This is a genomic window from Methylobacillus sp. DLP286 (assembly GCF_056636515.1).
Genome location: NZ_CM153145.1, coordinates 1589869 through 1819070, shown reverse-complemented (window position 1 = coordinate 1819070; position 229202 = coordinate 1589869). Strand labels below are relative to the sequence as shown.

At 57.6% G+C, this 229202-nt stretch carries 222 protein-coding genes, 1 tRNA gene, 1 other RNA gene and 1 pseudogene (2 of these 225 only partly in view); 130 read left to right on the top strand and 95 right to left on the bottom strand.

What is annotated here, in order from left to right; all coding sequences use genetic code 11:
* The 4 genes in view from ACWXTG_RS08835 to ACWXTG_RS08820 are tightly spaced (each overlapping or abutting the next) and all read right to left on the bottom strand, a layout consistent with a single transcriptional unit that may run on beyond the window.
* A protein-coding gene (locus ACWXTG_RS08835; protein WP_309566119.1) for a carbohydrate ABC transporter permease crosses the window boundary here: on the bottom strand, window positions 1–125 show its 5' end (the start). The gene continues 694 nt to the left of window position 1, outside the view; only the first 125 of its 819 coding nucleotides appear in the window; it begins with the start codon at window positions 123–125; its stop codon lies off the left edge, out of view.
* On the bottom strand, window positions 125–1036 hold the full coding sequence (locus tag ACWXTG_RS08830) for a carbohydrate ABC transporter permease (protein ID WP_480219637.1): 912 nt from the start codon (window positions 1034–1036) through the stop codon (window positions 125–127). Before ACWXTG_RS08830 ends, ACWXTG_RS08835 begins: the two co-directional genes overlap by 1 nt.
* Window positions 1033–2298: an ABC transporter substrate-binding protein gene (locus ACWXTG_RS08825; RefSeq protein ID WP_480219636.1), complete on the bottom strand. Its 1266-nt coding sequence runs from the start codon at window positions 2296–2298 to the stop codon at window positions 1033–1035. Before ACWXTG_RS08825 ends, ACWXTG_RS08830 begins: the two co-directional genes overlap by 4 nt.
* Window positions 2295–3434 carry an ABC transporter ATP-binding protein gene (locus tag ACWXTG_RS08820; RefSeq protein ID WP_480219635.1) on the bottom strand — a complete coding sequence of 380 codons (1140 nt, stop codon included), beginning with the start codon at window positions 3432–3434 and terminating at the stop codon, window positions 2295–2297. The genes ACWXTG_RS08825 and ACWXTG_RS08820 overlap by 4 nt, the downstream gene beginning before the upstream one ends.
* Window positions 3435–3641: 207 nt before the next feature.
* Between ACWXTG_RS08820 and ACWXTG_RS08815 the strand changes: the two genes are divergently transcribed.
* The 18 genes from ACWXTG_RS08815 to xerD all read left to right on the top strand — a co-directional run bounded on the left by ACWXTG_RS08815 (window position 3642) and on the right by xerD (window position 17407).
* The gene (locus ACWXTG_RS08815; protein WP_480219634.1) at window positions 3642–4667 is read left to right on the top strand and encodes a LacI family DNA-binding transcriptional regulator; all 1026 of its coding nucleotides are present in this window, start codon (window positions 3642–3644) and stop codon (window positions 4665–4667) included.
* A 29-nt stretch (window positions 4668–4696) separates the two neighbouring features.
* Window positions 4697–5737 carry an L-glyceraldehyde 3-phosphate reductase gene (gene mgrA, locus ACWXTG_RS08810; RefSeq protein WP_480219633.1) on the top strand — a complete coding sequence of 347 codons (1041 nt, stop codon included), beginning with the start codon at window positions 4697–4699 and terminating at the stop codon, window positions 5735–5737.
* A gap of 418 nt (window positions 5738–6155) precedes the next feature.
* The gene (gene ruvB, locus ACWXTG_RS08805) at window positions 6156–7193 is read left to right on the top strand and encodes a Holliday junction branch migration DNA helicase RuvB (protein ID WP_480221223.1); all 1038 of its coding nucleotides are present in this window, start codon (window positions 6156–6158) and stop codon (window positions 7191–7193) included.
* Window positions 7190–7600: a tol-pal system-associated acyl-CoA thioesterase gene (gene ybgC / locus ACWXTG_RS08800; protein WP_407996051.1), complete on the top strand. Its 411-nt coding sequence runs from the start codon at window positions 7190–7192 to the stop codon at window positions 7598–7600. Before ruvB ends, ybgC begins: the two co-directional genes overlap by 4 nt.
* A 33-nt stretch (window positions 7601–7633) precedes the next feature.
* A complete protein-coding gene (gene tolQ, locus ACWXTG_RS08795) occupies window positions 7634–8308 on the top strand; it encodes a protein TolQ (protein WP_407996050.1) in 675 nt (224 codons plus the stop codon).
* Between the two features lie 10 nt (window positions 8309–8318).
* A complete protein-coding gene (locus tag ACWXTG_RS08790) occupies window positions 8319–8705 on the top strand; it encodes a biopolymer transporter ExbD (protein ID WP_480219632.1) in 387 nt (128 codons plus the stop codon).
* Window positions 8706–8708: 3 nt separating this feature from the next.
* Window positions 8709–9545: an energy transducer TonB gene (locus ACWXTG_RS08785; protein ID WP_480219631.1), complete on the top strand. Its 837-nt coding sequence runs from the start codon at window positions 8709–8711 to the stop codon at window positions 9543–9545.
* A gap of 120 nt (window positions 9546–9665) precedes the next feature.
* Entirely contained in the window at window positions 9666–10964 is a 1299-nt protein-coding gene (tolB, locus tag ACWXTG_RS08780) for a Tol-Pal system beta propeller repeat protein TolB (RefSeq protein ID WP_407996048.1), read from the top strand.
* A gap of 139 nt (window positions 10965–11103) precedes the next feature.
* On the top strand, window positions 11104–11649 hold the full coding sequence (gene pal / locus ACWXTG_RS08775; RefSeq protein ID WP_480219630.1) for a peptidoglycan-associated lipoprotein Pal: 546 nt from the start codon (window positions 11104–11106) through the stop codon (window positions 11647–11649).
* Window positions 11650–11652: 3 nt separating this feature from the next.
* On the top strand, window positions 11653–12471 hold the full coding sequence (locus ACWXTG_RS08770) for a YbgF trimerization domain-containing protein (protein WP_480219629.1): 819 nt from the start codon (window positions 11653–11655) through the stop codon (window positions 12469–12471).
* A gap of 6 nt (window positions 12472–12477) precedes the next feature.
* Window positions 12478–13116, top strand: a complete 639-nt coding sequence (queE, locus tag ACWXTG_RS08765) for a 7-carboxy-7-deazaguanine synthase QueE (RefSeq protein WP_480219628.1) — start codon at window positions 12478–12480, stop codon at window positions 13114–13116.
* 44 nt (window positions 13117–13160) lie between these two features.
* Window positions 13161–13850, top strand: coding sequence for a 7-cyano-7-deazaguanine synthase QueC (gene queC, locus ACWXTG_RS08760; protein WP_480219627.1), 690 nt, complete (start codon window positions 13161–13163; stop codon window positions 13848–13850).
* 71 nt (window positions 13851–13921) lie between these two features.
* Complete coding sequence (gene rpsP, locus ACWXTG_RS08755; protein ID WP_309566134.1) at window positions 13922–14170, top strand: 30S ribosomal protein S16; 249 nt, start codon at window positions 13922–13924, stop codon at window positions 14168–14170.
* A 53-nt stretch (window positions 14171–14223) separates the two neighbouring features.
* Window positions 14224–14718, top strand: a complete 495-nt coding sequence (gene rimM, locus ACWXTG_RS08750; protein WP_480221222.1) for a ribosome maturation factor RimM — start codon at window positions 14224–14226, stop codon at window positions 14716–14718.
* The gene (trmD, locus tag ACWXTG_RS08745) at window positions 14715–15509 is read left to right on the top strand and encodes a tRNA (guanosine(37)-N1)-methyltransferase TrmD (RefSeq protein WP_480219626.1); all 795 of its coding nucleotides are present in this window, start codon (window positions 14715–14717) and stop codon (window positions 15507–15509) included. The genes rimM and trmD overlap by 4 nt, the downstream gene beginning before the upstream one ends.
* Window positions 15510–15522: 13 nt before the next feature.
* Entirely contained in the window at window positions 15523–15912 is a 390-nt protein-coding gene (gene rplS, locus ACWXTG_RS08740; RefSeq protein WP_309566138.1) for a 50S ribosomal protein L19, read from the top strand.
* 126 nt (window positions 15913–16038) lie between these two features.
* Entirely contained in the window at window positions 16039–16527 is a 489-nt protein-coding gene (locus ACWXTG_RS08735; protein WP_480219625.1) for a methylated-DNA--[protein]-cysteine S-methyltransferase, read from the top strand.
* Window positions 16514–17407 (top strand): site-specific tyrosine recombinase XerD, encoded by an 894-nt coding sequence (xerD, locus tag ACWXTG_RS08730; RefSeq protein ID WP_480219624.1) that lies wholly within the window; start codon window positions 16514–16516, stop codon window positions 17405–17407. Before ACWXTG_RS08735 ends, xerD begins: the two co-directional genes overlap by 14 nt.
* 10 nt (window positions 17408–17417) lie before the next feature.
* Here the strand turns inward: xerD and ACWXTG_RS08725 are convergent, their stop codons facing one another.
* Window positions 17418–18134: a helix-turn-helix domain-containing protein gene (locus ACWXTG_RS08725; RefSeq protein ID WP_480219623.1), complete on the bottom strand. Its 717-nt coding sequence runs from the start codon at window positions 18132–18134 to the stop codon at window positions 17418–17420.
* 148 nt (window positions 18135–18282) lie between these two features.
* Between ACWXTG_RS08725 and ACWXTG_RS08720 the strand changes: the two genes are divergently transcribed.
* Window positions 18283–19362: a DUF3047 domain-containing protein gene (locus tag ACWXTG_RS08720; protein ID WP_480219622.1), complete on the top strand. Its 1080-nt coding sequence runs from the start codon at window positions 18283–18285 to the stop codon at window positions 19360–19362.
* A gap of 2 nt (window positions 19363–19364) precedes the next feature.
* Here the strand turns inward: ACWXTG_RS08720 and folB are convergent, their stop codons facing one another.
* Window positions 19365–19721, bottom strand: coding sequence for a dihydroneopterin aldolase (gene folB / locus ACWXTG_RS08715; protein ID WP_480219621.1), 357 nt, complete (start codon window positions 19719–19721; stop codon window positions 19365–19367).
* Between the two features lie 70 nt (window positions 19722–19791).
* On the opposite strand from folB, the gene plsY reads away from it, so the two are divergent.
* Window positions 19792–20382, top strand: a complete 591-nt coding sequence (gene plsY / locus ACWXTG_RS08710) for a glycerol-3-phosphate 1-O-acyltransferase PlsY (protein WP_407993154.1) — start codon at window positions 19792–19794, stop codon at window positions 20380–20382.
* An 18-nt stretch (window positions 20383–20400) separates the two neighbouring features.
* On the opposite strand, the gene tsaD is transcribed toward plsY, so the two are convergent.
* Complete coding sequence (tsaD, locus tag ACWXTG_RS08705; protein WP_480219620.1) at window positions 20401–21420, bottom strand: tRNA (adenosine(37)-N6)-threonylcarbamoyltransferase complex transferase subunit TsaD; 1020 nt, start codon at window positions 21418–21420, stop codon at window positions 20401–20403.
* 86 nt (window positions 21421–21506) lie between these two features.
* Here tsaD and rpsU point away from each other — a divergent pair, with 86 nt between their 5' ends.
* From rpsU to ACWXTG_RS08655, 10 genes are all read left to right on the top strand, one after another.
* Complete coding sequence (gene rpsU, locus ACWXTG_RS08700; RefSeq protein ID WP_011480545.1) at window positions 21507–21719, top strand: 30S ribosomal protein S21; 213 nt, start codon at window positions 21507–21509, stop codon at window positions 21717–21719.
* Between the two features lie 18 nt (window positions 21720–21737).
* Window positions 21738–22184: a GatB/YqeY domain-containing protein gene (locus tag ACWXTG_RS08695; protein WP_480219619.1), complete on the top strand. Its 447-nt coding sequence runs from the start codon at window positions 21738–21740 to the stop codon at window positions 22182–22184.
* Between the two features lie 89 nt (window positions 22185–22273).
* Window positions 22274–24004 carry a DNA primase gene (dnaG, locus tag ACWXTG_RS08690; protein ID WP_407993151.1) on the top strand — a complete coding sequence of 577 codons (1731 nt, stop codon included), beginning with the start codon at window positions 22274–22276 and terminating at the stop codon, window positions 24002–24004.
* A gap of 101 nt (window positions 24005–24105) precedes the next feature.
* On the top strand, window positions 24106–26028 hold the full coding sequence (gene rpoD, locus ACWXTG_RS08685; protein WP_480219618.1) for an RNA polymerase sigma factor RpoD: 1923 nt from the start codon (window positions 24106–24108) through the stop codon (window positions 26026–26028).
* 133 nt (window positions 26029–26161) lie between these two features.
* Window positions 26162–26238 (top strand) — tRNA-Ile (locus ACWXTG_RS08680).
* Between the two features lie 74 nt (window positions 26239–26312).
* Window positions 26313–27401: a tyrosine-type recombinase/integrase gene (locus tag ACWXTG_RS08675; protein WP_480219617.1), complete on the top strand. Its 1089-nt coding sequence runs from the start codon at window positions 26313–26315 to the stop codon at window positions 27399–27401.
* Window positions 27402–27686: 285 nt separating this feature from the next.
* Window positions 27687–27872, top strand: coding sequence for a hypothetical protein (locus tag ACWXTG_RS08670; RefSeq protein ID WP_480219616.1), 186 nt, complete (start codon window positions 27687–27689; stop codon window positions 27870–27872).
* Entirely contained in the window at window positions 27869–28207 is a 339-nt protein-coding gene (locus ACWXTG_RS08665) for a hypothetical protein (protein ID WP_480219615.1), read from the top strand. Before ACWXTG_RS08670 ends, ACWXTG_RS08665 begins: the two co-directional genes overlap by 4 nt.
* A 107-nt stretch (window positions 28208–28314) precedes the next feature.
* Complete coding sequence (locus ACWXTG_RS08660; protein WP_480219614.1) at window positions 28315–29319, top strand: type I restriction enzyme endonuclease domain-containing protein; 1005 nt, start codon at window positions 28315–28317, stop codon at window positions 29317–29319.
* Entirely contained in the window at window positions 29267–29878 is a 612-nt protein-coding gene (locus ACWXTG_RS08655) for a DUF3387 domain-containing protein (RefSeq protein ID WP_480219613.1), read from the top strand. Before ACWXTG_RS08660 ends, ACWXTG_RS08655 begins: the two co-directional genes overlap by 53 nt.
* Before the next feature lie 93 nt (window positions 29879–29971).
* On the opposite strand, the gene ACWXTG_RS08650 is transcribed toward ACWXTG_RS08655, so the two are convergent.
* The 4 genes from ACWXTG_RS08650 to ACWXTG_RS08635 all read right to left on the bottom strand — a co-directional run bounded on the left by ACWXTG_RS08650 (window position 29972) and on the right by ACWXTG_RS08635 (window position 32177).
* A complete protein-coding gene (locus ACWXTG_RS08650; RefSeq protein WP_480219612.1) occupies window positions 29972–30292 on the bottom strand; it encodes a helix-turn-helix domain-containing protein in 321 nt (106 codons plus the stop codon).
* Window positions 30273–30659 carry a type II toxin-antitoxin system RelE/ParE family toxin gene (locus ACWXTG_RS08645; protein ID WP_480219611.1) on the bottom strand — a complete coding sequence of 129 codons (387 nt, stop codon included), beginning with the start codon at window positions 30657–30659 and terminating at the stop codon, window positions 30273–30275. The genes ACWXTG_RS08650 and ACWXTG_RS08645 overlap by 20 nt, the downstream gene beginning before the upstream one ends.
* 176 nt (window positions 30660–30835) lie before the next feature.
* The gene (locus tag ACWXTG_RS08640; RefSeq protein WP_480219610.1) at window positions 30836–31009 is read right to left on the bottom strand and encodes a helix-turn-helix domain-containing protein; all 174 of its coding nucleotides are present in this window, start codon (window positions 31007–31009) and stop codon (window positions 30836–30838) included.
* A gap of 262 nt (window positions 31010–31271) precedes the next feature.
* Entirely contained in the window at window positions 31272–32177 is a 906-nt protein-coding gene (locus tag ACWXTG_RS08635) for a LysR substrate-binding domain-containing protein (RefSeq protein WP_480219609.1), read from the bottom strand.
* Between the two features lie 269 nt (window positions 32178–32446).
* Between ACWXTG_RS08635 and ACWXTG_RS08630 the strand changes: the two genes are divergently transcribed.
* The gene (locus tag ACWXTG_RS08630; protein WP_480219608.1) at window positions 32447–33376 is read left to right on the top strand and encodes an aromatic alcohol reductase; all 930 of its coding nucleotides are present in this window, start codon (window positions 32447–32449) and stop codon (window positions 33374–33376) included.
* 510 nt (window positions 33377–33886) lie between these two features.
* Here ACWXTG_RS08630 and ACWXTG_RS08625 read toward each other — a convergent pair.
* The 4 genes from ACWXTG_RS08625 to nhaR form a co-directional block, all read right to left on the bottom strand.
* Window positions 33887–34174, bottom strand: coding sequence for a type II toxin-antitoxin system RelE/ParE family toxin (locus ACWXTG_RS08625; protein ID WP_480219607.1), 288 nt, complete (start codon window positions 34172–34174; stop codon window positions 33887–33889).
* Window positions 34171–34458, bottom strand: coding sequence for a CopG family ribbon-helix-helix protein (locus ACWXTG_RS08620; protein ID WP_480219606.1), 288 nt, complete (start codon window positions 34456–34458; stop codon window positions 34171–34173). Before ACWXTG_RS08620 ends, ACWXTG_RS08625 begins: the two co-directional genes overlap by 4 nt.
* A gap of 409 nt (window positions 34459–34867) precedes the next feature.
* On the bottom strand, window positions 34868–35353 hold the full coding sequence (locus ACWXTG_RS08615) for a GlcG/HbpS family heme-binding protein (RefSeq protein WP_480219605.1): 486 nt from the start codon (window positions 35351–35353) through the stop codon (window positions 34868–34870).
* Window positions 35354–35552: 199 nt separating this feature from the next.
* Window positions 35553–36452, bottom strand: coding sequence for a transcriptional activator NhaR (gene nhaR / locus ACWXTG_RS08610; RefSeq protein ID WP_309566180.1), 900 nt, complete (start codon window positions 36450–36452; stop codon window positions 35553–35555).
* Between the two features lie 142 nt (window positions 36453–36594).
* Here nhaR and ACWXTG_RS08605 point away from each other — a divergent pair, with 142 nt between their 5' ends.
* Window positions 36595–36945 carry a hypothetical protein gene (locus tag ACWXTG_RS08605; RefSeq protein WP_480219604.1) on the top strand — a complete coding sequence of 117 codons (351 nt, stop codon included), beginning with the start codon at window positions 36595–36597 and terminating at the stop codon, window positions 36943–36945.
* 66 nt (window positions 36946–37011) lie between these two features.
* On the opposite strand, the gene trhO is transcribed toward ACWXTG_RS08605, so the two are convergent.
* Window positions 37012–37983 (bottom strand): oxygen-dependent tRNA uridine(34) hydroxylase TrhO, encoded by a 972-nt coding sequence (trhO, locus tag ACWXTG_RS08600; protein ID WP_480219603.1) that lies wholly within the window; start codon window positions 37981–37983, stop codon window positions 37012–37014.
* Window positions 37984–38206: 223 nt separating this feature from the next.
* On the opposite strand from trhO, the gene ACWXTG_RS08595 reads away from it, so the two are divergent.
* The 3 genes from ACWXTG_RS08595 to ACWXTG_RS08585 all read left to right on the top strand — a co-directional run bounded on the left by ACWXTG_RS08595 (window position 38207) and on the right by ACWXTG_RS08585 (window position 43506).
* A complete protein-coding gene (locus tag ACWXTG_RS08595; protein ID WP_480219602.1) occupies window positions 38207–40372 on the top strand; it encodes a TonB-dependent receptor in 2166 nt (721 codons plus the stop codon).
* 40 nt (window positions 40373–40412) lie between these two features.
* A complete protein-coding gene (locus ACWXTG_RS08590; protein WP_480219601.1) occupies window positions 40413–42722 on the top strand; it encodes a TonB-dependent receptor in 2310 nt (769 codons plus the stop codon).
* Window positions 42723–42822: 100 nt separating this feature from the next.
* Window positions 42823–43506, top strand: a complete 684-nt coding sequence (locus tag ACWXTG_RS08585; RefSeq protein WP_407997185.1) for a Fe2+-dependent dioxygenase — start codon at window positions 42823–42825, stop codon at window positions 43504–43506.
* Window positions 43507–43512: 6 nt separating this feature from the next.
* Here the strand turns inward: ACWXTG_RS08585 and ACWXTG_RS08580 are convergent, their stop codons facing one another.
* On the bottom strand, window positions 43513–44799 hold the full coding sequence (locus ACWXTG_RS08580) for a YhjD/YihY/BrkB family envelope integrity protein (protein WP_480219600.1): 1287 nt from the start codon (window positions 44797–44799) through the stop codon (window positions 43513–43515).
* 23 nt (window positions 44800–44822) lie between these two features.
* Window positions 44823–45776 carry a prolyl aminopeptidase gene (gene pip / locus ACWXTG_RS08575; protein ID WP_480219599.1) on the bottom strand — a complete coding sequence of 318 codons (954 nt, stop codon included), beginning with the start codon at window positions 45774–45776 and terminating at the stop codon, window positions 44823–44825.
* A gap of 271 nt (window positions 45777–46047) precedes the next feature.
* Here pip and ACWXTG_RS08570 point away from each other — a divergent pair, with 271 nt between their 5' ends.
* From ACWXTG_RS08570 to ACWXTG_RS08555, 4 genes are all read left to right on the top strand, one after another.
* Window positions 46048–47925 (top strand): methanol/ethanol family PQQ-dependent dehydrogenase, encoded by a 1878-nt coding sequence (locus tag ACWXTG_RS08570; protein ID WP_309566436.1) that lies wholly within the window; start codon window positions 46048–46050, stop codon window positions 47923–47925.
* 135 nt (window positions 47926–48060) lie between these two features.
* Window positions 48061–48978 (top strand): substrate-binding domain-containing protein, encoded by a 918-nt coding sequence (locus tag ACWXTG_RS08565; protein WP_309566190.1) that lies wholly within the window; start codon window positions 48061–48063, stop codon window positions 48976–48978.
* Window positions 48979–49067: 89 nt separating this feature from the next.
* The gene (locus tag ACWXTG_RS08560) at window positions 49068–49622 is read left to right on the top strand and encodes a c-type cytochrome (RefSeq protein ID WP_407997188.1); all 555 of its coding nucleotides are present in this window, start codon (window positions 49068–49070) and stop codon (window positions 49620–49622) included.
* A 248-nt stretch (window positions 49623–49870) separates the two neighbouring features.
* Window positions 49871–51205 (top strand): NAD(P)/FAD-dependent oxidoreductase, encoded by a 1335-nt coding sequence (locus ACWXTG_RS08555; protein WP_407997189.1) that lies wholly within the window; start codon window positions 49871–49873, stop codon window positions 51203–51205.
* A gap of 86 nt (window positions 51206–51291) precedes the next feature.
* On the opposite strand, the gene lplT is transcribed toward ACWXTG_RS08555, so the two are convergent.
* From lplT to ACWXTG_RS08525, 6 genes are all read right to left on the bottom strand, one after another.
* Window positions 51292–52473: a lysophospholipid transporter LplT gene (gene lplT / locus ACWXTG_RS08550; RefSeq protein WP_407997190.1), complete on the bottom strand. Its 1182-nt coding sequence runs from the start codon at window positions 52471–52473 to the stop codon at window positions 51292–51294.
* An 89-nt stretch (window positions 52474–52562) separates the two neighbouring features.
* The gene (locus ACWXTG_RS08545; RefSeq protein ID WP_309566194.1) at window positions 52563–53960 is read right to left on the bottom strand and encodes a PhoH family protein; all 1398 of its coding nucleotides are present in this window, start codon (window positions 53958–53960) and stop codon (window positions 52563–52565) included.
* 11 nt (window positions 53961–53971) lie between these two features.
* The gene (locus ACWXTG_RS08540) at window positions 53972–54427 is read right to left on the bottom strand and encodes a peroxiredoxin (protein ID WP_407997191.1); all 456 of its coding nucleotides are present in this window, start codon (window positions 54425–54427) and stop codon (window positions 53972–53974) included.
* Between the two features lie 86 nt (window positions 54428–54513).
* On the bottom strand, window positions 54514–55983 hold the full coding sequence (locus ACWXTG_RS08535) for a sensor histidine kinase (protein ID WP_407997192.1): 1470 nt from the start codon (window positions 55981–55983) through the stop codon (window positions 54514–54516).
* Window positions 55980–56714, bottom strand: coding sequence for an energy transducer TonB family protein (locus ACWXTG_RS08530; RefSeq protein WP_480219598.1), 735 nt, complete (start codon window positions 56712–56714; stop codon window positions 55980–55982). The genes ACWXTG_RS08535 and ACWXTG_RS08530 overlap by 4 nt, the downstream gene beginning before the upstream one ends.
* Before the next feature lie 164 nt (window positions 56715–56878).
* Window positions 56879–57820, bottom strand: a complete 942-nt coding sequence (locus tag ACWXTG_RS08525; RefSeq protein WP_407997194.1) for a quinoprotein relay system zinc metallohydrolase 2 — start codon at window positions 57818–57820, stop codon at window positions 56879–56881.
* 144 nt (window positions 57821–57964) lie between these two features.
* Here ACWXTG_RS08525 and ACWXTG_RS08520 point away from each other — a divergent pair, with 144 nt between their 5' ends.
* Window positions 57965–58918, top strand: coding sequence for a beta-propeller fold lactonase family protein (locus ACWXTG_RS08520; RefSeq protein ID WP_480219597.1), 954 nt, complete (start codon window positions 57965–57967; stop codon window positions 58916–58918).
* 75 nt (window positions 58919–58993) lie between these two features.
* Window positions 58994–59587: a cytochrome b gene (locus ACWXTG_RS08515; RefSeq protein ID WP_480219596.1), complete on the top strand. Its 594-nt coding sequence runs from the start codon at window positions 58994–58996 to the stop codon at window positions 59585–59587.
* Window positions 59588–59730: 143 nt separating this feature from the next.
* Here ACWXTG_RS08515 and ACWXTG_RS08510 read toward each other — a convergent pair whose 3' ends face one another.
* From ACWXTG_RS08510 to moaA, 8 genes are all read right to left on the bottom strand, one after another.
* On the bottom strand, window positions 59731–60126 hold the full coding sequence (locus ACWXTG_RS08510; protein WP_480219595.1) for a hypothetical protein: 396 nt from the start codon (window positions 60124–60126) through the stop codon (window positions 59731–59733).
* A 171-nt stretch (window positions 60127–60297) separates the two neighbouring features.
* Window positions 60298–62430 (bottom strand): TonB-dependent receptor family protein, encoded by a 2133-nt coding sequence (locus tag ACWXTG_RS08505; RefSeq protein ID WP_480219594.1) that lies wholly within the window; start codon window positions 62428–62430, stop codon window positions 60298–60300.
* 82 nt (window positions 62431–62512) lie between these two features.
* Complete coding sequence (locus ACWXTG_RS08500) at window positions 62513–63493, bottom strand: PfkB family carbohydrate kinase (protein WP_480219593.1); 981 nt, start codon at window positions 63491–63493, stop codon at window positions 62513–62515.
* Between the two features lie 6 nt (window positions 63494–63499).
* Window positions 63500–64267 (bottom strand): GntR family transcriptional regulator, encoded by a 768-nt coding sequence (locus ACWXTG_RS08495; RefSeq protein WP_407997200.1) that lies wholly within the window; start codon window positions 64265–64267, stop codon window positions 63500–63502.
* A gap of 304 nt (window positions 64268–64571) precedes the next feature.
* Complete coding sequence (gene moeA, locus ACWXTG_RS08490) at window positions 64572–65837, bottom strand: molybdopterin molybdotransferase MoeA (RefSeq protein WP_480219592.1); 1266 nt, start codon at window positions 65835–65837, stop codon at window positions 64572–64574.
* The gene (gene mobB / locus ACWXTG_RS08485; RefSeq protein ID WP_407993107.1) at window positions 65834–66382 is read right to left on the bottom strand and encodes a molybdopterin-guanine dinucleotide biosynthesis protein B; all 549 of its coding nucleotides are present in this window, start codon (window positions 66380–66382) and stop codon (window positions 65834–65836) included. Before mobB ends, moeA begins: the two co-directional genes overlap by 4 nt.
* The gene (gene mobA / locus ACWXTG_RS08480; protein WP_407993106.1) at window positions 66379–66957 is read right to left on the bottom strand and encodes a molybdenum cofactor guanylyltransferase MobA; all 579 of its coding nucleotides are present in this window, start codon (window positions 66955–66957) and stop codon (window positions 66379–66381) included. Before mobA ends, mobB begins: the two co-directional genes overlap by 4 nt.
* 127 nt (window positions 66958–67084) lie before the next feature.
* The gene (moaA, locus tag ACWXTG_RS08475; RefSeq protein WP_480219591.1) at window positions 67085–68092 is read right to left on the bottom strand and encodes a GTP 3',8-cyclase MoaA; all 1008 of its coding nucleotides are present in this window, start codon (window positions 68090–68092) and stop codon (window positions 67085–67087) included.
* 122 nt (window positions 68093–68214) lie between these two features.
* On the opposite strand from moaA, the gene ACWXTG_RS08470 reads away from it, so the two are divergent.
* Window positions 68215–68562, top strand: a complete 348-nt coding sequence (locus ACWXTG_RS08470; protein WP_309566209.1) for a winged helix-turn-helix domain-containing protein — start codon at window positions 68215–68217, stop codon at window positions 68560–68562.
* Here ACWXTG_RS08470 and ACWXTG_RS08465 read toward each other — a convergent pair.
* From ACWXTG_RS08465 to trxA, 4 genes are all read right to left on the bottom strand, one after another.
* Window positions 68559–70256: an ArnT family glycosyltransferase gene (locus ACWXTG_RS08465; RefSeq protein ID WP_480219590.1), complete on the bottom strand. Its 1698-nt coding sequence runs from the start codon at window positions 70254–70256 to the stop codon at window positions 68559–68561. The genes ACWXTG_RS08470 and ACWXTG_RS08465 overlap by 4 nt on opposite strands.
* 118 nt (window positions 70257–70374) lie before the next feature.
* Window positions 70375–70617, bottom strand: a complete 243-nt coding sequence (locus ACWXTG_RS08460; RefSeq protein ID WP_011480512.1) for a type B 50S ribosomal protein L31 — start codon at window positions 70615–70617, stop codon at window positions 70375–70377.
* A gap of 138 nt (window positions 70618–70755) precedes the next feature.
* Window positions 70756–72015, bottom strand: coding sequence for a transcription termination factor Rho (gene rho, locus ACWXTG_RS08455; RefSeq protein WP_230348981.1), 1260 nt, complete (start codon window positions 72013–72015; stop codon window positions 70756–70758).
* A 134-nt stretch (window positions 72016–72149) separates the two neighbouring features.
* A complete protein-coding gene (trxA, locus tag ACWXTG_RS08450) occupies window positions 72150–72476 on the bottom strand; it encodes a thioredoxin TrxA (protein ID WP_226757751.1) in 327 nt (108 codons plus the stop codon).
* A gap of 207 nt (window positions 72477–72683) precedes the next feature.
* Between trxA and ACWXTG_RS08445 the strand changes: the two genes are divergently transcribed.
* Window positions 72684–73943 carry a sensor domain-containing phosphodiesterase gene (locus tag ACWXTG_RS08445; protein ID WP_309566211.1) on the top strand — a complete coding sequence of 420 codons (1260 nt, stop codon included), beginning with the start codon at window positions 72684–72686 and terminating at the stop codon, window positions 73941–73943.
* A gap of 35 nt (window positions 73944–73978) precedes the next feature.
* Here the strand turns inward: ACWXTG_RS08445 and ACWXTG_RS08440 are convergent, their stop codons facing one another.
* The 6 genes from ACWXTG_RS08440 to ACWXTG_RS08415 all read right to left on the bottom strand — a co-directional run bounded on the left by ACWXTG_RS08440 (window position 73979) and on the right by ACWXTG_RS08415 (window position 79219).
* Window positions 73979–75514 (bottom strand): hypothetical protein, encoded by a 1536-nt coding sequence (locus ACWXTG_RS08440; protein ID WP_480219589.1) that lies wholly within the window; start codon window positions 75512–75514, stop codon window positions 73979–73981.
* 108 nt (window positions 75515–75622) lie between these two features.
* On the bottom strand, window positions 75623–75946 hold the full coding sequence (locus tag ACWXTG_RS08435) for a DUF3579 domain-containing protein (RefSeq protein WP_309566213.1): 324 nt from the start codon (window positions 75944–75946) through the stop codon (window positions 75623–75625).
* Window positions 75947–76030: 84 nt separating this feature from the next.
* The gene (locus ACWXTG_RS08430; protein ID WP_309566214.1) at window positions 76031–76615 is read right to left on the bottom strand and encodes a BON domain-containing protein; all 585 of its coding nucleotides are present in this window, start codon (window positions 76613–76615) and stop codon (window positions 76031–76033) included.
* Between the two features lie 2 nt (window positions 76616–76617).
* On the bottom strand, window positions 76618–77211 hold the full coding sequence (locus tag ACWXTG_RS08425; protein WP_480219588.1) for a phosphoheptose isomerase: 594 nt from the start codon (window positions 77209–77211) through the stop codon (window positions 76618–76620).
* Between the two features lie 29 nt (window positions 77212–77240).
* Complete coding sequence (locus ACWXTG_RS08420) at window positions 77241–77582, bottom strand: YraN family protein (protein WP_309566216.1); 342 nt, start codon at window positions 77580–77582, stop codon at window positions 77241–77243.
* A complete protein-coding gene (locus ACWXTG_RS08415) occupies window positions 77579–79219 on the bottom strand; it encodes a penicillin-binding protein activator (RefSeq protein ID WP_480219587.1) in 1641 nt (546 codons plus the stop codon). The genes ACWXTG_RS08420 and ACWXTG_RS08415 overlap by 4 nt, the downstream gene beginning before the upstream one ends.
* Here ACWXTG_RS08415 and rsmI point away from each other — a divergent pair.
* From rsmI to ACWXTG_RS08295, 24 genes are all read left to right on the top strand, one after another.
* The gene (gene rsmI / locus ACWXTG_RS08410) at window positions 79211–80056 is read left to right on the top strand and encodes a 16S rRNA (cytidine(1402)-2'-O)-methyltransferase (protein WP_480219586.1); all 846 of its coding nucleotides are present in this window, start codon (window positions 79211–79213) and stop codon (window positions 80054–80056) included. The two genes, ACWXTG_RS08415 and rsmI, sit on opposite strands and share 9 nt — an antisense overlap.
* Window positions 80057–80090: 34 nt before the next feature.
* Window positions 80091–81125 carry a dihydroorotase gene (pyrC, locus tag ACWXTG_RS08405; protein WP_480219585.1) on the top strand — a complete coding sequence of 345 codons (1035 nt, stop codon included), beginning with the start codon at window positions 80091–80093 and terminating at the stop codon, window positions 81123–81125.
* A 175-nt stretch (window positions 81126–81300) separates the two neighbouring features.
* An RNA gene (gene rnpB, locus ACWXTG_RS08400) (RNase P RNA component class A) lies at window positions 81301–81633 on the top strand.
* A gap of 374 nt (window positions 81634–82007) precedes the next feature.
* Window positions 82008–82454 (top strand): division/cell wall cluster transcriptional repressor MraZ, encoded by a 447-nt coding sequence (gene mraZ / locus ACWXTG_RS08395; protein ID WP_407993096.1) that lies wholly within the window; start codon window positions 82008–82010, stop codon window positions 82452–82454.
* Window positions 82451–83416, top strand: coding sequence for a 16S rRNA (cytosine(1402)-N(4))-methyltransferase RsmH (gene rsmH / locus ACWXTG_RS08390; RefSeq protein ID WP_480219584.1), 966 nt, complete (start codon window positions 82451–82453; stop codon window positions 83414–83416). Before mraZ ends, rsmH begins: the two co-directional genes overlap by 4 nt.
* A complete protein-coding gene (gene ftsL / locus ACWXTG_RS08385) occupies window positions 83416–83676 on the top strand; it encodes a cell division protein FtsL (RefSeq protein WP_407993094.1) in 261 nt (86 codons plus the stop codon). The genes rsmH and ftsL overlap by 1 nt, the downstream gene beginning before the upstream one ends.
* Window positions 83673–85424: a peptidoglycan D,D-transpeptidase FtsI family protein gene (locus ACWXTG_RS08380; RefSeq protein WP_480219583.1), complete on the top strand. Its 1752-nt coding sequence runs from the start codon at window positions 83673–83675 to the stop codon at window positions 85422–85424. Before ftsL ends, ACWXTG_RS08380 begins: the two co-directional genes overlap by 4 nt.
* Window positions 85421–86845 carry a UDP-N-acetylmuramoyl-L-alanyl-D-glutamate--2,6-diaminopimelate ligase gene (locus tag ACWXTG_RS08375; protein WP_480219582.1) on the top strand — a complete coding sequence of 475 codons (1425 nt, stop codon included), beginning with the start codon at window positions 85421–85423 and terminating at the stop codon, window positions 86843–86845. Before ACWXTG_RS08380 ends, ACWXTG_RS08375 begins: the two co-directional genes overlap by 4 nt.
* Window positions 86842–88194, top strand: a complete 1353-nt coding sequence (locus tag ACWXTG_RS08370) for a UDP-N-acetylmuramoyl-tripeptide--D-alanyl-D-alanine ligase (RefSeq protein ID WP_480219581.1) — start codon at window positions 86842–86844, stop codon at window positions 88192–88194. The genes ACWXTG_RS08375 and ACWXTG_RS08370 overlap by 4 nt, the downstream gene beginning before the upstream one ends.
* The gene (gene mraY / locus ACWXTG_RS08365) at window positions 88194–89279 is read left to right on the top strand and encodes a phospho-N-acetylmuramoyl-pentapeptide-transferase (RefSeq protein WP_480219580.1); all 1086 of its coding nucleotides are present in this window, start codon (window positions 88194–88196) and stop codon (window positions 89277–89279) included. The genes ACWXTG_RS08370 and mraY overlap by 1 nt, the downstream gene beginning before the upstream one ends.
* Window positions 89280–89299: 20 nt before the next feature.
* Window positions 89300–90661 (top strand): UDP-N-acetylmuramoyl-L-alanine--D-glutamate ligase, encoded by a 1362-nt coding sequence (gene murD, locus ACWXTG_RS08360; RefSeq protein ID WP_407997214.1) that lies wholly within the window; start codon window positions 89300–89302, stop codon window positions 90659–90661.
* An 11-nt stretch (window positions 90662–90672) separates the two neighbouring features.
* On the top strand, window positions 90673–91833 hold the full coding sequence (gene ftsW / locus ACWXTG_RS08355) for a putative lipid II flippase FtsW (protein WP_480221221.1): 1161 nt from the start codon (window positions 90673–90675) through the stop codon (window positions 91831–91833).
* A 75-nt stretch (window positions 91834–91908) separates the two neighbouring features.
* The gene (gene murG / locus ACWXTG_RS08350; protein ID WP_480219579.1) at window positions 91909–93015 is read left to right on the top strand and encodes an undecaprenyldiphospho-muramoylpentapeptide beta-N-acetylglucosaminyltransferase; all 1107 of its coding nucleotides are present in this window, start codon (window positions 91909–91911) and stop codon (window positions 93013–93015) included.
* Window positions 93012–94439, top strand: coding sequence for a UDP-N-acetylmuramate--L-alanine ligase (murC, locus tag ACWXTG_RS08345; protein ID WP_407997216.1), 1428 nt, complete (start codon window positions 93012–93014; stop codon window positions 94437–94439). The genes murG and murC overlap by 4 nt, the downstream gene beginning before the upstream one ends.
* Window positions 94436–95329, top strand: a complete 894-nt coding sequence (gene murB / locus ACWXTG_RS08340) for a UDP-N-acetylmuramate dehydrogenase (protein WP_480219578.1) — start codon at window positions 94436–94438, stop codon at window positions 95327–95329. Before murC ends, murB begins: the two co-directional genes overlap by 4 nt.
* Window positions 95322–96230, top strand: a complete 909-nt coding sequence (locus ACWXTG_RS08335; protein ID WP_407997218.1) for a D-alanine--D-alanine ligase — start codon at window positions 95322–95324, stop codon at window positions 96228–96230. The genes murB and ACWXTG_RS08335 overlap by 8 nt, the downstream gene beginning before the upstream one ends.
* Window positions 96220–96951, top strand: coding sequence for a cell division protein FtsQ/DivIB (locus ACWXTG_RS08330; RefSeq protein WP_309566232.1), 732 nt, complete (start codon window positions 96220–96222; stop codon window positions 96949–96951). Before ACWXTG_RS08335 ends, ACWXTG_RS08330 begins: the two co-directional genes overlap by 11 nt.
* A 25-nt stretch (window positions 96952–96976) precedes the next feature.
* Window positions 96977–98215 (top strand): cell division protein FtsA, encoded by a 1239-nt coding sequence (ftsA, locus tag ACWXTG_RS08325; protein ID WP_309566233.1) that lies wholly within the window; start codon window positions 96977–96979, stop codon window positions 98213–98215.
* A gap of 89 nt (window positions 98216–98304) precedes the next feature.
* The gene (gene ftsZ / locus ACWXTG_RS08320; protein ID WP_407993084.1) at window positions 98305–99468 is read left to right on the top strand and encodes a cell division protein FtsZ; all 1164 of its coding nucleotides are present in this window, start codon (window positions 98305–98307) and stop codon (window positions 99466–99468) included.
* A gap of 116 nt (window positions 99469–99584) precedes the next feature.
* Window positions 99585–100514, top strand: a complete 930-nt coding sequence (gene lpxC, locus ACWXTG_RS08315) for a UDP-3-O-acyl-N-acetylglucosamine deacetylase (protein WP_309566235.1) — start codon at window positions 99585–99587, stop codon at window positions 100512–100514.
* Between the two features lie 3 nt (window positions 100515–100517).
* A complete protein-coding gene (locus tag ACWXTG_RS08310; protein ID WP_407993082.1) occupies window positions 100518–100700 on the top strand; it encodes a hypothetical protein in 183 nt (60 codons plus the stop codon).
* A gap of 158 nt (window positions 100701–100858) precedes the next feature.
* Entirely contained in the window at window positions 100859–102793 is a 1935-nt protein-coding gene (locus tag ACWXTG_RS08305) for a transglycosylase SLT domain-containing protein (protein WP_480219577.1), read from the top strand.
* Window positions 102794–102831: 38 nt separating this feature from the next.
* Window positions 102832–103797 (top strand): complex I NDUFA9 subunit family protein, encoded by a 966-nt coding sequence (locus ACWXTG_RS08300; RefSeq protein WP_480219576.1) that lies wholly within the window; start codon window positions 102832–102834, stop codon window positions 103795–103797.
* 4 nt (window positions 103798–103801) lie between these two features.
* Window positions 103802–105034 carry a multifunctional CCA addition/repair protein gene (locus tag ACWXTG_RS08295; RefSeq protein WP_480221220.1) on the top strand — a complete coding sequence of 411 codons (1233 nt, stop codon included), beginning with the start codon at window positions 103802–103804 and terminating at the stop codon, window positions 105032–105034.
* 66 nt (window positions 105035–105100) lie between these two features.
* On the opposite strand, the gene slmA is transcribed toward ACWXTG_RS08295, so the two are convergent.
* From slmA to argB, 3 genes are read right to left on the bottom strand one after another with little or no spacing between them, the layout of a single operon-like run.
* Window positions 105101–105679 carry a nucleoid occlusion factor SlmA gene (gene slmA / locus ACWXTG_RS08290; protein WP_457137846.1) on the bottom strand — a complete coding sequence of 193 codons (579 nt, stop codon included), beginning with the start codon at window positions 105677–105679 and terminating at the stop codon, window positions 105101–105103.
* Window positions 105680–105720: 41 nt separating this feature from the next.
* Window positions 105721–106398 (bottom strand): pyrimidine 5'-nucleotidase, encoded by a 678-nt coding sequence (locus ACWXTG_RS08285; protein WP_480219575.1) that lies wholly within the window; start codon window positions 106396–106398, stop codon window positions 105721–105723.
* Between the two features lie 22 nt (window positions 106399–106420).
* A complete protein-coding gene (argB, locus tag ACWXTG_RS08280; protein WP_407993077.1) occupies window positions 106421–107305 on the bottom strand; it encodes an acetylglutamate kinase in 885 nt (294 codons plus the stop codon).
* 438 nt (window positions 107306–107743) lie between these two features.
* Here argB and ACWXTG_RS08275 point away from each other — a divergent pair, with 438 nt between their 5' ends.
* Entirely contained in the window at window positions 107744–109420 is a 1677-nt protein-coding gene (locus ACWXTG_RS08275; RefSeq protein WP_480219574.1) for a formate--tetrahydrofolate ligase, read from the top strand.
* A 99-nt stretch (window positions 109421–109519) separates the two neighbouring features.
* Here the strand turns inward: ACWXTG_RS08275 and ACWXTG_RS08270 are convergent, their stop codons facing one another.
* The 3 genes from ACWXTG_RS08270 to ACWXTG_RS08260 form a co-directional block, all read right to left on the bottom strand.
* Window positions 109520–110269, bottom strand: coding sequence for a PEP-CTERM sorting domain-containing protein (locus ACWXTG_RS08270; RefSeq protein ID WP_480219573.1), 750 nt, complete (start codon window positions 110267–110269; stop codon window positions 109520–109522).
* A gap of 165 nt (window positions 110270–110434) precedes the next feature.
* Window positions 110435–112000 carry an amino-acid N-acetyltransferase gene (argA, locus tag ACWXTG_RS08265; protein WP_480219572.1) on the bottom strand — a complete coding sequence of 522 codons (1566 nt, stop codon included), beginning with the start codon at window positions 111998–112000 and terminating at the stop codon, window positions 110435–110437.
* 74 nt (window positions 112001–112074) lie between these two features.
* Window positions 112075–112812, bottom strand: a complete 738-nt coding sequence (locus ACWXTG_RS08260) for a 16S rRNA (uracil(1498)-N(3))-methyltransferase (RefSeq protein WP_480219571.1) — start codon at window positions 112810–112812, stop codon at window positions 112075–112077.
* A gap of 52 nt (window positions 112813–112864) precedes the next feature.
* Here ACWXTG_RS08260 and ACWXTG_RS08255 point away from each other — a divergent pair, with 52 nt between their 5' ends.
* From ACWXTG_RS08255 to ACWXTG_RS08205, 11 genes are all read left to right on the top strand, one after another.
* Window positions 112865–113428: a thioredoxin family protein gene (locus ACWXTG_RS08255; RefSeq protein ID WP_480219570.1), complete on the top strand. Its 564-nt coding sequence runs from the start codon at window positions 112865–112867 to the stop codon at window positions 113426–113428.
* A gap of 245 nt (window positions 113429–113673) precedes the next feature.
* Entirely contained in the window at window positions 113674–115665 is a 1992-nt protein-coding gene (gene tkt / locus ACWXTG_RS08250) for a transketolase (protein WP_480219569.1), read from the top strand.
* 74 nt (window positions 115666–115739) lie between these two features.
* The gene (gene gap / locus ACWXTG_RS08245) at window positions 115740–116741 is read left to right on the top strand and encodes a type I glyceraldehyde-3-phosphate dehydrogenase (RefSeq protein WP_480219568.1); all 1002 of its coding nucleotides are present in this window, start codon (window positions 115740–115742) and stop codon (window positions 116739–116741) included.
* Window positions 116742–116756: 15 nt separating this feature from the next.
* Complete coding sequence (locus ACWXTG_RS08240) at window positions 116757–117944, top strand: phosphoglycerate kinase (RefSeq protein WP_407997229.1); 1188 nt, start codon at window positions 116757–116759, stop codon at window positions 117942–117944.
* 682 nt (window positions 117945–118626) lie between these two features.
* Window positions 118627–120102: a pyruvate kinase gene (gene pyk / locus ACWXTG_RS08235; RefSeq protein ID WP_407997230.1), complete on the top strand. Its 1476-nt coding sequence runs from the start codon at window positions 118627–118629 to the stop codon at window positions 120100–120102.
* Between the two features lie 11 nt (window positions 120103–120113).
* Window positions 120114–121163 (top strand): class II fructose-bisphosphate aldolase, encoded by a 1050-nt coding sequence (gene fba, locus ACWXTG_RS08230; protein ID WP_480219567.1) that lies wholly within the window; start codon window positions 120114–120116, stop codon window positions 121161–121163.
* Between the two features lie 312 nt (window positions 121164–121475).
* Window positions 121476–121892, top strand: a complete 417-nt coding sequence (locus ACWXTG_RS08225; protein ID WP_309566260.1) for a phosphate-starvation-inducible protein PsiE — start codon at window positions 121476–121478, stop codon at window positions 121890–121892.
* A 21-nt stretch (window positions 121893–121913) separates the two neighbouring features.
* On the top strand, window positions 121914–122807 hold the full coding sequence (locus ACWXTG_RS08220) for a phosphoribosylaminoimidazolesuccinocarboxamide synthase (RefSeq protein ID WP_407997232.1): 894 nt from the start codon (window positions 121914–121916) through the stop codon (window positions 122805–122807).
* Window positions 122808–122882: 75 nt separating this feature from the next.
* Window positions 122883–123113: a YkvA family protein gene (locus tag ACWXTG_RS08215; protein ID WP_407997325.1), complete on the top strand. Its 231-nt coding sequence runs from the start codon at window positions 122883–122885 to the stop codon at window positions 123111–123113.
* A gap of 76 nt (window positions 123114–123189) precedes the next feature.
* Window positions 123190–123717 (top strand): inorganic diphosphatase, encoded by a 528-nt coding sequence (gene ppa / locus ACWXTG_RS08210; protein ID WP_309566263.1) that lies wholly within the window; start codon window positions 123190–123192, stop codon window positions 123715–123717.
* Window positions 123718–123972: 255 nt separating this feature from the next.
* A complete protein-coding gene (locus ACWXTG_RS08205) occupies window positions 123973–124890 on the top strand; it encodes a diguanylate cyclase domain-containing protein (RefSeq protein WP_480219566.1) in 918 nt (305 codons plus the stop codon).
* Here the strand turns inward: ACWXTG_RS08205 and ACWXTG_RS08200 are convergent, their stop codons facing one another.
* The 4 genes from ACWXTG_RS08200 to ACWXTG_RS08185 are packed head-to-tail and all read right to left on the bottom strand — an operon-like array spanning window position 124891 to window position 127691.
* The gene (locus ACWXTG_RS08200) at window positions 124891–125697 is read right to left on the bottom strand and encodes an ABC transporter permease (RefSeq protein ID WP_480219565.1); all 807 of its coding nucleotides are present in this window, start codon (window positions 125695–125697) and stop codon (window positions 124891–124893) included.
* Complete coding sequence (locus ACWXTG_RS08195; protein ID WP_480219564.1) at window positions 125697–126437, bottom strand: ABC transporter ATP-binding protein; 741 nt, start codon at window positions 126435–126437, stop codon at window positions 125697–125699. The genes ACWXTG_RS08200 and ACWXTG_RS08195 overlap by 1 nt, the downstream gene beginning before the upstream one ends.
* Entirely contained in the window at window positions 126434–127225 is a 792-nt protein-coding gene (locus tag ACWXTG_RS08190) for a sulfite exporter TauE/SafE family protein (protein ID WP_309566267.1), read from the bottom strand. The genes ACWXTG_RS08195 and ACWXTG_RS08190 overlap by 4 nt, the downstream gene beginning before the upstream one ends.
* A 49-nt stretch (window positions 127226–127274) precedes the next feature.
* Window positions 127275–127691 (bottom strand): DciA family protein, encoded by a 417-nt coding sequence (locus ACWXTG_RS08185; protein WP_309566268.1) that lies wholly within the window; start codon window positions 127689–127691, stop codon window positions 127275–127277.
* Window positions 127692–127715: 24 nt separating this feature from the next.
* On the opposite strand from ACWXTG_RS08185, the gene ACWXTG_RS08180 reads away from it, so the two are divergent.
* From ACWXTG_RS08180 to ACWXTG_RS08150, 7 genes are all read left to right on the top strand, one after another.
* A complete protein-coding gene (locus ACWXTG_RS08180; protein ID WP_480219563.1) occupies window positions 127716–128582 on the top strand; it encodes a M23 family metallopeptidase in 867 nt (288 codons plus the stop codon).
* 75 nt (window positions 128583–128657) lie between these two features.
* A complete protein-coding gene (secA, locus tag ACWXTG_RS08175; RefSeq protein ID WP_480219562.1) occupies window positions 128658–131384 on the top strand; it encodes a preprotein translocase subunit SecA in 2727 nt (908 codons plus the stop codon).
* An 18-nt stretch (window positions 131385–131402) separates the two neighbouring features.
* The gene (locus ACWXTG_RS08170) at window positions 131403–131588 is read left to right on the top strand and encodes a DUF1289 domain-containing protein (RefSeq protein WP_309566271.1); all 186 of its coding nucleotides are present in this window, start codon (window positions 131403–131405) and stop codon (window positions 131586–131588) included.
* 225 nt (window positions 131589–131813) lie between these two features.
* Entirely contained in the window at window positions 131814–133046 is a 1233-nt protein-coding gene (gene argJ / locus ACWXTG_RS08165; protein WP_480219561.1) for a bifunctional glutamate N-acetyltransferase/amino-acid acetyltransferase ArgJ, read from the top strand.
* An 8-nt stretch (window positions 133047–133054) separates the two neighbouring features.
* Window positions 133055–133930: an ATP-binding protein gene (locus ACWXTG_RS08160; RefSeq protein WP_480219560.1), complete on the top strand. Its 876-nt coding sequence runs from the start codon at window positions 133055–133057 to the stop codon at window positions 133928–133930.
* Window positions 133927–134859, top strand: a complete 933-nt coding sequence (locus tag ACWXTG_RS08155) for a Nudix family hydrolase (protein ID WP_480219559.1) — start codon at window positions 133927–133929, stop codon at window positions 134857–134859. The genes ACWXTG_RS08160 and ACWXTG_RS08155 overlap by 4 nt, the downstream gene beginning before the upstream one ends.
* Entirely contained in the window at window positions 134808–135296 is a 489-nt protein-coding gene (locus ACWXTG_RS08150; protein WP_480219558.1) for a hypothetical protein, read from the top strand. The genes ACWXTG_RS08155 and ACWXTG_RS08150 overlap by 52 nt, the downstream gene beginning before the upstream one ends.
* 15 nt (window positions 135297–135311) lie before the next feature.
* Here ACWXTG_RS08150 and ACWXTG_RS08145 read toward each other — a convergent pair whose 3' ends face one another.
* The 4 genes from ACWXTG_RS08145 to ACWXTG_RS08130 are packed head-to-tail and all read right to left on the bottom strand — an operon-like array spanning window position 135312 to window position 137776.
* On the bottom strand, window positions 135312–135497 hold the full coding sequence (locus ACWXTG_RS08145; RefSeq protein ID WP_480219557.1) for a DNA gyrase inhibitor YacG: 186 nt from the start codon (window positions 135495–135497) through the stop codon (window positions 135312–135314).
* A complete protein-coding gene (gene zapD, locus ACWXTG_RS08140; RefSeq protein ID WP_309566279.1) occupies window positions 135485–136243 on the bottom strand; it encodes a cell division protein ZapD in 759 nt (252 codons plus the stop codon). Before zapD ends, ACWXTG_RS08145 begins: the two co-directional genes overlap by 13 nt.
* A 54-nt stretch (window positions 136244–136297) precedes the next feature.
* Window positions 136298–136906 carry a dephospho-CoA kinase gene (coaE, locus tag ACWXTG_RS08135; RefSeq protein WP_480219556.1) on the bottom strand — a complete coding sequence of 203 codons (609 nt, stop codon included), beginning with the start codon at window positions 136904–136906 and terminating at the stop codon, window positions 136298–136300.
* 3 nt (window positions 136907–136909) lie between these two features.
* The gene (locus ACWXTG_RS08130; protein WP_480219555.1) at window positions 136910–137776 is read right to left on the bottom strand and encodes a prepilin peptidase; all 867 of its coding nucleotides are present in this window, start codon (window positions 137774–137776) and stop codon (window positions 136910–136912) included.
* Window positions 137777–137929: 153 nt separating this feature from the next.
* Here ACWXTG_RS08130 and ACWXTG_RS08125 point away from each other — a divergent pair, with 153 nt between their 5' ends.
* From ACWXTG_RS08125 to ACWXTG_RS08110, 4 genes are all read left to right on the top strand, one after another.
* Window positions 137930–138250, top strand: coding sequence for a hypothetical protein (locus ACWXTG_RS08125; RefSeq protein WP_407993053.1), 321 nt, complete (start codon window positions 137930–137932; stop codon window positions 138248–138250).
* 128 nt (window positions 138251–138378) lie between these two features.
* The gene (locus ACWXTG_RS08120) at window positions 138379–140037 is read left to right on the top strand and encodes an ATP-binding cassette domain-containing protein (protein WP_407997246.1); all 1659 of its coding nucleotides are present in this window, start codon (window positions 138379–138381) and stop codon (window positions 140035–140037) included.
* Window positions 140027–141328 carry an HlyD family secretion protein gene (locus tag ACWXTG_RS08115; protein ID WP_407997247.1) on the top strand — a complete coding sequence of 434 codons (1302 nt, stop codon included), beginning with the start codon at window positions 140027–140029 and terminating at the stop codon, window positions 141326–141328. Before ACWXTG_RS08120 ends, ACWXTG_RS08115 begins: the two co-directional genes overlap by 11 nt.
* Before the next feature lie 128 nt (window positions 141329–141456).
* A complete protein-coding gene (locus ACWXTG_RS08110; RefSeq protein ID WP_480219554.1) occupies window positions 141457–143103 on the top strand; it encodes a TolC family protein in 1647 nt (548 codons plus the stop codon).
* Between the two features lie 9 nt (window positions 143104–143112).
* Here the strand turns inward: ACWXTG_RS08110 and ispB are convergent, their stop codons facing one another.
* Entirely contained in the window at window positions 143113–144081 is a 969-nt protein-coding gene (gene ispB / locus ACWXTG_RS08105; RefSeq protein WP_309566286.1) for an octaprenyl diphosphate synthase, read from the bottom strand.
* A gap of 193 nt (window positions 144082–144274) precedes the next feature.
* Between ispB and rplU the strand changes: the two genes are divergently transcribed.
* From rplU to ACWXTG_RS08075, 6 genes are all read left to right on the top strand, one after another.
* Complete coding sequence (gene rplU, locus ACWXTG_RS08100) at window positions 144275–144589, top strand: 50S ribosomal protein L21 (protein ID WP_011480440.1); 315 nt, start codon at window positions 144275–144277, stop codon at window positions 144587–144589.
* 13 nt (window positions 144590–144602) lie between these two features.
* Complete coding sequence (gene rpmA, locus ACWXTG_RS08095) at window positions 144603–144860, top strand: 50S ribosomal protein L27 (RefSeq protein ID WP_011480439.1); 258 nt, start codon at window positions 144603–144605, stop codon at window positions 144858–144860.
* 113 nt (window positions 144861–144973) lie between these two features.
* A complete protein-coding gene (gene cgtA, locus ACWXTG_RS08090) occupies window positions 144974–146035 on the top strand; it encodes an Obg family GTPase CgtA (protein WP_480219553.1) in 1062 nt (353 codons plus the stop codon).
* A 19-nt stretch (window positions 146036–146054) separates the two neighbouring features.
* Window positions 146055–147173 carry a glutamate 5-kinase gene (gene proB / locus ACWXTG_RS08085; protein ID WP_480219552.1) on the top strand — a complete coding sequence of 373 codons (1119 nt, stop codon included), beginning with the start codon at window positions 146055–146057 and terminating at the stop codon, window positions 147171–147173.
* 9 nt (window positions 147174–147182) lie between these two features.
* On the top strand, window positions 147183–147677 hold the full coding sequence (gene purE / locus ACWXTG_RS08080; RefSeq protein WP_480219551.1) for a 5-(carboxyamino)imidazole ribonucleotide mutase: 495 nt from the start codon (window positions 147183–147185) through the stop codon (window positions 147675–147677).
* A 45-nt stretch (window positions 147678–147722) separates the two neighbouring features.
* The gene (locus ACWXTG_RS08075) at window positions 147723–148865 is read left to right on the top strand and encodes a 5-(carboxyamino)imidazole ribonucleotide synthase (protein ID WP_480219550.1); all 1143 of its coding nucleotides are present in this window, start codon (window positions 147723–147725) and stop codon (window positions 148863–148865) included.
* 288 nt (window positions 148866–149153) lie between these two features.
* Here ACWXTG_RS08075 and rpsT read toward each other — a convergent pair whose 3' ends face one another.
* Complete coding sequence (gene rpsT / locus ACWXTG_RS08070; protein ID WP_230348911.1) at window positions 149154–149417, bottom strand: 30S ribosomal protein S20; 264 nt, start codon at window positions 149415–149417, stop codon at window positions 149154–149156.
* A gap of 163 nt (window positions 149418–149580) precedes the next feature.
* Here rpsT and murJ point away from each other — a divergent pair, with 163 nt between their 5' ends.
* The 4 genes from murJ to lspA are packed head-to-tail and all read left to right on the top strand — an operon-like array spanning window position 149581 to window position 155351.
* Entirely contained in the window at window positions 149581–151122 is a 1542-nt protein-coding gene (gene murJ, locus ACWXTG_RS08065; RefSeq protein ID WP_480219549.1) for a murein biosynthesis integral membrane protein MurJ, read from the top strand.
* Between the two features lie 13 nt (window positions 151123–151135).
* Window positions 151136–152056 (top strand): bifunctional riboflavin kinase/FAD synthetase, encoded by a 921-nt coding sequence (locus ACWXTG_RS08060; RefSeq protein ID WP_480219548.1) that lies wholly within the window; start codon window positions 151136–151138, stop codon window positions 152054–152056.
* A gap of 42 nt (window positions 152057–152098) precedes the next feature.
* On the top strand, window positions 152099–154903 hold the full coding sequence (ileS, locus tag ACWXTG_RS08055; protein WP_480219547.1) for an isoleucine--tRNA ligase: 2805 nt from the start codon (window positions 152099–152101) through the stop codon (window positions 154901–154903).
* Window positions 154896–155351, top strand: a complete 456-nt coding sequence (gene lspA / locus ACWXTG_RS08050; protein ID WP_480219546.1) for a signal peptidase II — start codon at window positions 154896–154898, stop codon at window positions 155349–155351. The genes ileS and lspA overlap by 8 nt, the downstream gene beginning before the upstream one ends.
* A gap of 181 nt (window positions 155352–155532) precedes the next feature.
* Here the strand turns inward: lspA and ACWXTG_RS08045 are convergent, their stop codons facing one another.
* The 8 genes from ACWXTG_RS08045 to ACWXTG_RS08010 all read right to left on the bottom strand — a co-directional run bounded on the left by ACWXTG_RS08045 (window position 155533) and on the right by ACWXTG_RS08010 (window position 166693).
* Window positions 155533–156591: an NAD(P)-dependent alcohol dehydrogenase gene (locus ACWXTG_RS08045; protein ID WP_309566297.1), complete on the bottom strand. Its 1059-nt coding sequence runs from the start codon at window positions 156589–156591 to the stop codon at window positions 155533–155535.
* A gap of 185 nt (window positions 156592–156776) precedes the next feature.
* A complete protein-coding gene (locus ACWXTG_RS08040; RefSeq protein WP_480219545.1) occupies window positions 156777–157151 on the bottom strand; it encodes a DoxX family protein in 375 nt (124 codons plus the stop codon).
* A gap of 127 nt (window positions 157152–157278) precedes the next feature.
* Window positions 157279–158748, bottom strand: a complete 1470-nt coding sequence (locus ACWXTG_RS08035; RefSeq protein ID WP_480219544.1) for a catalase — start codon at window positions 158746–158748, stop codon at window positions 157279–157281.
* Between the two features lie 264 nt (window positions 158749–159012).
* A complete protein-coding gene (ppsR, locus tag ACWXTG_RS08030; protein ID WP_309566300.1) occupies window positions 159013–159825 on the bottom strand; it encodes a posphoenolpyruvate synthetase regulatory kinase/phosphorylase PpsR in 813 nt (270 codons plus the stop codon).
* 27 nt (window positions 159826–159852) lie between these two features.
* Complete coding sequence (ppsA, locus tag ACWXTG_RS08025; RefSeq protein ID WP_309566301.1) at window positions 159853–162222, bottom strand: phosphoenolpyruvate synthase; 2370 nt, start codon at window positions 162220–162222, stop codon at window positions 159853–159855.
* A gap of 286 nt (window positions 162223–162508) precedes the next feature.
* On the bottom strand, window positions 162509–163060 hold the full coding sequence (locus ACWXTG_RS08020) for a response regulator transcription factor (RefSeq protein ID WP_480219543.1): 552 nt from the start codon (window positions 163058–163060) through the stop codon (window positions 162509–162511).
* Entirely contained in the window at window positions 163057–164361 is a 1305-nt protein-coding gene (locus ACWXTG_RS08015; protein ID WP_480219542.1) for an ATP-binding protein, read from the bottom strand. The genes ACWXTG_RS08020 and ACWXTG_RS08015 overlap by 4 nt, the downstream gene beginning before the upstream one ends.
* Before the next feature lie 280 nt (window positions 164362–164641).
* The gene (locus ACWXTG_RS08010) at window positions 164642–166693 is read right to left on the bottom strand and encodes a TonB-dependent receptor (protein WP_480219541.1); all 2052 of its coding nucleotides are present in this window, start codon (window positions 166691–166693) and stop codon (window positions 164642–164644) included.
* 339 nt (window positions 166694–167032) lie between these two features.
* Between ACWXTG_RS08010 and ACWXTG_RS08005 the strand changes: the two genes are divergently transcribed.
* The 3 genes from ACWXTG_RS08005 (at window position 167033) to ACWXTG_RS07995 (ending at window position 170953) form a co-directional block, all read left to right on the top strand.
* Entirely contained in the window at window positions 167033–167605 is a 573-nt protein-coding gene (locus ACWXTG_RS08005; RefSeq protein ID WP_407997262.1) for a hypothetical protein, read from the top strand.
* 95 nt (window positions 167606–167700) lie between these two features.
* On the top strand, window positions 167701–170283 hold the full coding sequence (clpB, locus tag ACWXTG_RS08000; protein ID WP_480219540.1) for an ATP-dependent chaperone ClpB: 2583 nt from the start codon (window positions 167701–167703) through the stop codon (window positions 170281–170283).
* Window positions 170284–170458: 175 nt separating this feature from the next.
* Window positions 170459–170953, top strand: coding sequence for a hypothetical protein (locus tag ACWXTG_RS07995; protein ID WP_309566309.1), 495 nt, complete (start codon window positions 170459–170461; stop codon window positions 170951–170953).
* Between the two features lie 61 nt (window positions 170954–171014).
* Here ACWXTG_RS07995 and ACWXTG_RS07990 read toward each other — a convergent pair whose 3' ends face one another.
* Complete coding sequence (locus ACWXTG_RS07990; RefSeq protein WP_480219539.1) at window positions 171015–172598, bottom strand: AI-2E family transporter; 1584 nt, start codon at window positions 172596–172598, stop codon at window positions 171015–171017.
* Window positions 172599–172766: 168 nt separating this feature from the next.
* Window positions 172767–173573, bottom strand: coding sequence for a PEP-CTERM sorting domain-containing protein (locus tag ACWXTG_RS07985; RefSeq protein WP_480219538.1), 807 nt, complete (start codon window positions 173571–173573; stop codon window positions 172767–172769).
* A gap of 198 nt (window positions 173574–173771) precedes the next feature.
* Between ACWXTG_RS07985 and ACWXTG_RS07980 the strand changes: the two genes are divergently transcribed.
* Window positions 173772–174191, top strand: coding sequence for a secondary thiamine-phosphate synthase enzyme YjbQ (locus ACWXTG_RS07980; protein WP_309566312.1), 420 nt, complete (start codon window positions 173772–173774; stop codon window positions 174189–174191).
* A gap of 94 nt (window positions 174192–174285) precedes the next feature.
* Here the strand turns inward: ACWXTG_RS07980 and ACWXTG_RS07975 are convergent, their stop codons facing one another.
* Together ACWXTG_RS07975 and gpmI are read right to left on the bottom strand one after the other, a co-directional pair.
* On the bottom strand, window positions 174286–175566 hold the full coding sequence (locus ACWXTG_RS07975; RefSeq protein ID WP_480219537.1) for a murein hydrolase activator EnvC family protein: 1281 nt from the start codon (window positions 175564–175566) through the stop codon (window positions 174286–174288).
* Window positions 175567–175569: 3 nt separating this feature from the next.
* Window positions 175570–177123: a 2,3-bisphosphoglycerate-independent phosphoglycerate mutase gene (gene gpmI, locus ACWXTG_RS07970; protein WP_480219536.1), complete on the bottom strand. Its 1554-nt coding sequence runs from the start codon at window positions 177121–177123 to the stop codon at window positions 175570–175572.
* Window positions 177124–177352: 229 nt separating this feature from the next.
* Here gpmI and ACWXTG_RS07965 point away from each other — a divergent pair, with 229 nt between their 5' ends.
* The 5 genes from ACWXTG_RS07965 (at window position 177353) to ACWXTG_RS07945 (ending at window position 180084) form a co-directional block, all read left to right on the top strand.
* Window positions 177353–177760, top strand: a complete 408-nt coding sequence (locus tag ACWXTG_RS07965) for a rhodanese-like domain-containing protein (protein ID WP_480219535.1) — start codon at window positions 177353–177355, stop codon at window positions 177758–177760.
* A gap of 3 nt (window positions 177761–177763) precedes the next feature.
* Window positions 177764–178021: a glutaredoxin 3 gene (gene grxC / locus ACWXTG_RS07960; protein WP_407993020.1), complete on the top strand. Its 258-nt coding sequence runs from the start codon at window positions 177764–177766 to the stop codon at window positions 178019–178021.
* A 135-nt stretch (window positions 178022–178156) separates the two neighbouring features.
* On the top strand, window positions 178157–178630 hold the full coding sequence (gene secB, locus ACWXTG_RS07955) for a protein-export chaperone SecB (protein ID WP_309566318.1): 474 nt from the start codon (window positions 178157–178159) through the stop codon (window positions 178628–178630).
* A 37-nt stretch (window positions 178631–178667) separates the two neighbouring features.
* Entirely contained in the window at window positions 178668–179060 is a 393-nt protein-coding gene (locus tag ACWXTG_RS07950) for an SH3 domain-containing protein (protein ID WP_480219534.1), read from the top strand.
* 34 nt (window positions 179061–179094) lie between these two features.
* Complete coding sequence (locus ACWXTG_RS07945; protein WP_309566320.1) at window positions 179095–180084, top strand: NAD(P)H-dependent glycerol-3-phosphate dehydrogenase; 990 nt, start codon at window positions 179095–179097, stop codon at window positions 180082–180084.
* Between the two features lie 136 nt (window positions 180085–180220).
* Here ACWXTG_RS07945 and trmL read toward each other — a convergent pair whose 3' ends face one another.
* Both trmL and ACWXTG_RS07935 read right to left on the bottom strand, forming a co-directional pair.
* Entirely contained in the window at window positions 180221–180685 is a 465-nt protein-coding gene (trmL, locus tag ACWXTG_RS07940) for a tRNA (uridine(34)/cytosine(34)/5-carboxymethylaminomethyluridine(34)-2'-O)-methyltransferase TrmL (protein ID WP_480219533.1), read from the bottom strand.
* A gap of 3 nt (window positions 180686–180688) precedes the next feature.
* A complete protein-coding gene (locus ACWXTG_RS07935; RefSeq protein ID WP_480219532.1) occupies window positions 180689–181360 on the bottom strand; it encodes a ComF family protein in 672 nt (223 codons plus the stop codon).
* Window positions 181361–181724: 364 nt separating this feature from the next.
* On the opposite strand from ACWXTG_RS07935, the gene ACWXTG_RS07930 reads away from it, so the two are divergent.
* Complete coding sequence (locus ACWXTG_RS07930) at window positions 181725–182018, top strand: hypothetical protein (RefSeq protein WP_480219531.1); 294 nt, start codon at window positions 181725–181727, stop codon at window positions 182016–182018.
* Between the two features lie 149 nt (window positions 182019–182167).
* On the opposite strand, the pseudogene ACWXTG_RS07925 reads toward ACWXTG_RS07930, so the two are convergent.
* The 3 genes and pseudogenes from ACWXTG_RS07925 to ACWXTG_RS07915 form a co-directional block, all read right to left on the bottom strand.
* Window positions 182168–182905 (bottom strand): annotated as a pseudogene (locus ACWXTG_RS07925) (phenylacetaldoxime dehydratase family protein).
* Window positions 182906–183223: 318 nt separating this feature from the next.
* Window positions 183224–184729, bottom strand: coding sequence for a sodium:solute symporter family protein (locus tag ACWXTG_RS07920; RefSeq protein WP_407997274.1), 1506 nt, complete (start codon window positions 184727–184729; stop codon window positions 183224–183226).
* Window positions 184726–184923 carry a hypothetical protein gene (locus ACWXTG_RS07915; protein WP_309566325.1) on the bottom strand — a complete coding sequence of 66 codons (198 nt, stop codon included), beginning with the start codon at window positions 184921–184923 and terminating at the stop codon, window positions 184726–184728. Before ACWXTG_RS07915 ends, ACWXTG_RS07920 begins: the two co-directional genes overlap by 4 nt.
* Window positions 184924–185034: 111 nt before the next feature.
* Here ACWXTG_RS07915 and ACWXTG_RS07910 point away from each other — a divergent pair, with 111 nt between their 5' ends.
* The gene (locus ACWXTG_RS07910) at window positions 185035–186069 is read left to right on the top strand and encodes a helix-turn-helix transcriptional regulator (RefSeq protein WP_309566326.1); all 1035 of its coding nucleotides are present in this window, start codon (window positions 185035–185037) and stop codon (window positions 186067–186069) included.
* 29 nt (window positions 186070–186098) lie between these two features.
* Here the strand turns inward: ACWXTG_RS07910 and ACWXTG_RS07905 are convergent, their stop codons facing one another.
* Window positions 186099–186905 (bottom strand): aldo/keto reductase, encoded by an 807-nt coding sequence (locus tag ACWXTG_RS07905; protein ID WP_480221219.1) that lies wholly within the window; start codon window positions 186903–186905, stop codon window positions 186099–186101.
* Between the two features lie 236 nt (window positions 186906–187141).
* Window positions 187142–187537 carry a hypothetical protein gene (locus tag ACWXTG_RS07900; RefSeq protein WP_309566328.1) on the bottom strand — a complete coding sequence of 132 codons (396 nt, stop codon included), beginning with the start codon at window positions 187535–187537 and terminating at the stop codon, window positions 187142–187144.
* Window positions 187538–187870: 333 nt separating this feature from the next.
* On the opposite strand from ACWXTG_RS07900, the gene ACWXTG_RS07895 reads away from it, so the two are divergent.
* The 6 genes from ACWXTG_RS07895 to bioD are packed head-to-tail and all read left to right on the top strand — an operon-like array spanning window position 187871 to window position 192828.
* Window positions 187871–188260 carry a hypothetical protein gene (locus ACWXTG_RS07895; protein ID WP_309566329.1) on the top strand — a complete coding sequence of 130 codons (390 nt, stop codon included), beginning with the start codon at window positions 187871–187873 and terminating at the stop codon, window positions 188258–188260.
* A gap of 10 nt (window positions 188261–188270) precedes the next feature.
* The gene (gene bioB / locus ACWXTG_RS07890; RefSeq protein WP_309566330.1) at window positions 188271–189278 is read left to right on the top strand and encodes a biotin synthase BioB; all 1008 of its coding nucleotides are present in this window, start codon (window positions 188271–188273) and stop codon (window positions 189276–189278) included.
* A gap of 7 nt (window positions 189279–189285) precedes the next feature.
* Window positions 189286–190485, top strand: a complete 1200-nt coding sequence (gene bioF, locus ACWXTG_RS07885; RefSeq protein ID WP_480219530.1) for an 8-amino-7-oxononanoate synthase — start codon at window positions 189286–189288, stop codon at window positions 190483–190485.
* Window positions 190482–191279 carry a pimeloyl-ACP methyl ester esterase BioH gene (gene bioH / locus ACWXTG_RS07880; protein WP_309566332.1) on the top strand — a complete coding sequence of 266 codons (798 nt, stop codon included), beginning with the start codon at window positions 190482–190484 and terminating at the stop codon, window positions 191277–191279. The genes bioF and bioH overlap by 4 nt, the downstream gene beginning before the upstream one ends.
* Entirely contained in the window at window positions 191279–192145 is an 867-nt protein-coding gene (gene bioC, locus ACWXTG_RS07875) for a malonyl-ACP O-methyltransferase BioC (RefSeq protein WP_309566446.1), read from the top strand. The genes bioH and bioC overlap by 1 nt, the downstream gene beginning before the upstream one ends.
* On the top strand, window positions 192142–192828 hold the full coding sequence (gene bioD / locus ACWXTG_RS07870; protein WP_480219529.1) for a dethiobiotin synthase: 687 nt from the start codon (window positions 192142–192144) through the stop codon (window positions 192826–192828). The genes bioC and bioD overlap by 4 nt, the downstream gene beginning before the upstream one ends.
* 69 nt (window positions 192829–192897) lie before the next feature.
* Here bioD and nadD read toward each other — a convergent pair whose 3' ends face one another.
* The 5 genes from nadD to leuS are packed head-to-tail and all read right to left on the bottom strand — an operon-like array spanning window position 192898 to window position 198879.
* Window positions 192898–193602, bottom strand: a complete 705-nt coding sequence (nadD, locus tag ACWXTG_RS07865; protein WP_480219528.1) for a nicotinate-nucleotide adenylyltransferase — start codon at window positions 193600–193602, stop codon at window positions 192898–192900.
* A complete protein-coding gene (locus tag ACWXTG_RS07860) occupies window positions 193602–194861 on the bottom strand; it encodes a glutamate-5-semialdehyde dehydrogenase (RefSeq protein WP_480219527.1) in 1260 nt (419 codons plus the stop codon). Before ACWXTG_RS07860 ends, nadD begins: the two co-directional genes overlap by 1 nt.
* Window positions 194862–194869: 8 nt before the next feature.
* Window positions 194870–195886 carry a DNA polymerase III subunit delta gene (holA, locus tag ACWXTG_RS07855; protein ID WP_480219526.1) on the bottom strand — a complete coding sequence of 339 codons (1017 nt, stop codon included), beginning with the start codon at window positions 195884–195886 and terminating at the stop codon, window positions 194870–194872.
* Entirely contained in the window at window positions 195883–196422 is a 540-nt protein-coding gene (locus tag ACWXTG_RS07850; RefSeq protein WP_480219525.1) for an LPS-assembly lipoprotein LptE, read from the bottom strand. Before ACWXTG_RS07850 ends, holA begins: the two co-directional genes overlap by 4 nt.
* Before the next feature lie 3 nt (window positions 196423–196425).
* Window positions 196426–198879, bottom strand: a complete 2454-nt coding sequence (gene leuS / locus ACWXTG_RS07845) for a leucine--tRNA ligase (RefSeq protein WP_480219524.1) — start codon at window positions 198877–198879, stop codon at window positions 196426–196428.
* Window positions 198880–199230: 351 nt separating this feature from the next.
* Here leuS and ACWXTG_RS07840 point away from each other — a divergent pair, with 351 nt between their 5' ends.
* Window positions 199231–200943: a methyl-accepting chemotaxis protein gene (locus ACWXTG_RS07840; protein ID WP_480219523.1), complete on the top strand. Its 1713-nt coding sequence runs from the start codon at window positions 199231–199233 to the stop codon at window positions 200941–200943.
* 88 nt (window positions 200944–201031) lie between these two features.
* On the opposite strand, the gene adk is transcribed toward ACWXTG_RS07840, so the two are convergent.
* From adk to ACWXTG_RS07815, 5 genes are read right to left on the bottom strand one after another with little or no spacing between them, the layout of a single operon-like run.
* Window positions 201032–201688 carry an adenylate kinase gene (gene adk / locus ACWXTG_RS07835; RefSeq protein WP_480219522.1) on the bottom strand — a complete coding sequence of 219 codons (657 nt, stop codon included), beginning with the start codon at window positions 201686–201688 and terminating at the stop codon, window positions 201032–201034.
* 41 nt (window positions 201689–201729) lie between these two features.
* On the bottom strand, window positions 201730–202497 hold the full coding sequence (rsmA, locus tag ACWXTG_RS07830) for a 16S rRNA (adenine(1518)-N(6)/adenine(1519)-N(6))-dimethyltransferase RsmA (RefSeq protein WP_407992994.1): 768 nt from the start codon (window positions 202495–202497) through the stop codon (window positions 201730–201732).
* A complete protein-coding gene (pdxA, locus tag ACWXTG_RS07825) occupies window positions 202494–203495 on the bottom strand; it encodes a 4-hydroxythreonine-4-phosphate dehydrogenase PdxA (RefSeq protein ID WP_407993544.1) in 1002 nt (333 codons plus the stop codon). The genes rsmA and pdxA overlap by 4 nt, the downstream gene beginning before the upstream one ends.
* 6 nt (window positions 203496–203501) lie before the next feature.
* The gene (locus tag ACWXTG_RS07820; protein ID WP_407992993.1) at window positions 203502–204815 is read right to left on the bottom strand and encodes a peptidylprolyl isomerase; all 1314 of its coding nucleotides are present in this window, start codon (window positions 204813–204815) and stop codon (window positions 203502–203504) included.
* 7 nt (window positions 204816–204822) lie between these two features.
* Window positions 204823–207234: an LPS-assembly protein LptD gene (locus ACWXTG_RS07815; protein WP_480219521.1), complete on the bottom strand. Its 2412-nt coding sequence runs from the start codon at window positions 207232–207234 to the stop codon at window positions 204823–204825.
* Window positions 207235–207453: 219 nt separating this feature from the next.
* Between ACWXTG_RS07815 and ACWXTG_RS07810 the strand changes: the two genes are divergently transcribed.
* Genes ACWXTG_RS07810 through ACWXTG_RS07785 form a run of 6 tightly spaced genes read left to right on the top strand, consistent with a single transcriptional unit; the run spans window position 207454 to window position 213660 of the window.
* A complete protein-coding gene (locus ACWXTG_RS07810; protein ID WP_480219520.1) occupies window positions 207454–208449 on the top strand; it encodes an aminoglycoside phosphotransferase family protein in 996 nt (331 codons plus the stop codon).
* 25 nt (window positions 208450–208474) lie between these two features.
* A complete protein-coding gene (gene murU, locus ACWXTG_RS07805) occupies window positions 208475–209140 on the top strand; it encodes an N-acetylmuramate alpha-1-phosphate uridylyltransferase MurU (protein ID WP_407993543.1) in 666 nt (221 codons plus the stop codon).
* Between the two features lie 46 nt (window positions 209141–209186).
* Window positions 209187–210506: a Xaa-Pro aminopeptidase gene (pepP, locus tag ACWXTG_RS07800; protein WP_480219519.1), complete on the top strand. Its 1320-nt coding sequence runs from the start codon at window positions 209187–209189 to the stop codon at window positions 210504–210506.
* 2 nt (window positions 210507–210508) lie between these two features.
* Entirely contained in the window at window positions 210509–211681 is a 1173-nt protein-coding gene (locus ACWXTG_RS07795; RefSeq protein ID WP_480219518.1) for an FAD-dependent monooxygenase, read from the top strand.
* A 36-nt stretch (window positions 211682–211717) separates the two neighbouring features.
* Window positions 211718–212902 (top strand): FAD-dependent monooxygenase, encoded by a 1185-nt coding sequence (locus ACWXTG_RS07790; protein ID WP_480219517.1) that lies wholly within the window; start codon window positions 211718–211720, stop codon window positions 212900–212902.
* Between the two features lie 29 nt (window positions 212903–212931).
* Window positions 212932–213660, top strand: coding sequence for a DsbC family protein (locus tag ACWXTG_RS07785; RefSeq protein WP_457137943.1), 729 nt, complete (start codon window positions 212932–212934; stop codon window positions 213658–213660).
* 132 nt (window positions 213661–213792) lie between these two features.
* On the opposite strand, the gene ACWXTG_RS07780 is transcribed toward ACWXTG_RS07785, so the two are convergent.
* Both ACWXTG_RS07780 and pilB read right to left on the bottom strand, forming a co-directional pair.
* A complete protein-coding gene (locus tag ACWXTG_RS07780; protein WP_407992987.1) occupies window positions 213793–215001 on the bottom strand; it encodes a type II secretion system F family protein in 1209 nt (402 codons plus the stop codon).
* Window positions 215002–215017: 16 nt separating this feature from the next.
* Window positions 215018–216730 (bottom strand): type IV-A pilus assembly ATPase PilB, encoded by a 1713-nt coding sequence (gene pilB, locus ACWXTG_RS07775; RefSeq protein WP_480219516.1) that lies wholly within the window; start codon window positions 216728–216730, stop codon window positions 215018–215020.
* 300 nt (window positions 216731–217030) lie between these two features.
* On the opposite strand from pilB, the gene ACWXTG_RS07770 reads away from it, so the two are divergent.
* Window positions 217031–217234 carry a cold-shock protein gene (locus ACWXTG_RS07770; protein ID WP_011480361.1) on the top strand — a complete coding sequence of 68 codons (204 nt, stop codon included), beginning with the start codon at window positions 217031–217033 and terminating at the stop codon, window positions 217232–217234.
* 97 nt (window positions 217235–217331) lie between these two features.
* On the opposite strand, the gene icd is transcribed toward ACWXTG_RS07770, so the two are convergent.
* Window positions 217332–218570 (bottom strand): NADP-dependent isocitrate dehydrogenase, encoded by a 1239-nt coding sequence (gene icd, locus ACWXTG_RS07765; RefSeq protein ID WP_480219515.1) that lies wholly within the window; start codon window positions 218568–218570, stop codon window positions 217332–217334.
* A gap of 58 nt (window positions 218571–218628) precedes the next feature.
* Between icd and ACWXTG_RS07760 the strand changes: the two genes are divergently transcribed.
* The 4 genes from ACWXTG_RS07760 to ACWXTG_RS07745 all read left to right on the top strand — a co-directional run bounded on the left by ACWXTG_RS07760 (window position 218629) and on the right by ACWXTG_RS07745 (window position 222301).
* A complete protein-coding gene (locus ACWXTG_RS07760; protein WP_480219514.1) occupies window positions 218629–219159 on the top strand; it encodes an rRNA large subunit pseudouridine synthase E in 531 nt (176 codons plus the stop codon).
* Window positions 219160–219231: 72 nt separating this feature from the next.
* Window positions 219232–220317, top strand: coding sequence for a chorismate synthase (gene aroC / locus ACWXTG_RS07755; RefSeq protein ID WP_480219513.1), 1086 nt, complete (start codon window positions 219232–219234; stop codon window positions 220315–220317).
* 76 nt (window positions 220318–220393) lie between these two features.
* A complete protein-coding gene (locus tag ACWXTG_RS07750) occupies window positions 220394–221518 on the top strand; it encodes an MFS transporter (RefSeq protein ID WP_480221218.1) in 1125 nt (374 codons plus the stop codon).
* 141 nt (window positions 221519–221659) lie between these two features.
* Window positions 221660–222301, top strand: a complete 642-nt coding sequence (locus tag ACWXTG_RS07745) for a retropepsin-like aspartic protease family protein (RefSeq protein WP_407992983.1) — start codon at window positions 221660–221662, stop codon at window positions 222299–222301.
* A gap of 71 nt (window positions 222302–222372) precedes the next feature.
* Here ACWXTG_RS07745 and folE2 read toward each other — a convergent pair whose 3' ends face one another.
* The 5 genes from folE2 to ACWXTG_RS07720 all read right to left on the bottom strand — a co-directional run bounded on the left by folE2 (window position 222373) and on the right by ACWXTG_RS07720 (window position 227001).
* Window positions 222373–223173: a GTP cyclohydrolase FolE2 gene (gene folE2, locus ACWXTG_RS07740; RefSeq protein WP_309566354.1), complete on the bottom strand. Its 801-nt coding sequence runs from the start codon at window positions 223171–223173 to the stop codon at window positions 222373–222375.
* Between the two features lie 46 nt (window positions 223174–223219).
* Window positions 223220–225064: a 1-deoxy-D-xylulose-5-phosphate synthase gene (gene dxs / locus ACWXTG_RS07735; RefSeq protein ID WP_407992982.1), complete on the bottom strand. Its 1845-nt coding sequence runs from the start codon at window positions 225062–225064 to the stop codon at window positions 223220–223222.
* An 11-nt stretch (window positions 225065–225075) separates the two neighbouring features.
* On the bottom strand, window positions 225076–225966 hold the full coding sequence (locus ACWXTG_RS07730) for a polyprenyl synthetase family protein (RefSeq protein ID WP_407997292.1): 891 nt from the start codon (window positions 225964–225966) through the stop codon (window positions 225076–225078).
* Window positions 225963–226220 carry an exodeoxyribonuclease VII small subunit gene (gene xseB / locus ACWXTG_RS07725; RefSeq protein ID WP_309566357.1) on the bottom strand — a complete coding sequence of 86 codons (258 nt, stop codon included), beginning with the start codon at window positions 226218–226220 and terminating at the stop codon, window positions 225963–225965. Before xseB ends, ACWXTG_RS07730 begins: the two co-directional genes overlap by 4 nt.
* A 112-nt stretch (window positions 226221–226332) precedes the next feature.
* Entirely contained in the window at window positions 226333–227001 is a 669-nt protein-coding gene (locus ACWXTG_RS07720) for an alpha/beta hydrolase (RefSeq protein WP_407992980.1), read from the bottom strand.
* A gap of 145 nt (window positions 227002–227146) precedes the next feature.
* Here ACWXTG_RS07720 and ACWXTG_RS07715 point away from each other — a divergent pair, with 145 nt between their 5' ends.
* A protein-coding gene (locus tag ACWXTG_RS07715) for a CHASE2 domain-containing protein (protein ID WP_480219512.1) crosses the window boundary here: on the top strand, window positions 227147–229202 show its 5' portion. 170 nt of this gene lie beyond the right edge of the window; 2056 of the gene's 2226 nt are visible here — the first part of the coding sequence; its start codon is at window positions 227147–227149; its stop codon lies off the right edge, out of view.

The window sequence follows — 229202 nt, the reverse complement described above, 5'->3', positions numbered from 1 at the left end:
GTGATCGGGGTTTGCGCCAGCTCGGCATCGCGCTTGAACGAGGTCAGCAATATCCACAGGGCGGGGAAGAAACCGTTTGCCAGCAGCACGGCGGCAGCGATCCAGCGCAAGGGGAGCTTCAGCATTACAGCGCCCCCTTGTAGAGCTTGCGCAGATAGACCGAGCTGACGGCCATGGACAATAGGAACAGCAGCACCGCGAGGGCGGATCCGTAGCCGACATCCATGTATTCGATGGCCGTGGTGTTGATCAGGATGGACAAGGTCTCCGTATAGCGGGCCGGGCCTCCCTGCGTCATCGCATAGGGAATGTCGAAGGACTGCAGCGCGCTGATAGTGCGGAAGATCAGTGCGACCATCATGGCCGGCATCAGCAGCGGCAGGGTGACGTGACGGAACGACTGCCAACGGCTGGCGCCTTCCATCGCCGCGGCTTCGTACAGGCTGCGCGGGATGGTCTGCAGGCCTGCGAGCAGGATCAGCGCGACGAAGGAAGAGGTTTTCCAGATGGTGGCGACGCAGATCGCAAGAAAGCCCCATTGCGGTATCAGCAGGAAGGAGACCGGGGCAATGCCTGCACGTCGCAACAGGTCGTTGACTACGCCGTATTCCGTATTGAAGAACCACGCGAAAATCATGCCGGAAAATGCAAGCGGCAAGGCCCAAGGCAGCAGCAATGCCAGGCGCACGGGCCAGCGCCATTTCCATTCGCGGTTGGCGAGCAATGCCAGCCCGAGCCCGACGAGCAGCGCGCCGGGGACAGTGACCACGCACAAGGCAATCGTAAAGCGCACGGCGCGCCAGACATCCGGGTCGCGCAAAGCGTCGACATAGTTGGCAACGCCCACGAAAACCGGGCCGCTCTCGCTGAACAGGCTGATGGAATAGAGGCTGTCGTGGATGACTTTCGCTACCGGGTAGACCACGATCAGGGCGAGCAGTAGCGCCGCAGGCAGCAACAGCCAGAATGCTAGCGATGACTCACTGACGTCTCTAGGTTGGTCTCGCCGCTGGTTGAAAAATGCGTGCAGGCTCAACGCAATATCCTTTCCAGGCGGCGGCTGATGTCTTCCAGACCTTCCTCGGCCGTCAATGATCCGGCCAATACGGCCGAGGTCGAGATGCGCAGTACGTCCGACACCTGCGCATAGCGCGCGGTCAGCGGACGGGACTTGGCTCCCAGCAAGGCAGGTTTGGCATCCTTGAGCCATGGGATCACGGCCTGGACCTCCGCATCGTCGTAAAGCGAAAGGTATGGCGGCAGCAATGCGCCTTGCAAGGTAATAAAGCGCACGCTTTCAGGCGAGGCCAGGAAGCGCAGGAAATCCGCCGTTTGCGCCTTGTGGCGCGAATAGTTGGAGAGCGCCCACTGCCATCCCCCCAGGCAAGTAGCATGCTTGCCGCCTTGCACCGCCGGCATGCGGATGACGCCGACCTTGCCCTTGACGTGCGAGTCCGCGTCGTTCTGGAACACACCCCAGGCAAAGCCCCAGTTGACGGCGAAGATCGCATTGCCGGCCTTGAACGTGTTCACGGTGTCGCCGGTCTTGACCTCGGCCACATGACGGCGGATCACGTTCTTGTCGATCAGGCCTTGCCATAATCGCAGGCTGCGCAATGCTGCGGGTTTGTCCAATGCCAGCTTGCTGTTGCTGTCGAGAATGTCCTTGCCCTGGCTCCAGTAAGGCAGCAGGAAGCTGCATACCGTGCCTTCGATCGGTGCTCCCTGGATGGAAAGCCCTTGCAGCGCAGGATTGTTCTCCTGCTTCAGGATGGCCTGCGCGGCTTTTTCCAATTCCTGCCAAGTTTGCGGCGGCGCAATGCCGTGTTGCGCCAGCAGGTCCTTGCGGTAGTACATGAACATGGCATCTGTCACTGCGGGCAGGGTGTAGAGCCTGCCCTTGATCAGGTTGGTCTGGCGGTAGATGGGCAAGCCGTCAGCGAGCAGCGTTTGCTTTTCCTCGCCGAAATACGGGTCTAGCGGCGCGATCCAGCCAGCGGTGGCGAATTGGTAGGGATTGACGATATCCAGCATCAAGGCGTCAAAGCTGGGGTCGTGCGCATTGAGCAGGACGGAAAGGTATTTGCGCTGCAGCTCCGAGGTGGCCGCGCCGCTGCCGATTTCGATGCGGATGCCAGGATGGCTGGCTTCATAGCGGTCGGCAAGCGTACGGAACAGGTCGGGGCGTTGCGCCGCGCCGCCGATGAAGACGCGCAGCACCGTTTCCGCCTTCGCAGAGGCGGCAACGGCTACCAGCAGGATGAAGGCAATGAGCCGAAGTGCGCGCGGGAAGCTCATGCCGCTGGTTCCGCGTTGCCGGCTTGGCGAGTGGCAATGCGCGTGCCTTGCTCGCCGTCGAACCAGTGCAGGTTGGCATGCGCTACGTGGATTTGCAGTTGCTGTCCGGGGGGTACCGTCTGGTGGCCGGGCAGGCGTGCCTGCACCGAGTATTGCCCGAGGTTCGCAGTCAATTGTTCCAGCCGCAGCGTGGCAATGGTCTCCGCGCCCAGGGGCTCGATCAATTCGACTATGGCGTTGAGGCGCAGCGATGCCTGGCCGTTGAGGGAAGCGGCGTCAATATGGAAGTGCTCAGGGCGGATGCCCAGGGTGATCTGCTGTTCCGGCTCGATCTCCAGATGGTTGACGGGCACCGACTGCCCGGCAATAAAGGCGGATCGATAATCGGCAGACCATTGCAGCGGCAGGTCGAGCAGGTTCATTGGCGGGGAGCCCATGAAACCGGCCACGAAGGTGGTGGCGGGCGACTGGTAGATTTCTGCCGGCGTACCTAATTGCTCGATACGGCCGTGATTGATCACCGCGATGCGGTCGGCCAGCGTCATGGCTTCCACCTGGTCATGTGTGACGTAGATCATGGTCTTGCCGATGCGCTGGTGCAGGCGCTTGATCTCCATGCGCATTTCCGTGCGCAGTTTGGCGTCCAAGTTGGACAGCGGCTCGTCGAACAGGAACAGCTGGGCGTCGCGCACGAGCGCGCGACCGATCGCCACGCGTTGGCGCTGCCCGCCCGAAAGCGCGGCGGGCTTTCGCTGCAACAAGGGAGTCAGCTGCAAAAGATCCGCTGCGGCGTGTACTTTCTGCTGGATTTCCTGCTTGGGCGTGCCGCGGATGATGAGGCCAAACGCCAGGTTGTCGTAAACCGTCTTGTGCGGATAGAGCGCATAGTCCTGGAACACCAGCGCCATGTTGCGTTCGCGCGGCGGCAGGCGGTTGATGCTGCGGCCATCCAGGATCACTTGCCCTTCGTCGGCTTCTTCCAGGCCTGCCAGGATGCGCAGCAATGTCGACTTGCCGCAACCGGAAGGGCCGACCAGCACAATGAATTCCCCTGAGGCGATGTCCAGGTCGATCTCCTGGAGGATGCGCGTATGGGCGAACTGCTTGCCCAGGCGTTGCAGGCTAAGCTTTGCCATGGGTACTTGCCTGCATGAAAGCCGACTTCGATATATTCAGGCGAGACTTTTCCTGAATAAAATACAAATGTTTTGAAAATTTTGAAAACACTGATAATCTCAATGATGTTACCGGTAACATTCGAATGTTCGGGCAAGTGTTTGTATGTTGTCAAAGAATTAAAATGAAAATCAATATTTATAAAAGTTATATGTGGGTGGTTGCCGATGTCGGGTAAGCGCAAGGGACTGGGCAGGGCCACCGTGCATGACGTGGCGAAGCTGGCTGGCGTTTCATCGATTACCGTGTCGCGGTATTTCAAGCAGCCGGAACTCGTGTCCGAAGTGTTGCGGGGCCGCATCGCCAAGGCGGTGGCGGCGTTGGACTACCTGCCCAACCATGCTGCGGGCGGCCTGGCCTCGACCCGGGGCCGCATTGTGGCCATGGTGATTCCCAATATCTCGGGCCCCATCTTTGCCAACACCATCCAGAGCTTCAGCGATGAGCTGAACCGACATGGATACCAGCTGTTGCTGGCGTCGAGCTATTTCTCCATGGAAAAGGAGGAAAGCGCGGTGCGCGCCTTCCTCGGCTGGTCGCCGGCGGCGCTGGTGCTGACCAGCCAGTATCATTCCGAGGGAACCGAGAGGCTGATCGCCAAGGCCGCCATGCCGGTGGTGGAAACCTGGGACTACGTGCCGGAACGCAAGCCGGTGCAGGTGGGGTTTTCGCATGTGGAGGTTGGCCGGCAATCGGTGGAGTACCTGCATGACAAGGGATACAAGCGCATTGCCTATGTGCAGAACAGCCTGATAGGCGACTTGAGCGCGCTTGACCGCCGTGATGGCTATATTGCGCGCATGAACGAATACGGCCTGGAGCCCTGGGTGTTCGTCCCCACCCAGGCCGATCCGTTCGAGGCGGGCCGGCAGGCGGTCAATTCCCTGCTATTGCGCCAGCAGCCTGCCGAAGCCATTGTGTTTGCCAACGACAACCTGGCTGCGGGCGGCATGTTGGCTGGCCTGCGGGCCGGCAAGCGCTTTCCCGAGGATTGCGCCATTTTCGGCTTCGGCAATTACGCTTTTTCCGAAATGCTGCTGCCCAGTCTGACCACCATACGCCCTCCCGCGAGGGAGATCGGCGAGGTTGCCGCCTTGCGCGTATTGCAGGCATTGGGAGAAACGCCGGCGGATGGCCCGGTGCAGCACCTCAACCTGCTGGACTGTGAATTGATTGCGCGCGAGAGCGCTTAACAATGCGTTGTGAATTGAAGGAGCAGTGAATGACTTACCAGGCCGATGAACATCGTTATGAGCAGATGCAGTACCGCCGTTGCGGCAACAGCGGGCTCAAGCTGCCGTTGCTGTCGCTGGGCTTGTGGCACAACTTCGGCGATAACACCAATATCGCCGTGCAGCGCGACATGCTGCGCACCTCGTTCGACCTCGGCATTACCCATTTCGACCTCGCCAATAACTACGGCCCGCCGTACGGCAGTGCGGAAGCCAATTTCGGCCAGTTGCTCCGGCAGGATTTCCGCCCTTACCGCGACGAGCTGATCATTTCCACCAAGGCGGGATGGGATATGTGGCCGGGTCCCTACGGGCAGGGCGGCGGTTCGCGCAAATACCTGCTTGCGAGCCTGGACCAGAGCCTGCAGCGCATGGGGCTGGACTATGTGGATATCTTCTATTCGCACCGCTTCGATGCGGAAACGCCGCTGGATGAGACCATGGGCGCCCTCGCCAGCGCCGTGCAGCAGGGCAAGGCCCTCTATGTCGGCATTTCCTCCTACTCTCCCGCCAAGACGCTGGAAGCTTCCAGGCTGTTGCGGGAATGGAAGATCCCCTGCCTGATCCACCAGCCTTCCTACAACCTGCTCAACCGCTGGATAGAACGCGGCCTGCTCGACACCTTGCAGCAGGAGGGCATGGGTTGCATCACCTTTACCGCGCTGGCCCAGGGGCTGCTCTCGGACAAATACCTCAACGGCATTCCGCAGGAGGCGCGCATCAACCGCCCGGGCGGCAATTCCATCCCTCCTAGCCACTTGAGCGAGGAAAACCTCAAGCGCATTCATGGCCTCAACCGGATTGCATTGCAGCGCGGGCAAACGCTCGCGCAAATGGCGCTGGCCTGGGTGCTGCGCGACGAGCGCGTGACCTCCACCTTGATCGGGGCGAGCAACAGCCAGCAGATCCGCGAGAATGTCGCCGCCTTGCAGAACCTTGCCTTCGCGCCGGAAGAGCTGGCTGCGATAGACATCCTCGCCCAGGAGGGAGGCATCGACCTCTGGGCAGGTTCGTCCAGCGACTGGAAATAGCTGGTCTAGAGCCTGTTCACGATATTTTCATCGGGTACGCAAGGTTCCAACACGCGTCCGGTCAAGGCGCAGTTCGCAGGTGATGCTGATTGCCTAGCCAATGACTGCAACGCAGAACGGGCGCGTGTTGGAGCCTTGCCCATAGGGTTGTCGCGGCAGCGCAGCGGCCGGGACGTTGCAATTCCTCGGGTAATACCCCGGTGAAATCCACACGCTGAATGGTTTGCACCTTGCATCACTTGCCCTGCCGGGACAACGTACTTGATGAAAATATCGTGAACAGGCTCTTGGTAAGTCGCGGAAGGTTTTTACGTTTTTTGACTTGCAAGGTAGAGAACAATCGCAGGCTTTTCTGTATCATGCGCATATGCCGCTGCGCGCAGAAGCTGCGCAGCGTAGCCAAGCAGAATCCGACCTGATGATAGAAACCGACCGTTTAATCGCCCCATCCACCCAAGGCACGCAGGAAGAAGCGCTGGAGCGTGCCCTGCGTCCCAAGGTATTGGATGAATACGTAGGCCAGGAAAAGGCGCGCGGCCAGCTGGAAATCTTCATCAACGCCGCGCGCGGCCGTGCCGAGGCGCTGGACCACGTGTTGCTGTTCGGCCCGCCCGGCCTGGGCAAGACCACGCTGGCGCACATCATCGCCAAGGAGATGGGCGTCAACCTGCGCCAGACCTCGGGCCCGGTGCTGGAGCGCGCGGGCGACCTTGCGGCGCTGCTCACCAATCTCGAACCCAACGATGTCTTGTTCATCGACGAAATCCACCGGCTTTCCCCGGTCGTGGAGGAAATACTCTATCCGGCCATGGAGGATTACCGGCTCGACATCATGATCGGCGAAGGGCCTGCCGCGCGTTCGGTGCGCCTCGACCTGCCGCCTTTCACCCTGGTGGGGGCGACCACCAGGGCCGGCATGCTGACCAACCCTTTGCGCGACCGTTTCGGTATCGTTTCGCGCCTGGAGTTCTACACTGCAGACGAGCTGGCCCGCATCGTCCATCGTTCCGCCGGATTGCTGGAGGTTTCCATGCAGCAGGAAGGCGCACTGGAAATCGCTCGCCGCTCGCGCGGCACGCCGCGTATCGCCAACCGCCTGTTGCGCCGGGTGCGCGACTATGCCCAGGTGAAGTCCGACGGCGTCGTGAGTGCCGATATTGCCGATGCCGCTTTGAAAATGCTCGACGTGGACAAGCTCGGCTTCGATGTCATGGACCGTAAGCTTTTGCTCGCCGTGCTGGAGAAATTCGACGGCGGCCCGGTCGGACTGGATAATCTTGCCGCGGCAATCGGCGAGGAACGCGACACCATCGAGGACGTGCTCGAGCCGTACCTGATCCAGCAAGGCTACCTCATGCGCACCCCGCGCGGCCGCATCGCCACGCAGCAGGCTTACCAGCATTTCGGGCTCGCCACGCCCGGCAAGATCGGCACGGGAGAACTCTGGCAGCAATGAGTGCAAGTACGGAGTTCCGCTGGCCAGTAAGGGTTTACTACGAAGATACCGATAGCGGCGGCGTGGTCTATCACGCCAATTACCTCAAGTTCATGGAGCGTGCGCGCACCGAGTTCCTGCGCAGCCTGGGTTTCGGCCAGGCGGAACTAAGGGATGATCTCGGGGTCTTGTTCGTGGTGCGCAGCCTTGCGCTACAATACCGCCGTCCCGCACGCTTTGATGACGCGTTGGAAGTGGTGACGCGGCTCGAGGAGCTTGGGCGCAGCCTCATGAAATTCGAGCAGAAGATATACCGCGGCGAGCAATTGCTGACAGAGGCCACCGTGGATATCGTCTGCATCGATGCGGAACAGTTCAGGCCGGCCATCATCCCGCCTGCCGTGCGAAACCTGGTCAACCCTATATGATCAACCTTATGTGATCAACCCAATGGAGCTTGAATGAATCCTACTGAAGACATGTCGTTTATATCGCTGATCAGCGGCGCCAGCGTGCCGGTGCAGATCGTGATGGCATTGCTGCTGCTCACATCGCTGATCTCCTGGTGGTATATCTTCATCAAATTTTTCTCCATCCGCAGCGCAGACAACGAAGCCGAGGAGTTTGAGCGCGTATTCTGGAAGGGCGGCGACCTCAACCAGCTTTATGAAAGCGTGACGTCGGGGCGCCGCAACACGCAAGGCCTTGCCAGCATTTTCGAGGCCGGCTTCAAGGAGTATGCGCGCCTCAAGCGCCAACCCACCCTGGACGTCGGTGACGTGACCGAAGGCGCGCGCCGCGCCATGCGCGCCGCCTACAATCGCGAGATGGACGAGCTGGATTCCCACCTGCCTTTCCTGGCCTCGGTCGGCTCGGTGAGCCCTTACATCGGCTTGTTCGGTACCGTGTGGGGCATCATGAACGCATTCCGCGGCCTGGCCAACATGGCCCAGGCCACCCTTTCCCACGTCGCGCCCGGGATTGCCGAAGCGTTGGTCGCTACCGCGATCGGCCTGTTTGCCGCGATTCCCGCCGTGATTGCCTACAACCGCTTTACCGCCTCGGTCGACAGGCTGGCCGTGCGTTACGAAAGCTTTATCGAAGAATTCACCAATATCCTGCAACGCAAAGCATAAGGAGGCCGTGATGAGCCGTCGCAAATCCCGCCGCCTGATGAACCAGATCAACGTCGTGCCCTACATCGACGTTACGCTGGTGCTGCTGGTGATCTTCATGGTCACGGCGCCTATGACCAACCCCGGCATCGTCGAACTGCCACAGGTCGGGCAGACGCTCAAGCAGGCGGCCGCGCCTATCGTCATCACCGTCAAGGCGGATGGCCGCGCCGAAATCGAAAGCAAGGTCATGGAACGCGACCAGTTGCTGTTCGAGGTCAAGTCCCAGGTCGAGAAGGCGCCGGACCGCGCCATCGTGATCGCCGCCGACAAGAACGTGCAATACGACAAGGTGGTGACGCTGATGGACAGCCTCAAGCAGTACAAGGTCGGTCTTTTGCTTAAACCAGCCAATTGATGCATGAGAAAACGTCGAGCCAATCCTTATAAAGCGCGTGCCGCAGCACTTTCGCTGTTTGTGCATTTGCTGTTGCTGGCGCTACTGCTGGTGTCGTTCGAGTGGAAGACGCAGCAGCCGGTGATGGTGGCCCAGGTCGAGCTATGGGAAAACCTGCCCGCCGACAAGCCGGTGGCGAAACCGCCGCAGCCGCAACCTGTCCCCGAGCCGCCAAAACCCGAGCCTAAGCCGGAACCGCAGCCCGAACCCAAGCCTGAGCCAAAACCGGAACCCGCGCCTGAGCCGGAACCGCAGGCAGACATTCAGGTGAAGAAGGAGCCGGAAAAGCCCAAGCCGCCGAAACCGGAAAAAAAGCCCGAGCCGAAGAAGCCCGAAAAGAAACCTGAACCCAAGAAGCCCGAGCCGAAAAAACCGGAGCCCAAGAAAGAGGACAAGGTCAAGCTGGATGAATTGAAGAAGCTGCAGCAGGAACTGTTGGAAGAAAGCTCGCAGCCCGCGCCGGCGCAAAAACAAGGGCCGACACAATCGGGCGCCAATGTGGCCAACCAGGGCGAAATCGACAAGTACCTGAGCCAAATCCGCGACAAGATCAGGCGCAACGTGAATCGCCAGCTATGCGGTACAGGCAAGCCGGAGCTTGAGGTCGGTATCAGCCTGATGCCCACTGGCGAGGTGATAGGCATGCCGCGCATATTGAAGAGCAGCGGCCTGCCTGCGTGCGATGAAGCGATCGAAAGGGCGATCTTGCAGGCGCAGCCTTTGCCGGTGCCGGCGCAACCCGACCTGTTTTCGCGCTTCCGCGACCTCAGGCTCAAGTTCCGCCCCAACGAAGATTACTAGCAGCTGATTATCGGTTTGATCGGTAGGCAACAAGCCCCATAGCAAGTCTGTGGGCGAATTTGGTAGAATGTCCGCTGATCGATCGGGGAACTTTGCATTATTTTACTGCCCTAAACCCACATGAATAAATTACGCTTATTTCTCAGCCTCTTAGTTTCCTTCCTGCCATTCGGTGTGACGTCCGGTGCGCATGCCGCGCTGACCGTCGAAATTGTCGGTGGCGCCGCCCAGCAAATCCCGATTGCGGTCGTGCCCTTCGCCCAGCAGGGAACGATCCCCGGCCAGCAAGACACGATAGCCAACGTGATCAGCGCCGATTTGCGCCGCAGCGGCCTGTTCCGCGTGCTGGAAACCCGCGGCGTTGCCAACCAGCCTAGTGAACTCAGCCAGGTCAATTACCAGGACTGGGCCTCGATCCAGGCGCAGGCTTTGACCATAGGCAATATCGAGACGTTGCCCGGCAACCGCCTTAAAGTGTCTTTCCGCTTGCTGGACGTATACAAGCAGAACCAGCTGGTGGGCATGGAATACAACATCACCCCGGCCCAGTTGCGCCTGACCGCGCATAAGATCGCCGACGTGATCTACCAGAAGCTGACGGGCGAGCAGGGCGTCTTCGCTACCCGCATCGCCTATGTCAGCAAGTCTGGCGGCCGCTATGCATTGCAAGTGGCGGATTCCGACGGGTATAACCCGCAGACCGTCGTCTCTTCCGCAGAGCCGATCATTTCGCCGGTCTGGTCTCCTGACGGCACCAAGCTGGCGTATGTATCGTTCGAAAAGAAGAAGCCCATCGTCTATGTGCAATCCTTGGTATCCGGCCAGCGCACCGTATTGGCGAATTTCAAGGGCAACAACAGTGCGCCTTCATGGTCGCCCGACGGCAAGCGGCTGGCGATCGTGCTGACGCATGCGGCCAATTCCCAGATATACTCCATCAATGCCGATGGCACCGGTTTGCAGCAGTTGACGCGAACCACCGCGATCGATACCGAGCCGACATGGTCGCCGGATGGCCGCTATATCTATTTCACCTCCGATCGCGGCGGCAGCCCGCAAATCTACCGCATGGCCTCCAGCGGCGGCGATGCCAGCCGCATGACGTTCGAGGGCGGTTACGTGGTGAGTCCGCGCCTGTCGGCAGATGGCAAGTCTCTTGCTTACATCCGCCGTGACGGAGGCCAGTTCAAGGTCGCCCTGCAGGATTTGCAGAGCGGACAAGTGCAAGTATTGAGCGACGGGCCCAAGGATGAATCGCCCAGCTTTGCGCCGAATGGCCGCATGTTGCTGCACGCCACCCGTATCGGCGGTCGCGGCGCGTTGGCGGTCGTATCTGCCGATGGCCGGGTCAAGCAGCGCCTGAGCGAGAGCGGCGGCGATGTGCGCGAGCCCGCCTGGGGCCCGATCATCAGCCAGTAGGGAATTGAAATAACAAGCAAGTTATTGTAAAAACGGCCGTTATGCTTACTTGGCGCCGGGTGTTTTTGTAACAACAGGCAAGTTTGTAGTGTGGTAACAGTTGATGGTGTGTCTTACATAATTTAAAGGAGAGAACAAAGTGAACAAGAATATCGTGATCAGTGTATTGCTTGCAGCCATGTTGGCAGCTTGCTCGAGCAAGGCAGTGAAAGAAACTCCACAGGCGGCCGTCGAGGATAAGAGTCCAGTCGCCACTCAAAGCAGCAGTAGCAGCACTAGTGATTCTGCGACGAGTGGCGTATCTGACTCCTCTTTGGCAAGCAACCCGCTGAAGGACCCTAACAACATCCTGTCCAAGCGCAACGTGTACTTCGATTTCGACAGCGATGCGATCAAGGCAGAGTTCCGTCCATTGATCGAGGCGCATGCGCAATACCTGAGCTCGCACGGTGATGCCAAGGTGTTCCTGCAAGGCAACACCGATGATCGCGGCACGCGCGAATACAACTTGTCCCTGGGTCAGCGCCGTGCCGTTGCCGTCAAGAAGGTGTTGAACCTGCTTGGCGTGCAAGACGCACAGATCGAGACAGTAAGCTTCGGCAAGGAAAAGGCGAATGCCGGTTGCGCGGATGAAACTTGCTGGCAGCAAGACCGCCGTGTAGAGCTTCTGTACCAAGGCGAGTAATTCATGATGCAGCGTTTACTGGTTCTGGTTGTAGTCGGTTTTCTCTCGCTGCCTCACTTGGTGCAGGCTGCGCTTTTCGGCGATGATGAGGCAAGAAAAAAGATCGCTGACCTGCAGCAGCAGGTTCAAGCCCAGAACCAGGAAACGCAAGCCGCGTTAGCGGAGTTGAAAAAGAGCCAGCAGGCCCTGGAAACCAAAAGCCAGGGCATGTTGGACCTGATGGGCCAGATAGACAGGCTCAATCAGGAAATCAGCCGCCTCAAGGGCGAGCTCGAAGTCGTCAACCACAATGTTGAAAATACACAGCAGCGTCAGCGCGATTTGTACGCTGACACTGACGGCCGCTTGCGCAAGCTGGAAGAAGGCGGCGTCCCTGCCACCGCTCAGAACGGCGGTGACGAGGGCAACGCACAAGCCGCTGCCAATGGCGATAGCCCCGAAGCGCGCGACCTGGAGGCAGCCAAGGCTTTCGCAGCCTCGGGCAAGTTCAAGGAAGCCTTCGACGCTTATGGCAAGTTCCTGCAAAGCTACCCAGGCTCCCCTTTGACTCCCGACGCATTGCTCGGCTTGGGCAGCGCGCAGTTCTCGCTGAAGAACTACAAGGCCTCCATCAATACCCAGCAAAAGCTGATTTCCCAGCATGCGAACAGCGACAAGGTGCCGGATGCGATGTTCAGCATTGCCAATAGCCAAATCCAGCTCTCGGACGTGGAAGGCGCCAAGAAGACACTGCGTGGATTGCTGGAGAAATTCCCCAACCACGAGCTGGCCCCGAGCGCCAAGCGCCGCCTCAACGTGCTGGACTCGATCAAGTCCAGATAGTTTTCCGTGTTGCGCATCCATGAGATATTCCACTCCCTGCAAGGGGAGTCGTCGCGCGTAGGCCTGCCTACCGTTTTCGTGCGCCTGACGGGCTGCCCGATGCGCTGCGTCTATTGCGATACCGAGTATGCGTTCAAGGGCGGCAGCAATATGACGCTGGACGAGATCGTGGCACAGGTCGGCAGTTATGGCGCCAAGTATGTCTGCGTCACAGGCGGCGAGCCGCTCGCGCAAAAGAAGGAGTGTCTCAAGCTGCTCGAGCGCTTGTGCGACGACGGCTACGAGGTTTCGCTAGAGACTGGCGGCGCCATTGCCACCGATGGCGTGGATGAACGCGTCGCCGTGATTCTGGATATCAAGACGCCCGGTTCGGGTGAGCTGGCCAAGAACAAATGGGAAAACCTGCAGCGGCTCAAGCCGAATGACGAGATCAAGTTCGTGCTCTGCAGCCGCGAGGATTATGACTGGGCCAAGCAGTTGCTCGCAGAGCACGCCCTCAATGAAAAATGCCAGGTGATCTTCTCGCCTGTGTTCAGCCAGGTCATGCCTACCGATCTGGCAGACTGGGTGCTTGCCGACAAGTTGCCTGTGCGCATGCAGGTGCAGCTGCACAAGATCCTCTGGGGCGAGACGCCCGGCAAATAGGCATTCATGGCCGCATCCATCTGCTGTCATCAAGGAATCAATATATGAGCAAGAGAGCCGTAGTGCTGTTGTCGGGCGGTCTGGATTCCGCCACGGTGCTCGCTATTGCACGCAGCCAGGGCTATGAGGCCTATTGCCTGAGCCTGGACTACCAGCAGCGGCATCGCGCGGAGCTGGATGCCGCCGACCGCGTCACCGAGGCGCTGGGCGCTGCCTTGCACCGCACCGTGAAGCTGGATTTGTCGGTATTCGGCGGTTCTGCGCTCACCGATGCCTCGATTGCCGTGCCTGAAGCGCCGAGCGAAGGCATTCCCGTGACCTATGTGCCCGCACGCAATACCATCATGCTGTCCTTGGCGCTGGCATGGGCTGAAGTGCTGGACGCGCGCGATATCTTTATCGGCGTGAACGCCCTGGATTATTCCGGTTATCCCGACTGTCGCGGCGAATATGTCCACGCCTTCCAGGCCATGGCCAACCTCGCGACCAAGAGCGCAGTCGAGGGGCGGACGATCACCATCCACGCCCCCTTGATCGATATGACCAAGGCCGAGATCGTCACTCAGGGCGCCGCGCTCGGCGTCGACTACAGCTTGACCGTTTCCTGCTATCAGGCGGATGCCGAAGGCAGGGCCTGCGGCGTATGCGATTCCTGCCGGTTGCGGCGCCAGGGCTTTGTCGCAGCGGGCCTGGCCGATCCCACCCGGTATGCGCCGACAGCAAATACTGCATGATTGACTTGCCAAGACTATAAAAAATAACGTAAAATCCGCGCCTTTCAGTCTAATCCAAAGAGAACAAGATTATGGTGATTATTCGTCTCGCCCGCGGTGGCGCGAAGAAAGCTCCTTTTTACAGCGTCGTTGTCGCTGATTCCCGTAACCGTCGTGATGGCCGTTTCATCGAGCGCGTTGGTTTCTACAACCCGCTCGCGAAGGAAGGTCAAGAAGGCCTGCGCCTGAACAGCGAGCGTATCGCTCACTGGCGTAGCAACGGTGCTCAGTTGTCTGACAGCGTCGCTCGCTTGGTTAAGCAAGCTCAAAAGTCTGCTTAATTGAAGGGCCGCTGTGAAAGCGGTTGCTGCAAGTTGTGAGTGAATTAGTCATTATGGGGCGCATCGTCGCCCCTTATGGCGTTTATGGTTGGGTGAAAGTCCAGCCGGATACCGAGTACATCGACAGCCTGTTTGATTATGACCGCTGGATGCTGGGGCGCGGCGATCCGAAGCACCCCGAGCAGTGGCGGCCGCATGAGGTCGAAAAGGCAAAAGTGCATAACGACCTGCTGCTGGTCAAGCTGGAAGGCGTAGACGACCGCGACCAGGCGTTCGCCTGCAAGGGCATGCATGTCGCGGTGCGACGGGACGAATTGCCTGAGCCCGAAGAGGACGAGTATTACTGGTCCGACCTGATCGGCCTGCAAGTACGCAACCAGCAAGGCATAGACTTCGGCCAGGTGGCGGATGTATTTGCCACGGGAGCCAACGATGTGCTGGTGGTGAAAGGCGACCGTGAGCGTTTGTTGCCCTTTATCGGCCAGGTCGTGCTTGAAGTGGATATCGACGCCAAGACTATCTTGGTGGATTGGGATGCGGAATTTTGAGCGAGGTCGGCCATACGCAGGAAAGGCGCGCCACGCAGTTTGACGTGGTCACCCTGTTTCCGGAAATGTTCGATGCCTTGACTAGGTTCGGCATCAGCTCCCGGGCCCAGGAACGCGGTATTTATGAACTGGCATTGTGGAACCCTAGGGATTTCACAACGGACAATTACCGCACCATAGACGATAGGCCATACGGCGGCGGTCCAGGCATGGTGATGCTGGCCGAGCCGTTGGAGAAGGCGATTGCGGCGGCGAAAATCCGCCAGCAGTCGCGCGGTGTGGAGAATCCCAAAGTGATTCACCTCTCGCCGCAGGGCGTACCGCTCAAGCATGAGCACGTGATGCAGTTGAAGGATGCGCCGGGCTTGATATTGCTGGCGAGCCGCTATGAAGGTGTGGATGAGCGTTTGCTGTCCACGCTGGTGGATGAAGAATATTCGATCGGCGACTATGTGTTGTCTGGCGGTGAAATTCCCGCCATGGCGATATTGGACGCGATCATCAGGCAGTTGCCCGGTAGCCTGGGCGACGCCGGTTCGGCAGAGGAAGATTCCTTTGCCGATGGTTTGCTGGATTGTCCGCATTACACCCGTCCAGAGGAGTATGCGGGGCAGAAGGTGCCGGAAGTGCTGTTGTCCGGCAACCATGCCAAGATCAAGCGCTGGCGGTTGAAGCAATCGCTGGCGCGAACCCGGGCAAGACGTCCGGATTTATTGGCCGCAAGGCCGTTGACGAAAGAGGAATCTCGGCTGCTCATTGAAATAGAGCAGGAACAAGATTCCCATAACTAAAAGGAAGCAAGAAATGGCTGATATCATCAAGCAACTGGAACAGGAAGAAATTGCCCGCCTTGGCAAGACCATTCCCTCTTTCGCGCCAGGCGACACCGTTGTCGTTGGTGTTAACGTGGTTGAAGGTACACGTAAGCGTGTACAGGCATACGAAGGCGTCGTGATCGCAATCCGCAACCGCGGCCTGAATTCTTCCTTCATCGTGCGCAAGATCTCCTCCGGCGAAGGCGTGGAACGTACTTTCCAAACCTACTCCCCGCTGATCGCCAGCATCGAAGTCAAGCGCCGTGGCGACGTACGCCGCAGCAAGCTGTACTACTTGCGCGAGCGCTCCGGCAAGTCCGCACGTATCAAGGAAAAGCTGCAATTGCGCGCTCCCAAGGAAACAACCAGCGCAGAATAAGCGTTTGCTTGTTGGCAGTGCAACAAAGCCCCGGCCTCCGGGGCTTTTTCATTTCTACTGATCCTGTTTTTGCTGATCTTGCTGCATCGCGTTTTTTATCGCGCTATTTTCCTCTATCATCGCCATATGGGACCGAAACAAACGCCTTCCTTCGATGCCGTCGTCACTGCGCCTTTCGGCGCGATAGGGATCAATGTCTCGAACGACTACGTGACGGGCATGCGCCTGCTCTCCGAGCAGTTGCCGACGTTTTGCAGCGCCAATCCTTTTGTCCAGCATGTCGCGCGGCAAGTCGGGCAATACCTGCAAGATGCTGCCGCGCCGCTCGATTTCCCTTATGTGCTCCAGGGCACCTTGTTCCAGAAGCGGGTATGGCAGGCCATGTCCGCGATCCCGCTTGGCGAGGTATGGACGTATGGCGAGCTGGCGGAGCGGGTGAGGTCCGGTTCGCGGGCAGTTGCCAATGTCTGCGGCGCCAATCACCTGACCTTGGTGATCCCCTGCCACCGCATCGTCGCCAAGGGTGGCCTAGGCGGGTTCATGCAGGGCGATGCCAAGGGGCTGGAAATCAAGCGCTGGCTGTTGCAGCACGAGCGGGCCGATGGATACCGTTGACGCGCTGCTAGACAACTTTATCGACCATTTGTGGCTGGAAGACGGCCTGGCAAAGAACACCTTGTCCAGCTACCGCCAGGACCTGGCCGCATTTGCCGCCTGGCTGCAACAGGCCCGGCACAGGACCATGCTGGAAGCCGGCCCCGAGGATATCCAGGGATTCATCGCGTTCCGCTTTCCGCAAAGCAAGCCGCGCAGCATCAGCCGCCTGGTTGCCAGCCTGCGCCGCTTCTACCGCTTTGCCTTGCGCGAGTCCCATATCGATGTTGATCCCAGCATCCACATCGAGTCGCCGAAACTGCCGCGCTCCTTGCCCAAGAGCTTGAGCGAAGACGACGTGGAGCGGTTGATCGATGCGCCTGACCACAATACCAACCTCGGGTTGCGCGACCGAGCCATGCTGGAAACGCTCTACGCAACAGGGCTGCGGGTTTCCGAGCTCGTCGGCATGCACGTCACCGATCTGAGCCTGACGGATGGCGTGGTGCGCATCACCGGCAAGGGCAGCAAGACGCGGCTGGTGCCGCTGGGCGAACAATCTGTGGAATGGCTGGCGCGTTACCTGCAGGAAGGCCGTCCGTCCATCCTGCAGCAACGCCTGAGCGACCACCTGTTCGTAACCCAGCGTGGTGAAGGCATGACGCGCCAGGCCTTCTGGTACATCATCAAGCGTTACGCCTCAATCGCTGGCATCCAGGTTGCTCTGTCGCCGCACGTACTGCGCCATGCCTTCGCCACCCATCTCCTCAACCACGGTGCTGACCTGCGCGTGGTGCAGATGCTGCTGGGGCACGCCGACATCTCCACCACGCAGATCTATACCCACGTCGCGCGAGAGCGCTTGAAGCAATTGCACCAGGCGCATCACCCGCGCGGATGATACTTGTTGGTCAGGTGATCATCTCGAAGCGCTCGATTGCGCGGAACACAAAGCTAGGCTGCACGCCGAAGCTTTGATGGAAACAGTTGCTGAAATGCGCCGAGTCGGTGAACCCGTTATTGAGCGCCACATGGGTCATATTGTCCGCGTGGTAAAACTGCCCGGCCGCTGTCAGCAACCTTTTCCAGCGCCTGAAGCGCCTGTAAGGATTGCCGGTTTCCGCCCTGAATAAATGCAGGAACCTGGACGGAGAGAGATCGACCGCGGCGGCAAGGTATTCATTGGGAAAATTCCGGTCGGGCTCATTGCGCATGATCTCGATCGCGGCCTGTATGCGCGGGTCGATCGCGTGTCTGCTGGATGCTTCACCTAATAAGCGGTTCAGCCGGGCGTCCACTTCGCCCTTGGTTGGATCGTCCTCGTAGATGCTGCGGAAGCAATCGACCAGCCCTGCGTCGTGGAAAGTGGTGGCGGAATGCGTGCGATAGGGAAAGCGTTGCCGCAGCAACTGAAATTCCGGGCTGTCCATCTCCACGAACATTTTGCCGTGTATGCCGTTGCCGAAATCAATCTCATGGTTGACGCCGGGAGGAATGATGGCACAACTGCATGCTAAGGGGTCTTCGCGATTGATCCTGATCTGGAAGGGCTTGTAGATGCCGACATGGATCGCGGCAGCGCCATACAGGTGCTGGCCGAGCGGAGGGGACGGGCCGAAATACAGCACTTTTCCTGGCCAGAGAAATATTCTCAGGTGGGTCGGGTAGGCAGTCAATATAGCTGATTTTTACAAGAACCGATAGGTTGGAATCCCTAGAATATCAAGTTCATAAGCAATAGTTCAATGATCGTTAATACCAGGACGAGGTGGGGCAATGAATTCAGAAGAATTTAAACGCGGTTTCGAGTCGATTTTGCAACAATCTCCAGCAGGTGTGGTGCAGGATTTCCATTTTCTTGATTTGTCGTCCCGGGATGTGCCTTGGGTCGACAGCGGAATCGACGTGCAGCCAGGCGAGCGTTTCAGTAGTTTTGCCATTGGCAGGACAACGCTGAGCGGAACCCCGATCTGGATCGGCCCGCATTACCAACTATGGTTCCGGATAGGTGAGGATGGCAAAGTCTTTCGCGGTACGCGCGACACGCATTCCTGGCAGGCTATGCATGCAGGCCGGCTCTATCTTGCCAGCTATTTCCCCGGCGAATGGGCGGATGCAAATGGCAAGCTGGCCACGCCGAAGGATGCCTATGGCATGGTGGAGGGAGGCTTCAGCCTGTTGCTGCTGCGCTGGCAAACGGAACCCCTGCAAGGCTTGGAACGTCTGCTGCGACTTGGGGACGTCAATGGATTGTTGCAGCAGGAAGCAGATAGATTGGCCAATGGGGTGGGCGTCCCTGAAGGATGGCAATACCTCTGGTTCATCGGGCCGGCGGAGATATACCGCAAGCATGCACATGAGCATGGCGAAACGATGTGCTGCAATACGCATAATGACGTCGGCCTGCTGCAACAGGATGTGGATGTGCCGCTAGTGCCCGATGCTGAGTTGAAATGGTCCTGGAAAGTTGACCTTTTGCCGTCCAGCGTCGCCGAAGATACATTGCCTACACACGATTACATGAGCATCGCTGTCGAGTTTGATAACGGGCAGGACATCACTTACTACTGGAGCGCCGGCCTGCCGGTCGGTACTGGCTATCGCTGCCCAATACCAAGCTGGACGGCGCGCGAGACCCATGTCGTGGTCCGCTCGGGAGAGCAGGACCTGGGCAAGTGGCTGAATGAACAGCGCAACCTGTACGAGGATTATGCCAGGTACATAGGCGGCGCAATGCCGGGGCGGATTGTGCGCGTATGGCTGATTGCCTTGAGCTTATTCCAGCACCGGGAGGGGAAGTGCGAATACAGGGATATTAAACTGCGGGCCGAAGGCAGCGTTGTTCCGGTCAAGTAATGTTATTGGGCACGGCCCCGCTCTATCACTACTCCCAACGCCTTCAGTCCCGGCAAAATGCCCGGTTTGGCGACGCGTAGCTTGACCCAGGGTGCGCCGAATTCCTGCATGATGAGCTGGCAGATATGTTCAGCCAGGGCCTCGACCAGCTTGAACGAGCGTTCTGCCAGCGTTTCGCGGATGCGCGAGACGACCACGCCGTAATCGATGGTGTCTCCGATGTCGTCGGTCTGGCAGGAGCTGCTGTGGGGCATGGCGATTTCAATGTCGAGGATGATGGTTTGCGCCGTGAGGCGCTCCCAGTCGGGCACGCCGAGATGGGTTTGCACCTTGACTTCGCTGAGAAAAATAATGTCCATATGGGCGGGGGTCCTGCGTTAGGGCTTGAGGGCTGATAGAATACGGCAATTCAATTTTAATCCAAACCTCATGAATAACGCAGTTTTCGTCATCGCCGCCTATCTTCTCGGTTCAATTTCTTTTGGCATACTGGTCAGCAAGGCCTTCGGTCTGCCTGATCCGCGTACCGTCGGTTCCGGCAATCCCGGCGCGACCAACGTGTTGCGCAGCGGCAAGAAGCTGGCTGCATTACTGACATTGCTGGGAGATGCGGCCAAGGGCTGGCTGCCGGTTTGGCTGGCGCAATATTATGCGCTGCCGGTGGAAGTGGTGTGCTGGATTGCGGTGGCGGTATTCCTGGGCCACTTGTACCCGGTGTTCTACCGTTTCAAGGGCGGCAAGGGCGTGGCGACCGCATTGGGGGTGCTGCTGGCATTCTCCCCGCTGTTGGCAGGGCTGGCTTTGCTGAGCTGGATCGCGGTGTTCGCGCTGACGCGTTTTTCATCATTGGCCGCATTGACTGCCGCAGCCTTGGCGCCTGGTTTCGCCTGGCTGCTGCTGCCTCATGTCGGCTACATCATTGTCGTGTTTGTGCTGTCGTTATTGCTGATCTGGCGCCACCGCAGCAATATCCGCAAATTGCTGGACGGCAGCGAAGCCGGGTTCGGCAAGAAGCCCTGACCGCGCTTTGAGCGTTTTCTACGGCCTGGTCAGTTCCGCCAGGTCCCAGCGCGGCCTCACGGTGAAGCTGTGGTTGCCTTGCTTGGCGTGCCGCATGCGCATGGCGCCGGCAAATGCGATCATGGCGCCATTGTCGGTGCAGAACTCCAGCCTCGGATAATGTACTTGATGTTGCCTGCGTTTCGCTGTCATATTGAGGCGTTCGCGCAGCCGAGCATTCGCGCCAACCCCGCCCGAGACGATCAATTGATTCAACCCGGTTTTGCGCAAGGCTGCCATACATTTCTTGGTGAGTACTTCCGTGACGGCTTCCTGAAACTCGTGGGCAATATTGGCGCGAGCTGTCTCGTCCAATGCGTCGCCGTATTGGTTGACCAGCGTGAGTACGGCGGTCTTGAGGCCGCTGAAGCTGAAATTGAGGTCTCCGCTGTTCAGCATCGGGCGCGGCAATTGGCAGGCGCCGGGCTGTCCCTGGCTTGCCAGCCTTGAAACCGCGGGGCCGCCGGGGTAGCTGAGGCCGAGCAGCTTGGCGGTTTTGTCGAACGCTTCTCCTGCGGCATCGTCCAAGGTGTCGCCCAGCAGCTCATAGTCGCCGATCGCGGAAACGCGCATGAGCTGGGTATGCCCGCCCGATACCAGCAAGGCGACGAACGGGAATGCCGGTGGGTCGGGCTCGAGCAAGGGGGCGAGCAAATGGCCTTCGAGATGGTGGACGCCGATGGTCGGAAGGTCGAGGCTGAACGCGAGGGATTCGGCAATGCTGGTGCCGACCAGCAGTGCGCCCGAGAGGCCTGGGCCCTGGGTGTAGGCGATGCCGTCCAGGTCGTCCAGTGATTTTCCTGCTTGCTCCAATACATGCTGGGTCAAGGGCAATGTCCGGCGGATATGGTCGCGAGAGGCTAATTCCGGCACCACGCCGCCGTATGCGGCATGCATGTCGATCTGGGAATGCAATGCATGGGCGAGCAGGCCTTGTTCCGTGTCGTACAGGGCCAGGCCGGTTTCATCGCAGGAAGATTCAATGCCGAGAATTAACATAAGTTTGCGGATAATGTTGATAAAACAATAATGAGGCGCTAGAATAGCAAACTTTTTCACCCTTTCTCAAAGGTAAAGTGATTTAAATGTCTAGCGTACGTGTAAAAGAGAACGAGCCGTTTGACGTGGCTCTGCGCCGTTTCAAGCGCATGATTGAAAAGACTGGCCTTCTGACCGACTTGCGCGCTCGCGAGTACTACGAAAAGCCAACATGGGAGCGCAAGCGTAAGGCTGCCGCTGCCGTGAAGCGTCACTACCGCCGTATCCGCAGCCAGACCCTGCCTACCAAGCTGTACTAAGCTCAGGGTAGTATTGCTGTGACAATCAAGGTGCAACTCGCCGAAGATATGAAAGCCGCGATGCGTGCAAAGGATAGCGCACGTCTCGGGGCTATTCGCCTTTTGCAGGCGGCGATCAAGCAGCGCGAGGTGGATGAGCGCATCGAGCTGGACGACAGCCAGGTGATCGAGGCGATCGAGAAGATGCTCAAGCAGCGCCGCGATTCGATCACCCAGTACGAAGCCGCCAACCGGCATGACCTGGCGGACGTGGAAAAGTTTGAAGTGACTGTGCTGAAAACCTATCTGCCTGCCGCATTGTCCGAAGATGAAGTGAATGCCATCCTCGACAGCGTGATTGCGGAAACCGGCGCGGCCAGTATCAAGGATATGAGCAAGGTGATGGCTGCCATCAAGCCCAAGGTGGTCGGTCGTGCCGACATGGGCAAGATTTCAGGATTGATTAAGTCCAAGCTTGCTGCATGAACCTGACTGCTCGGTAATGTTGGAAAAGGAGCTTCGGGCTCCTTTTTTGTTTTTGGTTTCAGTGTGGGGTTCGGCTATTATTTTCACTCATGATTCCTGATTCCTTCATTCAAGACTTGCTCAATCGCGTCGACATTGTCGATGTGATCGACCGTAGCGTTCCCTTGAAGAAGGCCGGGGCCAATTACTCCGCCTGTTGCCCATTCCATAACGAAAAATCCCCGTCTTTTACCGTCAGCCCGACCAAACAGTTCTATCACTGTTTTGGTTGTGGCGCGCATGGCTCCGCCATCGGCTTTGTCATGGAGTACCAAGGGATCAGCTTTGTCGAGGCGGTGCACGAGCTGGCCAAATCGGTCGGCATGATCGTGCCGCAGGAGTCGCGGCCTGAGGATGCGGTGAGGGCGAAGGTGATCCCGGGCTTGCAGGAGGTGATGCAGCAAGCAGCGGATTACTACAAGGCGGAGCTGAAGAAGTCGCCGCGCGCCATCGAGTATCTCAAGGGGCGCGGCTTGAGCGGGCAGGTGGCCGCCCGCTTCCAGATCGGTTATGCGCCAGCCGGGTGGCAGAATCTGGAGGCCGTGTTTGCGGACTACCGGCATGAGGTGCTGCAAACTGCCGGGCTGGTGATTGAAAACGAGCAGGGCCGCCGCTATGATCGGTTCCGCGACCGCATCATGTTCCCGATCCATGACCAGAAAGGCCAGGTCATCGGTTTTGGCGGCCGGGTGCTGGAAAGTGCGGATGCCGGGGCAAAATACTTGAATTCGCCGGAAACGCCCTTATTTCAAAAAGGTCAGGAGCTTTATGGCCTTTTCCTTGCACGCAGGGCTATCCGTGAAGCGGGCAGGGCATTGGTGGTGGAAGGCTACATGGATGTTGTGGCGCTGGCGCAATATGGCATTGATTACGCAGTGGCTGCGCTGGGTACGGCCACGACGCCTACGCATATCATCAAGCTCATGCGCCAGACGGATGACATCGTGTTTTGCTTTGATGGGGATAACGCGGGCCGGAGCGCGGCCTGGCGTGCGGCAATGAATGCATTGCCCGCGCTCAAGGACGGATTGCGGCTCAGTTTTCTATTCTTGCCTGCCGAGCATGACCCGGATAGCTATGTGCGGGAATTTGGCAAAGAGGCGTTTGAGGCGCTGATGACGCAGGCCTTGCCGTTGTCGCAGTACCTGGTTCAGGAGCTGAGCGCAAATAACCGCTTGCAGTCGCAGGAGGATAAAGTGCAGTTCCTCAACGAGGCGGAGCCTATCCTGAAGCAGATCCAGGCGCCGAGGCTGGCATTGCTGTTGCGCAAACGCATAGCGGAGTTGGCGGATATTTCCGGCGATGAAATGCGCCGCATGATCAAGCTGCCGGAAACTAATCGCCCGCAGGCACGGTCTGCTCCCAAACAGGCCCGGGTGACGATGTCTTTGCAGCGCAGGTTCGCATTGATGGCCATCATGCAGCCGCATTTGGTGCAGGAACAGGATTTGGCCTGGCTGATAGGTACTGCCGGTGAAGACGACATGGTGCGCCAGGTCATCAAGCTGGCACTGGCAAATCCCGCTGCTAAACCGGCGGCGATGCTGCATGGGCTTGAGCCGTTGATTGACGCACGCTTGCTGCCTGATTTGCAGCGCGAGCTGCATTTGCTCGACGAGAGCGTGGACCTGGCGTTGGAATTTGACGGCGTGCGCAGGCAATTGAAGGAAATATGCCTGCAGCGCCAGACAAGCTCTGCAGTGGATAGGCTCAAGGAAAAAAGCCTGAGCCAGCTTACAGAAGAGGAACGCGAGCTGTTGAAATCCATCGGCACTCGCTGAATTGGCAGCGGCAGGCTGTATAAAACTGCTAAAAATTGTAGGTGCTTTTAAGGTATAATCTAGGGTTTTTCGTACTCAACCGCAGTTCGATGGGGTCAAGCATGGCTAAAGAGCAACAGAACGACAATCTAAACGACAAGGCTGATATCACGCTGAATGACGCGGATATACGTCGCACGCGGTTGAAGTCTCTTATCGTCTTGGGTAAGGAGCGTGGGTACCTGACTTACGCTGAAATTAACGACCACCTGCCTGACGACGTCCAGGATTCCGAGCAGATCGACGGCATCATCGGCATGATCAACGACATGGGCATCCAGGTGTACGAAGAGGCGCCCGATGCCGAAGCGCTGCTGATGTCTGATGCCCCTGCCCCGGTTGCTGACGAAGACGCGGTTGAGGAGGCGGAGCAAGCTCTTTCCACCGTGGATTCCGAGTTCGGCCGCACCACCGACCCGGTGCGTATGTACATGCGCGAAATGGGCACGGTCGACCTGTTGACACGTGAAGGCGAAATCGAGATTGCCAAGCGCATTGAAGACGGCCTCAAGCACATGGTGCAGGCTATTGCCGCCTGTCCCAGCACCATTACCGAACTATTGGCCATGGTGGACCAGGTCGAGAAGGGCGAACTCGGGGTCGACGATCTCGTTGACGGCTTGATCGACGCCGACGATGGCCTTGGTGCGGAGATCGCGGCGGAGGAAGCTGCTGACACTGAGGAAGTGGCTGAAGAGGATAGTGACGAGGATGAAGAAGATGATGACGGTGCCAAGGCTGCTGCCATTTCGGCCGAAGCCCTTGCCAAATTGCGCGAGGAAGTGCTGGCGCGTTTTGCCGTTATCCGTGGCGCCCACGAGAAAATGACCGTCATCCTGGCGGGTAAAGGCTCCCAGGACAAGGAATACCTCAAACTGCAGGGCACCATCATTGAAGAGCTGATGGCGTTCCGTTTCTCCGCCAAGCAAGTGGAAGCGCTCTGTGACCGTGTACGCGGCATAGTGGATGAAATTCGCGGGCACGAACGCAAAATCATGGACTTCTGTGTTGAAAAGGCCGGTATGCCAAGGCCGCATTTCATCAAGAGCTTTCCCGGCAATGAGGGTAACCTCGAATGGTTGAGCGCAGAGCTTGCAGTCAACAAGCCTTATGTAGAACGTTTAGAACGCTTCAGGCACTCGATCGATGACCAGCAGCAGCAATTGCTGGATATCCAGGACCGCGTCGGCATCCCGATCAAGGAACTCAAGGAAATCAACAAGCAGATGTCCACGGGCGAGGCTCGTGCGCGCCGCGCCAAGCGTGAAATGATCGAGGCTAACCTGCGTCTCGTGATCTCCATCGCCAAGAAATACACCAATCGCGGCCTGCAATTCCTCGACCTTATCCAGGAAGGCAACATCGGCCTGATGAAGGCGGTGGACAAATTCGAATACCGTCGCGGCTATAAGTTCTCGACTTACGCCACATGGTGGATCCGCCAGGCGATCACACGTTCGATCGCGGACCAGGCGCGCACCATCCGTATCCCTGTGCACATGATCGAAACCATCAACAAGATGAACCGTATCAGCCGCCAAATCCTGCAAGAAACCGGATTGGAGCCAGATCCAGCGACACTTGCGGAAAAGATGGAGATGCCGGAAGACAAAATCCGTAAAATCCTCAAGATTTCCAAGGAGCCTATCTCCATGGAAACCCCGATCGGCGACGACGACGATTCCCATTTGGGTGACTTCATCGAGGATGTAGCGACGCTTGCTCCCGTGGACGCTGCTGTATACGCAAGCTTGCGCGATGCTACCAAGGAAGTGCTAGAATCGCTGACTGCAAGGGAAGCCAAGGTGCTGCGCATGCGCTTTGGTATCGAAATGAATACCGACCACACGCTGGAAGAAGTCGGTAAGCAATTCGATGTCACGCGTGAGCGTATCCGTCAAATCGAGGCCAAGGCGCTACGCAAACTGCGCCACCCAACCCGCTCCGAACGTCTGCGCAGTTTCCTCGAAACTGGCAACGACTAAGCGGCTACAGTTTCAGGGCCTCTAGCTCATGCATGGTTAGAGCAGCGGACTCATAATCCACTGCTCAAGCTGGAATGAGACGCCCACGGGAAGCAACAGAAACACCTTGCAGAAATGCAAGATTTTAGAAAAAGGGCCTATAGCTCAGTTGGTTAGAGCACCCGACTCATAATCGGATGGTCGCTGGTTCAAGTCCAGCTGGGCCCACCATTTTCCCCTTTGTTAGCGTTTCGGTACAGTTTCGGTACAGTGGCAATATGTGAAGCACTGTTCAGGATCAACCGATGGCTACAATAGTTAAAACACCCTCAGGCACCTGGAAGGCCGTTATCCGCAAGTCTGGATGGCCGACCACCATAAAAACCTTTCGCACCAAACGCGACGCCGAAGACTGGGCACGCCGCACAGAAGACGAAATGGTGCGCGGCGTTTATATCCAACGGGCAAGCTCCGAACGCCTGACCGTTGAAGCAGCGCTGAAGCGCTACCTTGCGGAAATCTCACCAACCAAGCGTCCTACCTCTGCCGCAAGTGAGGCCCGCCACGCCAAACCACTGATCCAGCACCTGGGAAAATACTCTCTCGCCGCGCTCAGCTCGGAGATCATCGCCCAGTACCGTGATGACCGCCTCGCGGGGCTGGATCGCAAAGACGCCAGAGGCCAACCAGACCCCAGACCAAGATCCCCAAACACCGTTCGGCTCGACCTTGCCCTGCTGGGCCACATGTTCAACATCGCCATCAAGGAATGGGGCATAGGACTGACCCACAATCCTGTCCAAAGCATTCGGCGACCTGCCCCCGGCCCAGGTCGTGACCGGCGACTTACCCCGGAAGAGCAGAAACGTCTTCTGGCAGCCGTTGATGCTCACTCCAACCCCATGCTGGGCTGGATAGTACGTATCGCCCTGGAAACCGGTATGCGCTCTTCAGAGATCACAACCCTACGCAGAAGCCAGATAGACCTTGATCGACGCGTGGTGAGACTGCGAGAGACCAAGAACACCACTTCGCGCACAGTCCCACTGACGAACGAAGCAACGCGACTATTCCGCCAAGCTCTGGCTAATCCGATTCGCCCAATCGACACCGATCTCGTTTTCTTTGGCGAGCCCGGAAAAGATGGCAAACGCCGTCCATACCAGTTCAACCCCATGTGGAATCGAATCAAAAAGGAAGTGGGGATTCACGACTTCCGCTTTCATGATCTTCGCCATGAAGCCGTCAGCCGCTTGGTGGAAGCCGGGCTGTCCGATCAGGAGGTGTCATCCATAAGCGGCCATAAATCCATGCAAATGCTCAAGCGTTACACCCATCTTCGAGCGGAAGACTTGGTGGAAAAGCTGGATAAGCTGGAAAAATCACGTCCGTAATGATGATTTATTTCTATCAATAATCAAAGAACGATAGCCGACACAACCTATTGTTATTAAAGCTTATTTTCTGCAGAAATATTTGATGGAAACCAAGGCGCTATATATTGGTACTCGCCGAGCATAGTTCTTGGTATGTGCGAAGAGTATATTTTGGTATTTTAAATCAAAGACTTAAATTTGACCCCCGCCCTCTTCCGTTCAAAAATACGTTCACTTACTTAAAACAAGGCGGACGTATCAATGACTACGGAAAAATACTTACTCCAGCAATATGGCCCTCTGATGAGCCTAACCGACGTGGCCTGCCTGCTGGACCGCTCACCGGAGGGGGTTCGCGTCGCGCTGTACTCCGACACCGATATTTCGCGCAGATTAAAACCAACCATGCTGCGGATAGGCCGCCGCGTTTACTTCCGCACCCTCCAGGTCAAAGAGGCTTTGGCGTTGGATGGCGGAGCTATCGCATGAGCCAGACCATCAAGATTAAACGCCGTGCCTACTCAATGGTGTACGACGATATCCTGCTGGATGAACGGTTAGGCTGGCGAACGCGAGTTGTCCTGTCCTGGATGCTCGGCAGAAGTCCTGATTTTGAGATTCGGATTTGGTACATCCGCAAGCTCTTTAGCTTGAGCAATCAACAGTGGAACTCAGCACGGAAGGAGATGAAGGCAGCCGGTTATTTCCATCAGGAACGCACCCACACAGAAGCAGGAAAAATCGCATGGGCACATTTCGTTACCGATACTCCTGAGCCACCATCGCCCGGCGACCATACACCCGAAAACCATACAATGGTTTAACCATCAATGGTTACGCCACTGCATGGCAAACGGGTGCATATACCAGTAAGAGTAAGACCAGTAGGAGTAATACCAGCGCCGAACGCACCAAACAGAAATGGAGCACGGTGGAGGCTCTGGTAGGCAGCGATAAGCGCTTGGCATTGATCGCGAGCGATCTAGTGCACCATTTTGAGGACAGGGTAGCGGCGCTGGATGGTAAAGCGATGGTGGTATGCATGAGCCGGCGCATTTGCGTGGCGCTTTACGACGAGATCATCAAGCTACGACCGGACTGGCACAGCAGCGATGACACCGCCGGCAGCGTCAAGATAGTAATGACTGGCGCTGCCAGCGACCCTGTTGAGTGGCAGCAGCACATTGGCAACAAGGCGCGACGTGACTTATTGGCCAAGCGAGCTCGCGACCCTAAAGACCCGCTCAAGCTGGTTATCGTGCGCGATATGTGGCTGACTGGCTTTGATGCGCCCAGCATGCATACCATGTACATAGACAAGCCGATGCGCGGCCACGGCCTGATGCAGGCTATTGCTCGCGTTAACCGCGTATTCCGTGACAAGCCGGCGGGCTTGATAGTGGATTACATTGGCATTGCCCAAAACCTGAAAGCAGCACTGGCGCAGTACTCCAAGCCAGACCAAGACAAGACCGGCATCGACGAAGCCGAAGCCGTGGCGGTGATGCTGGAGAAGTACGAAATCGTGCGCGATATGTTCCACGGCTTCGACTACCGCAGTGCTCTGGATGGCACACCCGGCGAGCGACTGACGATGATGGCCGGGGCCATCGAATGGATACTCGACAAGCAGCAACAATGGGCGGCTGCCGAGCAAACGCCAGAGTCCAAGAAGCAGGCCCAGCGCCGCTTTGCCGACGGAGTATTGGCTTTGTCCAAAGCCTTTGCCCTGGCTTCGAGTTCTGATGAAGCACGCACGATCCGCGAAGAGGTGGGATTCTTTCAGGCCATCCGGGCCGCTTTGTCGAAGACCGCAAGCGGTAGCAGTGGAACGCGTCAGGACCGCGAGTTGGCTATTCAGCAAATAGTTAAGTCGAGCTGTAGTGTCGACGGAAATTGTCGACATCCTGGCTGCGGCTGGCATCCAAACCCCTGACATCTCCATTCTCTCTGACGAGTTCCTGCTCGAAGTACAGCAGATGGAGAAGAAGAACCTCGGCCTGGAAGCATTACGCAAGCTGCTGAACGATGACATCCGCTCACGCACCCGTACTAACGTCGTGGAAAGTCGTGCCTTTACTGAAAGACTAGAGGATGCGGTTGCACGGTATCACGCCAACGCCATCACCACAGCCGAGGTACTGCAAGAGCTAATACAACTGGCCAAGGATCTGCGAGCAGCCCGAGAACGCGGTGAAGCCAACGGAATGACCCTTGAGGAAATCGCTTTCTACGATGCGCTTTCCGAAAACGAGTCCGCCATGGAAGTTATGGGTGATGAGCAGTTGCGTGTGATAGCCCATGAACTACTCATGAGCCTGCGGGATAATGTCACCGTGGACTGGGCGCATCGTCAGTCAGCTCGTGCCCGATTACGGGTTCTGGTGAAGCGCATTCTGCGCAAGTATGGCTATCCGCCGGACTTGCAGGATGCAGCAGTGCAGACGGTGCTCCAGCAGGCCGAGGCTTTGACTGAGCTGTGGCAGTTAGCTTGATGTTTCGCACAGGGCCGAGCTGGCCGTCAACTGACAAGAATTCCTTGTCAGTTGGGCTTGCCGGTGTAGAGAACTAGCAGTCAAGCTCAGCCGTTAAATCACGGCCTCAAGACCTTTGCGCTCTATCAGGTTCAACAGTTTGAGTGACGGCCCGCTCGGCTTCTTGTCACCGACTTCCCACTTTTGAACCGTTGACACACTGGTATTCAGCACGGCGGCAAAAACCGCCTGACTGACGTTCGACCGTTCACGCAGCGCCTTGATTTGCTGCGGTTGTATTTCGTGCACATCGAGATTGCACAGCGCCTCGAACTCGCCCATGCGATGCTTGCTGATCAGACCGGCGCTATGAAGTCCACGCGCCGTCTCGTGCATCTCGTCCAGAATTCGGCTGTTACGTTTTGTCGTCGCCATCACATATCTCCACAATTTCACCGGCAGCCAGCGCAATCGCCAGTTGCCGATCATCAAAACCAAGCAGTTCCTCTGCCACCTCCTGGAGTACCCTCAGCTCGTCCTTGTCGATGTTGGATCGCTCGCTCTTGCTGAAGCCATAGAGGAAGAACCAGCGCCCCGCCATTTTCGTAGCGACGATGGTTCTCGCTCCGCCACGCTTGCCCTGGCCAGGCAATGCGACTCGCTTCTTCACGACATCGCCACCCAAGTCAGCATCAATAAGCCCTTGACTCATCTCTTCGACTGCGGCACATAGGGCTACGTCGGTTAGTCCCGCTTTCTTCATCGAGCGGGTGAAGGTGCGTGTTTTAAAGACTCGTCTCATCGCTGAACTATACCACTAAGTGCAATATTTTTCTAGTAGATTCAGATTCCTGCCGACACTGAGAGCCCAGACAAACTCGCTCAAAAGTGAACTGCTGCTGACATCCACGTACCCCGCCTCCCAAGCCAGTCGTCAAGGAATCTTGGGCGACTCAACCAGCCACCAGCGAAGCGCGCCTAACTGTACCGGAATTTGCCATGCCCAGCGGTACACACATCAGTTTTGGCCATTTCCTTGTAGCGATTGATGATGGTGTGACCCGTCACCCGTGAAATGCCGAGCTCACGACACAGCGACGCGATCGACTCACCGTCCAGATAGCGCGAGACAAAACGCAACTTCTCGTCCATTTTGCGACTCTCCTTCCATGGCATAGCAAGGTCCTCCTTTCTATGCCAAAACTGTAAAGGATGTGTCCGGTATAAAGTGTTAACGATGTCTCGGGATGCACAAATATCAGTGAATTAGGGCCGCCTCAGCTAGCGGCCCTTTTTGTTGGTTTTCGCCGTGTACGTATTTTCCGCTTATGGACATGACAATGGACACTATGAAACTTTCGTAGTTGAGACGTATCAGGCAGGCGGAGCCGCAGGTCCTCAATGGCCAGCAGCATCACCACTGGCTCGATGCCCGCGCCACCACTTCGCTGCTCCAGTCGACGAACGCTCGTACTACCGGGGAAAGGTGCCGGCTGTGTGGGTAAAGAACGGAAATTGGCTCCGGTTCGGCATGCGCCCCCTCAAGCACGCGGATTAGCCTGCCTGCAGCCAAGTGCTCACGCACCATGTAGCTGGCCACGCGGATCAGGCCCAAGCCTGCGATACCGGCTTCCACGTAGGCGTCGGTGTCGTCGACACGTACGTTTTCCTGCATGGCAATGGCAGTGGTCTGCGCGCCGTCCTGGAAATTCCAACGTGCCAGACGGCCAGCGTGGCCGCCGAGGTAGCCCACCGCGACGTGCTGTTGCAAGGTCAGCAGGCTGTCAGGCGTTCCGTGCTGCGTAAGGTAATCCGGGGCACCGCAGACGATCCAGTGAAAGCGGCCGATGCGCCGGGCCACCAGCCGTGAGTTGCGTAGGGTGCCGGTTCGGATGACACAGTCCAGTCCCTGTCGCACGACATCCGCCGTGCTGTCAGACAGATGCAGTTCCAGTTCGACTCGTGGGTGGCGACGTGTGAACGCCGGCAAGGCTGCGATGAGGCAGTGCCTCGCCAGCGACGAGGTGGTGCCGATCTTGATTGTGCCGTGCAGCGCTTCGGCTTGCTGAGCGGCTTGATCCTCGGCCTCCTGCAGTTCACGCAGGATCGCCTTGCAACTGTCGTAGAAGCGCAGACCCGCATCGGTGGCGCTGACAGCGCGCGTCGTGCGATTGAGTAGCCGCGTCCCCAAATGCGATTCCAGCTCCTTGATGTTACGTGTGACGGTTGACGGAAGTACGTTCAGCGTATCGGCGGCCTGCCTGAAACTGCCGGCCTCAATCACGCGCACGAAAATTTCCATGGCTCGCAGTCTATCCATGGTGAACATCTCCTTGTGAGGGTGAACGAGCTAATGCGCCAGGGTTTGGGACCTCATCGCATCAGGACTGAAACGACTAATTATTGCATTTATTCAAATAGTGAAAGTTGCTTTGTCCGCTTTTTCATCTGCTGCCATGGACCTAAACTTCCATGCATGAAAAGAGTCAGCAAAAGTTTTGCATGATTCTCTTCATAAGGCCGCTCATTGGCCATTCTGGATGGTCGGTGTGAAATCATCATTTTGTTTGAATTTAGGAAATTATATCTATGTCAGGAAACGAATCCAATCGCCGTGACCTACTGGTCCTTGGCGCCGGTCAACTGGGCATGGCGGTGCTGCGTGCGCTCGCTCCGTGCGCGGCCGAGCGCTGCCAATCGGTCACGGTTGTTGTCTCACCACAGACTGTCTCCAGCTCCCGCCCCGGCGATATCGAAACTCTCGGTATCCTGCAGGCGTTGGGGGTGGAGGTCATCGGCTTCGATCTGTCGGGCGATGCCGACGCCCTAAAAGCCTTGTTTGAGCGCTATCGCACGGTCGTCAACTGCACCGGCTTCGTGGCTGGCCCCGGCACGCAGTTGAAGATCACCCGCGCCGCGCTAGACGCCAAGGTCGAGCGCTATTTCCCGTGGCAGTTCGGTGTCGACTACGATGTGGTCGGACAGGGCAGCGGCCAACCGGTGTTCGACGAACAATATGAAGTACGCCAACTGCTGCGCGCGCAGCAGCAAACCGAGTGGGTGATCATCTCCACCGGCATGTTCACCAGCTTCCTTTTCGAACCGGAGTTCGATGTGGTGAATTTGGCAGCTAGGACTGTCCATGGCCTGGGCTCTTGGAACACCAGGGTCACGGTCACGACGCCGGAAGACATTGGCAGGCTCACCACCGAGATACTGCTGGCCGAGCCGCGCATCGCCAACGAGGTGGTGTATGTGGCCGGTGATACGATTTCCTACGGCGAATTGGCTGAAGTCGTCGAGCGCGTCACCGGACAAACGTTCGAGAAGACGCTGTGGTCGCTGGACAAGTTGCGCGCCGATCTGGCGCAGACGCCTGATGATGTCATGACGCGTTACCGTGCCGCCTTCGCACTGGGTGATGGGATGTGGTGGGACAAGGCCAACACCTTCAATGCAAAACACCGCATTGAAACGGTCGATGTCGCGCGTTATCTGCGGCACCTGTTGGAAGTCTGACCCGGTTGCTTGCATGAGGCTGTGCGCGTCCCCCACCAGAAAACAAGCTCAGCGTGGTGCTTTCTAACGTCAGGCGTGGATCCGAAAAATCGACTAGCCGGCTGATGCGCATTGCGTTCATCAGCCGGCATGAGCCGCCTCATCTCTTTACAGCAAAACCACACACCCGAAATCGAGCTGATGCTGATCGCTAACTAAACGGATGATTCCTCGGGCGCCTGCCCGAAGCTGCGCATTCATTGTTCTGAAAAGTGACGTCGTATTGGGTTACGATGAACCGACAAGCACCGCTGTGTAGGCAATCGAGCCCGACGAAGCACGGTGTGCGCGATAAGGTGCGGTGGCCCCATTTGCTTCGACTGTCGAGACTGGCGTGCGCTACCATCTGTCGGACGCGCGGGGTCATCCAGGCGTCGGCCTGCTGCCGCAGTGGCGAGTGGACCTCCACTTCGCCACTGCGCACCTGGATGGCGAGGGTGCGGGCGATGATACTGTGTACTTTTGCGAGTCTCACCCATCCAGCGGCGGCCACTGCCGCGCCGTATGCACGACATTCAATATTCGCACCTGCGTTTCCACAATGTCATACACAACCATGTAGCTGCTGTGGACGACCAGCTCAAAGGTGTCCGGCACCCTCCCGCCCCGGCCCATTCTTGGGAAATCCAGGAGCACTGCTGTTCTTTCTGCTATCAGATCATCAAGTGCCAGGGCTGCAAGAGGGTTGTCTTCCTCAATGTAGTCATAAATGTCTTCACGATCCCTGACGGCTTCTGGCGTCCATAGCAGCTCCATCATTCAGGGGCAGCCATGCGAGCGCGGGTCGCTGTGCGGCGAGCGGCAAAGCGGGCTTCAACATCAGACGCAGGAATCAGGCTGCCCGCCTCCGCAGATGCCCGCGACTGCTCGACCTTCTTCGCCAGCCAGGCATCGTATTGCTGGACTTCTTCCTGCTGGGCCACGTAACTACGCATGAAGTCGCGAAGAAGCTGGGCTCCGGTACGGTCATTGGCTTTGGCGGCATTGGCAAACTCAGCCTTCAGGCCGTCATCGACTCGAAAAGTAAAAGTGGCATCACTCATGGCACCATCCTCATGTGTTACACGCAATGTGCAGTGTAGCACTACACCCTGAATGTCTCTATGAGATTGATGCCCATAGCAGAGGGTGACCTGCACCCGAGTTTGCCTTCGCCAGCGGTACAGTAGCGGTACACACATCAGTTTTGGCCATCTGCGCATAAGTACGCTAAACTACTGACGCATAAGTACTTTCTACTTATTTCAATTACGCTCGTATACGCTTGATTTTCCTAGACATAGCGTGTCAGCGGCAAACTCATAATCCGTTGGTGCCCGGTAAGATGGCTGATTGGCGAGTGCAGCAGCTCACTTCCTAAGTTTGATAATTTGATTGATATCTATCTTTATTAGTTAGCACACTGAATACAAAAGGAAGTGTATTCAGTGTGCTTTTATTTTGTTGGAGGTTTTATTTGGCCCCAATGGCTGCCAAGCCTGCGGCGGCCGCTTGCTCATCTTGTTGAGAGGTGGCGCCGCTTACTCCGATGGCGCCTACGATTTTCCCATCAAGGATAATTGGCAAGCCGCCTTGTAGCGGCAAAATATTTGGCAGGTTGAGCAGGGCGACCCGGCCACCGGCTACTACATCGTCCAGCGCTTTGGTTGGGCGTTTGAAATTGTTAGCGGTGCGAGCTTTGCCGATGGCGGTTTCCACGCTGGAGATCTGGGTGCCGTCGATTTTCTCTAGATAGGACAAGCTGCCGCTGCTATCCACTACTGCGACTACTACCGCCAAGTTATTTTTCTTTGCATCTGCAATCGCCGCTGTAGCGGCTTTTTTGGCCAGATCACTCGTGATGGGAGCGCCGTAACCGATGATATCAGCCGCCAAGCCGAGGCTAGAATAGGAAGCAAAGATGGCAGCAACGATAGTCGAACGGAAAATATGAGTCATTATTGAGGTCCTTTTTATGAAAGCACCTAGACCTGCAATTGATATGCCAAGTGGAGAGAGTGTTTTAATTGGCTGTTTTTAAAGTTTTTTTATATGGAAGCGTTTGAGTGGATGTTCAGTAAGAATCACTTATTAATGGGAAACCAACAGAGTGTTAGTTTTTAAACATTATCTTGGGGTGCTATTTTCTGCGTAGATTTTAAGTCTTATTAAACAAAAATAATTTATCCGCTGATTCGTTTACTGCTACCACGGCAGGGTGAGTTGCCCGCTTGGGGACGGAGATTGCATAGAAATGCTGGGTAAATTCATCGGTGTCGGCAATTTTGATGACGTCATACTCCTGTTCAATTTCATGCGCGATGACGGATGAGACGGTAAAGAAACCCGCTCCAGCAGTGCCGAAGGCTTTCATCAGTGCACTATCATCAAACTCCCCGACAATGTTGGGGGTAATATGTTGCTCGTTCAGCCAACGCATGATCTGCCCTTGTAATAGGCTATCCTCTCCCATGACCAGCATGGGCGCGCGATGCAGGCGTTCCGGGAACTGGCCTGGATATTTCATGGCAAGTTCTGCGGTGGCAAAGAAGGAGGTGCCGCTTTCTCCGAGTTTGCGGCTGATGCCGGTGATGTTGACTTCGCTGGGCATGGGCCGGTCTGCCAGTACAATGTCTAATTTATGAATCGCCAGTTGCGCGAGCAGTGTTTCGAAGTTGTCTTCCCGACACACAATGCGAATCGGGTCTTCTAATTCCATGGCCGCCGAAAGTAGGTGATAGGCAATGGATTTGGGGACGAATTCTGCAATACCTACGTTGAAAACCCTAGGACGTTTTTTGGGTTGATGATGCAGGGTTTCTTCCAGCATGCTGCCTATTTCGAAAATGCGCTCGGCGTAAGGCAGTGCAAGACGTCCTGCATCCGTGAGTTCCAGGCCGCGCCCGGCCCGCTTGAACAATGTGACGTTCAGGTCGGCTTCAAGTAGCGAAATTTGCCCACTGAGGGTTTGTGGAGTCACACCTAATTGCTCACTGGCCTTGACCAGGCTGCCAGCTTTGGCGACAGCCCAGAAATAACTGAGTTGCTTATAGTTCATGATGTCTCCTTGGTGGCAAACCTCAACACTTCGAATTTCCCGAACAATTAATCAGAGAATAGTATGTTTTTCTTGTGATCTTCGTCTAGTAGGATGTGCACCATGGCAAGACAAAATATCAATCAACTCATTGGAGATCATCATGAAAAAGACAGTTGCTATCGCTAGTTTGGCACTTGTTGCTTCCTGGGCTTCTTTTGCCCAGGCAGAGGAGCATAACGCGGCCCTGTTCGATCAGCAGGTGCTGGCTGCGGCGACGATTAATCCCAGCCGCCTGGCTACCGATGCGCGTGTGGCGGAGTCCGAAGCGGTGATTACACATAAGGATGTGGTGCAGTCCCGCAACAATCGTCCTCATTTCAGGCATCACTTCAATCTGAACCGTATCGATACGAGCGGGGTAAGTGCAGATCGCAATGCCGGGAAGAAGTTTGTGTATGTGACGCATCCTAAGCATCACTTCAAGGTTAAGCGGTATGTGGGGGTGAACTAAGCCTCACACCACGCAACATCGCACCCTTCCCAGGCATTTGCAGATGCCTGGGAGCCACCCCTAGAGCTAGGCTTCTGGGGGTGTTTTTTTAATTTTTGATTGTTTGTGAATCGCCGAATATTTACGCGCATTGTCTCCAATGTGTTCTTCACCGCGCTGGCGAGCAATCTCAATCTGCTTTTGCCTTTCTTCAATGCTGGCGCGTTTCTCAGCTGACAGTTTGTCATAGCAACGAGGGCAGGAAATGCCTTTCACATATTTCGGCGATGCCATATCTGCGGCAGAGATGGGATGGCGACATGCAAAGCATTGGTCATAATCTCCCACCTCTAAGCCGTGTCTCACTGCCACCCGCTGGTCAAATACAAAGCATTCCCCTTCCCATAGGCTTTCTTCCTTTGGAACAGTTTCCAAGTACTTCAGAATGCCGCCTTGCAAGTGGTAGACCTCTTCAAATCCCTGTTCCAACATATATGAACTGGCTTTCTCGCAGCGAATGCCCCCAGTGCAGAACATGGCGACTTTCTTGTTTTTTGCCGGATCAAGGTTGTTGCGGACATAATCGGGAAACTGGCGGAAAGTCGTGGTGGCCGGGTCGATAGCGCCTTTGAACGTGCCAATTTCGTATTCATAATCATTGCGCGTGTCGACCACAATGATATCCGGGTCGGAAATCAGAGCATTCCAGTCTTCCGGTTTGACGTAAGTTCCTACTTTCTTGTTGGGGTCGATGCCCGGCACTCCCAAGGTCACTATTTCCTTTTTCAACCGCACTTTCATGCGATAGAACGGCATTTCGTCAGTGAAGGACTCTTTATGGTCGATATCCGCGAATCGCGGATCCTGGCGCAGGTAAGCGAGCAAGGCATCAATGGCTTCACGGCTGCCAGCCACTGTGCCGTTAATGCCTTCTTCCGCCAACAGCAAGGTACCCTTGATGCCGTGGGCGTTACACAAGGCCAGCAGGCCCGGTTGAATCTCCTGATAGTCAGGCAAGCTAACAAACTTATATAAAGCAGCAACGACAATATGATGCACGACAAATTTCTCACGAAAATATAACAAATCAATGGGTTAAAAGGCATTCTGCAGTTGAGCATAAATGCACTAACACGCGCTATTTTAATTAAATTTCCATAGATTTCATATGGTTATTATGTTGCGAATATACAACGATATACAAATTTTACTTGAATTGAGAATGTTTATTATTTATATTCCATCTCTGTGAATTTATGTAAAACGTTGTAAAGGGAAAATTGTGCAAAATACAAAACACGATCCGGCCTTGAAGCCAATTTTTGCTGCCATTGCGTTGGCCTTCACTGGCTCTGCAGTTGCAGCTGAAGAAGCTGGCGTTCTGCCAGAGCTTCAAGTGCAATCAAAAAAAGAAAATCCTTATAAGGTGGAGAAGTCTGCAAATCAGAAATTTACAGCGCCGCTGAAGGATACTCCGAAGTCAGTCACTATCATTACGGAAGATGTGATCAAAGACACTGGTTCCAATACATTCCAAGAAGCGTTGCGTACAGCACCTGGTATTACCTTTGGTACTGGCGAGGGTGGCGGTCCGATTGGTGATCGCCCATTTATTCGCGGTTTTGATGCACAGAGTGCCATTTTCGTGGATGGTCTGCGTGATATTGGTTCGCAGCAACGTGAAGTTTTCGCGATTGAACAATTGGAAGTGCTCAAGGGACCAAGTGGTGCATTTGATGGCCGCGGCTCTGCTGGCGGCAGTATCAATGTCGTTACCAAGCGTGCGAAGGCTGGCAATTTTACTTCTGGTTCTGTCGGTTTCGGTACCGATCAATATCGCCGTGCTACTTTTGATGGCAACTATATGATCGGTGATGATGCGGCTATCCGTCTGGTCGGTGTGTTCCATGATGCAAATACTCCAGGCCGCGATGATGTAGACGTCAAGCGCTGGGGTTTTATGCCGTCTTTGACTTTAGGTTTAAATGGCCCTACTTCTGCCACTGTCAGCTGGTATCACTTTGAAACGGATGATATGCCGGATCGTGGTTTGCCATATCGGGACAACTCCGGCAACACTAAGAGTCGCCCTGTTGGTGTAAGTAAGGATAACTTTTATGGTTTGAAGAACCGTGACTATCATGAAACCAATGCGGATATTGGTACATTTGAGCTTAAGCATGCCTTTAGCGATGATGTGACATTGCGCAACACATTGCGTTATGGGGAAACAAAAAATGAGTATGTGGTAACCCGCTCTTTGCCAAGTGCTGCTAACCAAGCCAATAATATTGCGCCAAGGGAAGGTCAAGGACGCAAAACAAAAACGACATCTTTAGTAAATTTGACTGATTTGTCGATTGCATTCCATACAGGGTCTATTAAGCATACTGTCAATACCGGTTTTGAAATCAGCCGAGAAGAAACAGATATTTACTCAGCCACATTTTCTGGAGGCACCGGGGCTAACCAGAACGGAGGCCCCAACGGTAACTTCTTGAATCCTGATGCTAATGATATTTGGCCTGGTTCTGTTGCCTTCAGTGCAGATCCGACAAATACCTGGACTAGCCGTAGCAAGTCAGCATATGTGTTTGACAGCATTGAGCTGAATGAAAAATGGTTGGTGAATGCTGGTGTTCGTTATGATCGTTTCGAGGTGAAAAATAGTACAGCCAAAGCGGATCATAACTTCTGGAATTATCAGTTAGGCGTTGTCTATAAGGTGCAGCCTAATGGCAGTATCTATGCTTCCTATGGAACCTCAACCACGCCCATTGGCTTGTCAAACGGCGATGGGAACCATGAAAATGGCTATACCAATGTGGCTAGTGACTTGAACCCTGAGCGTACCAAGAATTTTGAGGTGGGTACAAAATGGGATGTACTGGAAGGCCTGTCACTGACCGCAGCAGCTTTCTACACTCAAAAGTCTAATGCACGAGTGCTGATGGCAGACGGTGGTTATGCTAATGCTGGTGAGTTTGATGTTAAAGGTGTTGAATTCGGTGCCGCTGGCAAGATCACTGACAAGTGGGATGTATTTGCTGGATATACGCACTTGAATAGCGAGCAATCCAAGACCGGCAATGCTTTAGGTAATCATCGGGATCTGGGGTCAACCCTAAATAAGGGCAAGGACATGCCTGGTGTTGCAAAGAATAGTGCCAGTGTTTGGACAACCTATAAAGTGTTGCCTCAGTTGACTGTTGGCGGTGGCGCATTCTATGTGGACAAGGTCTATGCCGATCCGGGTAACATGCTCTATGTGCCTTCTTATGTCCGTTGGGATGCCATGGCAAATTATAAGATTGATGATCGCATTAGTTTGCAGCTTAATCTCCAAAACCTGACTGATAAGCGTTACTTCAATCAGACTTACACACGTCACTTTGCCACCGTGGCTCCTGGTCGCTTGGCATTCGTGTCGCTAAACTTCAAATTCTAGATTTTTCTAGCAAAATCAATACCCCATAGAGTTTGACTCTATGGGGTATTTTCATTTCTCGGGCAATGTAAAGAAAATTCAGCGTTACAGTTCCCCTTCAGAATGTGTGCTGAAATGTGAATGTTTATTATTTATATTCCGTTTCCCAAATGTTTGTCAGGGAAATGAAAGGGAAACTGTGCAAAAAAATCTTAATCAGAACATTGAGTTGGCAATGAAGCCAGTCGCTACCGCAGTGGCGTTGTTGTTTGCCACGCCAATGGTTGCAATGGCTGCGGACGAAGAGGTAACGACCTTGCCTGAAACGACTGTTCAGGTACATAAGGAAAATAAATACAAGGTAGAACGGTCTGAGAATCAGAAATTTACATCTTCGCTGCAAGACACCCCCAAAACAATCAGTGTGATTACTGAGGATGTGATCAAGGATAGTGGTTCTCTCACATTGCAGGATGCCTTGCGTACAACGCCTGGCATTACATTCGGGGTTGGTGAGGGTGGTTCGGGTGGCGCTATGTCCGATCGACCATTTATACGTGGGTATGATGCGCAATCCTCCATATTTGTCGATGGTTTCCGGGATTTGGCAACGCAAAACCGCGAAGTATTTGCAATCGAGCGTGTGGAAGTGATCAAAGGGCCTGGAGGTGCATTTGACGGACAAGGGTCTGCCGGGGGTAGCATCAATATCATCACCAAGAAAGCCAAGGCGGACAGCTTTACATCGGGCACTATCGGTATCGGTACGGATAGCTATCGTCGGGTGACGTTCGATGGCAACTACATGCTGGGCGACGATGCGGCTATACGGCTGGTGGGGATGACACATGACGCCGATACTCCGGGGCGTGACGGTGTGGATGTGAAGCGTTGGGGTTTCATGCCATCTTTGACGCTGGGTTTGAACGGGCCTACCACTGCCACGGTAAGTTGGTACCATATGGAGACGGATGATATTCCTGATCGCGGTTTTCCATTCATGAACGGCGAGCCTATTCATGTCAGCAAAGACCATTTCTTTGGCTATACCAATCGGGATTATCAAGAGACGACCACAGATATCGGTACTCTCGAACTGAAGCATACTTTCGATAATGACGTAACCTTACGGAATATCAGCCGGTATGGGAAATCGGATAATGAGTATGTCATGAGTTCGCCAAGGGTGACGACTTTCCCGTTGCTGTCTCGTACTAACCATGCGCGAAAAGTGGAAACGACTACTATCGCCAATACGACAGATGTGTCATTTGGCTTCAATACCGCTGAGGTTAAGCACACAATGAATGTGGGAGTGACCATCAGCCGGGATGTGACATATCAATATCGCAATGTTGAAGTGGCTGGGGCAAATCCGAATGTGGATGCCACGAATCCAGACAATACTGCGCCTGCTGGCGTGGCAACGGTGACTTTCCCGGACCATGAGGCAAATAATAGAAGCACCAGTTTCAATCGATCCATTTTTGCCTTTGATACGATCGAGTTCAATGACCAATGGTTGTTGAATGCAGGCGTACGCTATGACAAATTCGAAGCCAGAAGGCATGTCAATATTGTGGCTGGCGCCGAAAGCGTAGGAGAGTCCGATAATGGATCTTTCAATTATCAGTTGGGTTTGGTGTACAAGGTGCGGCCTAACGGCAATATCTACGCTACCTATGCCACCTCGACAGTGCCTATGGGGATCAGCAATGGCGTTGTCGGCCCTGATAATGGGTCGGATATCGCAGTGAATACGCAGGATCTCGACCCTGGGCGGATTAAGAGCCTTGAAGTCGGTACCAAGTGGGATGTATTGGATGGGTTGGCGCTGAATGCAGCTGTTTTCCACATCAGGCGTACAGATAGCCGGGTTACCAATGTCGATACAGGGCTTCTGGACAATATTGGTGAAACCAGGGTGCAAGGCTTGGAGCTCGGGGCCGCAGGCCGGTTGACAGACAAGTGGAATGTGTTTGCTGGCTATACCTATTTGGACAGCGAGCAGGTGAAAACAGCTACTAATGCATCAGGGCTGTTAGGTAAAGGTAAGCCATTGCCAACCGTTGCGCGAAACAGCGCCAGCTTATGGACCACTTATGAGTTGCTGCCGCAGTTGACTGTAGGCGGCGGCGCGTTCTATACGGACGAGATGTATGTGAATACGGCCAATACACTCAAGGTTCCGTCTTATGTGCGCTTGGATGCGATGGCCACCTATAAATTCGATGAGCGTATCAACTTGCAGTTGAATATTCAGAACTTGACAGACAAGCGCTACTTCAGCAATTCAGGCTCGTCTCATGGCGGTCTGGCTACAGTGGCTGCTGGAAGATTTGCATTCTTGTCTCTGAACTTCAAGTTCTAAATATGATATAAGTTCAGTTCGATATATCTCTTACTCTGGCCCTATGGAGAGTCGAACTCTCTATAGGGTTTTTTGCTTGTTGGTTGGATGGAAAGATGAAATGTTGATTGAAATTCCAGAGGTATTGACCAAGGATCAGGTGGCACAGTGCCGGCAATTGATGGATGCGGCGGAATGGGTGGATGGTAATGTCACTTCAGGCAGCCAATCCGCTTTGGCCAAGAATAATATGCAGCTGCCGGAAGGTTCGCCTGTGGCGCGCCAAGTCGGGGATTTGATCCAGGATGCATTGGGCATGAGCCCTTTGTTCATCTCGGCAGCTTTGCCTCTGAAAGTGTTTCCGCCTCTGTTCAACCGATATGAGGGCGGGCAAGCGTTTGGCACGCATGTGGATAATGCGATCCGCCAATTGCGCGGCACCAATTTCCGCATCCGCAGCGACCTTTCCGCCACTTTATTTTTCTCTGAGCCTGAGGATTATGACGGTGGGGTGCTGACGATTGAAGATACGTTCGGCACTCAGGAGGTGAAGCTGCCAGCAGGACATATGGTGCTTTACCCTTCCAGCAGTTTGCATCACGTGACGCCTGTCACGCGCGGAGCCCGGGTTTCATCGTTTTTCTGGATGCAGAGCATGATCCGCGACGATGCGCAGCGTACTTTGCTGTTCCAGCTGGACAGCAGCATCCAGGCGATTGGGGCCGAGCGCGGCGGCAAGGACCCCGAGGTGATCCGCCTGACCGGCGTCTATCACAATCTATTGCGGATGTGGGCGGATAGCTAGGGCGGCTTAAGCCGAGCCGTTTATATGGCTGTGCTGCAGTCGCGTCGCTATCTGGCGCAGGAAATTCATGGCGATTTGCGGCTCGCCTTGCAGCAGCGTTTCGATATTCTCTGCGTTGACGACGACGACCCCGGCCTCCTTGGAAACCACGATCGCATCTGCAACCCTAGGCGTTTGGGTCAAGAACGCCATTTCGCCAAAATAATCGCCGCTGTTGAGTTCGCGCAGCAATTTCTCTCCCAGCATGAGCTTGATCTGGCCTGAGACAAGGTAATAAAGGTCATGGCAGTTATCATTGACTCTAAAAATATAGTCGCCGCGCTGGAATGTCTTGCCATAACGCTCCATCAATTCGTCCAAGTAAGCTGTCTTGTCCTCCGGCATCTGATCAAACAGCCCCCGCAGCAATAGCACATCTTTTTTGCGCAATGTGGAGATCAGCGTGGTGCCGAGCATGAATACCACGAAAGTGTAGTAAAGCCAGGCAATCGAGATGAAGAGGTTCTTCATGCCGCCGAATACCGCGCCGTAAGCGGGGTTCACAGACAGGAACAGGCTGAAGGCCGGCCGCATGGCAAGCCACAGCAGTGCGGTCACCACAGCTCCGATCATGATATGGGACAGCCGCAGGCGCACCGGGAAATAGACGCGGTAGAAGATCGCGGTCAATAATGTGGTGAGCGCGATGGAGGTGGCTGAGTTGATGTATTTGGAATGGGCGGTATGCGGCTCCAGGATGTTGATCACTTTTTCTATCCCCAGCCCCAGGATGGTAAACAGGAAGAACATCAACAATATACCCAGCACGCCCAGGATATCCTTGATCTGGCGCCGCAGGAACGAAGGCTTTTCCTGGATGCTGGCGATGGTGTAGAAGGCCGAGCGCAAGGCGCCTGCCAATGGCACGGCCAGCCAGAACATGGCGATGAAGCCGAAAACGCCCCAGGCGGCCTTATGCTGTGAGGCGTTATAGACTTCCACCATGATGCGGTTGCTGAGGTTGGGCACCAGGTTGCTGACGATGATCGCCAACTTGACGGTGGCATAGTTGGATGACACCACGAGATGGCTCAACAGGAAAAACATGAGCACGATCAGCGGGATCAAGGCAAACATGGCGTAAAACGACAGCGACGCGGAAATGCCAAACCCGTTGTGAGCTTGAAAGCTGATCAGCGTTTCACGCAACACGAAGAACGGCGTGCTGTAACGCTGGCGTGCGTAAGCGCGGCGCGACTTATGCAATGCCGGATGGCTGCCCAGGTGTTTGACCTTGGAAATGTTGAGTGCCAAAAAAACCGCTCCTGTTGCCCTGCTTAGTGTAGAGCTTGCTTGAATTTCTCTGTGGCGGCAATCAGGGCGCTCCTGGTGCCGGCTTCCATGCCTGAGTGGCCCGCGTCGGGAATCATGTGAAGTTCCGCATGCGGCATGGCGTTGTGGAGCTCGTGCGCGGTCAATGGCGGGCATACCATGTCGTAGCGGCCTTGCACGATGACGGTCGGGATCTGTTGCAACCTGGCGGCTGCCTCTGCCAATAAATTACGTTCTCCCACAAAGCACTGGTTCTTGATGTAGTGGATTTGCACCCGGGCGCGCGCCAGCTCGATTTTGCCGTTGATGCCTTGCTCACTAGTGGTGGCGCTTGGCAATAAGGTCATGATGCTGGCTTCGAAAGCGTTCCAATGAATGGCGGCTGGCTCACTGATGGATGGCTCATCTGAAAACACGCGCTTCGCGAATGCGCTCAAGGGATCATGCTGCTCAGCTGCTGGCAAGTAGGATAGCAATTGCTGCCAGGCTTCCGGGAAAAAGTGCTGTACGTCGTGCAGGAACCAATCCAACTCGCTTGGGCGACTGAGGAAAATGCCGCGGAGAATGAGCCCGGCGACATGCTGTGGATATGCCAAGGCGTAGTTCAGCGCCAGGGTGCTGCCCCATGAGCCGCCGAATACCAGCCAGCGGTCAATGGCCAGATGCTGGCGCAGCGCGTCCAGGTCGGCCACTAGGTGGTCGATCGTATTCTCCTCAACTTCTCCTTGCGGGGTGCTGCGCCCGCAGCCGCGTTGGTCCAACAGGATGATGCGGTAATGGGCCGGGTCGAAATAACGGCGCTGGCCTGGGTTGCACCCGCTGCCGGGGCCGCCGTGCAGGAACACCACGGGCTGGCCGGCTGGGTTCCCCGATTGCTCGTAATAAATGGAATGCAGGCCTGAGACGGCCAGCATGCCTTGCTGATAAGGTTGAATGTCCGGGAAAAGCGCGTGAGTCATGAATGGAGGTCTCGTCTGTGAAGGAGATTATTTTTCTATATATGGGAAATTGTCTCACCAAGTTTAGGAATTATTTAATTGTAAGTAAAATGTAAATGAAGTATTGCAAAACATTTTTTCCTGCACTAAGATGCAGTCTACTCGCTTTAAAGTGAGTAAAAGGCAAAGTCTCAAAGATGCTGCAACAACCCGTAATTATAAATGGGAGGTGGTATATGTGGGGCTGGGTCTTGTTAAACCCTTAGTAGTATCACTATGGAGATTTATAAAAATGGAGATGAGCAAAATCAAGCTGGCGCTTGGTGTGGCATTTGGCATGGCTATGGCTTTGCCTATGGTTGCATCTGCAGCTGCTGACCAAGAAGCCGCAATGAAGGATCCTAACAACTGGGCACATCCACGCGGTCAACATAATAATCAGGGTTACAGCACCCTGAACCAAATCAACAAGAGCAACGTCAAGAACGTTAAGGCAGCTTGGCAATTCGCAACCGGTGTAAACCGTGGTCACGAAGGCTCTCCTGTTGTTGTAGGCAACATGATGTATGTGCATACAGCATTCCCTAACAACGTTTACGCACTTGATCTGAACGACAATCAAAAGATTGTCTGGGCTTACTTCCCTAAGCAAGATCCTTCCGTGCAAGCTGTTCTCTGCTGCGATAACGTAAGCCGCGGTCTGGGTTACGGCGACGGCAAGATCTTCCTGCAACAGAACGACGGCGTGTTGGTTGCTCTGGATGCGAAGACTGGTGCAAAGGTTTGGGACGTTAAGGTAAACGATCCTAAGGTTGGCGCTACCAACACCAACGCTCCTCACGTCATCAAGGACAAGGTCCTGACTGGTTGTTCCGGTGCTGAGTTCGGTGTTCGCTGCTTCCTGGCTGCTTACAGCCTGAAGGATGGCGCGCTGGTATGGAAGGCATACAGCACAGGTCCTGACAGCGAAGTGCTGATCGGCAAGGATTTCAACAAGGACAATCCTCACTACAGCTCGTTGTCCGTATATGAAGACGTAAACGGCGGTAACAAGGAAGGCGGCTCTTTCAAGGCTCTGCCTAAGGAAAAGCTGAAGTTCCCTGAAAAGGACCTGGGTGTTAAGACCTGGCTGAAACCGCAAGCTGTTAAGGATGGTTGGCAGCACGGTGGTGGTTCCACATGGGGCTGGTGGCCATATGACCACAGAACCAACCTGGTTTACTACGGTACTGGTAACCCATCCGTTTGGAACCCAGACGTACGTCCTGGTGACAACAAGTGGTCCATGACTATTTTCGCTCGCGATGTAGATACTGGTATCGCTAAGTGGGGTTATCAAATGACTCCTCACGATGAGTGGGATTATGACGGCATCAATGAAGTGATCCTGTTCGACAAGGGCGGCAAGACTTACGCTTGGCACCATGACCGCAACGGTTTCGCTTATACCTTTGATGCACATACCGGCAGCATCATTGCAGCTGAAAAAGTACACCCATTCGTTAACTGGGCTACTGGTGTTGATCTGAAGAGCGGTGTTCCTCAGAAGGATGGTAAGTACTCCACTCACCAAGACTACAACGCTAAGGGTATCTGCCCTGCTGCGCTGGGTACCAAGGACCAACAGCCTGCTGCTTACTCCCCACGTACCGGTCTGGTCTACTCTCCACTGAACCACGTTTGTATGACATACGAGCCAGTTGAGTCCAAGTACATCGCCGGTCAACCATGGGTTGGTGCTACTTTGACCATGTTTGCTGGTCCTGACGGCGTAATGGGCGGCTTTGCTGCTTATGACCCAATGACCAACAAGAGCAAGTGGTACAACAAGGAGAAGTTCTCTGCTTGGGGTGGCGCACTGACAACTGCTTCCGACCTGGTGTTCTACGGCACCCTGGACCGTTGGTTCAAGGCTGTTGACGCACAATCCGGTAAGGAACTCTGGAAGTTCCAAGTTGGTTCCGGTGTGATCGGTAACGCTTTCACATACACCCACAAGGGTAAGCAATACGTTGGCGTACTGTCCGGTATCGGCGGTTGGGCTGGCGTTGCGATGAACCTTGGCCTTGACAACGACACCGATGCGCTGGGCGCTGCTGGTGGCTACAAAGAACTGACCAAGTACAATGCTGCTCCTGGCGGCGGTGCACTGAACGTGTTCAGCCTGTAATCGTCTGATTAATGCAGAAGATTCAAAGCTGACATTAGGTTAGTTGCTCCCAAGCACCCTGTCTTAGGACGGGGTGCTTTTTATCTTTGATAGGCAATTAGTTAGCAGGCTTATCAACGCAGAAGGAAGTAAGTAATGTTAAAAACGCTGAAGAAGGTTTCATTAGTACTCGTGTTGTCCGGCGTGAGCCAGGTTGCGATGGCAGGCGGTGCTGGCAATGCATTGGAAGTTGACACCGAAGTGGGGCGCGGTGGCCTCCCGGTACGTGAAGACAATCCAAATGAATTGAAGGTCTGCGCGGACTATGACAACTTACCCTACTCAAACGGCAAGCAGGAAGGTTTTGAGAACAAGATTGCCGAATTGATTGCCAAGGATCTTGGCAAGACCCTGACCTACCAATTCTGGTATGACCGTATGGGGTTCATCCGTAATACATTGAATGCACGTCGGTGTGATGTGATTATCGGCACGGTCGCCGGTAATGACATGATGGCGACATCCAAGCCTTATTACCGTTCAGGCTACGTATTCGTTTACCGCAAGGATAGCGGGTATGACATCAAGGACTGGGATTCCCCGGACCTGCATAAAGGCATTATCGGCGTGGTAGGGCAGACGCCGCCCTCCCGGCCGCTCAACGACAAGGGCTTGCTCGGCAACTCCCGTCCATACCGTATCCAGCGCGACCTCAATTTGCCGCCCAGTTTTGTGATTGACGACCTGGTCAAGGGTGAAATTGATGTTGCTATCCTTTGGGGCCCCATCGCCGGCTATTACGCCAAAAAGGCCCCTATTCCCTTGGTTGTGGTTCCTGCCCCGGAATATGAACAAGAGAATATCCATGGCAAGGAATATTGGAATATTTCGCTAGGCGTGCGTAAGCGCGACAAGGAGCGCCTGGCGATGCTGCAGGAAGTGCTGGACCGCCGTCATGACGACATCATCAAGATCCTTGATGAGTACGGCATTCCTCACGTGCCAGTGGTCGAGGGCGACGACATCGAGAAAAAATCTAAAAACAAGGGTGATGTAATTCCCAAATTTGAATAGTATTTTTCATGAACTGGGTCAACTATTCATAGTCTGACACGTTAATTGAAGTGCAGACTCGTTAGTTCTTAATAAGTAGTCGAAGTTTAATGTTCAAAAAGCAAGGAGAAAGTATGTTGAATCATGGAGTGATCAAAGCAACCTTGGCAGCCTCTGTGCTGGCGCTGGCAGGATTGGCGATGCCAATGCAGGCGAGTGCTGCCTGCAACCTGGTGTCCACCAAGGACAATAGCCCTCTGAATATCAAGGTGGCTGATGATGATACCCCAGAAGCCAAGCAGTTCCTGGAAACTTGTGTCAATCCTTACACTAAGATTTATGCAGCCGATCCAGAGAAGGCCAAGCAAGGTAAGAAGAAGTTCGGTCTTTATTCCTGCACGACTTGCCATGGTCCAAATGGCGACGGCCAGGTGGCAGTTTCGATTACCGACGACCGTTGGCAATACTCCAAGCATATTACCGACAAGGGTTTGTTTGAAACCATTGCAGGTGGTACCAATGGCGGTATGGCAACTTGGCACAAGCAAGTGTCTGGCAACCCAGACCTGGTTTCAACTGACGAAATCTTGAAGATCGTCGCTTTCCTGCGTAGCCAATACAAGGGCGGCGGCGACAAGCCATGGTTGAACGAAAAGCCACAATAATGAAATAGTATGGGTGGCGCGGGTGCGATCCAGCACTCGCTGATCCTTCTCTATAAAGAAAAGACGGTCATTGTTTATTCAATGACCGTTTTTTTATGCGCGAAGCCCGGCCTTTAGAGGTAAAATCAAAGCATTCCTTTTTGTGCAAGCCAGCTACCATGGTCATTGAGGGGTGGTTGTGATATAGCAACGCTATGCTTGCCGTGAGATGTACGGATTTATATTGATTAGTCCTGGAAAGTGAAGTTATGCAATTGGAAACGCAAACAAATTCAGATTTGCACCGTGTCGTGATCGTCGGTGGTGGGGCGGGTGGACTGGAGCTAGCTACGCGCCTGGGCAGAAGTCTGGGACGCAAGAAAAAAGCGCATATCACCCTGATCGATTGCACCCGCACCCATGTCTGGAAGCCATTGCTGCATGAAATCGCCGCAGGCAGCATGAATCCGGACAAGCATGAGCTTGAGTACATTGCCCAGGCGCACTGGCATCACTTTCACTTCCGACTTGGGCGCATGGACGGCTTGGATCGAACCAAGAAAGAGGTATATGTCGCCCCTTATTTTGATGAAGGTGTGGAAGTCATCCCCCGGCGTACTTTCAAGTACGATACCTTAATCATTGCGGTTGGCAGTACCACCAATGACTTCGGTATTTCCGGCGCACGCGAGCATTCTATCGCGCTGGATACGCAAAACCAGGCTGAACGTTTCCATAAGCAATTAACCAATGCTTTGATTCGTGCACAAACCCAGGCTGAACCAGTACAGGCTGGGCAACTGGAAGTGGTTATTGTCGGGGCTGGCGCCACAGGGGTCGAGCTTGCTGCGGAACTGCACAATACCACCCGTGAAGTGGCTGCATTTGGCCTGGATAGGATTGACCCCGATCGCGATATCAAGATTTCCATTATTGAGGCGAGCGACCGCGTATTGCCGGCGCTGCCGCCCAAGCTGTCAATGGCGGTGGACGTTGAGCTGCGCAAGCTGCGTGTGCACGTTTACGTAGGGGAGCGGGTTACCGAAGTGACGGATAAAGGGGTATATACCCATAGCGGCCGTTTCATTCCTTCAGCGCTGGTAGTGTGGGCGGCAGGCATTAAGGCGCCCGACTTCCTCCGTGAACTGGATGGCCTCGAAGTGAACCGCATCAATCAACTGGTGGTCAAGCGCACGCTGCAAACCACGCTGGATGAAAATGTCTTTGCTTTCGGTGACTGCGCGGCTTGCCCATGGCCCGGACATGACGAGAACGTGCCCCCGCGCGCCCAGTCTGCTCACCAGCAGGCCTCCATGCTGGTGAAGACAGTGAAAGCCCGTGTGGCAGGCAAAGACAACCTGCCTGAGTACACCTACCGGGATTACGGTTCATTGGTCAATCTTGGGCGCTACTCTACAGTAGGCAGCCTGATGGGTGCGATTGCGGGTGGCAGCATGTATATCGAAGGTTTGTTTGCACGCCTGATGTATCAGTCTTTATATCAAATGCACTTAATGGCGCTGCATGGGTTCTTCGCCGTGGTGCTCCAGATACTGGCGCGCCTGATTACGCGCAGGACAGAGGCCCGGGTTAAGCTGCATTAATGCCTCTCTAGCGGTATCTAATCAATAAAAAGCCCGGATACTTGTCCGGGCTTTTTATTGATTGAGGCGACATGGTTGCGGGAGGGCTATTCCGATTTGTGCTGCACCGCGTTCTGCGCTTGAAATAGCTTGTATATTCCACCCATGCTCAGGCTGACAAATAGGCCAAAGACCACAATAATGAAATTGATGTGGATGTCTGCCTTGATCATCAAGGTATAAAGGCTGATCAAGGCGGCAATGCCGAGGTTTTCATTGAAGTTCTGCACCGCAATGGAATGGCCTGCACCGATTAATAAATGGCCGCGATGCTGCAGCAATGCATTCAATGGCACGACGAGGTAGCCGCTCAAGGCGCCGATCATGAGCAGCAGGATGCAGGCAACGATCCAGTTGCTTACAAATGCCATCCCAATGACCAGCAGCCCTACCGCAATACCCACGGGGAGCACGCGGACTGAATGTTCAAGCTTGATCATGCGTGCAGCAGCGATGGAGCCAAATGCAATGCCGATAGCGACGACCACCATGAGATAGGTGGATTGCTCCTGGGTGAAATTCAAGGCAAAGCCGGCCCAGGCCAGGACGACGAAACGCAACGTGGCTGCGACCCCCCAGAACAAGGTGGTGACCGCCAGGGAGACCTGGCCTTGCGCATCCTTCCATAACGTCTTGGTCGCTTGCCAGAAATCCTTGATGAGAAAGGTAGGCGTTTTCTTGGGAGGCTTGTGGTCCACCGGCACCTTGGGGATGTAGATATTGAAGATGGCTGCCGAGAGATAAAGCACCGTGATCACGATCATGGCAACCTGGATATTGATACTGGGCAGGATGGCGCCGAGCACGGTTCCCAACACAATGGCCATGACGGTGGAACCCTCCATCCAGCCATTGGCTTTCACCAGCATGGATGGCGGCAGGTATTCCGTCAGAATGCCGTACTTGGCGGGCGAGTAGGCGGCTGCCCCTATGCCGACTATGCCATAGGCATACAAGGGTGGCATGCCAAGCACCATGGCCATGCTGCCGATAAACTTGATGGCATTGGAGACAAACATCACCCGGCCCTTGGGAAAAGCGTCGGCAAACGCGCCGACGAAAGGGGCGAGGATGATGTAGGAGATGACAAAGAACCATTGCAACAGTGGGTCGTGCCAGCTAGGGGCCTCCATGTCTCTCAGGAGCGCAATTGCGGTGAACAGCAATGCATTGTCAGCTAGCGCGGATAAGAACTGCGCCAGCAGTATGATATAAAAACCCCAGTTCATCGCTGCTTTATTACACCCTGATAAGAAGGTGCATTTATCCTGTCATTGTGACTGGCTATGCCAGATTGAGTCATAGTAGTGGCCGATTATTACAATATATCTGCTGCAAAATCTGCCAACCTGGATCGCTCGCCGCGAACCAGGGTAACGTGCCCGTTATGCTCCCAGCCTTTGAAGCGATCGACCACATAGGTCAGGCCGGAGCTGCCTTCAGTGAGATAAGGCGTGTCAATTTGCGCAATATTACCTAAACAAACGACTTTAGTCCCGGGTCCTGCACGCGTAATGAGGGTTTTCATCTGTTTTGGAGTCAGATTCTGGGCTTCATCGATGATCAGGAACTTATGTAGGAAAGTGCGCCCTCGCATGAAGTTCAATGATTTTACCTTGATGCGGGTGCGGATCAGGTCCTGGGTGGCCGCGCGGCCCCATTCCCCCGCATCCTCGTCAGATTTGTTGAGCACATCCAGGTTGTCTTCCAATGCTCCCATCCACGGGGCCATTTTTTCCTCTTCCGTGCCGGGCAGGAAACCGATGTCCTCGCCGACGGGAACGGTGACGCGGGTCATGATGATTTCGCTGTAAATTTTTTTGTCCAGTGTCTGGGTCAGCGCAGAGGCCAGCGTCAGCAGGGTTTTGCCAGTACCGGCCTGGCCCAGCAGCGTGACGAAGTCCACTTCCGGGTCCATCAGCAGGTTGAGTGCGAAGTTCTGCTCGCGGTTGCGGGCCGTGATGCCCCAGATGTTGTGTTTGGACTGGGTATAGTCCTTGACCACTTCCAATACGGCAGTATTGCCTTCAATCGAACGTACGATCGCGTGAAAGGGCTTCTCGAATTCGTAATAGATGAATTCATTGATGAGAAAGCTCTTGCAGAGCGGCCCGGTGATGCGATAGAACATCCTGCCGGCATCCTGCCAGGATTCCATGGCCTTGCTGTGCTTGTCCCAGAAGTCTGCCGGAAGCTCCTTCATGCCGGTGTAGAGCAGGTCGGTGTCTTCCAGCACCTTGTCATTGAAATAATCTTCAGCAGCCACGCCAATCGCGCGTGCCTTGATGCGGATATTGATATCCTTGCTGACGAGCACCACTTCCCGGCTCGGCTGCGATGTCTGCAGGCTGAGCACTACGCTCAGTATCTGGTTGTCCGCCTTGCTGCCGGCCAGCATGGGCAGTTCCGTTGTCACTGCCTCGGTTTGCAGGAACAGCTTGCCGCTGACGTGCTTATTGCCATTAATGGAGAGCGGACAGCCTTTTTCCAGGTCCGCCAGGTTGGTTCCCACAATCTCTTCCAGGTTACGGCTTGCCTGGCGCGCATTGCGTGCAACCTCTGTCATCCCCTTCTTGTTGTTATCCAGCTCTTCCAGCGTGACCATGGGAAGGTAAATATCATGTTCCTCGAAGCGGAACAGGCTTGACGGGTCGTGCATGAGTACATTGGTGTCAAGTACAAACAGTTTGGTGCTTGCTGTGCGCTTTCTGATCATCTGGCGGCCTTTTAAAGGGATTGAATGAATTCGAGCACTTGCTGTGCGTGGCCGTCTACTTTCACTTTCCGCCATTCATGGATCAGGATGCCCTGTTCATCGATGACGAAAGTGCTGCGTTCTATGCCACGTACTTCTTTACCATAAAGTTTCTTCATCTTGATTACGTCGAACAACGTACAGGCTTTTTCTTCCGCATCTGATAGTAGTTCAAATGGAAAGTTGAACTTAGCCTTGAAGTTCTCGTGAGACTTGAGGCCATCCCGCGAAATGCCGACGATTTCCGTATTGCTGGCCTGGAATGCCTCGTAGAGGTCGCGTAGATCCTTGCCTTGGTTGGTACAGCCGGGGGTATTGTCCTTGGGGTAGAAGTAAACGATCAGTTTTTTGCCGATATAGTCGGAAAGCTTGAAAAATTTTCCGCTGGTGGAAGGTAATTCAAAGTCGGGAATTGCTTGATTCAACATAGTGGACAGTAAGCTCTAGACGCTCTCATTGTTGATAAAAACTGAGGATATGGCAAGCAAGTTATGGGGTGATATTCATATTAGTTTCATTCAGATTGATAGTCGCGCGGCAAGATGATTTCAGTCGTTGTGCCGCCCTTGACCCTGTGGTTGAAGTGGATGTGCCCGGATAATGCTTCCATGACCTTGAATGCAAAAGGGATCCCGAGTCCGGTGCCAAAGCGCTTGGTTGTAGGGCCTGGGCTGGCCGCATGTGGATCCGGGGTAAACGGCATGCCCGGCCCCTGGTCGCTGATCGTAATATGCAGGCTATCCTCGGCGATATCGCAGTCAATGGTGATTTCGCTGGATTGAGGGGACGCTTCCACGGCATTCAGGAGAAGGTTGTAGAGTGCCTGCTCCAGCAGGTTCTCATCGGTGAGCATGCGGTCGTTCATGTCCTGCCAATCCGGCAGTCGTACCGATATCTGCTTCTCCTGGATTTTCTGCTGTAATGGGGCGAGTGCGCCTTGCAGTATCTGGCGCAGCGTCGTGGCGCTGGCATGCGGCTTCAGTGGGTGCAGGTAGGCTAACAACGCGCGGGTCCAGCGGTCCAGGCGGTCAACGGTACTGATGATGGCAGTGAGCGAGTCGCGGGTTTCCTGGTCGAGGTGGGGGTTGTCCGCCACTTGCGCCGTGGCACGGATGCTGGCCAATGGATTGCGGATGTTGTGAGCGAGCATGGGCACCAGCAGGCCAAGGGCGGCTTGTTTTTCCGAGCGTACCAAGGCTTCCTGGCTGTGGGTCAATTCATGTGCCATGCTGTTGATGGCGGATGACAATGCAGCCAGTTCGGCAACCCCCTCTTCAGGCGCCTTGTGATCGAGGTTGCCTGCGCTGATCTCGCTGGTGGCGTGCAACACGTTGCGGATGGGGCGCACAATCGCCCGTTTGAGGAAGATATGGGAGAACAGCAGCAGCAGCAACGCCAGCCCGATCGGGATGATCAACAGGGTGAATGCCGTGTGCTTGACATCCTCCAGCCGGGCAGAGAGCTCGCTATGCTTCAAAAGCAGCAAGCGTTCTGCCCGGGCGGAAATAATTTCGTAATGGTGGAAGATGCTGGATTCCAAATGGGTGTTTAGCACCTTCTCCAGCTCGGCATTGTTGTAGTCTTCCACCAGGGCGAAGATATGCTGGGTTTCTTGGATCAAATCTTGATAACTGGCATTCAATTCCATGATGGCCGATTTTTCCTGGCTATCGGCGGTGAGCTTCAGTAATTTGCGGAAATGCGTGTCAATCGAAAGGGTGTAGACGTTATATTCCTCTTGCGCTTGCGGATCCTTCAAGAAGTGCAGGTCAAACAACTCCTTCATCTGCCTGTATAAGTCGCCGCGTGTTTGCTGGATTTCCTGCACCATGAGATGGATGCGTTGCGACTCCTGCGAGGACTGGTCCCAGATGCGCATGCCGATTACGCCGGCCGTTCCCGCGAGGATGACCAGCAGGAAAAACGTCAACTCATGGATCAGCAAGACATCCCGGAGCGATTTTGCCTGCGGCTGGTTGCTCATGACGCTTCCAGTGTGAAGGGAACGGGAACCAGAATGACCAGGTGCTTGCTGTTGCGCAATATTTCGGGCGGTTGCGGCAATGGGGACGCTTTCTTCACCATGGTGATGGCTTGTTCATCCAATACGTTATGGCCGCTGGATTTCTTCACCTGCGTCGAAAGTACGTGGCCGGTCTCGTCGCAATGCACCTCCAGCAGTACTTCGCCTTCCCATCCCCGCATTTGGGCAATCCGCGGGTATTGCTTGTACTTGGCAATGGCGCGTGAAAGCAGGCTGCCGTACAAGCTGCGTGCGGCATCTATATCCTGCTGGCTTGGCCCGGCCGGGTGCGGCGGCGGGGCGGGTTCTGGCGCAGGAGGCGCTACGGGAGCGACCGGGGCCGGCGTCGGGGTTTCCCTGGGCGGAGCTGTCATGACATCGGGAACGGCGGCTGGCAGGGGAGTTTCCACGGCTTCATGCTGGGAAGGCTTATCCGCCATGCGGGGCGGTTCCGGTGGCTTGGGCGCAGGTTTTGGCGGCGGGGGCACAGGTTTTGGCGTTGGCTTGGGAACAATGGGTACAGGTTCGGGCTCCGGCTGTTTGACTGGCTCCGCTGGCGCAATGGTTTCAGGCTCCGGCAACGCAGCGGATTGGGCAGGGTTGGGTTGCGGTGTCAGCTCAACCTGCAGGGGCGGCGGCACGGGCGTTTCTGGAGAGGTAAAATCCAGGACAGGCAGTTGCATTAACAGCATGACATGAAGCGCCAACGACGCCAGAACGGCCCAGCCGATGCTGTGCTGGCCGGCTGGTGTGGGGATTGAATGGGCGATCGCAACCAAGGTGTAAGGTGAATTACTGTACGTTGTCAAAGAAAGGCATCGCTGATTATAGACTGACCATGGCTGTCTTTTTGGAATTATTCCCATTCAAGCACGGGATAAATCAGATTGATGTTGCGCCGGTTGACCGCATTGAATAATTGCCAGCGAGCAGCTTCGCTGCTCGCTGCGCTATCCATCGTCTGTTCCATGCTGCGGCCTTGCTTGATGGCTTTGCGTACGTCATGCAGCAAGAGCTTGAGGTAGCGGGACTGGTTGTCCAAGGCGCCCTGAAAATCCTGCGTGACTGGGCCGTGCCCGGGGACTGCATGATGGATGCCTTGGAGTTGCTGTAGCTTTGCAATCGCTGACAGCCACCCCTTGATATCGCCGTCAATGGAAGGGGTGCGCTCGATGAAAAGCAGGTCGCCTGTCCATAAGGTGCCGGTTTGTTCATCCAGTACCGTAAGGTCGGTATTGGTATGGGCATTGGGGTATGCCGTCAACAGCAGCCTTCTCTCGCCAATATCCAGTTCCTGGGTGGATTCCACCAATTGGGTCGGTTGGACGATTTCGCTGCCCGAGAACTGTGCTCCAAGAAGCTTATGGCCTTGGCGCAAATAGGCATCGCTGCGCAAGGCCATGGCATTGGCGAGTTTGGCATGGCCGATAAAGACTGGATATTCCTGCTTGAAGGCTGCATTGCCAAAAATATGATCGGGATGGATATGGGTGTTGATCACATACAAAATGGGCAAGTTAGTGACCTTGCGAATTGAGGCGAGCAGGGCTTCCCCTACTCGCTTGCTGCCGCCAGTGTCAATGACGGCTACCCCTTTTGTGCCGATGACGAAGCCGATATTGCTGATATCCCCTTGGTATCCTTCATCCAGGTCAAGGTGGGCGCCTTGGTGCATATAGACCCCCAAGGCTACTTGCTGCATGGGCAGTGCCACCGGCGCGCTGTCGGCAGGGAGCATCCAGAGGGCGCTGGCGATGCACAACAGGAGCGTAAAATAATGGATGAGTCGGCGAGCCATAATGAGGAAACTGCAAAATTGCATGTTAAATGGGTATATACAATTCTGTAAACACCCTAATTGAACTTGAGAAGTATCGCGGCGTCTGAAACAATGCGTGTAAACGACAAAAACAATATTTTAAATACTATTGGAGAATGTATTATGCAATGCAAATTTGAGATAAAGCTCATGACGGCTGCGGCTGCGCTGGCGTTCTCGAGCTCCTTGCTCGCGGCGCCTTTTGCCTATTCCACCAATGAGAAATCGGGGACGATTTCAGTGATCGATACCCAGACCGACAAGGTCGTGGATACCTTCGATGCGGGCAAGAAGCCCCGCGGTGCCGCCATCACCAAGGACGGCAAATACATTTTCGTGAGCGACCAGAAGCAAAACGCCCTGCTGGTCATTGATCTTAAGACCAAGAAAGTGACTGACAAGATCAAGCTCGAAGAGTCGCCGGAAGGCGTGGGCATCTCACACGACGGCAAATGGATTTCGGCAGCCAACGAAGAAGACAACAGCGTGGCCGTGATCGATACCAGCACCCATAAGGTAAGCTACATCGTGCAGATGCAGGGCAAAAACCCTGAACATGCCGAATTCAGCCCCGATGGCAAATGGATGTACGTCAGCGCTGAAGAAGCCAAGTATGTCGATATCGTCGATGTTGCGAAGCGCGCTTCCATCAAGTTAGTAGAAGTCGGCGAACGTCCGCGCGGTATCGGCTTCCTGCCGGACAGCTCGCGCGCTTATGTCGCCAATGAGGCGGCAGGCAACGTATCTGTTTTCGATACCAGCAAGCACGAAGTCATTGCGACGATTCCAGTAGGTCAACGCTCCAATGGCGTCCAAGTGCTCCCTAACGGCAAGAAAGTGTATATCTCGAATGGCGGGGACGGCAGCCTGTCCGTGATCGATACCGCCACCAATAAAGTGACAGCTACCATTCCGGTCGGCAAGCGTCCATGGAACATGGCCTTGACCCCGGACGGCAGGAAGCTGTATGTCGCCAATGGTAAATCCAACTCGGTGACGGTCGTCGACACCGTCGCTGACAAGGCGCTGAAGGAAATCCCGGTTGGGGATACTCCATGGGGCGTATTCGTCCATTAGCCATTGTTGATTGACCCTGGCCCCTGCATCTGCCACTGCTTGGCAAATGCAGGGGCTGTTTAGGCTGGAATGACCATGAATAACCCCAACAGGTATACCAAGGTGGCAATCACGCTACATTGGCTGATTGCGATCGCCATACTCTTCCTGTTTGCGCTTGGTTGGTATATGAACGAGCTTCCCCGCGGCGGAGACAAAGTCACAAGCATTGATCTCTTCGACTTGGGAGCTTATACCTGGCAACTTGCCGAGGCGGCCACCCCCCGCACCTTTTATTTCAATTTGCACAAATCAATCGGTTTCACCGTGCTTCTGCTGGTCGGCCTCAGGCTGTATTGGCGGCTGATGCACCGGCCGCCAGCCTTGCCCGACTCGATGAAGCGTTGGGAGAAAGCAGTGGCCCACGGCACCCATCATCTGCTGTATCTCATGATGGTATTGATGCCTGCGAGCGGGCTGTTGACTACGCTATATAGCAAATACGGCCTGCATTGGTTTTCCGTCCCGGTATTGCCAGGCTTGGACAACGCCGGACTGCGGGATTTCTTTGTGGCGGCGCACGAGATCTCTGCCGCAATACTGATTACTTTGATCGGCCTGCATATTGCAGCTGCGCTCAAGCATCAATTTATCGACAAGGACAATATCCTGAAGCGGATGTCATTTTAACTAAAGCTTATTGATCATCTTGTTGTTACATCTTGCGTAACAGCGTGCCTAATATGAAAACACCCTCAGGATAATAGTCCTGAGGGTGTTTTTTCATGGTGGCCAGCATTATCTGGACCGCCTGTTTGCAGATACCTGGGTACTTACTTTATCCCGCCCACATACCGCTTAACCTTGAAATGATGCTTAGGATGCGTCACATACACAAACTTCTTCCCGGCATTGCGATCTGCACTCACCCCACTCGTATCGATACGGTTCACATTAAAGTGATGCCTAAAGTGAGGACGATTGTTACGCGACTGCACCACCTCCTTATGCGTAATCACCGCTTCGGATTCCGCCACACGTGCATCGGTAGCCAGGCGGCTGGGATTAATTGTTGCCGCGGCCAACACCTGCTGATCGAACAGCGCTGCATTATGTTCCTCTGCCTGGGCAAAAGAAGCCCAGGAAGCCGCAAGCGCCACACTCGCTATCACCACAGTCTTATTCATCATCATCGTCTCCAAATAGTGAATTAATATTTTGTCTTGCAATGGTGCTCATCCTACTAGACGAAGATCGCAAGAAAAACATACTATTCTCTGATCAATACTTCGGATTTTTCGAAGGGTTAAGTTCGGTAGTAAAGGTGATTGCATGTGAAAAGCAAAAGGGATGCTGCAATCACAGCATCCCTTTCTATTTGAAGATGAGGTCAGTAAAGCTTAGAAGATATAAGTCGCGTTAAGCCCTAACAACCAGTTGCGGCCAGCGGCAGGCTCATAGAAGCGGCTATTGCTGTCATTGACGCGGATGGAGCCGATGTATTCCTTGTCGAAAATGTTTTCTACGCGTACGTACTCGCTGAAGCGCCAGTTCTGCAGTTTCTGTTGCAGTCCTGCGCGAATATTGAAGATGGTGTAGGAGCCTGCAGTGTCAGTGTTGGTGTCGTTGACATAAACCTTGCTGTTATGGCGAGCTTCGAATGCCGTATTAAAGCCGCTAGCCTGGTGTTTCCAGGCAATTTCACCATAAAGTTGGGTGCGGTATGTGCCTGGTAAGTAATTTCCTGACTCAATCGTGTTGTTGAGCGCGTTGGTATAAGTGGAATCAAATTTAGCATTTAATAGCGTATAAGAGCCAAATAATGAAATATTATTAGCAAATCTCGATTCCACAGATAACTCTGCGCCATGGCGCTTTGTTTTTCCGGCATTAGTATAGGTGGCACGGCCAAAAAGCGAGTCTTGTGCAACAATCTCATCATCGGTAAGTGTTTTAAAAACGGTTAAGTTCGCTGTTGTGTTATTGCCAATAATCGCTTTGGTGCCAATTTCAAAGTTACGACTCTCACTTGGCTTGAGATTCAGATTAGGACCACTTGTGGCGGCTGTGGTGGCATATGCCGCCTCGACAAAAGTTGGTGTTTCAAAACCTTTGCCATAGTTGGCATATATATTCCATATTGGAGTGACTTTCCAAACCGCTCCAATGACAGGGGTGGTTTTTTCATAAGTCACCTTTCCGCCATTGTCTCCTCCAACGGATAAAAGGTTATCATTGATTTCCAATGTGACTTTGGTGCGCCTTGCGCCTAAGTGTAAATCCAGGTTGTCCAAGACCGACCATTGCGCCTGAATGTATTTGTCAGAGTTAGTCGCTATGTTTTCCTCGTCGCGATTCATTCTGCCAGCATCTGTACGCTTTATCCCATTGTATGCGTTGATGTCTGAGCGAGCATCGTTCATTTTTCCATACGACAGGCCAAGGCTGATTTGATATGGGCGATCAAGCAAGTTTCCCTTGTTGCTCCAACGGAGATCTGTTCCCCAAAATTCGCGGTCAATAATGCTGGCACGACCAGCCCAACGTCCCTGAATATCTGCACTTTGGCTTGTGGAAAGATATTGTTCATTTTTTCGGCTGCCGACATAGGAGATTAGGTTAAGGGAGTTGTTTTCATTTATCTTATGCTCAAGATTAAAACCGACCTGAGTCTGGCTGCGAGAAACTCGCGTATTGGCTCCCAAGGCGTTAGGGGCTGCTTGTTTTCTATCTGCACGAAATTCGTCTCTGGTTAGGCCAATGGGATCATCTGCCTCTTGATCGAACCAATTGATCAAGGTGGTGAGCCTGGTATCCTCATTCAAGTTGAAGCGGAATTTGGCGGTGCCTTGTTCTTTTTTGTTACGGCTGTGGTCGCGGTAGCCGTCAGAGGAGTAATTGCTGTAGTTGATCAGATACTCCAAGCCGTCTGCAGTGCCTGCAGCACGCACGTTCTCGCGGCGGGTATCATAGCTGCCGAATAATACGCCAGCAGATAACTCGTGGCCTGCCGGTGCATTTTCCGTCAGCAGTTGTACGACGCCGCCGGATGAGTTCCCATACAGGGCGGAGAACGGGCCGCGCATGACTTCAATGCCTTGCATGGCGCCCAGGTCAACGCTGCCAGGTTGTCCACTGCCATCTGGGTACGTCAAGGGAATGCCGTCTACATACACACGCACTCCGCGCACGCCAAACGCAGAGCGGGCGCCAAAGCCACGACTGGATATTTGCGGGTCTTGCGCCATTTGGGTACGGTTCTGCGCAGTGATGCCCGGAACGCGGATCAGGCTTTCGGACAAGGTCATTTGCGGCAGGCCGTTCTGGATGTTTTCCTTGCCGACCACGTCAATGGCCACTGGCAGGTCGAAGCTACGCTGTGCTGCGCGGGTGGCCGTCACGACAACCGGGGAGATGACTTGAAGGTCATCCTTGTTTTCTTCCGTGGCGTCTTCTGCCAGCGCGGTGCTACTGCAGCATACGCTTAGTACGGCGAGTGGAATGAGTTTGAGGTGAAACCTGGAATGATGCATGCTGACTCCCCGACGATGCTTTTAAACTGTTTTATGAGCAGGCGAGCATAGGTGAAAGCGAGCGGTTTGACCATCAAGATAATCATGAATTTGCACCGGAACCTTGCCCGGTCAGGAAGTTCTGCAAAGTGCTTGCGGTGGGCAGGTGAAGTAAAAGGCCGCGTTGGCGGACCGTCAGGCTGGCACTGGCGCAGCCATATTGCAAGGCGGTATTGATGGTTTGGCCTTGTAGCAGGCTGGCAAGCAATGCGCTGGCAAAAGCATCGCCTGCGCCGATGCTATCAACAGCATCGGCGTGAAATCCTGCTTGCCCATAGGTAGTGCTGTCTTCCAGGATGGCGGCTACACCTTGGCCGCCCAATGTGATGATGAGCGATTTGCCAGGAAAATGCCGGTTAAAGCGCATGGCGTCCAGCCATGCGAGTGCGGCTTCACAGGAAGTGAAGTTTTCTGGTGCGCCATTCAGCCATGCCTGCGCCTCGGCCTGGTTCATGATGAGCACATCGGTAAGCGCGAGCAGCTTGGCGCTGATGTCACGGTAGGGAGATGGATTGAGAACCGTCATGCGGCCTGCGGCATGTGCGATCTTGAAGGCTGCCAAGATAGCGGCGTCAGGCAGTTCAAAGGACGAGTAGGCGAGGTCGGCCTGCTGGATGGATGCTGTTTGCTGCTGGATATGCGTTTCGCCAAGCAGGGCATTGGCGCCGGGATGAACGATGATTTGATTCTGCCCTTGCGCATCGATCAGCGCGACGCCTTGACCATTGTATTCGGCAGTCACAGCGCAAGCGAGATGGTTGAGCTGCCATTGCGACAATATGTCCTGGTATTGCTGTTGTGATGACGGATGGCGGCCGCAGGGCATAATGCCGTTAACGGATATTCCTAGTTTGTGCAGGCCGATCAGGACATTCAGCCCCTTGCCGCCGGTTTCGCAGTAAAAGTCATCTGCTTGCCATGATTCGCCAGGGGCCGGGAAGCGGCGCACGAAATAGATATGCGCGATCATGAGGCTGGCAAGCACGTAAGCATTCGAGGCTCTAGGTTTGAAGCTTGCCAGCATGAGGTTTCACCCTTTCATCTTGACCCGGTAGGCATACGCGTCGCCGCGGAATGTGCCTTCCACATATTCCAGCAGGATGCCATCCTGTGAATAGCTGCGGCGCTTGATCAGCAGGCAAGGCTGGGGGAAGCTGAAGCCGAATGCCTGGTTTTCGATGTCATTGGAAAGTACGGCTTCTACTGTCTGTTCACACCAGGCCAGGTGGTACTGGCATTGCTGGTTGATCGCCTGGTAGATGGAGCCCTGCAAGTCGGCGGATGCGAGTTCCGGCAGGTGGTGCAGGTTATACCAGGCGATTTCGTGGGAGAGCGGTTTGTCGTCCCCGTAGCGGATGCGCTCCAGCTTGAGGAGGGGCGTGTTGGAGTTGAGGCCGAACATGGAAGCCATGCCCCGGTCATTGACGATGGATCGTTCCAGGATGCGCGTGGAAGGCGTCATGCCCAGCTCGTGCATTTCATCAGTGAAGCCGCGCAGCTTGAACATGTGGGTGTCGAGCCGTCCAGGAGTGAGCACGGTAGTGCCGCCCTTGCGGTTGCTGGTGATGAGCTTGCGGTTGCGCAATTCCATGTAGCTGCGCTTGATGGTGATTTTGCTGACGCCGAGCGCTTCCGAGAAGGCGGTCTCGGTGGGCAGTTGCGTGCCTGGCTTGAGTTCCTGCTGCAATATCAGGGATTCGAGCTGCTGATATAGCTGTGCGTAGAGCGGGTCGGCTGCATTCTTGTCCAATGTAATCAAGTTGGTGATGGAGGCTACATTAGCTTTAGTGTTTTTCAATGGGGGCACGCATCAGTCCTACAAAAAATCCAATGGCATATTAACTTCCACTTTGGCGGGAGCTCAACAGGAATATGCAAGTACAATGCCAATATAAATATACCTATAAAAATATAATAACATTGGCTTCCTTTATTCTTCATCCCGAGAGCAGGCGAAAGGGCATGGTGCAATACAAGCTGATATTCCAGGGGAGAGAGAAGTGAGATTGGAGAAGGTGGGGCGAAAGTCGAATTCGAATACCTTGAAAGGCTGAGCTAAGCCGCCATATGCTCACGCGTTATCCTGTCATGGGATGGCGCGCTTACAAAATCCCTTCCATCACTTGAACCTGGACTTCCGCACCGGCGGGCAAGTCGCCTACATAGTCATCCAACACGATAAAGCAATTGGCTTCGGACATGGAGCGCAGGATGCCCGACCCCTGGTTGCCGGTAGGACGCACTTGCCATACTCCTGACGGATCGGCAAACAGGATGCCTCGCTTGAACTCTGTGCGGCCTGCCAGTTTGCGTATAGGCTCGGTACAAGTGGCTTTCAGCAATGGCAGCGGTGGCACCGGGTTTTGTCCCATCAGGCATAGCAAGGCATCGCGGACAAACTGGTAAAAGGTGACCATGACAGAGACGGGGTTGCCTGGCAGCCCGAAGTAGTGCGCTTCTCCCACCTTGCCGTAGGCCAGCGGTCGGCCGGGTTTCATGGCAATTTTCCAGAATACGACCTGGCCAAGCTTCTCCAATAGCTGTTTTATGAAGTCGGCCTCGCCAACGGAAACGCCCCCGCTGGTCAGGATGACGTCTGCCTGCGAAGACGCCTGGACCAGCGTTTGTTCCAAGACTGCCGGATCATCAGGGACGACTCCCATGTCAGTGATTTCCACGCCCAGGTTTTCCAGCATGCCGTGCAGGGTATAGCGGTTGCTGTCGTATATTTGCCCCTCGCCCAATGGCTTGCCAATGCTCACCAGTTCGTCTCCTGTCGAGAAGAAGGCGACTTTGAGCTTGCGGTAGACCAAGACTTCGCCAATGCCGAGAGATGCGATCAGGCCGATATCCGCAGGGCGCAGCCTGCGTCCTTTTTCCAGTACGGCATGGCCGGCCTTGAGATCTTCGCCGGCATAGCGTACGTTCGCCTGTGGGGCGGGCGGCTCGAGCATGGTCATGATCTCACCGGAAACCTGGGTGCGTTCCTGCATGATGACGGTGTCCGTACCTTCCGGGACGAGCGCCCCCGTCATGATGCGGATGCATTCGCCGGCCTTCACTGTTCCCGGAAATGGCTTGCCTGCATACGCGGTGCCGACGATCTTCAAGGAGGCGGTATTGAGGTCGCGGCTGTGAAGGGCGAACCCGTCCATGGCCGAGTTGTCGTGACCGGGGACATTCAGCGGCGAGACGATACTGGCGGCGAGTACGCGTCCGCGAGCGGCTTTCAACGGCAATGTTTCTGTTGCGCTGACCGGGTTGAGAAAATTGCGGATGAATTTCCGTGCCTGCTCGACCGGCATGGAGTTGGGGTCGTAATCATCCTGGCAGCTGATGAGCTGGTTCAATGAGGGCTGCATGCTCATGGTGTCAAATCCTTCATCCAGTGCGCGATGAAGTCGGCAATCGCTTCCGGGTTATTTAAATCCAATGTCGGCACTGCCGCTGCACTGAGCGGAGCGTCCGCCGCCACAGCGATGATGCTGTCGTCCCCTGGTGCCAGCAGCGGGTAGCCCAGGCTGGGGCGGTGGATCTCGATCTTGTCTATTTCTGCCTGTTTGAAGCCTTCGACCAGCACGAGGTCGATGACGCTGTCATCAAGCTGGGGAAGCAGCTCTGAGAGCTCTATAGTGGTGCTTTGCCGCTCGGGAATGCGCTGGCGTTCCGTCATCAACGCCCAGCGGATATCCGAGCCTACCAATGTCTGGACGGCGCCTGCTTCACGCAAGCGGTAGCTATCCTTGCCTGGCTTGTCGACATCGAATTTGTGGTGCGCATGCTTGACGACTGACAAGCGCAAGCCGCGCGCTGTCAGCACCGGAATTAGGCGGGTGAGCAATGTCGTTTTGCCCGACCCGCTGCCGTAGGCGCAAAAGCCCAATACTGGGCGGGTGAATGCGGCGGTGCTCACGCTGCCTGTTCCAGCCCGCGCAGCTCTTCAGGAGTATTGATGTTGGTGAAGGCGAGGGCCTGGTCCGTGAAAGAGACTTCGATACTGTCGAGCTCGGCGATCCAGTCTGCCATTTTGCGCTCGCCGCGTTCAAGAAACTGCCCCAAGCTGGGGAGCAGTGCGCGGCGGCACAGGCTGAAGACGGGGTGGGCTTGTTTGCCGGTTTTTGCAACGGCGATATCCGCATCACGCTCTATCAAGGCATTCATCAAGCGCTTTGCCAGGCTGGGCGGCAACAAGGGGGAATCGCACGGCACTGTGAGGATGTAAGGGTGTTGCGCGTGCTGCATGCCCGCATGCAAGCCGGCCAATGGGCCGGCAAAGCCGCTGATTTCATCCTCGATGACGCGGTAGCCCAATTGGTTGTAACGCTCGATCTCTCTATTGGCATTGACCAGTACTTCGTCCACTTGCGGGGCAAGACGCCGTAATACATGCGCGACCATGGGCTGGCCGTTGAATTCCACCAAGCCCTTGTCTGCGCCTCCCATGCGCTTGCCTTTGCCGCCTGCAAGTACGATACCTGTAATACTCATATGCTTTGGCCCGATATTGGAGTGCCGTGAAGCGATGCCAATAAATCCGGTTGATTTGAAATGTAAAATTCTACTTTATTTTCCGTCGCTGCTACAGCGGGACAATGCCGTAAGGGCGCCAGCATGGTCAACCGCCCGTCTGTGACATGAAGCGGATGACGGAGGGTGCCTGGCGACGCAGGTCAAAGTCATGTCCCTTTGGTTTGACCTGCATGGAGGCAAGAATGGCTTCTCTCAAGGGCTGGTCGTCATTGGGATATTCACGTAGCAAGGGCATGAGGTCCACTTTGTTTTCCTGTCCCAGGCAGAGGTAAAGCTCGCCCTTGCAGGTAATGCGCACGCGATTGCATGCTTCGCAGAAATTGTGGCTGTGCGGCGAGATGAAGCCGACGCGGGTGTCGGTATGGGCAACCCGCCAATACCGCGCTGGACCGCCTGTGGTTTCCGTACTGCTGACCAGCGGGAAGTGGGTCCGCAGCAGCTTGAGGGTGGCTTGATTGCTGATATAGGTGTCGCCACGGCTGTGGTCGACCTCGCCCAATGGCATTTCCTCGATGAAGGCGACATCCAGACCTTGTTGGATTGCGAACTCCAACAGCGGGACGGCTTCCGTATCGTTGAAGCCGCGCATGAGGACGATATTGAGCTTGATATTGGCGAAGCCTGCATCCTTGGCTGCCTGGATGCCGCGCAGCACCTTGTTGAGGTCCCCGACCCGCGTGATTTTGCGGAAGCGCTCGGGATCAAGGCTATCCATGCTGATGTTGATGCGGTTCAGCCCGGCTTGCTTCAGGTCGTGGGCGTAATGCTCCAACTGCGAGCCGTTGGTGGTCATGGTCAGTTCGCGCAACCCGGGAAGGCGGCCGATTTCCTCGAAAAGGGAAAGCGCATTTTTACGCACTAGCGGTTCGCCGCCGGTAATGCGCACTTTGCTCACACCCAGGGAAACGAAGGTTTTGACCAGGCGAGCGCATTCCTCTAAGGTCAGTACCTCTTCACGTGGCAGGAAGTTCATGTCTTCGCCCATGCAATAGACGCAACGGAAGTCGCAGCGGTCTGTGATCGACAGGCGTATATAGTCCACATGACGGCCGAACTGGTCGATCAACTGGGGAGTGTGGGCGATGGCAGACATTGAGCAGCTATTCAGGCCTGGCATGGATGCGATAAGATGCGTGGATTGTAAGTCCTTCAGTCAATACAAACAATAATATTTGAAGACTGTGATATGACTCCGGTGAGAGGTGAAAATTCCATATGAGTGCAATCAGTATCAAGATTCGCCTGCCATATCAACACTTGGTCGCCATTGGGCCCGGCAAGGCCGATTTGCTGGAGGCAATAGACAAAAGCGGCTCGATATCAGCAGGCGCCCGGGCTATGGGGATGTCTTATAAACGCGCCTGGGATCTGGTCGATGCCATGAATAAAAGCTTTCGCGAGCCGCTGGTGGCAACGGCGACGGGCGGAAGCCATGGCGGTGGCGCGAAGGTGACGCCGTTTGGCCAGGATGTGCTGGCACGCTATCGCGCGATGGAGGCCAAGGCCAGCCACAGCATCGCCCAGGACGCACAGGCGCTGGCTTCCTTGTTGCTGCCGCGTTAAGGTTGCTTGGTACTTTCATCCTCTTCCACTGATACGCTGGCGTGACGCGTAAACAGCCGGAAGCTCTCGCGCCTGTCCAATGCGCGGTTGCCGGACCATGCCAATTGCCAGCCCTCGCCTGGCGTCAGGTTGGGGTGGCGGCTGTCCTCCTGTACCAGATAAAGGTCACAGGCCGGATTGTGCCTTTGCGGCGCGCTTTGTGGCTGTATGGCCAGGCCGGTATAGTAGTCAAGCAGCGCAGTCTGCGCGGCTCCTATGCCGTAACTGTTGATGCAGGCGTACTGCGCGGGCATGGCTGCATTGAGTTCCTTGAAGACATTCTTATAGCTGCGCGCGTTGTCTATCCATGGCAGCCATAGCGTCATCAGGAGCCCCCATGCCATTGTCATGCCGACTGCCCAGTTGGTCAGTGCGCCGCGGTTCGAGCGTTTGCTGTTCGAAATCACGAATAACCAGATGACCGTAACAGTCAAGGCTGCAGCCAATGCCAGGATATTCAGGTGCGCTTCCTGGGTGGCGGCAAGAAATTGCATGCGTTCGGCGATCTTGGCCGGTGTGCCTGTCAACATGGCAAACCAGCCCAGCCAGACCAGCGAGCCTAGCAGGCCGAACAGCAGCAAGCCAAACCAGTCCAATGCGCCGGCCGCTCCGCGCTTCAATGTCTCGACACTGCCGCCAGCCAATGCAGCCAGCGGTAGCAACAGCGGCAGGATATGGATTTCGCGGCGTTCGAACCCGATGCCGATGATCAAGAAACTGGCTGCAAAAAACACCAGCAGCAACTGCATTTTGGGTTTAGTGAGCAATACAGCCCGGTAACGCCACGCGCCCCATGCCGCAATTGGCAGTGCCGGCCAGGAATACCAGAGCAGGGTACGCAGGATATAAGGATAATTGACAGTGCTGGAACCGTTGATGCTGTTCTGCCACCAGATACTGAATTGAGCAGGCTCGGCATCGAATAGCAGCCATGGCCAGATGAAGAGCCATGGACTGGCCGCCAGCAGGCTTAATGCAGACACAATGGCAAAGCTCTTGCTGCGCCATTGGTTGAACAGGATGGGCAAGAACAACATGGTCGACAGGACAATGAGGGCGCTGGCCGGGCCCGTGGCAAGAAAGCTGATCCCTATGCCTGATCCCAGTAACGCTGACGCCCTTAGCGGGCGGCGCTTGGCAAGCGCCAGGGCATACAGCGCCATGGACAATCCGGCCAGCGAGGCGACTTGCGGCATCAACAGGTGGGAGGATGCAATCAGGCCGATGGAGGCAATGAAGATGAAGGTGATCTGGCGACCGATACCGACGCCCCACAGCTCTCGTCCCAGCATGCCAATCATGAGCAAGGTGATGGTCATCCAGATGCTGTTGATCAACCTGGCGGCGTCATGCAAGGGCAGGATGGATGAAAGCAGTTTGCCGCTACCCGCAGCGCTCCAGTAATACAGCGGCGGGTATTCTATGGTTTGCTGCCCTGCGGCAACCGGGGCGAGCAGCCCCTTGCCTTGCGTCATGTTTTTGACGATGCTGATGGCTTGCGCTTCGTCTGGCTTCCAGGGTTCATGTCCAACCAATCCCAGGAATATCCATGCAATGCAAAGCAAGATCAGCAGATGTGTCTTGGCACGCTCCCCCACATGCGCGCGAGGGGTTGCCAGGTGTGCTTGCCAATCGTGCTCAAGCTCGAATGCCATGAATATCCTTTAGTCTTTGTTCGGGAATACCTATACATTTTAATCGCCAGGCAATTGTATGGAAAACAAAAAAGGCAGCCCAGGCTGCCTTTTTGCCACAACATACAATCCCGTTGGATTACATGCCGTATTTCTGGCGGAACTTCTCAACACGGCCAGCAGTATCGAGAATCTTCTGCTTGCCAGTATAGAATGGGTGGGATTGGGAAGAAACTTCAATCTTGACCAGTGGATATTCCTTGCCGTCCGTCCACTTGATGGTTTCTTTCGCAGCGATAGTGGAGCGTGTCAAGAAGCTGAAATCAGCACCGATGTCCTGAAATACAACTTCGCGATATTCTGGGTGAATGCCAGGTTTCATAATGTTTTACCTCTATATTGCCGGTTTGTGCGGCGGGCCAGTGTAGGTTCCTGCCTAGCAGGAAAGTCGGCCATTATATTAAGCTTGTCAAGAAATTGCAAATTTCTCCAAGCCGTCTTTCCTTAGCTGCCGTTGGCGTTAGCCCCTGCGCATGGAGTCGAAGAAGTCGGCGTTGTTCTTGGTGGCCTTGAGTTTGTCCAGCAGGAATTCTATCGCTTCCAGGTCATCCATTGGATAGAGCAGTTTGCGCAATACCCATATCTTTTGCAGCACATCCTTCTCGATCAGCAGTTCTTCGCGGCGGGTGCCGGATTTGTTGACGTTGATGGCGGGGTAGATGCGTTTCTCGGCCATGCGGCGGTCGAGGTGAAGTTCGGAATTGCCGGTGCCCTTGAATTCTTCATAGATCACATCGTCCATGCGGGAGCCGGTATCCACCAGGGCCGTGCCGATGATGGTCAGGGAGCCGCCTTCTTCAATGTTGCGTGCGGCGCCGAAGAAGCGTTTGGGGCGTTGCAATGCATTGGCGTCCACACCCCCGGTCAGTACCTTGCCGGAAGCAGGGACTACCGTGTTGTAGGCGCGCGCCAGGCGGGTAATGGAGTCGAGCAGGATCACGACATCCTTCTTGTGCTCGACCAGGCGCTTGGCTTTTTCCAGCACCATTTCGGCGACCTGCACGTGGCGGGTCGCAGGTTCGTCGAAGGTGGAGGCAACGACCTCGCCCTTTACCGAGCGGGTCATTTCCGTGACTTCTTCCGGGCGTTCGTCGATCATGAGCACGATCAGGACGACGTCTGGATGGTTGGCGGTGATGGCGTGGGCAATATGCTGCATCATCACTGTTTTGCCTGATTTGGGGGGCGCCACGAGAAGCGCGCGCTGGCCCTTGCCTATCGGGGCGATCATGTCGATGACGCGCCCTGTGATGTTTTCTTCGCCACGGATGTCGCGTTCCAACACCAGCGGCTTGGTGGGGAACAGGGGCGTCAGGTTCTCGAACAGGATCTTGTGCTTGCTGTTCTCCGGCGCTTCGCCATTGACGCTGTCCACCTTGACCAGCGCAAAGTAGCGTTCGCCATCTTTCGGGGTGCGAATCTCGCCCTGGATTGTATCGCCGGTATGCAGGTTGAAACGGCGGATCTGCGAAGGGGAGACATAAATGTCGTCAGGCCCGGCAAGATAAGAGGTATCGGGCGAGCGCAGGAAACCGAAACCGTCTTGCAGGACTTCCAGGGTGCCATCGCCAAAGATGCTGTCGCCTTTCTTGGCCTTGTTCTTCAATATCGCAAAGATCAAGTCCTGTTTGCGCATGCGGCTTGCGCCTTCAATCTCGTTGGCGATCGCCATTTCGACTAGTTCGGTGACAGGGAGGTGCTTCAGGTCTGATAAATGCATATGGGAAGGCTCGTTGAAGATCGGATGTGCTGCAAAAACGGGGATTGTTTGAAGGATGACCGCCAGGTTCCTGTGGCGTATGACGCTCTTTAAGCGTGTTGTTTTAGACGGAACCTGGCGCCAGGGTAGCGCTATTAAATATTGCTGTCAATAAATGCCGTCAGTTGGGATTTGGAAAGGGCGCCTACTTTGGTCGCTTCCACATTGCCGTTCTTGAACAGCATGAGGGTCGGAATGCCGCGGATGCCGTACTTGGGTGGCGTATTCTGGTTTTCATCGATGTTGAGCTTGGCGATTTTCAGGCGGTCGGCGTACTCTTTGGAAATTTCGTCCAGAATCGGAGCGATCATTTTGCAGGGGCCACACCATTCCGCCCAGTAGTCTACCAGAACAGGAACCTGGGACTGCAAGACTTCCTGGTCGAAAGTATCGTCGCTGATATGGGTAATATGTTCGCTCATTTGAACCTCTAGTGATGGTTTGGTTATGCTGGGTGATGTGTCCGCACCAGCTTGATAGTGGCATAGCGTGCCAAGCAATTCCGCTATCCTAGCGAAAAAAATCCTGCAAGTGAAGTATTGAATGCAGGCATGGATATTGCTGCGCTGCATGGATTTTTGTTATCTGCGCTGTGAACCGCTTCAATGATATATGACAGGGCTTCATCAATGACCGAAAACACGACTGGGAAGTTCCAGTTCCTGGACGAGCCTGGAGAGCATGGCAAAGTGTTTGCCGCTTACGAGCATGTAAAGCTGTATAGCGCGTTCCAGCCGATTTATAGCTTGTCGCATTGCCGGGTTGTCGGCTACGAAGGATTGCTGCGCGCGATTGATGGGCGCCGGCAGGTGTCGCCCTACCAGATATTTTCGCTGGCCCGGGACGAGGCCAGTATCGTGCATTTGGACCGTTTGTCGCGAGCCCTGCATTTGCGTAATTTCTGCAGCATGGGGCGTGAAAGTGTCGAATGGCTGTTCCTGAACGTGGACCCCCGGGTGATTGTGCAGGGCAAGCAGTATGGCGCTTTTTTCAGGCAGTTGCTCAAGGAAAACGATATGCCGCCGGAGCGGGTTGTCGTGGAAATCATGGAAGGCGCGATCGACGATGAGCTGCAATTGTCCGAATCCGTCGGCTTCTACAAAGACCTGGGCTGCTTGGTGGCAATCGACGATTTTGGCGCAGGGCAATCCAATTTCGAGCGGATATGGCGGCTATCGCCCGACATCGTCAAGCTGGACCGCTCCATGATCGTGCAGGCCATGCAAAAGCCGATGGCGCGGCGCTTGTTGCCTGGGATCGTGTCCTTGATCCACGAGGCGGGCAGCCTGGTGCTGATTGAGGGGATAGAAACCCTGGAAGAGGCCATGGTGGCGATGGAGACGGATGTCGACCTGGTCCAGGGGCATTATTTCGGCATGCCGGCCCATGCGCTCAATGAAGCGCATAGTGAAAACAAGATATTTTCATTGTTTGAACGTTACCAGGCTTCATCCGCGCTGGATTCGAGCCAGAAATGCCTAGCCTACTACCGCGGCGCCTTCATGCTGGCCGTGTCTCAGCTGCAGGCTGGAGTTGCGCCGGAGCAGGCTTTCCATCAATTGTTGCTGCTGGACGGGGCTGACCGTTGTTATATGCTGGACCAGCAAGGGGTGCAGCTTGGCGCCAGCTGCCTGGCGGATAGTGCAAAAATGGTCACGGATAGGCGCTACCGGCCTTTGGCCGACGGGAGCGGCGCCGTCTGGCTGCGCCGTCCTTATTTGCGCCGGGCATTGCAGAACCCCGGTTCGTTGCAGATGACCCGGCCTTATCTCTCGATTGCAACGGGCAAGCTCTGCGTCACGCTGTCCATGGCAATGGCGTTGCATGGGCAAGTCAGCGTATTGTGCTTCGATTTCAACTGGGTGGACGAGGTATTCGGCGCAAAGTAGTGCGCCAGGCCTATTGTGGTGCACTGATCTGGTGCTTATAAAGTGCTGAACTGGAAGTGATCGAATTGATTGGTCCTTTCAATCAGCCGGGTGATCATGATGCGTTTGCTGTTGCCGTCCTCAAGCGTCAAGTCGATGATTTTCGCCGGGCTGTAGCTGCCGGGAGCGCCGATCAGGGAAGGCGATTGCTTGAGGGTGGGGATTTCGGGCAGCAATAGCAGCGGCACGGCATGCTCATCGGCGGATTGCATGCTGACGGGTTTCGCTTCTGGCGCCAGCAGCTGGATGCCAATGTCCAGGTGGCGATTTTCCGTATGGCTGGCCCAGCGCAGCATGCCGATCGCCCAATGGGTCGTATGGCTTATTCGGACGCCTACCAGGTCGCCGATGTGCAGATGGGCTTCTGTCGCCGGCAGTTTGCGCAGGGCCATGCCGCCAGCACTGATATTGAGCGCTTGCCAGCGCGAATTGCGCGGCAGTTTGCCGGGCGCATTGTCCGCCTCGGTCAATATCTTGCCGTACAGCGTGGTGTGCAATGCTGGCAAGCCTATGATCAGTTCGATGCCGTCATTCTTCGGTGTGCGGTTGTAAATGCGCTTCGGGGAAGCGCCCCAGTGACGGAGCAGATAGGTCAGCAGGTCCTGATAGCGGGGCTGGTTCGCATTTTCCGGCAGGCCGGCTTCCGGCGGAAAAGAGCCCTGCTGGCACTGCTTGATATGCTGGTGGACCTGGCGTGCCAGATCCATGGTAAGCAGAAAGAAGTCGTGCTCTTCGTCTACTTTCCGTAAGCGCTTGCCCAGTGGCACGGGCGGCTTGTCACGGTTGCCCGAGATCAGGAAAATGGCTGCCGGGTTTTCCATCGGCTCAGGGCGCTGCAATTGGGCAAGGCCGGCGAAGCGCGTGATGTAATCGGAAGTGAGCTTGATGTCTTTCTGCGAAAGGTGCTGCGGATCGGCCAGGCTGATCAGTAGCGCCTGTTTGTAGACATGGCTGATGGGCAGCGCTTGGTTGCGTACCAAGTCGTCGATTGCCGTTGCTTCCAGCCCGCGCTTCACGCTCAGGGCGTAAAGCTGGTGCAGCTCGCTCCAGAGCGAAGGAGGCTGCGCCCGGTAGGTTTCATAATAAATCTCGATCTGCATGCGCAAGGCATCTAGCGTGCGATGCAGGCACAGGTTCAGGAGCTTTGCGCCGCCAATCTTGAATAGCCTGGCTTCAAGGTCCAGCAGGGCGAGTTTGTAGCCATAGGCCAATTCGGTCCACAGGGTGTTGGCCAGCGTGGCATATTGCTTGTCCTGCTCGGGCAGGGGAAGCGGGGCGTTGCAGTAATGGGCCGCGAGCGACTCCGTGACTGAAGCAATGGCTGGCCGGTAGGTTTCCAGCGCCTTGATGCGGGTGTCCGGCGCGACTTTCTGCCGGTTGAAGATTTCCAGCTCTTCCTGCAACGCCTGGGATGTCTCTAGGATGTTGGTGACGGGGAGTGCGTTCAGAAACTTGGTGATTTTTGCCGGTTTGGTTTCTGCAACAATCAGTGGATGGTCCACCAATGCCGGCACGTTCAAATTCAACAACATTCCCTAAATCCCCCTTTAAAGTGAGGATGGTAAATAGTCTTGGTTGTTTTGTCACTGCCTTGATATAGCCTAGTAGGGCTTTAACGGAGCGCGGCGCTGATGTGGCGGTTAAATCGCTGCTGCTTGGGACGCGTCGATACTGTTGCCTTCGGCATCCAGTATGTTGAGCTGGTTTTCGTCGGCAAAATGCATGAGCTGGTTGAAGCCTTCTGGGTTGGTATCCTTGAGTTTCAGGTCGACCGCCAGGCAACGCACGCCTTCTATCACGCGCGGCTTGAGATAGGGCGAGTAACGGAGCTTGCGGTCAGCGCCAAAGCTGGCGTAAGTACTACACATCCTGTCTACCCAGTCGCTTGGGCGGAACGGCTTGCCTGCGCGGGTCAGACCCTGAATGATGATTTCCTTGATGCCTGATTTTTCTGTCGTGCTCATGCCTTAACCATTAACCCAATCTGAGAGTACATTCTAGCACCCAATCGGCCGATGAAGCTCGATTGGGTGCACGCTTGCACGCTGTTAATCTATGTACTCGAATACCTTGACTACCTTGCCTACGCCGCTGGTGCTGCGGGCGATGTCGACGGCGTCCTCAGCCTCCTGCCTAGTCACGAGGCCCAACAGGAATACGGTGGTGGCTTCCGTCACCACCTTGACATAGTTTGCGGGGAAGCGGTTTTCCTTCACCAGGCGTGCCTTTACCTTGGAGGTGATGTAGGTGTCGTTGTTGCGTTCGCTGAAGGTGCTCTTGGTGTCGATCACGATTTCATTGGTGACATTGCGGACGTTGTCTACATTGCGCACCGCTTTCTCGGCTGCTTCCTTGCTGGCGGCATCGACCGCTTCGCCGGTGAGCAGCACGTTACGGTTGTAGCTGGTGACATTGATGTGGTTCTTTTCGCCAAGCTCCTGCTTGATGGCATTGGAGGCTTTGAGCTCAATGTTCTGGTCTTCAATGTAAATGCCCGAGGTCCTGCGGTCAGCCGCCATGGCGCCGCCGGCGGCGGCTCCGCCGATGACGGCAGGTACGCAGGCTGCGAGCTGGGTGGAGAGTGCCACGGCCAGAATCAATGGAGCCAGAGGGGAAAGGGTACGTGCGCGCATAATTAATTCACTCCTAACAAAAGACAATCAATTGCATCGCAGATGCAATGCAGGCTCAACATATAAACTTCCTGGATTCTGGCGGGGTGCTCGTGCGGCACCCCGATATGGATATCTTCTTCGGTCAGAAGTTCCACAAGCTCGCCGCCATCCCCGCCGCTGAAGGCGATCACGTGCATGCCTGCATCCTTGGCTGCGGAGATCGCACGCAGGATATTCTTGGAATTGCCGCTGGTGCTGAGCGCCAGCAGCACGTCGCCCTGGTGGCCGAGGGCCGTGATCTGGCGCGAGAACACCTGCTCAAAGTGATTGTCGTTGGCAATCGAGGTGAGGGTCGAAATATCAGCAGGCAGGGCAACGGCAGCCAGCCCCGGGCGTTCCTGGTCGTAGCGGTTCAGCATGCGCGACGCGAAATATTGTGCGTTGGATGCCGAGCCGCCATTGCCGCAAGTCAGGATCTTTTTCTCATTGAGCAGGGCCTGCACGATGAGGTCGGCAGAGTCGGCGATCGGTGCGGCCAATAATTCCGCGAGTTCCAGCTTGAGGCGTCCGCTCTCTTCAAAATGTGCAGCGATGCGTTGGTGCAGGTCAGTCATGTTGTAATATCAGTATTGTTTGAAGGGCGTTAGGCGCCAAACGCATCCTGAATCCATTCGATTTTGTTCGTATCCAGTTTGTTCAACAGGACGGCATCGAAGCGGCAAGGGGCGCTGCCATGTTGTTGCAGGAAGTATTCGGCCGTGCGGATGAGCTTTTGCTGCTTGGCAGCATTGATGCTGGCTGCTGCGCCGCCAAATGCGGAATGGCTGCGCATGCGGACTTCAATGAATACAACGGTGTCGCCTTGTTTCATCACCAGGTCTATTTCGCCAAAACGGCAGCGATAGTTGCGGCTGACCAGCGCCAACCCCTGTGTTGCCAGGTAGCGCTCAGCAATTGCCTCTGCATCATCCCCGAGCTGTTTCAAGGCGTGGTTTCCGGCACGACACCTTGTGCGCTGAAACGTCCGCTGGCAAGCTCGCGGCTGATATTGCCCTCGGAGGAAATGCTGATTTTTCCGGTCAGGCCCTGCAGGGTGTGCGCTTGTTGCGGATGTTTGCTCACATGGTCGAGGATGCGGTAGGCATCCACCCCCAAGGCGAACCAGCGCTGCATTTCGCCGGGCGGCAAGTCGGAAGCGGCAGGACGCAGGTTTGCAAATGCAGCGGATTCGGGCTCGAGCAGCCAGGGCATATCGACGAAACGCACTGCATTGAGTGGCTCGTTTTCCGGATCCTGCGGAATGCCGGCATAGATATGCGAGGTCGCGAATGTCGGGGTCGCGGTGTCGAGGTGAGGACGGATGACTCTCGCCTCTTCATAATTCGCCGCCAGGAAAATCAGGTCGGATGGGTTGGATGTGATTTTGGCCTGCAGTTCAGTCAGGTTGCTGTCCTCGGCAAACGTCAGTTGTTGAGTGATGCGGCCGCCCGCGTCGTTCCAGGCATTGCCGAACGCTTGCGCCATGCGTTCAGCCAGGTGGTTGCTGCCGGCTGCTATAGTTGCGGTTTGCATGCCCAGGCGTTGCGCCAGCCTGACAAGCTGGGCAATCTCCCCTTCAAGGGACAGGCCGAAGATATATAGGTTGGGCGTCTTGCCTGGAGTGGAGTCGGGCTGGTTGAGCGCCAGGGTCGGGATGCCGAGCTCCTGCTGGCCCAGGCGTGTGACTTCATCGCGTGTCAACGGTCCCAGGGCTATCTGCACGCCCTCATCGACTGCGCGCCGGTATGTTTCGGCAATATTGGCCGGATTGCCGTCGGTGGCGTACAGCGTGAGCTCTCGGTGGTCTTGCGCTTGGGATTGGGCGGCGGCAAATCCCTGCTCTATCGCATCGGCAGCGGGGTAATAGGCCTCCACCGCAAACGGAAGGATGACGCCGATCTTGCCGCCAGGAACGACAGGCGCCGCAATTGGGCTGGGGGCTGGGGCCTCGGGGCGCTGGGAGAGTAGCGCCTGGCTGAATCCCTTGCTTGCAGGGTGGCCTGGATAGAAGTCCGGCCAGTTTTTAAGCGCGCTCTCGTCTTGTTCCTGGGCGGCCAGCGCGAGGTCGATCCAGCCCTGGATGTCCGTGTCCGGGCTTTCGCCGCGGATATTGACCAGGTCGTCCCGGCTCAGGTTGCTCAGGCCATTCCAGATTTTCTTGTGGTTCTCGGCACGGCCTTGCTCATCGTCAAGAAAGCGTTCCGCTGCGACGCGCTGCTCCAGCGCTCGCAAGGGGTCGGGCTCTTGCTCATAGGCGAGCGCGAGGCTTGCGTGTAAACTTGCGGCTGCCTCGTTGTCGAGCGAAGTGTTGGCCTTTAAAGGCAACAGCAGCCGGAAAACGGAGTCGAAATCCTGTTGTGCGGCAGCAATATTGCCTGCCAGGAGCTTGGCATGGACCGATTGGCTGGGAATCCGGTTGAGCGCCAGGGCGGCGCAGTCGATATTCTGGGCCTGCAGGCACGCCATGCCTTCCTGAAAACGCGTTTCCGGCGGCAAGGCATTCGGGCTGGCGGCCGCTGCCATTGTCTGGGCCGGCAGCAATATCCATGTGAAATACAGAGGGGCGAGCAGTCGTTGAATCATAGTGGGACATTATATGTGGTAGCCACGCCAATTGGAAACCTGCAAGACGTCAGCTTACGGGCGTTGGACGTGCTCAAGGCGGCTGATGTGGTGGCGGCGGAAGATACGCGGCACACAGCAGGCCTGCTGTCGCATTTCGCCATTCAGAAAAAACTGGTGGCCGTGCATGAGCACAACGAGCGCAAGGCGGGCGAGCAATTGATCCAGCGCTTGCAGGCGGGCGAATCTGTCGCGCTGGTGAGCGATGCGGGCACGCCCGGCATCAGCGACCCGGGCGCCGTGGTTGTTGGAATGGCGCATGCGGCTGGAATCAAGGTGGCGCCTATACCAGGGGCCTCCGCAGTGGTGGCTGCGCTTTCTGCGGCGGGGATCGCGACGCCCGGGTTCCAGTTTCATGGATTCCTCCCGGCCGGCGGCAGCCAACGCCGTTCGGCCCTGCAGTCACTTGCGGATGTGGCGGTGACCCTGGTGTTCTACGAGGCTCCGCATCGAGTGCTCGATAGTGTCGCAGACATGGCTGCCGTGCTCGGGCCGGAACGTACGCTCACCATTGCACGCGAGCTGACCAAGACCTTTGAAACCATACACCGTTTGCCATTGGCGGAAGCCCGGGCTTGGTTGGAGGAGGATGCCAACCGCCAGCGCGGCGAATTCGTGCTATTGGTGGAGCCTGCACCGGCGAAGGAGGTTGCTCCCGTCGATGCCGAGGCGCAACGCGTATTGGCGTTGCTGCTGGATGAACTGCCCCTGAAGCAGGCGGTCAAGCTGGCGACCGAGATTACCGGAGCCAAGAAGAATGCGCTGTATGAGCTGGCGCTCAGTCTCAAGCAATCCTAAACCATATTGTTAGATATTAAATATAGAGAGTTTCATGACGACTACCATCACCATCACACGTCCTGATGATTGGCACCTGCATTTGCGCGACGGCGCAGCCTTATCTGCGGTATTGCCTGATGCCGCAAGGCGGTTCGGGCGAGCGATTGTCATGCCCAATCTGCGTCCGCCGGTGACGACCACGGCATTGGCGCATGCATATCGGGAGCGCATCGTGCAGGTATTGCCTGCCGGGTCGGGCTTTCAACCGTTGATGACTTTGTACCTCACGGATAACACCAGTGCCGATGAAATTGTCCAGGCCAAGGACAGCGGCATCGTGCACGGCGTGAAGCTCTATCCTGCCGGGGCTACTACCAATTCCGACTCGGGAGTAACCAACCTCGGGCATTGCGTCAAAGCGCTAGAGGCCATGGAGAAGCACGGGGTTCCCTTGCTGGTGCATGCCGAAGTGACCGATGCCAATGTGGATGTATTCGATCGCGAGCGGGTGTTCATCGAGCGCAACATGATCCCGTTGCTGGAGCGTTTCCAGGGATTGCGGGTCGTGTTTGAGCACATCACGACCAAGGATGCGGCCGAGTTCGTCGCCGGGGCGTCGGAGAACATTGCTGCCACCGTCACGGCGCACCACCTGCTCATGAACCGCAACGCCATGTTCAACGGAGGCATCCGTCCGCATCATTATTGCCTGCCTGTGCTCAAGCGCGAGGAACATCGCCTAGCCTTGGTCGCGGCGGCGACTTCCGGCAATCCCAAGTTCTTCCTGGGCACCGATAGCGCGCCGCATGCGAAATCCGCAAAGGAGGCGGCTTGTGGCTGCGCCGGCATGTATACCGCGCATGCCGGGATCGAGCTGTATGCCGAAGTGTTTGATGAAGCTGGGGCGCTCGACAGGCTGGAAGCATTTGCGAGCTTCCATGGGCCCGATTTTTACCGCCTGCCCCGCAATACGGACAAGATCACCCTGGAAAAAAGCGCTTGGGAGGTGCCAGAAAGTTTGCCATTTGCTGGAGATGAGCTGGTGCCTTTGCGTGCCGGCGGCACTATTGCCTGGCGGTTGAGGTAACCGTCTGCGGTCCGTTTGAAGCGGCTAATAACACCCTCCTGACATTATTGTTCTGCCTTGCCGTAGTGCTTGTGCTTGCTCGCCTGGTCAGGACCGCTTCGCTGGGTTTTGTCAGCGCTCTTATTGTCTGGTCTGGCGGGGACTGGCCCTGTGGGGGATGTGGTAAACTAGCGCCGAAGCTGGCCAGGCAGCCGCCGCTCGTGCAAGCGAGGGGAGGAAAGTCCGGGCTCCATAGAGCAGGATGACGGCTAACGGCCGTACGCAGCAACCTTTATGTTGCAAAACTTAAAGGCCAAGGCGAGGAATAGGGCCACAGAGACGAGTAAGCCGCAAGGCGGACGTGAAACGCGGTAACCTCCATCCGGAGCAAGACCAAATAGGGTAGCAATGGCGTGGCTCGCGCTGCTACCGGGTAGGTTGCTTGAGCCTAGCGGCAACGCTAGGCCTAGATGAATGGCTGCCACCCGCACTGCGGGGACAGAACCCGGCTTACCGGCCAGCTTCAATCTTGTTCCAAGATAGTCGAATATAGATTCTTTCCCTGCCAATACTTCCCCATACCAAGATTCAGCCACCTCGCAACTGTTTCTCATAAAGCACTTTCACTAAATTGCCTATCTCCTTATTTTTTAAGGATAAAAATTTTCTCATAAAAATCATCTAAGTCATTGTCCCGTAAAGGAAAAATCCTAAAAAAGCCCTTGCATTGCCATTTTTTTTTATCTATAGTGGGTGTTAGTGGAGAAAAGTGGAGTTTTGTGGGTAATTGTTGATCAAAGTTGATTGCTCATCTCCGGATGGTTGGCAATTACCCATCTCCCGATCTGACAAATTTAATGCCGATGCCAGCGCGCTAAACGCTGGTATCGGCCAAGGGACCTCATGTTTCGCGGTGCGACGTCATTAAATATGGATGCCAAAGGCAGGCTGGCTGTGCCAGCCAAGCACCGTGACGCCCTGCACGCTCAAAGCGAGGGCAGCCTTGTCCTGACTGCCCATCCACATCGTTGTCTGCTCCTGTATCCCCAGCCTGCCTGGGAGCCAATCCAATCCAAGGTGATGGCGCTTTCCAGTTTCGATCGCCAGTCCAGTGCCTTGCAGCGCTTGCTGGTGGGTTTTGCCGAAGACGTCGAGCTGGACAGCGCCGGCCGCTTGCTGGTTTCCCCGGTATTGAGGGAGTTTGCCGGGTTGGAGAAGCAGGTGATGCTGGTGGGGCAGGGCAGCCACTTCGAGCTTTGGGGCATGGAGGCCTGGCGGGCCCAGTTGCAGCAGGTAATGTCGTCCGAGAATATGGAGTTGCCTGCCGAGTTGGAGGGTTTTTCGCTGTGAGTGCTGGCGTTCGCCATGTACCCGCTCCCCAGGTTTCTCAGCATGTAACGGTTTTGTTGGACGAAGCGGTGGAGGCGCTGGCGATCAAGCCTGACGGCATTTATGTCGACGGCACGTTCGGCCGGGGCGGGCATAGCCGCAAGATACTGGAAAGACTCGGACCGCAAGGGCGCCTGGTGGCGCTGGACCGCGACCTAGCTGCCGTTGAGGCCGCACGGGGTATCCAGGATGCGCGTTTTACAATCGTCCACAGTCATTTTGCCGCCATGGCGGAAGTCCTGGCGGATCTGAATATTCAAAAAGTAGATGGTGTGTTGCTGGATCTGGGAATTTCATCTCCACAGATCGACGAGGGCGAGCGCGGCTTCAGCTTCAGGTTTGACGGCCCGCTCGATATGCGCATGGACCAAAGCCGTGGACAGACAGCCGCAGAGTTCGTCGCGGCTGCAACGGAACAAGAACTGACGGGAGTAATTAAGGAATATGGTGAAGAACGGTTTGCTAAACAGATTGCAAGGGCGATTGTTGCGCAGCGCACAGGAGGGGTGGTCATCTCCACTACCGGACAACTTGCCAAGATCGTGGCAGGGGCGGTCCCAAAAGTCGAGCCTGGCCAAGATCCGGCGACGCGCACCTTTCAGGCTTTACGGATTTTCATCAATCAGGAGCTTGAGGAATTGTCGCTGACCCTTCCTCAGTGTCTGCCGCTATTGGCAGCGCAAGGGCGCTTGGCGGTGATCAGCTTCCACTCGCTGGAAGACCGCATTGTGAAACGCTTTATCCGTGCCGAGCAGGACAGGGATGACTTGCCTGCGAATTTCCCCGTGCGTGCGAAAGATCTGCCGCAGCCTCGCCTGGTGGCGGTCGGACGTGCGGTGCGCCCGGGCGATGCCGAGGTCAGGCGCAATCCGCGTTCACGCAGCGCCGTATTGCGCGTTGCGGAAAGGACCTCGGTGCAATAATGGCCAAGCTTAACCTGATCCTCTTCCTAGTGGTGATAGTGGCTGCGCTGGGCGTCATTACGTCACAGCACAAGGCGCGCAAGCTCTATATCGAGCTGCAGCAGCAAGAGGATGCGGCCAAGCAATACGAGATAGAGTGGGGCCAGCTGCAATTGGAGCAAAGCACGTGGGCCATGCATTCCCGCATCGAGCAGATCGCCGAGCGGCGCCTGAACATGCAGGTGCCTGATCCAAGCCGCATACAGGTGGTCGCGCCATGATGGGGGCGATGCGCATGCGCGTGGGGTCGAAGCCGCGGGTCGTGGTCAGGCTGCCGGTCTGGCGCCGTCGCCTCCTGCTGGTGCTGGTGCTGTGCGGTTTTGCCGTGCTGCTGGGGCGCAGCGTCTATTTGCAGAGCGTGCATAAATCCTTTCTGCAGCAAAAGGGCGATGCGCGCTATAGCCGCCTGTTGAGCCTGCCCGCGCACCGCGGCAAGATCACTGACCGTTACGGCGAGCCGCTGGCGATCAGCACGCCTGTGGAGTCCATCTGGGCCAGCCCGCCAGACGTGAAGGTCTCGCCTGAGCAATTGGCGAAACTGGCAGGCATCCTCAAACTCAAGCCGGAAGCGATCAAATCCAAGTTCGATAACACGCAGCGTGAATTCGTTTATCTCAAGCGCCGCTTGCCGCCTGAGCTTGCCGCGCAGGTGATGAGCATCGGCATTCCTGGCGTTTTCATGCAGAGAGAATACCGCCGTTATTATCCTGCTGGGGAAGTGACTGCTCACATTGTCGGATTCACCGGTATTGACGATAACGGCCAGGAGGGCTTCGAGCTGCATTCCCAGAAATGGTTGTCCGGCAAGCCGGGCAGCCGCCGCGTGATCAAGGACAGGCAAGGGCGTATCGTCGAAGACCTCGAGGCAGTCAAGGTTCCGCAGGATGGCCGCGACCTGGCGCTTTCCATAGACCGCAAGCTTCAATACCTGGCTTATCGCGAACTGGCGGCGGCGGTGGAAGAGCACAAGGCCAAGGCAGGTTCTGCGGTCGTGCTGGATGCCAAGACCGGCGAGGTGCTGGCGATGGCAAACGTCCCCAGCTACAACCCGAACAACCCGGTCAACCTGACCGGGGGGCGTTCACGCAACCGGGCGATCGTCGACACTTTCGAGCCCGGATCGACGCTGAAGCCGTTTACTGCCGCGGCAGCCCTCGATAGCGGACAGTACAAGCCTAGCACGCTCATCGATACATCGTCCGGCGCCATGCGCATCGGAAAGGCCACGATCCGTGATGCGCACCCGCAAGGCGTTCTGACGGTTGCGCAGGTCATTCAGAAGTCTTCCAATATCGGTTCGGCTAAGATGGCGCTGAGCCTGGAGCCGCATTACATGTGGAGCATCTATAACCAGGTCGGGTTCGGCTCCGTGACGCGTATCGGCTTTCCCGGCGAAGCTTCCGGAAGACTGCGCAATTACAAGACCTGGCGCCCGATCGAGCAGGCCACCATGTCTTATGGCCATGGCCTCAGCCTGACCTTGCTGCAGCTGGCGCGTGCCTACACCGTATTCACCAATGATGGCGCCTTGCTGCCGGTCTCTCTGCTCAAGCTCAAGGAGCCTCCTGTTGGCCATCAGGTTTATACCCCCGAAACTGCGCATCACCTGCGCGACATGATGGAGACTGTTATCCAGCCTGGCGGTACCGCTCCTCGGGCACAGGTGCTGGGCTACCGCGTCGCAGGTAAAACCGGGACGGCGCACAAGCCCGGCGTGGGCGGCTACCAGGCAAACCACTATGTATCCTCGTTTGTCGGTTTTGCGCCTGCATCCAACCCGCGCTTGATCATTGCGGTGATGATCGACGACCCGAGTGGCGGCAAATATTACGGCGGTACGGTGGCCGCCCCGGTATTCAGCAAGGTGATGTCGGGCGCGTTGCGCATGCTGGCGATCCCGCAGGATGCGCCGAACAACAATGTCGTGATCCCTGTCGACGACCTGCCCGAGATCAAGGAGGTGGTATGAGCCTGCCCAGCCTTGATCGCTCTCATTTCACCGGCATGACTTCGGACAGCCGCCGTGCTTCCGCGGGCAGCCTGTTCCTTGCCTATCCGGGCGAACAGGCCGATGGGCGCCGTTTCATCGAGCAGGCCATCGCCAACGGAGCGGCCGGTGTGATATGGGAGCAGGAGGGATTTGACTGGAATCCTTCATGGGCCGTTGCCAACCAGCCTGTAACAGGTTTGCGTCGCAAGGCAAGCGCCATCGCCGGAGAATTCTACGGCCACCCGTCCCGCCAACTCTGGATGATAGGCGTGACCGGCACCAATGGAAAAACCTCCTGCAGTCATTGGCTGGCGCAGGCGTTCAACGCCCTTCGACGCAAGGCGGTGGTGATCGGCACCTTGGGCAACGGCTTTCCGGATGCCTTGTCCGCTGCCGCGAACACTACGCCTGACCCTATCTTGCTGCAATCCATGCTTGCCGATTACCTGCAAGCGGGCGCTGAAGTGGCGGCGATGGAGGTTTCCTCGCACGGACTGGACCAAGGGCGGGTGAATGGTATTGATTTCAAGGTCGCCGTGCTGACCAACCTGACACGCGACCACCTGGATTATCACGGCGATATGGCGAGCTACGCCGGCGCCAAGCGCAAGTTGTTCCGTTTTGACGGCGTGCAGACCGCCATCCTCAACCAGGACGATGCCTTTGGCCGGGAGCTGCTGAGCGAGCTCAAAGCCAAGGGCAAGCATGTGCTGAGCTATGGCTTGAGCGGCGGGGACGTGCGCGGCCATGATTTGCATTTCGATGCCGAGGGCCTGCACATGCAAGTGCAGAGTCCTCAAGGCGAGGCTGCAGTGCATGCCAAGCTGGTGGGGCGCTTCAATGCCAGCAACCTGCTCGCCGTATTGGCGACATTGCTTGCCTCGGAAGTCGCACTCGAAGACGCAGCGCGCGTCTTGGCTGAAATCCGGCCGGCACCCGGACGCATGCAGCAACTGGGCGGCGGCGGCCAGCCATTGGTCGTGGTGGATTATGCGCATAGTCCCGATGCGCTGGAAAAGGCATTGCTTGCCTTGCGCGAGCAGGCAAAGGCCAGCCTCATTTGCGTATTCGGTTGCGGCGGCGACCGGGATAAAGGTAAGCGCCCGCTGATGGCGGAAGTCGCTTCAAGACTGGCAGACAAGGTGATCGTGACTTCGGACAATCCGCGCGGTGAGGACCCCGAGGCGATCATTGCCGAGGTGGTGGCTGGCTTGCATGGTCCGGCCCAGGTGGAGCCCGATCGGGAAAAAGCCATTATCCAGGCAATCAGGTCGGCGCAGGCGGGCGACGTCGTGCTGATCGCGGGCAAGGGGCATGAGGATTACCAGGAAATATCAGGCGTACGGCATCCATTCAATGATGCTGCTGTGGCGGCCAACATCTTAGGGGTCGCCACATGATGTATTTATCTGAAATCGCCAAGGCAACGGGTGGCACTCTGATCGGCGCCGACGTGCTGGTCCAGTCCGTAGGCACGGACAGCCGCAAGCTGGAGCCGGCGCAGTTGTTTGTGGCGCTCAAGGGTGAGCGATTCGACGGCCATGATTACGCCCAGGACGTATTGAACCAAGGCGCTGCTGCCTTGTTGCTATCTCGTGCTGTCGGGGCAGGGCCCGCCGTATTGGTCGAGGATACCCGTCTTGCATTGGGTCAATTGGCCGCCTACTGGCGCCGGAAATTCAATATTCCCGTGGCGGCGATTACCGGCAGCAACGGCAAGACCAGCGTCAAGGAAATGCTGGCAGCAATCCTGCGGGTCGCGGCAGGCGCGGATGATGCTGTGCTTGCGACTCAGGGCAACCTGAACAACGACATCGGCCTGCCGCTTACGCTGCTGCGCTTGCGTGAGCGCCACCGCTATGCCGCGGTGGAAATGGGCATGAATCATTTCGGCGAGATCAGCTATCTCACCCGGATTGGCCGTCCTGACGTGGCATTGATCAACAATGCGACTGCCGCGCACCTGGGCGGCCTGGGTTCCGTCGAGGGGGTGGCGAAAGCCAAGGGCGAGATTTTCGAAGGCCTGGCAGATGACGGCGTGGCGGTGATCAATGCCGACGATACGTTTGCCGGCCTATGGCAGTCCCTGGCAGGACGGCACCGCATCGTGCGTTTCGGCCTCAATGCCGGAGACGTCACAGCGGATTATGCGCTGCATTCTGAAGGCAGCGACCTGCAATTGAGCACGCCTGCCGGCGAACGCGCATTGCGCTTGCCTGTGCCTGGTTTGCACAACATCAGGAACGCGTTGGCCGCCACAGCCGCCGCCTTGTCCATGGGCGTGCCGCTGGATGCGGTTGCCGGGGGCCTTGCCGGTTTTGCCGGCGTCAAGGGCAGGCTGCAGCGCAAGCCCGGCAGGCGCGGCGCATTGCTGATCGATGATACCTACAACGCCAATCCTGCTTCAATGAGAGCCGCGATCGACGTGCTTGCCAGCCAGTCTGGAAAACGGTTGCTGGTCGTGGGCGACATGGGCGAGCTGGGCGAGAACGAAGCGGCCTTGCATGCCGAATTGGGCGCTTATGCCAAAGCGGCAGGCGTGGATGCCCTGCATGCGCTGGGCGTCTTGTCTGCCAAGGCCGTGGAGGCATACGGCAGTGGCGCGAGCCATCACGAGACGGTGGAAAGCCTGGCGGCATTCCTGCTGCCCGAGTTGGATGCTGATACCACGGTGCTGGTCAAGGGGTCGCGCTTCATGCGTATGGAGCGTGTCGTCGACTTGCTGCAAGAACAAAAGGAGAAACCATAATGCTGCTCGAACTCGCCCGTTGGCTGGCCCAGGATATTCGCGGCTTTAATGTGTTCAATTACATCACGCTGCGCGCCGTCCTCGCGACATTGACGGCATTGACGATTTCCTTCCTGGTGGGGCCTAAGCTGATCCGCAAGCTCACTGAATACAAGGTCGGCCAATCCGTGCGCGATGACGGCCCGCAAACCCACCTGGTGAAGGCGGGCACTCCGACCATGGGCGGCGCGTTGATCCTCATCGCGATTGCAGTCTCGACCTTGCTCTGGGCCGATCTTTCCAACCGTTTCGTCTGGGTGGTGCTGATCACGACCCTGGGTTTCGGCGTGATCGGCTGGGTCGATGACTGGCGCAAGGTAGTCTACCGCAATCCCAAGGGATTGTCGGCCAAGGCGAAATATTTCTGGCAGTCATTGATAGGCGCGGGCGTTGCCGCCTATTTGTTCTATACCGCGACGGTGCCGGCGGAGACCGAGCTGATCGTGCCGTTCTTCAAGCATCTGGTGCTGCCGCTGGGCGTGGTGAGCTTCATCGTGCTGACCTATTTCGTGATTGTCGGCACCAGCAACGCGGTCAACCTGACCGACGGGCTGGACGGCCTCGCGATCATGCCTACCGTGATGGTGGCGAGCGCCCTGGCGGTGTTTGCCTATGTGGCGGGCCATCTTTATTTCTCCAAGTACCTCGGCGTCCCCTATGTGCCTGGAGCTGGGGAGCTCACCGTGTTCTGTGCGGCGATAGGCGGCGCGGGCCTGGGCTTCCTCTGGTTCAACGCCTATCCCGCAGAAGTGTTCATGGGCGACGTCGGCGCGCTGGCGCTGGGAGCTGCGCTGGGCACCGTGGCCGTGATCGTCCGCCAGGAAATCGTGCTGTTCATCATGGGCGGCGTGTTCGTGATGGAAACCATTTCGGTGATGCTGCAGGTGGGGTCGTTCAAGCTCACGGGCAAGCGGATATTCCGAATGGCGCCCCTGCATCACCACTACGAGCTCAAGGGCTGGAAAGAGACGCAAGTCGTGGTCAGGTTCTGGATCATCACCATGATGCTGGTGCTGGTTGGCCTCTCCACGTTGAAGCTGAGATAAGGAAACAGGTTAAAGGATATATGCTGCAACTCAAGGACAAACAGGTGTTGGTGCTGGGGCTGGGAGATACCGGCCTTTCGGCATTGCGCTGGCTCGCTCGCCAGGGCGCACGCCTGTCCGTTGCCGACAGCCGTGAGCTGCCGCCGGGCCTTGATGCAGTCAAGCAGGAGTTTCCCGGTATTGCGGTACATCTGGGGCCTTTCGCCGAGGATGCATTCCAGGGTGCGGAACTGATCGTGGCCAGTCCAGGCGTGCCATTGGCCGAGCCGCAAATCCAGGCTGCCATCAAACGCGGCGTGCAGGTGGTGGGCGATGTCGAGCTGTTTGCCCAGGCAAAGCCGGCGCATGCCAAGGTCATTGCGATTACAGGCGCGAACGGCAAGAGCACTGTTACTACGCTGGTGGGCGAGGTTTGCAAGGCCGCGGGCCTGAGGACAGTCGTGGCCGGCAATATCGGCCTGCCAGTGCTGGATGTGATCGACGACGCGGCGGATGTCTATGTGCTCGAGCTCTCCAGCTTCCAGCTCGAAACTACCTATAGCCTGAAGGCGGATGCCGCCACGGTGCTCAATATCAGCGAAGACCACATGGACCGTTATGCCGACATGCAGGCGTATGCCGATGCCAAAGCGCGCATTTTCGCCCATGCCGGACTGCAGGTGCTCAATGCCGACGACATATGGAGCCGGGAAATGTCAGTTGACGGTATTGCCCAGCTAACGTTCGGCCTAGGTGTGCCGCGTAATGAACAGGAGTTCGGCCTGCTGCATGACGCCGGCGAAGCCTGGCTTGCCCGCGGACAGCGCAAGCTGATGCCGGTAGCCGACCTGAGGATTACAGGTCTGCACAATGCAGCCAATGCCCTCGCGGCGCTGGCTTTATGCAGCGTGCTCGATATCGACGAGGCTGTTGCCTTGCAGGCATTGCGCGATTTCAAGGGCTTGCCGCACCGTGTGCAATGGGTGGCCGATGTCGATGGCGTATCCTTTTATGATGACTCCAAGGGCACCAATGTCGGCGCTACCGTCGCGGCGCTCAACGGCTTGAACCGCAAGCTGGTGTTGATTGCTGGCGGCGATGGCAAGGGACAGGATTTTTCTCCCTTGCAAACGCCCGTGGCCGGGCATGCGCGCGGTGTAGTGCTGATCGGGCGTGATGCCGCGATGATTGCTGATGCATTGCAGGACACAGGCGTGCCGCTGGAGCATGCCGATACTCTCGAAGATGCCGTGGTGAAGGCATTCGGCCTGGCGGACATCGGCGATGTCGTGCTGCTCTCGCCCGCTTGCGCGAGCTTGGACATGTTCCGCAATTACGTGCACCGCGCAGAGGTGTTTGTGCAGGCGGTCAATGGCCTGCAGAAAAGAGAGGTGCGGGCATGAACATGATGTACATGCTGAGCGGTCGTGACCGCCTGACCTCTTCATCATCCACTTATGACCAGGGCCTGGTCTGGGTGACGCTGATCCTGCTCGGCATCGGCCTGGTCATGGTGTATTCCGCCTCGATTGCGTTGGCGGAGGCCGACAAGATGACCGGGCACCAGCCGACCTATTTCCTGGTGCGCCACTCCATTTTCTTGGTGATCAGCCTGACGGCGGCCTTGCTCGCATTCCAGGTGCCGACCCGGTTCTGGCAGAAGATGGCGCCGTATCTGTTCCTGCTGGGCCTGTTCCTGCTGGTGCTGGTACTGATTCCCGGCGTCGGCCGCAACGTCAACGGCAGCCAGCGTTGGCTGTCGCTGTTCGTCATCAATCTGCAGCCTTCGGAATTCATGAAGCTGTTTGCCGCGATCTATGTCGCGGACTACACCATCCGCAAGGCTGAAGTGATGGACAGCATCAAGCGCGGCTTCCTGCCCATGGTGGCGGTGATGGTGGTGGTCGGCTGGCTGCTACTGCGCGAGCCCGACTTCGGCGCGTTCAGCGTGATCGTGTCGATTTCCATGGCGATTCTCTGGCTCGGCGGCATCAACGCCCGTATTTTCGTCGGCCTGATGGCTTTGCTGCCGGTGGCGGTCGTGGGGCTGATCTGGAGTTCGCCTTACCGCCTGCAGCGCGTGATCGGATTCATGGACCCCTGGGCCGACCCGTTCGGCAAGGGCTACCAGCTTTCCCACGCCCTGATCGCATTCGGACGCGGCGAATGGCTGGGCGTCGGCCTGGGCGCCAGCGTGGAAAAACTGCTCTACCTGCCCGAAGCGCATACAGACTTTCTCATGGCGGTGATTGCCGAGGAGTTGGGTTTCATCGGCGTCATGGTGGTGGTCGGGCTGTTCGCCTGGCTGGTGATCCGCGCCTTCCGCATCGGCAAGGAAGCCGTCGCCAACGAGCGTTATTTCTCCGCCTTGCTTGCGCAGGGCATAGGCGTCTGGATCGGCGTGCAGAGCATCATCAATATCGGCGTGAACATGGGCGTGCTGCCGACCAAGGGCCTGACCCTGCCATTGCTGTCTTTCGGCGGCAGCGGCATTCTGGCGAACTGCATTGCCTTGGCGATCCTACTTAGGGTCGATTGGGAAAACAGGCGTCTTCAAAAGGGATTGCCGGCATGATGGATAACACGATATTCAAAGGGATTTGCCAACATTGCCAGGCGCCTGTTTTCCCATGGGTCAAAGGTGGTTTGCATGAGTAAGACCTTGCTCATCATGGCGGCAGGCACCGGCGGGCACGTCATGCCAGGCTTGGCGATCGCCAAGGCCATGCAGGCGCGCGGCTGGAACGTGCATTGGCTGGGCACGACCCACGGGATGGAAAACCGCCTGGTGCCACCCAGCGGGTTGCCGATGACGCAGCTCAAGTTCTCCGGCCTGCGCGGCAAGGGATGGAAACATACGTTGCAGGGGATGTTCCGCCTGCTGGGCTCCACCTGGGCGGCATGGCGCCTGATGCGTGAATTGAAGCCGCAGGCGGTGCTCGGTATGGGCGGCTACGTCACCGTGCCGGGCGGCTGGGCGGCCAGGGCTGCGAGCGTGCCGCTGGCAGTGGTGAATGCGGATGCCGCCTTGCTGATGTCGAACCGGGCGCTGGTCAAGCATGCCAAGCGCGTGTTGTTCGGTTTCGATGGCGGCGCCGCGACGTTGGGCGGCATGGCGTTCAAGGCGCGCGTGACCGGCAACCCGGTGCGTGCCGAGATTGTTGATATCGCTTCGCCGGAGCAGCGCTTTGCCGGCCGTCAAGGCCCGCTGCACGTGCTGGTGGTGGGCGGCAGCCTGGGGGCGCAAGTGCTGAATGCGACTTTGCCCAAGGCGTTGGCTTTGCTGCCTGCGGGACAGCGTCCGGTAGTGACCCACCAGTCCGGCGCGCAACATATCGACGCCTTGCGCGAGGCTTATGCCGCCGCTGGCGTGGAAGCCAGGGTGGCGCCCTTTATCGACGACATGGCGGGCGCCTATGCCGAGGCCGATGTGCTGGTATGCCGGGCCGGGGCGATCACGGTGAGCGAGCTGGCGGTGGCCGGCGTCGCCAGCATCCTGGTGCCGCTGGTGGTGTCGACCACCTCGCACCAGCGCGACAACGCCCGCTGGATGGCCGAGCACGGCGCAGCCATCCATTTGCCCCAGCAGGAACTGACGCCGCAGAGGCTGGCCGCGCTGCTGCAGGAACTGACGCGCACCCGCCTGCTGGCAATGGCGCATGCCGCGCGCGAGCTGGGCAGGCCTAAGGCGACAGAGACGATTGCAAACGAATTGGAAAGTATTGCCCTGCCGTCGCAGGGAGGGAAGCGCCCATGAAACATAAAGTGAAACACGTGCATTTTGTCGGTATAGGCGGTTCCGGCATGAGCGGCATTGCCGAAGTCCTGCTCAACCTGGGCTTCAGCGTCAGCGGCTCGGATCTCGCCGACAATGCGACAACGCGAAGGCTGGCCGGGTTCGGCGCCAGGCTGCACCAGGGCCATGCCGCGGAAAACCTTGGAGAGGCCGACGTGGTGGTGATTTCCAGCGCGGTCAAGGATGACAACCCCGAAGTGGCGGCGGCGCGCGAGCGCAGCATCCCCATCGTGCCGCGCGCATTGATGCTGGCCGAACTCATGCGCTTCCGCCAGGGGATCGCGATTGCGGGCACGCACGGCAAGACCACGACCACCAGCCTCATTGCCAGCATCCTGGCGGAAGCCGGGATGGACCCCACCTTCGTGATCGGCGGGCGGCTTGAAGCCTCAGGCAGCAATGCGCGCCTGGGTACGGGAGAGTTCATCGTCGCGGAGGCCGATGAGTCGGATGCCTCCTTCCTGCACCTTACTCCCATCATTTCCGTGGTCACCAATATCGATGCAGACCACATGGATACCTATGGCCATGATTTCGAGCGGCTCAAAGGGGCATTCGTCGAATTCCTGCAGCGCCTGCCGTTCTACGGCATGGCCGTGGTATGCATCGACGACCCGAATATCCGCGCCATCCTGCCGCAGATTTCCAAGCAGGTCATGCCGTACGGCTTCTCGGAAGAGGCCCGTATCCGCGCCAGCAACGTGCGTGCGGAAAATGGGCGCATGCACTTTACCGTGAGCCGCATCAACGGCGTGACGACGACATTCGATGTCACGCTCAACCTGCCTGGTAGGCATTATGTGCTGAATGCGCTGGCCGCGATTGCAGTGGCGAGCGAGTTGAACGTGCCCGACAGCGCCATCATCAAGGCGCTGGCCGAGTTCAAGGGTGTGGGACGCCGTTTCGAGCGGTATGGCGAAATGCCGGCGAAAAACGGCGGGTACTTTACATTGATCGATGATTACGGGCACCACCCGGTCGAGATGAATGCCGTGATTGCAGCGGCGCGCGATGCCTTTCCCGGGCGCAGGCTGGTGCTGGCTTTCCAGCCGCACCGCTATACCCGCACCCGTGATTGCTTCGAGGATTTCGTCAAAGTGCTCTCAGGCGCCGACGTGGTGGTGCTGACCGAAGTGTATTCCGCAGGAGAAGCGCCAATCGTGGCAGCTGACGGCCGCTCGCTGGTACGCGCGATCCGTGTCGCTGGCAAGGTGGAACCGCTATTCGTGGAAACGCCGCAGGAATTGCCGCAGGCGATCGTGGATATGGCGCGGGATGGCGATGTGGTGATCGTGATGGGCGCAGGCTCCATCGGCCAGGTCGCCGCCAAAACCAGGGAGCTGGCGGCCGCTGCAGAGAGCGTACCCATGGAGGCCGTGCAGTGACGGCCACGGTCGCGACAGGCAACTTGCTGTATGACGAGTCCCTGGCCCGTTATACCAGCTGGCGTGCGGGCGGGGCGGCCGAGCGGCTGTATGTGCCCGCCAGCCTGGACGACCTGCAGCAATTCCTTGCCGGATTGCCTGCCGACGAACCGCTGTATTTTATCGGCCTGGGTTCCAACTTGCTGGTGCGTGACGGTGGCGTCAGGGGCACTGTGGTCCTTATGCATGGTGCGTTGACTACATTGCAGACGGATAAAGAGTTTGTCTACGCCGAGGCGGGCGTAACCTGCGCCAAGCTTGCCAAGTTTGCCGCGCGCCAGCATCGGCATGGTGCGGAGTTCATGGCGGGCATTCCCGGGACCGTGGGCGGTGCGCTGGCGATGAATGCCGGCTGCCATGGCGGCGAGACCTGGGAGATTGTCGACCGTGTATTGACCATAGACCGCGAAGGCAAGCTGTACGAGCGCAACCACCAGGCATTCGCCACCGCCTATCGCCATGTAGAGATGCCGGTGGCGGACGAGTGGTTCGTCGCGGCCTGGTTCAGACTGGCCGATGGCGATGCGGTGGAGGCAGAGGCCAGGATCAAGCAACTATTGGCCAGGCGTTTGGCGACACAGCCGTTGAACCTGCCGAATGCCGGGTCGGTGTTCCGCAACCCGCCGGGCGACCATGCGGCGCGCCTGATCGAGGCCAGCGGCCTCAAAGGCTACAGCATCGGCGGGGCGCAAGTGTCGGAGAAGCACGCCAACTTTATCGTCAACCAGGGCGGGGCGACGGCAAAGGATATAGAGCGGCTGATCCTGCATGTGCAGGCGGTGGTGAAGCAACAGCAGGGCGTGGACCTGCAACCAGAAGTGAGAGTGATTGGAGAGGATGGGCATGAGTAGGGATTTCGGCAGGGTGGCCGTGCTGCTGGGCGGCAAGTCGGGCGAGCGCGAGGTATCGCTGAAGAGCGGCGCCGCGGTGCTGGCCGCCTTGCGCCGCGGCGGCGTCGATGCCCATGCCTTCGACCCGGCAGAGCGCGAGTTGAGCGAGCTGGCCGGATTCGACCGTGTGTTCATCGCACTGCATGGCCGCTATGGCGAGGACGGCACCATCCAGGGCGCGCTGGAGCTCATGGGCATTCCCTATACCGGCAGCGGCGTGATGGCGTCCAGCGTGGGCATGGACAAATGGCGCACCAAGCTGCTCTGGCGCGCGGCTGGCGTGGCGACGCCCGAGTTCGAGCTGATCGATGCCGACAGCGACTTCGCCGCGATCGAGCAGCGCCTTGGCCTGCCCTTGTTCGTGAAGCCTGCCAACGAGGGCTCCAGCATCGGCATCAGCAAGGTAAAGAAGGCAGGCGGCCTCAAGGCTGCCTATGAGTTGGCGGCCAAGTCCGACCCGTTGGTGATCGCGGAGCAATTCGTCGGCGGCGGCGAGTACACGGTGGGCATTCTCGGCGACGAAGCCTTGCCCGTGATCCGCATCGTGCCTGCCAACGAGTTCTACGACTACGAGGCCAAGTACCTGCGCGACGATACGCAATACCTCTGCCCGTGCGGGCTGGATGCCGCGCTGGAGGAAAAAATCAAGGCCGAGGCTTTGCAGGCGTTCCGCGTCGTCGGCGGGCAGGGCTGGGGAAGGGTGGACTTCCTCATGGACGAAGCCGGGCGGCATTACTTCCTTGAAGTGAATACCTCGCCCGGCATGACCGACCACAGCCTGGTGCCCATGGGGGCCAAGGCGGTCGGGCTCAGTTTCGACGAGCTGGTGCTGAAGATATTGGAGCTTGCGCATGTGGGATAAGCCGCGCGCCCTTAACTGGATCGCGAACCTGCTCAATGCGCTGGCGGCCGTGATGTTTTTGTATGGGCTGGTGTATGTGGTGGTGCACCTGCCGATTTTCCCGCTCAAGGAAGTGCGGGTGGAAGGCACGCTGGAACACGTGACGCGCGAGCAGATCAAGCTGATCGCGGACCGGCATTTGCAGGGCAATTTCTTCACGGTCGACGTGGTGAAGGCGCGCGACGCTTTCCAGAAGCTGCCGTGGGCGCGCAAGGTCAGCGTGCGCAAGCGCTGGCCCGACCGTTTGGAGGTGGTGATCGAGGAACAGAGGGAGCTGGCACGCTGGGGCAATATCGCGCTGGTGAATACGTACGGCGAGCTGTTCCATGCGGCGTCGGACAGCGACCTGCCGGTGTTCTACGGTCCGGGGGACGGCGTGGCGGAGGTGGCGAAGCAATACGGCGTATATAGCCAGATCCTGGGTACGGGTACCGGCATGCATATCGCGCAACTGGCTTTGACCCCGCGCCGCGCCTGGCAGATCAAGACCAGCAACGGCATGGTGATCGAGCTGGGGCGGGAAGAGATGGAAACGCGCTTGCAGAAATTCGCCAGCGTATACGGACAGACATTGGGCGGGTTGAAAGTGGCGATCAACTACGCCGATTTGCGCTATCCCAACGGGTTTGCCGTACGCAAGCCCGAGGGGTCGACGCCAAAACGCAAGACAGGAGCAGCGTGAGTAACATGGAAAATTGGAGAAATAAATGAGCAGGGTCCGGGAAGATAAGAATCTGATTGTCGGCCTGGATATAGGCACCTCGAAGATCGTGGCGATCGTGGCCGAGTTGCAGCTGGACGGCAGCCTCAAGGTCATCGGCCTGGGTCAGAACACCTCGCGCGGGCTGAAGAAGGGCGTGGTGGTGAATATCGACTCCACGGTGCAGGCCATCCAGCGCGCGCTGGAAGAGGCCGAGCTCATGGCGGATTGCAAGATCAGCACCGTGTTCACCGGCATTGCGGGCTCGCATATTAAGAGCCTCAATTCGCACGGCATGGTGAAGATCAAGGATGCCGAGGTGACGCAGATGGACGTGGACCGCGTGATCGAGACCGCGCGCGCGATTGCCTTGCCGTCCGACCAGCAGATCCTGCACATCCTCACGCAAGAATTCATCATCGACGGCCAGGAGGACGTGCGCGAGCCCCTGGGCATGAGCGGCATGAAGCTCGAGGTCAAGGTGCATATCGTCACCGGAGCCGTCTCCGCTGCGCAGAACATCGTCAAGTGCATCAAGCGTTGCGGCCTGGAGGTGAGCGACCTCATCCTGCAGCCGCTGGCTTCCAGCCTGGCGGTGTTGACCGAGGACGAGAAGGAGCTCGGCGTCTGCCTGGTGGATATCGGCGGCGGCACAACTGACATCGCCGTGTTCAAGCAGGGCGCAATCCGCCATACCGCCGTGGTGCCGATTGCAGGCGATCAGATCACCAACGACGTGGCGGTGGCGTTCCGCACGCCGACCCAGTCGGCGGAAGAGATCAAGATCAAGCACGGCTGCGCCTTGCGCCAGTTGGCCGACTCGCGCGAAGTGGTGGAAGTGCCCGGCGTCGACGGCCGCGACCCGCGCCAGTTGTCGGTGCAGACGCTGGCCGAGGTGATCGAGCCGCGCGTGGTCGAGCTGTATGAATTCGTGCTCGGCGAGCTGCGCCGCAGCGGCATGGAGGAAATGATCGCCTCCGGCATCGTGATTACAGGTGGTTCCTCCCTCATGAAGGGGATGGTGGAACTGGGTGAGGAGATTTTCCACATGCCGGTGCGCCTTGGCATGCCGCGCAATGTGGGAGGTTTGTCCGAGGTGGTAGGCAATCCGCGGTATGCCACCGGGGTGGGACTGGTGTTGATGGGCCAGCAACAGGTGGAACGTCAGCTCCAGGGACAGATGGAGTCCAATTCTTTCAGCCAGGTGTTGAGCCGGATGAAGAGTTGGTTCCAGGGTAATTTCTAGTAGTTGAGTGGATAGGTTTGTAAGCGATTGTTGGTAAGCAATAGTGCTTTTTTCGAGTTTAGGCAGACGTAACTTTGGAGGAATTTAACATGTTTGAGATTATGGACAGGGACTCACAAGAGGCCGTGATCAAAGTGATAGGCGTGGGCGGTTGCGGCGGTAATGCCGTGGCGCACATGATTGCCAAGGAAGTCGGCGGCGTGGAATTCATTTGCGCCAATACCGACATGCAGGCGCTGAAGAAGAGCCAGGCCAAGACTGTGCTGCAGATCGGCACCGACATCACCAAGGGCCTGGGTGCGGGCGCACGTCCCGAGATTGGCCGCGAGGCAGCCTTGGAAGACCGCGACCGTATTGCCGAGATCATCGACGGCGCTGATATGCTGTTCATCACAGCAGGCATGGGCGGCGGCACTGGCACCGGCGCCGCGCCCATCATCGCGGAAGTCGCTAAGGAAATGGGTATCCTGACCGTGGCCGTGGTCACCAAGCCTTTCGCATTCGAAGGCAAGCGTACCAAGGTCGCGCAGGAAGGCCTGGAAGAACTTTCCAAGCATGTCGACTCTCTTATCATTATCCCTAACGAGAAGCTCATGCAGGTGCTGGGCGAGGACGTGCCGTTCCTGGAAGCGTTCCAGGCGGCCAACGATGTGTTGCATAACGCGGTTTCCGGTATTGCCGAAATCATCAATTGCCCTGGCATGGTGAACGTCGACTTTGCCGACGTGCGTACCGTGATGTCCGAGATGGGTATGGCGATGATGGGCTCTGCAACGGCTACCGGCAGCGAGCGTGCACGTATCGCGGCTGAACAGGCTGTGGCAAGCCCCTTGCTGGAAGACGTGAACCTGGCCAATGCGCGCGGCGTGCTGGTCAACATCACTGCAAGCACCTCCTTCAAGATGAAGGAATACTACGATGTGATGAACACCATCAAGGAGTTCACTGCGGATGATGCGACCGTGATCGTTGGCAATGTCTTCGACGAGTCCATCGGCGACGGCCTACGCGTCACCATGGTGGCAACCGGCTTGAATGGCGCAGTAGCACGCCGCCAGCAAAAGCCCGAGCTGCGCGTGATGACCCAGGTGCGCGACGGTACGACCAACCAGCCTGTCTACATGGGCGGCATGGATGATGAAGGCCCGGCTGTATTCAGCTCCAATGGCCGTCGCGCCCAGGTCGAAGCCATGAAGATGTCAGGCGTGGAGGAATATGATATTCCTGCATTCCTGCGCAAGCAGGCTGATTGAGGCATTGCCTGGTCCTGCAAGGGCCGGTGGGGATGCCTGCCCGCTCCGGCGGGGGCGGCGTCACGTGCTATAATATGGCAATTATATGAATGAGGGCTCTCGCGAGAGGGACAGCAGTGCTTAAACAAAGAACGCTGAAAAAAGAAATAAGCGCCACCGGTGTTGGCTTGCATTCCGGCGACAAGGTTACCCTGACCTTGCGGCCGGCAGCGCCCGATACCGGTATCGTATTCCGCAGGGTCGATCTGCCCGAAACTGCGGAATTCAAGGTGCAGCCTCATCTCGTTACCGATACCAAGTTGTGTTCCGCGCTGGAGTGCAACGGTGCGCGGGTTGCCACGATCGAGCACCTGATGTCCGCCCTGGCCGGGTTGGGCATAGACAACATCCATATCGAGCTCAATGCGGGCGAAGTGCCTATCATGGACGGCAGCGCCGGACCTTTTGTCTTCCTTCTGCAACAAGCCGGCATTGTCGAACAGGACGCGATGAAGAAATTCATCCGTATCAAAAAAACCGTCGAGTACCACGAAGGCGACAAATGGGTGCGTTTCGATCCTTATTTCGGCTTCAAGCTCGACTTCACCATTGATTTCGACCATCCTGCCGTGGAGCATACCGGGCAGAAGATCAGCATAGACTTTGCCGACAACTCCTATATCAAGGAAATCAGCCGTGCGCGCACCTTCGGCTTCATGCATGAAGTGGAAGCCTTGCGCTCCATGGGATTGGCTCGGGGCGGCAGCCTGGACAATGCCATCGTGCTGGATGATTATCGCGTATTGAACAGCGACGGATTGCGTTATGACGACGAATTCGTCAAGCACAAAATGCTGGACGCCATCGGCGACCTGTACGTATTGGGGCACCCCTTGATCGGCGCGTTCAGCGCCTACAAGGCGGGCCATTACATGAACAACCAACTGTTGCGGACATTGCTGGCCGACGGCGATGCCTGGGAATACGCTACTTTCGACAAGTTCGAGGAAGCGCCCGGCGCCTTCCAGAATCCCATCGGCCTGCCGCCCGCATTGCAATACGTCTAACCCATGCTGGTATTGCGCATCCTGCTGGTGCTGGGCTTGATCTCGGTTGCAGTGTCGCTGGGTGTCTACTTCATCTCCGGCGACAAGCGCTATCTCAAGTTCACTTGGCAGTTGACCAAGTTCACCTTGGTCATGCTCATGGTGGTGGCTCTGGTGATCTCCATGGGCCGCATCATTCTTTACTAGATTCCTCAATTGCAGCGGCCATCTCAGGGGGTGGCTATGCTATGCTTGGTCAAGCGTCATGGTTTGGGTATAACACAATGCAGTTAAGTCAGATGGGCGGCGCGCAGGCAGGCAGTCTGCGGCGTGCAGGCAAAGCCAAATGGTTGGGCAATTGCAGGATGGCTTTGGCTTCAATCCTGCTGGCTGGCGCGTTGGTGCTGGGCAATCAGCCTGTGCATGCCGCCGGCCCCGACGACCTCTTCCTGAGCGCACGCGCCGCCTATAACGCGCGCAACCTCAATGCGCTCACCACCGCTTCGCAAAGCCTGCATGCGCAGCATTATATTCTCGCTCCCTATACCGATTATTGGCGCTTGTTGCTCGACCTGAACCAGGCAAGCAGCCAGTCTGTGCAAAACTTTCTCGAGCAATACAAGGACGCCCCGTTTGCCGATCGCCTGCGCGGCGAGTGGTTGAAGGTGCTGGCAAAGCGCCAGGACTGGGACGCGTTTTTTGAAGAGTATCCCAAGTTCCAGCGCGAGGATGCGGCAGTCAGCTGCTATGCGGCCGACGGCGGTATCCAGCAAGGCCTGGAGTCTGCCGTCAAGGATGGCAAGGCGCTCTGGATGACGGGCAGCGAGCTGCCTGCCAATTGCGGCGCCGTGTTCGACCGCTTGCAGAAAGGCGGGGTGTTGCGCGAGGAGGATATCTGGGCGCGAACCCGTTTGCTGCTGCAAGGCTCGAAGATCACCGTCGCCAAAACCGTGTTGCAACGTCTGCCCGACATCGATAAGAACAACCTCAAGCTTTTGGACCGGGTTTACCAAAACCCGCAGCAAGTGCTGGAAAAGCGCCAGATCAGCTTCAAGAGCCGATTGGGCAGGGAGCTCAACCTCTATGCGCTGGAGCGGCTGAGCCGCAGCCAGCCCGCATTGGCACTGGATTTGTGGGAAAAGCTGCATGGCAATTTCGATGCGGCCGACCGCGACTATTTCTGGGGCCGTTTTGCCCTGTATGCCGCACGCAAGCATGACCCGGCCGCGTTGACCTATTTCCAGCGCGCCGGCAGCACCGTATTGGACAAGGACCAGCAGGAATGGAAAGCCAGGGCTGCCATGCGCGCCGGCGACTGGAAGGCATTGCAGGCGGCTATTGCCGCCATGCCGGAATCGCAGCAAGAGGAACAGGTGTGGCAGTACTGGAAGGCCCGTGCGCTCAAGGAGCAGAAGCAGATCGTCGCGGCCAACCTGATACTGGTCAAGCTTGCCAAGGAAAACACCTATTACGGCCTGTTGGCGGAAGAGGAAATGGGGGATGCCCTGGGCGCTACGCCCGATCCTTACAAGGCGAGTGCGGACGAAGTGCGGGCGGTATTGGACCAAGCAGGCGTACAGCGCGCCCTGGCGCTACGCAGGCTGGAGATGCGTTGGGAGTCGCGCGAGGAGTGGCGGTTTGCCAGCCGCGATTTCGATGACAAGCAGCTGATCGCCGCTGCCGAAGTGGCGTTCCGCGAAGGCTGGTACGATATTGCCATCAGCACGGCCGACCGCACCAAGCTGCTGCATGATTTCGCCCTGCGCTATCCTACGCCCTATCGCGACCTCATGCAGGGATATGCCGCCGATAACGCCTTGGACGAGGCCTGGGTATACGGCCTGATCCGCCAGGAAAGCCGCTTTGTCAGCTGGGCCAAGTCCGTGGTCGGCGCATCCGGCTTGATGCAGGTAATGCCCGAAACCGCGAAGTGGATCGCCAAGCGCATGGGCATGGGGGACTACAAGCCTGCCATGATCAACCAGCTCGACACCAACCTGAAGTTTGGCACGCATTACCTGCGCTATACCATGGACAAGATGGACCAGCAGCCGTTGATGGCGACCGCAGCTTATAATGCAGGACCGGGAAGGCCCAAGCGCTGGGCGTCGGACAAGCCGCTGGAAGGGGCCGTATATGCGGAAACCATTCCTTTCAGCGAAACGCGGGATTACGTCAAGAAAGTGCTGGGCAACTCCATCTATTACTCGCAGCAGCTGGGCACCAAGCCCCAGACGCTGAAACAGAGGCTGGGGACTGTGCCGGGGATAGGTGAGCCCGTCAACCCGGAACAAGATTAGCAAGCACTCAACATAGGCAAGCAAAGGGACATGAAGTAATGCAACGTATCAGGCAAGTATGTGTGATTGGTGGCTCTGGTTTCGTGGGCAGTGCGGTCGTGCACAAGCTCAGCGTCGCCGGGTATGACGTCAAGGTATTGACCCGCAGACGCGAAAGCAGCAAGCATCTCATCCTGTTGCCCAATGTGCAGGTCGTCGAGTGCGATATATTCAATGACACGGCGCTCTCCGGGCACTTGCACGCCCAGGATGCCGTGATCAACCTGGTCGGCATCCTGCATGAATCCTCGCAAGCCGGTTTCGACAAGCTGCATGCCGAGTTGCCGGCGCGCATCGTCGGCATCTGTTGCAAACAGGGCGTGAAACGCCTATTGCACATGAGCGCGCTCCAGGCCGACGCCAATGCCAAGAGCGCCTATCTGCGTTCGAAGGCGGCTGGCGAGGCCGCTGTGCTGGCGCGAGCCCGCGAGGTCGATGTGACGGTATTCCGTCCTTCCGTCATCTTCGGCCGCGGCGACCAGTTCCTCAACCTGTTCGCTAACGTGGTCAAGATATTGCCCGTGGTGGCCGTCGCCAAGCCCAACGCACGCTTCCAACCGATCTGGGTGGAAGACGTCGCCCATGTCTTCGTCGCCGCCCTGGATAATGTAAGCACCTATGGCCGCAGCATCGACCTAGGCGGCCCCCAAGTCTACACCTTGCAGCAGTTGATCGAGTTCGTGGCGTTCCTGCTCGGCAAGAAACGCCGGATTGTACCGCTCAACGACAAGCTCTCCTATTACCAGGCCTATGTCATGGAAAAGCTGCCGGTGAAGCTCATGACGCGCGACAACCTGTTCAGCATGGAAGTGGATAGCGTGTGCGCAACGCCGGTGAGGGAACTGTTTGGCGTCCCGACCACGGCACTGGAGGCGGTGGCGCCGGAATACCTCGTCGGCGATACCCCGCGCAGCGCCTATGACCGCTTCCGCAGCCTGGCCGGGCGTACGTTCAGCAAACGGTAAACTCATGCGCACCTATACGGTTGGCGGCGCTGTTCGGGATAGGCTTCTGGGCCTGCCGGTCAAGGACCGCGACCACGTCGTGGTAGGCAGCACGCCAGAAGCCATGGTGCAACTGGGCTACAGGCCGGTAGGCAAGGATTTCCCGGTGTTTCTGCATCCTGAGACGCATGAGGAATATGCTCTGGCACGCACCGAGCGCAAGACCGGCAAGGGCTACAAGGGGTTCCAGGTGTATGCCGACCCGGAAGTCACGCTGGAGCAGGACCTGGCGCGACGCGACCTCACCATCAACGCGATTGCCGAAGACGAGCATGGGCAATTGATCGATCCCTACCATGGCGTGCCCGACCTCGATGCCAAGTTATTGCGCCATGTCAGCCCGGCCTTCAGCGAAGACCCGGTGCGTATCCTGCGCGCCGCGCGCTTTGCGGCGAGATTCACCGAATTCACCGTGGCGGAAGAAACCATGATGCTGATGCGCAATATGGTGGAGGGCGGCGAAGTCGATGCCCTGGTGCCGGAGCGCGTATGGCAGGAACTGGCCAAGGGACTCATGGAACAGCAGCCCAGCCGCATGTTCGAAGTGCTGCGGGCTTGCGGCGCCCTGAAACGGCTGCTTCCCGAGGTGGACAGGCTATTCGGCGTGCCGCAGACGGCCAAATACCATCCCGAAGTCGATACCGGCGTCCATGTCATGCTGGTGATCGACTACGCCGCCCGTGCGGGCTTCAGCCTGCCGGTACGTTTTGCGGCATTGACGCACGATCTCGGCAAGGGCACGACGCCTGCCGATATCCTACCCCGGCACATCGGCCACGAAGAGCGTAGCGTGGGATTATTGCAGTCTTTGGTAAAACGCCTGCGCGTACCGAACGACTGCAAGGAACTGGCGCTGGTGGTGGCGAAATTCCACGGCAAGGTGCACCAGGTCGGCGAGATGAAAGCTGCTACTGTATTGCGTTTTTTGCAGGAAACGGATGCTCTGCGCCAGCCTGGTCGTTTCAGGGATTTTTTGCGTGCCTGCGAGGCCGATGCCCGGGGGCGCACGGGTTTCGAAGATCAGCCTCTGCCGCAGTTTCAGCTATTGCTGGATATCCTGGATATGGTCATTGCCGTGGATGTGGGCGAGGTGGCCAAGCAGCAGGTCAATCCTGCTGCCATCAAGGATGCGGTGTTTAATGCCCGCGTCGCGGCCATGGAGGCGGCATTCAATTTTCCATTGGCTTGGGCATCATGATTAGAATGGATGCAAAGAAAAAGCCTCGCAACTGCGAGGCTTTTTCTTTGGTGTAAATGACTGTAATTACTCTTCCAGCCCGTATAGCAATGTCAGTTGCTGCTGCACGAACTCCATCGGCTTGCGCTTGAAGCCGCTCTTGGCGAACTGGTGCCAGCGGCCGATCACGAAGCACAGCAGCAGGTTGGCCTGGGATTCTGGGTCGAACTTGCGGCCGGTCTGGGTTTCGGCAATGCGCAGGCTTTGCTTCAGGGTGGACTCGATGCGGTCAAACAGTTGGTTGATGCGGATCTGTAGGGCAGGGTCCTCGTTGACCAGCGCATCGCCGATCAGTACGCGGGTCATGCCGTGGTTCTTTTCCGCGAACAGCAGCAGGATGGTGACGATGCGCCGCGCCTGGCGCAGGCCTTCCTCTTCTTCCGAGGTGATCTTGTTGATGAGGCCGAACAGCGTTTGCTCGATGAACTCGATCAGGCCGTCGAACATCCGAGCCTTGCTGGGAAAGTGGCGGTAGAGCGCTGCTTCGCTGACTTCAAGCTTCGCGGCCAGGGAAGCCGTGGTGATTTTTTCGCGCTTGGGCGACTCCAGCATCTTCGCCAGGGTTTCCAGGATTTGCTGCTTGCGCTCTCCGGGTTTCAAAGCCATTTCTTTACCTCTTGATCCAGGCAGAAAGCCAAGCCGGGACGTTACATTCCCGGCTGCCGGCAATATTCTGCATTGTTGTACGTTTTATAAAGCCAGGTATGTGGTAACTCCAGCACGCTGGAAATGCGTGCATCCACATAACTGGGGCGTCTTGGCCGGCGCGAGACATGGATGGTCTTCATGCCCAGTCGCTTGGCCGTCATCAATGCCGGCAGGCTGTCCTCAAGTAGAATGCAATCGCCGGCGCTGACCTTGAGCGTTTGCAGCAGGCGCTGAAACCCACGCATGGCAGGCTTGGGGTGGAAGCCAGAGGATTCCACGCTGAACACCTGGTCGAACAAGTCGTCAATAGCGAGTAATTTTAACACTCTTTTGGCATAACTCATCGGCGCGTTAGTGAATACTACCTTACGGCCAGAGAGTTGCTGCAAGGTATGCCGCAGTTTTTTCACCGAGCGCACCATTCGTGGCAGGTCGTCGAGCTGGTGGGTGGTTTGCAAGAAGTGGTGCGGATGTACACGGTGATGGCGCATCAGGCCTTTTAGGGTGGCGCCGTAGATGCGCCAGTAATGCTGGCGCAACAGGCAGGCTGCTTCTTCCTCCAGCCTGAGCTCGCTCATGATGTAGCGCGTCATCTCGATGTGCAGATGCGGAAAGATTTCCGCATCTGCATCATGCAAGGTATTGTCGAGATCGAAGATCCAGACCTTGTGCGACATGAGTTCGGGCTGGAGTATGCGCTTACTTGGCGGTGATGAGGGTGCCCACGCCGGCGTCGGTCAGGACTTCCAGCAGCAAGGCATGCTCGACGCGGCCATCGATGATATGCACGGACTTGACCCCGCTGCGCGCAGCGTCCAGCGCCGAGCTGATCTTGGGCAGCATGCCGCCCGACAGCGTGCCATCGGCGACCAGGTCGTCGATCTGCTTCGGCGTCAGGCCGGTGAGCAGGTTGCCCGTCTTGTCGAGTACGCCCGGGGTGTTGGTGAGCAGAATCAATTTCTCGGCACCGAGGATTTCCGCCAGCTTGCCTGCCACCACGTCGGCGTTGATATTGTAGGTCTGTCCATCTTCGCCTACGCCGATAGGCGCGATGACGGGAATGAAGTCGCCGCTGTCCAGGAACTGGATCAGGCTGGGGTCGATGCCGCTGATCTCGCCCACCTGGCCGATGTCGATCATGTTGGCCGGATTTTGAAGGTCCTGCACCAGCAGCTTGCGGGCATGAATGAAATTGCCGTCCTGGCCGGTCAGGCCGACCGCCTTGCCGCCGTTGCGGTTGATCAGGTTGACGATTTCCTTGTTGACCTGGCCGCCCAGCACCATTTCGACAATGTCCATGGTCTCTTCGTCGGTGACCCGCATGCCCTGGATGAATTCGCCTTTCTTCCCCAGCTTGTCCAGTAATTCATTGATCTGCGGCCCGCCGCCGTGCACCACCACCGGGTTCATGCCGACCAACTTGAGCAGCACGACATCGCTGGCGAAGCACTCCTTGAGGTGGGGGTCGGTCATGGCGTTGCCGCCGTACTTGATGACGATGGTCTTGTCGAAGAAGCGCTTGATATAGGGCAAGGCTTCGGCGAGGGTTTGGGCTTTTTGGGCAGCGGTGGTTTGGTTGAGCATCGACTCTCTCTGAAAATGCGAGTGAATGAATATGCGGCTATTTTAACTGGTTTAACATGAAAATCACGCGACAGCTCGTTAAAACTCCTGAGAGCCTGTTCACGATCTTTTCATAGAGCGCGTTGGCCCGGCAGGGTAGGTGATGCAAGACGCAGCCGTGCTCATTGCCCTGCGAGGATTTGCAACGCGGCAGCGGCTGCGCTGCCGGGACAACCCGGAGGGCATGGCCCCAACACGCCCCCACTCTGTGTTGCAGTCCTTGGAGGCAATGAGCATTACCTGCGTGCGGACTGCGCCTTGACCGGACGCATGTTGGCGCCATGCGCGCCCGATGAAAAGATCGTGAATAGGCTCTTACAAACCATGGACGGCAGAGGTACACTGAGCTTGAGAGCAATACCCTCCTGGCATTCGTCAACAATCAGAACAGGGAAATGCATGCCAAGCGATATTGAAATTGCCCAGCAGGCAAAACTCCGGAAGATCAGCGAGATTGCCGCCGGGCTCGGCCTGAGCGAAGACTCCATCACGCTTTACGGACAATACAAGGCCAAGATAGACCTCAATGCCAATCCGCAACTGCAAGCGCGGCCGGATGGCAAGCTGATCCTGGTGACGGCCATCAGCCCGAGTCCGGCGGGAGAGGGCAAGACCACGACCACGGTCGGCCTCGGCGACGCCTTGCAGCGTCTGGGCAAGCGCGCCGTCATCTGCCTGCGTGAACCTTCCATGGGGCCGGTATTCGGCATGAAGGGCGGCGCTGCCGGCGGCGGCTATGCACAGGTCGTGCCGATGGAGGATATCAACCTGCACTTCACCGGCGATTTTGCCGCGATCGCGTTAGCGCACAACCTGCTTGCCGCCATGATCGACAACCACATCCATCACGGCAACGCCTTGCAGATCGACCCGCGCCAGGTCACGTGGAAGCGGGTGGTCGACATGAACGACCGGGCCTTGCGCCAGGTCGTGGTCGGGCTGGGCGGCAAGGTCAACGGCCAGCCGCGCGAGGACGGTTTCGATATCGTCGTGGCTTCGGAAGTGATGGCCGTATTTTGCCTGGCGGACTCCCTCAAGGACCTGCGTACACGCCTGGGCAATATCGTGGTCGGATATACGTTTGCAGGCAAGCCGGTAACGGCGCAGGACCTCAAGGCGCATGGAGCGATGGCCGCGCTGCTCAAGGATGCGATCAAGCCCAACCTGGTCCAGACCTTGGAGCATACGCCCGCGCTGGTGCACGGAGGGCCGTTTGCCAATATCGCCCATGGCTGCAATTCGGTCATCGCCACGAGGACGGCGCTCAAGCTTGGTGAAATCGTCGTGACCGAGGCCGGGTTCGGCGCCGACCTGGGCGCCGAGAAGTTCGTCGATATCAAATGCCGCAAGGCCGGCCTGAAGCCTGATGCCTGCGTCATCGTGGCAACCGTTAGGGCGCTCAAGTACCACGGCGGCGTGGATGTTCCCGAGCTGGCAAAGGAGGATCTTGGCGCGCTGGAGCGCGGCATTGCCAACCTGGAAAAACATGTGGAAAACGTCACGCAGCATTACGGCCTGCCTTCCGTGGTGGCGGTGAACCGTTTCGACCACGATACCGCCGCGGAATTGGAGCTGTTGGCCGAGCGCATGGCCAGGCTGGGCGTCAAGGTGGTGCTGGCTGAGCATTGGGCAAAAGGCGGTGCCGGGGCGGCGGCGCTCGCGAACGCAGTGGTTGAGCTGATGGATGGCAGCGATATGCCAGGCATGCATTACGTCTACCAGGACGAGGACAGGCTCTGGGACAAGCTAGGAAAGGTGGCGCGCAATATCTATGGCGCTGTCGAGGTGCATGCGCCACGCCGTGTGCGCGCCATGATCGACAAGTTGCAGGATGAGGGTTACGGGCATTATCCGATCTGTATTGCCAAGACCCAGTATTCGTTTTCCACCGACGCTTCCCAGCGCGGCCTGCCGCGAGAGCATATCTTGACGGTGCGGGCCGTACGGCTGTGTGCCGGGGCGGAGTTTGTCGTGATGATTTGCGATGACATTATGACCATGCCCGGCCTGCCTGCCGTGCCCAGCGCCACGCGTATTGATATTGACGAAGACGGGCGGGTGATCGGCTTGGATTGACGCAATGTGGAATGCGGGCCGGAAAAGAAAAACGGCAACCTCCCTTAACTACAAAGAGGTTGCCGCACCGGGGTAGATGGTGAGGTAGCCAGCCGTGAATCAGGCCTTCTTGCGGCGGGCTGCGAAGCCGACCAATGCCAAGCCACCGAGCATCAAGGCATAAGCAGAAGGCTCGGGTACCGCGGCAGCGATCTGGTCTACCTGGAATGCCACAACGCTGCTGTGCAGGTGGACCAGAAATGAAATTTCATAAGAGGTGATTGGATCGCTGATGCCGCTGAAGTCCCAGGTGAAGTAGCCTACTGCGCCTTCAGCGACTGGGTTTTCAGGATCCCAAAAAGGGGAGTTCTCATCGACTGGTGCATCGGACAGGGTGAAACTGCTTGCTGCCAGCAATTGATTGCCGCCATTGTAGCTCAGGTATACATCGGAAATTGCTGCGGCAAGGCCGCTTTGGCCGCCGAGAGATTGATTGCCGCCTGGGAATACTTCGCTCTGGAATACAATGGGGCCGATGTCGGAAATCAGCGTGTTATCGGTGATGCTGAACAGGGAATAGTCTGTGCCAGTCCATTGGTACAAACCAAGGGATGCGGGATATGCATTACCGTATGTACGTGTTAATACAGCATCGCCGGCTGGCGCGTTGCTTACAACACCATCAACAAGCGCTTGTTGTCCAGCTGTACCGCTGCCCAGGCGGGAAGCGATAAGTTGGTTGAAGCCATCAGTCGCCAGTGAGTCTTCAACATCGGGAAAGTATTGGCTGGTAGAAGTTGCTGCCTGAGCGACGGATGCGGCTGCCAGCAAGCTTAAAGCAAGGATACTTTGAGTGTAAGCAATTTTCATTTATTTCCCCTTGAATCTGTTTATGGGTCTGAGCACTATGAGCGTGACCGGCACTAAATTATCAATTAATGGGAATCAGTATTATTTACATAATTTAAAATTGATAGTAATTATTCTCATTTGAAAGGTCAATACTTTATTTTCCATTCCGGGAAAATGATTGGCTCAAATATGCTTGATGAACACCTTGGAGCGGCGCTGCAGGTTGTACAGCTTCTGCTTTTCGCCCGGTAATTGCTCTACGCCGATTTCGATAAAGCCCCGTTCGAGGAACCAATGCTCGGTGCGCGTGGTGAGGACAAAGATGGATTGCAGGCGGAGCTCGCGGGCCTGTTCTTCGCAATAGCTGAGCAGGCGGTCGCCGCGTCCGCCGCGGCGGAACGAGGAGTGGATGGCCATGCAGGCGAGCTCAGCGGTTTTGGTGCCGGGAAACGGATAGAGCGCTGCGCAGCCGATGATCTTGCCGTCGTGCTCCATGACGTGGAAGTGGCTGATCTCCATTTCCAGGCGTTCCCGCCCGCGCCTGACCAAGATTCCTTCGTTCTCCAGCGGCTCGATCAATTGCAGTATGCCGCCCACGTCGCCAATATCCGCGGGGCGCATGGCTTCCAGCGGGTCTTCCGTGACCATGGTGCCTATGCCGTCATGCGTGAAGAGTTCCTGCAGGATCGCCCCGTCCACATGGCGGCTGATCAGGTGTGTGCGCGCCACGCCCTGTCCGCATGCGCGAACCGCGGCCGGGAGGTAATAGAATTCATCTTCGGTGATCTGCTGGGCGACATTGTCGCCGATATGGCGCAGCAGGTTCCTAGCCTTGTCAGTAGTCATTTCCCGCAGCAATTCACCGCGGATGTTGTGCACCCCGCTGGAATCCATGAGGAAAATCAGCTTGTCGGCATCCAGCGCAATGGCGGCGCTGGTGGCGACGTCCTCAAGCGTCAGGTTGAACACCTCTCCCGTGGGCGAATAGCCCAGGGGGGAAAGCAGTACCAGCTCTCCGTCGTCCAGGCGCTTCTGGATGCCGATCGCATCGACCTTACGGACCTCGCCGGTATGCTGCAGGTCTATGCCTTCGCGTACCCCCAACGGTTTGGCGGTGACGAAGTTGCCGCTCGCGACCCGGATGTCCGCGCCGGCCATCGGGGAATTGATCAGACCCATGGATAACAGCGATTCGATTTCAACGCGTACGGCGCCATTGGCTTCCTTCACTGCCTCCATGGCTTCGTCATCGGTGACGCGCAGGCCGTTGACCAACTTGGTCTGCAGCTTGGCGCGCCGAAGGCGGCTCTCGATTTGCGGACGCGCGCCGTGCACCAGTACCAGCCGCACTTCCAGGCTGGCAAGCAGGTTGAGGTCGTGCGAGAGGGCGACGAACTGGCCGTCGTCCACCACTTCGCCGCCGAAAGCGATGACGAAGGTGCGTCCGCCGAAAGCGTGGATATAAGGGGCGGCGGCACGGAACCAGCGCACGAATTCTTGGGGCTGGTGCAGCGTCAGGCGGGACGTATTGGTGCTGTTACCGCTTTCCGCGTCGCTTTGCGCATAAAGGTGGGCGGCGGTGCAATCCAGCGCGGTGCAAAGCTTGCGCAGCATGGTTTCGGAGACGCCCTGCGCTCCGCGCTCGATGCGCGAAAGGTTGCCGCTATTGGCGTTGACCTTGCGCGCAAGCTCCTGCAGCGTCATGTTGAGTGCCTTGCGGCGTTTGCGGATTGCGCTGCCTAAAGCCATGGGTATGGGTCCTGATTTTGCGTTTAAGGCATATTTTTATAGCAAAAGGCCTTTTAAAGCAATTTTGATCTGCATCATCGGGTGAAATCTCCCCACAGTGCCTGCATGCTGGCAATCGCGGCCAATGCGGCGGTTTCCGTGCGCAGAATGCGCGGCCCCATGCGCACAAGGGCGAAGCCATGTTGGGCGGCCAGCTCGATTTCATGGTCGGTCAGGCCGCCTTCTGGGCCGATTAGCAGGCAAATATTGTTTCCGGGCGGGCTGGTTTGTGCGAGCGCGGCCGGGGCATCTGGGGTCAGGGTGATGTATGCGTCTGCCTCCGGCTTTTGCGCCAGCCATTCGGGCAGGCCGATGGGGGAGGCCACACTGGGTATGTAGGCACGCCCTGATTGCTCGCAGGCGGAGACCGCCACATTCTGCCAATGCTCGCGGCGCTTCTCGGCGCGATCGCCTACGAGCTTGACGATGCTGCGCTGGCTGGCGATCGGCTGGATAAAGGATACGCCCATTTCCACCGCTTTCTGGATCGTGAAATCCATGCGGTCTCCGGAAGAGATCGCCTGGGCCAGCGTGATCTTCAACGAGGATTCCGTCTGGCAGGGCTGCGCTTCCAATATATCGACTCGTACCTCCTGTTTGCGGATGGAGGTTATCTTGCCCAGGTAGTTCTGCCCATCGCCATTGAACAGGACCGCATGGTCTCCCGCTTGCATGCGCAGAGCCTTGCTGGCATGGATAGCCGCATTGTCTGGCAATGCCGTCTCGCTGCCGGGGATAAGCGCTCCAGGGTGGTAAAAGCGAGGAATTGTCATGACGTGGTGGTAGTATTGAAGGTGAATAATTCTAATTGAAGGAGTAGGCATTATGGCAAGTCTGAACCCGCCAGTGTGTGATTTTGGCTGGAAAGCGCCTGATTTCAACCTGCCTGGCGTGGATGGCAGGCATTGGTCGTTGGCCGAGGCCAAGGGGGTCAACGGCACGCTGGTGATGTTCATCTGCAATCATTGCCCGTATGTGCAGGCCATCAGGGAACGACTGGTGGCGGATGCGCGCGCGTTGCGCGAGCTGGGCATCAATACCGTCGCGATTTCCTCCAATGACGCAGAGGCTTATCCCGAGGACTCTTTCGAGAAAATGGCGGAGGTCGCCCGCGAGTTTCATTTCCCCTTTCCCTACCTCTTCGATGAAAGCCAGGAAGTCGCCAAGGCGTATGGCGCGGTATGCACGCCGGACTTCTTCGGCTTCAATGCGCATCTTGAGCTGCAATACCGCGGGCGCTTCGACAACCAGGGGCGTGTGATGACGCCAGTGGAGAACCCGACCCGTGATCTTTTCGACGCCATGCGGCATGTCGCCGAGACAGGGCGCGGCCCGGTCGAGCAAGTGCCGTCGATCGGATGCTCCATCAAGTGGAGGGAGTCTGTCTAATTGGCCTGCTAGGGAAATGGAGCGTTACTTCAGATATTAGCATTGGCATCAACATTCATCGTTGGTATTGCTGAAACCGCTCATCTAAGGAATAATTATGGGCTAAATACCTCTTCGGAACTGTGGCTTGCAACAGTTTCCGCATTCCGTCGATTCAAAGGGGTTTTCAAGAATTTGAGTGAGGCTTCCTCCAGCCTTTCCTGTGCTGGTGAAGCCTTTTTCTCTTCAACCGTAGGGAGATATGTATGGCAGCAACTCGTCAAGAATTGGCAAATGCCATCCGCGTGTTATCCATGGACGCAGTTCAGAAGGCAAATTCTGGACACCCTGGTGCACCGATGGGCATGGCAGACATCGCAGAGGTTCTCTGGAACCACCATCTGCGCCACAACCCAAGCAACCCTAACTGGGCTGACCGTGACCGTTTCATCTTGTCCAACGGCCATGGCTCCATGTTGATCTACTCCCTGTTGCACCTGACAGGCTACGATCTGGGTATCGAAGACATCAAGACTTTCCGTCAACTGCATTCCCGTTGCGCCGGCCATCCAGAATACGGCTACGCACCTGGCATTGAAACCACTACAGGCCCTCTGGGTCAAGGCATCACCAACGCGGTTGGTTTCGCGATGGCTGAAAAGTTGCTGGCAGACCAGTTCAACAAGCCAGGCCATGAGATCGTCGACCACTACACCTACGTATTCCTCGGCGACGGCTGTCTAATGGAAGGCATTTCCCACGAAGCCGCCGCATTGGCTGGTACATGGGGTCTGGGCAAGCTGATCGCCATCTGGGATGACAATGGTATCTCCATCGACGGTCACATCGAAGGCTGGTACACAGACGACACCGCCAAGCGTTTCGAGGCTTACGGCTGGCACGTCATCCCCAACGTTGATGGCCACGATCCCGCAGCGGTTGATGCCGCAATCCAGGAAGCCAAGAAGGTCAAGGACAAGCCAACCTTCATCGCTGCCAAGACCATCATCGGCAAGGGTTCCCCGAACAAGTGCGGCTCCCACGACTGCCACGGTTCCGCACTGGGCCTGGAAGAAGTCGCTGCAACCCGTGAAGCGCTGGGCTGGACACACGAGCCATTCGTGATCCCTGAAGAAGTTTATGCAGGCTGGGATGGCAAGGAAAAGGGCTCCAAGCTTGAGAACGACTGGAATGCCAAGTTCGAAGCTTACGCCAAGATCTACCCAGCGGAAGCTGCCGAGTTCAAGCGCCGTTTTGCAGGCGAACTGCCAGCAAACTGGAAGGAAGTGACTGACGCTTTCATCAAGGCAACCAACGAGAAGGCTGAAGCTGTTGCAACCCGCAAGGCTTCCCAGAACGCGATTGCTGCCCTGGCTCCGGTATTGCCAGAGTTCATCGGCGGTTCCGCCGACTTGACTGGCTCCAACCTGACCAGCTACTCCGGCTTCAAGCACGTGAGCGGCAAGGAGCCTGGCAACTACATCTCCTACGGTGTACGTGAATTCGGTATGTACGCGATCATGAACGGTATGGCGCTGCACGGTGGCGTATTGCCATTCGGCGGTACTTTCCACATGTTCTCCGACTACGCGAAGAACGCGCTGCGTATGGCTGCATTGATGAAGCAACGCACTATCGCCGTGTTGACTCACGACTCCATCGGCCAGGGCGAAGATGGTCCTACTCACCAGCCAATCGAGAACACTGCCGGCCTGCGTTACATTCCTCGTATGGATGTATGGCGTCCTGCTGATTCCGTTGAAACTGCAATTTCCTGGGTTGCTGCCATCGAGCGCAAGGACGGTCCATCCAGCCTGGTGCTGAGCCGTCAGAACGTGCCCGGCATCAAGCACGACGAGAAGCACTTCGAACTGATCCGCAAGGGCGGTTATGTATTCTCCGACGTTGAAGGCAAGGCTGACGTCATCCTGATCGCTACCGGTTCCGAACTGGATCTGGCAATCAAGGCTGCTGCAGAGCTGAACGCTGCCGGCACCAAGGTGCGCGTGGTTTCCATGCCATCCACCAACGTGTTCGACCGCCAAGACCAAGCCTACAAGGACAGCGTATTGACACCAGGCGTGAAGCGCGTGGCCGTTGAAGCTGGCGTGACCGACTTCTGGCGCAAGTACGTCGGCCTCGAAGGCGCTGTGGTCGGTATCGACACCTTCGGCGAATCCGCTCCAGGCGGCGTGCTGTTCAAGCACTTCGGCTTCACTGTTGAAAACGTAGTGAACACCGTCAAGTCCGTGCTGTAATGGCGTGAACTGACTGAAAAAAGGGGGCCAGTGTTACTGGCTCCCTTTTTGTTTTTCATAGAGAGGAAAACCCTATGACAATCAAGGTTGGCATCAACGGCTTTGGCCGTATCGGCCGCATGGCGTTCCGCGCGGCCATCAAGGATTTTACTGATATCGAGGTGGTGGCGATCAACGACTTGCTCGAGCCCGACTACCTGGCCTACATGCTCAAGCACGATTCCGTGCACGGCCGCTTCGATGGCGAGGTTTCCGTCAGCGGCAACAACCTGGTCGTGAACGGCAAGACCATTCGCCTGACTGCAGAGCGTGACCCTGCAAACCTCAAGTGGGACGAGGTCGGCGTGGACGTCGTGGTCGAGTGTACCGGCTTCTTCCTCACAGAAGAAACCTGCCAGAAGCATATTGACGCAGGCGCCAAGAAAGTGGTGCAGTCCGCGCCGTCCAAGGATGATACCCCTATGTTCGTCTATGGCGTCAACCATGACGCCTACAAGGGCCAGGCCATCGTTTCCGCGGCTTCTTGCACCACCAACGGCCTTGCGCCGGTCGCCAAGGTATTGCAGGACAATTTTGGCATCAAGCGCGGCCTGATGACCACCGTGCATGCGGCCACTGCTACGCAGAAGACCGTGGACGGCCCATCCAACAAGGATTGGCGCGGCGGCCGCGGCATCCTGGAAAACATCATTCCTTCCTCCACCGGCGCAGCCAAGGCCGTGGGCAAGGTGATCCCGGAACTGAACAAGAAGCTGACTGGAATGGCATTCCGCATCCCGACCAGCGACGTATCTGTCGTAGATCTGACCGTGGAGCTGAACAAGGAAACCACCTACGAGCAGATCGTCGCTGCGATGAAGGCAGCTTCCGAAAGTGGTCCGCTCAAGGGCGTACTCGGCTTTACCGACGAGAAGGTCGTATCCACCGATTTCCGCGGCAACGCCTATCCGTCGATTTTCGACGCGGATGCCGGTATCCAGCTCGACCCGACCTTCGTCAAGATCGTGGCCTGGTACGACAACGAATACGGCTACACCTGCAACATGATGCGCCTGGTGCGTCATATTGCCAGCTAAGCCGGGGAGCAAGCGATGACCGTAATCAACATGACGGACCTTGACCTCGCGGGCAAGCGCGTCTTCATCCGCGCCGACCTCAACGTGCCGGTCAGCGATGGCAAAGTCACTTCCGACGCGCGTATCACGGCTTCCATTCCCACCATACGCCACGCCCTGGATGCCAAGGCGCGCGTCATGGTGACTTCCCACCTGGGCCGCCCGGAAGAAGGCGTATATTCCGAGGAAAATTCCCTGCAGCCCGTGGCTGACGTGCTGGCCGAAAAGCTGGGCCAGCCGGTGCGGCTGATCAAGGACTGGGTGGATGGCGGCTTTGAAGTGGCCGAGGGCGAAGTGGTCTTGCTGGAAAACTGCCGCTTCAACAAGGGCGAGAAAAAGAACGTCGAAGAAACCGCACGCAAATATGCCGCGCTCTGCGACGTGTTCGTGATGGACGCTTTCGGCACGGCCCACCGTGCAGAAGCCTCCACCTACGGTGTGGCGCAATATGCGCCTGTCGCCGCAGCAGGCCTGTTGCTGGTAGGCGAGCTGGATGCGCTGGGCCAGGCCCTGTGCGAACCCGCCCGCCCCATGGTCGCAATTGTCGGCGGCTCCAAGGTCTCGACCAAGCTCACCGTGCTGGAAAGCCTGGCTGAGAAGGTGGACCAGCTCGTGGTCGGCGGCGGTATCGCCAATACCTTCCTCAAGGCGGCCGGCAAACCGATCGGCCGTTCGCTGAACGAGGACGACCTGGTGCCTACCGCGCAATGCCTCATGGAAAAAATGGCAAAACGCGGCGCGGCCGTGCCGATCGCGGTGGACGTGGTCTGCGGCAAGCAGTTCGATGCCAATGAGCCTGCCGTGCTCAAATCGGCGGATGACGTGGCTGACGACGACATGATCTTCGACATCGGCCCAGAGTCCGCCAAGCAACTCGCCGAGATCATCCTCAATGCAGGCACCGTGGTCTGGAACGGCCCGGTTGGCGTATTCGAGTTCGACCAGTTCGGCGAAGGCACCAAGACCATCGCTGACGCCATCGCCAAGACCAAGGCCTTCACCCTGGCCGGCGGCGGCGACACCATCGCCGCAATCCAGAAATACGATATCTACGATAGGGTGTCTTATATCTCGACGGCGGGTGGAGCGTTCCTGGAATTCCTTGAAGGCAAGAAATTGCCGGCGGTGGAGATTTTGGAACAGCGTGCTAAAGGTGATTGCTAAGATCAGCCTAAAAATAAAGGAGCCCGCGGGCTCCTTTATTTTTTGCTATATCCACTTTTTTTAAGGGCGAGCGTAGCGAAGCCAAGTGCGGGTTTGACGTTGAACTCCCCGTCTGGCTGCGCCGAGTAGCGCAAATCTGTCTGGATCAAGAGCTTGCGTCTGTTTGAGCGTAGCGAGTTCAGCAAGAGCCCAGACAGATTGAGCAACGCAGGGAACCGGGAGCTTTGCTCCCGGCGCAGACTCCGGGGTCGCCTTTGCTTTGGTTACTTTTATTTGGCGAAGCAAATGAAAGTAACTCGCTGACAAGCGAAAGGCAACGGGTCAATGACTTGCGATAGGGGTCAAGACCACTTTCTAATCCAACAACTATCTAACTAAACCCATCCAATTCAACGAGCTCTGGTCTTTATCATTACTGAAGCATGATGCAAGGATGGGTTTCGCCCCGCCGGGCGAACCTATTTCTTTTGTTTCGCCAAAAGAAAGATACGAAAGAAAACGCAGTTTCGGCGGAGCCAAAAGGCGACCCGATTGTCTGCGTCCCTACACTTTGTTTGCTGGGTGTGCATCGTAAAACATGATAAATCCTCTTGTCATCTTAATGGCACAAAATATGCACCATTCCCCCTAAGCGCTGTCAGCATTAAGATGAATTCCTGAGCAATCGCAAGGAAAGGATGTCATGGCATTACGTAAAACCAAGATTGTGGCGACGCTGGGGCCGGCTTCCAGCGATGAGGCGGTGATTGAGCGGCTAGTGGATGCCGGGATGGATGTGGTGCGGCTCAATTTCTCGCATGGGTCCGCGCAAGACCATATTGCCCGCGCCGAGTTGGTGCGCGATATCTGCCGTCGCAGCGGACGGCCGGTAGGGGTGTTGTGCGACCTGCAGGGGCCGAAGATCCGCATCGGCAAGTTCGAGAACGACCGCATCCTGCTCAAGGTGGGCGACAAGTTCATCCTCGATGCGGCATGCAAGCTGGGCAACCAGGAGCGGGTGGGGCTGGATTACAAGACCTTGCCATCCGAGGTGGAGCCTGGCGCGGTGTTGCTGCTGGATGATGGGCGCATCGTGCTCAACGTCGAAGCGGTGAACGGCGGCGAGGTGCATTGCACGGTGGCGGCCGGCGGGGTGCTGTCGAACAACAAGGGCATCAACCGCCAGGGCGGCGGCTTGTCTGCGCCTGCGCTGACCTTGAAAGACCAGGAGGATATCCGTACGGCAGTGGCGCTGGAGGCGGATTATATCGCCGTCTCGTTCCCGCGCAGCGGTGCGGATATCGACCTGGCGCGTCAATTGGTGGAGGAGGCAGGCGGCCATGCGGCGATTGTCGCCAAGATCGAGCGCGCGGAGGCGATCGATGCGCTGGAGGAGATTATCGACGCCGCCGATGTGATCATGGTGGCGCGCGGCGATCTCGGCGTCGAGGTGGGCGATGCGGCGGTGCCCGGTTTGCAGAAACGCATGATCCGCACGGCGCGCATGCGCAACAAGCTGGTGATCACGGCGACGCAGATGCTGGAATCCATGATCAGCAGCCCGATCCCGACCAGGGCCGAGGTTTCCGATGTGGCCAACGCGGTGCTGGACGGCACCGATGCGGTGATGCTCTCGGGCGAGACGGCGGTGGGGCATTATCCGGTCGAGTCCATCCAGGCCATGCACCGGGTCTGCCTGGAGGCGGAGAAGGAGTACGACAGCCACCATTTGCAGGCGCCGATCAATGACGAGTTCGAGTTCATCGATGAGGCGATCGCCATGGCATCCGTGTACGCGGCGGAGCATTTGAACGTGAAGGCGATCGCCGCCCTGACCCGGTCGGGCTCTTCTGTCACCTGGCTGTCACGCTCGAATACTAATGTGCCGATTTACGCCTTGACGACGGAACGCAACACGCGGCGCAAGCTGACGCTGTACCGCGGGGTCTATCCCTACCATATCGAGCTGCCCAGCCAGGAACTGAGCAAGATACTCTATGACGCGGAAGAGACGTTGCTGCGGCTGGGCGCGGTGCAGCGCGACGACCTCATGATGCTGACGTTCGGCGAGCCGATCGGCAATGCGGGCGGGACCAATACCCTGCAGATCGTCAAGGTGGGCGAGCACAGGCGCGAGCGACATTTAACCGCCAGCAACACTAGCCGTGAACAACCCTAGGATGGATAACGATGGCACTGATCAGTCTACGCCAATTGCTGGATCACGCGGCCGAGCATGATTATGGCGTGCCAGCCTTCAACATCAACAACCTGGAGCAGGTGCAGGCCATCATGCGCGCGGCGGATGCGTGCAATAGCCCGGTGATCCTGCAGGCGTCCGCAGGCGCGCGCAAGTATGCGGGCGAGGCCTTCCTGCTCAAACTAGTCGAGGCGGCCATCGCCAGTTATCCGCACATCCCCGTCGTGCTGCACCAGGACCACGGCGCCAGCCCGGCGGTATGCCTGCATTCCATCAAGACCGGCTTCAGCAGCGTGATGATGGACGGTTCCCTGCTGGAGGACGCCAAGACCCCGGCCAGCTATGCCTACAATGTAGAGGTGACGCGGCAGGTGGTGATGGCCGCGCATGCGGCGGGCGTGTCGGTGGAGGGCGAGCTGGGCGTGCTCGGCTCGCTGGAGACAGGCCTGGCGGGCGAGGAGGACGGCGTCGGGGCGGAAGGCCTACTAGACCACAGCCAGTTGCTCACCAGCCCGGACGAGGCGGTGGATTTCGTTGCGCAGACAGGCGTGGATGCATTGGCGATCGCGATCGGCACTTCGCACGGCGCCTACAAGTTCAAGCGCCCGCCCACCGGGGAAACGCTTTCCATCAGCCGCCTGCGCGAAATCCATGCGCGGTTGCCGAATACGCATCTGGTGATGCATGGCTCTTCCTCCGTGCCGCAGGAGTGGCTGCGGGTGATCAACGAATACGGCGGCGAGATTCCCGAGACCTACGGCGTGCCGGTGGAGGAAATCGTCAAGGGGATCCGAAGCGGGGTGCGCAAGGTGAATATCGATACCGACCTGCGGCTGGCTTTTACCGGCGCGTTGCGCCGCTTCCTCGGGCAGCCGGAACACAAGGCGGAATTCGACCCGCGCAGGATCCTGGCAGCCGCGACCGGCGGCATGCAGGCCTTGTGCCGGGAGCGTTTCGAGGCATTCGGCTCTGCCGGGCATGCCGCGCAAATCCAGCCTCTCCCACTCGATAAAATGGCGCAGCGATACGCTGCTTCCTAAGAGCCTGTTCACCATCTTTTCATGGGGGTCGCATGGCATCAAAACGCGCCCGATCAAGGCGCAGTCCGGGCGCGTTTTGATGCCATGCCCTCCGAGTTGACCTGGCAGCGCAGCCGCTGCTGCGTTGCAAATCTTCGCCGGGCAATAAGCCCGGTTACAATGCGCATGCTTGTGGTTTTGCCTTGCTTTGACTACCCTGCCGGGACAACGTGCCCTATGAAAAGATGGTGAACAGGCTCTAATACATCGCTTCACGGCGGCGGATATTTACAGCGTATAATGCCGGGATCATTTGCCCGGACCAGCGCCGCTATGCAACCGAATAAATACAGTAAATTAGGCCAGCGAGGCATCGGCCTCGTCGAGCAGGCATTGCTGGTGTTCATTGCCCTGGCGACGATAGTGGCGACCGGGCAGGCCGCGCTGCATATCTGGGATATGAGGGCCGTGACCGTAGCGGATTTGCTGCTGCTGTTCCTCTATCTCGAAATCCTCACCATGCTCAACCATTACTTGAGCTCGGGCACGCTGCCGGTGCGGTACCCCTTGTATATCGGCATCATTGCGCTGGCGCGCTACCTGGTGCTGGACATCAAGGAGCTGGAAGCCTGGCGCATCTTCGCCGTGGCGGCTTCCATCCTGCTGATCGCCGTCGCCATCCTGGTGGTGCGCTACGGGCATGTGAAGTTTCCTTATTCCGATGGCCCCGAGCAGGACCATCACAAATAGTTTTTGATAAAGGTACGCGTTTTGACTACTCCCCTCATGCAATCCAGCATCAAGAGCCTGAAACTTATCAATCAGGGCAAGGTGCGGGATATTTATGACCTCGACGATAAACACATGCTGCTGGTGGCGAGCGACCGCCTCTCCGCATTCGACGTCATCCTGCCGACGCCGATCAAGGACAAGGGCGCGATCCTGACCCAGATCGCCAATTTCTGGTTCGAGAAGCTCAAGCATGTCGTGCCCAACCACTTGACCGGCATCGACCCCAATACCGTGGTGAGCGATCCTGCGGAGCAGGCGCAATTGGGGCCGCGCGCGCTGGTGGTGAAGAAGCTCAAGCCGTTGCCGATCGAGGCGATCGTGCGCGGCTACCTCGCGGGCTCCGGCTGGAAGGAATACAAGGGCAGCCAGAGCGTGTGCGGCATCCCGTTGCCGGCTGGCCTGCAGGAAGCGGCCCAGTTGCCCGAGCCCTTGTTCACGCCATCGAGCAAGGCGGAAGTGGGCGACCACGACGAGAACATCACCTTGGAAAAATGCGCCCAATTATTGGGTAAAGAGCTGGCCGACAAGGTGGCGCGCATCAGCGTGCAGCTTTACAAGGAAGCGGCGGCCTATGCCCTGAGCCGCGGCATCATCATCGCCGATACCAAGTTCGAGTTCGGGTTGGACGAGGCGGGCGAGCTGTACCTGATCGATGAAGTGCTGACGCCGGATTCATCCCGCTTCTGGCCGCAGGATCAATACCAGGTCGGCAGCAACCCGCCGAGCTTCGACAAGCAATACGTGCGCGACTGGCTGGAATCCACCGGCTGGAACAAAACGGCGCCCGGCCCGGCATTGCCGGACGATGTGGCGACCAGGACGGCGGACAAATACCGCGAGGCGTTCGAGCGCCTGACCGGTAAGCCTTTCTAGCCAGGACATGCCCTGAAAGAAAAGCTGAAAAAGCTGGCGCGGCAGCTCAAGACCGAGCTGGAAGTCTATCAGTTGGTGCTGCGCCATCCGCAAACGCCCTGGCTGGCCAGGGTGCTGCTGGGGCTGGCGGTGGGCTATCTGCTGCTGCCATTCGACCTGATCCCGGATTTCATCCCCATCCTCGGGCAGCTGGATGACCTGGTCATCGTGCCGGGCCTGTTCTACCTGGGCATCAAGTGCGTGCCTGCAGCGGTGGTTGCCGAATGCAGGCAGCAGGTCGCCGAGCGCGCCATAGCCCAAAGATGATTTTTGTCCCTGATTTACGCTAAAATCCCGCGTTATCCCCATATTATTCAAACCAAAACATATTAAGGATCAATCCATGTCCCTCTGTAATGTGCCGGCAGGCAAAGACATCCCTAACGACTTCAACGTCATTATCGAAATCTCCATGCGTGGCGAGCCCATCAAGTTCGAAGTGGACAAGGACTCTGGCGCCGTATTCGTGGATCGCTTCATGGGCACTTCCATGCATTATCCGTGCAACTACGGCTACATTCCGCAGACGCTGTCTGAAGACGGCGACCCCGTCGACGTGCTGGTGATTACCCCGATTCCATTGCAGCCGGGCGTGGTGATCCGCTGCCGCGCGATCGGCGTACTGACCATGGAAGATGACGGCGGCGTGGACGCCAAAGTGCTGGCCGTGCCGGTGGACAAGATCTGCCCGCAATACAAGGACATCAAGTCCTATCAGGATATCCCCGAGTTCCAGCTTGCGCCTATCGCCCACTTCTTCGAGCATTACAAGGACCTGGAAAAAGGCAAGTGGGTCAAGGTCGGCGAGTGGAAGGATGTTGAAGACGCCAAGGCGGAAATCGTCGCTGGCGTCGAGAGGTTCGGTAAGTAATCCAGTCCCGCAATAGAGCCGGTCAGGATCAGAAAGAGGAGCAATGCTCCTCTTTTTTATGCCATAGCATGCACAAAAGGATGTTTGAGGCCGTTGCTAATTCCGGCAAATAAATAGGTAATTGTCTTACTTCGGCGTGGCATTCATGTCATTATGATGACAGGCGCTTGAAGCTGATCATTAGCGCAAGTGTGTGCTATTAAGCGGCCTTGTGCCGGGGATATTATGGGACGGATGACAATTGCGGCTGAATAAATGATTAGTCAATTGAAGCTTGAAAGCTACCAGCTCGAGGCTTTGCTGGAGTCGCTGCCTATCCCTATTTCCTGTGCTAGCCTGCAAGGCGGCAAGATTCTGTTCATGAACGGCAAGTTCCGCGAGACCTACGGTTACCGCAGCAGCGATTTTGCCTCGGTGGAAGATTGGATCGTGCGCGTTTATCCCTTGGCAAGCCAGCAGGTAAGCGCTCGCGAAAGGTGGTCGGCATATTTTGAGGGCGGCGGCAAACAGGTCTACGAGGTTCCCGCGGTGGAGGTGAATGTCCAATGTGCCGACGGTAGTATCAAGACGGCGCTTCACGGCGGTGTGATCCTGCCCGAGGCCGGGCTGGCATTGGCGACATTTGTTGATATCACCGAGCGCAAGCGGGACGAAGCTACGCTCAAGGCGCTGGCGGAAAAGGATGCGTTGACCGGCTTGCTCAACCGCAGGGCGTTCGACTTCTATCTTGAGCACCTGACGCAGAAAGCCGCCGACGAAAACCAGATGCTGCTGCTGATCCTGCTCGACCTCGACCGCTTCAAGGCGATTAACGACACCTACGGCCACCAGACCGGCGACCTGGTCTTGAGGCATGTGGCCTCGGTGCTGTCGGCCTGCGTCCGTTCCAGCGACTACCTCGCGCGGTTCGGCGGGGACGAGTTCGGCATCCTAGCGCCCAACATCACCACCAAGAAAACCGCGGAACGCTTGTGCAGCAAAATCATTGACATGCTGCACGAACCTTTCGACATTGGCGCCGACAATCCGTACCGGATCAATACCAGCATCGGTTTCGCCATTTATCCGCTGGCCGCGACTTCCCGCGAGCAGCTGTTCAAGAAGGCCGACGAGGCGCTCTACATATCCAAGAGTAACGGCCGGGGAATGTGGACGGCCGCCAAAGAAGACTGATCATTCGCCCACCTGCAACAGCAGTCCCTTGCGTCTTGCGATTTGGAAGTAGCCGAGGAATACGGCGATGCCGACGGCCAGGTAGAGGATATTCAACCCTATTGCCCAGGCCATGTGGCTTGCATCGAAGCTGTGCTCTAACAGCAACGCGCGCATCCCTTCGAACACATGGCTTGCTGGCAACGCCAGGGCGACAGGCTGCAGCCAGCCGGGCAGGGTGGCGACCGGGTAATAGATGGCACAGAGCGGCTGGATCGCAAACACGCTGACCCAGGCGATGCTTTCCGCACCCATGCCGTAGCGCAACACGATGCCGGATACGATCAGGCCGATCGCCCAGCCCATGACGATGAGATTAAGGAAGAAGGCAATCAGCGGCAGGCCCATGTCGTAGATGTTGTAGCCGAACAGCGGGATGGCGATGAGGGTGGCGCCGCCGATGCCGATCAGGGTGCGGATCAGGCTCATGAGCAGCAGAGATGCCACCATTTCATAAGGCCGCAAGGGGCTGACGAATAAATGGCCCAGGTTGCGCGACCACATTTCCTCCATGAACACCAATGCAATGCCGAGCTGACCGCGGAACAGCACGTCCCAAAGCAACACCCCGGAAAGCAGGATGCCGCTGGCCTGGGCGATGAGGCTGCTGTTGCCTTGCAAGTACAAGGTGATGAAACCCCACAGTATCATCTGCACCGTAGGCCAGTAGACCATCTCCAGCACGCGCGGCCAGGAGGAGCGCATCAGGTAGAGGTGGCGTAATGCTACCGCGCCGATTCGGCGCGGAGAAAAGTGGATGTCCTGCATCAGGCAGGCTCCTTGTGGCGCGCGATGTCGATGAAGACTTCCTCCAGGTTGTTGCGACCGTACTTGGCAAGCAGGCCGGACGGAGTGCCGGTGTCCACCACCTGGCCTTTGCGCATCATGATCACGTCAGTCGCCATGCGCTCGACCTCGGCCATGTTGTGCGATGCCAGCAGGATGCTGGCGCCGGTGTCGCGTTGATATTGTTCCAGGTAGCTGCGGATGGAGTCCGCGGTATCAGGGTCCAACGATGCGGTAGGCTCGTCCATCAGCAGCAGCTCGGGTTCGTTTAGCAGCGATTTGGCAAGGGAAACACGGGTTTTCTGTCCGGCCGAAAGCTGCCCGTAGCGCTTGTCCAATAGTGCATCAAGGTGCAGCGCCCCGGCCAGTTCCTCGATGCGCGGCTTCAGGCGGGGCAGCCGGTACAAGTGCCCGTAGACCGTGAGGTTCTCGCGTATCGTCAGGCGTTGCGGCAGGTCGACGTAGGGCGAGGAGAAGTTCATGCGGTGCAGAAGGCGGTAGCGATGCTGCAGCATGTCCTCGCCGAGGATGCGGATCTGTCCCTGGCTAGGGGTCAATAACCCCAGCAGCATGGCAATCGTCGTGGTTTTCCCCGCGCCGTTGCCGCCCAGCAAGGCCGTGGTGACGCCGCGCTTGGCCTGGAAGCGCAGGTTGTCGACGGCGCAGAACTGGTCGAAATACTTGTACAGGCCGTCGACTTCGATGACGAATGCCTGGCTCATACCAGACTCCAGAGCATCTTGATGCCTACCACGTAGAGCAGCAGCGCAAATAGCTTTTTCAATACCGGGACCGGCAGCCTATGGGCCAGGTAAGCGCCAAACGGCGCGGTGAGCATGCTGGCGAGCGCAATGCCGGCGAATGCCGGCAGGTAGACATAGCCCAGGCTGTATGCGGGCAGATTGCCTTCCGCCAGGCCTGTGACGACGAAGCCTAGCGTACCGGCGACGGCGATCGGCAGGCCGATCGCAGAGGAGGTGCCGATCGCGTAGCGCGCATTGAAGTTGCAATAGATCAGGAACGGCACCGATAGCGATCCGCCGCCGATGCCGACCAGGCTGGAAAGCACGCCGATGACGCCTCCCATACCCAAGGTGCCGGCCTTGCTTGGCAATTGCCTATGGGCCGCCGGCGTGAAGTTGAGCACCATCTGGGTGGCGATCAGCAATACGAACACGGCGAAAATCACCTTGAGTATCACGGTATCCAGCTGGCCGGCCAGTACGGCGCCGAGCAATGTGCCGATAACGATGCCGGGCGCGATCAGCTTGACGGCGGACCAATGCACGTTCTGTTTTTTATGGTGGGCGCGCGCCGAGGAAATCGAGGTGACGATGATCGTCGCCAGCGAGGTGCCGAGCGCGATATGCATGATGTGTTGCGGCGGGAACGCCAGCGAGGTGAAGATGACGACGAGGATGGGCACGATCACGGTGCCGCCGCCTACGCCAAGCAGCCCAGACAAAACCCCTGCCCCTGCCCCGGCAATAAAATAAAGTAAAAATTCCATATTGATCCGACAAAATCCTGGTGAATGTCAGGGACAGGCGAAGATGCTGCTAGCGGCGGCTGGACAGCCGGGCAATGGCATCGCCCAGCGGCGAACCCTGCAGTTCCCTTGCCAGCTTTTCAAGGCTGGCAGCTGCGGCCGGGCTGAGCGTGCGCACTTTCTTGGCAGGCTTGCCCGCGGCAGATTGCACTTGCACTTCCACCCGAATTGAAGTAACTTCAAGCCCTTGTTTTTTCAGCCCAAGCATCAGGCTGGGCAGCATCAGTTTGATTTTTGCGGCGACTGCGCCATTGGTGGCATAGACCGTCAGGCGCTTGTGGCTGAGACCCCCTGCCTGCGTATAAGGTTTCAGCGCGGCGGGTACTACGGCGTTCCATTTCTGCTGCGAAAGCGTCAGTTGCTCTGCTTGTTGCGAAAGAGCCGCCAATTCGGCATTTTCAGTAAACAATGCACTTACACGCAGCATGCCGGGCTCTCCCAAGGGGAAGTAATGAACATCATTTTAGTATCGAATAGTACGGCAAGGACGCGCAGCATCCCGCTGCCACTGGCCTTGCTCGTTATTGGCCTGCTGAGCGCGCTGCCAGCCTTGCTGCTTTGGGTGCTTATTGTGCCACAGGGCACTCACCAGCACAAAGGCGCCCCGGCTTCCATACACTTCGCGAGCGCAGGCGAGCAGGCGCATATCGATGCGTTGGCGCAGCAGCTTGGCGAGATAGAAGCCAAGGTGTTGCGTCTGGATGCATTGGGCGCGCGGCTCTCCAGCCTGGTGGGCGTCAAGGCCAGCGATGCCGATGCCTTGCCGCCGGGACGGGGCGGCCCCATGGTGGATGCGCGTACCATGTCCGAGGATGAGTTGAAGCAGCGTATCCAGGCATTGACGCAATCGATAGACCTCAACAGCGACAAGCTGAGCGTGCTTGAAGCCTCCCTGTTGCAGCAGCGCCTGAAGGCGAGTACATTGCCGAGCACCATGCCGACCGATGTGGCGTATAACTCCTCCAGCTATGGCTGGCGCGTCGACCCGTTTTCCGGCAAGGTCGCTTTCCATGAGGGCCTGGATTTCGTCGCGGACAGCGGGACGCCTGTGTATGCTTCTGCCGCAGGAATTGTAAGGGCTGCGGAGCAGACTCCCGACTATGGTAGAATTGTCAAGATTAACCATGGGTCGGGGCTGGAAACCCGATATGCCCATGCATCCCAGTTGCTGGTGAAGGCTGGGGAGCGCGTCGAGCGAGGCCAGTTGATCGCCCGCGTCGGCAGTACCGGGCGTTCCACCGGGGCCCACCTGCATTTCGAGGTGCGCTTGAACGGGGCCGCGCTGGATCCGCGCAAGTATTTGCAAAGCGCGAATTAGATTTGATTTTATTAACTAAACTTATTTAAAGCTAACCTAGAGGTTTCCGTCCATACGGAAAAGTGGTGCCACTTCATGTTATCCGCGTTGTTCAAGAAAATCTTCGGTAGCCGCAACGAGCGGCTGGTCAAGCAATATGCACAGAACGTCAAGGCCATCAATGCGCTGGAACCCAGCATGCAGGCGTTGACGGACGAGCAGCTCAAAGCCAAGACGGAGGAGTTCAAGCAACGCTACCAGCAGGGCGAATCGCTGGAAAAACTGCTGCCCGAGGCTTTTGCCGTGGTGCGCGAAGGCGGCCGCCGCGTGCTCAACATGCGCCACTTCGACGTGCAGTTGATCGGCGGCATGGTGCTCAATGCGGGCAAGATTGCCGAAATGCGCACCGGCGAGGGCAAGACTCTGGTGGCGACCTTGCCTGCCTACCTCAATGCGCTGACCGGCAAGGGCGTGCACGTGGTGACGGTGAACGATTACCTGGCGCGGCGCGATGCCGAATGGATGTCCCGCCTGTATAACTTCCTCGGCCTGAGCGTGGGCATCAATCTCTCGCAAATGCCGCACGACGAAAAGCAGAAAGCCTATGCTGCCGACATCACTTACGGCACCAACAACGAATTCGGTTTCGACTACCTGCGCGACAACATGGTGTTCACGGCGGAAGAGCGCGTGCAGCGCAGCCTCAACTATGCGCTGGTGGACGAGGTCGACTCCATCCTGATCGACGAAGCGCGTACGCCGCTGATTATTTCCGGCCAGGCCGACGACAGCGTGGACCTGTACCTGCAGATGAACAGCATCGCCGCCAAGCTGGTGCGCCAGGAAAAGGAAGACGGCGAGGGCGACTTCTGGGTGGACGAGAAATCACATCAAGTATTGCTCTCGGAGCAAGGGCACGAGCATGCGGAGGCCTTGCTGGCCGAGGCGGGTTTGCTGGCCGAAGGCAGCAGCCTCTACGATGCTGCCAACATCAGCCTGGTGCACCACATGTACGCCGCCCTGCGCGCGCAATCGCTTTATCACCGCGACCAGCACTATGTCGTGCGCGATGGCGAAATCGTCATCGTGGACGAGTTCACCGGCCGCATGATGGCGGGCCGCCGCTGGTCCGACGGCCTGCACCAGGCGGTGGAAGCCAAGGAAGGCGTGACCATCCAGAAGGAAAACCAGACCCTGGCTTCCATCACCTTCCAGAATTACTTCCGCATGTACGGCAAGCTTTCCGGCATGACCGGCACCGCCGATACCGAGGCCTACGAGTTCAACCAGATCTACGGCCTGGAAACCGTGGTGATCCCTACGCACCGTCCATTGCAGCGCAAGGACCACATGGACAAGGTGTATCGCACCGCCAAGGAAAAATACCAGGCGGTGATCGACGATATCAAGGAATGCCAGAAGCGCGGCCAGCCGGTACTGGTGGGCACCACCTCGATCGAGAATTCGGAGCTGATTTCCAGGGTATTGTCCGAAGCCAAGCTCGAGCACCAGGTGCTCAATGCCAAGCAGCACGAGCGCGAAGCGCACATCATCGCCCAGGCCGGCCGTGCCGGCATGATCACCATTGCCACCAATATGGCGGGCCGCGGTACCGATATCGTGCTGGGAGGCAATCCGGAAGACGAAATCGCCGCGGTGGAAGCGGACGAGAGCTTGTCCGAATCAGACAAGGCGGCGCAGGTCGCCAAGATCAAGGCCGACTGGCAGGTGAAGCATGACGCCGTCTTGGCGGCAGGCGGCCTGCATATCATCGGCACCGAGCGCCATGAGTCCCGCCGCGTGGACAACCAGCTGCGCGGCCGTGCCGGCCGCCAGGGCGACCCTGGTTCCAGCCGATTCTACCTGTCGCTGGAAGACCAGCTGCTGCGTATTTTCGCCTCCGACCGTGTCGCCGCCATCATGGAGCGCCTGAAGATGCCGGAAGGCGAGGCGATCGAGCATCCATGGGTCACGCGTGCGATCGAGAACGCCCAGCGCAAGGTCGAGGGCCGCAACTTCGATATCCGCAAGCAACTGCTGGAATATGACGACGTGTCCAACGACCAGCGCAAGGTGATCTACCAGCAGCGCAACGAATTGCTCGAAGCCGCGGACGTCGGCGAGACCATTGCCGCGATGCGCGTGGACGTGATCCACGACTTGATTGCGACCTATATCCCGCCTGAAAGTCTGGAAGAGCAGTGGGACATCCCCGGCCTGGAAAAAGCCCTGCAGGCAGACCTGGGCCTTGATATCCCGTTGCAGAAGATGCTGGAAGAAAACCCCAACCTGCATGAGGAAACCCTGCGCGAGCATATCGTCGAGACAGCCAATGCCGCCTACCAGGCGAAGGAAGATCAGGCCTCGGCTTCGGTATTGCGCCAGTTCGAGCGTGCCGTGATGCTGCAAAGCCTGGATAACCACTGGCGTGAGCACCTGGCGGCGCTGGATCATTTGCGCCAGGGCATCCACCTGCGCTCCTATGCCCAGAAGAACCCGAAGCAGGAATACAAGCGCGAGGCTTTTGCCTTGTTCTCCAGCCTGCTGGATACCGTCAAGCGCGAAGTGACCCAGGTGACCATGCTGGTCAAAGTGCAGAGCGAGGCTGATGTGGAAGCCGTCGAGAAGCCTGCCGAGCTCGAGAACGTGCAATATCAGCATGCGGACTATGACGAGGCGCTCGGCAATGCGGATGAGTCCGACGAGGCCGGCGGACAGCCAGTGACGACATTCGAGCGCGTCGGCGCCAAGGTGGGCCGTAACGATCCTTGTCCTTGCGGTTCCGGCAAGAAGTACAAGCAGTGCCACGGCAAACTGAACTGATACCTCAGGGTTGAACGGATGCAGGTGCAAGCCCCGCAACTGGCCTCTCCCTGTATAAGGGTATGCGCGCTGGATAGCCGACGGGAGTATTGTACAGGCTGCTTGCGGACGATTGCCGAAATACGCGCCTGGCGCACCATGGATGAGGCCGAGCGTCTGCAGGTAATGCGAGCGCTTGAAGCAAGGCGTCTCAGCCAGGCTTGAGACTAGGAGTGGCTAACAAAACTCAGCGAAGCGATCCTGGCTAGGCGCTCTGCGCAGACCGTACAAGTGGTACGACAAGCAGAAGCAACAACGTTATGAGAGTTTTATTAACTGCTCTAAGCCGGGAAATCCCGGCTTTTTTATTGCCTGCATTCATGGTGCTGCCGGGCAAGCGGCACCTGATTACGGTAAAATCAGCCTTTTGCGTTCCTGAGAAAAGCCATCATGCCAGTCAATCTCGTCGCGCCCGAAGCGCATTCCCTGTTGCCGGTCCCAGGCGTAGAGCTTGGTATTGCCAAAGCCCATATCCGCAAACCGGACCGCAAGGACATGCTGGTCATCAGGCTCGCCGACGGTACGCGCGTGGCCGGCGTATTCACCAAGAACCGTTTCTGTGCGGCGCCGGTGACTGTCTGCAAGGATCATTTGTCGAAGACTGGCGGGAATATCCGTGCGCTGGTGGTCAATACCGGCAACGCCAACGCGGGAACCGGCGAATCCGGCCTGGAAAACGCCCGCGCTACATGTGTCGAGCTGGCGAAGCTGTTGCAGCTCAAGCCTGAGCAGGTGTTGCCTTTCTCCACCGGCGTCATCCTGGAGCCGTTGCCCATGGACCGCCTGCTGGCCGGCCTGCCTCAATGCGTAGCTGGCCTGGGTGAGCAACGTTGGTTCGATGCGGCCGAGGCCATCATGACGACCGACATTGTATCCAAGGGCGCTTCGCGCCAAATCGCCCTGGGCGGCAAGGCCGTGACGATTACGGGGGTTTCCAAGGGTTCCGGCATGATCCACCCGAATATGGCGACCATGCTCGGCTATGTGGCGACGGATGCCGCGATCAGCCAGGCCGCGCTGGAAGCCTTGATCGATCATGCGGTGAATCGCTCGTTCAACTGCATCACGGTCGATGGCGATACCTCGACCAACGATTCCTTCATCGTCATGGCGACCGGCAAGGCAGGCAATGCCGAGATCACTGATGTTGCCAGTGTGGAATTTCAGCAATTGCAGGATGCCGTGACCGAGGTGGCAGTCGAACTGGCCCAGGCGATCGTGCGCGACGGCGAGGGCGCCACCAAGTTCATGACCATCAAGGTCGAATCCGGCAGGGACGTGGAGGAGTGCCGCCAGGTCGCCTACGCGATTGCGCACTCGCCATTGATCAAGACCGCCTTCTTTGCTTCCGACCCCAATCTCGGGCGGATTCTCGCGGCGATCGGCTATGCAGGCGTGGACGACCTAGACGTGAATGCCATAAAGCTCTACCTGGGCGATGTGCTGGTGGCCGAGCATGGCGGACGCGCGGCAAGTTATGTAGAGGAACAAGGCGCTGCCGTGATGAAGGAAGCTGAAATCACCGTGCGCGTCGTGCTCAACCGCGGGCAGGCCAATGCCACGGTCTGGACCTGCGACTTTTCCTATGACTATGTCCGCATCAATGCGGACTACCGCAGCTAGGACGACTCATGGCCGATCTCGAGCAATTGATCACTCGTGCCGAAGCGGTGCTGGCGAGGCTGGAAAGCTTTTTACCGCCGCCGGCACCCGAACCCGACTGGAACGCCATTGCCTGGCGCTGGCAGACATTGAACGGGCGCGGCCACTTGGTGGCCGTGGAGTATCCACACCATATCAGCCTGGACGACATCCGCAACGTCGATGAGCAAAAGGCCGAGATTGTGCGCAACACGGAGCAGTTCGTGCATGGCCATCCAGCCAACAACGTGCTGTTGACCGGCGCGCGCGGCACCGGCAAGTCCTCACTCGTGAAAGCGGTGCTGGGCGCGTTTGCGGACCAGGGCTTGCGCCTGGTGGAGGTGGACAAGCAGGACTTGGTGGCATTGCCGGAAATCGTCGCCTTGCTGCGCGAGCGCAAGGAGCGCTTCATCGTTTTCTGCGACGACCTGTCCTTCGAGTCCAGTGACCCGGGCTACAAGGCGCTCAAGGTGGTGCTGGACGGTTCGATCGCGGCGACATCGGACAATGTCGTGGTGTATGCCACTTCCAACCGCCGCCACCTGATGCCTGAGTACATGTCGGAAAACCTGGAAGTGACGCGGCACGGCGACGAGATCAGGCCGGGGGACACCACCGAGGAAAAGGTATCGTTGTCCGAGCGCTTCGGCCTCTGGCTGTCGTTCTATCCATTCAGCCAAGATGAATACCTGGCGGTAGTCGCGCAATGGCTCAAGCATTACGGTATTGAACAGGTGGACGAGGAAACCCGCAGCGCCGCCTTGCTGTTTTCGCATACCCGAGGCGCACGCAGCGGCCGGGTAGCGTATCAGTTCGCCCGCGACTATGTCGGCCGCCAGGCCTTGGCAGGAACCAGACATCCATGAGCGTAGTGCGTGCCGCCGTAGCCATATTGCAACGCCCTGACGGCCAGGTGCTGCTAGCCGAGCGTCCTGCCGGCAAGCCTTGGGAAGGATGGTGGGAGTTTCCCGGGGGCAAGATAGAGTCCGGCGAGACTCCGTGCCACGCCTTGGTGCGGGAATTGCGCGAGGAACTTGGGGTCGATGTGGAAAGTGCCTACCCCTGGCTGTTGCGCCGCTTCGAGTATCCTGACCGCAAGGTGGAACTGCATTTTTTCATCGTGCGCGAATGGCAGCACGAGCCGCACGGCTGCGAAGGTCAGCGATTGAGCTGGCAACATCCTGCCGCATTGAACGTAGGCCCGATGCTGCCTGCCAATGAGCCTATCCTGGCAGCCCTGGGCCTGCCTTCCATCTATGCGATCAGCAATGCGGGCGAGTTGGGCGAGCAGCGCTTCCTGGAACGCTTGCAGTACGCCCTGGACCAAGGGCTGCGCTTGCTGCAGCTGAGGGAAAAGCATTTGCCTGCGGAGAGTCTGCAGCGTTTGGCGGAGCAAGTGCTCAAGCTGGCGCAGCCCTACCAGGCCAAGGTGTTGCTCAACGGCGAGATCGAGGCTGCACGGGCATTGGGCATGGCCGGGGTGCATTTGTCTTCCGAGCGCCTGATGGCGCTTTCGGAGCGTCCGGACGGCATGCTGTGCGCTGCCTCTTGTCATAATGCCCAGCAACTTGCGCACGCCCAATCCTTGGCGCTGGATTTTGCGGTGTTGTCTCCCGTGTTGCCTACATTGAGCCACCCCCAGGCCCAGGTGCTGGGCTGGGAGGGCTTTTCCGCTTTGGCGCAAGGCAGCAGCCTGCCAATCTATGCATTGGGCGGTTTGCAACAGGCGCATATGGAGCAGGCATGGCAGCATGGCGCGCATGGTATCGCCATGATGCGCGGAGCGTGGGGCTGATCATGTCGCGCAAGTTATTGGCGCGACTGGCGGCTGTGCTAGTGCCCGCGCTGGTGCTGGCGGCTTATTTATGGCTGAAGCCTGGCGGAGCCACGGTCGAACCGTTAGCGATCGCCTGCGAGGATATTGTGCGCGGATGCCGCCATGACGACCTGACAATCCAGGCGATGACAACACCCAAGGTCATGCAGGCGTTCGAGATGCGAGTAACGCTGCCCGAGGCGGAGTCGGTGCAAGCCAGCTTTGATATGCAGGATATGCAGATGGGAATCAACCGCTACCGCCTCCAGCAGCAGCCTGATGGCAGCTGGCGCGCCATGGTCACCCTGCCGGTATGCGTGAGCGGAAGTAGCGACTGGGTAATGACGCTCGATATCAAGCGTCCGTCCCAGCCATTAAAGACTCAATATACACTCGAATTCAGCACCCAGCCTTAACCCACTATTCGTGCGTTAGTATTCGTCGTCGTCAGGCTTGGGGTTGGTGTCCGGGATACGATAGCTCTCGCTGGCCCATTGCCCTAGGTCGATCAGGCGGCAGCGTTCCGAGCAAAACGGACGATATGGGTTTGCACTGGAGTATTCCGACAATTCCCCGCATTGCGGGCAGGGAACCAGTTCCTTGCCTACAGGTTGCACAGTGTCAATGAGAAGTCGATGTTGGAGTCGCAGGGACGTGGCCGTTGGGCGTTGTCCAGGCTGTTGAAGCGGATATTGATCGCATACTTGTTGGCGCTCACTTCGGGAAAGCAGGGCGTATCGTCGCTGATCTCCACACGCAGCATCTGGGCTGGCTTGGCGCCTCCCAGCATTTGCTGGTAAGCCCCGTTGACGGCGGTCATGCTGGAAGTCGCTCCGCTGCCGCGCAGGATGTGCAGGATGATGCGGATGGCGTCGTACAGCGGCATCAAGGGGCTCATCCAGACGCTGAGGTCATGCTTGCGCCGCTCGCTGCTCAGTCCCAGCCAGTAGTGGTAGGAAGGCAGGTCGAACTCACAGACGCCGCCAGGGATGACGGAGCGCTGTTTGATGCTCATCAGCCATTCGTTGTCGCGCAGGGTTTGCCCAAGCTTGCCGGGCGTATTGCGTAGCGGCCGCGCTGCATTTTCGATATCGGTCACCAGGTCGTTCAGCACCTTTTCCTCGATCGAGGGGTTGCCGCGCAGGTTGTTCATGACCATTTTCTGCCGGTCTAGCTCTTGCAGCAGGTCCATCTTGAGTTCGGCCCGCTCGATGATGTCCAGGATCTGGAAAATGGAAAGCAGGACGCTGTGGTGGACAAACTCGTGCTCACCCTCAATGTTATGCAAAACCTTGGTGAACAGGTCTTCCAGACGCAACAGGGTACGGATGCGTTCGTTAAAAGGATAGTCGTAACTAGGCACGGGCTTCTCGAGGCTGATCCGTTTGTTTATAAAAGCTATCGTGAATTATCAGATTTATTCGCTAACTATGCAAGTCTTAATGAATTTTTCATGCATCAGGCGGATTTTCTCTTCCAGTTCCTCAATAGTGCCGTTGTTGTCGATGATGTCGTTGGCGAGCGCGCGGCGAAAACTGCGCGATGCCTGGGCGGCAATGATGGAACGCACCATTTTCTCGGTGAAGCCGTTGCGGTTGACCACGCGGCTGATCTGCTTGTCCTCGTCGCAGTCGATCAACAGGGTACGGTTGACGATGCCTTCGTAGCGGTTTGACTCAAAAAACAGCGGGATGGCGAGTATCTGGTACGGGGCCTGGTTGTAGTTTTCCAGTTCGCGCAGGGCCTCGCTGTGGATGGCGGGATGCAGGATGGACTCGAGCAGCCTGCGGTCGGCATCGTTGGCAAAGATGCGATCGCGTATTTTGCCTCTGTCCATGGCGCCATCCGCGGTGACATATTCTGCGCCGAATGCTTCCGCTATTTTCGCCACCAAGGGCTGGCCGGCGCTGGTCAGGCGGCGTGAAATGACATCGACGTCGACGACAGGCACGCCCAGCCCGCTAAATATTCTTGCCGCTTCGCTTTTGCCGGCGCCAATGCCGCCGGTGAGTCCAACTACGTACATCTATCAGCCTCCTAGATATAGTTGAGAGAGTTGTTTGCCGAAAAACAGGGCTGCAATCCCGCCCAGGGCCAGGTATGGGCCAAATGGAATCGGGGTTTCCCGCCCATGCTTGGTCAACACGATCAAGCCGATGCCGATGATGGAACCAGCGACTGATGATAATAAAATGACAGCCGGGAGCAACTGCCAGCCAAACCAGGCTCCCAGCGCTGCGAGGAGCTTGAAGTCGCCATAGCCCATCCCCTCCTTGCCCGTGGCCAGCTTGAACAGCCAGTATACAGACCAGAGGACGAGATATCCCGCAGAGGCCCCGGCCACGGCAGACGTGATATCCGTAAAGCCGTGGTTGATATTGAACAGCAAGCCCGCCCAAAGCAACGGCAGTGTGATGTCGTCCGGCAGCAGGTGCGTGTCGAGGTCGATAAAGGTCAAGGCGATCAGGGCGAAGATAATGAGCCAGCTTGCCACGGCCAGGCTCGAATAGCCGAAATGCCAGCTCGCGAGGCCGGTCAGCGTTGCCGCAAGGATTTCCACCAATGGGTAGCGCGGGCTGATGGGCGCCTTGCATTGCCTGCATTTGCCGCCCAGGAACAAGTAGCTGACGACCGGGATGTTCTCGATAGCCGTAATGGCATGCTGGCAATGCGGACAGCGGGAGCGGGGAGTGACAAGGTTGTACCGGATTTGTTCCGGCTGGGGCTTGCCTTCCGCTTCCAGGCGCTCGGCCTGCCAGGCCAGTTCCATCATGCGCGGCAGGCGGTGGATCACGACATTGAGGAAGCTGCCCACCATGAGTCCCAGCAGGACGGAGCAGGTGATGAAGAGCGCGGGGTTGTCCCTCAAGACATCCAGCAAAACAAAATCAGGCATAAATTGGGTTGTCGGTAAACTTTCCGCATCATCGCACCGTTATATCAGTATGGCAACCGCAGTCGTAGCGTTCTGGATGGACTTGAAATCAGGAAAATTATCGCCACGTAATAGTTGTCAATATTTCTCATCACTAACCTGAAAGGAATGCACATGATGAATACTGCAGCTCAAACCGCATGGGAGACCCCTGTCGTTTGCCGCGTCGAAGTGGATTTATCGGGTTGGTTGGAACAGTTGACAGGTAACGGCGACTGGGAAGTCTATGACGAGTCCGAGGATGAAAACTACATGAGCTTTGCCATGCGTCACGGACGGCAACAGGCGGAAGTTACCCTCTACCACAATGGCTACGCCACGGTCGACGTGGATGGCGAGTCCCTGTTTGACGGTTCGCTGACCACCAGGACCAGCCATTGCGCCCACCTCAGCTACTATCATGCTGAGAATGGAGAACTTATAACGTTGAATTGATCGCTGGAGTTAAGCGGTATGATACAGAGCCCTGTTCGCAGGGCTCTTTTGATATTACGAGGAGCGTTTTTCCGGAACTAAGTCTAGATGGCAATGTCGTTTTGCTGGGTTAGAGTGAACAATGAAGAATGAACAACGATACCTTACATAAAATACCGCCCCGGCAAAGATTGATCGACCTGCTGAGCCTGGAACGCAAAGACATCCTGCTGATCATCATCCTGATGGGCGGGGTGGGCTTCATCAACCTGGCGATTCCGATTTCGGTACAGGCCCTCATCAATACGGTCACCATGGGCAGCCTGATGAAGCCGTTGCTCATCATTTCCTTCATGCTGTTCATCTTCCTGCTGCTTGCAGGTTTGTTCTACGTGCTGGAGATTTTTATCGTCGAGCTCATCCAGCGCCGTATTTTCTGCCGGATTGCCACCGACGCCGCCAACAAGACGCAAGGCGCGAAATATGATGCGGCGGATGCGGAAGACCTACAGGAGCTGGTCAACCGCTTCTTCGAGGTGACGTCGGTGCAGAAGTCAGTCGCGACATTGCTGACGATAGGCGTGGCGACCATATTGCAAGGGGTGGTGGGCAGCATCATCCTGGTTTTCTATAGCATGTATTTCGCCGTGGTGGTGGCGTTGGTCGTGCTCATCATCCTGGTGATTGTCTACGTCATCGGCCGCAAGGCCCCATTGACGGCGATTGCGGAGTCCCATGCCAAGTTCGAATTGGCCGCCTGGCTCGAAACGATTGCCCGCAACCTCAATACCTTCAAATTCTCCTCGGGCGTGAGCCTGGCGCAGGAGCGCACCAGCCAGTTGGCGTCCGAATACCTGGAAAAGCGGAGCGCGCATTTCCGCATCCTCATCAAGCAATATCTGGGGGGCGTCCTCATCTATGCCTTGGGCGGCACTGCCATGCTGGCCCTGGGGGGCACGCTGGTGATCAAGGGGCAGATCAACCTGGGACAATTCGTCGCGGCGGAGTTGATCATTTTCGCAGTGCTGGCTTCCTTCCTGCGGTTTATCGGCCAGCTTGAATATTATTACGACCTGCTCGCCAGCCTGGACAAAATTGGCTATATCCAGGACTTGCCCCAAGAAAAGGCGCCTTTACGCCAAGTAGAGGTAAAGCGGCCGATCAAGTTGAGCGCCGTAAATCTTAGCTATCACTATCTGCGGCATACTGCCTTGCAATCTGGCATCAGCTTTACCGTACAGCCTGGTCGCAGCCTTGCTGTGCTGGGGGCTGCTGGCAGCGGAAAATCCTCATTGGCGGCATTGCTCACTGGCTTGAAGCAGCCAGAAAGTGGGCGTGTGGAGTTCAATGATATCGCTATTGATCAATTCAATCTGAACGAGCTGCGCCAACATATTGGTTGTGTCGGAAAGCTAGAGATCATTGAAGGCAGTATTATTGAGAATATCCTGATCGGACGGAATGATATTCCGATCGGAGAGGTGACTGAGCTGCTGGGCAGGCTGGGGCTGATGTCCAGCATCAACCAGTTGCAGGATGGCTTTAATACTCAGCTTTCAGTCAATGGTGCGCCGCTCTCCACTACACAGATCAATCTCTTGATGCTGGCCAGGGCGATTATTGGCCAGGCAGGATTGCTGATTGTGGATGGCTTGCTCGACTACCTGGATGAGGCTGACCTGCAGCGCGCCCTGCCCTTGATGCTTGATTTGCCAGCGTGCAGCCTTGTCATCATGACGCGTCGTGCATCGATCGCACAGCATTGCGACGAAACCCTTGTGCTGGAGTTGCCCGATCATGATGCCTGACATTATTGACAACCAGCAGTTCTCGCAATATACGGTCACGCCTAGGCTGGTAAAGCGCATCCTGTTCTGGGTCGTGGTGTCGTGTTTTATCGTACCGGCCTTGATATTGTTCCTCCCCTGGCAACAGAATGTGCAGGCCATGGGCGCCGTGACCGCATTTGCTCCACTGGAAAGGCGTCAAAGCGTGGATGCCCCGGTGGGCGGCGTAATCAGGCAATGGTTCGTGCGGGAGGGGTCGCGTGTCAATGCAGGGGATCCCTTGCTTGAAATCAGCGATGTCGATCCGAGATTCAAGGAAAGGCTGGCGGCACAACGCCAGACCGTCGCTGCCAAGCTCAAGGCCAAGCAGGATGAATTGCAGGCTTATGAAGTGCAGTTGCAAAACTTGCTGGCTGTGCGTCAAGCCAGGATAGCGGCCGTGGATTATGGCCTGAATGTTGCTCAGCAGAAAGTCGTAGCTGCGGCTGAAAGCGTTGCATCCGCCCAGGCTATGCTGGATGCGGCCGATTTCCAGGTTGGCAGAATGCAGCGCCTAGTACAGGAAGGGTTGGTTTCCAGGCGCGATGTAGAATTGGCCGAGCGGGACAGGGCGGTGGCGCTTCGAAACGTGAATAGCGCCAAGGCCGCGCTGGACTCGGCGCGAGCCGAAGAAAAATCCGCAGTGGCTAGCCAAGCGCAGGTCAGAGCCGAGACTCAGGCCAATATTGATACCAGTCGCGCCCTGATCAGCAAGATCAGTTCGGAGGTGGCCGATACCCAGAATGAATTGACCAGTCTCGAGATTAGCCTTGCTCGCCAGGAGTCGCAATTGGTGCGGGCGCCCCGCGCAGGCACCGTGTTCAGGTTGCCGGTGAATTCCCAGTCACAGGTGATCAATCAAGGGCAGCCATTGCTGGTGATTATTCCCGACACGGAGCAGCGGGCGGTGGAGTTGATGGTGAAGGGCCTGGATGCTGCGCTGATACTTCCAGGCAGCCGCGTCAGATTGGAATTCGACGGCTGGCCGGCGTTGCAGATATCCGGGTGGCCCAATGTCGCGATCGGCACATTTGGCGGTAAAGTAGCCTTTGTCGATGCTAGCGATGACGGCACCGGGCGTTTCCGGGTCATGGTGGTGCCCGATGAGAGTGTGCAGAAATGGCCTTCCGAACGCTTTCTGAGGCAAGGAAGTTCCGCTCGGGGCTGGATACTGCTAGAAGAAGTTTCGATTGGTTATGAAGTCTGGCGCGTGCTGAATGGTTTCCCTCCACGTGTGCCGCAGCCTGCCGCCAATGCTTTCCAGGGGGCTTGATGATGCAACATAGGCCGCCAAGCTTGGTCATGCTTTGTTGTCAGGCACTGGCCTGGTTAAGCCTGTCAGGCCTGTCTCCAGGCTTGGGCTGGGCAGCGTCCGGCACGGATGCAGCACTGGAGCATTCCATGCCCGATCACCTGCCAAATGGCGTTGATTTGAATGCCATGAGCCGGAATAAGGCAACGACTCTGGAAGAGGACTTCGCAAATGCGCGGCGGCAGTATGGATTGTCTGTTCCCGAGCGGTTCCGTCTGAACCTGGATGAGGCATTGGCGCAAGGCCGCGAACAGGAAATGTTCTTGCCGAAAGGGGTTGAACATGGATTGACGATTGCAGATGTCAGGGCTCGGGCCTTGCAGAACAATCTTTCGTTGAAGGTAGTGCAATTCGATCAGCAAATCGCGCAAAGCGTATTGGGCGCAGAGCGCGCAAAGTTTGACAATATTATCTATGCCAGCTTGCAACGCAGGCGCGAGAATCGACCGTTGACCAGTGGCGACATAGTGCAGATCAAATCCGAGGACCCCCTCTTGGATGGGCAGCTGGCCAAGTTGGACAAGGCAGAGCAGCAGATCGACTATCTGGACGGCGAGGCTGGGGTTGCCATTCCGCTCAGGACAGGGGGGGTGGTGAGGGTGAGCACTCCCTTCGAGCGTAAACTGACGGAAGGCGTACTAGGCTCAGACCAGTACCGTCGCGCAACACGTTTTTCGATCAGCCAGCCTTTGTTGCGTAACGCTGGGGTCAATGTCAATGAAGCTAGCATCCGCATTGCCGATCTGGACCGGCAGGCGGTGGATGCCAAGACGCGGCTGCAGTCCATCCGCGTGCTATCGTTGATCGACAAGGCGTACTGGGAGCTCTATGCGGCCTGGGCTGAGTTGGATGTCCGGCGCCAGCAATACGAGCTGGCGGCGCGTAATCTCGATATGGTGCGCCGCAAGGTGGAGGAGGGGCTGGTCGCGGGCATTGAGGCCAGTCGCGCCGAAATTGGCGTTTCGGACCGAATTGAGGCGTTGATCCTTGCCAAAACCCGATTGCAGCTAACCCAGCGACAATTGCTATTCCTGCTCAATGATCCCCAATATGCCATAGACAGCAATGCATTAATCCGTCCCCAGTCCGAACCTGTTCTCATGCATTACGAATTCGACAAGAATCGGCTGATCTCATCTGCCATGCAGGGCCGGCTCGAATTGTTGGAACTGGAGTTGAAGCTCGCCGCAGACCTCGACAAGGTGGAGTACCTGCAAAACCAGACTTTGCCGTTGTTTACCCTAGATTACAGTTATGGTGCCTTGTCGTCTGGCGAGAGCAGCCTGTCGAGGGCGTACGACAGTCCATTCGACAACCGCTTCAGTGATTGGTCCGTAGGCTTGCGTTTTGAGCTGCCTATGACGAACGAGGCACGGCGTAATCAACTGCAGCAAGCAGTACAGCAGCGTATGCAGCGCTTGGCGACCAAAGAGTTGCAGATATTGACGGTCAAAAGAGAAATCCACGATGCGGTGGATCGGGCTGAGCAGCATTGGCAGCGTATCATTGCCGCGCGGCAGCAGGTAATGCTGGCAGGCGTTAATTACGATGGCGAGCTCAAGCAGTTCAATGAAGGGCTGCGGAATATGACCGAGGTGCTGGAAATGCTGAGCCGGCTGGGAGAGTCGCAGATCAAGGAAATACGGGCCATGGTGGATTACCAGGCCGCGTTGATCGATATCGCCTATACCACGGGCACCCTATTGGGGTACGGCCAAGTGGAACTGGGTTCCTGATTTGCTGATTTAATAGCTTCGCGAGACGGCAAAGTCGGCAAGCTGCAGCAAGGCCTGCTTGTATGCGGAGTCGGGCAAGCGGGTAATGGCCTTGCAGCCGGCGGCGGCTTCGGCCTTGGCGACTTCAAGCACGTGTTCCAGGGCGCCTGTCGCTTTCACCGCCTCGATTACTGCCGGCAATTCATCTAGGCCGCCTTGCTCGATTGAATTGCGGATGATGGCACGCTGGGTTTCCGTGCCGTGGCGCATGGCATATAGCAACGGCAGCGTGGGTTTGCCTTCGGCAAGATCGTCCCCCAGATTCTTGCCGATCTCGGTGCTGTCGCCGCTCAGGTCGAGCACATCGTCCACCAACTGGAACGCCGTGCCCAGGCGCATGCCGTATTCCGCCATGGCGGCTTCATCGTGCGCATTGGCGCCGCAGATGATGGCGCCAAGCCGCGTCGCCGCCTCGAACAGCTTTGCCGTCTTGTAATGGATGACCTTCAAGTAGGCTTCGTCGGTGATGTCGGCGTCGTGCACGTTGAGCAGTTGCAGCACCTCGCCCTCGGCAATCGTGTTGGTGGCCTCTGACAGGACCTCCATCACCCGCATGCTCTGGATGCTGACCATCATCTGGAAAGTGCGGGAGTAAATGAAATCGCCGACCAGCACGCTGGCTGCATTGCCGAACAAGGTGTTGGCGGTCGCCTTGCCGCGGCGCAGCGAGGATTCGTCGACCACGTCGTCATGGAGCAGGGTCGAGGTATGGATCAGTTCGATGATGGCAGCGAGTTCATGATGCTTTGCTTCAATATGGCCGAATGCGCCTGCAGAGAGCAACACCAAGGCGGGCCGCAGGCGCTTGCCGCCGCTGTTGACGATATAATCGGCGACCTGGTTGATCAGGACGACATCGGAATGCAGGGATTTGCGAATCACCGCATCGACCTGTTGCATGTCATCTGCGATGCACGATTGAATAAAAGCTAGGGACACGTCTGGCTGCCAAAAATAAGTCTCGGGATTCTAGCATATGCCAGGCCGGATGCAGTGTCTGCATGACAGGGGTCCAGCCTGGAAATTGCAATTTTGCCGCAAGGGAAGCATTGGCGATAATAGCATTTGCTTTCCATGCGATTTTCCGTATAATGCCCGATTCATTTGAATGCGTAGCAAACGAGGCATAACCATGTATGCAGTTATCAAAACTGGTGGCAAACAATATCGCGTAGCCGCTGGTGACAAGCTTAAGGTAGAAAAGTTGGCGGGCGAAGTCGGCAGCGAAATCACCCTCGACAAGGTATTGTTGGTTTCCGATGGTGACAATACCACCATTGGTTCCCCTCTGGTTCAAGGTGCGAGCGTACAAGCCAAGGTTGTGGCTCACGGTCGTGGCGACAAAGTCTTGATCTTCAAGATGCGTCGCCGCAAGCACTATCGCAAGACTCAAGGCCATCGCCAGAGTTTCACCGAAATCCAGATCGAAAAGATTGCTGCTAAGTAAGGAGTAGTTAGAAATGGCACACAAAAAAGCAGGCGGTAGTTCCCGTAACGGTCGCGATTCGAACGCACAGCGACTGGGCGTAAAGGCTTTTGGCGACCAGTTTGTTTCCGCTGGCAGCATCATCGTCCGCCAGCGCGGCACCAAGATGCACCCGGGCGAGAATGTTGGTATCGGCAAGGATCACACCTTGTTTGCCAAGGTTGACGGCAAGGTGGCTTTCTCCGTGAAAGGCGCGTTGGGCCGCAAGCTGGTCAGCATCATCCCAGCTTAATACTGGCATGATTCGGAAAAAGCCCTATCCACTGATAGGGCTTTTTTATTTTAAGCGGTATTTTAGGCGGTATGATGACTGCCTTAACGAATTGAACCTGTGAAACAGCGACCATGAAGTTTATAGACGAAGCCACGATCAAGGTCTACGCCGGCGACGGCGGCAACGGCGTCGCCACATTCCGCCGCGAGAAGTACGAAGCCATGGGTGGTCCCAATGGCGGGGACGGCGGTCGTGGCGGTTCGATCTACATGATCGCCGACCGCAATATCAATACGCTGGTCGATTACCGCTATACGCGCGTCTTCCGCGCGCAACGCGGGGAAAACGGCCGCGGCTCGGACCAGTACGGTGCTGGCGGCGAAGACATGCTGCTACGGGTGCCGGTGGGAACCGTGATCAGTGACAAGGCGACGGGCCAGGTGCTGACGGACCTGGCCGAACATGGCCAGAAGGTGATGGTTGCCAAGGGCGGCAATGGCGGCCTTGGCAACATCCACTTCAAGTCCAGTACCAACCGTGCGCCGCGCCAATGCACCAAGGGCGATGCCGGCGAGGAGTTCGAACTTTACCTTGAACTGAAGGTGTTGGCCGACGTCGGCTTGCTGGGGATGCCCAACGCAGGCAAATCCACTTTCATCCGTTCGGTATCCGCCGCCAAGCCCAAGGTGGCCGACTACCCGTTTACCACCCTGCATCCCAACCTGGGCGTGGTGCGCGTCGATGCCAACCGCAGCTTCGTGATTGCGGATGTTCCCGGGCTGATCGAGGGCGCAGCCGAGGGCGCAGGTTTGGGCCACCAGTTCCTGCGCCACCTGTCCCGTACCCGCCTGCTGCTGCATCTGGTCGACCTGGCGCCGTTCGATGAAGCCGTCGATCCGGTACGCGAAGCCCTGGCCATCACGGAAGAGTTGCGCAAGTACGACGAAGAGCTCTACAACAAGCCGCGCTGGCTGGTGCTCAACAAGGTGGACATGCTGCAAGACAGCGAGGAAAAAGTAGCCGAATTTGTCCGGAGGCTGGGCTGGAAGGGCCGTTATTTCGCCATTTCCGCATTGGCCGGCATAGGCTGCCGCGAATTGACCTATGCCATCATGGAGCATGTGGAAGAAACCAGCCAGGCTGACTATGAGGCTGCGGCAAGTGCCGGCGCAGATTCTGTGACTGGGCGCTAGGCAGCTGGGATCGGCAGAAATGACATCGTTGTTATTGAATGCAAGGTGTTTGGTGGTCAAGGTCGGCTCCAGCCTGGTGACCAATAATGGGGCGGGCCTGGACAAGCATGCGATTGCAGCCTGGGCCGACCAGATCGCCAGGTTGGTCAAGTCCGGCAAGCAGGTGGTGCTGGTGTCCAGCGGCGCTGTGGCCGAGGGCATGCAGCGCCTGGGCTGGAAGAAGCGGCCGGTCGCGATCAATGAATTGCAGGCGGCTGCTGCCGTCGGGCAGATGGGCCTGGTGCAGATGTACGAAACCTGTTTTGCCTCGCACGGCCTGCATACCGCCCAGATATTGTTGACGCATGCCGACCTGGCGGATAGGAAACGCTACCTGAACGCACGCACGACCTTGCGTACCTTGCTGGATTTGGGCGTGATCCCCGTGATCAACGAAAACGACACCGTGGTGACCGATGAGATCCGCTTCGGCGACAACGACACCCTGGGGTCGCTGGTCGCCAACTTGATCGAGGCCGATGCGCTGGTGATCCTCACCGACCAGCCCGGTTTGTATTCCGCCGACCCGCGCAAGCATCCCGACGCGGAATTCATCCAGCATGAAACTGCCGGCAACCCGGCCCTGGAGAAAATGGCCGGCGGCGCTGGCACCTTGATCGGCAGCGGCGGCATGCTCACCAAGATACTCGCTGCCAAGCGTGCGGCACGCAGCGGGGCGCATACCGTCATAGCCTCGGGCCGCGAGCCCGATGTGCTGGTGAGGCTGGCGCAGGGCGAGGTGGTGGGCACCCATCTCAAGGCGGGCCAGGTCAAGACCCTGGCGCGCAAGCAATGGCTTGCCGACCACTTGCGCTTGGCGGGCAAGGTCGTATTGGACGAAGGCGCCGCCAAGGCCTTGCTTGAAGGCGGGCGCAGCCTGTTGCCGATCGGCGTGATTGCGGTGGAGGGCAGTTTCGAGCGCGGCGAGGTGGTGTCGTGCGCGAATGCCGCGGGACAGGAAATCGCACGCGGCCTGGTGAATTACAGCGCGCTGGAAACCGCACGCATCCTGCGCAAGCCGAGCCACGAAATTGAACATATCCTGGGTTATGTCGATGAGCCTGAATTGATTCATCGCGATAACCTGATTCTGGTGTAAGGGGAAATCATGTCCAAACCATTGGTTGGTATCATCATGGGCTCAGATAGCGACTGGCCCGTCATGCGCGCAGCGGCCCAGGTGCTGGCTGACTTCGGCATCGCCTATGAGGCGCGCGTGGTGTCTGCGCATCGCACGCCGGACCTGATGTTCGAATTTGCCGAACAGGCTGCCGAACGCGGCTTGCGCGTCATTATTGCCGGTGCTGGCGGTGCGGCGCACCTGCCGGGCATGGTGGCCGCCAAGACGACATTGCCGGTGCTTGGCGTGCCGGTGCCATCCCGTCACTTGCAAGGGCAGGATTCCCTGCTATCCATCGTGCAGATGCCCAAGGGCATTCCCGTGGCGACATTTGCGATTGGCGAGGCGGGCGCGGCCAATGCCGGTCTGTTTGCCGCTGCCATCCTGGCGACGACGGATGCCGGGCTCGCGCAGCAATTGGCTGATTTCCGGGCTGCACAGTCCGCACGGGTGCTGGACATGAAATTGCAAGACCAGCCTTGATAAGTCTTGATGATAATGCTGAATATCGAGTTTTGAGGAGTTTGCGTGAGTAGTGCAAAAACTATATTGCCTCCAGCGATGCTGGGGATGCTGGGCGGCGGCCAGTTGGGCCGCTTCTTCGTGATTGCGGCTCATGAGATGGGCTACAAGGTGGCGGTGCTGGATCCGGACCGCAACAGCCCTGCAGGCAAGATTGCCGATGTGCACCTCTGCGCGGCCTACGACGATGAGGCTGCCTTACGGTCGCTGGCTGAGCAATGTGAAGCCGTTACCACCGAGTTCGAGAATGTGCCGGCATCCACGCTGGAATTCCTCGCACAGCACCGTACCGTGCGTCCTGCGGCAGCTTCGGTGGCGATTGCGCAGAACCGCGTCGCGGAAAAGAACTTTTTCCGCGATTCCGGCCTGCCGGTGGCGCCTTATGCCGTGATCCGGCAGGCGGCTGACATTCCCGGCGCCGATAGCGGGCTTTATCCCGCTATCCTCAAGGTGGCGCGCTTCGGCTATGACGGCAAAGGCCAGGCCCGGGTGGCGACGCCTGAGGAAGCCGGCGCCGCTTTCGAGAAATTCGGCACGGAGGTCTGCGTGCTCGAGCGCATGCTGAAGCTGGATTATGAAGTGTCCGTGGTATTGGCGCGCGACGCGGAAGGCAATGTAGAGACCTTTCCCGTGGCGGAAAACAGCCACCTGAACGGCATCCTCGACGTCAGCATTGCCCCGGCTCGAGGCGATGCTGCGATTCGTGAGCAAGCCCGCCAGCTGGCGGTGGATGTGGCGCAAAAGCTTAATTACGCCGGCGTGCTGGGCGTCGAGTTCTTCGTCAGCGAAGGCCGTTTGCTGGTCAATGAAATGGCGCCGCGTCCGCATAACTCCGGTCACTACACCATAGATGCATGCGTGACCAACCAGTTCGAGCAGCAGGTGCGCGTGTTGGCCGGCCTGCCTCTGGGCGATGCGCGCCAGCACAGCCCGGCGGTGATGGTGAATTTGCTTGGCGATATCTGGGGCGAAGGCGAGCCGTCATGGGGAGATGTCTATGCCGAGCCAGGGTTGAAAATGCACCTTTACGGCAAGCATGAGGCCAGGCCGGGCCGCAAGATGGGCCACTTTACCGTGGTTGGGGAAAGGATCGATCAAACCCTGCAGGGTGCATTGAAAGTGCGCCATGCCTTGGGAATCGAGGATTGAGGAAATTGGTTTGAATGGAAAAAGCTAGGTGGTCTGCCTGGCTTTTTCGTTTCCGCTGCTGCTTGCGGGATGGTCTTGTCTCAGCTTGCTAACTTGCTTTGCTGCCCATTAGTAATGCATTGTTGTGGATATCCAACACTATATTGCTGCTGGATTGATTGCCGCAAGGGAATCCAATGTCGCTACAGGTCTGCAATCAACCTAGGCATTAGAAGAGGTGTTGCAAATACGGAGCAATAAAAAAGCCGGGATATGTCCCGGCTTTTTTACGCAAGAATACGAGTCGGATCAGGCAAGAGCCTTGATCGCTGCGCTCAGGCGGCTCTTGTGGCGAGCGGCCTTGTTCTTGTGGATGATTTTCTTGTCTGCAATGCGGTCGATCACGCTGACATTTTCGTTGAACACGCTTTGAGCTGCAGTCTTGTCGCCGGCTTCAACCGCTTTGATGATCTTTTTGACCGCGGTACGCAGAGCCGAGCGCAAACTTGCATTGTGGGCGCGTTGCTTGATTGCCTGACGTGCACGCTTTCTCGCCTGTGCGCTATTAGCCATGGATGATAATTCCTGTTAATTGAATTCGAAGCCCGGCATATTAACCAATTTTCCTCGTGAATGCAATCCCTATGTTGACCTTTCAGTGAGTTGCCGGACTAGCCGTGATAAAATCCCCGCTTTGGTCTATCCCTTGGGCTCGATTACTCGTGATGCGTGTGCAATGAATCTGTTAAAAGCGTTAGCTGCTGTCGGGAGCATGACCTTTGTTTCCCGGGTATTAGGGTTCGTCAGGGATACGTTAATTGCACGGGTGTTCGGTGCAGGGATCTACACGGACGCTTTCTTTGTCGCCTTCAAGATTCCCAACCTGTTGCGCCGCCTGTTTGCCGAGGGCGCTTTTTCCCAGGCTTTTGTGCCGGTCCTGGCCGAATACAAGAACCGCCGAGGCCACGATGAAACCTATGACCTGATCAGCAAGGTGGCGACCTTGCTCGGCCTGGTGCTGATGGGAGTGACCCTGGTAGGCATGCTGGCGGCTCCGGTAGTTGCCTACGTCAGCGCGCCAGGCTGGGCGCATAGCGAGCCTGAAACCTTCGCGCTGACCATCGACATGCTGCGCATCATTTTCCCCTATATCCTGCTTATCTCCCTGGTTTCCCTGGCTGGCGGCGTGCTCAATACCTATGGCAGGTTTTCCGTGCCGGCGTTTACGCCGGTCTGGCTCAACATCGCATTTATCATTGCCGCATTGTTCTTTGCCCCTTATTTCGACCCGCCTATCATGGTGCTGGCCTGGGCAGTGTTCGCAGGCGGCGTGCTGCAATTGGCTTTCCAATTGCCCTTCCTGCGCAAGATCGGCATGCTGCCGAAGTTGCGGTTCGATTTCAGGGATGAGGGCGTCTGGCGCATCTTGCGCTTGATGGGGCCGGCAGTGTTCGGCGTCTCGATTGCCCAGCTGTCATTGCTCATCAACACGATTTTTGCCTCTTTCCTCGAAAGCGGCAGCGTGTCCTGGCTTTATTATGCCGACCGCCTTATGGAGTTTCCTACCGGCTTGCTGGGCGTCGCGCTGGGGACCATCCTGCTGCCCAGCCTGTCGAAAAGCGTCGCGGACAAGGCGGAACACGAATATTCCGCGTTGCTGGACTGGGGATTGCGCCTGACATTGATCCTGGCCTTGCCGGCGGCGGTGGCGCTGGCCGTGCTGTCGGTGCCGCTGGTGACGTCCTTGTTCCACTACGGGGCCTTCACCGAGCACGACGTCTGGATGACGCGCCAGGCGCTGATTGCCTATAGCCTGGGATTGCTGGGCTTGATCCTGGTCAAGGTGCTCGCGCCCGGCTTTTATGCGCGCCAGAACGTCAAGACGCCGGTCAAGATCGCGGTGGTGACCTTGTTTGCCACGCAATTGATGAACCTGGCTTTTGTCGGCATTTTCCGGCATGCAGGCCTGGCATTGGCGATTGGACTGGGCGCCTGCATCAACGCCGGCCTACTCTATTATAACTTGCGCAAGAGCGGCATTTACCGGCCGCAGCCTGGCTGGCTGGGTTTTATTGCACGCGTCGTCGTGGCCTTGCTGGCGATGGGGATTGCGCTCTGGCTGGGGGCGGGCGATAGCGGATACTGGCTGCATGCCAGTTTGTGGAACAAGCTGATGTATTTGCTGGGGCTCGTGGGCCTCGGTGTGGCGGTCTATTTTGCCGCCTTGTGGCTGATGGGCTTGCGTATCCGCGACTTCATCAAGCGTAGTGTGAGCTGAGGAACGGAGCGCCATGCAGATATTTCGTCATTTCCACCAGGCAGCTCACCATCCGCTTGCGGTTGCGATCGGCAATTTCGACGGCGTGCACCTGGGCCACCAGGCCTTGCTGCGGCGCTTGATCGAGGTGGCTGCCGCACAGGGCCTGAAGTCGGCAGTGATGACATTCGAGCCGCATCCCAGGGAGTTTTTTGCCCCTGACAAGGCGCCGACGCGGCTGACTTCGTTGCGCGAGAAGCTGGAGCTGTTCGCCGAGGCCGGCGTGGATTACGTCTATGTCTGCCATTTCAACCGCCGTTTCGCCGCCATTACCGTCGAAGCCTTCATGCAGGATATCCTGCGCAACGCCTTGGATGCGCGGGCCATTCTGGTCGGCGAGGATTTCCGTTTTGGCGCCGGGCGGCAGGGCAGCATGCAAGACTTTGCCCGCGGTGGCTTTAACCTGCAAAGCCAGCCGCAGATCAACCTGGACGGCAAGCGCGTTTCCAGCACTGCAATCCGCGAGGCGCTGGCGCAAGGCCGGCTGGTTGAAGCTGCGCGCCTGCTGGGGCGGCCTTACAGTATCAGCGGCAAGGTGGTGCATGGCGACAAGCTCGCGCGCGAGCTTGGCTATCCCACGGCGAATATTCACATGCTGCACGATAGGCCGCCGCTTTTCGGCATCTATGCGGTAAAATTAGAGGGTTTGGCCGAGGGGGGCGATTGGCCCGGCGTCGCCAGCCTCGGCGTGCGCCCTACGGTGAAGCAGGATGGCAAGCCGACGCTGGAGGCGCACCTGTTCGATTTCAACGGCGATATCTATGGCCGGCATGTGCGCGTGAAATTCATGCACAAGATACGCGACGAAATGAAATTCGACAGCCTGGATACCTTGAAATACTGGATTGCCAAGGATGCCGAGATGGCGCGCGAGTATTTCCGCGCCAACCCGTGAGCGACGAAGCCTGATTTTTGAAGATTGATTGAAACTAGACTGATGAGCGAAAACACCAAATACAAGTTGAACCTGCCCGAAACCAGTTTCCCCATGCGCGGAGAACTGGCGAAGCGTGAACCCGCATGGCTGAAAAGCTGGCAGGAAAAACAGGTGTACCAGCGCATACGCAATGCGCGCAAGGGCGCGAAGAAATTCATCCTGCACGACGGCCCGCCGTATGCCAACGGCGCGATCCATCTCGGGCATGCGGTCAACAAGATATTGAAGGACATCATCGTCAAGTCCAAAACCCTGTCCGGTTTCGATGCGCCTTACGTGCCGGGCTGGGATTGCCACGGCCTGCCGATCGAGCTGGCGGTCGAGAAGCAGCACGGCAAGGATATCCCGCCGGCCAAGTTCCGCGAGCTGTGCCGCGCCTATGCCGCCGAGCAGGTGGCGAGGCAGAAGCAGGACTTCATCCGCCTGGGCGTGCTGGGCGACTGGGACCATCCCTACCTCACCATGGATTTCCAGACCGAGGCCGACATCATCCGCGCGCTCGGCGACATCTACGAGAACGGCTACCTCTACCAAGGCTCCAAGCCCGTGCACTGGTGCGTGGACTGCGGTTCGGCACTGGCCGAAGCCGAAGTCGAGTACGAGGACGTCAACTCGCCCGCGATCGACGTCGGCTTCAGGTTCGTCGATAACGCTACGCTCGGCGCGGCGTTCAATACCGCCATCAATGGCGATGCCTACGCAGTGATCTGGACCACTACGCCCTGGACCTTGCCTGCCAACCAGGCGGTAAGCGTGCATCCCGAACTCGATTACGACCTGCTGCAGACCTCGCGCGGCTTGCTAGTGCTGGCGCGCGACCTGGCCGAAGCGACGCTCAAGCGCTATGGCGAGGAAGAGGCGCAAGTGCTCGGCTCTGCCAAGGGCGCGGCGCTCAAGGGCCTGCTGTTGCAGCATCCTTTCGACCAACGCACCGTTCCCGTGATCACTGGCGATCATGTCACGACCGATGCCGGTACCGGCCTGGTGCACACCGCCGCCGCCCACGGTAACGACGACTGGCTGGTGATGCGCGCGCATTATCCCGAGGAAAAGCCGCGCGTGCTGATCGGCGGCGACGGCAAGTTCTTCAACAGCGAGTTGGTCGAACTGGCGGCGATCCGCGGCTTGAACCGGCAAGAGGCCAACAAGGTGATCCTCACCGTGTTGCAGGAGAAAGGTGCATTGTTCGCCAGCGCACGCCTCAACCATAGCTTTCCGCATTGCTGGCGCCACAAGACGCCATTGATGCAGCTGGCGACCCACCAATGGTTCATCGGCATGAACCAGGCCGGCAGCAATGGCAAATCGTTGCGCGAACTGGCGAACAAGGCGGTGGACGATACGGCGTTCTATCCTGCCTGGGGCCGCGCGCGCCTTGAGGCGATGATCAAGAACCGTCCCGACTGGTGCGTCTCGCGCCAGCGCAACTGGGGCGTGCCGATGCCGTTCTTCGTGCACAAGGAAACCGGAGAACCGCATCCGCAAACTGCGAAGCTGCTCGAGACCGTCGCCTTGCAGGTGGAACAGCAAGGCATCGAAGCCTGGTTCTCGCTCGACGGTGCGGCGTTCCTGGCCCAGCATGCGCCGGATAACGCAGATCAGTATAAAAAAGTGACGGACACTCTTGATGTCTGGTTCGATTCCGGCGCCACGCATGCGGCAGTATTGAAGCGCCGTCCTGAACTGCAAAGCCCAGCCGACTTGTACCTGGAAGGTTCGGACCAGCACCGCGGCTGGTTCCAGTCCTCCTTGCTCACCGGCTGCGCCATCGACGGCCGCGCGCCTTACGACGCCTTGCTCACCCACGGCTTCACCGTGGACGAGAAGGGCTACAAGATGTCGAAATCGCGCGGCAACGGCATCGAGCCGCAGGATATCTGCAACCGCCTCGGCGCGGACATGCTGCGCCTGTGGATTGCGTCCACGGACTATTCCGGCGAAATGTCGCTGTCCGAGGAAATCCTCAAGCGCGTGACCGACAGCTACCGCCGCATCCGCAACACGCTGCGCTTCCTGCTCGCCAACCTGGCCGATTTCGATACGCGGCAGGATTCGCTGCCGGTCGGGCAGTGGCTGGAGCTGGACCGCTTCGGCCTGGCCCTGACGCAGAAATTGCAGGAGCAGGTGATTGCCGACTTCGACCGCTATGAATTCCACCTCGCGGTGCAAAAACTGGTGGGCTTCTGCTCCGAGGAGCTGGGCGGCTTCTACCTGGATATCCTCAAGGACAGGCTCTACACCTCGGGCGACAAGTCGCGCGCGCGCCGTTCCGCGCAGAGCGCGCTGCACCACATCACCCATGCCCTGATGCGCCTGATGGCGCCTATCCTCAGCTTCACTGCGGATGAAATCTGGAACACGCTGGGCCTGGATGCCCAGGCCACCGTGTTCGAGGAAACCTGGTATGCCTTGCCGGAGCACGGCCTGGACCAGGCGGCATTGCAGGCATGGGGTACGGTGTTGGAGGTGCGCAACGTCTCCAACAAGGCGATCGAGAACGAGCGTGCGCAAGGCAAGATCGGCGCTTCCCTGCAGGCCGAGCTGGATATCTATGCCAGCGGCGATATTCATGCCGCATTGGCGCGTCTGCAAGACGACCTGCGCTTCGTGCTCATGGCGTCGCGCGCCACCCTGCATGCGCGCGAGGGCGAGCTGGAGGTGAAGGTAAGCGCCAGCGCGCATGCCAAGTGCGAGCGCTGCTGGCACTACCGCGCCGATGTCGGCAGCGATGCCGCGCATCCCACTATCTGCGGGCGTTGCGTCAGCAACCTGTTCGGCCAGGGCGAGTCGCGCCATTATGCTTAAATGGCTGGGCCTTAGCGGCATCGTCATTGCGCTGGACCTTTACACCAAGCACCTGGTGCTCAAGGCGTTCGAATATGGCGAGCATGTGCAGCTGACTTCCTTTTTCGACCTGGTCCGCTATCACAACGAAGGTGCCGCATTTAGCTTCCTTGCGGCGGCCGGCGGCTGGCAGCGTATCTTTTTCAGCGCGATTGCCGTGGTGGCTTCCGTCATCATCATCCGCCTGTTGCGCAAGCGTCCGCAGCAGCGCCTGTTCTGCCTTGGGTTGGCCCTGGTGCTGGGCGGCGCGTTAGGCAACCTCTATGACCGCGTGACCTTGGGCTATGTGGTGGACTTTCTGTTTTTCCATTACAAGGAATACTACTGGCCGGCGTTCAACGTGGCGGATTCGGCGATTTGCGTCGGTGTCGCGTTGCTGATACTGGACAGCTTCAGGAAGAAAGCCTGAGTCGCTAGACACGGAGACGTGAATAAACAAAAAAAGCACACCTTGGTGTGCTTTTTTATTTCATGTCATGGTCGGCTTGTGGAAGCGTTAACAACAATCCAGCGAAACGATTCTGACCAGGCGCCTTGCCGAAGACAGTACAACTAGTACGGCAAGGCAGGGTAGGCCCAGAAGAATTTTTTTAAGCAGCTTGCTTGAGGCTGGCGATATCAATCACGAAGCGGTATTTCACGTCGCTTTTCAGCATGCGCTCGAATGCATTGTTGATTTCCTGGATCGGGATCAGCTCGATGTCGGAGATGATGTTGTGCTCGGCGCAGAAATCCAGCATTTCCTGGGTTTCCTTGATGCCGCCGATCAAGGAGCCGGCCAGCTTGCGGCGCTTGAAGATCAGGTTGGCGACGCTGGGCGAGGGATGCGGGCTGTCGGGCACGCCCACCAGGCACATCGAACCGTCGCGCTTGAGCAGGGCCATGAACTGGTCAAGGTCGTGCGGCGCGGCGACGGTGTTGAGGATGAAGTCGAAGCTTTGCAGGTGCTGCTGCATTTGCTCGGGGTCCTTGGATATGATGACTTCATCGGCCCCCAGGCGTTTTGCGTCCTCCACTTTGCTGGGGGAGGTGGTGAACAATACCGTGTGTGCGCCGAAAGCCTTGGCGAACTTGACGCCCATATGGCCCAGGCCGCCCAGGCCTACAATGCCGACTTTCTGGCCGGGGCCGACATTCCAGTGGCGCAGCGGGGAGTAGGTCGTGATGCCGGCGCAGAGCAACGGCGCTGTCGCTGCCAGGTCGAGCTTGTCGGAAATCTTGAGCGTGAAGCGCTCATCCACCACGATCAGGTTGGAATAGCCGCCATAGGTTGCCTGGCCGGGCATGTTCTTATCCGGGCTGTTATAGGTGAATACGGAATGGTTGCAGAATTGTTCCAGCCCTTCCGCGCAATCCGGGCACGTGCCGCATGAATCCACTAGGCAGCCGACGCCGGCGAGGTCGCCAGCTTTGAACTTGGTGACATTGCTGCCTACCTGGGTCACGCGCCCCACGATTTCATGTCCCGGCACGAGCGGGAAGGTGGAGTTTCCCCATTCGTCGCGAGCCTGGTGCAGATCGGAATGGCAAACGCCACAGAACAGGATCTCGATCTGTACGTCGTTCGCCCCAACCTGGCGGCGCTCGAATGAGAAGGGGGACAAGGGCGATTTTGGATCATGTGCGGCATAACTGATGACTTTGGTCATTTTGGCACTCCTGGTAAACGAAGGGGTTAAAGGAAGATGGAGGCATTATGCCGCGCTTCATTGATCCAATAAATGGAAATAATGGAATTTCACAATTCCTGAAAAATGAATTATCAAGCCCCAGCAAGCTAGGAAACGGCCTGCTGGGGCTTGTCCATGTTTTACAGTTGATGTGGGTATGTGGGTCAACTGCGGCGACTGTCGACGGACAGCCAGAGCGTGGGCGTGCTTGCCAGGATCAGGAAGCCGCCTGCGATGGCGAGGTCCTTGAGAAACAGGATGGTTTGCAGCGAGTCTTTCAGGTCGAAGTGGAAGAGGAAGGCAGCCGCGATACAGAAAATGGCGAGCAACCAGGCAACCAGGCGTGTCTGGAAACCGACTACAATGGCGATCCCGCCTAGAAGCTCAAGCGCAATCGTGGGCCATAGCAGTATGCCCGGCACCCCGGCAGACTCCATATAGGCTACCGTGCCGGTTTGATCCGCAATTTTCCCCGCGCCTGCGACAATGAAAATGATGGCGATCAGGATACGACCAAGTAGGTGTGCATATTGGTTCATTCATATCTCCTCTGCATTTAGTCTTGGAATGGGCGGCGGCAGATCAATATCTATCTGCCGCCGCCAGGCTCTACCATAAGACAATTTTGCGAGCTATGCCATGTCCGCATGCGCACTTCATGCAGTTTTACTGATTGCTGGCGGCATCCAGCGCAGTTTTTACACCGGCAGCATAGTTTGGATCTGCCTTGGCGAACTGGGCCAGCATGCGTTCCTGGATGGATGCGTTGGCTTGCGACAGGCCGCCTGCGATGTTATTGAACAATTGCTGCTTCTGGTTAGGACTCATGAGACGGAACAATGCGCCTGGCTGACTGTAGTAGTCCTCTTCAGACTGGTCGTGGTAACCGATCCATGCGTCTTCAAGCACGGGCAATGGCGGCTGTGCATATTGCGGCGCGGGAGCCGGTGAAACGCCGGCCCGGTCATTCGGGTAGAAATTGGGCACCTGGTTCAGGCTGCCGGCTGCCGCGCCATGGCCTGTTACCGGGCAACCTGCTGCCATGGCGCCATCGCGCTGGTAGTGATGTACCGGGCAGTGGGCGGCATTGACCGGCAACTGGTTGGCATTGACGCCTATGCGGTAGCGGTGCGCATCCTGGTAGGCCAGCAGGCGCGCCTGCAACATCTTGTCTGGCGAAGCGCCTATCCCTGGTACAAGATTGCTGGGAGCGAACGCAGCTTGCTCCGTCTCGGCAAAATAGTTATCCACATTGCGGTTCAGCTCAAGCTGGCCAATCTCGATCAAAGGATAGTCTCTATGTGGCCAGACCTTGGTAAGATCGAACGGATTGATGTTGTAAGTGCGCGCTTCGGCTTCCGTCATGATCTGCACCTTGACGGTCCAGGAGGGAAACTCCCTTCTGGCGATGGCGTCGACCAGGTCCTGCTGGGCGCCGTGTGCCGGGAGTTTCGCAGCCTCGTCGGCAGTGACGGTCTTGATGCCTTGGTTGCTCTTGATGTGCCATTTGACCCATACTCGTTTGTCTTGGTCATTCCAGAGGCTCAGGGTATGCGAACTGAATCCGTGCATATGGCGATACGAGGCTGGAATGCCGCGATCGGACATGAGGATGGTCATTTGGTGCAACGATTGCGGATGGTTGGCCCAGAATTCATAGGCATTGGCCGGATTGGACAGGTTGGTTTGCGGATCTTTTTTCTGGGAGTGGATAAAGTCCGGGAATTTGATCGGGTCGTTGAGGAAGAAGACCGGCGTGTTGTTGCCGACCAGGTCGAAGTTGCCTTCGCGGGTGTAGAACTTGATGGCGAAGCCTCTCGGATCACGGGCGAAATCACTGGAATCCTGGCCGCCGCCCACTGTGGAGAAGCGCACGAATACTTCCGTCTTGTCGCCAACCTGCTGCAGAAAGTTTGCGATCGTGAAATTGCTCAAGCTTTTGGTTAATGTGAACGTGCCATAAGCCCCTGTGCCACGGGCATGCACGACGCGTTCCGGGATGCGCTCGCGGTTGAAATGCGCAAGCTTCTCGAACAGGTAATGATTATCGAAGGTGAGAGGGCCGCGCGGGCCGACGCTGATACTGTTGTTATCGTCTGGCACCGGCGCGCCAGCCGAGGTTGTCAATGTACTCATCACTTTCTCCTTGATTGATGATGGTATGGGATTCGTGTCCTCGCGGACAGATCCGTTTTATTTATCAAGCAAATTTCAGAATCACTGCGATATTTTTATAAAGCAGCGCATGCCTGATGACAACCATCTTATCTATATTGTTTTTATAGTAAAAATTGATTGTTTTTATTTTAATGATAGATAATGCTAATGGATTTGTGGGGGAGATGACAATAAAAAGGGGGCTTGGCAGCCCCCTTGATCTTAATTGTATGACCTGCGAACCTAGTGATTGGAGTTCACGCGGATTTTCTGCAGGATGATGGTGGACAATTCTTCAATCGAGCGGCTTGTGGAGTCGATCCAGCTGATGCCTTCACGCTGCATCAGGTCTTCCGCGAGGCGGATTTCGTGGCGGCAGTTGTCCAAGGAGGCATAGTGGCTGTCGGGACGGCGCTCGCTTCGCACGCTGTGCAGGCGTTCGGGGTTGATCGACAGGCCGTACAGCTTCTCGGGATACTTCTTCAAGGCTTCAGGCAGGGTGCCGCGCTCAAGGTCTTCCGGGATCAGCGGGTAGTTCGCCGCCTTGATGCCGAACTGCATCGCCAGATACAGGCTGGTCGGCGTCTTGCCGCAACGGGATACCCCGACCAGGATCACTTGCGCTTCGCTGAGGCCGAAATCGGTCATGCCGTCGTCGTGGTTGAGCGTGAAGTTGATCGCATCGATGCGTTCATAGTAGCTGTTGCCCAGTACGCTATGGGCTATACCCGAGGTGCGCGAGGGCTGTTCCTGCAACTCCTCGGCCAGCGGGTCGACGAACGAACCGAACACATCCAGATGCACGGCGTTGCTTTGCTTGAGCATGTCGCGCAGGTCGGTGTTGACCAGGGTCATGACGACGATAGGGCGGGCTCCGTCTGCTTTTTCCGTGTCGGCGATCCTGACCAGCGCTTCTTCCACCTTCTGCTCCGAATTGGTGAAAGGCAGGCGGATGTGCTTGAAGCTCACCGTGGGAAAGTGCGCCAGCAGATGCCCGACGGACTCGGCGGTAATCCCGGTGCCGTCGGAAATGAAGAATACACTGCGTTTCTGCATGGCGCGCTATCCCTTGGCCTAAGTGAGTTACTTGCTCTTGCTGATGCGTTGCCAGGTGTTGATCACGGTATCAGGGTTGAGGGATACGGACTTGATGCCCTTTTCCACCAGCCACTCCGCGAAATCGGGATGGTCGGAAGGCCCCTGGCCGCAGATGCCGACGTACTTGCCTAGGCGGTTCGCGGTGCTGATCGCCATTTCCAGCAACACCTTGACCGCAGGGTCGCGCTCGTCGAAGCCGGCAGCCACCAGGCCTGAGTCGCGGTCCATGCCCAGGGAAAGCTGGGTCAGGTCGTTGGAGCCGATGGAGAAGCCGTCGAAATATTCCAGGAACTGTTCGGCCAGCAAGGCGTTGGATGGGATTTCGCACATCATGATCAGGCGCAGGCCGTTTTCGCCGCGCTTGAGGCCGTGCTTGGCAAGAATCTCGACCACTTTGCGCGCCTCGTCCAGGGTACGCACGAACGGGATCATGAGTTCGACGTTGGTGAGGCCGAGCTGCTCGCGTACCTTTCGCATCGCAATGCACTCGAGCTCGAAGCAGTCCTCGAAATCTGGCGAGATGTAGCGCGTTGCGCCGCGGAAGCCCAGCATCGGGTTTTCTTCTTCCGGCTCGTAGATTTCGCCGCCAATCAGCTTGCGGTATTCGTTGGACTTGAAGTCGGACATGCGCGCAATGACAGGCTTGGGCCAGAATGCCGCACCGATAGTGGCCACACCCTCGGCCAGCTTGTCGATGTAGAACTGGCGGGGGCTTTCGTAACCCTTGGCGCGGCGCTTGATTTCCTCTTGCAGGTCGGCAGGCACGCTGTCGAGGTTGAGGATGGCCTTGGGGTGGATGCCGATCATGTTGTTGATCACGAATTCCAGGCGGGCCAGGCCGACGCCGTCGTTCGGGATTTGCGCGAAGCTGAACGCCATGTCGGGGTTGCCGACGTTCATCATGACCTTGACAGGCGCCGGAGGCAGCTTGGCTTCTTCTTCCTGGGTGACGGTGAAAGGCACTGCGCCGGCATAGACGTAGCCGGTTTCGCCTTCGGCACAGGAAACGGTGACGACCTTGCCGTCTTCCAGCAGATCTGTGGCGTTGACGCTGCCGACGATCGCAGGGATGCCCAGCTCACGCGCAATGATGGCAGCATGGCAGGTGCGGCCGCCGCGGTTGGTCACCAGCGCGGATGCGCGCTTCATGACGGGCTCCCAGTTCGGGTCGGTCATGTCGGCCACCAAGACGTCGCCAGGTTGCACGGTGTTCATTTCAGAGGCGTGCTTGACCACGCGTACCGGGCCGGAGCCGACTTTCTGCGTCACGGCGCGGCCGGTGATGATCGCGGTGTTGCCGCTGCTGTTGATCTGGAATTTCTCGACCACGTTGCCGCTTTGGGATTTCACGGTTTCCGGGCGGGCTTGCAGGATATACAGCTTGCCGTCCACGCCGTCGCGGCCCCATTCGACGTCCATCGGGCACTTGTAATGCTCCTCGATCAGTACGGCAAAACGGGCAAGCTCGAGGATTTCCTCGTCGGCGATGGAGTAGCGCGCGCTTTCTTCCTTGCTGTTCTCCACGGTATGGGTGCTTTTGCCGGCGACGTTGCTGTCGCTGAACACCATCTTGATCAGCTTGGAGCCCAGCGTGCGGCGCACGATGGCAGGGAAGCCCTTGGCCAGCAATGGCTTGTGGACATAGAACTCATCCGGGTTCACCGCGCCTTGCACTACGGTCTCGCCGAGGCCGTAGGAGGAGGTGATGAAGACCACGTCGCGGAAACCGGATTCGGTATCCATGGTGAACATGACGCCGGAGCTGCCGAGGTTGCTGCGCACCATGCGCTGCACGCCGGCAGACAGTGCCACGTCGGCGTGAATGAAGCCCTTGTGCACGCGATAGGAGATGGCGCGGTCATTGTAGAGGGATGCGAACACTTCCTTGATTGCGTGCAGGATGTTGTCCAGGCCATGAATGTTGAGGAAGCTTTCCTGCTGGCCTGCAAAAGAGGCGTCAGGCAAGTCTTCGGCCGTCGCGGATGAGCGCACGGCAAATGTCATGTCGTCGCCGGAGTCGGCGGTCAGTGCCTTGTAATGCTCGGCGATGGCGTCTTGCAGCTCCTTGGGGAAGGAGGTGTCGACAATCCATTGGCGGATTTTTTCGCCGGTGGCGGCCAATGCATCGACATCGTCGACATCGAGCTTGTCGAGTTCCGCATTGATGCGCTTGTCCAAGCCGTCTTGTGCCAGGAATTGGCGGTAGGCGTGAGCTGTCGTGGCAAAACCACCTGGCACTCGTACGCCCTTGGCAGTGAGTTGGCTGATCATTTCGCCCAAAGAGGCATTCTTGCCGCCAACTGCAGGCACATCAGAGATGCGCAGCTTGTCAAAGGCGATTACGTAATCCAACATGTTTACTCTCCATCAATTACATGGCGCTGGGCGCACGTAAGTTTTTGTTTCAGTATGGCTTTCCATTAAGCAGTGAGCTGTCGGGGAGCGTAATACTAAAAAGCTAAAGATTTTAAGGGGATGTAGATAAGAAAACCAATATTTTGCCTTATTCTGGGCTTTGGTGTCACGCGTCACCGCACTCTGACAGCAAAAAATCCCTTTGCAAACGCAATATTCCAAGATTGTAAACGCTGTGCAACAGCTTGGGGATAGGGACTAGTCCAAATGGGCTAGGGATTCTTAGTTATTTTCTGGCCGGATGCTTGTTCAGCTTGCGCTGCAGGGTGCGCCTGTGCATATTGAGGCTGCGGGCAGTGGCGGAGATGTTGCCGTCGTTTTCCTGCAGTACGCGTTGGATGTGCTCCCATTCCATGCGGTTGACGGAAAGCGCATTGTTGGGGACGGGGGCGTTGATATCGCCTTCCGTTCGCTCGAATGCGGCAAGCACCTGGTCCGCGTCCGCAGGCTTGGCAAGATAGTGCGTTGCGCCCAGCTTGACCGCCTCCACGGCGGTGGCGATGCTGGCATAGCCCGTGAGCACCACGATGCGGGTCTGGTTGTCCAGCTGGTGCAAGTGCCTGACCAACGCCAGCCCGGAATCTCCGGGCATGCGCAGGTCGATGACGGCATATTCCGGGCTTTCGTCCACATACATGGACATGGCGTCGGCCACATTGTGGGCGACCTGCACCAGGAATCCCCGTTTTTGCATGGCTCTTTCCAGAACTTGCGTGAATATCTCGTCATCGTCCACCAGCAGCATTGTCGGCTGGTCTTGAAGCGTTTCTTGTGTCATGGCGTGTGTTTCGGCGTGGACTGCAATTGGAGGTTTTTCAACGGAATACGCACCCGGGTCAAGGTGCCCTGAGGCTCCCTGGGCGTGAATGCGACTTCGCCATCGAATTTTTCCAACACCGACTTGGCAAGGAATATGCCCAGGCCCAGGCCGCCGGCGTTCTGCTTGGTGCTATGGAATGGCCTGCCCATCAACGCGAGCCGGTCTGCGCTCGGGAAGCTGCCTCGGTCATGGATGTCGATGACTAAAATATCCTGCTCGACCCGGGCGGCCAGGCTGATGCCGTCGGGCGAGGCGTCGGCAGCGTTGTTGATCAGGTTGGTGAGGGCCTGGCCCAAGGCAAGGTCGGCCACAATCACCGGGCTCGGTTGTGTCAGCTGGATGTCCAGCTTGATCTGCGTGGCCGGGCGCATCTCCTTCCAGCGCTCCGCCACTTGCCTGATAAAGGCATCCGCAGGCATGGAGGAAGCGGCTTCGGAGCGCATCATGCCCGCCGATGCGGTGATGGAGGAGAGGATTTCCTTGCAACGGTCGATTTGCCTGCGCAGCAGGGTGAGCGCGCCGGACAGCTCAGGATCGTGCCGATGCTCCTGCACCAGCTCCTGGGCAATGACCGCCATGGTGGAGAGCGGGGTGCCGAGCTCGTGCGCCGCGCCTGTCGCCAGAGTGCCGATTGCCAGCATGCGTTCGCTCGCGAGCACTTTTTCCCGCGATTCGGCCAGCAGCTTGTCATATTCGCGCAGGTTGCGTCCCATGCGCTCCACGAAAAATGCAATGACGACCGCGCTGACGACGAAACCGCCCCACATGCCGAGCAAATGCAGGCTGAAGCCTTCGTCATGCTCGTGGTAGGAAGCGCCGTGATGCACTGCGCTATGAATGGTCAACGGCTCGTACCAGAACATCAGCAGGCTGTAGGCGGCAATGACCAACGCCGCGATCAGCCATGTATAGCGCCAGGGCAGCGCGACGGCGGCCACTGATAGCGGCAGCAGGTACATCCAGACGAAAGGGTTGCTGTAGCCTCCCGTGACATAGAACAGCCAGGTGAGCAGGGCAATGTCGAGCAATAGCTGTGTCAGCAGCTCGAGTTCATGGATGCGTGCCTGGCGCCACAGGCGCAGCCAGCTGAGTAGGTTGACGGCCAGCATGAGGCCGATGGCGCTGGCGACCTCGAACATGGGCAGCGCGATGTCGAATGCCCGGGTGGCGACTACGCTGGCCAATGCCAGGGCGGCCATCATGACGACGCGCAGCCACAGCAGGCGGCGCAGGTTCGTGGCAAAGGCGAGTGAGGACATGGGGCGATTCTACCCTAGGCAGGGCTTGGCAATGCATGCGGCAGAATGCCGCATCCGCGCAAATGCGCCTTGCCTGGCGTGAGAGAGGCTGCGACAACATGTCGCATTCCCAGGCGCCGGCGCTGCATTTAATATTCCCTTATCCAATTGAGGATACCTCGTCTAAAGGCCGATAGCCTTTTCGCAGAGGCTGGGTACTTGCTGGTGCCCAGCCTTTTTCTTTATCCGTACTCCGCAGTTGGCTCCAAGCCGGATGGCATGCCTGGCCCGTGCGGGCAGGCTAGATATCCAGCCGGACAGAGGCGTAGACGCCGCGGCCCTCGCCAGGCGAGTGCAAGGTTTGCGTATAGTCAGGGTCGTAATAAACATATTCGTAGTAACGGTCCGCCAGGTTGCGCACTTGCAGTTCCAGGCTGACGTTTTTCCGCACTTGCCATGCGGCGCCCAAATTGACGAGGAAATAGCCGCCGTATTTGCCCCAGGTGTTGGAGCGTTCCAGGTAGTAATCGCCTTGCCCGTTGCCCCAGGCGGAAAGCTTGAGCGTGGGCAGGATGCGGTAATCGGCGCCCAGGCCGTAAATCTGCCTTGGCACATGGTCGATCTCGTGGCCCTTGTTGCCCAGCTCGGTGTTGCCCGGCTTGGTGATTTCCGAGCGCTGTACGGACAGGTTGGCCCAGACATCCAGCTTTTCGGTCGGGCGCAGGTTCGCCTGGAAATCGATGCCCTGGCGCAAGGTCTGGCCGATGTTCTCGGAATCATTGCTGGCGCTGCCCAGGATGCGGCGCGCCTCGTTGCTGGCTTTCTGCTCCCAGGCCGCGATACGCCCGTCGATCCAGTCCGTAGGCTGGAATTTCAAGCCGACCTCCCAGCCGTCGTTGATGGAGGGCCTGAGATCGGGCGCGAGCGGGTTGGTTTTATAGGTGGCTGCGCCGATGCCGACCTGAAAGCTGCGCCCCCAGTTGCCGTAGACGCTGTAATGCTCTGACAGGCTATATACCGCGCTGATCTTGGGCTGGCGGATGGCGCCGTAGTCCTGCGCATCGGCATTGCTGCCATCGAGCAGGTTCTTGAAATCGCCGTCCACGCGGTCCACGCGATAGGCCGGCACGATCTTGAGCTTGGCGGTGGGGCGGATCACCGCCTGCAGGTAGACGCCGTAGGTGTCGAACTCGTAATGCTGGTTGCGCGTTGCGCCTAGCCGGCTGCGGGCGTTGGTCGTGTAGCGGTAGTTTTCGTTGTTCTGCCATTCGGCGCTGAAGCCGCCCTCGACGGCCAGGCTGTGCAGGCCGAGATGGTCCACGTCCGGCCGCCAGGTCAAGGTGGACAGCACCCCGGTATGGTTCTCCCTGAGCAGGCGTTCCTGCTGGTTGGCGTTCATGACGGAAAACCTCACCCAGCGCTGGTCGTCCATGGTGTTGAGGTAGGCCTTGTTGGACCAGAACCAGTGATCGTTGATGGTCCAGTCGAAATGCAGGCTGAGCTGGTTGAGCTCACGCTCTCCGCCGTCAGCGGCATTGTGCGGCAGGGATTGCCGGGCGTTGGCGCGCGATTGCGCATAGGTCAGGTAGCCGGCTTCCTGGGCGTCCTGCCGGTAATGGCGTGCGATCAGGCCGGTGCGGAAGCGGCCGTCCTCGGAATCGTAAAACCATTTACCTGCCACCGAATGCTTGCGGGAATCGGAATGGTCGCGGTATCCGTGATATTCCTGCACTGCCGCAAAGTAATTCTGGCTGAAGCCGTCTTTTTCGATGCCGACGGCGGTTTGCAGTTCACGCGTGTTGAAGCTGCCGTAGCTGGCCCGCGCCGTTGCGTAGTTGCCGCCTATCCTGGTGACGACGTTGGCATTGCCCGCAATATTGTGCAGGCCGTACCGCGGGTCGTTGGTGCCGCGTACGACTTCGATCGCCTCGATATCGAGCGGCATCAGCATGTCCAGATAAGGCATGTTGCCGTCGTTGCTGTTGCTGGGGATGCCGTCGATGAGCAACTTGACGGCATTGACTTCGCCCTCGCCGTTGAAGCCGCGGAACGAGAATTTCCCTGTCGTGGTGCCCATGCGGTATTCGGTCAGTTGCACGCCGGGAGCGCGGGAAAACAATTGCCAGCTGTTCTGCACCGATTGGGTTTCGATCGCCTCTTTGCCGATGACGTCGACAGAGGAGAGGATGCTGCGGGCGGGCAGGGCGGAAGCGCGGTTGCCCGTCACGACGATGCCGCCGATGGTGATCGTGGAGTCGTTGCTGCCGGTCTGTGTCGTGACATGGTCCGCGAATGCCTGGTGGTGGCATGCCGCCATCACGGACAGTGCAACAAGACGGTAACGGTACTGCATGAAAATGCTCCTGGGTGGGGTGTCGTCGGAATGGGTCTATCCGACCGTCATTGGTCTATTAAGGTAATGATCCGGGGTCTGCCGTTTTGCGTGACAAAGGCATATACTTGCTGCCCGGGACAGCGAATACGGCAGGCCATGCCTCATGAATCGAACATGAGGCCAGGGCCGCGGCAAGCCTGTTGAGTAGTGCTGCGATGTAGGCCCCATGGGCAATCGGCCCGTGCTTTTGCCTAAAAGGAATCATGCACGGATAATAACAACAAACGCTGTCCCTGAAGTGCGACAGATTGTCGCACTCGTATCATTTGCGTCATGCTCTCCATGAGTCAATGAAATATGAAACAAAAGATTATTGGAATTATCGGGGTTTTGATTGCTTGCTCGGCTGCCGCGGCAGAGATCGGGCTGGAGGTCGTCAACCATGAGGAGGACGCCAAGCTGCGCCAGCTGGCGGAACGTATTCCGAGCAATTGCCGTGTGGCGGGCACGCGCGATGCGAACGGGCAGCCCGTGTTTTTCTGGCAGCACACCTTCACCGACGGCACGCGCGACCTGGTCATGGCCACGTCGCTCGAGGGGCGGCTGCAAGGTATCCGGCGCGTCACCTATGACGGCAGCCGCAGCCTGGGTTGTCATTTCCCCTTGCTCGCCATCGTGCGGGGCGGCAATTGGGGCTGGCACCTGGTGTGGATGCGCATGAACAAGGGTGTGTACTACGCGCGCATGGACGGCTCGGCGTGGGTGTCTTCCCCTCCCAAGCGGATGTCCACCGACGATGTCAGCCATATCGAATTGATCTCGCTCAACAACCAAGTGAACCTGAACTGGCTGGAGATCCGCAGCGATGGCACCTCGGCGCTGCACCAGCTGGTTTCCGAGGATGATGGCCGCACCTGGGACAAGCGTTAGCGCAATGTAGGATTTTGTTAATGCCTGGCGCTTGAATTCATCCTGGATGGTCGCCATGTAGTAGTCAACCAAACATACATTGAAGGAAGGCAAGCATGCGTTTCGACAAATTGACTACAAAATTCCAGCAAGCCCTGGCTGACGCGCAAAGCATCGCGGTCGGCAACGACAATCCCAACATCGAAGCCTCGCACCTGCTGCTGGCCCTGCTCAACCAGGACGACGGCGGCACCGCATCGCTGCTCGCGCGCGCCGGGGCGAACCTGGCCCCGCTTAGGGCCGGGTTGCAGACCGCGATCGACAACCTGCCGAAAGTACAGGGCAATAGCGGCGATGTCTCGATTTCGCGCGAGCTCAACAACCTCCTCAACGTCACCGACAGGAACGCCCAGAAACGCAACGACGCCTATATCGCGAGCGAGATGTTCCTGCTCGCGCTGGCCGACGACAAGGGCGAGACCGGCCGCTTGCTGAAGACCCACGGCTTGACCAAGCAGGCGCTGGAGCAGGCGGTCAACGCCGTGCGCGGCAGCGATACCGTCAATAGCCAGGAGGCGGAAGGCAACCGCGAGGCCCTGAAGAAGTTCACGGTCGACCTGACCGAGCGAGCGCGCTCCGGCAAGCTCGATCCCGTGATCGGGCGCGACGATGAAATCCGGCGCGCGATCCAGGTATTGCAGCGCCGCACCAAGAACAACCCGGTATTGATCGGCGAGCCCGGCGTGGGCAAGACCGCGATTGTGGAAGGCCTTGCCCAGCGCATCGTCAATGGCGAGGTGCCGGAAACGCTCAAGAACAAGCGCGTGCTGGTGCTGGACATGGCGGGCCTGCTGGCGGGCGCCAAGTACCGGGGCGAGTTCGAGGAGCGCTTGCAGGCCGTATTGAAGGAGCTGGCGCAGGATGAAGGCCAGACCATCGTCTTCATCGATGAAATCCACACCATGGTGGGCGCCGGCAAGGCGGAAGGCGCGATGGATGCCGGCAATATGCTCAAGCCGGCGCTCGCGCGCGGCGAATTGCACTGCGTAGGCGCGACCACGCTGGACGAATACCGCAAGTACATCGAGAAGGATGCCGCGCTGGAGCGCCGCTTCCAGAAGGTGCTGGTGGACGAGCCTTCGGTCGAGGCGACCATCGCCATCCTGCGCGGCTTGCAGGAAAAATACGAAGTGCACCACGGCGTCGAGATCACCGACCCCGCGATCGTCGCCGCCGCCGAGTTGAGCCACCGCTACATTACCGACCGCTTCCTGCCGGACAAGGCCATCGACCTGATCGATGAGGCGGCGTCGCGCATCAAGATGGAAATCGACTCCAAGCCGGAAGCGCTGGACAAGCTCGAGCGCCGCTTGATCCAGCTCAAGATCGAGCGCGAAGCGGTGCATCGCGAGAAGGACGAGGCTTCGCAAAAGCGCCTGTCGCTGATCGAGGATGAAATTCGCCGCCTGGAGAAGGAATATGCCGACCTGGAGGAAATCTGGAAGGCGGAAAAAGCCCAGGTGCAGGGCAGCAAGCACCTGAAGGAAGAGATCGAGAAGGTCAGGCTGCAGATCGAGGAAGCCACGCGCAATGGCGAATGGCAGAAAGTGTCCGAGCTGCAATACGGCAAGCTGCCGCAGCTGGAAACCCAGCTCAAGCAGGCCGCTAGCGCCGAGGAAGGCGAGCCTAAGCAACACCGCCTGCTGCGCACGCAGGTCGGCGCGGAAGAAATCGCCGAGGTGGTGTCGCGCGCGACGGGCATCCCTGTCTCCAAGATGCTGCAAGGCGAGCGCGACAAGCTCCTGCATATGGAAGACAAACTGCATGAGCGCGTGGTGGGGCAGGACGAGGCGGTGCGCCTGGTCAGCGACGCGATCCGCCGTTCGCGCTCAGGCTTGTCCGACCCCAACAAGCCGTATGGCTCCTTCCTGTTCCTGGGCCCTACCGGCGTGGGCAAGACCGAGCTCACCAAGGCGTTGGCGGGTTTCCTGTTCGATTCGGAAGACCACCTGATCCGCATCGACATGAGCGAGTTCATGGAAAAGCATTCCGTAGCGCGCCTGATCGGCGCGCCGCCGGGCTACGTCGGCTACGAAGAGGGCGGCTACCTGACCGAGGCCGTGCGCCGCAAGCCTTACTCGGTGATCCTGCTGGACGAGGTCGAGAAAGCGCACCCGGACGTGTTCAACGTGCTGCTGCAGGTGCTGGACGACGGGCGTTTGACCGATGGCCAGGGCCGTACCGTGGACTTCAAGAATACGGTGATCATCATGACCTCCAACCTCGGATCGCAGATGATCCAGAACATGAGCGGCGACGACTACCAAGTCGTCAAGCTCGCCGTGATGGCCGAGGTGAAAGCCAATTTCAGGCCCGAGTTCGTCAACCGCATCGACGAGGTAGTGGTGTTCCACGCGCTGGGCGAGTCGCACGTGAAGTCGATTGCCGGCATCCAGTTGCAGAGTTTGGCCAAGCGCCTGGCGGCGATGGACATGCAGCTAGACGTCAGCGATGCTGCGCTGGCCGAGATTGCCAACGCCGGTTTCGATCCTGTGTATGGCGCACGTCCGCTCAAGCGTGCGATCCAGTCCGAGATCGAGAACCCGCTGGCCAAGGAAATCCTCAATGGCACATTTGCCGCCAAGGATACGGTGCATGTGGACTTCAAGGGCGGGCGCATGGTGTTCAGCAAGGCTTGACCATAACGGGGCAGGAATATTCCTGCCCCGTTTCTTATGATCAGAGTGAAAAATTTTGCACTAGAATATGAACGGTTGGGAATTTGGCGGCCGCTTCATGGTCATACAGGCAGTTTGGCCTGTCATGGCCTTTGAAGCAGGTTTGGAGTGATCTGGCAGGCGCCAGGAGGATGAGATGAGATTGATCGTTGCTGTCGTGATGGGCAGTTTGGTACTGGCGGGGTGCGCGACTACCCAGCAGCAGAAGGAACCGCAGATCCAGCGTATTTCCGCTGAAGAACTGGAGAAGCTACTGCCGCAGCCTGCGCCGTTCATTACCTATGACGAGCTGGTGCGCCTGTCCAAGGCCGGTACCAGCCCTGACGAGATCATTGCCAAGATCAAGGAAAGCAATTCGCGCTACGACCTGACCCCCTCCAAGGCGTTGGAGCTGAGCAAGCAGGGCGTGGACCCCAAGGTGCTCGATTATATTTACAGCAGCCGCGAGCAGGCGTTGCGGGACGGTTTTGCTGAAGAGCTGAACAAGCGCGAGAAGGAAAAAGTGATAGAGCAGGAAAAGCTGCGCCGTGAATACCAATGGCGCAACCGCGGATTCTACGACCCCTTCTGGGGACCGGGTTACGGCCCATACTGGCGCGGCTACTATGGCCCGCGCTGGGGCTGGTGGTAGACAGCAGTGCAAGCTTGGGGCTGGTTTTCCAGCCCTTTTTTATTGCCAGTAGTAAATATATTCAGCGATCCATATCGCGCGTGGCGGCGCGCCAGCGCAATTTCTCCGAATAGCGGTGCCGGGCCTGCAGGCGGGTATCCTTGAGAATGATTTCCAGGGTCTCGCCCAGGATGCGGACGACGCCAAGGATGGGGATCACCAGCATCAAGCCCGCCACGCCTGCAATCGCCTCGCCGATCAGGAACATCATGATGGTGAGCAGCGGGTGGATGCGCAGGCTGCGCCCGACGATAGCAGGCAGGAAGAAGAAATCGTCCAGCATGCGGATCATGACGAACAAGGCTGCCAGGCTGTAGATCACGCCGATGTTGCCCGGCATGTCGGTGGAAGCGACCAGCGCCACGATGGCAAACCCCAGCAAGGGGCCCAGGTAAGGTATCCAGCACAGGACGGCCACGATCATGCCCAGCATCAAGGGAGAGGATATGCCGAGCGCCCACAAGCCCAATGTCGTCAGGATGGTGTCTATTACCGTCATCTTCATGAGGCCGACAAAATAGAGCCTGGCGGTCTGGTCTACCGCATGGATGAGGTAAAGGGTCTTTTCGAAGAAGGCGTTAGGCACGGCGGTGCCCAGCATTTTCCTGAAATTGGCGCCGTCCTTGAGCATAAAGAAGGTAATAATCGGCGTGAGCAGCAGGGAAGGCAGCCAGGTGGCGAGCCCGCTCAGTATCTTGCCCAGGTATTTGTCGGAAAAGTGCTCTGAGACGTCCGTAATCTGCTTCGAGATGTTGTCGCCGAAATGGGCGGTCTGCAGGAAGCTGAACTTCTCCTGCACGCCTTGCAGCGCCTGTTCTGCCAAGGCGGCTCCCCCGGCCGAGTAATGGGCGAAGCCGGTCTGCCACGATGCCGCGTTGGCAACCACCATGGGATAGACCAACAACAGCCCGACCGCGGTCACCACCAGGAACGCGCCGCTCAATGCCACCGCGGCAAGCCCGCGTCCCGTGCCTGCGGCCACCATCTTTTTCTCCAGCGGGGCGAGCAGGTAATAGAGGATCAGCGCCAGCAGGAAAGGCACGACCAGCCAGAGGATTTTCTTGAAGATCAGCAACAGCAGGCAGGTGGTGGCAATGATGCCTGCCCAGGCCAAGGGGCCGGGCCCGTGCTGCTCGTCCGCCAATAAGGGCTGGTCGATGGTTTCGCGTTCAATTTCGGGAAATTGAACGCGCCTCAGGCTGCAATGCTCTGAAATGGTATCCGCGATCTGCGGATGCGTATGCAGCAAATGCAGGAAGTCGTCACGGAACAGTACCGCAAGCACGCAGTCTTCCAAGGCGCGGATCTGGGTTTTGCGGCGCACGTTCTCCAGTAAGGCCCGCTCCCCGAAAAACTGCCCCGCCTCCAGGGTGCCGATGATCTGCCCGTCCAGCGATACCCGCACCTTGCCCGAGAGGATAAAGTAAATGGCCTGACCTTCCTCATGCGGGTCGAAGATGATTTCATCCCGCACATAGGTGCGCTGGTGCAGCAGGTTGTTCAGGGTGTCCAGCTCGTGGTTGCTGAGCCCGGCCAGCAAAGGCACCTCGCGCAATACAATCTGGTGGTGGGATACGGCGGGGTGGCGGAAACGGCTGAGTAACATGGGAAAGGCTCTGGGCTTGTATTGCCGACTATTCTATCCCGAGGCGGCCGGATCACAAGAGGGCAAGCGGCGAAGCAAGCAGGCGTTGCGTCATGAAAGCCGGAGGGGCGGCCGCAAAACAGAGGTCAGGCCCGCGCCGGGACGACAGCGAGCCTGGTTGCTGGGGGATCAGTTGCGTGGACGACGACGTGCAGCCAGGCCCAATAAGCCTAATCCTGTCAGCAGCATCGCATAGGAACTTGCTTCCGGCACGGCGGCAATATTGGCGACCACCTGGATGGATTGCAGGTTGAGCGACGCAGTGCCTATTACGCCTTGGTCTTCATATACATCTTCCCAATAACCATCTTCTACCCATTGATCGGGCTCGCAGAATCCATATTCGTCACAAGGCCCTGGTTCGTAATAGCCGGTGTCAATCCATACCTGACCCATATAAACAGACGTCCAAGTATAATCCGCCCAAGCTTCGAAAGAGCCAGCGATCGTGGGTGGAGCGTCACCGGGAATGATGCCTGTTGCGCTGAAACTGGAGCCATACCCGTCATAACCGTAAAATGATGCTCCTGAACCATTAACGCTCACACCGGCGGCACCCAGGCTACCGTTTGACGCGTCATAAGTACCGGAATAGGTGATGGAGTAACTTTCGATGACCTGGCCGGGATGTACGGTAAAGGACAACGGAAGGGAAAAGGTGCCGGAAAAGCTTTCGTAACTAAAATAACGTCCGCCGTCCGCACTGACATACAGAGCGCCATTAAAGTTGATTGAAACCCCATTGGTAACACCGGATATTGAAGCAATACTGTTGTCCAGCGTTTGCCATCCGTAATATGCATCCTCGACTTCGAGCTGGAACGTATCCGGATCGTAGGTGATATCGACGGCACTGGAGTTGATGGTGGTGGGGGCAGCCAAAGCGGGAATAGCGGTTGCGAGCATGACGACGGCACTCAAGTAACGCATTTTCATTTTGATTCTCCCAGGGGTGATGGAGGCTATGATTATGGGCGCGGTAAAGGTATATTGATATACCTTGTGAATGGTCAGAATGGACTATTGGGCGGGCGTTTTCATTGCAGAAATTTGGGGCTGGACGGTTCTTTATTTTTCGGTGCCGCACTCGGCCGTTATACTTCGGACATCAGGCTAAGCCTCAGGAGTCATTGCATGCAGCAGCAACATCACCAGATCGTTCAACATACCAACGGGCGCCGCTTGTATGACATTACGCCTGCCGTGACGCGGTGGGTGGGGGCGGCAGGCATCCGCCAGGGCTTGTTGACGCTGTACATCCAGCATACTTCGGCCAGCATCCTCATCAACGAGAATTACGATTCCGACGTGCTGGTGGATATGGAAAGCTTCTTCGAGCGCCTGGTGCCTGACGGCGACCCGCTGTTCATCCATACCGCCGAGGGGCCGGATGACATGCCGGCGCATGTGCGATCCGCATTGACGCAGACCAGCATCTCCATCCCGGTCGTGGACGGCAAGGCGGCGCTGGGCACCTGGCAGGGGATATTTCTCTACGAGCACCGGCGCATGTCGCATACGCGCAAGGTGTTGCTGCACTTGATAGGCGAATAAGCAGCGGCAGGAAGTCTCGCTGTTCTGTGGGATGGTTTCGTTATACTGTTTTATAAGCTTTGTTTGAGCCGCGCCTGGCAGGCGCTTTTGGCTTTTACTTCACCACGCTCCAGCTCAGCGGGTCGAAAGGCTTGCTCTGGTGGCGTAGCTCAAAGTAAACGCCGTGCTGTTCATTGCCGCCGCTGTTGCCGACCGAGGCGATGGTATCCCCGCCCTTGACGTTGTCCCCGACCTGCTTCAACACTGCCTGGTTGTTGCCGTACAGGCTCATGTAGCCGCTGCCGTGGTCGACGATGATGAGGTTGCCAAAACCGCGCAACCAGTCGGCGAACACGACCTGGCCGCTGGCGACGGATTTGACCTCGCTGCCTTCGTTGGCCCGGATGAATAGGCCTTTCCAGGAAATGCCGGTGTCGGCGCGGCTGCTGCCGAAGCGGTTGGTGATTTCGCCGCGCACCGGCAGGTTGAGCTTGCCCTTGAGCGAGGCGAAGTTGGTGCCGTCAAACGCGTTGCTGGGCAAAGTATCATTGCGGCCGACGATCTTGCCGCCCGGGGATTTGTTGCCGGCGCTTGCGGCTTGCTTTGATTTGTCGCGCGCGGCCTCGCGTTGGGCTTTCTCCCGGGCAGCCTTTTCACGCGCGGCTTGCTCGCGCGCAGCCTTGGCGAGCTTTTCCATCAATTGCGTCAGGCGCTGCTCGTCGCGCTTGAGCTTGTCGATCTCGTTGCGTTGCGCGCTGATCTTGCTGGAGAGCTGCTTGACCAGCTTGTCGCGCTGCTTCTTCTGTTGTTGCAGTTCCGTGCGCTCTTTTTCCTGCTGCTCCTGGAGCGCATCCAGTTGCGCCAGGGTTCTGCTGGTTTCCGCATTGAGGGCCTCTACCTTGGCAAGGTTGGCGGAGGCTGCGTCCATCAATTCCTTGCGCGCCTGGGACACATAGCCGAAGTAGTGCAATTGGCGTGCCGCGGCGTTGGGGTCTTGCTGCTGCAACAGCACCTGCGCCTGGTTGGGCTTGCCATGCAGGTATTGCTGGTAGAACTGCTGGTTCAGCAGCGCCTGCTGCTGCTTGAGTTCAGCCTCATGCGCGGCTTTCTGTTTTTGCAGGGATTGCAAGGCCTGGCTGCTCTCCTGCTGTTGCTGCTTGAGGTCAACCAGCTTGCGGTTGGCGTCGCTGATGGCCTTTTCGCTTTTCTTGAGCGCATCGGCGGCCTCGGCATGCGCCTCCTTGGAGCTGTCCAGTTCTTTCTTCAGCGATTCTAGGCGCTGGTGGATTTCATCCAGCGCAGCTTTCGGCTTTTCCGGGTCGTTCTTGGCGGCCCATGCGGTTGGCGCGGCAGAAAGGCTGCCTGCGAGCAGCATGCTGAGCCAGCGCACGTGCATACGCTACGCCGCCTGGAAAACGACCAGGGATTTGCCGGTCATTTCAGGCGGCTGCTTAAGCCCCATCATGGCCAGCAGCGTCGGCGCCAAGTCGCACAGCGAGCCTGTACCCGGGGCGGCCAGCGTGGCAGGCTTGCCGATGAAGAACAGCGGCACCTGGTTGGTGGTGTGCTGGGTATGGGGCTGGTTGTTCTCGTAATCGCGCATCTGCTCGACATTGCCGTGGTCGGCCGTGATGATCATTTGCCCGCCTATGCTTTCCATCGCCTTGACGATGCGCGCAATGCAGGTGTCTATGGTTTCCACGGCCTTGATCGAGGCGTTGAGGTCGCCGGAGTGGCCCACCATGTCGCAATTGGCATAGTTGCAGATGATGGCGTCGTATTTCCTGCTCAGGATGGCGGCTTCCAGCTTGTCGGTCATTTCGTAAGCGCTCATCTCGGGTTGCAGGTCGTAGGTCGCCACCTTGGGGGAGGGGACTAGGATACGGTCTTCGCCGTTGAAGACTTGCTCCTCGCCGCCATTGAAGAAGAAGGTGACGTGCGGGTATTTCTCCGTCTCGGCAATGCGCAATTGCGTCAAGCCGTGCTGGGCGACATATTCGCCGAAGGTGTTGCGGATTTCCACCGGGGCGAAAATCGGCTTGGCCCGTGTTTCCGCCTTGTCGTAGAGGGTCAGGGTGTAAAAGCCTGCCAGCTTGGGCTGGCGGCGGCGGTTGAAGCCTTCGAAGTCGGGGTCGAGCAAGGCGTGCGTGAGCTGGCGCGCGCGGTCTGAGCGGAAGTTGACGAAGATCACCACGTCGCCGTCTTCCATGGTCACTGGCTGCTCCCCGGCGGCCGCAATCGCTGTGGCCTTGACGAACTCGTCCTTCTCGTCGCGCGCATAGGCGGCTTCCAGGCCTTGCAGGGCGGTGGCCGCGGCAAACTCGCCCTGGCCGTCGGTAATGAGGTTGTAGGCGGCCTCGACGCGGGGCCAGCGCTTGTCCCTGTCCATGGCGTAGAAGCGGCCGCAAATCGAGGCGATCTTGCCGCCGCCGATGCGGGCGCAGGCTTGCTCGAGCTTTTCCAGGTAAGGCCTGGCGCTGATCGGCGGCGTGTCGCGCCCGTCGAGGAAGGCATGCACATACACTTTTTCCACGCCGGCTTTCACCGCCATTTCAATGGTGGCGTGGATATGGTCCTGGTGGCTGTGCACGCCGCCGTCTGATACCAGGCCGAGGATATGTACCGCCTTGTGCGCGGCCTTGGCCTTGTCGACAGCCTCGACCAGGACGGGATTGCTGAAGAACTCCCTCGATGCGATGGAGCGGTTGATGCGCTCGAAATCCTGGAACACCACCCGCCCGGCACCGATGTTCAGGTGGCCGACCTCGGAGTTGCCCATCTGGCCGCTGGGTAGTCCGACAAAAGTCTCGGAGGCGTTGATCAGGGTATGCGGGTACTGTGCCCAGAAGCGGTCGATGTTGGGCGTGTTGGCCAGGGCGATGGCGTTGTCGTGGCTATCTTCACGGTAGCCGAAGCCATCAAGGATAACGAGTAATGCAGGCGTTACAGTCATTGCGGTCAGGATTCCGGTGAACTCAAGAAATAGCCCTGTATTTTAGAGAGTTTTTGTTGATCACGCATGTTTAATCGCCGATTTGATCCGCCAGGAATGGTTTTTGTTCAGTTTTTTGCAATATGGGCTTGAATTTTCCCCGGCCGGCATCATCTAGTCTGAAATGGCCGCCTGTAGGCGGTGGTAATTTGAGTACAATGATGCCTTTCGGGCATATCTTGAGGTGATTGTGGATTTTTTTGCAAAGAACGCATTATGGATCGGGCTGGCAATCGGCTCCGGCATCATGTTGCTGCTGCCGACAATCAGGCGCGGGGCCGGGGCGGCCGTCAGCGCCAGCGATGCGGTGATCTTGATCAACCGCTCTCATGCCGTGGTGCTGGATGTGCGTGACGACGCCGAGTTCGCAGCCGGCCATATCGCCGATGCCAAGCATATCCCATTGGCGCAGCTGCCCGAGCGCCTCAAGGAATTGAGCAAATTCAAGGACAAGCCGGTGCTGGTGTATTGCGAAAGCGGCGCGCGCGCCGGCAAGGCGGCGGCTATCCTGGCAAAAAACGAATTCAAGCAGGTTCAGCAATTGCAGGGCGGCGTCAAGGCCTGGCAGGATGCCAAGCTGCCGCTGGTGAAGGGCTAGGCGATGGCGAACATCCTCATGTATACCACAGGCACTTGCCCTTACTGCATCAATGCCGAGCGCTTGCTATTGAGCAAGGGTGTGCAGCAGATCAACAAGGTGCGCGTCGACCTCGAGCCCGAGCTCAGGCTGAAAATGATGGAGCAGACCGGCAGGCGCACTGTTCCGCAAATCTATATCGACGATGTGCATGTGGGCGGGTTCGATGACCTGCGTGCGCTCGATATGGCCGGCAAGCTGGACCCGTTGCTGGCGAAATAGTGTCACGGTTTTGTAGTACAAAACCTGGGCTGAAGCGGATAGAATGGCAGGCTTGAGTTTTAGACGCTTTTGGGTTTTTAATTTTATTAATATATAGGGGCGCGCTTGGCGCAACCCGAAGTCAAGGGAAGAGACATGGCAGAAGAACAGGCAGCAGCACAAGAGCAACAACCAGCATTCGGTATCGAGAAGGTCTACGTCAAGGATCTCTCGCTGGAAATCCCGCATGCACCGCAAATTTTCATTCAGCGCGAAGCGCCCCAGGTTTCCATCGAGTTGAGCAATGCCACCGCTCAACTGGAAGACGGCATTTACGAAGTGGTGGTTACCGTGACCGTGACTTCCAAGCTCGGCGACAAGACAGTGTTCCTGGTGGAAGTGGCCCAGGCTGGTATTTTCCAGATCCGCAACGTGCCTCAGGACAATATCGACATCATCCTCGGCGTGACTTGCCCGAACATCATTTTCCCATACGCACGCGAAACCATCTCCGATATCGTGACGCGCGCAGGTTTCCCACCTGTATTGCTCAACCCTGTCAACTTTGAAGCGCTGTACGCACAGCAAAAACAAGAGCAGGCCAAGGCGAATGGCGCAACCACACACTAAGCTGTCTTTAGCTGTCGCAATCCTGCTGATGCCGGTCATGGCATCGGCAGTCGAATTCCGTTCCGTGTCCGTGCCCAAGGCGGTGGTGTACGACGCTCCTTCCGCACAGGGCAAGAAAACATATATTCTTAGCCAAGGCTATCCCGTCGAGGTGATCGTGAACCTGGGGGAATGGCTGAAAGTGCGTGACGCGCAGGGCGGCCTCAACTGGATAGAGGCCAAGCAGCTTGCGAACAAACGTACCGTGCTGGTCAAGGGCGGCCAGGCCGACATACGCCAGGCTGCGGATGCAGCCTCAGCGCTGCTGGGCAAGGCCGACAAGGATGTCGTGCTCGACATGCTGGAGTCTCCGGTCAATGGCTGGGTCAAGGTCAAGCACAGGGACGGCATCACGGGCTATATATCGGCCTCCTCCCTGTGGGGCTTTTGATGCGGCTGGTTAAATAGTCCACTATTAATCCACTATGAAAATTTCAGTTTTAGGCGCTGGCGCTTGGGGTACGGCACTGGCCCTGCAAATCAGCCGCCAGCACCAGGTATCGCTCTGGACGCGCAACCAGGCGCATATCATGGATATGCAGGTGACGCGCGCCAACCTGCAATACCTCGGCGACTTCGCGTTCGGCGACCAGCTCACGGTGGAAGGCGACCTTGGCCGCGCGCTGGATGGTGCCGACCTGATCGTCTCCGTGGTGCCGACCAACGGTTTCCGCAATACGTTGAAGGACATCAAGCGGCTGGGTTCCGATGCGCCCGTGGTCTGGGCTTCCAAGGGGTTGGAGGCCGCCACTGCCAAGTTGCCGCACGAGGTCGCACAGGATGAGCTGGGCGACAGCCGCCACTGGGGCGTCTTGTCCGGGCCGAGTTTCGCGGCGGAGCTGGTGCGTGGGCTACCCACGGCCGTAACCCTCGCCGCGAATGATGCGGATTTTGCCGCCAAGGCCGGCGCGATGCTGCATGGCGGCAACTTCCGCGTCTATACCAGCACCGATGTCATCGGGGTGTCGGTCGGCGGCGCGCTCAAGAACGTATTGGCGATTGCCGCAGGCATCAGCGACGGCATGCAGTGCGGCAACAACGCCCGCGCCGCATTGATTACGCGTGGCATGGCCGAAATGACGCGCTTCGGCGTAGCCTTGGGCGGCGCCAAGGAAACCTTCATGGGCTTGACCGGCGCAGGCGACTTGATCCTGACCTGTACCGGGCAATACTCCCGTAACCGTGAGGTGGGCCTGCGCCTTGCCAACGGCCAGACCCTGCAGGAAATCCTCAAGACCCTGGGTCACGTGGCTGAAGGCGTGCATACAGCGCGCGAAGTGGTCAAGCGCGCGAGCCTGCTGGGCGTCGAGATGCCGATTACGCAGGAGGTCGACCAAGTGCTTTCGCATGGGCGCTCGCCGCGGCAGGCGATGGAGAACCTGCTCAGCCGGGAGCAGAAGTCCGAATCGCTATAGCGTTGGCGTCAAAACCGCAATGTTCAAAAGCACCAGCGATGGTGCTTTTTTGTTATATGGGTTGTGATGTGGGGTGTGTTGATTTTATCTCGAGCCGCAAGCCTGGGCCGATTGGCCTTGTGTCCGATGCCATGCGCTAGACCGCGCCGGCGAAATCATGCTGGCGCCAGGCCTCGTACAGCAGGATGGCGGCCGAGTTCGACAGGTTGAGGCTGCGGCTTTCCGGCATCATCGGCAGCCTGACCCTGTGCTGCGGGCTGAACTCGGCGCGGATATCTTCCGACAGGCCGCGTGTTTCCGGGCCGAATACAAACACATCGCCGGGCAGGAAGCGAATGTCGCTATGGCGGGTGCTGCCCTTGGTGGTGAGCGCGAACATCCTGCGTCCAGCCAGCGCCTGTTTGCAGGCTTCCCAGCTCTCGTGCACGACCAGGCTGGCATATTCGTGGTAATCCAGCCCCGCGCGCTTGAGCTGTTTATCCTCCAGTTCGAACCCCAGCGGCCTGACCAGGTGCAGGCGGGTATTGCTGTTGGCGCACAGGCGTATGATGTTGCCGGTGTTGGGCGGGATTTCGGGCTGGTATAACACGATTTCAAACATGGTTCATTCTGCAATGGTACGGGCGATCACCCAGCATTCTACATGGCTGGCGCCCGCATCCTTCACTGTTTTTGCCAGCGCGTCGAGGCTGGCGCCGGTTGTCATGACGTCATCCAGCAATATCACGCGCATATCTTTCAATGCCGCCCGGCATTCGAAGGCGCCTTGCATGTTCCTGATGCGCTGCTTGTAAGGCAGGCTCGCCTGCGGCGGCGTCGGCTTGATACGCGCGCATGCCTGCAAGGCGAGGGGAATATGCAGTTGCTCGCTGACCACCTTGGCAATCTCCGCAGACTGGTTGAAGCTGCGCTCCTGCAGGCGCCGGCGATGCAATGGCATCGGGATAATGCAGTCGGCGGCCGATTGCCTGCCTATATGTTCGGCAACCAGCAGCCCCATGGTGCGGGCAATGGTAAGCAATTGCCCGTATTTGTATTGCTGCAGCACTGCCGATAGGGGAAACCGATATTGAAACAAACTGCGGGCGGCATCGAACGCAGGCGGGGTTTTCAGGCATTGCCCGCACAGCATGCTGTCGCTGCTTGGCAGCGCGCATTGAGGGCAGGCGTTGTCCATGTGCCACGGCATGTCGTCCAGGCAACCGACGCATATGCCCAACGGGCCTGCCTGCCAGCTTGAGCAAAGCAGGCACGATTGGGGGAACAGCGTTTCCATGAATCCTGCCATACGGATAGTGTTGCTCTTATGGGCGTGGATAAACAGGCAAGGGATTGTAATGCCTTATTCCCGATTTTCGTCCGAAAGTGCAAAGCAGGCAAGCAGTGCGGACGTGTATGAGTGTTCAAGACATGTCTATTCTGTCCTGTCATGATTCATGGCGCCTTCATTAAAGAGGACAGGCCTGCGGGCACGACAACGAGAAATGCAATGGCCCAGATTCTTGAATGTTGCCGAAGCGATCTCCTACAGCCATCACAGCCTGGACTGACAGCCAGATCAAGCCTGGGCCTACATGACTCCATGAAAAAATCCCTTAGCATGGTGTTTCGTATCGATGACCAATTGGAAGGAGAACGTAATGAAGGGTTTTTATAGCGTGCTCATGTCAGCCTTTCTGGTAATTCTAATGCCCCATGCTTATGCGGCTGATCCCACTGGCGATGCCCCGCCTGCCCACAAGCAGAAGAATGCAGTGCCTGATTCCCCTGCAAGCGGGAATTACCTTGAGCCTCAACAGCAAGGCACGACAGAGGGAAGCAGTAGTGAAAGCCTGAAGGACGGTGCTGTTCCGACCAATGCCAAAGAAAAGAGCCAGCGTTTCAAGAATGAGCCTGAGCAAGGCGGCACCGACGTTAACCAAAAGCAAAGGTAGTAAGTAAGGTGTTTTGCTATAGGCTCTCTTGATTCCAGCCTTTGCTGGCGCAAGTTAAAAATGGCTTATGCCAACTATATTGGCATAAGCCATTTTGCTTTGTTGATAAGTGTTCTGAGACGGCGAATATTCCTCAATAGGAGAGTGTTTCATGGCGACCGGTGCCCGAGGTTCAACATGCCGGTGTAGGCATGGCAATTGACGTATTCGAAACTTTGCTCTCTTGCCGTCATGACGGCGACTTCATGGTAAGTCGTGAGTTTTGCGGCACTTCCTAATTTTCCCATATACGCTTGCGCTGCTCCGAAAATGCGCAGGTGGGTTTCATGGGTAGCAGCCCATTTTTCCAGGGCATCGAGACCAGTCCAGTAACTCAGGCCATAACTTTGCTTACTTATAGCGCCGTTTGAATCAACGATATTGACGAAGCGGTTGCTCAGGCATCCGATGTCCAGTCCATTTTGGTTTAAAAAACGCATGCCTTGCGACAATTGCGGCAGGATGACCTCTTTGTACAAGTCAATTTCCTGCTGATCGGCATTTTCCCAATCCTGGCCGGAACGGATAATGCACAGGTTTTCATGGGGAATGATGACTTGCCGCTTTTCATTGCCAGGCTTGTTGGTAATGAGCGGTCAGCCCTCTGGCGACAAGGTGCCGGCCTGGGAGGCGGGAATCCTGTCCCGCATGGCGCTCCAATAAGCGTGCTCGATGATTTCTCCGCCCATTCTGTCGCCCAGGTTGCCCAATGCCTTGGGTTCCTGGGTGGCATAATGGGTCTCAAGATGACTGCTCCGGGGAGTGAAGACCTCTTTGAAATACCCGATTCCATCAGTTTCCCTTTCCCAGGATTCCCACCAATCTGCCACATTGCCGCGTCGGTCCATCGGTCATAACTCGCAGGGTTGCGCCAGAACAAGGCAAACAAATGATTGGTAAAGCCCGCCCTGTCGGTGAACGTGGACCGATCCCAATACTGCGGACCATCCGGCAATCCCAGCAGCGAAACCACGGCATGATTTGCAGTCTGGAAAGCTGGCATATTCTCTTGCCCTAAAGTCTGTATGCCGAGATAGCAGATAACGACCTGTGAGACCGTAGCGGGAAACCTTGCGACATAGGTCGGGTATGGCAGCGCTTTGGTCCTGCCGCGGAACGGGCAATTGCCCGGTTGCCTCAAATGCTGCGGGATGGCCGATTCCAATTCAGCTTGCTTGGACATGATCAAACCTTTGCTCGGTATTGGCAGGTTTTTTGGCTATCTGGAATAGCGCATCAATTCTTAGCTGCTCGTCCGCCGAGTTGGGCCTCAGGTAAGCCAGCGCGACATAAACCGTCAGGTTGACCGCCAAGCCGATCAGCCCCGAACTCAAGCCGTAGGTATGGCCCAGCAGTTCGGGAAAGGCTGCCTCAAGCAGGACAGCGGTCAGGAATCCCAGCACCATGCCCGCAATCGCGCCCGCGGCATTGCCTTTTTTCCAGAAGATGCCCAGGAACTGCGGGACGGCAAGCTGGATGATGCCTTGGTAGGCCAACACCGCCAGCGAGAACAGGGCTGGCAATGTCAGGCAGGCCAGCCACGCCGACAGAGCCGTGAGCAGCACCATGCCGAACTTGGCAATGAAAATCAGCTGGGGATGCGTCAGGGTACGGTAGTTGCCGAACAGGTCGTTGGCTATCTGTGCGCCCGTGGCCTGGATGTTGCCGTCAATGTGCCCCATGGAGGCTGCCAGCAATATCATGCCGGCGATGCCCAGCAACCATACGCCACCGGCTTCCTGGCTGGCCAGGAACCAGACATCGTTGGGCTGGTCCGCCACGGCGGGCAGGCCGGAGGCCAGCATGCCGAAAATCAGCAGTGCAGCGCCGAACAACAACGAAAGCGGCATGGCGAGCGCTGCGGATTTTTTCAGGCTATGCACGCTATCGGCAGTAAACAGCCTGACAAAGATATACGGCCAGCACCAGCCGCCTACGGTGCCGGTCAATATGAGGCTGAATACGTACAAAGGCCCCTCTTTGCTGCCAAGGCCGGGGAGAGTGAACATGGAAGCGGGAAGCGACGCCAGTTGTATTCCCTTGGAGTTGACCAGCCATATGATCAGGCCGATCAAGACCGCGGTTCCGATGATATAGGCCACGATACCCTGCGCCATATCCGAGATCACCACGCCGCGCATGCCCATGCGGACTGTCCATACTTGCCGAAGCGCAATGACTGCCACGCCCAGGATTACCGCACTGGTGAAGCCGAGCTTGCCGAGGGACATGTATTGGAACAATCCGCCCAGCGCCTGCATGCCCAGAACCAACCAGGGTATCCCGGAAATGATGCCGATCACGGCGGCAATAGTGCGTATATGGCGCGAGTTGTAGCGCAGGGCAAAAAGGTCCGGCTGGGTCTTCAGGTCAAAATGCTTTCCCCACGTCCATACTGCTTGCGCCATGACATACATCAGTACCACAGTCAGCAGGCTGTACACCAAAACATAGAATGAGATTACGCCGCTTGCGGCAGCCAGCCCGCCAAACGCGGTGAACATCGCCCCCGGATACCAGGTGTTGAGGAAGGACATCGCCTGGAACCTGGCGTCAAAAGAACGTCCGCCCACGGCATAATCGGTAAAGGATCTGTCCTTGCGTTTGGTCAGCTGCAGGATGGTCACGACCATGACGAAGAAGCCGATGAGCAAGCCAAAGGTAATGGTCATCGGGCTGCGCTCCTATCGGAATCCAGAAAATAAGCCGTCACCACGCTGGCCGTGATGCATATCGATACCAGCAGGAAATAGACCAGCGTCGCCGGAAGCCCCAGCATGGCCGGCTGGCCGTTTACCCACCAATACAATGGCGGAAGCAGCGCCAATACCGCATCCGCGATGAACCATAGTTTGATCAGCAACATCCTGTTTAATATCATCGTATCGCCCCTCCGGGATTATTATTTTGTTAGGATGAGCGCATTATTATGAGTATGGGCGGCAGGCATGCCCATCATGCAAATGCAGGGGGAAGAATGGCTGCGTTAGATTTTGCGTTTGACGAGGTATTGCTGGGCGATCTCTATCAATCCGCGCTGCTGGAGCCGCCTGATTCGTTTCAGCAGTCCGCGCTTCGCCAGCTGGACAAATTGATTGGCTTCGACCAGGCCTGGTGGGGCATCATGTCCCCGGCCAAGGTTGGCTTCCAGTTGCGCAGTTCGTTCAGGCACGAGCTGCCACTGGCGTTTGAAGAACATTGGCGGTCGGTGAGCGGCGATGACACGCTGGCCTTGAACGTACAGCTGAAGCCAAGAACGACCATTCACTACCGACACGCGGATTTGTATTCCACCCCGGGTCTCAAGTCGTTGAATGGCGAGCAGCATATCCGCCAGGCCTTGTGTACCTCCATCTTCTTTCCTGACAATCAGTCTTTTCTCTTCATCTCGCTTTTTCGCTCGGGAAAATATGCAAAGGCTTTTAGCCAACGGGATGTCGCAATCAAGCAGAAAATCACCCCGCACTTGTATGCCAGTTGGAAATCCAACCTGCAAGCGGAAATTGAGAGAATGCGCATCCCCAACCAGCTGTTGCATGCCTCGACTGCCTTTTTGGACAGCGAGGGGAGCATCCTCTGCTCCGATGCCGCCTTCAACGGCTTTGTGAACGAGTTATGGCCGCATTGGAAAGAAAAGGGCAGGGTTCCGCTAGGTATGCTGGACGAAGGCTGGATATGCCCTTCCGGCTTGCTCCAGGTGAAAAGGCTATGCGCCGGCGGGCTGGAAAGGATAGATATCAGCCGCCAGCCACTTTTCAGCAAGCTGACGAAACGTGAAAAACAGATCGCGCTTGAATATGCGGACGGGAAGTCTTACAAGGAAATTGCCGCTGGTCTGGCGTTGTCTCCCACTACCGTGAGGCATTACCTGCAGGTGATTTATACCAAGTTGGATATCAACGATAAATCCGAGCTGGTGCGATTCTCGGATGCCTACTCGAGGTCAGTCGAGATGATGAGGTGGAAGGAGGCAGCCAGCCAGGCGGCGCTGCCTCTTGTATCCGGCATGTAGCTTGGCGCCGTGATGCGGCCTTGCCAGTATTATGCCGATTGAATACTGGACAGTTTTTCAAAGTCGCTGGGCTCAAGCGTAATGTCTGCAGCTTTCGCGTTTTCCTCCAGGTGCTTGACCTTGCTGGTGCCGGGGATAGGCAGCAGCACCGGGCTTCTTTGCAGCAGCCAAGCCAGGGCAATCTGGAATGGCGTTGCGCCGTATTTCCTGGCGATTTCCCCAAGCGCGGTTTTTTCAACCGGCAGGTTGCCGGTCGCCAGGGGAAACCAAGGGATAAACCCGATATTGTGCCGGGTGCAATAATCAAGGACATCTTCATGTTGCCGGAAGGCCATGTTGTACTGGTTCTGGACCGTCACCACTTCGAAGTGGCGCTGGGCGGCCTTGATGTCGTCCACCGTAGCTTCGCTCAAGCCGATGTGCTCAATCAGGCCTTCTTTCTGGAACTCTGCTATGGCCTCGAATTGTTCTTCGCGCGGGACTTTGGGATCTATCCTGTGCAGTTGCCATAAACCGATCTGCTCAATCCCCAGCCGTCGCCAGCTCATCAGTACGCATTGCCGGAGATATTCCGGCCTGCCGACAGGCGCCCATATATCAGGTCCATGGCGTGTCAAGCCGCCCTTGGTGGCGATGAGCAGGTCATTGTACGGATGCAAGGCCTTGCGGATCAGCACTTCACTCACATCGGGTCCATAGCTGTCGGCGGTATCAATGAAATTGATCCCCAGTTCCGGAACCCGTTTCAAGGTGGCGATACTTTCCGCCAGGTCTGCGGGCTCTCCCCAAACGCCTTTCCCGGTAATGCGCATTGCCCCGAACCCTAAGCGATGCAGCTTGTACTCGCCAAGCTTGAAATATTGGTTTTGCCTGATAGGCCTTTCAAGTTGTAGGGATAACAGTCTATAGCGCCAAGCAATATCCCTCCTGGAACGGGCGGCTTAATGTTCAAACAGCGAAATGTAAAGCCTGAAGTAACGGCTTATGCTTTTCGCCAGCCACCTCTTGTGCCAAGAGGGAGGATGACCTGTGCGTGTTAGGTCAAGCATTGAGTATACCAATTTGTATGGTGTTATAGCGTATTGATCACATACGTCAGGATTGTGAACGAAATCCACATGAAGCCGATCGTCGACACCACAAAGCTCAATGCGGTGAATACCTTCCACTTTTTCTTGGACCAGAAATCCGTATCGAAAGCTGCAATCGTGAAGATGGTGGGATTGGTGAATCCGCCTATTGCCAGGCAGACACAAGCTGCTGTCGGAAGCGGGATTCCCAAGCCGTAAAAGCTTAATCCGAATAACGCCATCAGGGCGTAGTCGATGTGCGCCCGGATCATGGTCTTGTAGTCGATCAGGAATTCATCAACACCCTTGATCGGGAACCATTTGGCAAAAGTCATCAGCCAAGCAGATAAAATTAAAGCGGTGACACAGGCTACGGCTCCTATCAGTAAAGCGATCATTTACTTCTCCTCCAGTGATTTTGTAAATAAATATATACAGATCTGTATATATGCGAATCATATACCAAGATTTGCAATTTGCAAGGGAATAGATTCAGCGCTAGAAGTCTGGAAAGATGTAAGAAGGCTGGGCTTATGAACAAGCCTCTTAAGTCAGGAGCGCAGTGTGGGCTGGCTGGCACGGCATCTGCAATATGGAAACCAGGAATACCATTTCCGTCCCAAGAAGCATAATGACTAAACAGTTATGATTAATATTTAATCAGTTGTAAATTTATTGTTGTCTTGAATGTTGACAAGCTATAATCCGGTTTTCAATTCCATTTTGATGTCATGGCTACCAAAATCATCACTGCCAAGCAGCAGATGCGGGCAGCACAGAGCTTTCCCTTTTTCTCCAGCCTTGCCGTGGTGATACCGGTATTGATCCCTTTCTGGATTGCGGCCTCGATTTTTACCTATGCCTCGATGGCAAACCATCCCTGTACCCGCGTCTGCGACTACCTTGTGCCTGCAGGTTATCGTTTTTATGGCCTGCTCGGCGCCTGGGTGGTACTGCTCAACTTCAGTTCCAACATGGCAGGCTGGGTAGGGGGAGGGTTGAATCTGGCCCTGATCATATGGGCGGTCAGCGTTCTGGTAATAGTCCCGCTGGGAGTACGCGATATCTTGCGCGCGCGCAAGGAGCCATGGCAGGAATATACCGTCGAGACAACAGAATAAAAGGAAACACATGCGAGATTCAGTGATTGATATACGCGGCCTTGACCGCGTGGAGCGCGCCAAGACTCAGACGCGCGCAGAAGCGCCCAAGCGCTGGGCTGTCGATGAGATCGTCGCGCTGTTCGAGTTGCCGTTTTCAGACCTGATGCACCGTGCCCAGTCGGTGCATCGCGAGAATTTCGACCCCAATGGCGTCCAGGTGAGCACGCTGCTGTCGATCAAGACCGGCGGCTGTTCCGAAGATTGCGGCTATTGTCCGCAAGCCGCACGTTACCATACCGATGTGGAAAAGCAGGATTTGATGCAGTTGGACGAAGTGCTGGCTGCTGCGCGGGCCGCCAAGGAAAATGGCGCCAGCCGCTTCTGCATGGGGGCTGCATGGCGCAGCCCCAAGCAGCGCGACCTGGAGCCGGTGCTGGCCATGATCCGCGAAGTGAAGGCGATGGGTTTGGAAACCTGCGCCACGCTGGGGATGCTGAAAGACGGTCAGGCCGAGCAATTGAAGGATGCCGGCCTCGACTATTACAACCATAACCTGGATACTGCGCCGGAATATTACGGCGACGTGATCACGACGCGTACCTACCAGGACCGCCTGGATACGCTGGACCGCGTGCGCGAGCAGGACATCAATGTCTGTTGCGGCGGCATTATCGGCATGGGCGAAACCCGCGCTCAGCGTGCCGGCCTGCTGGCGCAGCTTGCCAATATGGAGCGTCCGCCCGAAAGCGTACCCATCAACTTGTTGACCCAGGTGGAAGGCACGCCGATGTATGGCATGGACGAGCTTGACCCGTTCGAATTCGTGCGCACGATTGCGGCGGCCCGCATCACCATGCCCCAGAGCTTCGTGCGTTTGTCCGCCGGCCGCCAAAGCATGCACGAAGGCATTCAGGCCTTGTGCTTCCTGGCCGGCGCCAACTCGATTTTCTATGGCGAGAAGCTGCTGACCACGGGCAATCCTGAAGCTGAAGCCGACCGCAAGCTGTTCGACAAGCTCGGCATCCATCCGCTTTAAATCACAGATGCCTTCCATGCTGGAATCCCACCCGGCAGAAGCAGCCACCCCATTGCTGGACGCATTGCAAACCGAGCTCGCCGAACGTGCGGACCTGGGTTTGCTGCGCCAGCGCCGCGTGCTTCAAGGCATGCAGGGCGTGCATGTCGAGGTTGACGGTAAGCGTTTGCTCTCGTTCTGCAGCAACGATTACCTGGGTTTGGCTGCCCATCCGTCCCTGATCTCCGCGATGCGCGATTGCGCCGCCACGGCCGGTGCTGGCGCCGGCGCATCCCATCTCGTCACCGGGCACCAACAGGCGCATGAAGCGCTTGAGCATGCATTGCAGGGTTTCATGGGATTGCCCGGCATCCTGCTGTTCACCACCGGCTATATGGCGAACCTGGGTATCATCACATCGCTGTGCGGACGCGAGGATGCCATCTTTGCCGACAAGCTCAACCATGCCTCGCTCAATGATGCCGCATTGCTCTCGCGGGCCGAACTCAAGCGCTACGCTCACAATGACCTGGCAAGCCTCGAGCGGTTGCTGGCGCAAAGCCAGGCCAGGCGCAAGCTGGTGGTGGCCGATGCGGTATTCAGCATGGATGGCGACCTGGCGCCTGTCCCGGAATTGCTCGCCCTATGCGAGCGCTATGATGCCTACCTGATGTTGGACGACGCTCATGGCTTTGGCGTGCTGGGTGCGAATGGCCGCGGCGTGCTGGAGCATTTTGCGCTGGATTCGCCCCGTATCATTTATATGGCAACCCTGGGCAAGGCCGCAGGGGCGGCAGGCGCATTCGTGGCAGGCCCGAAAATCCTCACTGATTACCTGATGCAGACCGCCCGTCCTTATATCTACACCACGGCAAGCCCGGCGCCAGTGGCGGCTGCCGCAATGGCCGGCGTGCAATTGATCGAGCAAGACCATGCGCGCCGTGCCCATCTGCATGCCTTGATCGCGGATTTCAGAACGTCATGCCGATTGCAGCGCTGGCAGCTGATGGCATCCGAAACTGCGATACAGCCCGTGGTCATCGGTAGCAACGAAGAGGTATTGCAGGTAAGCAAGCGCTTGCTTGAATCGGGCATCCTGGTGCCGGCCATCCGTCCTCCGACCGTGCCAAAAGGCACGGCCAGATTGCGGATATCGCTATCCGCCGCGCATACGCATGAGGATGTCCGGCTGCTGCTGGCAACATTGCATACATTGGAGGCTGCATGAGCGGTATTCATGTCGACATCACCGGCAAGGGCCAGCCCTTGGTGCTGATTCACGGCTGGGGGATGCATGGCGGCGTCTGGCAGCCTTTGGTGAAAAAGCTCTCCCAGTCGTTTGAACTGCATATCGTGGACTTGCCCGGCATGGGCTTGAGCCAGGGCGTGATCGCGAGCAATCTCGATGAAATGGTGGCGTCGCTGCTGCCTGTCCTGCCTGTTCGTGCCGATATCGCCGGCTGGTCATTGGGCGGCCTGGTAGCCATGCGGCTGGCCTTGGCCCACCCGGAGCGGGTGCAGCGCCTGGTGCTGGTGGGGAGCACGCCGTGCTTCATCAATACCGGGCCGGGGCATTCCCAGCCCTGGGAATACGGTATGGCAGCCACCGTGTTCCAGAGGTTCGCACAACAAGTAAACGAGGATTATGCCGCCACCCTGATCAAGTTCCTGACTTTGCAATGCATGGGGGCCAGCGACGCGCGTGCCACCATCAAGGAGCTGCGCCGGGCGCTGGCCGAGCGCCCTGTGCCATCGCCGCTGGCGCTCGAAGCCGCGCTTGACGTGCTGTTGCAGAACGACCTTCGTCCCGAGCTAGCCGCCTTGCAGCAACCTGTGCTGCTGGTCCATGGCGACCGCGACAGCCTCGCTCCAGTGCAGGCCGCCCATTGGCTGGCCCGGCATTTGCCGCATGCCAGCATGCGGGTGATCGCCGGTGCAGGCCATGCGCCTTTCCTCTCGCATACGGCGCAATTCATCGACAGCGTGCGTGGCTTTCTCCAATCCCATGCAGAGCCTGTGTGATGCGTGACGAATACCTGATAGACAAAGCCAGGGTGCGTGCGTCGTTCGACCGCGCGGCAGGCAACTATGACGCTGCCGCGATCCTGCAGCGCGAAGTGCGCGAGCGCATGTTGCAACGCCTTGAGCTGGTGAAAATCACGCCCCGCGTCATCCTGGATGCGGGCTGCGGCACCGGTCACGCCAGCGTGGCATTGGGCAAGCGGTATCGCGACAGCCAAGTGATCTCGCTGGATATCGCCATGGGCATGTTGCAGCAGACCCTGGCGCATTATCCCTGGACCAAGCGCCTATTAGGGCAAAAACGTCCTAGTGCGCTGTGCGCCGATATCGAACAGCTCCCGCTTAAGGACGCCAGCCTGGACCTGGTCTGGTCCAATGTGGCGATCCAGTGGTGCAACGACCTCGATAGCGCTTTCACCTGCATGGCGCGCGTGTTGCGCCCCGAAGGCCTGCTCATGTTCAGCACCTTCGGGCCGGATACCTTGAAGGAGCTGCGTGCAGCGTCAGGGGGCGACCATGTCCATGTCAGCCGCTTCATCGACATGCACGATATCGGCGACGCCCTGGTGCGCGCCGGGTTTTCCGACCCCGTGCTCGACGTGGAGCGTTTCGTTCTCACCTATGACGACGTGCTATCCGTCATGCGCGACCTCAAGGCCATCGGGGCGCACAATGCCGCGGCAGGCCGCGCCCGCGGTTTGCTGGGACGCGGCTTCCTCAACCGCTTGACGGAAGCGTACGAACAATTCCGCCATGAAGGCAAACTGCCCGCGACCTATGAAGTGGTCTACGGCCACGCCTGGAAACCCCAGCCCAAACAGCCCGGCGTCGCCACCGTGACCCTGCATCCGAGGAAACCGCGTTGAGCGCCGCACACCGTAAACAAGCCTACTTCGTCACCGGCACCGATACCGGCGTCGGCAAGACCATGGTCAGCAGCATGCTGGTGCGCCAGTTTGCAGCGCGTGGCCTGCGCAGCGTAGGCATGAAACCGGTCGCTTCCGGCTGCGAACGCCAGAATGAGCAATTGATTTCCGAAGACGTCACGCAGCTATTGGCCGCCAGCAATGTCGAGCTATCATTGTCCGACATCAACCCTTATGCCTTCGAGCCCGCCATTGCGCCGCATATCGCGGCCAAACAGGCAGGCGTGCAGATCGACCTGGATCATATCTTGGCCGCGTTCGAGCGCTTGCAGTCCCAGGCGGATGTCGTGATCGTCGAGGGAGCGGGCGGTTTCTATGTGCCGTTGGATGACCAGCACGATATTGCAGACCTGGCTGCCAAGCTTGGCCTGCCCGTGATTCTCGTAGTCGGCATGCGGCTGGGATGCATCAATCATGCATTGCTGACCGCCGAGGCGATCAGGCAACGCGGTCTGACGTTGGCTGGCTGGGTGGCGAATCAGGCAGATCCAAGGATGGCGATGCTAGAGGAAAATCTACAGACGTTGAAGCAAAGAATGCCAGCAACATGTCTGGGATTGGTGCCATGGCAGGAGCAAATCGATATGCCTGGGGGCACTGATATTGTCAGGGCATTGTTGTAATGAGGATGTTGATTTCAATACGCGCTGGTCGCGGTGGACGATAAGCAGCTTGATTGTGTTGTGGATGTCCTATGCCGGTCTGTATAAAGAATGCTGGCAAATAAGCTCCAATACCCCGTCCGGTAATAAATAGCGCGGTGTTCCGCCGTGTGCAAGGCGTTCTCGAATCTTAGTCGCTGAAATATCCAATGCGGTAATTTCCTGTATCCATATCCCATGCTCCGCTTGAATAGGCAATTGTTGTGCGCCCGATAGCACATGCGTCTCGAAAAATGCGTCCAATACCGAGTTGCCTGAAGGCAATACTGCGCCAGGCCGCGTTGCCACGATGACGTGCGCAAACTGCAGCAACTCTTGCCAACGGTGCCAACTGGTGATTCCTGTAAACGCATCCATGCCCATGAGCAGGCAGAGCCTTGCCTTGCCTTGCAGTTCTTCATGCAGGGATCGCAGGGTGTCTATGGTGTAGGAGTAGCCTTCCCGTTCCAGTTCGCGCGTGTCCAGCCTGAATAAGGGGTTGTCGGCAATCGCGAGGGCAACCATTTCCGCGCGTTGCTTGGCCGAGGTCATGGGTTGATCGCGGTGCGGCGGGGTGGCTGAGGGAGTGAAGCGGACTTCCGCCAAATCCAGGGCCTCGGCCAGTTCCTGCGCCATGCGCAGGTGGCCGAAGTGGATGGGGTCGAAGGTGCCGCCCATGATGCCGATAAGCGGTACAGGCTGGGCTGGGGATTTGGCGCCCAGCGTCATGTTGGTGAAGTGCAGGTGCGAGGGCATCAGGCCCTGACTTCTCCATCGCCCAGCACGATGTACTTGAGGCTGGTCAGGCCCTCGAGGCCGACCGGGCCGCGGGCGTGCAGCTTGTCGGTGGAAATGCCGATCTCGGCGCCCAGGCCGTATTCAAAGCCGTCGGCAAAGCGGGTGGACGCGTTGACGATGACGCTGCTGGAATCCACTTCGCGCAGGAATTGGCGCGCACGGGTATAGTTCTCGGTGACGATGGCCTCGGTATGTTGGGAGGAGTATTGGTTGATATGGGCGATGGCCTCCTCCACATCCGCAACCACTTTCACCGAGATGATCGCGGCGAGGTATTCCGTGTAGTAGTCCTCGTCCGTGGCTGGCTTGGCCTGCGGCACCAGCGCGCGGGTTTCGTTGCAGCCGCGGATTTCCACGCCCTTGCTGATCAGCATTGCAGCCAGCGGCGGCAACGCTTCCCGCGCAATGCTGCGTGCTACCAATAGCGATTCCGCGGTATTGCAGGTGCCTAGGCGCTGGGTCTTTGAGTTCTCCAGGATGCGCAATGCCTTGTCGAGGTCGGCGCTTTCGTCTACGTAGACATGGCAATTGCCGTCGAGGTGCTTGATGACGGGGATGCGCGCTTCGTTGGAAATGCGCTCGATCAGGCCCTTGCCGCCGCGCGGCACGATGACGTCGACATAGTCCTTCATGGTAATCAGTTCGCCGACGGCGGCGCGGTCGGTCGTCGCCACGACTTGCACGGCGCTGGCAGGCAGCCCTGCGGCAGCCAGGCCTTCGTGCACGATGGCGGCCAGGGCGCGGTTGCAGTGAATGGCTTCGGAGCCGCCGCGCAGGATGGCGGCATTGCCTGACTTGATGCAGAGGCCGGCGGCATCGACGGTGACATTGGGCCGGGCTTCGTAGATGATGCCGATGACGCCCAATGGCACGCGCATCTTGCCGATCTGGATGCCGGATGGGCGGTACTTGAAATCCGACATTTCGCCGATGGGGTCGGGCAGGCCGGCGATCTGCTCCAAACCTTCCGCCATGGTGGCGATGCCTTTTTCGCTGAGCACCAGGCGATCCAGCATGGCGGGTTCCAGGCCGTTGCGGCGCGCGGCTTCCAGGTCGGCTGCGTTGGCGGCCAGCAATGTGTCGCGCTCGCGGCGGATGGCGATGGCGATGGCGCGCAAGGCCTTGTTCTTGGTTTCGGTGTCGGCACGCGCCATGGCGCGTGAAGCGGCACGCGCTTCGCTACCGAGCTGTTGCATGTAGTGTTTGATGTCTTCCATTCCTGCCTCTATTTCCTGCTGCCAATACGCGCCAGGCCAAAGCACAGGCGCGAGATTTCCAGCCATGGGTCCTGGTTCAACAGGCCTTTGGCGGCCTTGTCGATTTCAGCCAGTTTTTGCAGCGCCGCCTCGAGCTGGCGCATGCTCATCCGGGAAAGCGCCCGTTTTACCAGGTTTTGCCGGTCGCCGTAAATCCGGGCTTGCTGCATGGCGCTGTTGAGATTGCCGCCGCGGCTTTCAGCATATTTTACTTTGACCAGCCCGCGCAACACCCAGGCCAGGGCGCTCATGATGGCAACCGGTTGTGCGCCTTCCTCGCGCAGGCCGTGCAGTATGCGCACCGCATGCTCGCTATCGCCGCCCAGCACGGCATCGCCCAGTTGGAAGGCATCATAGCGCGAAACGTTCAATACCGCTTCCCGCACGCTGCCGCCATCCAGCGTGCCCTCAGGGTACAGCAGCCCGAGTTTCTGGATTTCCTGGTGTGCGGCGAGCAGGTTGCCTTCCACCTGGTGGGCGAGGAACTCCAGTGTTTCCTGGTCGGTATTCTGGCCTTGCCTGGCAAGGCGGGCGGCGATCCATTGCGGTAGCGCCGATGGCGCGACTTCATGCAAGGCGAGCGAGACGCCGTGGTTTTCCAATGCGGCAAACCAGGCGCTGTTCTTGGCGTCGCGCTCAAGCTTGGGCAGGATGACGATGGCCACGGTATCTGGAATGGCTTGTTCCGCCAGCGCGGTCAAGGCCTTGCCGCCGTCCACGCCGGGCTTGCCCGATGGAATGGCAATCTCGAGGATGCGGCGGCTGGCGAACAGAGAGATGGATTGGCCGAAAGCCGCAACCTGCTGCCAATTGAAATTGCGTTCCACGGTGAGCCGGGTGCGTTCATCGTGGCCTGCGGCACGTGCTGCCGCGCGGATGGCATCCAGGCTTTCACGCTGGGCGAGCGGCTCATCGCCCATGAGGACATAAAGCGGCGCCAGGCCCTGGGCCAGGTGCCGCTCCAGCTCCTGCGGTTTGAGCCTCATTCCACGGTTTCGTCCAGGGAGCGTAAGTCGGGCGCGCGCGGTTTGTCCTTGGCTGGCCTGACCACCATGAGGCGGCGCAGCAGTTCACGCACGGCGTCGTCCTTCATATCGTTGTAGAGGCGCTCCTGTTCGAGTTGCTTCGCCAGCAATTGTGAGTCATCGTATGTGATTTCACGTCTTCCCTGGATCGTTTGTACCTCGCCCCATGTCTCGCTGGATGGGTCACGCACGCGGAAATTCACGGTATAGAACAGTTCGAATTCACGCACCAAGCCGCGGCCGCTCAAGGACAGGATGCGTTGTTCCTGTGCTTCGCTCATGATTTCAAGCAACAGGTCGGCCTGGTCTGCCGAACTGACGATCTTGACGCCGTTCACAGCCAGCGAGCGCTTGAACGGCTTGGATATGGAGATGGTCGGGCCCTGGATGAACAATGAATGGAACTTGAGGTCGGCCACGCCGCGCATCTTGAAGCCGCAGGCCGTGAGGGCCAATAGCATGGCAAGCAGAATCCAGCGGGCGGCGCGCATATACATGGTTTATCCTACGACGATGTTGACGAGTTTGTTGGGCACGACGATGATCTTGCGCACGCTGCCTTCGGCCAGGTACTTCTGGATGCTTTCCTGCTGCACCGCCAGGGCCTCGATCGCGGCTTTGTCCAGCGTGCGGGCGACGGTCATACTGCCGCGCAGCTTGCCGTTGACCTGCAGCATCAGCTCGATCTCATCCTGCACCATGGCGGCCTTGTTGGCAACTGGCCAGCGGGTGTCGAGCAATTGCGTGCCTGGGCGTAGCTCCTGCCAGAGCGCATGGCTGATATGCGGCACGATGGGCGAGAGCAGCAGGACGACGTTTTCCAGCGCTTCCTGGCGGATCGCGCGCGTCGTGGTGTCACTGCCTTCGAGCTTCGCATAGGCGTTCATGAGCTCCATCACTGCGGCAATCGCGGTATTGAACGCATGGCGGCGGCCGTAGTCGTCGCTGACCTTGTCGATGGTCTGATGCAATTGGCGGCGGAAGGCCTTGAGCTCGGTCGAAAGCTCTCCCGTGGTAAATGCTGCCACGATGCCGGATTCGACGTGGTTGGCCACGGCAGTCCATACGCGCTTGAGGAAGCGGTGAGCGCCTTCCACGCCGGCGTCGGACCATTCCAGGCTTTGCTCGGGCGGTGCCGCGAACATCATGAACAGGCGGGCGGTGTCCGCGCCGTAATTGTCGATGAGCTCCTGCGGATCGACCGTATTGCCCTTGGACTTGGACATCTTGCTGCCGTCCTTCAACACCATGCCCTGGGTGAGCAGCTTGGTGAAAGGTTCGTCATGCCGGATCAGGCCGACATCGCGCATGAGTTTGTTGAAGAAGCGCGCATATAGCAAATGCAGGATGGCGTGCTCGATGCCGCCGATATATTGGTCCACCGGCAGCCAGTAGTTGGCGCGCTCGTCCACCATGCTGCTGTTGGCATCGAAACTGGCGTAGCGTGCGAAATACCAGGACGACTCGACGAAGGTGTCCATGGTGTCGGTCTCGCGCGTGGCCTTTTCGCCGCAGCTTGGGCAGGTGGTTTCGTAAAAGGCCGGGTCTTTCTTGATCGGCGAGCCCACGCCGTCCATGACTACGTCTTCCGGCAGCACGACGGGCAATTGCTCAGCAGGCACCGGCACTTCGCCGCAACTCGGGCAATGCACGATGGGGATGGGGCAGCCCCAGTAGCGCTGGCGCGAGATGCCCCAGTCGCGCAGGCGGTATTGCGTGCGCTTCTTGCCCAGATCCTTGGCGGCCAATGCCGTGGCGATCGCGTCGCTGGCCTGGTCGAAATCCAGCCCGTTGAAATCGCCCGAGTCGAACAGGATGCCATGCTCGGTATAGGCAGCCTGCAAGGGCAATTCCAGTTCGCCGTGCGCAGGCTTGATGACGGCCTTGATCGGCAGCTTGTACTTGCCGGCGAACTCGAAATCGCGTTCGTCGTGCGCGGGCACGGCCATGACGGCGCCCTCGCCGTAGCTGATCAATACGTAGTTAGCGACCCAGACCGGCAATTTCTCGCCAGTGATGGGGTGCTGCACGAACAGGCCGGAATCCATGCCTTTTTTCTCGGCTGTGGCAAGGTCGGCTTCCGCGACGCTGCCGCGCTTGCATTCGTCGATGAAGTCTTGCAGCGCCGGGTTGTCCTTGGCCGCTTGCGTTGCCAACGCATGTTCGGCGGCAATCGCCACATAGGTGGCGCCCATGAGCGTATCCGGGCGGGTGGTGTAGACCTTGAGCGTGTCGTTGCCGTTGGCTAGCGGAAATTCCACTTCGCAGCCGTAGCTCTTGCCGATCCAGTTGCGCTGCATGGTCTTGACCTGCTCGGGCCAGCCTTCTAGCTGGTCGAGGTCGGCCAGCAGCTCTTCCGCATAGGCGGTGATCTTCATGAAGTATTGCGGGATGTCGCGCTTCTCGACCAGCGCGCCGGAGCGCCAGCCGCGCCCGTCGATCACTTGCTCGTTGGCAAGTACGGTCTGGTCGACAGGATCCCAGTTGACGGTGGCGGTCTTTTTATAGATCAGGCCCTTTTTGTAGAGCTCGGTGAACAGCCACTGTTCCCAACGGTAGTAGTCCGGCTTGCAGGTGGCGATTTCGCGTTGCCAGTCCACGGCCAGGCCCAGGCTCTTGAGCTGGCCCTTCATGTGTTCGATGTTGCTGTAGGTCCAGCCCGCGGGCGCGACGTTGTTCTTGATCGCGGCATTCTCGGCGGGCAGGCCGAAAGCGTCCCACCCCATCGGTTGCATGACGTTGTAGCCGCGCATGCGGTGGAAACGGCTCAGCACATCGCCGATGGTGTAGTTGCGCACGTGCCCCATATGCAGCTTGCCGGACGGGTAGGGGAACATGGACAGGCAGTAATACTTTGGCTTGTCCGATTGTTCGGTGGCGGTGAATGTGGCGTTGGATTCCCAATACTGTTGTGCTTGTTGCTCGATGTCACGGAATGGATACTGCTGCTGCATGATGGCTGGGCGTCTGGATTAAGAATTCGGAAAGCAAAATTATACCTGAAGCCGCGTCCTTTTCCTGAAGTTAGGCATTCAATGATGCTGTTTGCCGCATGGATGGCTTCTTGTGCCGATACGCATGGTGGACGTTGTCTTTCAATGCCGGTAAGTGAATCAGGTATCAATTGGGAATTTTATTATTCCTTGTTTATTGAGGCAGTTAACGACTTGGTCAAGGTAATGCTTTAAAGAATTACACCTTCCGAGCCGTAGGAAGGTGTATCAATCCTTGTAAAGGGTATAGAGAGTATGCGGAACAGTCGTTCAGCAGGTTGCGCATGAAGAATGAATGAAGGGGGCGGTAATATGAAGTTTTCAGATCTCAGGATCGGGACACGCCTGGGCGCCGGGTTTGCCGCGATCTTGCTGTTGATGGTGATCATGGTGGCCTTTGGCCTGGCCCAGCTTGGAAGTGTCGGGGAGACTGCCAAGCGGGTGGTGGAGACAGAGCTCAAGAAGGAAAGGCTCACGGCTGAGTGGGTTGCGAATGCCACCCAGAACGGATTGCGAACACTGGCTGCGATCAAAACCCCGGATTCGGCAATGTATGAAATGTATTCGAAGCAGATCGCTGAAGTTGCCGAGGCCAATGATGGTTTAAGGCAACAGCTTGAAGCGTTGCTGGTCAAGCCTGAAGGCAAGGCCAGGTTCGTCGATGCCAAGGATAAGGCCGCTGCCTATGGAGCGATTCGGGATCGGTTGCTGCAGTTGAGGAAGGAGGGATCTGAGGCATCGCTTATTGATAAGGAGGTGCAGGAGCTGTTCTTGCCGGCGCGCAGGGCTTATTTTGACAGTATGAACGATTTGCTTCAGTTCGAGCGGCAGGTAATCGATGAGGCCGGTACAGATATCCAGCAGGTGAAAAACTCCAGCAGCATATTATTGCTGGTAATCGGCGTGATTGCCGTGGTGCTAGGGGCCTTTTTTGCATGGAGGCTATCGCTTGGTATTACCCAGCCGCTTGCCAAGGCTGTGCAACTGGCTGAAACGGTGGCGGCAGGAGACTTGACCAGCACGCTAGTCGTCGATTCAAAGGATGAAATAGGGCAGCTGTTGAATGCGCTTAAATCCATGAACGATAACCTGGCCAAGATTGTCGGCGAAGTGCGGGGCGGAACGGAGACGATTGCGACCGCTTCCTCGCAAATCGCATCGGGCAACCTGGATTTGTCATCACGTACCGAGGAGCAGGCGAGTTCATTGGAGGAGACTGCCTCCGCCATGGAGGAGTTGACCTCCACCGTGAAGCAGAATGCGGACAATGCACGGCAGGCCAACCAATTGGCGGCTTCTGCCTCGGGGATTGCCGTGCAGGGTGGCGATGTCGTAGCACAGGTGATTGCGACCATGCAGTCCATCAGCGAATCTTCCAAGCGTATTGCGGACATCATCGGCGTGATCGATGGCATTGCTTTTCAGACCAATATCCTGGCCTTGAATGCAGCGGTGGAGGCAGCGCGTGCAGGTGAGCAGGGACGGGGGTTCGCCGTGGTGGCGAGCGAAGTGCGCAGCCTGGCACAACGCTCGGCCAATGCGGCCAAGGAGATCAAGGAGTTGATTACCGACTCGGTGGAAAGCGTCGATGCCGGCAGCCGGCTGGTGGAGCAGGCGGGCGCGACGATGAGGGACGTGGTGCAGAGCGTGCAGCGCGTGACTGATATCGTCAGTGAGATCAGCGCGGCCAGCCATGAGCAGAGCACGGGGATTGAGCAGGTGAACCAGGCTATCGGCCAGATGGATGAAGTCACCCAGCAGAATGCGGCCCTGGTCGAGGAGGCGGCAGCAGCTTCGCAGTCATTGCAGGACCAGGCAGCGAGTCTTGCCGAAGTTGTTGGCGTATTCAAGGTGAGCGGCGTGCAAGCCAGGGCGGTAGCTGCGCGTAGTGCCAGCAAGCCCAAGCCAGTGGCTGCAGCCCAAGCCAGGGTAGCGACGGCTCCCAAGCCTGTTGCGAGAGCCAAGGCATTGATCCCTGTGATGCCTGCGGCGGCAGGTATTGCAGATGAGTGGGCGGAATTCTAGCAGGCGCAAACGATAAAAAAGCCGAACAATAAATGTTCGGCTTTTTTATCGCTGCAACCAGGATATCGGAAGCGGTTGCCTGGTTTGGTTACTTACCCAGTGCCTGCAGGACTTGTTCACGAATTTTGCCGACCTCGCCCAAGCCTGAAATGCGCACATATTTCGGGGCATTGGCCGTGCCGTCCGCGGCCCAGCTGGAATAGTAGTCCACCAGGGGCTTGGTCTGGCTGTGGTAAACCTCCAGGCGCTTGGCGACGGTTTCTTCCTTGTCGTCGTCGCGTTGAACCAGGTCTTCGCCCGTGACGTCGTCCTTGCCGGGGACTTTGGGCGAATTGAAGACTACATGGTAGGTCCGGCCCGATGGCAGGTGGGTTCGGCGCCCACTCATGCGCTTGATGATTTCTTCATCGGGCACGTCAATTTCAACCACGTAGTCGATGTCGACCCCAGCCTGCTTCATGGCCTCGGCCTGGGGAATGGTGCGGGGGAAACCGTCGAACAGGAAGCCTTGCTGGCAGTCGGCATCCTTGATGCGCTCCTTGACGAGGCCGATGATGACGTCATCAGGAACCAGGCCGCCGGAATCCATATAACGCTTGGCTTCCAGGCCAAGCTGGGTGCCCGCCTTCACCGCGGCGCGCAGCATGTCGCCGGTGGAGATTTGCGGGATGTCGAATGCTTCCTTGATGAAGGTGGCCTGGGTGCCCTTGCCCGCACCAGGTGCGCCTAATAGTATGACTCTCATGTGGTCTCCTCTTTTCAATCCGGCATTATATCAGCCGTCTTTCATGCCGCCAGATGGTTGGCGATGGCAACGAATTCGGCCGGTGAAATATTTTCCGCCCGCAATTGCGGATCAATCCCGAGCGCTGCAAAACCGGCATCGTCGAGCAGGCCCTTGAGCGTGTTGCGCAACGTTTTGCGGCGCTGGGAAAATGCAGCAGTGACGACCTTGGCGAAGAGGGCTTCGTCCCTGGCCGGGTAAGGCAGGGCGGCATAGGGCGTCGCGCGTACGAATGCGGATTCCACCTTGGGCGCCGGGTCGAAGGCCTCGGGCGGCACGGTGAGCAGGTATTCCATCTGCAGCCGGTACTGCAGCATCACGGAAAGCCGGCCATATGCTGCGCTGGAAGGGGCCGCCACCATACGCTCCACGACCTCTTTCTGCAACATGAAATGCATGTCGATGATGTGCGGCACATTGTCGAGCAGGTGGAACAGGATTGGGGTGGAAATGTTGTAGGGCAGGTTGCCTACGACACGAAGCCGGTCATTGATGCTGCCGAAGTCGAACTTGAGCGCGTCGCTGGCATGGATAGTGAGCTTGCCCTGCGGGTAATGGCCTTGCATCCACTCGATGATGTCGCGGTCGATTTCCACCACGTGCAGGTGCGGCAGGCGTTGCAGCAATGGCTGCGTCATGGCGCCCAGGCCCGGGCCGATCTCCACCATGCAGTCTCCCGCCTGCGGGGAAATGGCTTCGATCAGGCTGTTGATAATGGCGCGGTCGGTGAGGAAATTCTGGCCGAAGCGTTTTTTTGCGACGTGCTTCATAGTGGTTGTGTACGGTTTTCAGCCAATGTGATGGCGAGTTGGATGGCGCTGAGCAAGCTGCCGATCTCGATATTGCCCTTGCCTGCGAGGTCTAGCGCCGTGCCATGGTCGACCGAGGTGCGGATCATCGGCAACCCCAGCGTGACATTGACGCCTGCGCCGAAGCTGGCATGCTTGAGCACGGGCAGGCCTTGGTCGTGGTACATCGCGAGCACGCAGTCGCCTTGCGCCAGATTGTGTTGGGTGAATAAAGTATCGGCAGGCAAGGGGCCTTTCAATTGCATGCCCTCCTGCCGCAGCTTTTCCAGCACCGGGCCGATGGTGGTGATTTCCTCCGTCCCCAAGTGGCCGCCTTCTCCCGCATGGGGATTCAGGCCTGTGACCAGGATGCGCGGGTTTGCGATGCCGAATTTGCGAACCAGGTCATGATGCAGGATGCGGATCGTGGTTTCCAGGCTTTCTTGCGTAATGGCCCGGCTGACTTCGGCCAGCGGCAGGTGCGTGGTAGCCAGCGCAACGCGCAGTCCGCCGCCGACCAGCATCATGACGACTTGCGGCGTATGAGTGCGCTCGGCCAGGAACTCCGTATGGCCGGTAAAGGCAATGCCCGCATCATTGATGACGCCCTTGTGCACGGGGGCGGTGACCATGGCGTCGAATTCGCCTTGCATGCAACCGTCAATCGCGCGTTCCAGCGTATGCAGGACATAGGCGCCATTGCTTGGATCGAGCCGCCCGGCTGCAACGGGCGTTGTACAGGACTGGTGCAATACGGTGAGTTGGGATTGTCCGTGATGCGGCGCCCAATGGGCCGGGTCATAGGTATGCAGGTGCAGCGGCAGATTCAATGCGCCGGCACGCGATGCCAGCACGTCGCGGTCGGCAATCACGGCAAGGCGGCACGGCAGGGGTCGGGCTGCCAGCATGACGCACAAGTCAATCCCGATCCCGGCGGGCTCGCCAGCGGTGACGGCAATGCGGGGCAGTGTCTCCAAGATTCCAGCCTAGTATTTGTCTTCCAGGCGGTATTCCACATAGGCACGGTCGCGCAATTCGCCGAGCCAGTCCTGGAAAGCGTCGTCGGCCTTGCGGGCGCGGATTTCCTGTCGCGCCTTGAGCCGTGCGGATTCCTGCGTCATATCCTGTTTGCGCCGCTCGAGCACTTGCAGGATGTGCCAGCCGAACGGGGTGCGCACCGGGGCGCTGATCTGGTTGATTTCCAGTGCGTTCATGGCTTGCTCGAACGGAGGAACGGTGTCGCCCGGGTTGGTCCAGCCAAGGTCGCCACCATTGTTGGCGGAAGCGTCTTCCGAATACTGGCGCGCCAGTTCGGCAAAGTCGGCGCCATGATCCAGGCGCTCCTTGATGGAGTTGATTTTCTGCTCCGCCTCCAGCTCTGACACCACTTCGCTGAGTTTGATGAGGATATGGCGCACATGGGTCTGGTCCACCACGAGCGGGGAACTGCCGCCTCGGCGGTTGAGCAGCTTGAGGATGTGGTAGCCATTGGGGCTGCGCAGCACAGGAGACAGCTGGCCAGGCTGCAGGGCTTGCAAAGCGTCTGCGAACAATGAAGGCAGCTGGGACGAGGTCTTCCAGCCAAGCATCCCGCCTTCCAGCGCATTGGGCGCGTCGGAGTATCCTGCGGACACCTGGCCAAAGTCCGCGCCGTCCTGCAGCTCCTTCAAGGCGGTTTCGGCCTTGGCCTTGAGTTTCTGCAATTCTTCGGGCGTGCCTTCCTCGGGTGCGCGGACCAGGATATGAGCAACCTCGAACTCGTCCTGTATATCGGTGCGCGAGGATTGGGTGGTCAGGAAGTTGTCGATTTCCGACTCCGTGACGTTTACGCGGTTGTCGACTTCGCGCTCACGCAGGCGGGCGAGGATGATTTCGTTGCGGATATCTTCCCTGAATTTGCGGTAGGGAATGCCTTCGGACTCCAGCGCCTTGCGGAACTCACCGGTGCTGAGCTTGTTCTGTTCCGCAATGCGCTCTATGGTCTTGTCGAGTTGCGCATCGTCCACGCGCAAACCGGTCTGCGCTGCATATTGCAGTTGCAGCCTGTCATTAATGAGGCGCTCCAGGATCTGTTTTTGCAACACTTCCCGCGGGGGAAGCTGAGTGCCTTGTTTTTCCAGTTGCGCGGTGACGGTCTGGATACGGTCGGCCAGTTCCTTTTCCGTGATCACGCCTTGGTCGACGATGGCGACAATGCGGTCCATCTTGGCGATCTCTGCCGCCATGACGGGGATGCTGAAGAGAAAAAATAGAGCGATCAGGCCATGCCTGGCGATAGTCTTGAAAACGTGATTGTGCATAAGATAATTACTGGTAGGAGTCCGGGATCAGGCTGGAGCTAGTATAGCCGGGAATGGCGCGGTTAAGAAGTTTGAGCGGGTTCTGGCCGATGGACGCCAGGCCGCCCAGCTCGAGCTGGAAATAAAGTGCATAGTTGGCATCTGCCGTCGCGGTGGACACGCGCTGCATGACGGTCCTGGCCTGCCAACAGCCGGCGTCGTATTCCAGGCCGGCAATGCCTTCGATCGGCTGGTTCTCGCGCAAGGAATAGTTCCAGCGCCCGAGTCCGTACCAGCCCTTGCCCAGCGGCCACTGGCCGGAAAGGTTGATCTGCTCGAGACGGTCTTCGGTATAGCGGTAGCCGATATTGAGCGTCTTGCCGGGTTCCGGGTTGTAGCGCGCGCTGATGTTGTTGCGCACGTAAACGCTGCGGTCCGTGTTGTACTGGCCGAAGATGTCGATGTTCCAGTTGTTGAGCAGGCGGGCGGTAATCTCGCCGATGATGTCGGAAGTGTCGCCGGAGCGCGGGTTGACGCCGGGCAGGTACACCTTTTCGTCGGCAAAGTAATAACGCTGGCCCAATGAGACGGCTAGGCGCTGTTCCCCTGTCTTCTTGCTGATCATGCGACTGGTGAATGCCAGGGTCAGCTGGTTGGCGTTATTGATGCGATCCTGGCCGGTGAACTGGTTCTCCAGGAACAAGGAGCCCATGTTCAAGTCCGAGATGCTGGAATCATAAACGGGTATCAGCGACTGGTCGCGATACGGCACGTAGACATAGTACAGGCGCGGTTCCAGGGTCTGCGTGTAGCGGTTCTTGACAATGCGTACGTCGCGGTCGAAGTAGAGGCCGCTGTCTATGCTGAATATCGGCAAAGTGCGGCTTTGCGATTGATACGCACTGTCCATAGTGAGATTGCCGTTGCTGTCGTAGAGCTTGAAATCGCCATTGTCCACTTGGTACTGGGTGTAATGCAGCCCCAGCTTGGGGGTGATATATCCGTAGGGACGCGCCATGGGCAGGCTGATGCTGGGATAGGCCACTAGGCGTTTACCTGTCACTAGCGTGTCCAATGCACCGCCGCTCAATGTGGCCCGTGTGCTGATGGCATCATTGTCACGGTCAAAATTCGCCCATTGCGTGAACAGCTTGACATCGAACGGCCCCCATTCGTTGTCGCCAGTCAGCGTGAGTTGCGGCAGGCGTTGCAGCGGATAGTTGAGCCCGTCCAATGTCTGGTACTTCTGCACCAAGGCGTTGAAGGTCCAGTTTTTATCGGCATAATTCACGTAAGCCTGTTGCGGCAGGTTCACCCGGCTGGTGGTGACGATGCGGGTGGACATTTCGGAGAAGTATTTGTCATCCGATACTTTTTCCAGGTTGTAGGCCGCCGTCCAGCCATTGTGGAAGTTGTGCAGGTGGGCGAACTTGGCATAGTAGCGGTTTTCGCCGGTACTGGTGTCGCTGGGTAAATACTCGATATTGGCTGTGCCCTGGTAGTTCTCGTTCAGGTAGCGGAACTCGCCCTGGTATTGCATGCCGCGCTTACTGAGGAAGCGGGTGCCTATCGTGGCGTCCATGTCGGGCGCAATATTCCAGTAGAACGGCACCAGGAATTCGAAACCGCTACGGCTGGTGGTGCCCCAGGTGGGAGCCAGAAAGCCGGATTTCCGCTGGTTCAGGAAGGAAAAATTGATCCAGGGCGTCCACAGGATAGGTACGCCCTGGAATTCCACGCGCGCATTGCGCGCCGTGCCGGTTTTCGTGTAGTCGTCAAGTTCCAGTTCCTTGGCGCGGATATACCAGTCGTCCACGTTTGCTTCGCAGGTGGTATAGCGTGCATCCTTCAGACGCTTGCGGTCGGGGCCCTCGAATACCACGCCGGAGGCATCGCCACGAGATGCGCCTTGTTTACGGCTCAACCCGGGAGCGTAACCGCTCTCCTCAATGTTCTGCTGTGTCAGAGGCGTGGTGTTGTTGGAGTTGTAGGTAATGTTGTCGTTATCTTGGCGCCTATTGCCGGAAGTGCCGAATTGCGGCATGTTGGCGAACTGCGAATCGAGCTCGAAGGCCGGGCTTTTCATTTCGCCGGTGCTTTCTGCCGGATTCATGCGCAACTCAGGCCCCTTGATGCGCCCTCCCTTGGTCTCCAGGCGGACATTGCCGATCACATGCAGCTCTTCATTCTGCACGTCGTATTCTATGGTATCGCCGTGCACTTCCTGTTGCCCGGTGGCTAATGAGGCATTGCCAATCGATTTGAGCTTGCGGTCCAGGTAGACCTCCACTTTGTCGCCTTCAATGATAATGGCGTCCGGATCGGGCAGGGTATCGGAGGGTGTGCTGCTGGCTTCTGTATCCGGGCTGTCTTCGGCATAAGCGTGGCCAAGTCCCAGGCAAACAAGCGCGACAAGAAAAGTGATGGGGCGAATTTTCACAATGATTCAGTGGTGGCGAGGCTTTAAGTAAGCGCGTGTTTGTTTTATGGATGATAAAATCGCATAATTTGCTGTTTTAGGCAATCCATAAATCGCTTGCGACATTGCTTTGTGGTTGAATTAAAAGGAAGTTTAAATTTTCCGGCATATTGTAAATATGCCCGGCGTCATTTTGCGCGATCTTTATAATGATCGCATTACTTTTGGGATGAATCGTTCGTGTCGCGCCTTGATCAATTGAATGAATGGCTCAACCAGGCACTGCAGGGGAAACCGTATCACCTGACTACGGCCTCTGCCGACGCCAGTTTCCGGCGTTATTTCCGTGTCCACCTTGCCGACGGCGACACTCTGGTTGCCATGGATGCGCCTCCGCCGCAGGAGGATTGCCGGCCGTTCGTGAAGGTGGCGGCCTTGTTCGAGCAGGCCGGGCTCAATGTGCCCAAGGTGCTGGCGCAGGATGTGGAGAACGGCTTCCTGCTGTTGACCGACCTGGGCACCCAGACATTCCTCGATGTGCTCAACGAGGATAATGCGGATGCCTTGTTCCGCGATGCGATTGACGCCCTGGTGACATGGCAACTGGCCAGCAAGCCTGGCGTGCTGCCTGAATACGATGAAGCCTTGCTGCGGCGCGATCTGGGCCTGTTCCCGGACTGGTATGTGGCACGGCACCTGAATATCGAATTGAGCGAATCGCAGCGCGGCACGCTGGAAAACGCCTTCAGCACCATCGTGCGCTACAACCTGGCCCAGCCATCGGTTTACGTGCATCGCGACTATATGCCGCGCAACCTGATGATCAGCAGCCCTTCGCCGGGCATTCTCGATTTCCAGGACGCGGTATATGGCCCGATCAGCTACGACGTGGCCTCGCTTTTCAAGGACGCCTTCATCAGCTGGGAAGAAGAGCGCGTATTGGATGGCGCAATCCGCTATTGGGAAAAGGCGCGCAAGGCCGGTTTGCCGGTGCGGCCGGACTTCGGCGACTTCTACCGCGATTTCGAGTGGATGGGCTTGCAGCGCCACCTCAAGGTGCTGGGGATATTCGCGCGTATCAATTATCGCGACGGAAAGCCCAAGTATCTTGCCGATACGCCGCGCTTCATGAACTATGTGCGTCAAGTCTGTGTCCGTTATGGTGAGCTCAAGCCTTTATTGCGCCTGCTGGACGAACTGGAAAAGCGCGAATCCCAATTCGGCTATACCTTCTGATGGAGACCATACCGTCTTGAAAGCCATGATTCTTGCCGCAGGCCGTGGCGAACGCATGCGGCCGCTGACCGACACGACGCCCAAACCCCTGCTGCAGGTCGGAGGCAAGCCGCTCATTGTCTGGCACCTGGAGCGCTTGGCAGAGGCGGGTTTCAAGGATGTCGTCATCAACCATGCGCACCTGGGGCAGCAAATAGAAAGCGCTTTGGGGGATGGGACGCATTGGGGCTTGTCCATTTCTTACTCTCCCGAGCAGGTCGCGCTGGAAACGGCAGGCGGCATTGCCAACGCGCTGCCCTTGCTCGGGGACGAACCGTTTCTCGTGGTCAACGGCGACGTGTTCTGCGATATTGATTTCGCGCAGTTGCGCGATGGTTTGCGTCCCGGCCATCTGGCGTACCTCGCCCTGGTGGACAATCCGCCGCAGCATGCAAATGGCGATTTTGCGCTGGACGACGGCAAACTGCTGGTGGACGGCCGCAACCGGCTGACTTTCTCTGGCGTGGCCGTTTATGACCCTGCCTTGTTCAAGGGCGTAGTGCGGGGCGATGTCGCCAAATTGGCGCCCTTGCTGAAGGAAGCCATCATGCGAGACCAGGCTGCAGCTTTCCACCATCAGGGTGTCTGGCACGACATCGGCACGCCGGAGCGGCTGCAAAGCTTAGACCAGCAGCTGCGCCAGCAGGCATGAACGCCATCATCATTAATCACGAGCCTTATGGAGCGTACTTGTCATCGTGCCAGTTGAAACAGTGAAAATCGAAGAATTCAAGGCGCGCAGGCAGGCGCTGATGCAGAAGATGGTTCATGGCGTGGCGGTTATTCCCACTGCAGCCGAGGCGGTTCGTAACCGCGATAGCCATTATCCCTACCGCTTCGACAGTTATTTCTATTACCTGACCGGGTTTGAAGAACCTGAATCCGTCGTATTGCTCGTTGCCGGTGAAGCTCCCAAAAGCATCCTGTTCTGCCGCGACAAGGACATCGAGCGTGAAATCTGGGATGGATTCCGTCACGGCCCTTCAGGCGCGCGCGAGGTCTTCGGGTTCGACGAGGCATACAGCATCAGCGAGCTCGACCAGCGCGTGGGCGAATATCTTGCCAACCAGCCGCAGCTGTTTTTTGCGTTTGGCGCCGACCCGGCCTGGGACCAGAGGCTCGGCGGCTGGCTGAAGCACCTTGCCAGCCAGGCGCGCAGCGGCATTGCCGCTCCTGCTGCGATTGTCGATGTGCGCCGCCTGCTGGACGACATGCGCTTGATCAAGTCCCCTTATGAGCTGGAACTGATGCGCAAGGCCGCAAAAATCACGGTGGATGCGCATAAGCGCGCCATGCAGGAGGCTAGGCCGGGCATGATGGAGTACGAAGTCGAGGCGGAGATACTCCATGAATTCTACCGGCATGGCAGCCGCGCGCCTGCCTACACTTCCATCGTGGCCGGCGGCGGCAATGCCTGCGTGCTGCATTACGTCACCAACCAGAACAGGCTCAACGATGGCGACCTGCTGTTGATCGATGCCGGATGCGAATTGGAGGGGTATGCCGCCGACATTACGCGCACCTTTCCCGTGAACGGCAAGTTCAGCGCCGTGCAAAAGGATGTTTATGAGCTGGTGCTGGCCGCCCAGGAGGCGGCGATTGCGCAAGTCAGGCCCGGCCGGCACTGGAATGCGCCGCATGAGGCCGCACTGAATGTATTGGTGCAGGGCCTGATCGATTTCGGTTTGTGCCAGGGATCATTGGACGGCGTGCTGGAGTCGGGCGATTACCGGCGCTTCTATATGCACCGCACGGGCCATTGGCTCGGTCTGGACGTGCATGATGCGGGAGAGTACAAGCAGGCGGACGGCGCCTGGCGCCCATTGCAGCCAGGCATGGCGCTGACGGTGGAGCCGGGCTGCTACATCCGGCCGGCGGAGAACGTGCCGGAGCATTTCTGGAATATCGGCATCCGCATTGAGGACAATGCCATTGTCACAGCAGACGGGCATGAGATCACCACGGCAGCTGCGCCGAAAACGGTGCAGGAAATCGAAGACTGGATGGCGGCATCATGAGCATGGCGGCGGAACACGACCTGTTGATCGTGGGGGGCGGTCCGGTCGGGGCCACCCTGGCTCTGGCCCTGCAATGCAAGGGCATCGATGCGACCGTGCTAGAGGCGCGCGCCTGCGGGGCCGCACACCATGACCAGCGCGCCTTGGCATTATCCTACGGCAGCATCCTGATTCTTGAACGCCTTGGCTTGTGGGCCGGGCTCAAGCCCAAGGCGACGGCCATCGATACCATTCATGTGTCACAACGCGGCAGCCTTGGGCGCAGCCTGCTCAAGGCCGAGGATCACGGCCAGCCAGCGCTGGGCTACGTGCTTTCTTACGGAGACCTTTCTGCCGCATTGGATGGGGCAATCCAGCAGTTTCCCGGCATCCAGGTGCACTACGAGGCAGAGGCGCTTGCCATCCGGCCGAACCGTGAAGCGGCGCAGGTTGAATACCGATACCAGGCGCAAACATATTCCAGTAAAAGCAGGATGGCGGTGCTGGCGGATGGCGGACGCAGTTTGGCGGACATTCCCGGCCTGGAGCGTGAAACCAAGCATTACGGGCATGATGCGCTGGTGAGCAAGGTCTCGTGCGAGCTGCCTCATGACAACATTGCCTACGAGCGCTTCACGCCGGCCGGGCCGGTGGCATTGCTGCCGAATGGCGACCGGGATTTCTCCCTGGTCTGGACTGGCAAGGCGGAGGAAGTGCAAGCGCTCCTGGCGCTGGATGACGTTGCCTTTCTGGAAGCCTTGCATACCCATTTCGGCGACCGGGTCGGGCGCTTCCTCACGGTGGGCAAACGTCTCAGCTTCCCGCTCAAGCTGTCCTACCTCAAGCCCGTCACGGCGCCGCATCTTGCGGTGATCGGCAATGCGGCCCAGACCATGCACCCGGTCGCCGGGCAGGGGTTCAACGTCGGCATGCGGGATGCCTGGGAGCTGGCGCAATTGCTGGCCCAAACGCCGCTTGACGAATGGGGCATGGACGGGATGATGCAGGCCTACCAGGCGAGCCGCAAGGCGGATACCCGCGGCGGTTTGCTGTTCACCGATTTTCTCGTCAACGTGTTCTCCAACGATATCGTCGGCTTACGCAAGATCCGCTCTCTGGGATTGGGCCTGCTGGACATGGTGCCGTTGGCCAAGCAGCACCTGGTCAGCAAGATGAGCTTCGGGCCCAAGGGGTAGCATGGCAAACAGCGTTAACATGGAAAAAATGCTGGCATGGCAAATTTGAAACATGAGTTTGACATCATGGTGCTGGGCGCCGGCCTGGTCGGCGTCGCGGCGGCGGTAGCGCTCAAGCTGCAAGGGCATCGCGTGGCCCTGCTTGAGCGGGGCAAGGCCGGAGCCGAGCCGGCCGGGACTGAGTTGGCCGAGTGGGACAGCCGGATTTATGCCGTGAGTCCGGGCAATGTCGCCTGGCTGGAGCAATTGGGCGTTTGGCAACTGCTGGACGCCGGCCGCTTTTGTGCGGTGGACAGCATGCAGATATGGAGCGACGACGGCGCTGCGCTGGAACTGGACGCCTATGCCGCCGGCCTGGCGAACCTGAGCGTGATTGTCGAGGGCAACCGCCTGCAGCAGGCCTTGCTTGCCAAGCTTGGCAGCCTGGAAGTGCCGTTGATCGACGAGGCCGGCATCGAACAGGTTGCCTGGAATACGGATTATGTCGCGCTGCATGCAGCCAACGGCGAAACCTATACTGCCGCGTTGCTGGTCGGGGCCGACGGGGCTTCTTCCTGGCTGCGCGGACAGGCTGATATTACGGTGAAGCGGCATGATTATGCCCAGATGGGCGTCGTGGCCAATTTTGCATGCGAGCGTCCGCACCAGTCGCAAGCTTGCCAATGGTTCCGCGGCAACGATGTGCTCGCCTGGCTGCCGTTGCCGCAGCAGCATATTTCCATCGTGTGGTCGGTGGATAATGCCAGGGCGCAGGCCTTGACGACGCTGGATGCTGATACACTGGCGCAAGAGGTGGCCGCCGCCGGGCATCATCGCCTGGGCCAATTGACGCTGGTGACTCCGGCACAGGCTTTTCCGCTGGCGATGCAGGAAACAAGCAGCCTGGTCAAGCCCGGCCTGGCATTGGTGGGGGATGCGGCGCATCAGGTCCATCCATTGGCGGGGCAAGGGGTGAACCTGGGTTTCCGCGACGTGCAGGCGCTGGTTGAAGCGGTTTCAGGCAGGCAGTCCAGGCGCCGTCCGGGCGACGTATTCGTGCTGCGCAGTTACGAGCGGGCACGCAAGGCCGATATGATGTCCATGCGCTTGTTGACGCATGGGCTGAGCAGTTTGTATGCACATCCCGCGCCCTGGCTCAGGATGTTGCGCAATGGGGGTATGCAATGCTTGAACCGCATGCCGGCGTTAAAAAAGCAATTGATGCAGCATGCGGTTATTTGATTTTGAATCACAGGGAAAGAATTTAGCTTATGTCTAAGAAGTGGATTGCAATATTGGCGGCCTCGTTCTTCGCGGCGCATGCCTGGGCGGATGAAGCCAGTCTGAAGAAAACGATAGAGGCGACCTATCCCAAGGTCAAGATAGATAGCGTGGTGAAGACGCCTTATGCCGGTTTGTACGAAGTCTTCCTCGATGGCCAGATTATCTATACCGATGACAAGTTCAGCTTCCTGATCGCCGAGGGGCGGTTGGTCGAGCCCAAGACCAAGCGCGATATCACTGGCGAGCGCATGGATGAGTTGACCAAGGTCGATTTTGCTTCCCTGCCGCTGGACCAGGCCGTCAAGGTGGTCAAGGGCAACGGCAGCCGCAAACTGGTGGTGTTTTCCGATCCTGATTGCCCTTACTGCAAGCGCCTCGAGCAAAAGGAACTCAGCAACATCAACGACGTGACGATCTATACCTTCCTGTTCCCGCTGGAGCAACTGCATCCCGATGCCGCCAACAAGTCGCGCGCCATCTGGTGCGCGCCAGACCGTGCCAAGGCGTGGAACGACTGGATATTGAATGGGCAATTGCCCAAGGCGCAAGGAACTTGCGATACCCCGATCGAAAAATTGGCGGAGCTGGGCCGCAAGATTAACGTGACCAGCACGCCCACCCTGATTTTTGCGGACGGCAAGCGCATGCTGGGCGCATATCCGGCCAAGGATATCGAGAAGGCCATGACCGCAGCAGCCTCCGGCGCTAAAAAGTAAAAGGCTTGTTTGCCCAATAAAAAAGGGAGCTTTTGCTCCCTTTTGGTTTTGTAGCGTTGCTTGGTGCCTGTTCACGATCTTTTCATGGGGTACGCATGGCTTCAAACATGCCTGCTCTGCGTTACAGGGCTCTTAGACCACCTGGCCCATCTTGAATATCGGCAGGTACATGGCGATGACCAAGCCGCCGATCAGGGTGCCGAGCACGACCATGATGATAGGCTCCATCAGGCTGGAGAGTGCTTCCACGGCGTCATCCACTTCCCCTTCGTAAAAGTCGGCCACCTTGCCCAGCATCGAGTCCAGGGCGCCGGATTCCTCGCCGATGGCCACCATTTGCAGCACCATGTTGGGGAACACCTCGGTGTTCTGCATCGCCACGGTCAGGCTGGCGCCTGTGCTGATCTCGCTTTGCACCTTCTTGGTGGCATCGTAATAAACCCGGTTGCCTGAAGCGCCTGCGACCGAGTCCAACGCCTCGACCAGCGGGACGCCGGCGGCGAACATGGTGGACAAGGTGCGTGAGAAGCGCGCGATCGTGGCCTTGCGGATCACCTCGCCGAAAATGGGCAGCTTGAGCAGCAGCCTGTCCATGCTCGACTGCATCTTCTCCGAACGCTTCCAGGTGTAGAAGAAGAACCAGAGCGCGCCGCCAATCGACCCGAAGATGGCCCACCAGTAATCGACGAAAAAGTCGGAGATCGCCATCACCATCACGGTGGGGGCGGGCAGGTCGGCGCCGAAACTGCTGAACAGCTCCTTGAACGCGGGAATCACGAAAATCATGATGACGGCGGTGATCACGAATGCCACCACGATGATGGAGACAGGGTAGAACAGCGCGGACTTGATCTTGCCCTTGATCGCGAGGATCTTTTCCTTGTAGGTGGCAAGCCGGTCCAGCAGCGAATCCAGGATGCCGGCCTGTTCGCCTGCCCCCACGAGGTTGCAGAACAGGTTGTCGAAATACAATGGGTATTTTCGGAACGCCTGGCTCAGGCTGCTGCCGGTTTCCACGTCGGCCTTGATGTCGCCGAGCAGCTTGCTCACCGCGGGGTTGCTATGTCCTTTGCCGACGATATCGAACGCCTGCAGCAGTGGAACGCCGGCCTTCATCATGGTGGCGAGCTGGCGGGTGAACAAGGTCACGTCCTTGTCCGTAATCTTGCCGCCGGTCTTGAAACGCTGCTTGGTGACCTTGACGACGTTGACGCCCTGGCGGCGCAGCGTGGCCTTGACGAACGCCTCACCGCTGGCTTTCATCTCCCCCTTGACGCGCTTGCCTTTCCTGTCCGTACCCTCCCAGGCGTACGTGACTTCCTTGGTTTCCTTGGCAGCCATGGCTTCCTATATCGTTTTATTCGTTGGTGACAGCTTCAATTTCTTCCAGCGAGGTGAGGCCCTGCTTGACCTTGAGCAGGCCGGACTGCCGCAAGTCGCGGACACCTTCCCGCTGCGCCTGGTCTGCAATGTCGTGCGATGTGCCGTTTTTCATGATGATGCGGCTCATCTCCTCGGATACCGGCATGACCTGGTAAATCCCCACCCGGCCCTTGTAGCCCTGGTTGCAGTGCTCGCATCCCTCTGCATTTGCCGCATAAGGCTGCCAGCTGCCGTCCAGGTCTTCCTCCTTGAAACCGATGTCCAGCAAGGCTTCGCGCGGGATGTCGGCAGGCACCCTGCAATGCGGGCACAGTTTGCGCGCCAGGCGTTGTGCTGTTATTAACGACACGGCAGAGGCAATATTGAAGGGGGCGACGCCCATATTGACCAAGCGGGTCAATGTAGAAGGGGCATCGTTGGTATGCAGGGTGGAAAGCACCATATGGCCGGTGGACGCAGCCTTGATCGCCATGTCGGCGGTTTCCAGGTCGCGGATTTCCCCGATCATGATGATGTCGGGGTCCTGGCGCAGGAAGGATTTCAGGGCGGCTGCAAACGTGAGGCCCTGCTTGTCGTTGACGTTGACCTGGTTGATGCCGGCCAGCGGGATTTCCGCAGGGTCTTCCGCAGTGGAGATATTCACGCCGGGTTCGTTGAGGATGTTCAGGCAGGTATACAGCGAAACCGTTTTCCCCGACCCGGTCGGCCCGGTGACCAACACCAGGCCGTAGGGCCGGGTAACCGCATGGAGCAAAGCCTCTTTTTGGTCGGGCTCGTAGCCTAGCGCATCGATTCCGAGCTGGGCGCTGCTGGGGTCGAGGATACGCATCACGATCTTTTCGCCATTGATCAACGGCAGCGTGCTGACGCGGAAGTCGATAGTGCGCGTCTTGGACAGCACCAGTTTCATGCGGCCGTCCTGGGGGACGCGTTTTTCCGAGATGTCGAGGTTGGAGATCACCTTGATGCGCGACGCCAGCTTCTCCTTGATCGCGAGGGGCGGCTGGGCGATCTCGCGCAGGATGCCGTCGACGCGGTAGCGGATGCGGTAGAACTTTTCATAGGGCTCGAAATGCAGGTCTGATGCGCCCATATTGATCGCGTCGAGCAGGATTTTCTGGATATATTTGACGATAGGGGCGTCTTCAATCTCTATCGCTTGCTCTGGCTCGCTGTCCTTTTCTTCTGCTTCCAGGCCGAAATCGTCCTCGCTGATCAGCGACTGCATGGTGGTATCGCTTGCTTCCACCAGCTTGTCTATCCATTTTCCCAGCTTGTCGTCTTCGACAATGACCGGCACCAGTGTCTTGCCGGTCTGGAACTGGACCTCGTCCAGCATATGCAGGTTAGTGGGATCGGATAAGCCCACAAACATATTGTTGCCGCGATTGTATAGCGTAATGGCGCGGTAGCTCTGCATGAGCTGCGGGCTGATGCCCTTGCCGGGCAGGAAGTCAGGGTTCAGCGTGTTGAGGTCCAGCAACGGATAGCCGAAAGCGTGGGAACATGCCTGGGCGATTTGCAGTGCGGTGAACCTGCGGGATTGCAGCAGTTGGCTGATGAATGAATGTTGCTTGTTGTTGGCGGCGGTTTGGATGATAATGGCTTCATCCTCGCTCAACAGTTTTTGATGAATCAACACACGAGCGAGTCCGCCCAGTTTGTTAGGTACGGTGACAGCAGCCATTGATCTTCAAGCCAATCTTATCCTTGATTAACGCGGAGTCCCCAGTGATGATGCATGCTGGCATTTTTTTTGTAAAGCGTTGGGGAACTTTATGCATGGTACGCTGAATATAACGGCATGGTTATGAGAAAAATAACAATTATCGTCTAAAAAGCGCTTGACTTATTCCAATAACCCACGTAAAAACGCAACAGGCGTTTGGAATTCGAGTGCATTGTAGCCGGCAACTACCGACTTTAATTCTTGAAGTACAAACTTTTGGGGTCGCCTCCCCTTAGATATATGCAAGGAAGTATTGAAATGGCAACAGGTACCGTAAAGTGGTTTAATGATTCCAAAGGTTTTGGTTTCATTACCCCGGACGATGGTGGCGACGATTTGTTCGCACACTTCTCCGCAATTGTAGAAGCTGGCTACAAGAGTCTGAAGGAAGGTCAACGCGTATCATTTGATGTTACCGAAGGCCCTAAGGGCAAGCAGGCTTCTAATATTCAGAAGGCTTAAGCTTGGCTCGCTGATGACTGTATAGTCTTCACGATAAAAAGGCCGGAGAAATCCGGCCTTTTTTATTTTGCCAGCCCATCAGGGCTGACATACGTCATCACATATGCTTGACGATTTCCGCACCGAATTCCGCACTGCCCACTTGCGTGGCGCCGTCCATTTGGGATGAAAAATCATGAGTGACGCGTTTTGCCTGGATCGCCTTGGCAACACCATTAATCACCAGGTCGGCGGCTTCGATCCATCCCAGGTGGCGCAGCATCATTTCCGCCGACAAGATCAGCGAGCTAGGGTTGGCGATATCCTTGCCGGCGATCTTGGGAGCCGTGCCATGGGTAGCCTCGAACATGGCAACGGTATCCGAGATATTGGCGCCAGGGGCAATCCCGATGCCGCCAACCTGGGCCGCGAGCGCATCTGAAATATAGTCGCCGTTCAGGTTCAGGGTGGCCACTACGTCGTAGTCTGCAGGATGCAGCAGGATTTCCTGCAGGAACGCATCGGCGATGCAATCCTTGATGACGATGCCGTTGGGCAGCTTGCACCATGGTCCGCCGTCGATCTCGACCGCGCCGAATTCTTCCTTGGCGACTTCGTAGCCCCAGTTCTTGAACCCGCCTTCGGTGAACTTCATGATGTTGCCCTTGTGGGCAATGGTCACGGACTTGCGGTTGTTGTCGATGGCATACTGGATTGCCTTGCGCACCAGGCGCTTGCTGCCATCGATCGAAACCGGCTTGATGCCGATGGCGGAAGCTTCAGGGAAGCGGATTTTCTTGCGCACGCCCATGTCGCTGAGGAAGTCCACCACCTTCTTCACTTCGTCGGTGCCGGCAGCCCATTCGATACCGGCATAAATGTCCTCGGTATTCTCGCGGAAAATCACCATATCGGTTTTTTCAGGATGCTTGACCGGGCTGGGCACGCCCTGGAAATACTGGATGGGGCGCAAGCAAACATACAGGTCCAGCTCTTGGCGCAAAGTCACGTTGAGCGAGCGGATGCCGCCGCCGACTGGCGTGGTCAAGGGGCCTTTGATGGAAATGACATAATCCTTGACGGCCTTGAGCGTTTCATCCGGCAACCAAGTGTTGTCGCCATAGGTCTTCACGGCTTTTTCGCCGGCATACACTTCCATCCAGGCGATGGCGCGCTTGCCGCCATAGGCCTTGGCGACGGCGCTGTCGACGACATGGCGCATGGGCGGGGTGATGTCGACGCCGATACCGTCGCCTTCGATAAATGGGATAATCGGGTGATCGGGAACGTTGAGCGTGTTGTCCGCGTTAACGCTGATCTTCTCGCCAGTGGTGGGTACTTTGATTTTTGTAGACATTCAGAACTATCCTATTCAAACGCTAGAGATACGGGCGCAATCATTCCATGAGACCAAGATGCTGATTTTATTCAATAAGCCCTACGGTGTAATTTGCCAGTTCAGTCCCCATGAAAAGCACAAGACATTGAAGGATTATATTGCTGTGCCAGGGGTTTATGCCGCTGGGCGGCTTGATACCGACAGTGAAGGTCTGCTTATTCTAACCGATGATGGGCGACTTCAACACCGCATATCGCATCCCAGGCACAAAGAATTCAAAACTTACTGGGTGCAGGTCGAGGGCGATCCCACGGATGAGGCATTGGAGCCGCTGCGGCATGGGGTGGACCTGGGCGACTTCGTTACCCAGCCCGCGAAGGTCAGGCGGATAGAGGAGCCGGCCGGGTTGTGGCCAAGAAATCCGCCGATCCGCGAACGCAAGGTTATCCCGACCGCATGGCTGGAGATGATCATCAGCGAGGGCAAGAACCGCCAGGTGCGCCGGATGACTGCCAAGGTGGGGTTTCCCACATTGCGCCTGGTGCGCCATGCCGTTGGGCAGCATACGATCGATGGCATCGCGCCCGGGGAGTGGAGGCGGCTCTAGCCGGCCCAAATCATATGGCCGGATATGTTAAACTCCGGTTCTTATCCGTATATACCATAGTAGATACCATCCATGTCCGGCAATAGCATAGGCACCCTGTTTACCCTGACTTCTTTTGGCGAATCGCACGGCCCGGCCATCGGCGGCGTGATCGATGGCTGCCCGCCGGGGCTGGAGCTGTCGGCAGAGGATATCCAGCAGGAGCTGGATCGCCGCAAGCCTGGCACTTCGCGTCATGTCACCCAGCGCAAGGAGCCGGATACCGTGGAGATATTGTCCGGCGTCTTCGAGGGCAGGACGACCGGTACGCCGATCGGTTTGCTGATCCGTAACCAGGACCAGCGTAGCCAGGATTACGGCAAGATCGCCGAGACTTTCCGTCCGGGGCATGCCGACTACACCTATTGGCAGAAGTACGGCATTCGCGACTATCGCGGCGGCGGCCGCTCCAGTGCGCGAGAGACGGCGGTGCGCGTCGCGGCGGGCGCGATCGCCAAGAAGTGGCTCAAACAGCGCTATGGCGTCACCATCCGCGGCTATATGAGCCAGCTGGGGGAAATCCAGATTCCTTTCAGCTCATGGGATGCAGTGAACCAGAATGCCTTTTTTGCGCCGAACGAGTCCATCCTGCCAGAGCTAGAGGCCTATCTCGACCGCATCCGCAACGAGCGAGACTCCGTGGGGGCGAGGATCACCGTGGTCGCCGAAGGCGTGCCGGTGGGCTGGGGCGAGCCGGTCTACGACCGCCTGGACGCGGACATTGCCCATGCCATGATGGGGATCAATGCCGCCAAGGGCGTGGAAATCGGCGACGGGTTCGCCAGCGTGGCCCAGCGCGGATCGGTGCATGGCGACGAGCTGACGCCGCAGGGATTCGCCAGCAACCATGCTGGCGGCATACTCGGCGGCATTTCCAGCGGGCAGGAGATCATCGCCCATGTCGCGTTCAAGCCGACTTCCAGCATTCCGCAATTGCGCCATTCCATCGACAAGCAGGGAGCGGCGCTGGAAATGCAGACCACGGGCCGCCATGACCCTTGCGTGGGCGTGCGCGCCACGCCTATCGTGGAAGCCATGATGGCGCTGGTGCTGATGGACCACGCCTTGCGCCACCGCGCCCAGAATGCCGACGTCTCGGTGGATACCATCAAGCTCTGAGGGTCTTCACCACCATGCAGGCGGGCAGTGTATCGACGATGACTAAGCTGTCCGTTTGTATTAAGCCAGCATGAAAATGCATGCTCCCTTGCCTTATTGGCGCTTGTCCGGCTTTTACTTTGCCTATTTCGGCTTCGTCGGCGCTTTTACCCCGTTCTGGACGTTGTATCTCAAGTCCCTGGCGTTCAGCGCCTTCCAGATCGCCATCCTGATGTCGCTGTTCCAGATTGCCCGCAGTTTCTCACCCAGCCTGTGGGGCTGGGTGGCAGACCATCGTGGGCATCGTGTCCCGATTATCCAATTCCTCGCGGGAGCCAGCCTGCTGGCTTATGTCGGCGTGTTTTTCGGCAACAGTTTTTACTGGCTGTTCGCCATCATGCTGACCTTGAGTTTTTTCTGGAGCGCTTCCTTGCCCTTGATCGAGGCGGTTACCTTGGGCCATCTTGGAGAGAGGCTGGACCGCTATGGGCATATCCGCCTCTGGGGCTCGATAGGGTTCGTTGTCGCGGTCATTGGACTGGGGTATGCCGTGCAATATTTGGGCATGATGGCGTTGCTGTGGGTGATCCTGGTCTTGCTGGCTGCCGTCTGGGGCTTGTCATGGCGCCTGGCGGATCCGCTGGTGACGTTGCAGCATCATGGTAGCGATGGTTCCTGGTGGGCGATATTGCGCAGGCGCGAGGTCATTGCGCTGATGGCCGCCTGTTTCGCCATGTCAGCCGCGCATGGCGTCTACTACACTTTCTACTCGATTTACCTGGTGGACCACGGCTACAGCAAAGGGATTATCGGCTGGCTGTGGGGGCTGGGCGTGATGTGCGAAATCATGGTGTTCCTCTACATGCCCAGGCTATTTGCCCTTTTCGGCTTGCGGCGCATCATGCTCGCCAGCCTGTTCCTGGCATTCGTGCGCTTCTTCGTGATCGGCTGGGCCGTGGATGTCTGGTGGCTGATCGTGCTTGCGCAGACATTGCACGCGGCGACATTCGGGTCTTACCATGCGGCGGCGGTTGCGCTGACGCACCGGTATTTCAAGGGTAAGCACCAATCCAAGGGGCAGGGCCTGTATACCAGCATTTCCTATGGCGTTGGCGGGACACTGGGCGCCGTGATCAGCGGCTTTGCCTGGGAAAGCATTGGCCCGAGCTGGACATTTACCGCATCCGCGCTATGCTCGGCTTTATCTTTTTCATGTTTATGATGCGGGAAGATTAAGAGCCGCTAACAAAACCCAGCGAAGTGATTCTGGCTAGGCGTTCTGCCGCAGACAGTACAACAAGTACGGCAAGGCTGGGCAACAACGCCAGAAGGGGTTTGTCAGCGGCTCTAAAAAGGGGAAACAATGCGGATATTGATGTGGGTGCTGCCATGGCTGTTGCCTTCGCTGGCATGGGCAGAAACCCAGGTGAACATCGTGGGGCTGTTCCAGGGCAAGGCGATCGTGGTCGTCAATGGCGGCAAGCCGCGCACCCTCTCGGCAGGGGAAGTGAGCCCTGAAGGCATCCGCCTGGTTTCCGCCAGCAGCGACAAGGCGGTGATCGAGGTGGACGGCTTCAAGCGGGAACTGGGCATGGGACAGGCGATCGCGCTGCCAAGCAAGGATGCCGCGGCAGGCGGCAGCGTGACATTGTATGCCGATTCGACCGGGCACCATTTCGTCGAAGGCCAGATCAATGGCGCGTCATTGCGCTTCCTGGTGGATACGGGCGCATCCGCCATCGTCATGAACAGCGGCGACGCCAAGTATGCCAAGATCGATTACAAGCGCGGCATTCCCGTATCCGTTCAGACGGCGAACGGCGTGGCCAATGCCTACAAGGTGGTGATCAATCACGTACGGCTCAACGGCCTGGTATTGAGCCAGGTGGACGGGCTGGTGATGGAGGGCGGCTCGCCCGCGGTCGTGCTGTTGGGCATGAGCGCGCTCAACCGCATGGAAATGAAGCGCGAAGGCATCGCGCTGACGCTGACCAAGAAATATTAAGCATCTGGATTCAGCAAATAAAAGCGGCAGCCTAGGCTGCCGTTTTTTGTGTCAGCACGAATGCGTTGCGCTTACTTGCGCTTGTCCTTTTCGATCAGGGCGTACGCGGAGTGGTTGTGGATGGATTCGAAGTTTTCCGATTCCACGGTGTAATTCACGACGCGTGCCTCGGCATTGAGCTGGGCCGCGACATCGCGCACGATATCCTCGACGAATTTCGGGTTGTCGTAGGCGCGCTCGGTGACGTACTTTTCGTCGGGGCGCTTGAGCAGGCCATACACTTCGCAGGAAGCCTGGTCTTCCACCAGGCGGATGATGTCTTCCACCCAGATGAAGTCGTTGATCAGGGCTGTCACGGTGACGTGCGAGCGCTGGTTGTGCGCGCCGTAGTCCGATATCTTCTTGGAGCATGGGCAGAGGCTGGTCACGGGCACGACGACCTTGACGGTGATGTCGTACTTGCCCTTGTTGATTTCGCCGATGAAAGTCACTTCATAGTCGGACAGGCTTTGCACGCCGGAAACCGGGGCGGCCTTGTTGACGAAATACGGGAAGGTCATCTCGACGTGGCCGGACTCGGCATCGAGGCGCTCCACCATCGCGCGCAGGATGCTTTCGAACGATTCCACCGATATTTCGCGCTCGTTGTTGTTGAGTATCTCAACGAAGCGCGACATGTGCGTGCCCTTGAAGTTGTGCGGCAGGAACACGTACATGTTGAAGTTCGCAACGGTATGCTGGACGCCGCCGGTCTTGTCCTTGACCTTGACCGGGTGGCGGATGGATTTGATCCCTACCTTGTCAATGGCGAGCTGCCGGGTGTCCGGGGTGTTCTGCACATCTTCAATCGGCGGAATAGAGGGTTGGTTCATGGGATTCCTGAAATGCTATAAGTGAATTCGGTAATAGTTGAGTATACTACTTGGTTAATCTTTTCTCAATTGCGGCAACGATGCCCGTGGCATTGAGACCGCATTCCGCCAGCATGGTTTCATGCACGCCATGCTCGATGAACGTATCGGGCAGGCCGAGGCAGAGCACAGGCGTGTGAATGCCCGATGCCTGCATGGATTCCATCACGGCGGCGCCCGCGCCTCCCATGATGGCGTTTTCCTCAACGGTGACGATGAGGTCATGGCTCTGTGCCAGCTGGCTGACCAGGCTTGTATCCAGCGGCTTGACGAAGCGCATGTTGGCCACGGTGGCATCCAGGGTTTCGGCAGCTTCCAGCGCTGGGCTCAGCATGCTGCCGAACGCGAGGATCGCCACACGGCTGCCCTGCCTGCGCAGCTCGCCCTTGCCGATCGGCAGCGACTGCATTTCACTGGCGATGGCTGCACCCGGGCCGCCGCCGCGCGGATAACGCACGGCGGATGGGCCGTTGTGCTGATAAGCCGTGTACAGCATTTGCCGGCATTCATTTTCGTCGCTTGGCGTCATGACGATAATATTGGGGATGCAGCGCAGGTAGCTGAGGTCGAAGCTGCCTGCATGTGTCGGACCGTCCGCACCCACCAGGCCGGCGCGGTCGATCGCGAACATCACCGGCAGGTTCTGCAAGGCGATATCGTGGATGAACTGGTCGTATGCGCGTTGCAGGAATGTGGAGTAGATCGCGACGACCGGCTTCAGGCCGTCGCATGCCATGCCGGCGGCGAAAGTGAGCGCATGCTGTTCGGCGATGCCGACGTCGTAGAAGCGGTCTGGGAATTGCTCGGCAAAGGCATTGAGGCCGGAGCCGTCGCACATGGCGGGGGTAATGCCGATCAGGCGCTCGTCCTGGGCGGCCATGTCCACCAGCCAGTCGCTGAACACTTGCGTATAGGTTTTCTTGCCTGCCTGGGCAATCGAGCAACCGTTGCTGGGGTCGAACTTGCCGACGCCGTGGAACTTGCCCGGGTTGTCCTCGGCAGGCTGGTAGCCGTGGCCTTTCTGCGTCGCGATATGCAGGAACTGCGGACCCTTGAGCTCGCGGATATTGCGCAATGTCGCGATCAATACATCGATGTCGTGGCCGTCGATCGGGCCGATGTAGTTGAAGCCGAACTCCTCAAATAGCGTGCCGGGAGTCACCATGCCCTTCACGTGCTCTTCCGCGCGCTTAGCGAATTCGCGTACCGGGGGCATGACGCCCAGCACCTTCTCGCCGGAGCGGCGCATCGAGGTATACAGCGGCCCTGACAGCAGTTTTGCCAGATAGTTGGTCAGCGCGCCGACATTGGGCGATATCGACATGTCGTTGTCATTGAGGATCACCAGGATGTTGGCATCCATGGCGCCCGCGTTATTGAGCGCCTCGAACGCCATGCCTGCGGTCATGGCGCCATCGCCGATCACGGCGATCGAATGACGATCGGAGCCGCTTTTTTGTGCCGCAATCGCCATGCCGAGCGCGGCGGAAATGGAGGTGCTGGAGTGCCCGGTGCCAAACGTGTCGTAAATGCTTTCGTCCCGGCGTGGAAATCCGGCAATGCCGCCAGGCCTGCGCAGGTTGCCCATCTCTTCCCGGCGGCCGGTGAGTATCTTGTGAGGGTAGGTTTGGTGCCCCACGTCCCAGACCAAGCGGTCTTCCGGCGTATTGAATACATAGTGCAAGGCGATGGTGAGTTCGACCACGCCCAGGTTGGAGGACAGGTGCCCGCCCGTTTGCGCGACGCTATTGACGAGAAAGCCGCGTAATTGCCTGGCAAGCTCATGCAGCTCCCTGCGGTCAAGCCTGCGCAGTTGCTCTGGTGAGTTGATGCGTTCTAGCAGTTCGTACATGGCTGGTTCGCTTAAAAGCTACGTTGAGTAATGAAGTGCGCCACCTGCTTCAGCTGGCTGGCGGCTTCGCCATAAGGCGCCAGCGGCGCGAGCGCGTCGTCCAGCAATTCCTGCGCCAAGCGCTTGGCGTGGTCTATGCCCAGGATCGTGACATAAGTCGGCTTGTCGCTTTCGGCGTCCTTGCCTGCCGTCTTGCCCAGGGTCTCGCTGTCGGCCTCTGCGTCGAGAATGTCGTCCACTACCTGGAAAGCGAGCCCGATGGCTTGAGCATAATGGTCGATTGCATGTAGTTGCGCTTGGTCCAGCTCGTCGGCGCAATGCGCGCCAAGCAGGGCTGCGGCACGGATCAGGGCTCCGGTTTTGTGGATATGCATGTATTCCAGCTCGGATTGGTCGAGCGCCTTGCCTACGCTGGCAAGGTCGATCGCTTGCCCGCCCGCCATGCCGCGCGAACCGCTGGCGATAGCCAGCAGGTTGACCATTTCCAGTTGCCTGCCTGGATCGGTGCATAAGCCCGGCGTCGCCAGCGATTGGAACGCCAGCGTTTGCAAGGCGTCGCCTACCAACAGCGCTGTCGCGTCGTCATATTGCTTGTGACAGGACGGCTTGCCGCGGCGCAAGTCGTCGTCGTCCATGCATGGCATGTCGTCGTGCACGAGGGAATAAGCGTGGATCAATTCCACCGCGGCGGCTGCAATATCCACTTTCGCAGGGTTGGCGCCGCAGAGTTCGCCTGCCGCATGCGCAAGCAATGCGCGTACGCGTTTGCCTCCGCCCAATACGGCATAGCGCATGGCTTCATGCAGGCGGTTGGGGGAAATGTGCGATGCTGGAAGCAAGCTGTCCAGCGTGTGTTCCATACGTTGTTGGGTATGGTGGGCCCAGCTTTGGAAATCGGTCATTTAGCGTCGTTGTACGGTTGTAGCTGATTGGACTCGGTGAGGATGCGTACTTGCTGCTCAATGTCTGCCAGTGATTTCTGGCAGTGCTGCAATAGCTCCGAGCCGCGTTTGTAGGCGGCCAGGGATTGCTCAAGCGGCAGTTGGCCGGACTCGATCTGCCCGACCAGGCCCTCCAGCTCGGTCATGGCGGTTTCGAAGCTCAGGGCTTCAAATATGCTGGCTTGCGGATCGTCAGCCTTGGTTTTTTTACTCATGAAACAACCGGTGCAGGAGCATGTGGCACAACTCCATCAAGCTGTGCGTGCTCATTGCATTATTGTGAAAATAATGCGCCATTTTACGCCGAACTGCTTCTGTAAACCATGATTAAGTTAATGATAATCCGAGCTGCTGCTGCATGAAGCCGCGGATATCGCCGATCTCCTCCATGCAAACGGAATGTGGCATTGGGTATTCATGCAGTTCCAGGGAATATCCCTGGCTTTGCAATGCCTGTGCGGATGCATGGTAACGCGCCAGCGGAATGACATTGTCCAATGTGCCGTGCGCCATGAAGATGGGGATGTGCTGGTTGGCGGCATGCTTTTCTATGGAGAGGCTGTCAGCCAGCGCAAGATAAGTGGAAAGCGCCAATACTCCGGCAAGAGGAGCGGGGTGACGCAACGCGGTGTGCAGCGCAATGACGCCTCCCTGCGAGAAGCCCGCCAGCATGATGCGTTGGCTTGGAATCCCGCGTGCCAGTTCATTGGCGATCAGGGCTTCGACCTTTTCCTGGGTGGCGCGGATGCCATCGCCATCCTGGGCTGCACCCGGCTCGAAGCTGTAAATGTCATACCATGCGGGCATGGTATAGCCATGGTTGACCGTGACCGGGATTGCCGGAGCGTGCGGCAGGATGAAGCGCGTATGAGGCAGCGCCAGCTCGCGCACCACTGGCGCGAAATCGTTGCCGTCCGCGCCCAGGCCGTGCAGCCAGATCACGCTGTTGCGGATGGCGTCATCGGAGGAAATTTCAATACAATCAAGTAAGGGCATCAGTTCTGCCTGTGTTTGGAGCGAAAGCTGCATTCTGCCATGCAATCCAGCATATGGCATACGGCACATTCCCCATGTGCAAGGCTTTTACGCTATGCTTCTGTAAAATCAACGCACTGGCATAACCCGACAACCTCATTCCTGCATGCGTATTTCCCGTCTCTTTTCCCATCAACACATCCGCCTGTTGCTCGGTATACTGGTCACGATCCTATTGCTGGCCCATGTCGTGGGAGCCTTGAATCTGAGCTTCATACAAGCGATGGAGCGTTTTGCCTATGATGCCCGGCTGCAGTTGCTGACGCCGGGAGGGCTGGACGACCATATCGTCATCGTCGACATCGACGAAACCAGCCTGCAACAGGAGGGGCATTGGCCCTGGGGCCGCAACAAGCTGGCGCAATTGCTGGACAGGCTATTCGACCAGTACCAGGCCAGGCTGGTGGCATTTGATGTCGTGTTTGCCGAAAAGGACGAAAGTTCGGGCCTGGCGGCACTACAAACAATGCGGCAGGCGCAAATCAGCCAGCGGCCAGACATAGCACAGCTAATCGATGCGTTAGCGCCCGGGCTGGATTACGACCAGCAGTTTGCCGACAGCATGCGGGGGCGTAATGTCGTGCTGGGGTACTACTTCCGCCATGACGCCCGCATGCAGCACAACATTGGCGCATTGCCCCCGCCCGTGATGCAGGCGGAGGTGCTGGCCGGGCGCGATATTGCCTATCAGCAGGCCAGCGGGTACGGCGCCAACCTGCCGCTCTTGCAGCAACAGGCAAAAGCGGCAGGGCACTTCAATTCCGACCCGGACGAGGACGGCATTACCCGCCGCATTCCATTGCTGGTGGCATATCAGGATGGCGTATATGAAGCCTTGTCGCTGGCAGTGGCGCGCCAAGTATTGGGGAACGTGCAGGTGATGCCCGGTTTCTCCCACAGCATGCATTACGCCGGCATGGAATGGCTGGAGCTCGGCCAGCGGAAAATCCCGGTCGATGCCAACCTCAATGCATTGATTCCCTATCGCGGCAGGCAAGGGAGTTTTTCCTATGTTTCGGCTGCCGATGTATTGCACGGCAAGGTGCCACAGCAGCAACTGCAGGACCGGATTGTGCTGATCGGCACGACGGCGCCGGGCTTGATGGATTTGCGCGCGACCCCTGTGCAGAGTGTGTATCCCGGCGTGGAAATCCACGCCAACATGATCGCGGGCATCCTGGACGGCAGCGTCAGGCAGCAGCCGGCCTACACGTTGGGCGCCGAGTTCCTGCTGCTGATGCTTCTGGGCGTGGGGCTGTCCATCCTGCTGCCGCGCATGCGGCCTGTGCCTGCCACGATGTTGTCGGCGGCGGTGCTATCCCTGCTGGTATTGTCCAATCTCCTGTCATGGAAAATCGGCGTCGTGCTGCCATTGGCTTCGGCCTTGCTGCTCGTGGTCTTGCTCTATGTACTCAACATGAGCTACGGCTATTTCATCGAGTCGCGCAGCAAGCGCCACTTGGCACAACTATTCGGACAGTATGTGCCGCCGGAGCTGGTCGCGGAAATGGCAGCCCGGCCGAATCAACTCGGGCTGGAGGGAGAAAGCCGGGAGATGACGGTGCTGTTCTGCGATGTCCGCCGGTTCACCACCATCTCGGAAGCGCTTGATCCGCAAACGCTGGCCAAGCTCATGAACGAATACCTGACGGCGATGACGCGCGTCATACACCAGCACCGCGGCACCATAGACAAATATATGGGCGATGCCATCATGGCGTTCTGGGGCGCCCCGCTGCATGACGAACAGCATGCGGTCAATGCGGTCAACGCGTCCCTGGACATGGAGAGGGAGCTTGAGAAAGTGAATGCGGGTTTTCAGGAGAAAGGCTGGCCTGTCTTGAAAATAGGCATAGGCCTCAATACCGGCGAAATGACTGTGGGCAACATGGGTTCCGAGTTCCGCATGGCCTATACAGTGCTTGGCGATGCGGTCAACCTGGGTTCAAGATTGGAGAGCTTGTGCGAATATTATGCGGAACCTGTCATCGTGAGCGAGTTTGCTGTGCGGGCCGCAACGCAATATCTCTACCGTGAGTTGGACCTGATCCGTGTCAAGGGCAAGGATGCTCCGGTAAGGATCTATGCTCCCATCATGGTTGAAGATGCCGCGGCAGAACAGGAGTTGAATCAATACGAACTGGCATTGGCAGCCTACCGCC

Coding starts and splice junctions, on each gene's coding strand:
- ACWXTG_RS08505 (WP_480219594.1), bottom strand. CDS start 62,430: ATGCATCATTCCAGGTTTCACCTCAAACTCATTCCACTCGCCGTACTA.
- cgtA (WP_480219553.1), top strand. CDS start 144,974: ATGAAGTTTATAGACGAAGCCACGATCAAGGTCTACGCCGGCGACGGC.
- rho (WP_230348981.1), bottom strand. CDS start 72,015: ATGCATTTATCAGACCTGAAGCACCTCCCTGTCACCGAACTAGTCGAA.
- ACWXTG_RS08530 (WP_480219598.1), bottom strand. CDS start 56,714: ATGCTGTTAATGCAACTGCCTGTCCTGGATTTTACCTCTCCAGAAACG.
- ACWXTG_RS07930 (WP_480219531.1), top strand. CDS start 181,725: ATGAAGGGTTTTTATAGCGTGCTCATGTCAGCCTTTCTGGTAATTCTA.
- ACWXTG_RS07915 (WP_309566325.1), bottom strand. CDS start 184,923: ATGTTGCTGATCAAACTATGGTTCATCGCGGATGCGGTATTGGCGCTG.
- ACWXTG_RS08110 (WP_480219554.1), top strand. CDS start 141,457: ATGCCCGATCACCTGCCAAATGGCGTTGATTTGAATGCCATGAGCCGG.
- folB (WP_480219621.1), bottom strand. CDS start 19,721: ATGGACATTATTTTTCTCAGCGAAGTCAAGGTGCAAACCCATCTCGGC.
- ACWXTG_RS08460 (WP_011480512.1), bottom strand. CDS start 70,617: ATGAAACCTGGCATTCACCCAGAATATCGCGAAGTTGTATTTCAGGAC.
- ACWXTG_RS08770 (WP_480219629.1), top strand. CDS start 11,653: ATGATGCAGCGTTTACTGGTTCTGGTTGTAGTCGGTTTTCTCTCGCTG.
- holA (WP_480219526.1), bottom strand. CDS start 195,886: ATGAGGCTCAAACCGCAGGAGCTGGAGCGGCACCTGGCCCAGGGCCTG.
- ACWXTG_RS07980 (WP_309566312.1), top strand. CDS start 173,772: ATGCAGCAGCAACATCACCAGATCGTTCAACATACCAACGGGCGCCGC.
- ACWXTG_RS08120 (WP_407997246.1), top strand. CDS start 138,379: ATGAACAACGATACCTTACATAAAATACCGCCCCGGCAAAGATTGATC.
- ACWXTG_RS08380 (WP_480219583.1), top strand. CDS start 83,673: ATGATGGGGGCGATGCGCATGCGCGTGGGGTCGAAGCCGCGGGTCGTG.
- ACWXTG_RS08270 (WP_480219573.1), bottom strand. CDS start 110,269: ATGAAAATTGCTTACACTCAAAGTATCCTTGCTTTAAGCTTGCTGGCA.
- secB (WP_309566318.1), top strand. CDS start 178,157: ATGGCAGAAGAACAGGCAGCAGCACAAGAGCAACAACCAGCATTCGGT.
- ACWXTG_RS08825 (WP_480219636.1), bottom strand. CDS start 2,298: ATGAGCTTCCCGCGCGCACTTCGGCTCATTGCCTTCATCCTGCTGGTA.
- ACWXTG_RS08125 (WP_407993053.1), top strand. CDS start 137,930: ATGATGAATACTGCAGCTCAAACCGCATGGGAGACCCCTGTCGTTTGC.
- ACWXTG_RS08670 (WP_480219616.1), top strand. CDS start 27,687: ATGAGCCTAACCGACGTGGCCTGCCTGCTGGACCGCTCACCGGAGGGG.
- folE2 (WP_309566354.1), bottom strand. CDS start 223,173: ATGAACCAACCCTCTATTCCGCCGATTGAAGATGTGCAGAACACCCCG.
- ACWXTG_RS08570 (WP_309566436.1), top strand. CDS start 46,048: ATGGAGATGAGCAAAATCAAGCTGGCGCTTGGTGTGGCATTTGGCATG.
- ACWXTG_RS07770 (WP_011480361.1), top strand. CDS start 217,031: ATGGCAACAGGTACCGTAAAGTGGTTTAATGATTCCAAAGGTTTTGGT.
- dnaG (WP_407993151.1), top strand. CDS start 22,274: ATGATTCCTGATTCCTTCATTCAAGACTTGCTCAATCGCGTCGACATT.
- ftsZ (WP_407993084.1), top strand. CDS start 98,305: ATGTTTGAGATTATGGACAGGGACTCACAAGAGGCCGTGATCAAAGTG.
- grxC (WP_407993020.1), top strand. CDS start 177,764: ATGGCGAACATCCTCATGTATACCACAGGCACTTGCCCTTACTGCATC.
- ACWXTG_RS08310 (WP_407993082.1), top strand. CDS start 100,518: ATGCTGGTATTGCGCATCCTGCTGGTGCTGGGCTTGATCTCGGTTGCA.
- ACWXTG_RS07920 (WP_407997274.1), bottom strand. CDS start 184,729: ATGACCATTACCTTTGGCTTGCTCATCGGCTTCTTCGTCATGGTCGTG.
- ACWXTG_RS08040 (WP_480219545.1), bottom strand. CDS start 157,151: ATGAACCAATATGCACACCTACTTGGTCGTATCCTGATCGCCATCATT.
- pilB (WP_480219516.1), bottom strand. CDS start 216,730: ATGGCTGCTGTCACCGTACCTAACAAACTGGGCGGACTCGCTCGTGTG.
- adk (WP_480219522.1), bottom strand. CDS start 201,688: ATGAGAGTCATACTATTAGGCGCACCTGGTGCGGGCAAGGGCACCCAG.
- ACWXTG_RS08305 (WP_480219577.1), top strand. CDS start 100,859: ATGGCTTTGGCTTCAATCCTGCTGGCTGGCGCGTTGGTGCTGGGCAAT.
- ACWXTG_RS07720 (WP_407992980.1), bottom strand. CDS start 227,001: ATGCCCTTACTTGATTGTATTGAAATTTCCTCCGATGACGCCATCCGC.
- ACWXTG_RS08285 (WP_480219575.1), bottom strand. CDS start 106,398: ATGTCGCACAAGGTCTGGATCTTCGATCTCGACAATACCTTGCATGAT.
- ACWXTG_RS08190 (WP_309566267.1), bottom strand. CDS start 127,225: ATGGAATTTTTACTTTATTTTATTGCCGGGGCAGGGGCAGGGGTTTTG.
- ACWXTG_RS07840 (WP_480219523.1), top strand. CDS start 199,231: ATGAAGTTTTCAGATCTCAGGATCGGGACACGCCTGGGCGCCGGGTTT.
- plsY (WP_407993154.1), top strand. CDS start 19,792: ATGAATAACGCAGTTTTCGTCATCGCCGCCTATCTTCTCGGTTCAATT.
- rimM (WP_480221222.1), top strand. CDS start 14,224: ATGGGGCGCATCGTCGCCCCTTATGGCGTTTATGGTTGGGTGAAAGTC.
- leuS (WP_480219524.1), bottom strand. CDS start 198,879: ATGCAGCAGCAGTATCCATTCCGTGACATCGAGCAACAAGCACAACAG.
- ACWXTG_RS08200 (WP_480219565.1), bottom strand. CDS start 125,697: ATGCAGGACATCCACTTTTCTCCGCGCCGAATCGGCGCGGTAGCATTA.
- dxs (WP_407992982.1), bottom strand. CDS start 225,064: ATGTACGAACTGCTAGAACGCATCAACTCACCAGAGCAACTGCGCAGG.
- icd (WP_480219515.1), bottom strand. CDS start 218,570: ATGTCTACAAAAATCAAAGTACCCACCACTGGCGAGAAGATCAGCGTT.
- ACWXTG_RS08275 (WP_480219574.1), top strand. CDS start 107,744: ATGCCAAGCGATATTGAAATTGCCCAGCAGGCAAAACTCCGGAAGATC.
- ACWXTG_RS08010 (WP_480219541.1), bottom strand. CDS start 166,693: ATGCAGTACCGTTACCGTCTTGTTGCACTGTCCGTGATGGCGGCATGC.
- ACWXTG_RS08675 (WP_480219617.1), top strand. CDS start 26,313: ATGGCTACAATAGTTAAAACACCCTCAGGCACCTGGAAGGCCGTTATC.
- ACWXTG_RS08115 (WP_407997247.1), top strand. CDS start 140,027: ATGATGCCTGACATTATTGACAACCAGCAGTTCTCGCAATATACGGTC.
- ppa (WP_309566263.1), top strand. CDS start 123,190: ATGTCCCTCTGTAATGTGCCGGCAGGCAAAGACATCCCTAACGACTTC.
- ACWXTG_RS08515 (WP_480219596.1), top strand. CDS start 58,994: ATGAATAACCCCAACAGGTATACCAAGGTGGCAATCACGCTACATTGG.
- ruvB (WP_480221223.1), top strand. CDS start 6,156: ATGATAGAAACCGACCGTTTAATCGCCCCATCCACCCAAGGCACGCAG.
- ACWXTG_RS08185 (WP_309566268.1), bottom strand. CDS start 127,691: ATGCTGCGTGTAAGTGCATTGTTTACTGAAAATGCCGAATTGGCGGCT.
- nhaR (WP_309566180.1), bottom strand. CDS start 36,452: ATGAACTATAAGCAACTCAGTTATTTCTGGGCTGTCGCCAAAGCTGGC.
- ACWXTG_RS08255 (WP_480219570.1), top strand. CDS start 112,865: ATGGCAAGTCTGAACCCGCCAGTGTGTGATTTTGGCTGGAAAGCGCCT.
- ACWXTG_RS08130 (WP_480219555.1), bottom strand. CDS start 137,776: ATGCCTGATTTTGTTTTGCTGGATGTCTTGAGGGACAACCCCGCGCTC.
- gap (WP_480219568.1), top strand. CDS start 115,740: ATGACAATCAAGGTTGGCATCAACGGCTTTGGCCGTATCGGCCGCATG.
- queC (WP_480219627.1), top strand. CDS start 13,161: ATGAGCAAGAGAGCCGTAGTGCTGTTGTCGGGCGGTCTGGATTCCGCC.
- ACWXTG_RS08160 (WP_480219560.1), top strand. CDS start 133,055: ATGGCCGATCTCGAGCAATTGATCACTCGTGCCGAAGCGGTGCTGGCG.
- ftsW (WP_480221221.1), top strand. CDS start 90,673: ATGCTGAGCGGTCGTGACCGCCTGACCTCTTCATCATCCACTTATGAC.
- aroC (WP_480219513.1), top strand. CDS start 219,232: ATGTCCGGCAATAGCATAGGCACCCTGTTTACCCTGACTTCTTTTGGC.
- moeA (WP_480219592.1), bottom strand. CDS start 65,837: ATGAGCATGCAGCCCTCATTGAACCAGCTCATCAGCTGCCAGGATGAT.
- ACWXTG_RS08060 (WP_480219548.1), top strand. CDS start 151,136: ATGCAGATATTTCGTCATTTCCACCAGGCAGCTCACCATCCGCTTGCG.
- ACWXTG_RS08640 (WP_480219610.1), bottom strand. CDS start 31,009: ATGGACGAGAAGTTGCGTTTTGTCTCGCGCTATCTGGACGGTGAGTCG.
- ACWXTG_RS08535 (WP_407997192.1), bottom strand. CDS start 55,983: ATGAGCAACCAGCCGCAGGCAAAATCGCTCCGGGATGTCTTGCTGATC.
- ACWXTG_RS07785 (WP_457137943.1), top strand. CDS start 212,932: ATGTCTAAGAAGTGGATTGCAATATTGGCGGCCTCGTTCTTCGCGGCG.
- ACWXTG_RS08630 (WP_480219608.1), top strand. CDS start 32,447: ATGTCAGGAAACGAATCCAATCGCCGTGACCTACTGGTCCTTGGCGCC.
- tolB (WP_407996048.1), top strand. CDS start 9,666: ATGAATAAATTACGCTTATTTCTCAGCCTCTTAGTTTCCTTCCTGCCA.
- lspA (WP_480219546.1), top strand. CDS start 154,896: ATGCTTAAATGGCTGGGCCTTAGCGGCATCGTCATTGCGCTGGACCTT.
- ACWXTG_RS07945 (WP_309566320.1), top strand. CDS start 179,095: ATGAAAATTTCAGTTTTAGGCGCTGGCGCTTGGGGTACGGCACTGGCC.
- bioF (WP_480219530.1), top strand. CDS start 189,286: ATGCCTTCCATGCTGGAATCCCACCCGGCAGAAGCAGCCACCCCATTG.
- ACWXTG_RS08375 (WP_480219582.1), top strand. CDS start 85,421: ATGAGCCTGCCCAGCCTTGATCGCTCTCATTTCACCGGCATGACTTCG.
- ppsA (WP_309566301.1), bottom strand. CDS start 162,222: ATGTTGGATTACGTAATCGCCTTTGACAAGCTGCGCATCTCTGATGTG.
- ACWXTG_RS07780 (WP_407992987.1), bottom strand. CDS start 215,001: ATGGCTGCCAAGGAAACCAAGGAAGTCACGTACGCCTGGGAGGGTACG.
- ACWXTG_RS07975 (WP_480219537.1), bottom strand. CDS start 175,566: ATGCACGTGCGCTGGCTCAGCATGCTGCTCGCAGGCAGCCTTTCTGCC.
- ACWXTG_RS08645 (WP_480219611.1), bottom strand. CDS start 30,659: ATGAGACGAGTCTTTAAAACACGCACCTTCACCCGCTCGATGAAGAAA.
- rpsP (WP_309566134.1), top strand. CDS start 13,922: ATGGTGATTATTCGTCTCGCCCGCGGTGGCGCGAAGAAAGCTCCTTTT.
- ACWXTG_RS08620 (WP_480219606.1), bottom strand. CDS start 34,458: ATGAGTGATGCCACTTTTACTTTTCGAGTCGATGACGGCCTGAAGGCT.
- ACWXTG_RS08585 (WP_407997185.1), top strand. CDS start 42,823: ATGTTGATTGAAATTCCAGAGGTATTGACCAAGGATCAGGTGGCACAG.
- pip (WP_480219599.1), bottom strand. CDS start 45,776: ATGACTCACGCGCTTTTCCCGGACATTCAACCTTATCAGCAAGGCATG.
- ACWXTG_RS08625 (WP_480219607.1), bottom strand. CDS start 34,174: ATGATGGAGCTGCTATGGACGCCAGAAGCCGTCAGGGATCGTGAAGAC.
- ACWXTG_RS08335 (WP_407997218.1), top strand. CDS start 95,322: ATGAGTAGGGATTTCGGCAGGGTGGCCGTGCTGCTGGGCGGCAAGTCG.
- fba (WP_480219567.1), top strand. CDS start 120,114: ATGGCACTGATCAGTCTACGCCAATTGCTGGATCACGCGGCCGAGCAT.
- lplT (WP_407997190.1), bottom strand. CDS start 52,473: ATGAACTGGGGTTTTTATATCATACTGCTGGCGCAGTTCTTATCCGCG.
- ACWXTG_RS08590 (WP_480219601.1), top strand. CDS start 40,413: ATGGGGTATTTTCATTTCTCGGGCAATGTAAAGAAAATTCAGCGTTAC.
- argB (WP_407993077.1), bottom strand. CDS start 107,305: ATGCTCAACCAAACCACCGCTGCCCAAAAAGCCCAAACCCTCGCCGAA.
- xerD (WP_480219624.1), top strand. CDS start 16,514: ATGGATACCGTTGACGCGCTGCTAGACAACTTTATCGACCATTTGTGG.
- gpmI (WP_480219536.1), bottom strand. CDS start 177,123: ATGACTGTAACGCCTGCATTACTCGTTATCCTTGATGGCTTCGGCTAC.
- ACWXTG_RS07990 (WP_480219539.1), bottom strand. CDS start 172,598: ATGTTACTCAGCCGTTTCCGCCACCCCGCCGTATCCCACCACCAGATT.
- ACWXTG_RS07760 (WP_480219514.1), top strand. CDS start 218,629: ATGCTGATTTTATTCAATAAGCCCTACGGTGTAATTTGCCAGTTCAGT.
- rpoD (WP_480219618.1), top strand. CDS start 24,106: ATGGCTAAAGAGCAACAGAACGACAATCTAAACGACAAGGCTGATATC.
- rsmA (WP_407992994.1), bottom strand. CDS start 202,497: ATGAAGCACGTCGCAAAAAAACGCTTCGGCCAGAATTTCCTCACCGAC.
- tkt (WP_480219569.1), top strand. CDS start 113,674: ATGGCAGCAACTCGTCAAGAATTGGCAAATGCCATCCGCGTGTTATCC.
- ACWXTG_RS08815 (WP_480219634.1), top strand. CDS start 3,642: ATGTCGGGTAAGCGCAAGGGACTGGGCAGGGCCACCGTGCATGACGTG.
- ACWXTG_RS08555 (WP_407997189.1), top strand. CDS start 49,871: ATGCAATTGGAAACGCAAACAAATTCAGATTTGCACCGTGTCGTGATC.
- ileS (WP_480219547.1), top strand. CDS start 152,099: ATGAGCGAAAACACCAAATACAAGTTGAACCTGCCCGAAACCAGTTTC.
- ACWXTG_RS08790 (WP_480219632.1), top strand. CDS start 8,319: ATGAGCCGTCGCAAATCCCGCCGCCTGATGAACCAGATCAACGTCGTG.
- murU (WP_407993543.1), top strand. CDS start 208,475: ATGATTCTTGCCGCAGGCCGTGGCGAACGCATGCGGCCGCTGACCGAC.
- rplU (WP_011480440.1), top strand. CDS start 144,275: ATGTATGCAGTTATCAAAACTGGTGGCAAACAATATCGCGTAGCCGCT.
- ACWXTG_RS07900 (WP_309566328.1), bottom strand. CDS start 187,537: ATGATCGCTTTACTGATAGGAGCCGTAGCCTGTGTCACCGCTTTAATT.
- ACWXTG_RS08605 (WP_480219604.1), top strand. CDS start 36,595: ATGAAAAAGACAGTTGCTATCGCTAGTTTGGCACTTGTTGCTTCCTGG.
- ACWXTG_RS08035 (WP_480219544.1), bottom strand. CDS start 158,748: ATGAGTACATTGACAACCTCGGCTGGCGCGCCGGTGCCAGACGATAAC.
- ACWXTG_RS07985 (WP_480219538.1), bottom strand. CDS start 173,573: ATGAAAATGCGTTACTTGAGTGCCGTCGTCATGCTCGCAACCGCTATT.
- ACWXTG_RS08415 (WP_480219587.1), bottom strand. CDS start 79,219: ATGATTCAACGACTGCTCGCCCCTCTGTATTTCACATGGATATTGCTG.
- ACWXTG_RS08500 (WP_480219593.1), bottom strand. CDS start 63,493: ATGCTGGCAAGCTTCAAACCTAGAGCCTCGAATGCTTACGTGCTTGCC.
- argA (WP_480219572.1), bottom strand. CDS start 112,000: ATGGCTTTAGGCAGCGCAATCCGCAAACGCCGCAAGGCACTCAACATG.
- ACWXTG_RS08520 (WP_480219597.1), top strand. CDS start 57,965: ATGCAATGCAAATTTGAGATAAAGCTCATGACGGCTGCGGCTGCGCTG.
- ACWXTG_RS07860 (WP_480219527.1), bottom strand. CDS start 194,861: ATGGAAGACATCAAACACTACATGCAACAGCTCGGTAGCGAAGCGCGT.
- slmA (WP_457137846.1), bottom strand. CDS start 105,679: ATGGCTTTGAAACCCGGAGAGCGCAAGCAGCAAATCCTGGAAACCCTG.
- ACWXTG_RS08260 (WP_480219571.1), bottom strand. CDS start 112,812: ATGACAATTCCTCGCTTTTACCACCCTGGAGCGCTTATCCCCGGCAGC.
- ACWXTG_RS08545 (WP_309566194.1), bottom strand. CDS start 53,960: ATGATCAGAAAGCGCACAGCAAGCACCAAACTGTTTGTACTTGACACC.
- ACWXTG_RS07820 (WP_407992993.1), bottom strand. CDS start 204,815: ATGCACAATCACGTTTTCAAGACTATCGCCAGGCATGGCCTGATCGCT.
- ACWXTG_RS08020 (WP_480219543.1), bottom strand. CDS start 163,060: ATGACACAAGAAACGCTTCAAGACCAGCCGACAATGCTGCTGGTGGAC.
- clpB (WP_480219540.1), top strand. CDS start 167,701: ATGCGTTTCGACAAATTGACTACAAAATTCCAGCAAGCCCTGGCTGAC.
- purE (WP_480219551.1), top strand. CDS start 147,183: ATGTCCAAACCATTGGTTGGTATCATCATGGGCTCAGATAGCGACTGG.
- ACWXTG_RS08445 (WP_309566211.1), top strand. CDS start 72,684: ATGACCGAAAACACGACTGGGAAGTTCCAGTTCCTGGACGAGCCTGGA.
- bioH (WP_309566332.1), top strand. CDS start 190,482: ATGAGCGGTATTCATGTCGACATCACCGGCAAGGGCCAGCCCTTGGTG.
- ACWXTG_RS08015 (WP_480219542.1), bottom strand. CDS start 164,361: ATGTCCTCACTCGCCTTTGCCACGAACCTGCGCCGCCTGCTGTGGCTG.
- ACWXTG_RS07950 (WP_480219534.1), top strand. CDS start 178,668: ATGGCATCGGCAGTCGAATTCCGTTCCGTGTCCGTGCCCAAGGCGGTG.
- ACWXTG_RS08045 (WP_309566297.1), bottom strand. CDS start 156,591: ATGACCAAAGTCATCAGTTATGCCGCACATGATCCAAAATCGCCCTTG.
- ACWXTG_RS07790 (WP_480219517.1), top strand. CDS start 211,718: ATGGCAAATTTGAAACATGAGTTTGACATCATGGTGCTGGGCGCCGGC.
- ACWXTG_RS08650 (WP_480219612.1), bottom strand. CDS start 30,292: ATGGCGACGACAAAACGTAACAGCCGAATTCTGGACGAGATGCACGAG.
- ACWXTG_RS08170 (WP_309566271.1), top strand. CDS start 131,403: ATGCAGGTGCAAGCCCCGCAACTGGCCTCTCCCTGTATAAGGGTATGC.
- mobA (WP_407993106.1), bottom strand. CDS start 66,957: ATGAGTATTACAGGTATCGTACTTGCAGGCGGCAAAGGCAAGCGCATG.
- trmL (WP_480219533.1), bottom strand. CDS start 180,685: ATGTTTGAAATCGTGTTATACCAGCCCGAAATCCCGCCCAACACCGGC.
- secA (WP_480219562.1), top strand. CDS start 128,658: ATGTTATCCGCGTTGTTCAAGAAAATCTTCGGTAGCCGCAACGAGCGG.
- ACWXTG_RS08820 (WP_480219635.1), bottom strand. CDS start 3,434: ATGGCAAAGCTTAGCCTGCAACGCCTGGGCAAGCAGTTCGCCCATACG.
- murC (WP_407997216.1), top strand. CDS start 93,012: ATGAAACATAAAGTGAAACACGTGCATTTTGTCGGTATAGGCGGTTCC.
- murJ (WP_480219549.1), top strand. CDS start 149,581: ATGAATCTGTTAAAAGCGTTAGCTGCTGTCGGGAGCATGACCTTTGTT.
- ACWXTG_RS08225 (WP_309566260.1), top strand. CDS start 121,476: ATGCAACCGAATAAATACAGTAAATTAGGCCAGCGAGGCATCGGCCTC.
- ACWXTG_RS08635 (WP_480219609.1), bottom strand. CDS start 32,177: ATGGATAGACTGCGAGCCATGGAAATTTTCGTGCGCGTGATTGAGGCC.
- ACWXTG_RS08330 (WP_309566232.1), top strand. CDS start 96,220: ATGTGGGATAAGCCGCGCGCCCTTAACTGGATCGCGAACCTGCTCAAT.
- ACWXTG_RS08425 (WP_480219588.1), bottom strand. CDS start 77,211: ATGACTGACCTGCACCAACGCATCGCTGCACATTTTGAAGAGAGCGGA.
- ACWXTG_RS07850 (WP_480219525.1), bottom strand. CDS start 196,422: ATGTATATGCGCGCCGCCCGCTGGATTCTGCTTGCCATGCTATTGGCC.
- ACWXTG_RS08005 (WP_407997262.1), top strand. CDS start 167,033: ATGAAACAAAAGATTATTGGAATTATCGGGGTTTTGATTGCTTGCTCG.
- ACWXTG_RS07995 (WP_309566309.1), top strand. CDS start 170,459: ATGAGATTGATCGTTGCTGTCGTGATGGGCAGTTTGGTACTGGCGGGG.
- proB (WP_480219552.1), top strand. CDS start 146,055: ATGACATCGTTGTTATTGAATGCAAGGTGTTTGGTGGTCAAGGTCGGC.
- argJ (WP_480219561.1), top strand. CDS start 131,814: ATGCCAGTCAATCTCGTCGCGCCCGAAGCGCATTCCCTGTTGCCGGTC.
- ftsL (WP_407993094.1), top strand. CDS start 83,416: ATGGCCAAGCTTAACCTGATCCTCTTCCTAGTGGTGATAGTGGCTGCG.
- nadD (WP_480219528.1), bottom strand. CDS start 193,602: ATGCCCTCGCACCTGCACTTCACCAACATGACGCTGGGCGCCAAATCC.
- pyk (WP_407997230.1), top strand. CDS start 118,627: ATGGCATTACGTAAAACCAAGATTGTGGCGACGCTGGGGCCGGCTTCC.
- ACWXTG_RS07750 (WP_480221218.1), top strand. CDS start 220,394: ATGCATGCTCCCTTGCCTTATTGGCGCTTGTCCGGCTTTTACTTTGCC.
- ACWXTG_RS07935 (WP_480219532.1), bottom strand. CDS start 181,360: ATGGAAACGCTGTTCCCCCAATCGTGCCTGCTTTGCTCAAGCTGGCAG.
- coaE (WP_480219556.1), bottom strand. CDS start 136,906: ATGTACGTAGTTGGACTCACCGGCGGCATTGGCGCCGGCAAAAGCGAA.
- ACWXTG_RS08155 (WP_480219559.1), top strand. CDS start 133,927: ATGAGCGTAGTGCGTGCCGCCGTAGCCATATTGCAACGCCCTGACGGC.
- ACWXTG_RS08525 (WP_407997194.1), bottom strand. CDS start 57,820: ATGGCTCGCCGACTCATCCATTATTTTACGCTCCTGTTGTGCATCGCC.
- ppsR (WP_309566300.1), bottom strand. CDS start 159,825: ATGCAGAAACGCAGTGTATTCTTCATTTCCGACGGCACCGGGATTACC.
- ACWXTG_RS07730 (WP_407997292.1), bottom strand. CDS start 225,966: ATGACCGATTTCCAAAGCTGGGCCCACCATACCCAACAACGTATGGAA.
- ybgC (WP_407996051.1), top strand. CDS start 7,190: ATGAGTGCAAGTACGGAGTTCCGCTGGCCAGTAAGGGTTTACTACGAA.
- rplS (WP_309566138.1), top strand. CDS start 15,523: ATGGCTGATATCATCAAGCAACTGGAACAGGAAGAAATTGCCCGCCTT.
- ACWXTG_RS08430 (WP_309566214.1), bottom strand. CDS start 76,615: ATGCGCGCACGTACCCTTTCCCCTCTGGCTCCATTGATTCTGGCCGTG.
- bioB (WP_309566330.1), top strand. CDS start 188,271: ATGCGAGATTCAGTGATTGATATACGCGGCCTTGACCGCGTGGAGCGC.
- ACWXTG_RS08300 (WP_480219576.1), top strand. CDS start 102,832: ATGCAACGTATCAGGCAAGTATGTGTGATTGGTGGCTCTGGTTTCGTG.
- ACWXTG_RS08180 (WP_480219563.1), top strand. CDS start 127,716: ATGAACATCATTTTAGTATCGAATAGTACGGCAAGGACGCGCAGCATC.
- ACWXTG_RS08435 (WP_309566213.1), bottom strand. CDS start 75,946: ATGAGCACGACAGAAAAATCAGGCATCAAGGAAATCATCATTCAGGGT.
- ACWXTG_RS08295 (WP_480221220.1), top strand. CDS start 103,802: ATGCGCACCTATACGGTTGGCGGCGCTGTTCGGGATAGGCTTCTGGGC.
- tsaD (WP_480219620.1), bottom strand. CDS start 21,420: ATGTTAATTCTCGGCATTGAATCTTCCTGCGATGAAACCGGCCTGGCC.
- rpmA (WP_011480439.1), top strand. CDS start 144,603: ATGGCACACAAAAAAGCAGGCGGTAGTTCCCGTAACGGTCGCGATTCG.
- ACWXTG_RS07895 (WP_309566329.1), top strand. CDS start 187,871: ATGGCTACCAAAATCATCACTGCCAAGCAGCAGATGCGGGCAGCACAG.
- murD (WP_407997214.1), top strand. CDS start 89,300: ATGCTGCAACTCAAGGACAAACAGGTGTTGGTGCTGGGGCTGGGAGAT.
- xseB (WP_309566357.1), bottom strand. CDS start 226,220: ATGAGTAAAAAAACCAAGGCTGACGATCCGCAAGCCAGCATATTTGAA.
- ACWXTG_RS08195 (WP_480219564.1), bottom strand. CDS start 126,437: ATGAGCCAGGCATTCGTCATCGAAGTCGACGGCCTGTACAAGTATTTC.
- murG (WP_480219579.1), top strand. CDS start 91,909: ATGAGTAAGACCTTGCTCATCATGGCGGCAGGCACCGGCGGGCACGTC.
- mraZ (WP_407993096.1), top strand. CDS start 82,008: ATGTTTCGCGGTGCGACGTCATTAAATATGGATGCCAAAGGCAGGCTG.
- bioC (WP_309566446.1), top strand. CDS start 191,279: ATGCGTGACGAATACCTGATAGACAAAGCCAGGGTGCGTGCGTCGTTC.
- trxA (WP_226757751.1), bottom strand. CDS start 72,476: ATGAGCGAACATATTACCCATATCAGCGACGATACTTTCGACCAGGAA.
- pyrC (WP_480219585.1), top strand. CDS start 80,091: ATGACGACTACCATCACCATCACACGTCCTGATGATTGGCACCTGCAT.
- ACWXTG_RS08560 (WP_407997188.1), top strand. CDS start 49,068: ATGTTCAAAAAGCAAGGAGAAAGTATGTTGAATCATGGAGTGATCAAA.
- tolQ (WP_407996050.1), top strand. CDS start 7,634: ATGAATCCTACTGAAGACATGTCGTTTATATCGCTGATCAGCGGCGCC.
- ftsA (WP_309566233.1), top strand. CDS start 96,977: ATGAGCAGGGTCCGGGAAGATAAGAATCTGATTGTCGGCCTGGATATA.
- ACWXTG_RS08615 (WP_480219605.1), bottom strand. CDS start 35,353: ATGACTCATATTTTCCGTTCGACTATCGTTGCTGCCATCTTTGCTTCC.
- ACWXTG_RS08665 (WP_480219615.1), top strand. CDS start 27,869: ATGAGCCAGACCATCAAGATTAAACGCCGTGCCTACTCAATGGTGTAC.
- rpsU (WP_011480545.1), top strand. CDS start 21,507: ATGTCTAGCGTACGTGTAAAAGAGAACGAGCCGTTTGACGTGGCTCTG.
- ACWXTG_RS08470 (WP_309566209.1), top strand. CDS start 68,215: ATGAGTGCAATCAGTATCAAGATTCGCCTGCCATATCAACACTTGGTC.
- ACWXTG_RS08205 (WP_480219566.1), top strand. CDS start 123,973: ATGATTAGTCAATTGAAGCTTGAAAGCTACCAGCTCGAGGCTTTGCTG.
- ACWXTG_RS08465 (WP_480219590.1), bottom strand. CDS start 70,256: ATGGCATTCGAGCTTGAGCACGATTGGCAAGCACACCTGGCAACCCCT.
- ACWXTG_RS08440 (WP_480219589.1), bottom strand. CDS start 75,514: ATGTTGTTGAATTTGAACGTGCCGGCATTGGTGGACCATCCACTGATT.
- ACWXTG_RS08150 (WP_480219558.1), top strand. CDS start 134,808: ATGGCAGCATGGCGCGCATGGTATCGCCATGATGCGCGGAGCGTGGGG.
- ACWXTG_RS08735 (WP_480219625.1), top strand. CDS start 16,039: ATGGGACCGAAACAAACGCCTTCCTTCGATGCCGTCGTCACTGCGCCT.
- mraY (WP_480219580.1), top strand. CDS start 88,194: ATGCTGCTCGAACTCGCCCGTTGGCTGGCCCAGGATATTCGCGGCTTT.
- ACWXTG_RS08540 (WP_407997191.1), bottom strand. CDS start 54,427: ATGTTGAATCAAGCAATTCCCGACTTTGAATTACCTTCCACCAGCGGA.
- ACWXTG_RS07795 (WP_480219518.1), top strand. CDS start 210,509: ATGGCGGCGGAACACGACCTGTTGATCGTGGGGGGCGGTCCGGTCGGG.
- ACWXTG_RS08720 (WP_480219622.1), top strand. CDS start 18,283: ATGAATTCAGAAGAATTTAAACGCGGTTTCGAGTCGATTTTGCAACAA.
- ACWXTG_RS07910 (WP_309566326.1), top strand. CDS start 185,035: ATGGCTGCGTTAGATTTTGCGTTTGACGAGGTATTGCTGGGCGATCTC.
- mgrA (WP_480219633.1), top strand. CDS start 4,697: ATGACTTACCAGGCCGATGAACATCGTTATGAGCAGATGCAGTACCGC.
- ACWXTG_RS08565 (WP_309566190.1), top strand. CDS start 48,061: ATGTTAAAAACGCTGAAGAAGGTTTCATTAGTACTCGTGTTGTCCGGC.
- ACWXTG_RS08785 (WP_480219631.1), top strand. CDS start 8,709: ATGAGAAAACGTCGAGCCAATCCTTATAAAGCGCGTGCCGCAGCACTT.
- ACWXTG_RS08370 (WP_480219581.1), top strand. CDS start 86,842: ATGATGTATTTATCTGAAATCGCCAAGGCAACGGGTGGCACTCTGATC.
- rpsT (WP_230348911.1), bottom strand. CDS start 149,417: ATGGCTAATAGCGCACAGGCGAGAAAGCGTGCACGTCAGGCAATCAAG.
- ACWXTG_RS08240 (WP_407997229.1), top strand. CDS start 116,757: ATGACCGTAATCAACATGACGGACCTTGACCTCGCGGGCAAGCGCGTC.
- moaA (WP_480219591.1), bottom strand. CDS start 68,092: ATGTCTGCCATCGCCCACACTCCCCAGTTGATCGACCAGTTCGGCCGT.
- ACWXTG_RS07745 (WP_407992983.1), top strand. CDS start 221,660: ATGCGGATATTGATGTGGGTGCTGCCATGGCTGTTGCCTTCGCTGGCA.